Source organism: Amycolatopsis sp. NPDC049159, assembly GCF_040648295.1.
GTDB lineage: Bacteria > Actinomycetota > Actinomycetes > Mycobacteriales > Pseudonocardiaceae > Amycolatopsis > Amycolatopsis pretoriensis_A.
Map to the genome: position 1 here is coordinate 57,672 of NZ_JBEZDL010000004.1, position 230,686 is coordinate 288,357.

At 72.6% G+C, this 230,686-nt stretch carries 197 protein-coding genes and 2 pseudogenes (2 of these 199 only partly in view); 111 read left to right on the forward strand and 88 right to left on the reverse strand.

Annotated features, from left to right (window positions below):
• The 3 genes in view from AB0B33_RS09215 to AB0B33_RS09225 are tightly spaced (at most 13 nt apart) and all read right to left on the reverse strand, a layout consistent with a single transcriptional unit that may run on beyond the window.
• On the reverse strand, positions 1-659 hold the start of the coding sequence (locus AB0B33_RS09215) for an acetate--CoA ligase family protein (protein WP_360768763.1). The gene continues 1,486 nt to the left of window position 1, outside the view; the window shows 659 of its 2,145 coding nt (coding positions 1-659); it begins with the start codon at positions 657-659; its stop codon lies off the left edge, out of view.
• Positions 660-1,889, reverse strand: a complete 1,230-nt coding sequence (gene frc, locus AB0B33_RS09220; RefSeq protein WP_360768765.1) for a formyl-CoA transferase — start codon at positions 1,887-1,889, stop codon at positions 660-662. It lies immediately after the preceding gene.
• 13 nt (positions 1,890-1,902) lie between these two features.
• A complete protein-coding gene (locus tag AB0B33_RS09225) occupies positions 1,903-3,642 on the reverse strand; it encodes a thiamine pyrophosphate-binding protein (RefSeq protein WP_360768768.1) in 1,740 nt (579 codons plus the stop codon).
• A 285-nt stretch (positions 3,643-3,927) separates the two neighbouring features.
• Between AB0B33_RS09225 and sucC the strand changes: the two genes are divergently transcribed.
• The 3 genes from sucC to AB0B33_RS09240 are packed head-to-tail and all read left to right on the forward strand — an operon-like array spanning position 3,928 to position 6,950.
• Entirely contained in the window at positions 3,928-5,073 is a 1,146-nt protein-coding gene (gene sucC, locus AB0B33_RS09230) for an ADP-forming succinate--CoA ligase subunit beta (protein WP_360768770.1), read from the forward strand.
• 3 nt (positions 5,074-5,076) lie between these two features.
• Positions 5,077-5,955 carry a succinate--CoA ligase subunit alpha gene (gene sucD / locus AB0B33_RS09235; protein ID WP_360768773.1) on the forward strand — a complete coding sequence of 293 codons (879 nt, stop codon included), beginning with the start codon at positions 5,077-5,079 and terminating at the stop codon, positions 5,953-5,955.
• A complete protein-coding gene (locus tag AB0B33_RS09240; protein ID WP_360768775.1) occupies positions 5,955-6,950 on the forward strand; it encodes a LysR family transcriptional regulator in 996 nt (331 codons plus the stop codon). The genes sucD and AB0B33_RS09240 overlap by 1 nt, the downstream gene beginning before the upstream one ends.
• Here the strand turns inward: AB0B33_RS09240 and fdhD are convergent.
• The 3 genes from fdhD to AB0B33_RS09255 all read right to left on the reverse strand — a co-directional run bounded on the left by fdhD (position 6,938) and on the right by AB0B33_RS09255 (position 9,874).
• Entirely contained in the window at positions 6,938-7,771 is an 834-nt protein-coding gene (gene fdhD / locus AB0B33_RS09245) for a formate dehydrogenase accessory sulfurtransferase FdhD (RefSeq protein ID WP_360768778.1), read from the reverse strand. The two genes, AB0B33_RS09240 and fdhD, sit on opposite strands and share 13 nt — an antisense overlap.
• Position 7,772: 1 nt before the next feature.
• Positions 7,773-9,083 (reverse strand): OFA family MFS transporter, encoded by a 1,311-nt coding sequence (locus AB0B33_RS09250; RefSeq protein WP_360768781.1) that lies wholly within the window; start codon positions 9,081-9,083, stop codon positions 7,773-7,775.
• A gap of 377 nt (positions 9,084-9,460) precedes the next feature.
• Positions 9,461-9,874, reverse strand: coding sequence for an Lsr2 family protein (locus AB0B33_RS09255; RefSeq protein ID WP_247023462.1), 414 nt, complete (start codon positions 9,872-9,874; stop codon positions 9,461-9,463).
• Positions 9,875-9,969: 95 nt separating this feature from the next.
• Between AB0B33_RS09255 and AB0B33_RS09260 the strand changes: the two are divergent.
• Positions 9,970-10,428 (forward strand): annotated as a pseudogene (locus AB0B33_RS09260) (class I SAM-dependent methyltransferase); the annotation flags it as partial.
• 288 nt (positions 10,429-10,716) lie between these two features.
• Here the strand turns inward: AB0B33_RS09260 and dinB are convergent.
• Complete coding sequence (gene dinB / locus AB0B33_RS09265; RefSeq protein ID WP_247023464.1) at positions 10,717-11,907, reverse strand: DNA polymerase IV; 1,191 nt, start codon at positions 11,905-11,907, stop codon at positions 10,717-10,719.
• Positions 11,908-12,061: 154 nt separating this feature from the next.
• Between dinB and AB0B33_RS09270 the strand changes: the two genes are divergently transcribed.
• Entirely contained in the window at positions 12,062-12,481 is a 420-nt protein-coding gene (locus AB0B33_RS09270; RefSeq protein WP_247023465.1) for a hypothetical protein, read from the forward strand.
• 16 nt (positions 12,482-12,497) lie between these two features.
• On the forward strand, positions 12,498-13,010 hold the full coding sequence (locus tag AB0B33_RS09275; RefSeq protein ID WP_247023466.1) for a 2'-5' RNA ligase family protein: 513 nt from the start codon (positions 12,498-12,500) through the stop codon (positions 13,008-13,010).
• 4 nt (positions 13,011-13,014) lie between these two features.
• Here AB0B33_RS09275 and AB0B33_RS09280 read toward each other — a convergent pair whose 3' ends face one another.
• From AB0B33_RS09280 to AB0B33_RS09295, 4 genes are all read right to left on the reverse strand, one after another.
• Entirely contained in the window at positions 13,015-14,094 is a 1,080-nt protein-coding gene (locus AB0B33_RS09280; protein WP_360768786.1) for a hypothetical protein, read from the reverse strand.
• A 9-nt stretch (positions 14,095-14,103) separates the two neighbouring features.
• Positions 14,104-14,682 carry a hypothetical protein gene (locus AB0B33_RS09285; RefSeq protein WP_360768789.1) on the reverse strand — a complete coding sequence of 193 codons (579 nt, stop codon included), beginning with the start codon at positions 14,680-14,682 and terminating at the stop codon, positions 14,104-14,106.
• A gap of 31 nt (positions 14,683-14,713) precedes the next feature.
• Positions 14,714-15,148, reverse strand: a complete 435-nt coding sequence (locus AB0B33_RS09290; RefSeq protein ID WP_247023469.1) for a helix-turn-helix domain-containing protein — start codon at positions 15,146-15,148, stop codon at positions 14,714-14,716.
• 461 nt (positions 15,149-15,609) lie between these two features.
• On the reverse strand, positions 15,610-16,440 hold the full coding sequence (locus AB0B33_RS09295) for an AraC family transcriptional regulator (protein WP_360768791.1): 831 nt from the start codon (positions 16,438-16,440) through the stop codon (positions 15,610-15,612).
• Between the two features lie 76 nt (positions 16,441-16,516).
• Here AB0B33_RS09295 and AB0B33_RS09300 point away from each other — a divergent pair, with 76 nt between their 5' ends.
• Positions 16,517-16,867: a VOC family protein gene (locus tag AB0B33_RS09300; protein ID WP_360768794.1), complete on the forward strand. Its 351-nt coding sequence runs from the start codon at positions 16,517-16,519 to the stop codon at positions 16,865-16,867.
• Positions 16,868-16,910: 43 nt separating this feature from the next.
• Here the strand turns inward: AB0B33_RS09300 and AB0B33_RS09305 are convergent, their stop codons facing one another.
• Entirely contained in the window at positions 16,911-19,037 is a 2,127-nt protein-coding gene (locus AB0B33_RS09305; protein ID WP_360768797.1) for a discoidin domain-containing protein, read from the reverse strand.
• A gap of 227 nt (positions 19,038-19,264) precedes the next feature.
• Between AB0B33_RS09305 and AB0B33_RS09310 the strand changes: the two genes are divergently transcribed.
• Complete coding sequence (locus tag AB0B33_RS09310; RefSeq protein WP_360768800.1) at positions 19,265-20,197, forward strand: DUF1996 domain-containing protein; 933 nt, start codon at positions 19,265-19,267, stop codon at positions 20,195-20,197.
• Positions 20,194-20,733: a DUF305 domain-containing protein gene (locus tag AB0B33_RS09315; RefSeq protein ID WP_360768803.1), complete on the forward strand. Its 540-nt coding sequence runs from the start codon at positions 20,194-20,196 to the stop codon at positions 20,731-20,733. The genes AB0B33_RS09310 and AB0B33_RS09315 overlap by 4 nt, the downstream gene beginning before the upstream one ends.
• 72 nt (positions 20,734-20,805) lie before the next feature.
• Here AB0B33_RS09315 and AB0B33_RS09320 read toward each other — a convergent pair whose 3' ends face one another.
• From AB0B33_RS09320 to AB0B33_RS09330, 3 genes are all read right to left on the reverse strand, one after another.
• A complete protein-coding gene (locus AB0B33_RS09320; protein ID WP_360768805.1) occupies positions 20,806-24,021 on the reverse strand; it encodes a TIM-barrel domain-containing protein in 3,216 nt (1,071 codons plus the stop codon).
• Positions 24,022-24,138: 117 nt separating this feature from the next.
• Positions 24,139-24,558: a DinB family protein gene (locus AB0B33_RS09325; protein ID WP_360769487.1), complete on the reverse strand. Its 420-nt coding sequence runs from the start codon at positions 24,556-24,558 to the stop codon at positions 24,139-24,141.
• 22 nt (positions 24,559-24,580) lie between these two features.
• On the reverse strand, positions 24,581-25,612 hold the full coding sequence (locus AB0B33_RS09330) for a LacI family DNA-binding transcriptional regulator (RefSeq protein ID WP_360768808.1): 1,032 nt from the start codon (positions 25,610-25,612) through the stop codon (positions 24,581-24,583).
• Positions 25,613-25,732: 120 nt separating this feature from the next.
• On the opposite strand from AB0B33_RS09330, the gene AB0B33_RS09335 reads away from it, so the two are divergent.
• Genes AB0B33_RS09335 through AB0B33_RS09345 form a run of 3 tightly spaced genes read left to right on the forward strand, consistent with a single transcriptional unit; the run spans position 25,733 to position 27,796 of the window.
• Entirely contained in the window at positions 25,733-26,113 is a 381-nt protein-coding gene (locus AB0B33_RS09335) for a hypothetical protein (protein ID WP_247023481.1), read from the forward strand.
• A gap of 10 nt (positions 26,114-26,123) precedes the next feature.
• Entirely contained in the window at positions 26,124-27,191 is a 1,068-nt protein-coding gene (locus AB0B33_RS09340; protein WP_360768813.1) for a sensor histidine kinase, read from the forward strand.
• Positions 27,188-27,796, forward strand: coding sequence for a response regulator transcription factor (locus AB0B33_RS09345; protein WP_360768816.1), 609 nt, complete (start codon positions 27,188-27,190; stop codon positions 27,794-27,796). The genes AB0B33_RS09340 and AB0B33_RS09345 overlap by 4 nt, the downstream gene beginning before the upstream one ends.
• A 54-nt stretch (positions 27,797-27,850) precedes the next feature.
• Here the strand turns inward: AB0B33_RS09345 and AB0B33_RS09350 are convergent, their stop codons facing one another.
• Positions 27,851-28,612 (reverse strand): NPP1 family protein, encoded by a 762-nt coding sequence (locus tag AB0B33_RS09350; protein ID WP_360768819.1) that lies wholly within the window; start codon positions 28,610-28,612, stop codon positions 27,851-27,853.
• A gap of 159 nt (positions 28,613-28,771) precedes the next feature.
• Between AB0B33_RS09350 and AB0B33_RS09355 the strand changes: the two genes are divergently transcribed.
• Positions 28,772-29,119: a hypothetical protein gene (locus AB0B33_RS09355; RefSeq protein WP_360768822.1), complete on the forward strand. Its 348-nt coding sequence runs from the start codon at positions 28,772-28,774 to the stop codon at positions 29,117-29,119.
• On the opposite strand, the gene AB0B33_RS09360 is transcribed toward AB0B33_RS09355, so the two are convergent.
• The 9 genes from AB0B33_RS09360 to AB0B33_RS09400 are packed head-to-tail and all read right to left on the reverse strand — an operon-like array spanning position 29,109 to position 40,079.
• Positions 29,109-30,506, reverse strand: coding sequence for a rhamnulokinase family protein (locus AB0B33_RS09360; protein ID WP_360769489.1), 1,398 nt, complete (start codon positions 30,504-30,506; stop codon positions 29,109-29,111). The genes AB0B33_RS09355 and AB0B33_RS09360 overlap by 11 nt on opposite strands.
• Before the next feature lie 5 nt (positions 30,507-30,511).
• Positions 30,512-31,933, reverse strand: a complete 1,422-nt coding sequence (locus tag AB0B33_RS09365) for an L-fucose/L-arabinose isomerase family protein (RefSeq protein WP_360768825.1) — start codon at positions 31,931-31,933, stop codon at positions 30,512-30,514.
• A gap of 8 nt (positions 31,934-31,941) precedes the next feature.
• Complete coding sequence (locus AB0B33_RS09370) at positions 31,942-33,960, reverse strand: bifunctional aldolase/short-chain dehydrogenase (RefSeq protein ID WP_360769492.1); 2,019 nt, start codon at positions 33,958-33,960, stop codon at positions 31,942-31,944.
• Between the two features lie 2 nt (positions 33,961-33,962).
• The gene (gene rhaI / locus AB0B33_RS09375; protein WP_360768828.1) at positions 33,963-35,126 is read right to left on the reverse strand and encodes an L-rhamnose isomerase; all 1,164 of its coding nucleotides are present in this window, start codon (positions 35,124-35,126) and stop codon (positions 33,963-33,965) included.
• A complete protein-coding gene (locus AB0B33_RS09380; RefSeq protein WP_360768831.1) occupies positions 35,123-35,458 on the reverse strand; it encodes an L-rhamnose mutarotase in 336 nt (111 codons plus the stop codon). Before AB0B33_RS09380 ends, rhaI begins: the two co-directional genes overlap by 4 nt.
• Positions 35,458-36,519: a rhamnose ABC transporter substrate-binding protein gene (gene rhaS / locus AB0B33_RS09385; protein WP_360768834.1), complete on the reverse strand. Its 1,062-nt coding sequence runs from the start codon at positions 36,517-36,519 to the stop codon at positions 35,458-35,460. The genes AB0B33_RS09380 and rhaS overlap by 1 nt, the downstream gene beginning before the upstream one ends.
• Positions 36,520-36,524: 5 nt before the next feature.
• A complete protein-coding gene (locus AB0B33_RS09390) occupies positions 36,525-37,532 on the reverse strand; it encodes an ABC transporter permease (protein ID WP_360768837.1) in 1,008 nt (335 codons plus the stop codon).
• A complete protein-coding gene (locus AB0B33_RS09395) occupies positions 37,525-38,565 on the reverse strand; it encodes an ABC transporter permease (RefSeq protein ID WP_360768840.1) in 1,041 nt (346 codons plus the stop codon). The genes AB0B33_RS09390 and AB0B33_RS09395 overlap by 8 nt, the downstream gene beginning before the upstream one ends.
• Entirely contained in the window at positions 38,562-40,079 is a 1,518-nt protein-coding gene (locus AB0B33_RS09400; RefSeq protein WP_360768843.1) for a sugar ABC transporter ATP-binding protein, read from the reverse strand. Before AB0B33_RS09400 ends, AB0B33_RS09395 begins: the two co-directional genes overlap by 4 nt.
• A gap of 150 nt (positions 40,080-40,229) precedes the next feature.
• On the opposite strand from AB0B33_RS09400, the gene AB0B33_RS09405 reads away from it, so the two are divergent.
• Complete coding sequence (locus AB0B33_RS09405) at positions 40,230-41,267, forward strand: LacI family DNA-binding transcriptional regulator (RefSeq protein ID WP_360768846.1); 1,038 nt, start codon at positions 40,230-40,232, stop codon at positions 41,265-41,267.
• Between the two features lie 152 nt (positions 41,268-41,419).
• On the forward strand, positions 41,420-43,264 hold the full coding sequence (locus AB0B33_RS09410) for a sugar-binding domain-containing protein (RefSeq protein ID WP_360768849.1): 1,845 nt from the start codon (positions 41,420-41,422) through the stop codon (positions 43,262-43,264).
• Between the two features lie 65 nt (positions 43,265-43,329).
• On the opposite strand, the gene AB0B33_RS09415 is transcribed toward AB0B33_RS09410, so the two are convergent.
• Positions 43,330-43,695, reverse strand: a complete 366-nt coding sequence (locus AB0B33_RS09415) for a DUF488 family protein (protein WP_360768852.1) — start codon at positions 43,693-43,695, stop codon at positions 43,330-43,332.
• A gap of 56 nt (positions 43,696-43,751) precedes the next feature.
• On the opposite strand from AB0B33_RS09415, the gene AB0B33_RS09420 reads away from it, so the two are divergent.
• From AB0B33_RS09420 to AB0B33_RS09445, 6 genes are all read left to right on the forward strand, one after another.
• Positions 43,752-44,348: a hypothetical protein gene (locus AB0B33_RS09420; RefSeq protein ID WP_360768855.1), complete on the forward strand. Its 597-nt coding sequence runs from the start codon at positions 43,752-43,754 to the stop codon at positions 44,346-44,348.
• 235 nt (positions 44,349-44,583) lie between these two features.
• Positions 44,584-47,553, forward strand: a complete 2,970-nt coding sequence (locus AB0B33_RS09425; RefSeq protein WP_360768857.1) for a BTAD domain-containing putative transcriptional regulator — start codon at positions 44,584-44,586, stop codon at positions 47,551-47,553.
• A gap of 38 nt (positions 47,554-47,591) precedes the next feature.
• Positions 47,592-49,178, forward strand: a complete 1,587-nt coding sequence (locus tag AB0B33_RS09430) for an acyl-CoA synthetase (RefSeq protein WP_360768860.1) — start codon at positions 47,592-47,594, stop codon at positions 49,176-49,178.
• A 198-nt stretch (positions 49,179-49,376) separates the two neighbouring features.
• Positions 49,377-49,598: a hypothetical protein gene (locus tag AB0B33_RS09435; protein WP_360768863.1), complete on the forward strand. Its 222-nt coding sequence runs from the start codon at positions 49,377-49,379 to the stop codon at positions 49,596-49,598.
• Between the two features lie 107 nt (positions 49,599-49,705).
• The gene (locus AB0B33_RS09440) at positions 49,706-51,778 is read left to right on the forward strand and encodes a putative Ig domain-containing protein (protein WP_360769495.1); all 2,073 of its coding nucleotides are present in this window, start codon (positions 49,706-49,708) and stop codon (positions 51,776-51,778) included.
• A 46-nt stretch (positions 51,779-51,824) separates the two neighbouring features.
• A complete protein-coding gene (locus AB0B33_RS09445; protein ID WP_360768866.1) occupies positions 51,825-52,682 on the forward strand; it encodes a GNAT family N-acetyltransferase in 858 nt (285 codons plus the stop codon).
• On the opposite strand, the gene AB0B33_RS09450 is transcribed toward AB0B33_RS09445, so the two are convergent.
• Positions 52,607-52,963, reverse strand: a complete 357-nt coding sequence (locus AB0B33_RS09450; RefSeq protein ID WP_360768869.1) for an MmcQ/YjbR family DNA-binding protein — start codon at positions 52,961-52,963, stop codon at positions 52,607-52,609. The two genes, AB0B33_RS09445 and AB0B33_RS09450, sit on opposite strands and share 76 nt — an antisense overlap.
• 55 nt (positions 52,964-53,018) lie before the next feature.
• Between AB0B33_RS09450 and AB0B33_RS09455 the strand changes: the two genes are divergently transcribed.
• Entirely contained in the window at positions 53,019-53,786 is a 768-nt protein-coding gene (locus tag AB0B33_RS09455) for a fructosamine kinase family protein (RefSeq protein ID WP_360768871.1), read from the forward strand.
• Here the strand turns inward: AB0B33_RS09455 and AB0B33_RS09460 are convergent.
• Positions 53,783-54,439: an HNH endonuclease family protein gene (locus AB0B33_RS09460; protein ID WP_247023506.1), complete on the reverse strand. Its 657-nt coding sequence runs from the start codon at positions 54,437-54,439 to the stop codon at positions 53,783-53,785. The genes AB0B33_RS09455 and AB0B33_RS09460 overlap by 4 nt on opposite strands.
• 82 nt (positions 54,440-54,521) lie before the next feature.
• The gene (locus AB0B33_RS09465) at positions 54,522-55,304 is read right to left on the reverse strand and encodes a hypothetical protein (protein WP_360769498.1); all 783 of its coding nucleotides are present in this window, start codon (positions 55,302-55,304) and stop codon (positions 54,522-54,524) included.
• Positions 55,305-55,449: 145 nt separating this feature from the next.
• Here AB0B33_RS09465 and AB0B33_RS09470 point away from each other — a divergent pair, with 145 nt between their 5' ends.
• The 4 genes from AB0B33_RS09470 (at position 55,450) to mftB (ending at position 59,715) form a co-directional block, all read left to right on the forward strand.
• Complete coding sequence (locus AB0B33_RS09470) at positions 55,450-56,316, forward strand: urea carboxylase-associated family protein (RefSeq protein WP_360768873.1); 867 nt, start codon at positions 55,450-55,452, stop codon at positions 56,314-56,316.
• A 314-nt stretch (positions 56,317-56,630) separates the two neighbouring features.
• Complete coding sequence (locus AB0B33_RS09475; protein WP_360768876.1) at positions 56,631-58,238, forward strand: helix-turn-helix domain-containing protein; 1,608 nt, start codon at positions 56,631-56,633, stop codon at positions 58,236-58,238.
• A gap of 105 nt (positions 58,239-58,343) precedes the next feature.
• The gene (locus tag AB0B33_RS09480; protein WP_247023510.1) at positions 58,344-59,453 is read left to right on the forward strand and encodes an NDMA-dependent alcohol dehydrogenase; all 1,110 of its coding nucleotides are present in this window, start codon (positions 58,344-58,346) and stop codon (positions 59,451-59,453) included.
• Between the two features lie 13 nt (positions 59,454-59,466).
• Positions 59,467-59,715, forward strand: coding sequence for a mycofactocin biosynthesis chaperone MftB (gene mftB, locus AB0B33_RS09485; protein WP_247023511.1), 249 nt, complete (start codon positions 59,467-59,469; stop codon positions 59,713-59,715).
• Here the strand turns inward: mftB and AB0B33_RS09490 are convergent.
• Together AB0B33_RS09490 and AB0B33_RS09495 are read right to left on the reverse strand one after the other, a co-directional pair.
• Positions 59,696-60,193, reverse strand: coding sequence for a hypothetical protein (locus tag AB0B33_RS09490; RefSeq protein WP_360768880.1), 498 nt, complete (start codon positions 60,191-60,193; stop codon positions 59,696-59,698). The genes mftB and AB0B33_RS09490 overlap by 20 nt on opposite strands.
• Positions 60,194-60,224: 31 nt before the next feature.
• Positions 60,225-60,470, reverse strand: coding sequence for a hypothetical protein (locus AB0B33_RS09495; RefSeq protein WP_360768883.1), 246 nt, complete (start codon positions 60,468-60,470; stop codon positions 60,225-60,227).
• Positions 60,471-60,639: 169 nt separating this feature from the next.
• On the opposite strand from AB0B33_RS09495, the gene AB0B33_RS09500 reads away from it, so the two are divergent.
• Positions 60,640-60,987 carry a VOC family protein gene (locus AB0B33_RS09500; protein ID WP_360768886.1) on the forward strand — a complete coding sequence of 116 codons (348 nt, stop codon included), beginning with the start codon at positions 60,640-60,642 and terminating at the stop codon, positions 60,985-60,987.
• 12 nt (positions 60,988-60,999) lie between these two features.
• Here the strand turns inward: AB0B33_RS09500 and AB0B33_RS09505 are convergent, their stop codons facing one another.
• Positions 61,000-61,833, reverse strand: coding sequence for an alpha/beta hydrolase (locus AB0B33_RS09505; RefSeq protein ID WP_360768888.1), 834 nt, complete (start codon positions 61,831-61,833; stop codon positions 61,000-61,002).
• 93 nt (positions 61,834-61,926) lie between these two features.
• Positions 61,927-63,660, reverse strand: a complete 1,734-nt coding sequence (locus AB0B33_RS09510; RefSeq protein WP_360768891.1) for a pyruvate dehydrogenase — start codon at positions 63,658-63,660, stop codon at positions 61,927-61,929.
• A 70-nt stretch (positions 63,661-63,730) separates the two neighbouring features.
• On the opposite strand from AB0B33_RS09510, the gene AB0B33_RS09515 reads away from it, so the two are divergent.
• Entirely contained in the window at positions 63,731-64,633 is a 903-nt protein-coding gene (locus AB0B33_RS09515) for a LysR family transcriptional regulator (protein ID WP_360768894.1), read from the forward strand.
• Positions 64,634-64,684: 51 nt separating this feature from the next.
• Positions 64,685-65,779 carry an ionic transporter y4hA gene (locus AB0B33_RS09520; protein ID WP_360768897.1) on the forward strand — a complete coding sequence of 365 codons (1,095 nt, stop codon included), beginning with the start codon at positions 64,685-64,687 and terminating at the stop codon, positions 65,777-65,779.
• 48 nt (positions 65,780-65,827) lie between these two features.
• Here the strand turns inward: AB0B33_RS09520 and AB0B33_RS09525 are convergent, their stop codons facing one another.
• A complete protein-coding gene (locus AB0B33_RS09525; protein WP_360768900.1) occupies positions 65,828-68,200 on the reverse strand; it encodes a SpoIIE family protein phosphatase in 2,373 nt (790 codons plus the stop codon).
• 4 nt (positions 68,201-68,204) lie between these two features.
• On the reverse strand, positions 68,205-72,764 hold the full coding sequence (locus AB0B33_RS09530) for a HAMP domain-containing protein (RefSeq protein WP_360768903.1): 4,560 nt from the start codon (positions 72,762-72,764) through the stop codon (positions 68,205-68,207).
• An 879-nt stretch (positions 72,765-73,643) separates the two neighbouring features.
• Here AB0B33_RS09530 and AB0B33_RS09535 point away from each other — a divergent pair.
• Complete coding sequence (locus tag AB0B33_RS09535; RefSeq protein ID WP_360768906.1) at positions 73,644-74,801, forward strand: FAD-dependent oxidoreductase; 1,158 nt, start codon at positions 73,644-73,646, stop codon at positions 74,799-74,801.
• On the opposite strand, the gene AB0B33_RS09540 is transcribed toward AB0B33_RS09535, so the two are convergent.
• Complete coding sequence (locus AB0B33_RS09540) at positions 74,779-75,750, reverse strand: magnesium transporter CorA family protein (RefSeq protein WP_360768908.1); 972 nt, start codon at positions 75,748-75,750, stop codon at positions 74,779-74,781. The two genes, AB0B33_RS09535 and AB0B33_RS09540, sit on opposite strands and share 23 nt — an antisense overlap.
• A gap of 66 nt (positions 75,751-75,816) precedes the next feature.
• Between AB0B33_RS09540 and AB0B33_RS09545 the strand changes: the two genes are divergently transcribed.
• Genes AB0B33_RS09545 through AB0B33_RS09555 form a run of 3 tightly spaced genes read left to right on the forward strand, consistent with a single transcriptional unit; the run spans position 75,817 to position 78,784 of the window.
• Positions 75,817-76,776 (forward strand): acyl-CoA dehydrogenase family protein, encoded by a 960-nt coding sequence (locus AB0B33_RS09545; protein WP_360768911.1) that lies wholly within the window; start codon positions 75,817-75,819, stop codon positions 76,774-76,776.
• Positions 76,773-78,056, forward strand: coding sequence for a bifunctional PIG-L family deacetylase/class I SAM-dependent methyltransferase (locus AB0B33_RS09550; protein WP_360768913.1), 1,284 nt, complete (start codon positions 76,773-76,775; stop codon positions 78,054-78,056). The genes AB0B33_RS09545 and AB0B33_RS09550 overlap by 4 nt, the downstream gene beginning before the upstream one ends.
• Entirely contained in the window at positions 78,053-78,784 is a 732-nt protein-coding gene (locus AB0B33_RS09555) for a glycosyltransferase (protein ID WP_360768916.1), read from the forward strand. The genes AB0B33_RS09550 and AB0B33_RS09555 overlap by 4 nt, the downstream gene beginning before the upstream one ends.
• A gap of 26 nt (positions 78,785-78,810) precedes the next feature.
• Here the strand turns inward: AB0B33_RS09555 and AB0B33_RS09560 are convergent, their stop codons facing one another.
• Together AB0B33_RS09560 and AB0B33_RS09565 are read right to left on the reverse strand one after the other, a co-directional pair.
• Positions 78,811-79,008 carry a hypothetical protein gene (locus AB0B33_RS09560; protein WP_360768919.1) on the reverse strand — a complete coding sequence of 66 codons (198 nt, stop codon included), beginning with the start codon at positions 79,006-79,008 and terminating at the stop codon, positions 78,811-78,813.
• Positions 79,009-79,091: 83 nt separating this feature from the next.
• Positions 79,092-81,305 (reverse strand): tetratricopeptide repeat protein, encoded by a 2,214-nt coding sequence (locus AB0B33_RS09565; RefSeq protein WP_360768922.1) that lies wholly within the window; start codon positions 81,303-81,305, stop codon positions 79,092-79,094.
• A gap of 118 nt (positions 81,306-81,423) precedes the next feature.
• Between AB0B33_RS09565 and AB0B33_RS09570 the strand changes: the two genes are divergently transcribed.
• A complete protein-coding gene (locus AB0B33_RS09570; RefSeq protein ID WP_247023529.1) occupies positions 81,424-82,365 on the forward strand; it encodes a helix-turn-helix domain-containing protein in 942 nt (313 codons plus the stop codon).
• Between the two features lie 32 nt (positions 82,366-82,397).
• Here the strand turns inward: AB0B33_RS09570 and AB0B33_RS09575 are convergent, their stop codons facing one another.
• Entirely contained in the window at positions 82,398-82,586 is a 189-nt protein-coding gene (locus AB0B33_RS09575) for a hypothetical protein (protein ID WP_360768925.1), read from the reverse strand.
• Here AB0B33_RS09575 and AB0B33_RS09580 point away from each other — a divergent pair.
• The 6 genes from AB0B33_RS09580 to AB0B33_RS09605 are packed head-to-tail and all read left to right on the forward strand — an operon-like array spanning position 82,585 to position 88,187.
• The gene (locus AB0B33_RS09580; RefSeq protein ID WP_360768929.1) at positions 82,585-83,352 is read left to right on the forward strand and encodes a MoaF C-terminal domain-containing protein; all 768 of its coding nucleotides are present in this window, start codon (positions 82,585-82,587) and stop codon (positions 83,350-83,352) included. The genes AB0B33_RS09575 and AB0B33_RS09580 overlap by 2 nt on opposite strands.
• A gap of 11 nt (positions 83,353-83,363) precedes the next feature.
• A complete protein-coding gene (locus tag AB0B33_RS09585; protein WP_360768931.1) occupies positions 83,364-83,759 on the forward strand; it encodes a nuclear transport factor 2 family protein in 396 nt (131 codons plus the stop codon).
• Positions 83,756-84,928, forward strand: a complete 1,173-nt coding sequence (locus AB0B33_RS09590) for an ABC transporter substrate-binding protein (RefSeq protein ID WP_360768934.1) — start codon at positions 83,756-83,758, stop codon at positions 84,926-84,928. Before AB0B33_RS09585 ends, AB0B33_RS09590 begins: the two co-directional genes overlap by 4 nt.
• Before the next feature lie 10 nt (positions 84,929-84,938).
• Entirely contained in the window at positions 84,939-85,799 is an 861-nt protein-coding gene (locus tag AB0B33_RS09595) for a branched-chain amino acid ABC transporter permease (RefSeq protein ID WP_360768937.1), read from the forward strand.
• Positions 85,786-87,498 (forward strand): ATP-binding cassette domain-containing protein, encoded by a 1,713-nt coding sequence (locus AB0B33_RS09600; protein WP_360768939.1) that lies wholly within the window; start codon positions 85,786-85,788, stop codon positions 87,496-87,498. The genes AB0B33_RS09595 and AB0B33_RS09600 overlap by 14 nt, the downstream gene beginning before the upstream one ends.
• The gene (locus AB0B33_RS09605; RefSeq protein ID WP_360768942.1) at positions 87,495-88,187 is read left to right on the forward strand and encodes an ATP-binding cassette domain-containing protein; all 693 of its coding nucleotides are present in this window, start codon (positions 87,495-87,497) and stop codon (positions 88,185-88,187) included. Before AB0B33_RS09600 ends, AB0B33_RS09605 begins: the two co-directional genes overlap by 4 nt.
• A gap of 1 nt (position 88,188) precedes the next feature.
• Here the strand turns inward: AB0B33_RS09605 and AB0B33_RS09610 are convergent, their stop codons facing one another.
• Positions 88,189-88,989, reverse strand: a complete 801-nt coding sequence (locus AB0B33_RS09610) for an SDR family oxidoreductase (RefSeq protein WP_360768945.1) — start codon at positions 88,987-88,989, stop codon at positions 88,189-88,191.
• Between the two features lie 13 nt (positions 88,990-89,002).
• Entirely contained in the window at positions 89,003-89,701 is a 699-nt protein-coding gene (locus AB0B33_RS09615) for an SDR family NAD(P)-dependent oxidoreductase (protein WP_360768948.1), read from the reverse strand.
• A 113-nt stretch (positions 89,702-89,814) separates the two neighbouring features.
• Here AB0B33_RS09615 and AB0B33_RS09620 point away from each other — a divergent pair, with 113 nt between their 5' ends.
• The 4 genes from AB0B33_RS09620 to AB0B33_RS09635 all read left to right on the forward strand — a co-directional run bounded on the left by AB0B33_RS09620 (position 89,815) and on the right by AB0B33_RS09635 (position 94,882).
• The gene (locus AB0B33_RS09620) at positions 89,815-91,674 is read left to right on the forward strand and encodes a primary-amine oxidase (RefSeq protein ID WP_360768951.1); all 1,860 of its coding nucleotides are present in this window, start codon (positions 89,815-89,817) and stop codon (positions 91,672-91,674) included.
• A 74-nt stretch (positions 91,675-91,748) separates the two neighbouring features.
• Positions 91,749-92,525, forward strand: coding sequence for a molybdenum cofactor biosynthesis F family protein (locus tag AB0B33_RS09625; protein WP_360768953.1), 777 nt, complete (start codon positions 91,749-91,751; stop codon positions 92,523-92,525).
• A 3-nt stretch (positions 92,526-92,528) separates the two neighbouring features.
• Positions 92,529-94,139 carry an amidohydrolase gene (locus tag AB0B33_RS09630; protein WP_360768956.1) on the forward strand — a complete coding sequence of 537 codons (1,611 nt, stop codon included), beginning with the start codon at positions 92,529-92,531 and terminating at the stop codon, positions 94,137-94,139.
• A 155-nt stretch (positions 94,140-94,294) separates the two neighbouring features.
• Positions 94,295-94,882 (forward strand): TetR/AcrR family transcriptional regulator, encoded by a 588-nt coding sequence (locus AB0B33_RS09635; RefSeq protein ID WP_360768959.1) that lies wholly within the window; start codon positions 94,295-94,297, stop codon positions 94,880-94,882.
• Positions 94,883-94,885: 3 nt separating this feature from the next.
• Here the strand turns inward: AB0B33_RS09635 and AB0B33_RS09640 are convergent, their stop codons facing one another.
• A complete protein-coding gene (locus AB0B33_RS09640; protein ID WP_360768962.1) occupies positions 94,886-95,815 on the reverse strand; it encodes an alpha/beta hydrolase in 930 nt (309 codons plus the stop codon).
• Positions 95,812-96,786, reverse strand: coding sequence for a methyltransferase dimerization domain-containing protein (locus tag AB0B33_RS09645; RefSeq protein WP_360768965.1), 975 nt, complete (start codon positions 96,784-96,786; stop codon positions 95,812-95,814). The genes AB0B33_RS09640 and AB0B33_RS09645 overlap by 4 nt, the downstream gene beginning before the upstream one ends.
• A gap of 229 nt (positions 96,787-97,015) precedes the next feature.
• Here AB0B33_RS09645 and AB0B33_RS09650 point away from each other — a divergent pair, with 229 nt between their 5' ends.
• The 5 genes from AB0B33_RS09650 (at position 97,016) to AB0B33_RS09670 (ending at position 102,978) form a co-directional block, all read left to right on the forward strand.
• Complete coding sequence (locus AB0B33_RS09650) at positions 97,016-98,752, forward strand: ABC transporter ATP-binding protein (protein ID WP_360768968.1); 1,737 nt, start codon at positions 97,016-97,018, stop codon at positions 98,750-98,752.
• Positions 98,749-100,326: an ABC transporter substrate-binding protein gene (locus AB0B33_RS09655; protein ID WP_360768971.1), complete on the forward strand. Its 1,578-nt coding sequence runs from the start codon at positions 98,749-98,751 to the stop codon at positions 100,324-100,326. The genes AB0B33_RS09650 and AB0B33_RS09655 overlap by 4 nt, the downstream gene beginning before the upstream one ends.
• The gene (locus AB0B33_RS09660) at positions 100,323-101,267 is read left to right on the forward strand and encodes an ABC transporter permease (RefSeq protein WP_360768974.1); all 945 of its coding nucleotides are present in this window, start codon (positions 100,323-100,325) and stop codon (positions 101,265-101,267) included. The genes AB0B33_RS09655 and AB0B33_RS09660 overlap by 4 nt, the downstream gene beginning before the upstream one ends.
• A gap of 73 nt (positions 101,268-101,340) precedes the next feature.
• Positions 101,341-102,246, forward strand: coding sequence for an ABC transporter permease (locus AB0B33_RS09665; protein WP_247023546.1), 906 nt, complete (start codon positions 101,341-101,343; stop codon positions 102,244-102,246).
• 75 nt (positions 102,247-102,321) lie between these two features.
• Complete coding sequence (locus AB0B33_RS09670; RefSeq protein ID WP_360769500.1) at positions 102,322-102,978, forward strand: alpha/beta fold hydrolase; 657 nt, start codon at positions 102,322-102,324, stop codon at positions 102,976-102,978.
• A 48-nt stretch (positions 102,979-103,026) separates the two neighbouring features.
• Here AB0B33_RS09670 and AB0B33_RS09675 read toward each other — a convergent pair whose 3' ends face one another.
• Positions 103,027-103,947: an aldo/keto reductase gene (locus AB0B33_RS09675; RefSeq protein WP_360768978.1), complete on the reverse strand. Its 921-nt coding sequence runs from the start codon at positions 103,945-103,947 to the stop codon at positions 103,027-103,029.
• A 45-nt stretch (positions 103,948-103,992) separates the two neighbouring features.
• On the opposite strand from AB0B33_RS09675, the gene AB0B33_RS09680 reads away from it, so the two are divergent.
• Positions 103,993-104,727, forward strand: coding sequence for an SDR family NAD(P)-dependent oxidoreductase (locus tag AB0B33_RS09680; RefSeq protein ID WP_360768981.1), 735 nt, complete (start codon positions 103,993-103,995; stop codon positions 104,725-104,727).
• Here AB0B33_RS09680 and AB0B33_RS09685 read toward each other — a convergent pair whose 3' ends face one another.
• Entirely contained in the window at positions 104,728-106,053 is a 1,326-nt protein-coding gene (locus AB0B33_RS09685; protein WP_360768984.1) for an amidohydrolase family protein, read from the reverse strand.
• Between the two features lie 23 nt (positions 106,054-106,076).
• On the opposite strand from AB0B33_RS09685, the gene AB0B33_RS09690 reads away from it, so the two are divergent.
• From AB0B33_RS09690 to AB0B33_RS09700, 3 genes are read left to right on the forward strand one after another with little or no spacing between them, the layout of a single operon-like run.
• Entirely contained in the window at positions 106,077-107,180 is a 1,104-nt protein-coding gene (locus tag AB0B33_RS09690; protein WP_360769503.1) for a zinc-binding dehydrogenase, read from the forward strand.
• A 10-nt stretch (positions 107,181-107,190) separates the two neighbouring features.
• Positions 107,191-108,141 carry an aldo/keto reductase gene (locus AB0B33_RS09695; RefSeq protein WP_360768987.1) on the forward strand — a complete coding sequence of 317 codons (951 nt, stop codon included), beginning with the start codon at positions 107,191-107,193 and terminating at the stop codon, positions 108,139-108,141.
• Positions 108,138-108,995 carry an alpha/beta hydrolase gene (locus AB0B33_RS09700; RefSeq protein ID WP_360768990.1) on the forward strand — a complete coding sequence of 286 codons (858 nt, stop codon included), beginning with the start codon at positions 108,138-108,140 and terminating at the stop codon, positions 108,993-108,995. The genes AB0B33_RS09695 and AB0B33_RS09700 overlap by 4 nt, the downstream gene beginning before the upstream one ends.
• Here the strand turns inward: AB0B33_RS09700 and AB0B33_RS09705 are convergent.
• Positions 108,916-110,409, reverse strand: a complete 1,494-nt coding sequence (locus AB0B33_RS09705) for a GMC family oxidoreductase (protein WP_360768992.1) — start codon at positions 110,407-110,409, stop codon at positions 108,916-108,918. The two genes, AB0B33_RS09700 and AB0B33_RS09705, sit on opposite strands and share 80 nt — an antisense overlap.
• A gap of 138 nt (positions 110,410-110,547) precedes the next feature.
• On the opposite strand from AB0B33_RS09705, the gene AB0B33_RS09710 reads away from it, so the two are divergent.
• The 6 genes from AB0B33_RS09710 (at position 110,548) to hpaD (ending at position 117,640) form a co-directional block, all read left to right on the forward strand.
• A complete protein-coding gene (locus AB0B33_RS09710; RefSeq protein WP_360768994.1) occupies positions 110,548-111,984 on the forward strand; it encodes an aldehyde dehydrogenase family protein in 1,437 nt (478 codons plus the stop codon).
• Positions 111,985-112,058: 74 nt separating this feature from the next.
• Positions 112,059-113,480: a fumarylacetoacetate hydrolase family protein gene (locus AB0B33_RS09715; RefSeq protein WP_360768997.1), complete on the forward strand. Its 1,422-nt coding sequence runs from the start codon at positions 112,059-112,061 to the stop codon at positions 113,478-113,480.
• A complete protein-coding gene (locus AB0B33_RS09720) occupies positions 113,462-114,130 on the forward strand; it encodes a GntR family transcriptional regulator (RefSeq protein ID WP_360769000.1) in 669 nt (222 codons plus the stop codon). The genes AB0B33_RS09715 and AB0B33_RS09720 overlap by 19 nt, the downstream gene beginning before the upstream one ends.
• A 17-nt stretch (positions 114,131-114,147) precedes the next feature.
• Positions 114,148-115,095 carry a 4-hydroxy-tetrahydrodipicolinate synthase gene (gene dapA, locus AB0B33_RS09725; protein ID WP_360769003.1) on the forward strand — a complete coding sequence of 316 codons (948 nt, stop codon included), beginning with the start codon at positions 114,148-114,150 and terminating at the stop codon, positions 115,093-115,095.
• Positions 115,092-116,600: a 5-carboxymethyl-2-hydroxymuconate semialdehyde dehydrogenase gene (hpaE, locus tag AB0B33_RS09730; RefSeq protein ID WP_360769006.1), complete on the forward strand. Its 1,509-nt coding sequence runs from the start codon at positions 115,092-115,094 to the stop codon at positions 116,598-116,600. Before dapA ends, hpaE begins: the two co-directional genes overlap by 4 nt.
• Entirely contained in the window at positions 116,597-117,640 is a 1,044-nt protein-coding gene (gene hpaD / locus AB0B33_RS09735; RefSeq protein ID WP_360769009.1) for a 3,4-dihydroxyphenylacetate 2,3-dioxygenase, read from the forward strand. The genes hpaE and hpaD overlap by 4 nt, the downstream gene beginning before the upstream one ends.
• On the opposite strand, the gene AB0B33_RS09740 is transcribed toward hpaD, so the two are convergent.
• Positions 117,623-119,485, reverse strand: a complete 1,863-nt coding sequence (locus AB0B33_RS09740) for a prolyl oligopeptidase family serine peptidase (protein ID WP_360769012.1) — start codon at positions 119,483-119,485, stop codon at positions 117,623-117,625. The two genes, hpaD and AB0B33_RS09740, sit on opposite strands and share 18 nt — an antisense overlap.
• Positions 119,486-119,545: 60 nt before the next feature.
• Between AB0B33_RS09740 and AB0B33_RS09745 the strand changes: the two genes are divergently transcribed.
• Complete coding sequence (locus tag AB0B33_RS09745; protein ID WP_360769014.1) at positions 119,546-119,971, forward strand: ATP-binding protein; 426 nt, start codon at positions 119,546-119,548, stop codon at positions 119,969-119,971.
• A 3-nt stretch (positions 119,972-119,974) separates the two neighbouring features.
• Here the strand turns inward: AB0B33_RS09745 and AB0B33_RS09750 are convergent, their stop codons facing one another.
• Positions 119,975-122,824 (reverse strand): AAA family ATPase, encoded by a 2,850-nt coding sequence (locus AB0B33_RS09750; protein WP_360769017.1) that lies wholly within the window; start codon positions 122,822-122,824, stop codon positions 119,975-119,977.
• A gap of 259 nt (positions 122,825-123,083) precedes the next feature.
• On the opposite strand from AB0B33_RS09750, the gene AB0B33_RS09755 reads away from it, so the two are divergent.
• On the forward strand, positions 123,084-124,622 hold the full coding sequence (locus tag AB0B33_RS09755; protein ID WP_360769020.1) for a S8 family serine peptidase: 1,539 nt from the start codon (positions 123,084-123,086) through the stop codon (positions 124,620-124,622).
• A 41-nt stretch (positions 124,623-124,663) separates the two neighbouring features.
• Here AB0B33_RS09755 and AB0B33_RS09760 read toward each other — a convergent pair whose 3' ends face one another.
• The 3 genes from AB0B33_RS09760 to AB0B33_RS09770 all read right to left on the reverse strand — a co-directional run bounded on the left by AB0B33_RS09760 (position 124,664) and on the right by AB0B33_RS09770 (position 127,683).
• Entirely contained in the window at positions 124,664-126,109 is a 1,446-nt protein-coding gene (locus AB0B33_RS09760; RefSeq protein WP_360769023.1) for a trypsin-like serine protease, read from the reverse strand.
• 100 nt (positions 126,110-126,209) lie between these two features.
• Positions 126,210-126,635 carry a DUF6292 family protein gene (locus tag AB0B33_RS09765; RefSeq protein ID WP_360769026.1) on the reverse strand — a complete coding sequence of 142 codons (426 nt, stop codon included), beginning with the start codon at positions 126,633-126,635 and terminating at the stop codon, positions 126,210-126,212.
• 475 nt (positions 126,636-127,110) lie between these two features.
• The gene (locus AB0B33_RS09770; RefSeq protein ID WP_360769029.1) at positions 127,111-127,683 is read right to left on the reverse strand and encodes a TetR/AcrR family transcriptional regulator; all 573 of its coding nucleotides are present in this window, start codon (positions 127,681-127,683) and stop codon (positions 127,111-127,113) included.
• Between the two features lie 96 nt (positions 127,684-127,779).
• Here AB0B33_RS09770 and AB0B33_RS09775 point away from each other — a divergent pair, with 96 nt between their 5' ends.
• The 6 genes from AB0B33_RS09775 (at position 127,780) to AB0B33_RS09800 (ending at position 133,695) form a co-directional block, all read left to right on the forward strand.
• Positions 127,780-128,829: an aldo/keto reductase gene (locus AB0B33_RS09775; protein ID WP_360769031.1), complete on the forward strand. Its 1,050-nt coding sequence runs from the start codon at positions 127,780-127,782 to the stop codon at positions 128,827-128,829.
• A 46-nt stretch (positions 128,830-128,875) separates the two neighbouring features.
• Complete coding sequence (locus AB0B33_RS09780; protein ID WP_360769034.1) at positions 128,876-130,267, forward strand: FAD-binding oxidoreductase; 1,392 nt, start codon at positions 128,876-128,878, stop codon at positions 130,265-130,267.
• A gap of 11 nt (positions 130,268-130,278) precedes the next feature.
• Entirely contained in the window at positions 130,279-131,544 is a 1,266-nt protein-coding gene (locus AB0B33_RS09785; RefSeq protein WP_247023565.1) for a cyclopropane-fatty-acyl-phospholipid synthase family protein, read from the forward strand.
• 90 nt (positions 131,545-131,634) lie between these two features.
• Positions 131,635-131,838: a cold-shock protein gene (locus AB0B33_RS09790; protein WP_086680104.1), complete on the forward strand. Its 204-nt coding sequence runs from the start codon at positions 131,635-131,637 to the stop codon at positions 131,836-131,838.
• Between the two features lie 326 nt (positions 131,839-132,164).
• Positions 132,165-133,097 (forward strand): acyl-CoA desaturase, encoded by a 933-nt coding sequence (locus AB0B33_RS09795; protein ID WP_247023566.1) that lies wholly within the window; start codon positions 132,165-132,167, stop codon positions 133,095-133,097.
• Positions 133,098-133,152: 55 nt separating this feature from the next.
• Entirely contained in the window at positions 133,153-133,695 is a 543-nt protein-coding gene (locus tag AB0B33_RS09800) for a polysaccharide deacetylase family protein (RefSeq protein WP_360769039.1), read from the forward strand.
• Here AB0B33_RS09800 and AB0B33_RS09805 read toward each other — a convergent pair.
• Positions 133,685-134,701, reverse strand: a complete 1,017-nt coding sequence (locus tag AB0B33_RS09805; protein ID WP_360769041.1) for an endo-1,4-beta-xylanase — start codon at positions 134,699-134,701, stop codon at positions 133,685-133,687. The genes AB0B33_RS09800 and AB0B33_RS09805 overlap by 11 nt on opposite strands.
• An 80-nt stretch (positions 134,702-134,781) precedes the next feature.
• Between AB0B33_RS09805 and AB0B33_RS09810 the strand changes: the two genes are divergently transcribed.
• The gene (locus AB0B33_RS09810; RefSeq protein ID WP_247023569.1) at positions 134,782-135,852 is read left to right on the forward strand and encodes a LacI family DNA-binding transcriptional regulator; all 1,071 of its coding nucleotides are present in this window, start codon (positions 134,782-134,784) and stop codon (positions 135,850-135,852) included.
• A gap of 115 nt (positions 135,853-135,967) precedes the next feature.
• On the opposite strand, the gene AB0B33_RS09815 is transcribed toward AB0B33_RS09810, so the two are convergent.
• Genes AB0B33_RS09815 through AB0B33_RS09830 form a run of 4 tightly spaced genes read right to left on the reverse strand, consistent with a single transcriptional unit; the run spans position 135,968 to position 142,049 of the window.
• A complete protein-coding gene (locus AB0B33_RS09815) occupies positions 135,968-138,946 on the reverse strand; it encodes a glycosyl hydrolase 115 family protein (RefSeq protein ID WP_360769043.1) in 2,979 nt (992 codons plus the stop codon).
• Between the two features lie 15 nt (positions 138,947-138,961).
• Entirely contained in the window at positions 138,962-139,786 is an 825-nt protein-coding gene (locus AB0B33_RS09820) for a carbohydrate ABC transporter permease (protein WP_360769046.1), read from the reverse strand.
• A complete protein-coding gene (locus AB0B33_RS09825; RefSeq protein ID WP_360769049.1) occupies positions 139,786-140,757 on the reverse strand; it encodes a sugar ABC transporter permease in 972 nt (323 codons plus the stop codon). The genes AB0B33_RS09820 and AB0B33_RS09825 overlap by 1 nt, the downstream gene beginning before the upstream one ends.
• On the reverse strand, positions 140,754-142,049 hold the full coding sequence (locus tag AB0B33_RS09830) for an extracellular solute-binding protein (RefSeq protein WP_360769052.1): 1,296 nt from the start codon (positions 142,047-142,049) through the stop codon (positions 140,754-140,756). Before AB0B33_RS09830 ends, AB0B33_RS09825 begins: the two co-directional genes overlap by 4 nt.
• Positions 142,050-142,200: 151 nt before the next feature.
• Here AB0B33_RS09830 and AB0B33_RS09835 point away from each other — a divergent pair, with 151 nt between their 5' ends.
• The 8 genes from AB0B33_RS09835 to AB0B33_RS09870 all read left to right on the forward strand — a co-directional run bounded on the left by AB0B33_RS09835 (position 142,201) and on the right by AB0B33_RS09870 (position 155,835).
• Positions 142,201-143,205 (forward strand): LacI family DNA-binding transcriptional regulator, encoded by a 1,005-nt coding sequence (locus AB0B33_RS09835; protein WP_360769055.1) that lies wholly within the window; start codon positions 142,201-142,203, stop codon positions 143,203-143,205.
• A gap of 139 nt (positions 143,206-143,344) precedes the next feature.
• On the forward strand, positions 143,345-145,642 hold the full coding sequence (locus tag AB0B33_RS09840) for a glycoside hydrolase family 3 N-terminal domain-containing protein (protein WP_360769058.1): 2,298 nt from the start codon (positions 143,345-143,347) through the stop codon (positions 145,640-145,642).
• Positions 145,639-146,862 carry an SGNH/GDSL hydrolase family protein gene (locus AB0B33_RS09845; RefSeq protein ID WP_360769061.1) on the forward strand — a complete coding sequence of 408 codons (1,224 nt, stop codon included), beginning with the start codon at positions 145,639-145,641 and terminating at the stop codon, positions 146,860-146,862. Before AB0B33_RS09840 ends, AB0B33_RS09845 begins: the two co-directional genes overlap by 4 nt.
• 238 nt (positions 146,863-147,100) lie before the next feature.
• The gene (locus AB0B33_RS09850; protein WP_360769062.1) at positions 147,101-147,907 is read left to right on the forward strand and encodes an Asp23/Gls24 family envelope stress response protein; all 807 of its coding nucleotides are present in this window, start codon (positions 147,101-147,103) and stop codon (positions 147,905-147,907) included.
• A gap of 390 nt (positions 147,908-148,297) precedes the next feature.
• The gene (locus tag AB0B33_RS09855) at positions 148,298-150,136 is read left to right on the forward strand and encodes a ThiF family adenylyltransferase (RefSeq protein WP_360769063.1); all 1,839 of its coding nucleotides are present in this window, start codon (positions 148,298-148,300) and stop codon (positions 150,134-150,136) included.
• On the forward strand, positions 150,133-151,077 hold the full coding sequence (locus AB0B33_RS09860; RefSeq protein ID WP_360769065.1) for a ketoacyl-ACP synthase III: 945 nt from the start codon (positions 150,133-150,135) through the stop codon (positions 151,075-151,077). Before AB0B33_RS09855 ends, AB0B33_RS09860 begins: the two co-directional genes overlap by 4 nt.
• A 94-nt stretch (positions 151,078-151,171) precedes the next feature.
• Positions 151,172-151,720, forward strand: coding sequence for a hypothetical protein (locus AB0B33_RS09865; protein WP_360769068.1), 549 nt, complete (start codon positions 151,172-151,174; stop codon positions 151,718-151,720).
• On the forward strand, positions 151,720-155,835 hold the full coding sequence (locus AB0B33_RS09870) for a CHAT domain-containing protein (protein ID WP_360769071.1): 4,116 nt from the start codon (positions 151,720-151,722) through the stop codon (positions 155,833-155,835). The genes AB0B33_RS09865 and AB0B33_RS09870 overlap by 1 nt, the downstream gene beginning before the upstream one ends.
• 103 nt (positions 155,836-155,938) lie before the next feature.
• On the opposite strand, the gene AB0B33_RS09875 is transcribed toward AB0B33_RS09870, so the two are convergent.
• From AB0B33_RS09875 to AB0B33_RS09890, 4 genes are read right to left on the reverse strand one after another with little or no spacing between them, the layout of a single operon-like run.
• Positions 155,939-159,001 (reverse strand): DUF87 domain-containing protein, encoded by a 3,063-nt coding sequence (locus AB0B33_RS09875; RefSeq protein WP_360769073.1) that lies wholly within the window; start codon positions 158,999-159,001, stop codon positions 155,939-155,941.
• Positions 159,001-159,654: a hypothetical protein gene (locus AB0B33_RS09880; protein WP_360769076.1), complete on the reverse strand. Its 654-nt coding sequence runs from the start codon at positions 159,652-159,654 to the stop codon at positions 159,001-159,003. The genes AB0B33_RS09875 and AB0B33_RS09880 overlap by 1 nt, the downstream gene beginning before the upstream one ends.
• Positions 159,651-161,267 carry a CATRA system-associated protein gene (locus AB0B33_RS09885; RefSeq protein ID WP_247023583.1) on the reverse strand — a complete coding sequence of 539 codons (1,617 nt, stop codon included), beginning with the start codon at positions 161,265-161,267 and terminating at the stop codon, positions 159,651-159,653. The genes AB0B33_RS09880 and AB0B33_RS09885 overlap by 4 nt, the downstream gene beginning before the upstream one ends.
• A gap of 3 nt (positions 161,268-161,270) precedes the next feature.
• On the reverse strand, positions 161,271-161,834 hold the full coding sequence (locus AB0B33_RS09890; RefSeq protein WP_247023584.1) for a TIR domain-containing protein: 564 nt from the start codon (positions 161,832-161,834) through the stop codon (positions 161,271-161,273).
• A gap of 181 nt (positions 161,835-162,015) precedes the next feature.
• Between AB0B33_RS09890 and AB0B33_RS09895 the strand changes: the two genes are divergently transcribed.
• Positions 162,016-162,987 carry an SEFIR domain-containing protein gene (locus AB0B33_RS09895; protein ID WP_247023585.1) on the forward strand — a complete coding sequence of 324 codons (972 nt, stop codon included), beginning with the start codon at positions 162,016-162,018 and terminating at the stop codon, positions 162,985-162,987.
• 37 nt (positions 162,988-163,024) lie between these two features.
• Here the strand turns inward: AB0B33_RS09895 and AB0B33_RS09900 are convergent, their stop codons facing one another.
• The 3 genes from AB0B33_RS09900 to AB0B33_RS09910 form a co-directional block, all read right to left on the reverse strand.
• Positions 163,025-163,351 (reverse strand): hypothetical protein, encoded by a 327-nt coding sequence (locus AB0B33_RS09900; RefSeq protein WP_360769082.1) that lies wholly within the window; start codon positions 163,349-163,351, stop codon positions 163,025-163,027.
• 209 nt (positions 163,352-163,560) lie between these two features.
• Complete coding sequence (locus tag AB0B33_RS09905) at positions 163,561-164,604, reverse strand: alcohol dehydrogenase catalytic domain-containing protein (RefSeq protein ID WP_360769085.1); 1,044 nt, start codon at positions 164,602-164,604, stop codon at positions 163,561-163,563.
• Positions 164,605-164,658: 54 nt separating this feature from the next.
• Positions 164,659-165,285 carry a helix-turn-helix domain-containing protein gene (locus tag AB0B33_RS09910; RefSeq protein WP_360769087.1) on the reverse strand — a complete coding sequence of 209 codons (627 nt, stop codon included), beginning with the start codon at positions 165,283-165,285 and terminating at the stop codon, positions 164,659-164,661.
• A 79-nt stretch (positions 165,286-165,364) separates the two neighbouring features.
• Here AB0B33_RS09910 and AB0B33_RS09915 point away from each other — a divergent pair, with 79 nt between their 5' ends.
• The 6 genes from AB0B33_RS09915 (at position 165,365) to AB0B33_RS09940 (ending at position 171,748) form a co-directional block, all read left to right on the forward strand.
• On the forward strand, positions 165,365-166,669 hold the full coding sequence (locus AB0B33_RS09915; RefSeq protein ID WP_360769090.1) for a cytochrome P450: 1,305 nt from the start codon (positions 165,365-165,367) through the stop codon (positions 166,667-166,669).
• Entirely contained in the window at positions 166,666-167,556 is an 891-nt protein-coding gene (locus tag AB0B33_RS09920) for an alpha/beta hydrolase (protein ID WP_360769093.1), read from the forward strand. Before AB0B33_RS09915 ends, AB0B33_RS09920 begins: the two co-directional genes overlap by 4 nt.
• 67 nt (positions 167,557-167,623) lie before the next feature.
• On the forward strand, positions 167,624-168,487 hold the full coding sequence (locus tag AB0B33_RS09925; RefSeq protein WP_360769096.1) for an SDR family NAD(P)-dependent oxidoreductase: 864 nt from the start codon (positions 167,624-167,626) through the stop codon (positions 168,485-168,487).
• Positions 168,484-169,959, forward strand: coding sequence for an NAD(P)/FAD-dependent oxidoreductase (locus AB0B33_RS09930; protein ID WP_360769099.1), 1,476 nt, complete (start codon positions 168,484-168,486; stop codon positions 169,957-169,959). The genes AB0B33_RS09925 and AB0B33_RS09930 overlap by 4 nt, the downstream gene beginning before the upstream one ends.
• A 33-nt stretch (positions 169,960-169,992) precedes the next feature.
• Positions 169,993-170,859 carry an NAD(+)/NADH kinase gene (locus tag AB0B33_RS09935; protein ID WP_360769102.1) on the forward strand — a complete coding sequence of 289 codons (867 nt, stop codon included), beginning with the start codon at positions 169,993-169,995 and terminating at the stop codon, positions 170,857-170,859.
• Positions 170,860-171,001: 142 nt separating this feature from the next.
• Positions 171,002-171,748, forward strand: a complete 747-nt coding sequence (locus AB0B33_RS09940) for a DUF998 domain-containing protein (RefSeq protein WP_360769105.1) — start codon at positions 171,002-171,004, stop codon at positions 171,746-171,748.
• Here AB0B33_RS09940 and AB0B33_RS09945 read toward each other — a convergent pair.
• Both AB0B33_RS09945 and AB0B33_RS09950 read right to left on the reverse strand, forming a co-directional pair.
• Complete coding sequence (locus AB0B33_RS09945) at positions 171,664-172,059, reverse strand: hypothetical protein (protein WP_360769108.1); 396 nt, start codon at positions 172,057-172,059, stop codon at positions 171,664-171,666. The two genes, AB0B33_RS09940 and AB0B33_RS09945, sit on opposite strands and share 85 nt — an antisense overlap.
• Positions 172,060-172,074: 15 nt before the next feature.
• Positions 172,075-172,428 (reverse strand): DNA polymerase ligase N-terminal domain-containing protein, encoded by a 354-nt coding sequence (locus AB0B33_RS09950; RefSeq protein WP_247023595.1) that lies wholly within the window; start codon positions 172,426-172,428, stop codon positions 172,075-172,077.
• 104 nt (positions 172,429-172,532) lie between these two features.
• Here AB0B33_RS09950 and AB0B33_RS09955 point away from each other — a divergent pair, with 104 nt between their 5' ends.
• The 3 genes from AB0B33_RS09955 to AB0B33_RS09965 all read left to right on the forward strand — a co-directional run bounded on the left by AB0B33_RS09955 (position 172,533) and on the right by AB0B33_RS09965 (position 175,529).
• Positions 172,533-172,967: a Fur family transcriptional regulator gene (locus AB0B33_RS09955; RefSeq protein ID WP_360769111.1), complete on the forward strand. Its 435-nt coding sequence runs from the start codon at positions 172,533-172,535 to the stop codon at positions 172,965-172,967.
• Complete coding sequence (locus AB0B33_RS09960; RefSeq protein WP_360769114.1) at positions 172,964-174,487, forward strand: catalase; 1,524 nt, start codon at positions 172,964-172,966, stop codon at positions 174,485-174,487. The genes AB0B33_RS09955 and AB0B33_RS09960 overlap by 4 nt, the downstream gene beginning before the upstream one ends.
• 73 nt (positions 174,488-174,560) lie before the next feature.
• Positions 174,561-175,529 (forward strand): YdcF family protein, encoded by a 969-nt coding sequence (locus tag AB0B33_RS09965; RefSeq protein ID WP_360769117.1) that lies wholly within the window; start codon positions 174,561-174,563, stop codon positions 175,527-175,529.
• Here the strand turns inward: AB0B33_RS09965 and AB0B33_RS09970 are convergent.
• Positions 175,519-175,910 (reverse strand): annotated as a pseudogene (locus AB0B33_RS09970) (IS630 family transposase); the annotation flags it as partial. The gene AB0B33_RS09965 and the pseudogene AB0B33_RS09970 sit on opposite strands and share 11 nt — an antisense overlap.
• Positions 175,911-176,162: 252 nt before the next feature.
• Here AB0B33_RS09970 and AB0B33_RS09975 point away from each other — a divergent pair.
• Positions 176,163-176,996, forward strand: coding sequence for a hypothetical protein (locus AB0B33_RS09975; protein WP_360769119.1), 834 nt, complete (start codon positions 176,163-176,165; stop codon positions 176,994-176,996).
• Positions 176,993-177,325 carry a transcriptional regulator gene (locus tag AB0B33_RS09980; RefSeq protein ID WP_225440375.1) on the forward strand — a complete coding sequence of 111 codons (333 nt, stop codon included), beginning with the start codon at positions 176,993-176,995 and terminating at the stop codon, positions 177,323-177,325. The genes AB0B33_RS09975 and AB0B33_RS09980 overlap by 4 nt, the downstream gene beginning before the upstream one ends.
• An 8-nt stretch (positions 177,326-177,333) precedes the next feature.
• Here the strand turns inward: AB0B33_RS09980 and AB0B33_RS09985 are convergent, their stop codons facing one another.
• The 6 genes from AB0B33_RS09985 to AB0B33_RS10010 form a co-directional block, all read right to left on the reverse strand.
• Positions 177,334-178,224: a helix-turn-helix transcriptional regulator gene (locus AB0B33_RS09985; protein ID WP_360769122.1), complete on the reverse strand. Its 891-nt coding sequence runs from the start codon at positions 178,222-178,224 to the stop codon at positions 177,334-177,336.
• 59 nt (positions 178,225-178,283) lie between these two features.
• A complete protein-coding gene (locus AB0B33_RS09990) occupies positions 178,284-179,087 on the reverse strand; it encodes an SDR family oxidoreductase (RefSeq protein ID WP_360769125.1) in 804 nt (267 codons plus the stop codon).
• 352 nt (positions 179,088-179,439) lie between these two features.
• Positions 179,440-180,660, reverse strand: a complete 1,221-nt coding sequence (locus AB0B33_RS09995) for a glycosyltransferase (RefSeq protein WP_360769128.1) — start codon at positions 180,658-180,660, stop codon at positions 179,440-179,442.
• A complete protein-coding gene (locus tag AB0B33_RS10000; protein WP_360769130.1) occupies positions 180,657-181,358 on the reverse strand; it encodes a hypothetical protein in 702 nt (233 codons plus the stop codon). The genes AB0B33_RS09995 and AB0B33_RS10000 overlap by 4 nt, the downstream gene beginning before the upstream one ends.
• A 56-nt stretch (positions 181,359-181,414) precedes the next feature.
• Positions 181,415-182,248: an SDR family NAD(P)-dependent oxidoreductase gene (locus tag AB0B33_RS10005; protein WP_360769133.1), complete on the reverse strand. Its 834-nt coding sequence runs from the start codon at positions 182,246-182,248 to the stop codon at positions 181,415-181,417.
• On the reverse strand, positions 182,245-183,246 hold the full coding sequence (locus AB0B33_RS10010; RefSeq protein ID WP_360769135.1) for an alpha/beta hydrolase family protein: 1,002 nt from the start codon (positions 183,244-183,246) through the stop codon (positions 182,245-182,247). The genes AB0B33_RS10005 and AB0B33_RS10010 overlap by 4 nt, the downstream gene beginning before the upstream one ends.
• A 376-nt stretch (positions 183,247-183,622) precedes the next feature.
• On the opposite strand from AB0B33_RS10010, the gene AB0B33_RS10015 reads away from it, so the two are divergent.
• The 4 genes from AB0B33_RS10015 to AB0B33_RS10030 are packed head-to-tail and all read left to right on the forward strand — an operon-like array spanning position 183,623 to position 191,889.
• Complete coding sequence (locus AB0B33_RS10015) at positions 183,623-184,279, forward strand: hypothetical protein (RefSeq protein WP_360769138.1); 657 nt, start codon at positions 183,623-183,625, stop codon at positions 184,277-184,279.
• Between the two features lie 13 nt (positions 184,280-184,292).
• Positions 184,293-186,008, forward strand: coding sequence for a fatty acyl-AMP ligase (locus AB0B33_RS10020; protein ID WP_360769141.1), 1,716 nt, complete (start codon positions 184,293-184,295; stop codon positions 186,006-186,008).
• Entirely contained in the window at positions 186,005-190,432 is a 4,428-nt protein-coding gene (locus AB0B33_RS10025; RefSeq protein ID WP_360769144.1) for a beta-ketoacyl synthase N-terminal-like domain-containing protein, read from the forward strand. Before AB0B33_RS10020 ends, AB0B33_RS10025 begins: the two co-directional genes overlap by 4 nt.
• Entirely contained in the window at positions 190,423-191,889 is a 1,467-nt protein-coding gene (locus AB0B33_RS10030; RefSeq protein ID WP_360769147.1) for an MFS transporter, read from the forward strand. Before AB0B33_RS10025 ends, AB0B33_RS10030 begins: the two co-directional genes overlap by 10 nt.
• A gap of 12 nt (positions 191,890-191,901) precedes the next feature.
• On the opposite strand, the gene AB0B33_RS10035 is transcribed toward AB0B33_RS10030, so the two are convergent.
• The 3 genes from AB0B33_RS10035 to AB0B33_RS10045 form a co-directional block, all read right to left on the reverse strand.
• Positions 191,902-193,044 (reverse strand): DICT sensory domain-containing protein, encoded by a 1,143-nt coding sequence (locus AB0B33_RS10035; protein WP_360769149.1) that lies wholly within the window; start codon positions 193,042-193,044, stop codon positions 191,902-191,904.
• An 81-nt stretch (positions 193,045-193,125) separates the two neighbouring features.
• Entirely contained in the window at positions 193,126-194,622 is a 1,497-nt protein-coding gene (locus AB0B33_RS10040; RefSeq protein ID WP_360769152.1) for a cryptochrome/photolyase family protein, read from the reverse strand.
• Positions 194,623-194,632: 10 nt separating this feature from the next.
• Positions 194,633-195,091 carry a MarR family winged helix-turn-helix transcriptional regulator gene (locus tag AB0B33_RS10045; protein ID WP_360769154.1) on the reverse strand — a complete coding sequence of 153 codons (459 nt, stop codon included), beginning with the start codon at positions 195,089-195,091 and terminating at the stop codon, positions 194,633-194,635.
• Between the two features lie 81 nt (positions 195,092-195,172).
• Between AB0B33_RS10045 and AB0B33_RS10050 the strand changes: the two genes are divergently transcribed.
• Together AB0B33_RS10050 and AB0B33_RS10055 are read left to right on the forward strand one after the other, a co-directional pair.
• Positions 195,173-195,589 (forward strand): nitroreductase family deazaflavin-dependent oxidoreductase, encoded by a 417-nt coding sequence (locus AB0B33_RS10050; RefSeq protein ID WP_360769157.1) that lies wholly within the window; start codon positions 195,173-195,175, stop codon positions 195,587-195,589.
• Positions 195,586-196,785, forward strand: a complete 1,200-nt coding sequence (locus tag AB0B33_RS10055) for an FAD-dependent oxidoreductase (protein WP_360769160.1) — start codon at positions 195,586-195,588, stop codon at positions 196,783-196,785. The genes AB0B33_RS10050 and AB0B33_RS10055 overlap by 4 nt, the downstream gene beginning before the upstream one ends.
• On the opposite strand, the gene AB0B33_RS10060 is transcribed toward AB0B33_RS10055, so the two are convergent.
• Complete coding sequence (locus tag AB0B33_RS10060) at positions 196,755-197,216, reverse strand: SRPBCC family protein (protein ID WP_360769162.1); 462 nt, start codon at positions 197,214-197,216, stop codon at positions 196,755-196,757. The two genes, AB0B33_RS10055 and AB0B33_RS10060, sit on opposite strands and share 31 nt — an antisense overlap.
• A gap of 78 nt (positions 197,217-197,294) precedes the next feature.
• Between AB0B33_RS10060 and AB0B33_RS10065 the strand changes: the two genes are divergently transcribed.
• On the forward strand, positions 197,295-197,720 hold the full coding sequence (locus AB0B33_RS10065; protein WP_247023615.1) for a DUF4383 domain-containing protein: 426 nt from the start codon (positions 197,295-197,297) through the stop codon (positions 197,718-197,720).
• On the opposite strand, the gene AB0B33_RS10070 is transcribed toward AB0B33_RS10065, so the two are convergent.
• Complete coding sequence (locus tag AB0B33_RS10070; RefSeq protein ID WP_360769167.1) at positions 197,671-198,888, reverse strand: glycosyltransferase 87 family protein; 1,218 nt, start codon at positions 198,886-198,888, stop codon at positions 197,671-197,673. The two genes, AB0B33_RS10065 and AB0B33_RS10070, sit on opposite strands and share 50 nt — an antisense overlap.
• Before the next feature lie 97 nt (positions 198,889-198,985).
• Between AB0B33_RS10070 and AB0B33_RS10075 the strand changes: the two genes are divergently transcribed.
• The 3 genes from AB0B33_RS10075 to AB0B33_RS10085 all read left to right on the forward strand — a co-directional run bounded on the left by AB0B33_RS10075 (position 198,986) and on the right by AB0B33_RS10085 (position 202,215).
• Positions 198,986-199,213 (forward strand): hypothetical protein, encoded by a 228-nt coding sequence (locus tag AB0B33_RS10075; RefSeq protein WP_247023617.1) that lies wholly within the window; start codon positions 198,986-198,988, stop codon positions 199,211-199,213.
• A 55-nt stretch (positions 199,214-199,268) separates the two neighbouring features.
• Complete coding sequence (locus AB0B33_RS10080) at positions 199,269-200,402, forward strand: acyltransferase (RefSeq protein ID WP_360769170.1); 1,134 nt, start codon at positions 199,269-199,271, stop codon at positions 200,400-200,402.
• Positions 200,403-201,009: 607 nt separating this feature from the next.
• The gene (locus AB0B33_RS10085) at positions 201,010-202,215 is read left to right on the forward strand and encodes a cysteine desulfurase-like protein (protein WP_360769173.1); all 1,206 of its coding nucleotides are present in this window, start codon (positions 201,010-201,012) and stop codon (positions 202,213-202,215) included.
• Between the two features lie 9 nt (positions 202,216-202,224).
• Here the strand turns inward: AB0B33_RS10085 and AB0B33_RS10090 are convergent, their stop codons facing one another.
• From AB0B33_RS10090 to AB0B33_RS10100, 3 genes are all read right to left on the reverse strand, one after another.
• Positions 202,225-203,664, reverse strand: coding sequence for a M4 family metallopeptidase (locus AB0B33_RS10090; RefSeq protein WP_360769176.1), 1,440 nt, complete (start codon positions 203,662-203,664; stop codon positions 202,225-202,227).
• Positions 203,665-203,826: 162 nt separating this feature from the next.
• Positions 203,827-205,482: a helix-turn-helix domain-containing protein gene (locus tag AB0B33_RS10095; RefSeq protein WP_360769178.1), complete on the reverse strand. Its 1,656-nt coding sequence runs from the start codon at positions 205,480-205,482 to the stop codon at positions 203,827-203,829.
• Between the two features lie 79 nt (positions 205,483-205,561).
• Positions 205,562-207,364, reverse strand: coding sequence for a hypothetical protein (locus AB0B33_RS10100; protein WP_360769181.1), 1,803 nt, complete (start codon positions 207,362-207,364; stop codon positions 205,562-205,564).
• A 129-nt stretch (positions 207,365-207,493) separates the two neighbouring features.
• Between AB0B33_RS10100 and AB0B33_RS10105 the strand changes: the two genes are divergently transcribed.
• From AB0B33_RS10105 to AB0B33_RS10115, 3 genes are read left to right on the forward strand one after another with little or no spacing between them, the layout of a single operon-like run.
• Positions 207,494-207,838 (forward strand): hypothetical protein, encoded by a 345-nt coding sequence (locus AB0B33_RS10105; protein ID WP_360769184.1) that lies wholly within the window; start codon positions 207,494-207,496, stop codon positions 207,836-207,838.
• Positions 207,835-209,058 carry a hypothetical protein gene (locus AB0B33_RS10110; protein ID WP_360769187.1) on the forward strand — a complete coding sequence of 408 codons (1,224 nt, stop codon included), beginning with the start codon at positions 207,835-207,837 and terminating at the stop codon, positions 209,056-209,058. Before AB0B33_RS10105 ends, AB0B33_RS10110 begins: the two co-directional genes overlap by 4 nt.
• Entirely contained in the window at positions 209,055-209,219 is a 165-nt protein-coding gene (locus AB0B33_RS10115; RefSeq protein WP_360769190.1) for a hypothetical protein, read from the forward strand. Before AB0B33_RS10110 ends, AB0B33_RS10115 begins: the two co-directional genes overlap by 4 nt.
• On the opposite strand, the gene AB0B33_RS10120 is transcribed toward AB0B33_RS10115, so the two are convergent.
• Both AB0B33_RS10120 and AB0B33_RS10125 read right to left on the reverse strand, forming a co-directional pair.
• On the reverse strand, positions 209,212-209,790 hold the full coding sequence (locus AB0B33_RS10120; RefSeq protein ID WP_360769506.1) for a glycoside hydrolase family 2 protein: 579 nt from the start codon (positions 209,788-209,790) through the stop codon (positions 209,212-209,214). The two genes, AB0B33_RS10115 and AB0B33_RS10120, sit on opposite strands and share 8 nt — an antisense overlap.
• Positions 209,775-212,804: a discoidin domain-containing protein gene (locus AB0B33_RS10125; protein WP_360769193.1), complete on the reverse strand. Its 3,030-nt coding sequence runs from the start codon at positions 212,802-212,804 to the stop codon at positions 209,775-209,777. Before AB0B33_RS10125 ends, AB0B33_RS10120 begins: the two co-directional genes overlap by 16 nt.
• A gap of 192 nt (positions 212,805-212,996) precedes the next feature.
• On the opposite strand from AB0B33_RS10125, the gene AB0B33_RS10130 reads away from it, so the two are divergent.
• Entirely contained in the window at positions 212,997-213,431 is a 435-nt protein-coding gene (locus AB0B33_RS10130) for an SRPBCC family protein (protein ID WP_247023627.1), read from the forward strand.
• 741 nt (positions 213,432-214,172) lie between these two features.
• Here the strand turns inward: AB0B33_RS10130 and AB0B33_RS10135 are convergent.
• Positions 214,173-215,036 carry a MerR family transcriptional regulator gene (locus tag AB0B33_RS10135; protein ID WP_360769196.1) on the reverse strand — a complete coding sequence of 288 codons (864 nt, stop codon included), beginning with the start codon at positions 215,034-215,036 and terminating at the stop codon, positions 214,173-214,175.
• 341 nt (positions 215,037-215,377) lie between these two features.
• Here AB0B33_RS10135 and AB0B33_RS10140 point away from each other — a divergent pair, with 341 nt between their 5' ends.
• The 5 genes from AB0B33_RS10140 to glgC all read left to right on the forward strand — a co-directional run bounded on the left by AB0B33_RS10140 (position 215,378) and on the right by glgC (position 222,023).
• On the forward strand, positions 215,378-215,764 hold the full coding sequence (locus AB0B33_RS10140; RefSeq protein ID WP_360769199.1) for an STAS domain-containing protein: 387 nt from the start codon (positions 215,378-215,380) through the stop codon (positions 215,762-215,764).
• A gap of 570 nt (positions 215,765-216,334) precedes the next feature.
• Positions 216,335-217,879, forward strand: coding sequence for a choice-of-anchor A family protein (locus tag AB0B33_RS10145; RefSeq protein ID WP_360769202.1), 1,545 nt, complete (start codon positions 216,335-216,337; stop codon positions 217,877-217,879).
• Positions 217,880-218,025: 146 nt separating this feature from the next.
• Entirely contained in the window at positions 218,026-219,561 is a 1,536-nt protein-coding gene (locus AB0B33_RS10150) for a hypothetical protein (RefSeq protein ID WP_360769205.1), read from the forward strand.
• 93 nt (positions 219,562-219,654) lie between these two features.
• Positions 219,655-220,809, forward strand: coding sequence for a glycogen synthase (gene glgA, locus AB0B33_RS10155; RefSeq protein WP_360769208.1), 1,155 nt, complete (start codon positions 219,655-219,657; stop codon positions 220,807-220,809).
• Entirely contained in the window at positions 220,806-222,023 is a 1,218-nt protein-coding gene (gene glgC, locus AB0B33_RS10160; RefSeq protein WP_247023631.1) for a glucose-1-phosphate adenylyltransferase, read from the forward strand. Before glgA ends, glgC begins: the two co-directional genes overlap by 4 nt.
• 5 nt (positions 222,024-222,028) lie before the next feature.
• Here the strand turns inward: glgC and AB0B33_RS10165 are convergent, their stop codons facing one another.
• Entirely contained in the window at positions 222,029-222,160 is a 132-nt protein-coding gene (locus tag AB0B33_RS10165) for a hypothetical protein (RefSeq protein WP_281506299.1), read from the reverse strand.
• Between the two features lie 100 nt (positions 222,161-222,260).
• On the reverse strand, positions 222,261-222,410 hold the full coding sequence (locus AB0B33_RS10170) for a hypothetical protein (RefSeq protein WP_247023632.1): 150 nt from the start codon (positions 222,408-222,410) through the stop codon (positions 222,261-222,263).
• Positions 222,411-222,589: 179 nt separating this feature from the next.
• Here AB0B33_RS10170 and AB0B33_RS10175 point away from each other — a divergent pair, with 179 nt between their 5' ends.
• From AB0B33_RS10175 to AB0B33_RS10185, 3 genes are all read left to right on the forward strand, one after another.
• On the forward strand, positions 222,590-223,624 hold the full coding sequence (locus AB0B33_RS10175; protein WP_360769211.1) for an NADPH:quinone reductase: 1,035 nt from the start codon (positions 222,590-222,592) through the stop codon (positions 223,622-223,624).
• 170 nt (positions 223,625-223,794) lie between these two features.
• Positions 223,795-225,666, forward strand: coding sequence for a serine/threonine-protein kinase (locus AB0B33_RS10180; protein WP_360769214.1), 1,872 nt, complete (start codon positions 223,795-223,797; stop codon positions 225,664-225,666).
• Positions 225,663-227,444, forward strand: a complete 1,782-nt coding sequence (locus tag AB0B33_RS10185; RefSeq protein ID WP_360769216.1) for a serine/threonine-protein kinase — start codon at positions 225,663-225,665, stop codon at positions 227,442-227,444. Before AB0B33_RS10180 ends, AB0B33_RS10185 begins: the two co-directional genes overlap by 4 nt.
• A 1-nt stretch (position 227,445) precedes the next feature.
• On the opposite strand, the gene AB0B33_RS10190 is transcribed toward AB0B33_RS10185, so the two are convergent.
• Positions 227,446-228,396 (reverse strand): alpha/beta hydrolase, encoded by a 951-nt coding sequence (locus AB0B33_RS10190; protein WP_360769218.1) that lies wholly within the window; start codon positions 228,394-228,396, stop codon positions 227,446-227,448.
• Positions 228,397-228,500: 104 nt separating this feature from the next.
• On the opposite strand from AB0B33_RS10190, the gene AB0B33_RS10195 reads away from it, so the two are divergent.
• Positions 228,501-229,562 carry a helix-turn-helix domain-containing protein gene (locus AB0B33_RS10195; RefSeq protein WP_360769220.1) on the forward strand — a complete coding sequence of 354 codons (1,062 nt, stop codon included), beginning with the start codon at positions 228,501-228,503 and terminating at the stop codon, positions 229,560-229,562.
• On the opposite strand, the gene AB0B33_RS10200 is transcribed toward AB0B33_RS10195, so the two are convergent.
• A complete protein-coding gene (locus AB0B33_RS10200) occupies positions 229,546-230,505 on the reverse strand; it encodes a TIGR01777 family oxidoreductase (RefSeq protein ID WP_360769223.1) in 960 nt (319 codons plus the stop codon). The two genes, AB0B33_RS10195 and AB0B33_RS10200, sit on opposite strands and share 17 nt — an antisense overlap.
• Before the next feature lie 31 nt (positions 230,506-230,536).
• Positions 230,537-230,686, reverse strand: partial view of a LysR family transcriptional regulator gene (locus AB0B33_RS10205; protein ID WP_360769226.1) — the final stretch only. The gene runs 732 nt beyond the window's last position; only the last 150 of its 882 coding nucleotides appear in the window; its start codon lies beyond the right edge, outside the window; it ends in the stop codon at positions 230,537-230,539.

The following is a 230,686-nucleotide window of genomic DNA, read 5'->3' on the forward strand; positions in this document are numbered from 1 at the left end:
GTGGCCAGCACCGGGTTGAGGTCCACTTCGGACAGCTGCGGGAAGTCGGTGACGAGCTCGCCGAGCCCGGTGATCACGGCGGCGAGGGCGGCACGGTCGACAGGATCCGAACCACGCACGCCCCGCAGGATCTCGGCCGCTTGGATACCGTCGACCATCGACAGCGCTTCCTCGGCCGTCGTCGGCGCGAGCCGGAAGGTGACGTCCTTGAGCACCTCCACCAGCACGCCACCGAGGCCGAACGCGACGACCTTCCCGAAGGTCCGGTCGGTGACCGAGCCGATGATCACCTCCTGGCCCTCGGTGAGCATCTGCTGCACCTGGACGCCGACGATCCGCGCGCCGGCGTTGTACGCCTTCGCGTTCTCGACGATCTTCCCGAAACCCGCCTTCACCGCTTCGGCGTCCTGCAGGCCGACGAGCACCCCGCCGGCCTCGGTCTTGTGCAGGATGTCCGGGGAGACGATCTTGAGCACCACCGGCAGGCCGATCTCCTCGGCTTGCGAGACGGCTTCGGCGGCCGTAGCCGCCAGCCGCTCGGCCGGGGTCGGGATACCGTATGCCTCGCAGACCGCACGCCCCTCGGGCGCGGTCAGCGCGGACCGCCCTTCGGCCGCCACCTGGGCGAGGATCTTTTCGACCGCCGCGCGATCCGCCACTCAGATCACCCCCGCGGCGCGGAACTTCTCGAGCTCCGCTTCGCCGTAGCCGAGCTCCGCCAGCACCTCGACGTTGTGCTCGCCGAGCAGTGGCGACCGTTCGATCTCGACCGGCGAGTCGGACAGCTTCAGCGGGCAGCCGACGGTCTTGAAGGCGCCGCGTTCCGGGTGCGGCACCTCGACGACCGAGCCGAGCTCGGCCAGCGTCTCGTCCTCGATCAGCTCCTTCGTGGACAGGATCGGGCCGCACGGGATGTTGCAGGCGTTGAGCTTCTCCATCACCTCCCACTTGCTGTGCTTCTCGGTCCACTCCTCGACGAGCGCGAACATCTTGTCCAGTTTGGACAGCCGGACCTCGGGGGTGGCCCACGCCGGGTCCTCGGCCAGCTCGCCCTTGCCGATCAGCCGGGCGAGCGGGGCCCAGCCGGGCGGCTGGACGATCACGTAGATGTAGTCGTTCGGGCCGCCGGGCGCGCACTTCACCGCCCAGCCGGGCTGGCCGCCGCCGGAAGCGTTGCCCGAGCGCGGGACCTCGTCGCCGAAGTTCTCGTTCGGGTACTCCCCGAGCGGTCCGTGGGTGAGCCGCTGCTGGTCGCGCAGCTTGACCCGGCACAGGTTGAGCACGGCGTCCTGCATGGCGACCTGGACGCGCTGGCCGCGGCCGGTGGAGATCCGCTGGTACAGCGCGGCGAGGATGGCGGCCACCAGGTGGATGCCGGTGCCGGAGTCGCCGATCTGCGCGCCGGTCGCGGTCGGCGGGCCCTCTTCGAAGCCGGTGGTGCTCATCGCGCCGCCCATGGCCTGCGCGATCACCTCGTAGGCCTTGAAGTCGGCGTAGCGGCCGGGCCCGAACCCCTTGATGGAGGCGTAGACCAGCCGCGGGTTGAGCGAGGACAGCTTCGCCCACGGGTAGCCGAACCGGTCGACGACGCCGGGGCCGAAGTTCTCGACCAGGACGTCGACCCCGGACACGAGCTTCTCGAAGATCTCCTTGCCCTCGTCGCTTTTCATGTTGAGCGTGATGCTGCGCTTGTTGGCGTTCAGCATCGTGAAGTAGAGGCTGTCCACCCCGGGCAGGTCGCGCAGCTGCCCGCGGGTGATGTCGCCGCGGCCGGGGGTTTCGAGCTTGATCACGTCCGCGCCGAGCCAGGCGAGCAGCTGCGTCGACGACGGACCGGACTGCACGTGCGTCATGTCGAGGACGCGCACGCCCTCCAGTGCCTTACCCATGCTTGGCCTCCGCTCACTTGTACATGGTCTGGTTCACGGTTCCGGGGGCGTACACGTCGGGATCGACCCAGACGTTGATCAGCGACGGCTTGCCGGACTCCCGCGCCCGCAGCAGCGCCGGCCCGATGTCGGCGGGGTCGCGGACCTCTTCGCCGTGACCGCCCAGCATCCGGGCGAACTCGTCGTAGCGGACGTCGCCGAGGGTGTTGCCGACGCGCTCGCGCCCCACGCCGTACTTCGCGGCCTGGCCGTAGCGGATCTGGTTCATCGACGAGTTGTTGCCGACGATCCCGACGAACGGCAGGTCGAACCGCACGAGCGTTTCGAAGTCCCAGCCGGTGAGGCTGAAAGCGCCGTCCCCGAACAGGGCGACCACCTCCTTGTCCGGGCGGGCGTGCTTGGCGGCCAGGACGAAGGGGATGCCGACGCCGAGCGTCCCGAGTGGACCGGGGTCCATCCAGTGCCCGGGCGACTTCGGCTGGACGACCTGGCCGGAGAAGGTGACGATGTCGCCGCCGTCGCCGATGTAGATCGAGTCCTCGGTGAGGAACTCGTTGATCTCGTGGACGAGCCGGTACGGGTGGATCGGGCTCGCGTCGGAGTGCTGCAGCGGCAGCCGCTTCCGCTTCGCCTTGTCTTCCACGGCGTGCAGTTCTTCGAGCCACGTCTTGCGGCCGACGGCGCCGTTGTCGGTGCGGCCGGACGCGGCCTCGGCCACCGCGGCCAGCACCTGGCCGGCGTCGCCGACGATGCCGAGGTCGACGTCGCGGTTCTTGCCGACCGTGCGGTAGTCCAGGTCGATCTGGACGACGGTGGCGTCCTTCGAAAGCCGCTTCCCGTAGCCCATCCGGAAGTCGAACGGGGTGCCGACGATGACGATGACGTCGGCGTTGTCGAAGGCGTACCGGCGGGACAACTGGAAGTGGTGCGGGTCGCCCGGGGGCAGCGTGCCGCGGCCGGCGCCGTTCATGTACGCCGGGATGTTCAGCGTGCGCACGAGGCCGGTCGCCGGGCCGGTCGCCCGCGTGGTCCAGACCTGGCTGCCGAGCAGGATGGCCGGCTTCTTGGCGTGCACCAGCAGGTCCGCGAGCTTCTCGACGTCGGCGGGGTCGCCGGCGTTCTTCGTCGACGCGCGGTAGCGGCCCGCTTCGGGGATCCGGGCCTGGTCGAGCGGCACCCGCGCGTCGAGAACGTCGCGGGGGATCTCGAGGAACGACGGGCCCGGCGCACCGGCGTAGGCTTCGCGGAAGGCCATCGAGACGAGGTCGGCGACGCGGGCGGTGTGCGGCACGGTCGCGGCGAACTTGGTGATCGGCGCCATCATGTCCACGTGCGGGAGGTCCTGCAGGGACCCCATCTTGTGCTGGGTCAGCGCACCCTGGCCGCCGATGAGCAGCATCGGGCTTTCCGCGCGCAGCGCGTTCGCGACCCCGGTGACGGCGTCGGTGGTGCCCGGACCGGCAGTGACGACCGCGCAGCCGGGCTTGCCGGTGATCCGCGCGTAGCCGTCCGCGGCATGCGAGGCGACCTGCTCGTGCCGGACGTCGATGACCTCGATGCCTTCGTCGACGCAGCCGTCGTAGATGTCGATGATGTGGCCGCCGCACAGCGTGAAGATCGTGTCGACCCCTTCGGCCTTCAGGGCTTTCGCCACCAGGTGCCCGCCAGATATCTCCGTGGCCGGCGCGGGCTCGGCGCCGTTCGTCGCACGGGCACTCTCCCCCGCGGTCGTGCCGGTCGTGGTCAGCGCCATCGCTCAACTCCTCTGGTCCGCCACCGGATCTCTCTTGTCCGGCGGTCCGTTTCCGGGTCCGCTCGCGCCACTGCCGGCGTCCTTCGAGGTCAGCGGCCTCTTCGCGGCAGACTGTAGATTGCATACCGTATGGGGTAGGCATATAGTCACCTCTCAAGCAGTCCGTGTCCAGGGCTATCCGCAGGGTTTTTCCCGGGCCTCGATCCCGCCCCCGCGGACCGTCACCGCACGCCCGGACACGGCGGACCTCCTTGCCCTGCCCCGCCGCGGAAAGGAAGCCCCCGCATGGATCTCTTCGAACACGAAGCCCGTGATCTCTTCGAGAAGCACGGCGTCCCCGTCCCCCGCGGCCGCGTCGTCGCCGAGCCGGCCGAAGCCCGGTCCGCGGCCGCGGCCATCGGCGGATCCGCCGTCGTCAAGGCCCAGGTGAAGACCGGCGGCCGCGGCAAGGCGGGCGGCGTCCGCGTGGTGCACACAGCCGACGACGCCGAGCAGGCCGCCGACGACATCCTCGGGATGGACATCAAGGGCCATACCGTCCACCGCGTCCTGGTCACCGAAGCCAGTGAGATCACCGAGGAGTACTACGTCTCCTTCCTGCTCGACCGCGCCGGGCGGACGTTCCTGGCGATGGCGTCCGTGCACGGCGGGATGGAGATCGAGGAGGTGGCCGCCACCGACCCCGCAGCACTCCGGCGCGTCCCGGTCGACCCGCTGACCGGCGTCGACGCGGCCGAGGTCACGGCCGGGTTCCCCGCCGACGTCCGGGCGGAAGTGGCCGGGGTCGTGGAGAAGCTGTGGGCGGTGTTCGTCGCCGAGGACTGCACGCTGGTCGAGGTCAACCCGCTCGCCAGGACGTCGGCCGGGATCGTCGCGCTGGACGGGAAGATCACCCTCGACGACAACGCGGACTTCCGGCGCTCCGATTCGTTCGACGACTCCGCGGACGGCGATCCCCTCGAACGGGAGGCGCACGCGAAGGGCCTCAACTACGTCAAGCTGGACGGCGACATCGGCGTGATCGGCAACGGCGCCGGCCTGGTCATGTCCACATTGGACGTCGTCGCCTCGGCCGCGGCGGAGGCGGGCGCGCGCGGCCCCGCCGACTTCCTCGACATCGGCGGCGGCGCCTCGGCCGAGGTGATGGTGAACGGGCTGACCGTGATCCTCGGCGACCCGCAGGTCCGCAGCGTGTTCGTCAACGTCTTCGGCGGGATCACCGCGTGCGACGCCGTCGCGACCGGGATCGTGCGCTCGCTGGAGGTCCTGGGTTCGCGCGCGACCAAGCCGCTGGTGGTGCGGCTCGACGGGAACAACGTCACCGAAGGCAGGCGGATTCTCGCCGACGCCGCCCATCCCCTGGTCACCGTGGTGGCCACCATGGACGACGCCGCCCGCGAGGCGGCGAAGCTCGCGATCGCGGAGGTCTGACCCGTGGCCATCTTCCTGGACGAGACCAGTCGGATCGTCGTCTCCGGCATCACCGGCTCCGAAGGCGCCAAGCACACCCGGCGGATGCTGGCGGCCGGGACGAACGTCGTCGGCGGGGTGAACCCGCGCAAGGCCGGGCAGACGGTCGAGCTCCCGGGCCGTTCGCTTCCGGTGTTCGGCAGCGTCGCGGAGTCGATGGCTTCGGCCGCCGCCGACGTGTGCGTGCTGTTCGTGCCGCCACCGTTCGTCGCCGGCGCGGTGATCGAAGCGGTGGACGCCGGCATCGGGCTCGCGGTGGTGATCACCGAAGGCGTCCCGGTGCACGACTCCGCGCGGTTGTGGGCGCACGCCGTCGCCGCGGGCGGGCGGACGCGGATCATCGGCCCGAACTGCCCGGGCATCATCTCCCCCGGCCGCTCCAACGCGGGCATCATCCCGGCCGACATCACCGGCCGGGGCCGGATCGGCCTGGTGTCGAAGTCCGGCACGCTGACCTACCAGCTCATGCACGAGCTGCGCGACGTCGGCTTCTCGACGTGCGTCGGCATCGGCGGCGACCCGATCATCGGGACGACGCACATCGACGCGGTCGAAGCGTTCGAAAAGGACCCGGAGACCGACGTCATCGTCCTGATCGGCGAAATCGGCGGCGACGCCGAGGAACGGGCGGCGGACTTCGTGAAGGCGAACGTGTCGAAGCCGGTGGTCGGCTACGTCGCGGGGTTCACCGCCCCCGAAGGCAAGACGATGGGCCACGCGGGCGCGATCGTCTCCGGCTCGTCAGGCACGGCGGCGGCGAAGAAGGCAGCGCTGGAGGCGGCCGGCATCCGCGTGGGCCGGACCCCGAGCGAGACGGCAGCGCTGGTCCGCGAGGTGCTGTGATGGACCTCCGCCAGCTGGCGGTGGCGGTTGCGGTCGCCGAGGAGGGCGGTTTCACGGCGGCGGCCCAGCGCCTGCGGACGGTGCAGTCGACGGTGTCCACTGTGGTGCGCGCGCTGGAGCGGGACCTGGGCACGCCGCTGTTCCACCGGACAACGCACCGGGTGGTTTTGACGCCCGCCGGCGAGGCCTTCGTGCCCGCCGCGCGGGCGGCGCTGGAGGCGGCGGAGCGAGCCCGCGCGGCGGTCTCCCCGCTGAGCGGGTGCGTACGGGTGGGGATGTGCCCCGGATTGCTGGCGGACCTGCACCGGCTACTGGCGAAGCTGCGGCACGCGCACCCGGGTTTGGGGGTGGAGGTCCGCCAGCTGCCGCCCGGGGATGCGGGGTGCGCGGTGGCGGAGTCCACAGTGGACCTGCTGCTGACCGCGCTACCCGGCCCGCTGGGCACGACACCTGCCGGCGAACCGGCCGGCTCCGGGAGCCACCGTGCCTTCCCCGGCCCGCTCGGCAAGGTGGCGGACGCCACCGCCGGCGCGTCGCCGCCTGCCCATGGCAGCGCAACCTCCGGCGAGCCGACTCCCGCGGTCTCCGATACCCCCGGCGCCGCGCCGGACGGCCGCCGCGGTGCCGGGCTCGTCACCACCGCGCTCCCGGCCGAAGAACTCGTTCTCGCCACCGCTCCCGGCGGCGCGCGCTCCGCTCCTTCGGACCTCTCCGGCCTCACGCTCGTCGGCTTCCCACCCGGCTGGGCGATCCGCGAAGCCGTCGACCGCGCGTTCCCCGGCCGGCGGCCCACCCTGGAAGTCGACGATCTCGCCGCCGCCGCGAGGATCGTGCAGGCCGGGCTCGCCACCTGCGTCCTGCCCGTCTCCGTCGTCGCCCGGTTTCCCGAGCTCACTGTCCGGCGGTTCGACCGGCCTCCCCCGTGGCAGCTCGCCGCCGTGCACCGGTCACCCGAAGACGCCGTGGTCGGGGCGGTGCTCGGTCAGCTCGGCTGAAGGCCCAGGCGGTCCGGTCGGGTGTAGACGTTCATCGACGTCCCCCGCAGGAACCCCACCAGCGTCAGCCCCAGCTCCGCGGCCAGGTCCACCGCCAGCGACGACGGTGCCGAAACCGCGGCCAGCAACGGGATTCCCGCCATCACCGCCTTCTGCACCAGCTCGAACGACGCCCGGCCGCTCACCATCAGCGCCGTGCCCGGGAGGGGCAGCTTGCCGTCGCGGGTGGCCCAGCCGACGACCTTGTCCACCGCGTTGTGCCGGCCGACGTCCTCGCGCAGGCACAGCAGCTTGCCGTCGCCGTCGAACAAGCCCGCCGCGTGGAGGCCGCCCGTGCGGTCGAAGACCCGTTGTGCCGCGCGGAGTTCGTCCGGCAGGGCGGCCAGTGTCGCCGCGTCCGTCGTGAACGGGTCCGCGGCGACCGGCCACGGCACCGTCGTGCGGACCGCGTCCAGGCTCGCCTTGCCGCACAGGCCGCACGACGACGTCGTGTAGAAGGTGCGCTCGACCGACGCGTCCGGCGGTGCTACGCCGTCGGCGAGTGTCACGTCGAGGACGTTGTAGGTGTTGCCGCCGTCGGCCGTCGCGCCGGCGCAGTAGCGGATCGCCCGGATGTCGGTGGCCGCACGGACCACGCCTTCCCCGACGAGGAACCCCGCGGCGAGGTCGAAGTCGTCGCCCGGCGTGCGCATCGTGATCGACAGGGCCTTGCCGCCGACCCGGATTTCGAGGGGTTCCTCGACGGTGAGCGTGTCCGGCCGGGTGGTGTGCGCGCCGTCGCGGACGCGCACCACCGGGCGCCTGCTGGTCATCCGCCCCACGTCAGGCCGCCGGCAGCAGCGACTCGGGGCGGCCCGGCTGGGTCAGCCGCCCGGACAGCACGCCGGCCGCGAGGCTCAGCACACCGGCCACGGCGAACGCACCGGCGAACCCGTGCGATGCCACGACGAGCGCGGCCAGCCCGGTCCCGACCCCCGCGCCGACTGCCTTCGCGCTGTAAAGTATCCCGAAGTTCTGCGCGACCGACTCCTCGCCGAAGTACTCGCGCACCAAGCCGACGAGCAGCGTGTAGCAGCAGCCGTTGCCGAGGCCGGCGAGCGCGATACCCAGCAGCAGGCCGACCGCGTGCCGGTGCTCGCCCAAGGAGAACAGCGCGAACTGCGCGAGCCCGCCCGCGACGAGCGCGAAGCGCAGGATCCGGTGGCGGCCGAGCCGGTCGGCGAGCCGTCCGACGAGGACACGCCCACTGCCCGTCGCCGCGGCGAGCAACGCAACCGCGGCCCCGGCGAGCCCGGGCCCGCTGCGTTCGGCGACGAACGTCGCCAGGTAAGCCAGATCGAACAACACCACCGCGGCGGCGAGGACGACCACGAGGTACAGCGCCCGCGTCGTCGCGCACCGGAGGAGCTCCGCCGGCCGGTAGTGCCGGACGGCCGGCCGCCGGTTGTGCGCCCGGTCCAATGCCCAGGCACGCGGTTCCGGAGTGGCGGGCCACCAGTGCCGCGGCGGGTAGCGCAGCACCGCGCCGCAGCCGGCGATCACGACGAGCACGAGAGCGGCGGACACGTCCAAGAGCACTGCTCTCGCTTCCGGCAACGCTGCGGCGAGGACGACGAACGGCACACTGCCGAAGGCGAACGCCCCGCTCACGACGCCCGCGCGCGAGCCGCCGCGGTCCGGGAACCACGCGAGCACCGCGCCGATGCACGTGGCGTACACCAGACCGGTGCCGAGCCCGCCGAGCACGGAGTAGCCGAGGAACACGGTGAGCAGGCTGCTCGCGTGGCCGAGCGTCACGAGCCCGGCGGCGCACAGCACCGCGCCGGCGGCCATCGCGGCCGGCGCGGGGAACACCCCGCGGTCACGCAGCCACGCCGCCGGGAACGCCACCCCGGCCTGGCAGATCGCCCAAACGGCGAAGGACAGCGCGATCCCGCCGAACGTCCAGCCGTGCGCCCGGCTCAGCGCCGGGACGATCGCGCCGAAGCCGTACTGCTGCACCCCGGCGGCGAGCATGGCCGCGGCGGCCAGCCAGGTGATCCACGTCCGGGGCCTGCCGAGCAGCTCCCGGTCGGACTCCCCGACGCGGTAGCGCCGGCCGTAGACGTCTCGGAGCTCGCGGATCTCAGCCATGGCGACCGCCTCCTCGCAGACTGCAGATTGTATGCAGTATGCGGTAGCCTGCGGTTCGAGGCAAGAAGGCGGCCCGGTGGCCATCGAGGGAGGAGGCGGCCACCGGGCCGGTGCTCCGCCGCGGTACCGGCCGCGCGGAGCACTGCCAGTCTGGCCATCGAAGGCACCGTCGACAAGCTTTGACACCCGTCGAACCGCGTCTGGCGTCCACAACGAACACCTACGGACGCACAAAAGCGCCCCGAAGTGACGTCGGGTGCGGCATTCGCACTCGACGGCACTTCGGGGCGCTCGGGCCGGAATCCCTGGGGCGGACCGGGCGGTGCGCACGCACCGCGACGAACCCGTTACCCGTCAGGAAGTTTTGCCGCTCCGGTTCAAGACTTCTTGCGCGGGGCTCGCTTGCGCGCCGGCTTGACGTCGACGGGCTCGGCCGCCGCGGCCTGGTCGGCCTCGAAGCCCGCGATGATCTCGCTGGAAAGGCGGCCGCGCTCGGCGACCTCGTAGCCGTTGGCCTGCGCCCACTCGCGGATCTGCCGGTTGCGCTCGCGGTCGGTCCCCGAGCCGCCGCCCGAGCCGGACAGCGACTGACCGGTCGCGAGGCGCACCTTGCGGCCGCCGATGCGACGCGCGGCGCCGACGTAGCGCGCGAGTTCGTCCCGCAGCGCGGAGGCGTTGTCCTCGGACAGGTCGATTTCGTAGGTCACGCCGTCGAGACTGAAGGGGACGGTCTGCGAAGCCTCGCTCCCGTCGAGGTCGTCCACCATCTGGACCTGCACCCGTTGCGCCATGGTTCGTCGTTCCTCATCTTCTCCAGAACACGGTCGGACAGACCCTAACCTGTCGAATCACGTCCGGCACGCGCGACACCCGTCAAGCGTCCACAATGGCCGCCCGGGCGAGCGGGTCGCCCGCGTCCAGAGTGACCGCAACGGCGCCGGAATGGGCTGCGCCTTGGCCGAAAATCAATTTCGTGATAGGCTCGAAATCAAATCGGTACCGTGACGGCGTGACCAACCCCGAGTTTCCCGGTAATGCGAGCCGCACCGTCTTCACCGCGGCTGTCGCGCGGGCGGCACATTTGCTCGACGACACCGAACCCTACATCTTCGCGAGCTCCTTCGCCGCTCCTCTGCTCGGCGAGCACGCGGAGGAACTCTTGGCGTACCACCGGCTCCACGGCACCCACCCGGTCCTCGGGGGTGCCCGCGCCGAGGCGGTGTGCCGCCGACGGTTCGCCGAAGAGCAGCTCTCCCATTCCGGTATAGACCAGTATCCGATTTTGGGCGCCGGTCACGATTCGTTCGCGTATCGGGCCGTCTCCGGACGTTTCCGGGTGTTCGAGGTCCACCACCCGGCGACACAGGTGGTCGAACGGGAACTGCTCGCCGCCGCCGGGTCGCCGAACGGCTCGTCCAGAGTGGACTGGACCTGTTTCGCCCCGTGTCCGCGAGCTGGCTCGGCGTCACCACGGACCTGGCGCGAGGCGATTGCCGCCACATTGACGGATCCCGGCGGTTTCGCACCGGGATCGGAAATCGTGGCGGATCACCTGGTTCCCGCGGAACTGCGCGACGCGACCGGAAACAGTTGCGCGGAAGCGGTGTGCTGCCGCGGCGGAGGATCGGGCCGCTCAGTCGGGCAGCATCGGCACTTCGAGGTCGTCGGGCCGGCCGAGCAGGACCGCGCGCGTCACCGCCGCCTTGCCGAACCTGTCGCGCACCGCGTCCAGTGCCGTGTCCAGCTCCGTCGCTCGCTGGCGCTCGAAGGGCAGGGTCAGCTGGAACGGGTCGTCGTCGGCCAGGTTGGACAACGCGGCGCCCAGCAGCGTGATCCCGCGGTCGGCGATCAACGGCAGCGCGGCGACGAGCAGTTCGCGCGCCGCCGTGAGCAGCACGCCGGTGCCGGCCGTCGGCTCGGTCAGCGTGTGCGAACGAGTGGCCCGCTCGAAGTCGGCGAAGCGCAGGCGGATCGTCACCGTCCGGCAGACGCGGTGGGCGGCCCTCAGACGGCGGGCGATGCGGTCGATCAGGGCCACCAGCACCACGTCGAGCTCGGCCGGGGTCCGTCTGGCGCGGCCCAGGGACCGCTGGGCGCCGATCGAGCGGCGGCGGACGCCCACCTCGACGCGGCGGGGGTCGCGGTTGTGGGCCAGGGCGTGCAGGTGGCGGCCGGGGCCCCGGCCGAGCAAGCCGTCGAGGTCCACCTGCTCGGACGTCGCGAGCTCGCCGACCGTCCGGATCCCGCGTGCGTGCAGCTTCTCCGTCGTGACCTTGCCGACGCCCCACAGCGCCGAAACCGGCAGCGGGTGCAGGAACTCCAGCTCGCCGTCGTGCGGCACCACCAGCAGGCCGTCCGGTTTCGCCACCCGGCTGGCGACCTTGGCCAGGAACTTCGTGCGCGCCACCCCGACCGTGATCGGCAGCCCGGCCCGCTCGGCGACCGCGACGCGCAGCCGTTCGGCGATGTGGCTCGGCCGTCCGCCGATCCTGGCCAGGCCGCTGACGTCGAGGAAGGCCTCGTCGATCGAGATGCCCTCCACCCACGGCGTCGTGTCGTGGAAGACCTCGAACACCGCGCGGCTGGCGGCCAGGTACGCCGACATCCGCGGCGGCACGACGACCGCCTGCGGGCACAGCCTGCGGGCCTGCGCACCGCCCATCGCGGTGCGGACGCCGTAGGCCTTGGCCTCGTAACTCGCCGCCAGCACGACCCCGCCGCCGACGATCACCGGGCGTCCTTTCAACGCCGGATCGTCGCGCTGCTCGACCGACGCGTAGAACGAGTCGAGATCGGCGTGCAGGATGGGCCCCTCGTCGGTCATAGAACATATGTTCGCATAACCGAGCGCCGAAGTCCGCTCACCCGTCCGTCGCGAGTGGCGTGCCGCCGGTCGACACTGAGCGCTTTTCCGGTTGTCCGGCGTCCGTGGCCGCGCTCACACTCGAAGCATCGAACGACCCGACCCTGGGGGCTCCATGACCGAGAAGTGCCGGTGCGGCGACCACCACGCGTGGGCCGCGCCCAACCCCGAAGACCGGCCCGCCGCCGCGCGGCAGCCGCTGCTGGCTTCGACTCTGGCGCGCGAAGACCGCGTGGAAGACGACGGCGGGCTCGACCCGACCGACCGCGTCACCTGCCGCACGCACCGCCGCTGGCTGCACGAATGCGTGTCGTCGCCGGTGCACACGAACCCGGCGATCGGCTACCGCTGGTGCCGCCGCTGCGACCACCAGGCGCTGGTCGCGGTGGACGAGCTGGCCGGCGAGGTGACCATCCGCTGCGGGCTCTGCGGGCACGTCCCGCGCAGCCGCGCCAACGAAGAGCTGGTCCAGCTGTGCATGCGCAGCCTCGCACTGGCCCGCGCGGGCCGGTTCCCGGCGGCCGCCGTCGCCTGACTGCCATGATGCGGGGGTGCCCGAACCCGGAACCACCGCACTGGTGATCCTGCTGCCCGCCGCCGAACCGGTGCTGGCAGCGGCCCGCCGCGTCGACCCCGCCCTGGTCCGCCCCGGCCTGCCCGCCCACGTGACGGCGCTCTACCCGTTCTTGCCGGCTGCCGAAGTGAGCGACGCCGTCCTCGACGCGGTCCGCGCGCTCGCCGCGACGTTCTCGCCGACCGAAGTGCCGCTCACGGAGTTCGTCACGGCACCCGGTTTCGCCGCGATCCCGGCGCCCGCGCTCCAGCCGGTCACCGACGCCGTCTGCGCGCGCTGGCCCGAAGTCCGGCCGTACGGCGGGCGGTTCGGTCCCCGCCCGGGCGCCCACGTGACGGTGGCGATGGGTGGCGAGGCGGACGTCCTCGAGCGGGTGGCCGCCGAGGTCCGGCCGCTGCTTCCGCTGACGGATCAGGCGGCGGAACTGCAGCTCGTCGCGCTCACCGACCGGGGCTGGGAACCGCGGCTGTCCGCGCGCTTCGGCGGCTGAGCGCTCAGCGGCGGCTCGGCGCGGCGGCCGGGGTGCCCGCCAGCTGCCGGTAGGCGCGGGCGATCGCGCGGAGCCGGGCCACGTCGGCGGCGAACGGTTCGCCGGCCGCGGTGGGTGGCGGGGTCTCGCGGGGTTCGTCCGGGAGGTCGCGGACCAGGCGCGCCACCGCCGGCGGCGGGAGGTCCGGGGTCGCGCCGGCCAGAATGAGGCCGTCGTTGGTCTCGCTCATCGCCGTCAGCAGGCGTTCGCGCCGCGACGGGCCGCCCGGGTCGATGCGGACGATCTCCGGGTAGCGCCGCGTCAGGTGCGCGCGCAGCGGACGCAGCAGGCGCAGCGTCCGGGCGTCGCGGCGGGCCGCCGCCAGGCCCGGGACCGCCGGGATCGTCAGGCCCAGCACGATCAGCAGCACCGAGACGGCCGGGAACCCGACGTCGAGCGCGCACGGCACCGTCGAGAAGGGCCCGCGGCACAACGCTTTCACCGGGTGCTCGGCCTGCAGCGCGTGGATCGTCCCGACGACCTTCCCGGCCAGGTACGCGAGCGCGAACGCCGACGCCAGCAGCAGCAACACCAGCCCGGCGCGCAGTGCCCCGCCGCTCGCGCGGATCGTCACGGCCGCCACGATCCCGATGTCGATGACCGCGAGCCCCAGGTAGACGGTGTAGGCGAAGACGTAGACGACCAGCGTCGGGTGCGTGCGGTAGAGCTCGTCGAACACGCCTACCCCGCGGGGCAGCCCCTGCGTGCCGAAGAACGTGACGACCAGCAACGTCAGCGCGACGCCGAGCGCGACCAGCCGGGTGCGGCGGCCGCGGTCGCGGGTGCCGCTGATCTCCGCGACGGTCAGCCCGATCCCGTACGCGGCGACCATCGTCGCGAGGTTCGACAGCAGGCGCCCGAGGCTGGGGTAGAGCTCGCTCTCGAACTGCTGCGCGCGGTTCGAGAGGAAGCAGAACGCGGCGCCCAGCGCGATGAGCGAGACGGCCAGGCCGGCGCCCGCACCGGTGCGCCGGGCGCGCACGGCGCGCCAGATGCCGACGACGAGCGCGAAGGCCCCGACCCCGAGGAACAGAATGTCGATCACGGGACGCGACTATCCCAGGAGTGCCGCCAGCCGCCTAGCCTGGTCGGCCGCCCGGCCGGACGCTCCCGGCTGAACGGCGGGCGGCTCACTGGTCGCGGCGCTCATCAGCAGGACGGCGATCAGTTCGGCCTCGTACTCCTCGGTGCCGCTCGTGACGCGCGTGAGCAGGTGCGACAACGCCGCGGGCGCGAGGTCCGGGGCGAGCTGGGCGGCGTCGGACTCGGCCATCAGGCAGGTGCCGGTGTGCGCGCAGAGCATGTGGGCGAGCTCGTGGGCGATGATGTGGTCCTGGTGCAGCGCCGACGTGTGCTCGGTGTAGGCGATCAGGTCGTAGTCCGGGCGCGCCTGCCAGGCCCCGGAGGGCTGCCCGGGCCGGTAGGCGATCGGGACGAGGTCGATTTCGCGCCCCCGCCAGGCCTCGAGGCGGTCCACCCAGCCGTTCATCGACCACGGCCGCGGCAGCGGGACGGCGGCGAGCACCGCCCGGACGCGCTCCCGCGCCCGGTCACGGAGGTCCGGCAGACCGCGCTCGTCGATGGGTCCTCCCCGCTCACCGGGCGCCAGCCGGCTGCACCGGGGCGCGATCACGGACGAGGTCATCGTAGCCGACCGGCGCGGCTCACTCGGGCTTCCGGCGCCGGCCTTCGCGGCGCCGGGTCTCGTCGTAGCTGCCGAGCTGGTCGAGCAGCGCGGTGACGGTTTCGCGGTCGCGCGGGGAGAGCCGCATCGCCCGCTGCGCCAGGGTGCGCGCCTCGGTGTCCCGCCACGCCACGACGTCCTCGACCTGGCTGTCGATCCGGCCCGCGACCTCGTCGTCGAAGAAGTAGGTGACGGGCACGCCGAAGAACTGCGCGAGCGCCTGGATGTGCGAGCGCTTGGGGTCCTTGCGCGCGCCGACGGCCAGCTGCTGCACGTGCGTCGCGGACATCGAGACCCCGGTCCGGTCGGCAACGCCGGTCGCGATCTCCCGGTAGGAGTACGGCTTGCGGTCCGGCGGGTGCACGGTCGCGATCAAGTGCGCCAGCCGTTCGGCGAAACTGCGCCCTTCGCTCACCACACACCACCCTCAGCCAAGAAACGTGACAACCGTCAGCGTAGCTGTCCCGAAAACTTGACACAGCCCGTCCCGGAAAGACTACGATACTCCCGTTCGGTGTTTCGGAAACATGACACGGAACCCGGGGTGGCGCAGCGGCCGCGGGGTGACTCACGTGGCCGCTGGGGGTGGCCACGCGCCTAACTCCGTGCCCGCCGCGCGATCCTTGCGAACGGGTGTCGGGGGTTCGGCTTCGGCAACCTTGCGCGCGCTGGATCGACCCGCGGGTCTTGCGGGGCGCGGGTGCTCGAGGGTCGGCACGCGTGGACCGTTCCTGGTGCGCCGGTCGCCATCCGCGCGAGCGGCACCGACGCCACGCCGCCGTGCACTTCCGCGCCGGCGGTCGATCGGCAACCACCTCGCGCCGCCAAGTACTTCCGCGCGAGCACGCACGCATCGCCGGGTCTCGCGGGACCTCCTCACCTCCGTCCGTTCGCCAGCAGCCGGCGCATCACCCCCGGCGTCGTTCCGGCGTGCTCGCGGACCGTGCGCGTCAGGTGGGCCTGGTCGGAGAACCCCAGATCCGCCGCCAGGGCCGCCAGCTCCCGCTCCCCCGCCTCCAGCCGGTCGAGTGCGCGGCCGACCCGGACGCGGTTGCGGTACCTCGTCACCGAAACGCCCAGCTCGCGCGGGAACGCGCGGCTCAACCGGTACGGCGACACCCCCAGCGCCTCGGCCAGCGTGAACAGCCCGCGGGCCGCCGGCTCGTCGGACCCGATCGCTTCCCGGGCCCGCGCGACCAGCTCGCGGTCGTCCGCGCGCACCGGACCCGCCGGCGTCGAGGCAACCGCCTGGGTGATCGCCCGGCCGACCAGCGCCAGCAATTCCTCCGCCAGCGCGTAGTCCGGGTCGGCCACCGACGCGACGGCTCGGCGGTGGGCCAGCTCCAGCGCGCCGTCGACGTACACCGCCGGCCGCGCGGGCCGGTCGCCCGCCAAGCGGGACCACAGCCCGGGACCGAAACTCACCGAGGTGCACGTGTCGCCGCCCGCCGGGTGGGCGAAGCACTCCTCGTCGCCGGGAGCCGCGAGGTAGGCCACCGTCCGGTCGGCGTCCGCCACCACTCCCCCGGCGCGGCGGCGGAAGCGGCCGCGGCGGACGAGCACGATCCGGTGCGCCGACGACACTTCGGCCGGCGACCACCCGGTGTGGTCGTCGGCGCACTCCACCACGCTCACCGCGTACCCGGGGCGGGCCACGACTTCGACTGCTTCACGCACGAACCGGACCGTACGCCGGGGGTACGACAATCCCGGCCCGCAAGGATCTTCAAGACCGCACCCCCGGACCGCGGGCAGGCTGCCGCACGACGAAAGGAGCAACTCCATGCCCGCGGAACTCACCACCATCGTCCTCGACTGCGCCGACCCCGCCGCGCTCGCCGCCTTCTACGCCAAGGCGCTCGGCTGGGAAGTGACGCACCAGGACGCGGACTCCGCCCAGCTCGGCGGCGGCCCGGTCGGGCTCGGCTTCCAGCGCGTCGAGGGCTACCGCGGTCCCGGCTGGCCGGACGCCGCCAAGCACGCGCACTTCGACCTCACCGTCGGCGACCTCGAGGCCGCCGTCGCCGAGTTCGAAGGACTCGGTGCCACCAAGCCGGGCTTCCAGCCCGGGGGCACCGACTGGGTGGTGCTCGCCGATCCCGAGGGGCACCTCTTCTGCCTGATCCCGGCCTGACGCGAGGGGTGGCCCCCACACCGGAGGGGCCACCCCTCCCGGGTCAGGAGCGGTAGACGCCGAACTCGTAGAGCGAATAGCCGTACGCGGTGCCGCGCTGGGTGGCGTTCACCCGGACGTACCGCGCGGTGGCCGAAACCGCGATGTCGTCGGCGCCGCCGTCCCCGGACGTCGTCCCGTACACGCTGCGCCAGTTCGCGGCGTCGTCGCTGACCTGGATTTCGTAGGCCTTCCCGAACGCCGACTCCCAGACCAGCTGCACGTGGTCGAACGCCTGGCTGCGGCCGAGGTCGACCTGCAGCCACTGCGGGTCGGCCCAGGCACTCGCCCAGCGGGTCGCGGTGTTCCCGTCGGTCGCGGCCTGCGGCGGGTACGGCGCGCCCGGGCCGTCGGCCTGGTACGTCGAGGCCGTCGTCGCGGCGCCGCGGGCCAGGTTCGTACCCGGCACCGGCGGCGCGACCACGCGCAGCGAACGCGTCTCGATGCCGACGTTGCCGTGGCCGTCCCGGGCGTAGAGGTAGATCTTCCAGACGCCCAGCTGCTGCGGCGCGGTGACGGTGAACGTCCCGTTCCCGGTGAACTGCGCCGGGATCAGCCCCGCCGCGTTGTTGATGTACTTGCTGTTGTACCCCATGGTGTAGGCGATCGGGTCACCGTCCGGATCGGACACGGCGGCGGTCAGGGTGAACGTGCCGCCCGCGGGGACGTCGGTGGTGCGGCTCAGGTTCATCGACGAGATCACCGGCGGCGTGTTGCCCGACGTCTGTCCACTGTAGAGCCTCCGCACGGCGTACCAGGACAGCCGCTTCTCGTTGCCGGTGGTGATGTTGAACCAGACGCCGCCGAAGTCGCCTTCGGTGCCGTAGTGGAAGAGCGTCGCGCCGAGCGCCACGCCCGGGTGGGCCAGCACGCAGTTCCAGGCGTTGACGTAACCGTCGCGCTTCTGCTGGTCCGTCGGCTCGGCGGGGACGCCGTTGGCGTCGTTCGGCACCTCCCACTCGCCGGCCGGCCCGGTCTCGGTGATGATGTAGGGCTTCGTGTAGCCGCCGGCCAGCCAGTCCTGCTTGACCTGGCACACCTGGGCGTAGGAGTTGACGGAGTACAGGTCGAGGTCCGGCGCGTACGCCTTGTAGTACGGCCAGGCACCGGTCCAGGCGTCGGTCGAGGTGACCGGGTGGTTCGCGTCGATCGCGTGGATGGCCTGCGCCGCCTGGTCGACGAACCGCGTGTAGGCGATCCGGTTCTGCTCCAGCAGCGTGCCGGAGTAGCAGTTCTGCATCCCGAGGATCGACTCGTTGCCGACGTTCCACATCAGCACGCCCGGGTGTGCTTTGTAGGCGGTGACCCACTTCTGGATTTCGGCGAGCATCGTGTTCTTGTAGTTCGCGTCGGTGGTGTAGTCGACGCACCCGCCGCTGCCCGGGCCGCCGCCCGGTTGCAGCCAGAAGCCGCTGACCACCTTGATGCCGTTGGCCGCGGCGGCGTCGAGCAACGGCTGCGAAGTGCCGTCGGTGCCCCAGGTCCGGACGGTGTTGACGCCGATCGCGTGCAGTTCCGGCATCCGCGTCGCCGCTTCGCCGACCGGCGGTCCCCAGGTCAGCCCCTTCACGGTCCACGGGATACCGTCGACCGTCAGCTGCCAGTTCCCCTGCGCGCCGGTCACCCGTGTGACGCCGGGACCGCTCTGCGCTCCCGGGGTGCCGCTGACCTGGAACTCCCACAGCGAATAGCCGTAGCCGCCGACGCGGTGCGTGCCGTAGAGGCGGACGTACCGGCCGTGCCCGGTGACCGCGAGATTTTGGATACCACCGACCGCCGTGGTCGTACTGTATACAGTCTGCCAATTCACGGCGTTGTCGGAAATGCGGATTTCGTATGCAGTCGCGTAGGCGGCCTCCCAGTTCAGGGTGACCTGGCTGATGTCGGCGGGCGCGCCGAGGTCGACCTGCAGCCACTGCGGGTCGCTCCAGGCGCTCGCCCAGCGCGTGCCGGGGTCGCCGTCGACGGCCGCCGACGCCGGGGTGCCCGCGCCTTCGGCGCTGGACGCGGTCACCGGTCTGCCTTGGGAAAGAACGGTGGCGGCGTGCGCCGGGGACGGGCCAGCGAGCAACCCCAGCACCAGCAGGGCCACCAGCGCCGGGACGGCACGGAGGAGCGACGGTCGGTCCACGATGACTCCCGTACGACTACAGCGAGGGACGAGGGACGGAGGTTGGAGAGCGCTCTCCAGCGCGACCGATGGTTCGTCACCGCGCCCCGCGTTGTCAAGGATCTCGTCCCGAACCGGACAATGCCTTCCCGCCGCGGTATCCGGGTGCTCCTTGACACGGCGGCACCCCGGTGCGCATGCTCTTGGAGAGCGCTCTCCCATCCTTGGCACCTCACCGTGGAGGACCCTTGGCAACGAAAGCCGCGCTCCTCGCCTGCACCGCCGCCACCGTGCTGGCAGGCGCCTTCCTGACCGCGGCCACCTGGTCGCCCGCCGGAGCCGACGACCTGGTGACCCACCACGAGTTCCAGGTCAACTGCTCCCCCAGCCACCACCAGCCGGACGACCCGATCGTCTTCCCCGGGCTGCCCGGCGCCTCGCACGACCACACGTTCATCGGCAACAAGACGACGAACGCGGCCACGACCCTGCAGTCGCTGCAGGCCGCGGGCGTCGGCAACACGACCTGCCTGGCCCCGGACGACCTGTCCGCGTACTGGTTCCCGACCGTGCTCAACGGGAACCAGGTGGTGCTGCCGAACTTCGCGCAGGTCGTCTACTACAAGTCGGGCATCCTCGACTACACGAAGGTGGTGCCGTTCCCGCCCGGGCTGCGGTACGTCGCCGGCAGCGTCACCGCGACGCAGGACGAGTTCCAGCACGCCCCCGGCGCGATCGAAGGCTGGGAGTGCGGGGACAGCTTCCACAACTGGGACATCCCGGTGACCTGCGTCGCCGGCAGCCAGCTCAACATCCGCTACCAGGCACCGAGCTGCTGGGACGGCGTCCACCTGGATTCGGCCGACCACAAGGGGCACATGGCGTACCCGGACCGGGCGACGCTGACGTGCCCCGCCGACCACCCGGTGGCGGTGCCGATGCTCGAGTTCAAGATGGCGTTCCCGGTCAGCGGCGACATGTCGGGGGTGCACCTGGCCAGCGGACGCGGGTACTCGTGGCACTACGACTTCTTCAACGCCTGGGACCCGCAAACCCTGGCCGCGCTGGTGACCCACTGCATCAACGGCGGCCTGCAGTGCGACCCGCGCGGGTTCGACCTCTACAAACCCGACCGCGGCACCGTGCTCGGGCCGAACTACCGGTTGCCCGGCCGCCCGTGAGAAGGCTGGCCTTGGGGGCGGCGGTGGTGGCGCTGTCCGTGGGCGGGTGCGCCACCACCGGCCCCACCCCCGCTCCCGGGCCGGCCACCGCCGCCTTCAACCCCACGGACGTGGCCTGGCTGCAGCTCGTGGTGCCGATGACGTCGAACGCACTCGCCGCGGCCCGGCTCGCCCCGGAGCGGGCCGGGAGCGCGGCGGTGCGAGAAGCGGCGAACGCGGTGGTGGCGCCTTCGCAACGCCTGCTGACGCGGTTGGAGTCGGTGCGCGACCGGGCCGGGCTCCCGGCCGCCGATGTCCACAGTGGACACCGGATGCCGGGCATGGTCACGCCGGCCGATCTGGCGGCGTTGCGCACCGACACCGGCCCCGAGTTCGACCGGCGCCTGATCGCGCTGCTGCGGGCGAACGCGGCGCAGGTCGTCGTGCTCGCCCGCGGCGAGCAGACGTCCGGGGCCGAGCCGGAGACCCGCGAACTGGCCGGCGAGCTGGGCACCGAAGGCGCCCGCCAGACCGAGGTGCTCCCGAAGACCGCTTGAAATCCGTGGAGGCCACCTCGAAGGATTCCTTCGAGGTGGCCTCCACGGCATTTCCGACCGCCCGCCGGAGGCTCAGTACGTCACGGTGACCGGCGCCCGCCCGGGCCGGGCCGGGGCCTTCACCGTCAACGTGTGAGTGGCCGCGTCCCAGCTCCACGCCGACGACGGGGCCCACCCGCCACCGACCTTCACCCGGCTCGGGGCCGCGGGCACGCCGAGGAACTCGACCGTCCACTCCCGGTCCGCCACGCGGTACCGGCCCTGCGGCGGCGCCACCGTCACCGAGCGCGAACCGCCCCGCTCGGCGTAGGTGATCTTCGTCGTCGAGCTCTGCGCCGACGACGTGCCGTTGTCCTCGTACAGGGAGAACGACCCGGCTCCGCCCGGCGCGACCGTCACCGTCACCCGGTTCAGCGGGCTCTGGACGTCGTCGGGCACGTCCGCCGTCCGGGTCGCGGTGATGCCGCCGCCGCGCTGGAACACCGGCATCGTGCCGAGGTCCGACGTGACCTGCTGCGTCGTGCCGCCCGCGTACGTCTTGCCGCTGAAGTAGTCCGTCCACTGCCCCGGCGGGAACCAGACCGACGTCGTCGCGGACGTCCCCGGCGTGGTCACCGGCGCCACCAGCAGGTCCGGCCCGTAGAAGTACTCGCTCGACGCCGCCGCGTACGCGGCCGGCTCGTCCGGGTACTCCAGGTACGTCGGGCGCACCACGGGCACGCCCGTCGTCGCGGCTTCCTGGGCCAGTGTGTAGGTGTAGGGCACCAGGTTTTCCCGCAGGTTCAGGAACTTCGTCGCCGACGCCTTCGCCGCGTCGCCGTACTGCCACGGGAGCCGGTCGCTGTGGTTGCTGTGCAGGCGGTCGATCGGCTGGAACGTGCCGAGCTGCACCCACCGGGCGTACATGTCGTCGGGCAGCTTGGCCGTCTGGTGCTGCTGGCCGCCCGAGGTGTAGGTCTCGCTGCCGCGCAGGCCCGTCGTGTCGTTGTGGCCGCCGATGTCGTGGCTGATCGCCGACATCCCCGTCGCCGCCGACTCGGCCGGGGTGATCCCGACCTCCATCCGCAGCGTGCCCCACGTCGAGGACGTGTCACCGGTGAAGTGGAGCGTGCTGCGCTTGTCCGCCCACGGTCCCGTCGACAGCCCGATCGGGCCGCCGTAGCCGCCGGCCTGCAGCGAACCGTAGGCCCGAGAGGTGACGAAGCCGCGGCCGGTCGCCGGGGCGGCCAGGTCGGCGTACTGCTGGTTGATCCACGCGTCCGGAGTGACGCCGGGCAGGCTCGACTTCGACCCGTCGCAGCACCAGTCCAGCCACCAGAAGTCGTTGCCCTGCTGCATCATCCCGGCGTGCAGGTCGAGGTAGGCCTTCAACTGGTCCGGGTCGCCCCAGTCGAAGACGTAGCAGTCGGTGCCGCAGCCGGACTTCACCAGCTTGCCCTTCGCCGTCGCCTGCGCGCGGGCGAACTGCGGGTCCGAGCCCATGATGCTCGGGTGGGTGTTCAGGGTGTTGTGCAGCCCCTGCGCCTTGGACCACGCGAAGAAGCCGGCCGGGTCCGGGAACTTGTTCGTGTCGAACTGCCAGCCGTTCCAGGTGTCGGGTGCCTTGAAGTCGGTGTCGGTGACGAGCACGTCGAGCGGCACGCCCTCGCTGCGGAAGCGCGGCAGGATCGTGTCGCGGTAGTCGGCCGCGGTGCGGTCGATGTACTCCGAGTACCAGACGCCGTACGCCCAGCGCGGCAGCAGCTCGGGCGGCCCGGTCAGGGTCGCGAGGTCGCGCAGCCCGGCCTTGTAGTCGTGCCCGAAGGCGAAGACGTAGCCGTCCTGGTACGGGCTCCCGCCGTGCGACGGCCGCTGCGTGACCTTGCGGGTCGCGGTGTCGTACAGCGCCGAGGGGCTGTCGTCGAGCAGGTACCAGCCGTCCTGGTGCAGGAGCCCCTCGGTGAGCGACGGGGTGCCGTTGTCGCCGTTGACGCCGTCGAGGCCGCGCCGGTACCCGCCGAGCGCGAGGTGCGGCTGCGGGGCCGCCGCGCCCGTCGCCGTGACCGCGACGGTGTCGACGTTGACGTGGCAGCTGGTGTCGTCGGGGCAGCCGAGGACGACGTCGTTCGCGCCGGCCCGCAGGTCGACCGGGACGGACGCGGTCTTCCACGCGTTCCAGTCGTCGGTCACCGGCAGGGACAGCGTGCGCGTCACGCCGTTCGCGGCGACCGTCGCGGTCCGCGTCTCGTGGCGCCCGTCGCCGCCGGTGCCGTTGGCGTACCGGACGCTCAGCTGGTACGTGCCGGCGGTGGCGACGTCGGTGATCCGCTGCGTCAGCGCCGAACCCCGGTTGAGCTCGGCGACGAAGCCGCGCCCGGCGTAGCCCGGGTGATCGGTCGCGACGACGGCCGAGCCGGTCCGCAGCCCGGCTTCCGCCTCGCAGCTCACGCCGGCCGGGCAGCCGGTGTAGGCGCGGGCCGACGCGGGCGGGAAGGCCGCACCGGCGGGGAGCGCCGCGAGGGCGTCGACGTTGACGTTGCCGGAGTCCGCCGCGGTCCGCTGCAGGCGGACGCTGTGGTGGCCGGCGCCGAGGGTGACCGGGACGGACGCGACCGCCCAGGTGTCCCAGTCGGTGGTCGCCGGCAGGGTGAGCTTCTGCGGCGCACCCGCGTCGACCGAGACGCTCAGGGTGCGGGTGACGTGCTGGCCGTCCCCGCCCTGGCCGTTGGCGAAGCGGACGGCCAGCGAGTACGTGCCGGCGGCCGTGGCTTCGACGTCCGCGGTGGCCGAGGTGCCGGCGCTTTCGAAGCCCGCGAGGAAGCCTTCGCCGGTGTAGCCGCGGTGGTCGGTGGCGATGCCGAGCCCGTCGGCGGTCAGGTCTTCGGCCTCGCACAGCGCGCCGGTCCGGCAGGTCAGGTGGCGCCAGGGCGCGGCGAGCACCGGGGTCGCGCCGGCGGTGGTGCGCACTTCGAGGTTGCCGCCGTCGAACGGGCCGGAGTCCAGCCGGTAGGTCAGGGTCGTCGCGCTCGTCCGGATCGTGAGCACGCCGCCGGAAACCGTGGAGGTGTAGGGCGTCGGCGTGAACGAGCCGCGGCCGACGGCGTTGAAGGTGGCGGCGTCGGTGAAGCGGCCGTCGCCGGCGTACTCCGTCCGGATCACCGTCGGGGACAGCACCTGGAAGCGCGCGTTCCCGGCGGTGACGGTCTGGCGCTGGGGCGCGGCGGTGGCGGGGGTCGCGACGGTCACCGTAGCCGCGGCGACGGCGACCACGCACGTCAGCCGGAGGGCTCTCGCTGTTCTCGTCCGCACGGCGGAACTCCGTTCCGGTAAGGGGACTCGGCGTTTTACAACGTTGGAAAAGCGTTCAGATCCGATCACAGCGAGAGGGGTGATGTCCAGACCACTGACCGGAACTGTCCGGACAGATCAGCGGCCGGTGACGCCGTCGAGCTGCTCGCGCAGGATGTCGGCGTGCCTCGCGTGCCGGGCGGTCTCGGACGTCATGTGCGCGAGCACCCACCGGAGGGTGTGCGCGGTGCCCAGGACGGGGACCGCCACCGGCACCGCCGGGTCGCCGGCCGCCCGGATCGCCGCGTCGCTCGCTTCGATCGCCGCCCGGTAGCCGGCCAGCACGTCCGCCGTCGACCGGCCTTCAGGGACGGTCATGTCCACGTCGCCGGGGTTTTCGCCGCCGGCGACGTGGTGCCCGAACCAGACCCGCTCGGCGAACGTGAGGTGGTGGACGAGCCCGAGCAGCGTGGTGCCGGACCCGACGAGGACCTCGCGCAGCTGCTCGTCGGTCAGCCCGTCGGTCTTCTTCAGGACGGACTCGCGGGCGAAGGTCAGGAACGCCGTCGCGGTGTAGTGCTCAGCCCGAGTCGCGGACCACGAGTTCCGGGTCGAAGATCACCGATTCGGCGCGCAGGTCCGGGTCGGCCATGCGGTCGAGGACCATCCGGGCCATCGCCGCGCCCATCTCCTCGACCGGCTGGCGGACCGTCGTGAGGCGGGGGCGGCAGCTCAGCGCGACGCGGCTGTCGTCGAAACCGACCACCGCCACGTCGTCCGGGACGCGCCGGCCGGCTTCGCGCAGCACCGTCAGCGCGCCGTACGCCATCAGGTCGTTGGCCACGAAGAGCCCGTCCAGCGCGGGTTCCTCGGCCAGCAGGCGTTCCATCGCCCGTTCGCCGCCGTGCTCGGTGAAGTCGCCCTCGGCGACCGCCACGTACGCGTGGCCGTGGCGGGCCATCGCGTCGCGGAAGCCGGCCAGCCGGTCCTGGCCCGCCGGGGTGCCCGCCGGGCCCGCGATCGTCGCGACGCGACGGCAGCCGCGCGAGACGAGCCGCTCGGCCGCGAGCCGGGCGCCGTCCTGGTGGGCGACGTCGACGTAGCACACCGGCGCCGGGCGGGCGGGCCGCGCGAACAGCGCCGTCGGCACGCCCGCGTCGGTCAGCGTGCGCGGCAACGGGTCTTCCGCCGGATGCAGGGAGATCAGCAGCACGCCGCTGACCTGCTCCTGGCGCAGCTTCGGGACCAGCTTCGCGCGGTCGGTGTCGCTGTCGACGAGCATCAGCAGCGGGTGCAGGCCGTGCGGGCGCAGGTGGGAGACGACGCCCTCGACGACGCGGCCGAAGAACGGGTCGCCGAAGACCCCGCCGGTGAACGCCTCGACGTGCCGCTCCGGCTCCGACACCACCAGCGCGATCCCGCCGGTGCGCCGGGTGACCAGTGACCGCGCGGCCCGGTTCGGGACGTAGCCGGTGTCGGCGATCGCGCGTTCGACCGTCTCCCGCAGCTTGGGGTCGACGTTGCGGACGCTGTTGACCACGCGCGACACCGTGGCCCGCGAGACGCCGGCGACCCGCGCGACGTCCTCCAAGGTGGGCGGCTGCGTCGTCACCCGTCCTTTGTAGCACGCTGTGAGAGCGCTCTCCCAGTGCCGCGCCGCTGACAAATGTCATGACGGCCCGGTGTGCGACGGCACTGCCCCCGCGAGCGCCCGCGCCGGAGCATTTCCGGCATGACCACCACGACCCGCACCGCCGGTTTCCGGCCCGTGCTGCTGCTCACCGGCGCCTACGCGGCGCTCTCCGTGCTCACGCTCGCCGTGATCGTCCTGTTCCGCGACCACCCGGCGATGGTGACCGACGCCGTCTGGGTGCGCGCCACCCTCGTCGTCGCCAGTTCGCTGCTGACGTTCGCCTTCGCCCGCAGCGCCGCCCGCGGATCGGAGAAGGGGCTCCTGCGGCTGCGGATCGTCTCGGCGGTGATGCTGGTGGCGATCGTCGTCATCGTCGCGCTGCCCGGGCTGTTCCCGCTGTGGCTGCGCGTCGAACAGGGCGTCTGCGGACTGCTGCTGCTCGGCGTCACCGTGCTGATCAACCGCCGTCGGGCCCGGTAGCGTTCCGGTGGTGGACGGGGCGAGCGACGTGCAGCGCTGGGTGCGCGGCTGGCGGCTGCGGCTGCTCGACGCCGGGATGCTCGTCTACCCGGCGGTCACGCTCGCGGGCGTGCTGCAGCACTCGACGGGCACCGCGGCGGTCGCGGGCTGCGTGGTCGTGACCGCGTTCGCCGTCGCGTACCTGCTCGCCGCGGCCGCCGCGGCGCGCCGGGCCGCCCGGCCGTTCTGGGTGCTCACGAGCACTTGTGCCGCGCTGTTCGGCGCCGCGCTCCCCTTCGCCAACGCCGACGCGTTCTTCCTCGCCGCCGTCGTCCTTTCCCTGGCCGCGCCGCGGCTCCCCCGGCGGGTCGCGGTCGTCCTGGTGGCCGCGGCCGCGCTCGCCGCCGTCGCCGTGCCGTGGCCGGACGGGCCGGGCTGGGCGCAGGCGGTGGCGCTCGTGTTCACCGTGCTGATGGTCGGCGCGTTCGCCGAAGCGATCCGGGCCAACACCGCGCTGGTCGCGGCCCGCGCCGAGGTCGCGCGGCTGGCGTCCGAAGCCGAACGCACCCGGATCGCCCGCGACCTGCACGACCTGCTCGGCCACTCGCTCACCGCGATCACGGTGAAGAGCACCCTGGCGCGACGGCTCGTCGACGCCGACGCCGTTCGCGCGGGTGAGGAGATGACCGCCGTGGAAACGCTGGCCCGCCAGGCCCTGACCGAAGTCCGCGCGGCGGTGTCGGGCTACCGCGAGGTCTCGCTCGCCGGCGAGCTCGCCCGGGGCCGCGAACTGCTGCGCGCCTGCGGGGTCACCGCCGACCTGCCCACGGCCACCGACGTCGTGTCCCCCGCCCACCAGGAACTCTTCGGCTGGGTGGTGCGGGAGGGGCTGACGAACGTGGCCCGGCACGCGCGCGCGAGCCGGTGCGCGGTGACGCTCTCGGCGTCCACTGTGGAGGTTCTCGACGACGGCGTGGGCGGTCCGGCCCAGGGCGGGTCCGGGCTCGAGGGGCTGCGCGAGCGCGTCGACGCGGCCGGCGGTTCCCTCTCGGCCGGGCCGGTGGACCCGCGCGGCTGGCGGTTGCGGGTGACGGTGTGACGATCCGCCTGCTGCTCGCCGACGACCAGGAACTGGTCCGCCAGGCGCTGTGCGCGCTGCTCGCGCTCGAGGACGACTTCGAGGTCGTCGCGTCGGTCGGCCGCGGGGACGAGGTCGTCGCCGCGGCCCGCGAACACCGGCCCGACGTCGCGCTGCTCGACATCGAGATGCCGGGCCTGGACGGCCTCGCCGCCGCGGCGGTGCTCGCCGCGCAGGTGCCGGGCTGCCGGGTCGTCATGCTCACGACGTTCGGCCGCGCCGGCTACCTGCGCCGCGCGATCGAGGCGGGCGCCGCCGGGTTCGTGGTCAAGGACGCGCCCGCCGACGTCCTCGCCGACGCGATCCGCCGCGTCCGGGCCGGCGAACGGGTGGTGGACCCCGCGCTCGCGGTCGCCACCCTGGCGGCGGGCGAATCCCCGCTGACCGCCCGCGAACGCGACGTCCTCATCACCGTGCGGACCGGCGCGACGATCGCCGAGATCGCGTCCCGGCTCTACCTGTCCGAAGGCACGGTCCGCAACTACGTCTCCGCGGCGATCGCGAAGACCGGCGGCCGCAACCGCGTGGAAGCGGTCCGGATCGCCGACGAGCGGGGCTGGCTCTAGGGCCGCGCGCTGAGGTTGCCCGCCGGCCGGGCGACGGACCTTGGACGCGCGATGCTAGGCGTTCTCGTCGAACGGGATGCCGGCCGGCTTGGCCTTGGCGAGGTTGCCGGCGAACTGGTCGTCCTTGATGCCGAAGGTGGCGCTCCCGAAGTCGGCCTGGGTGAGCTTGTCCCGCAGGCCCGCGGGGTAGCCGTCCCAGCCGACGGGGGCCGGGTACTGCCAGGTGCCTTTGTGGTTCTCGGGCGGGTCGTCGTTGCCGTTGGCCGCGCGGAAGCAGTGCGTCGAGCCGCCGTCCTTGTGGTAGACGACCTTCGCGTGGGTGCCCTCGAAGCGCAGGCTCGCGCGGTCGTGGACGGCGAAGCCGCCGTGCTGGGAGGTGGCGACGTACTCGACCTGGTCGTCCTTGACCCAGACGACGACGTGCTCCCAGTCGTGCCGGTGGCCGGCGCTGCCCGGGCCGAGGGAGGCCTGGTCCTTCTCGAAGTAGAGGGTGAACATGACCGCGCACCAGCCGTTGTCGCACTTCTGGCGCGAGTAGGAGTTGGTGTTGTCGAGGTCCCAGGAGTCGCGGCAGTGGCCGTTGGTGTCGCCGCCGAGGGACAGGCCGGGGGCGATCGTGCCGTCGGGGCCGATGGCGGGGGTCGGGTAGCAGCCGTCCTTGTCGTAGTCGAAGGCCGGCTGGAACGTCTTTTCGAAGTCGCTCGCGTTCGCGGGCAGGGCGCCCGGCGGGTCGGCGAGAGCGGTCGCGGGGAAGAGGACGGAGAGGGCCAGCGCGCCGGCGGCAGCGGCGGCCAGGGTGCGGGAACGGTGCGCCATCGCGGGCTCCTGCGGGTTCGTCGGTGATTTTCCGACCAGGCTCGTGTGATCGCTCCGGATTGGCAACCGCGGCGGCGCGAGTCTGCCCGGCTGCCGCTATCCGTGGGGCACGAACGCGCAGAACTGGTTCCGCGGCCGGGGCGCCGCTACGTTTGAAGCATGCCCGAACCCATCCTGATCTCCATCGCCGCCGCACTGGCGGCGAAGGGGGCGACTGGCCTCTACGACCTGGTGAAACGCAAGTTCGCCAAGGACCCTGCGGCCACTTTGGCCCTGGAAGGGGCCGCGTCGGCGCCGTCGTCCGACACCCAGCCGATCCGGGCGCTCGCCGAGCGGCTGGAGTCGGCCGGGACGGAGGACCGGGAGTTCGCGGAAGCCCTGCGAACGGAGTGGGAGAAGCTCCCGGAGGGCCGCGTGACGTACGGCGGCGTGCACAACACGGTGACCGGCACCGTGACGGGCAAGGTCATCCAGGCCGGCGACGTGCACGGCAACATCAACCTCTGAGCCGGGCCTCGGCGGCGTCCCAGTCCCCCTGGCCCGACGGCTCGTAGCGGCGGATCTCCTGCGTCTCCCGCACCAGCGCCCGCATCGCCGCCAGGTCCGGGAGGTCCTCCCCCAGCGCCCGGGCCTGGACCAGCACGTTCCCCAGCGCCGCCGCCTCCACCGGGCCCGCCAGGACCGGGACGCCGCACGCGTCCGCCGTCGACTGGCAGAGGAGTTCGTTGCGGGCGCCGCCGCCGACCAGGTGGACCGCGTCCACCACGCGGCCGGTCAGCTGGGCTGCCTCGCGGATCGTGCGGCGGTGGGCCACGGCCAGGCTGTCGATGATGCAGCGGACCATCGCGGGCCGGTCCGCGGGAACGGGCTGACCGGTGGCCGTGCACGCTGCCGCGATGCGGGCGGGCATGTCGCCCGGGGGCAGGAACTCCGGGGCGTCGATGTCCACCACCGCCGCCAGCGCCGGAGACGAAGCCGCGGCCGTCAGCAACCCCGGGAGGTCCGGGGATGACCACGTGCGCAGCGTCTCCGACAGCACCCACAGGCCCATCACGTTGCGCAGGAAACGAATGGTGCCGTCGACGCCGCCCTCGTTCGTGAAGTTCGCCGCCAACGCCGCGTCGCTCAGCTCCGGTGCGGGCAGCTCCAGGCCGGCCAAGGACCACGTGCCCGACGAGATGTAGGCGAAGTTCTCCCCCGGAGACGCCGGGACAGCGACCACCGCCGACGCCGTGTCGTGCGAGCCCACCGCGATCACCGGGACGCCGGAAAGCTCCGAAGCCGTGCCGACGACCGTGCCGGGATCACGCAGCGGGGGCAGCAGGCGCGACGGGATGCCCACCCGCGAAGCGAGCGGATGAGCCCACTCCCGGGAACGGACGTCGTACAGCTGGGTCGTCGACGCGTTCGTCCGCTCGGCCCCGATCGAGCCCGTCAGCCAGTAGTTCAGCAGGTCCGGGATCAACAGCAGCGCCGACGCCGCTTCGAGCCGGTCGCCCTCGGCCACCAGCTGGTACAGCGTGTTGAACGGCAGCTGCTGCAGACCCGTCACGTCGTACAGCTCGCGCGCGGACACCGAGGCCGCCACCTTTTCCGCGACGCCGTCGGTGCGGGGATCGCGGTAGCAGAAGGGATTGCCGAGCAGCGCGCCCCGGGCGTCCAGGAGGCCGTAGTCGACGGCCCAGGAGTCGATGCCGACGCCGTCCACCGCGCCGGCGTCGCGGATCCCCGCCAGGGTTTCGCGGTAGAGCCCCAGGACGTCCCAGTACAACGCCGGCCCGGCGCGGACGCCGCCGTTCGGGAAGCGGCGCACCTCCGCCAGGCTCAACGTCGAAGGACCGACGGTGCCGGCCATCACGCGCCCGCTGGACGCGCCGAGGTCGACGGCCGCCACCCGCTTCACGGGCGCACCACCGTCAGCTCCAGGCCGAGCAGGTCCGCGACCGCCGTCAGCTCGGCGACGCGGTGGCCGGTGCCCAGCGCCCAGTGGTGGGCGATGCCGCTGGCCGACCACGCGTCGGTCCACTCCCCCGGGTCGCAGCCGAAGTCGACGCGGGAGGTCGTGTTGCCGATGCGCAGCAACGGCCCGGGCACGACCGTGCCCTCGGACGCGATGAGCGAGAACGTCCCGTCGCGCCGCTGCCCGAGGCCGCACAGCGTGACCGGGCCCGGCTTGACGTCGAACTCCACCGACACGCCCCAGCCGCGCTTGCCGTGGTAGACGCCGAGGCCGCGCAGCAGCGGCTTGCGGGCGCTGATGCCGAGGTGCGCCGGGCCGTCGTGGCCCATTTCGACGACACCGTCGTGGAAGTTCAGCGCCTGCAGCTCGGTGAACGAGCCGCCAGCGCCCAGCCGGTCCATGATCAGCATCGCCAGTGACGTGCGCAGCTCGTACTCGCCGACCGCGGGGATGCCGCGCGCGGTGAGCAGCGACGCGCCGAGGATGAAGCCGGCGCCGACGCGTTCGTGGGTCTCGCCGTCGAGGCCGCGGTGGTAGTACGCCAGCGAATCCAGCGAGAAGTCCTCGACGAGCCGGTCGAGCGCCACGGAAACCCGGGCACCCCAGGCGAAGTCTTCGTCCACGACGGACTCGTCCACGGTGAACACGTCGCACGCCAGCGCGACCCGGGTGGCCGTCTCGTCGTCGGACACCTTCTCGACGCGCACCCGCAGGTCGTCGACCTCGAGGATCTCGACGTGCCCGCCGAGCTGGGCCGAGACCAGGGTCGGGTCGGTGGAGACGTCCATCATGCCCGGGTAGAGGTGCCCGAGCAGGCCGTGGCGGCCGTGGCGCAGCGCCGCCCGCACGCCGGCCGCCTTGATCCAGCGTTCGATGCGGGTCCACGCCCGCGGATCTTCCAGGTACCCGGACACCGACCGGAAGTCGACGCCCAGCCGGCGGAACGCGTTGGCCATCTCCGGCAGCGGGCACGCACCGCAGTAGGCGAGCCAGGCGCCGGTGTCGAAGGACTCGTGGTCCATCGACTCGGTGGGCTGCAGGTTGAGCAGCAGCACCGGCGCGCCCGAGCGCTGCGCGACCGGGGCCAGCATGCTGGACGTCAGGTACGTGGTGAGGAACCCGATGATCAGGTCGCACCCGGCGACGCGCAGCTTCTCCGCCGCGGCCGCGCCTTCGGCCGCGTCCGAGACGAACCCGGCGTCGACGACCTCGCAGTCCAGTTCGGACAGTCGCGAAGAGACGCGGCGCGCCGACGCCTCCAGCTGGGGCAGCAGCGAAGGGAACTGCGGCCAGTACGCGCCGAGCCCGCCGGAGACGAGCCCGACCCGGGTCTGGCGCGGCGTGATGCGATCGAGGGTCATCGGCTCTCCTAGCGCAGGAACGCGGCGGCCACCCCGGCGTCCACCGGCACGTGCAGGCCGGTGGTGTGGGTGAGGTCGCCGCCGGTCAGGGCGAACACCGCGGCCGCGACGTGCTCGGGCAGCACCTCGCGCTTGAGGATCGTGCGCTGGGCGTAGAACTCGCCCAGCTTCTCCTCCGGGACGCCGTAGACGGCGGCGCGCTGGGCGCCCCAGCCCCCGGCGAAGATGCCCGAACCCTGGACGACGCCGTCGGGGTTCACGCCGTTGACGCGGATCCCGTACCCGCCGAGCTCGGCGGCCAGCAGCCGCACCTGGTGGGCCTGGTCGGCCTTCGCGGCCCCGTAGGCGACGTTGTTGGGGCCGGCGAACACCGCGTTCTTCGACGAGATGTAGACGATGTCCCCGCCGATGCCCTGGTCGATCATCACCTTCGCCGCGGCACGGGCGACCAGGAACGACCCCTTCGCCATGACGTCGTGCTGGAGGTCCCAGTCGCGTTCGGTGGTTTCCAGCAGCGGCTTCGAAATCGACAGCCCGGCGTTGTTGACCACCAGGTCGAGCCCGCCGAAGGCGAGCACGGTCGCGTCCACCGCGGCCTGGACCGCGGCGGCGTCGGTGACGTCCGCGGTCACCGCGATGCCGCCGGTCTCCGCGGCGGCTTCGGCGGCGGCGGCGGCGTTCAGGTCGGCGATCGCCACGCAGGCGCCCTCGGCCGCGAGGCGGACGGCGATGGCCTTGCCGATGCCCGACCCGGCCCCGGTCACCAGCGCGATCCGCCCGGCCAGGGGCTTCGGCTTCGGCATCCGCCGCAGCTTCGCCTCTTCCAGCGCCCAGTACTCGATCCGGAACTTCTCGCTCTCCGGGATCGGCGCGTACGACGAAACGGCCTCGGCCCCGCGCATCACGTTGATGGCGTTGACGTAGAACTCCCCCGCCACCCGCGCGGTCTGCTCGTCGCGGCCGAAGGAGAACATCCCGACGCCGGGCACCAGCACGATCGCCGGGTCCGCACCGCGCATCGCGGGCGAACCGGCGACCGCGTGCCGCTCGTAGTAGGCGGCGTACTCCGTGCGGTAGGAGGCGTGCAGTTCCTTCAGCCGCGCGACGATGTCGTCCAGCGGCGCGGTCGCGGGCAGGTCCAGCACCAGCGGCCGGACCTTCGTGCGCAGGAAGTGGTCCGGGCACGACGTCCCGAGCGCGGCGAGCGGTCCGAGCTTCTCGCGGGCCAGGAACTCCAGCACGACGTCGCTGTCGGTGTAGTGGCCGAGCACGCGCTGGTCGGTCGAGGCCAGCCCGCGGATCACCGGCGCCAGCGCCGCGGCGCGCGCGTGCCGCTCGGCCTCCGGCAGCGCCTCGAACCCGGGTACGACCGGCCCGAACGGCTCCGGCGCACCGCGGGCGGCGAGGAACTCCTCGGCCGTCCGGATGATCTCCAGGGAGTTGCGCTCGCACTCCTCCGAAGTCGCGCCCCAGGCGGTGATGCCGTGCCCGCCGAGGATCACGCCGATGGCCTGCGGGTTCGCCGCCTTGACCGCGGCGATGTCCAGGCCCAGCTGGAAGCCCGGCCGGCGCCAGTCCACCCACGCGACCCGGTCGCCGAAGCACTCCTTCGTCAGCGCGGGGCCGTCGGCCGCGGTGGCCAGCGCGATGCCCGAGTCCGGGTGCAGGTGGTCGACGTGGCCGGCGTCCACGAGACCGTGCATCGCCGTGTCGATCGACGGCGCCGCGCCGCCCCGGCCGTGCAGGCAGTAGTCGAACGCGGCGACCATCTCGTCCTCGCGCTCGACGCCCGGGTAGACGTGCACGAGGGACCGCAGCCGGTCCAGCCGCAGCACCGCGAGCCCGGCCTCGGTCAGCGTGCCGAGGTCGCCGCCGGACCCCTTGACCCACAGCAGTTCCGCGGGGGTGCCGGTGACCGGGTCGACCGCGGTGCCCTTGGCGGAGGTGTTCCCGCCGGCGTAGTTGGTGTTCCGGGGGTCGGCGCCGAGCGCGTTGCTGCGCGCGACGAGTTCTTCCGGGACGGTCATGCTCATGCTCCCCACCCGGCCTGCGTGCCGCCGGCGCGCTCGGCCACGATCTTCTCCTGGTACCCGCTGCGGTGGTAGGCCGCGACCGGGTCCGGGTCGAGCCCGGCGTCCGCGCGCAGCTCGCCCAGCAGCGGCCGGACGTCGGTGTTGTAGGCGTCCATCAGCACGGCGTTGGCCCCGAGGACGTCGCCGGACTGCTGGGCCGCGCGCAGCGCCGTGCGGTCGACCAGCAGCGCCTTGGCCGTCGCTTCCTGGACGTTCATCACCGACCGGATGATCGCCGGGATCTTGGCCTCGATGTTGTGGCACTGGTCGAGCATGAACGCGATCCCGTACGACGGATCGAGTGCTTCGCCACGGACGATCTCGTACATGATCCGGAACAGCTGGAACGGGTCCGCCGCGCCGACCATCAGGTCGTCGTCGGCGTAGAAGCGCGAGTTGAAGTCGAACGCGCCCAGCTTCCCGGCCCGCAGCAGGAACGCCACGATGAACTCGATGTTCGTGCCGGGGGCGTGGTGGCCGGTGTCGATGCACACCGTCGCCTTCTCCCCCAGCTCGACGCAGTGCGCGTACGACGTGCCCCAGTCCGGGACGTCGGTGGCGTAGAACGCGGGCTCGAAGAGCTTGTACTCCAGCAGCATCCGCTGGTCCGGGCCGAGCCGGTCGTAGGTCTCCTTCAACGCCGCCGCGAGCCGGTCCTGGCGGTCCCGGATGTCGTCCTGGCCCGGGTAGTTGATGCCGTCGGAGAACCACAGCTTCAGGTCCCGCGACCCGGTCGCGTCCATGATGGAGATGGCTTCCAGGAGGTGGTCGGTCGCCTTGCGGCGGATCCCCGCGTCGGGGTTGGTGACCGAGCCGAGCTTGTAGTCCTCGTCCTGGAAGACGTTGGTGTTGATGGCGCCGATCTCGATGCCCAGGTCCCGCGCGTACGCGGTCAGGGCGCCGAAGTCGTCGACGCGGTCCCACGGGATGTGCAGCGCCACGCTCGGCGCGACCCCGGTGAACCGGTGCACGGTCGCCGCGTCGGCGATCTTCTCCTCCGCCGTCCGCGGGACGCCGGGTTGCGGGAACACCTTGAACCGGGTGCCCGAATTCGCGTACGCCCACGACGGCGTCTCGATGCGCTGGGCCCGCAGGGCCTGTTTGACATCCACGGCGATCACTGTCCTTCCCGGACGTCGAGGTGGAAGACCTCGTCGAGCAGCTGGAACCCCGCATCCGGCGGACCGCCATCGAGGCAGGTGAAGAACTCCGCCATTTCCGCCTGCCAGCGGGTGTTGACGTCGGTCTTCGCCATGGCGGCCCGCGCGGCTTCGAGGTCGTCCGCCTCGACGTACCCGATCAGCAGGCCGTCGCCGCGGAGGAACAGCGAATAGTTGCGCCAGCCGGTGTCGTGCAGGGCCTGCCGCATCTCGGGCCACACCGCCCGGTGCCGCTCGGCGTACGCGGTCATCCGGTCGGGCTTGACCTGGAGGCAGAAGCAGTACCGTGGCATCAGAAGTTGAACTTGTCGATGTTGTTCGCGTCGAACGTCGTCGGCGGGCCGAGGACGATCTCACCGCTCGCCCCGATCGTGTAGTCGCCGAGCTTGCCCGCCTTGAACTTCTCGCCTTCCTTGCCGGTGATCTGGCCCGACTTGAGCGCGACCCCGGCGTACGCGGCGAGGTAGCCGATGTCGGCCGGGTTCCACAGCGCGAACTGCTTCACGGTGCCGTCCTTGACGAACGCGCGCATCTGGTTCGGCGTACCCAGGCCGGTCACCGCGACCTTGCCCTTGTAGCTCGACGAGCTGACGTAGCGCGCGGCGGCCGCGATGCCCACGGTGGTCGGCGAGACGATCACCTTGAGGTTCGGGAACGACTGCAGCAGGCCCTGGGCCTCCTGGAACGACTTCTGGTCGTCGTCGTTGCCGTAGGCGACCTTGTCCAGCTTGATGTTCGCGTACTCCGGCTTGGCCAGTTCCTTCTTCAGCACCTCGATCCAGGCGTTCTGGTTCGTGGCGTTCGGGGTCGCGGACAGGACCGCGATCTCGCCCGAGCCGCCGGAGAGGTCCTTCGCCTGCTTGGCCAGCGCCTCGCCGATGCCCTGCGTGGTGGCCTGGTTGATGAAGACGTCGCGGCAGTCCTTCGCCGCGTCGGAGTCGAACGCGACGATCTTGATGCCGGCGCTGCGGGCCTGGTTGAGCGACGGGCAGACCGCGTTCGGGTCGTTCGCGGCGATGCCGATGACGTCCTGCTGCTGCTGGATCAGCGTGTTGATGTAGCTGACCTGCGACGACGCGCTGGCGTCGTTCGGCCCGACCAGCTTGTACTCGCCCTTCAGCTCGGCCAGCGCGTCCTTGCCGCCGCTGACCTCGATGTCGCTGTAGGGGTTGTTGAGCTGCTTGGGCAGGAACGCCATCTTGACGCCCTCCTTCGCCGCGGCGTTCGGGTTCGCCGCGGCGGTGGACTCACTCGCGCCGGACCCGGCGTTGTCGTTCTTGGTCGTGCCGCTGCAGGCGGCCAGGACCAGCACCAGCCCGGCCGACACTGCGCCGGTGAGGAACCTTCGGGACATCTTCGTCACCTTTCTGGGGATACCGGAGCGGTCGCTCGGCTCCGGCGGCGCAACGCCGTCCGGGCCGAAGTCACGACGTTGGGGAGCAGGACCGACACGATGAGGAGCACGCCGGTCACGATGTTGAGGGCCTCGTTGGACACGTCCTGCAGGCGCAGCGCGTTCTGCAGGGACGCCAGCAGGACCACCCCGGCGAGCACGCCGGGCAGCGTGCCCTTGCCGCCGAAGATGGACACGCCGCCGAGGAGCACGGCGGCCACGACGGCGAGTTCGAGGCCGAAGCCGTTGTCGGCGCGGGCGCTGGAGTAGCGCAGGGTCCACAGCACCCCGGCGAGCCCGGCGACCGCGCCGCTCACGACGTACAGCCAGAACTTGAGCCGCCCGGTGCGGATGCCGGCGAACCGGGCCGCCTGCTCGCCGGCGCCGGCCGCGAAGACACCGCGGCCGACCGGGGTCGCGTGCAGCACGACGCCGAAGACCAGCGCCACCACGACCAGCGGGATCAGGACGTTCGGGACCGGGCCGTCGCCGATGGTCCCGGTGACCCAGCTCGTGTAGTCCCGCGGGAAGTCGGCGACCGCGCCGTCGCCGAGCACCACGAACGCCAGGCCGCGGTAGAGCGCCAGGGTGCCGATGGTGACGGCGAGCGAAGGCAGTTTCAGCACGGTGACGAAGAAGCCGTTCAGCGCGCCGAGGACCGCGCCGAGCACGATGCACAGCGGGATGATGGTCTCGATCGACAGCCCCGCGTCCCACAGCGAGCCCATCACCGCGGACGTCAGCCCGAGCGTGCTCGCCACCGACAGGTCGATCTCGCCGGTGACGATGATGAACGTCATCGGCAGCGCGACCAGCGCGATCGGGAGCAGGTCGAGCAGCAGGAAGGTGAAGTTGCGGCTGGTGCCGAAGTTCTCGACGGCGCCGGAGGCCACGATCAGGACGATCACCGTCACGAGCACGACGGCGGCGTCCCAGCTGAGCAGCCTGCCGAGCCGGTTCCCCTGGTCAGACATGGGAATCCCTCTTCTTCAGTGCCTTCGCGACCCGCACCGCGACGAGCCGGTCGGCGCCGATCGCGAGCAGGATCAGCGCGCCGACGATCGCCTGCTGCCAGAACTGGTTGATGTCGAGCACGGCGAGCGCGCTGCCGATGACGGTCAGCAGGAGCGCGCCGAGGCCGGCGCCCCAGACCGAGCCGCTGCCGCCGAACACCGCGACCCCGCCGACGACGGCCGCGGCGACGACGTTCAGCTCGTAGCCGGTGCCGGCGGCCGCGTCCACGGTGCCGAAGCGAGCCGCGAACAGGACACCGGCGAGCCCGGCGAGGGCGCCGCTGACGAGGAACGCGGCGATGGTGTTGCGGCCGACCCGGATGCCGGCCAGCTGCGCGGCCTGCGGGCTCGAGCCCATCGCGTACAGCTGGCGCCCGGCCGGGTAGCCGCGCAGCACGATCCCGGCGAGCACCAGCACCAGCAGCGCGATCAGGACCAGCCACGGCACGCCGAGCACCGACGCCGTGCCGAAGTCCAAAAAGGACGCCGGGAGCTTGTCCGCGTTGATCTGCCGGCCGCCGGCCCAGAAGTAGCTGACGCCGCGGTAGGCGTAGAGCGTGCCCAGCGTGACGACCAGCGCGGGCACCTGGCCGAACCGCACGAGCGCGCCGTTGAGCAGCCCGCACACCGCGCCGACGGCGAGGCCGACCAGCACGGCGACGAGCACCGGCAGGCCCGGGTGGTCCTTCATCAGCGTGCCGACCGCGAACGCCGACAGGCCGAGCACCGAGCCGACCGACAGGTCGATGTTGCGGGTGATCATCACGACCGCCTGGCCGACGGCCAGCACGGCCAGGATCGCGGTGCCCAGCAGGATGTCGCGGATGCTCTGCCCGGACAGGAACCGGGAGTTCTGCGTCGCGGTGAACGCCACGAGGACGATCAGGGCGAGGACGATGCCGGATTCGCGCGCCTTGAAGACGTTCGCGGTCCACGATCGTCCGGAGTGGACGGCCGGGTCCCTGGTCACCGGTGCCTCCTTGGTCGCGGTCATGCGGCGGCTCCCTGGCCCATCGCGGCGAACATGACGGCGTCCTCGGTCGCGTCGGCGCGCGGGAGCTCGGCCACGATCCGGCCTTCCCGCATCACGAGGACGCGGTCGGCCATGCCGAGCACCTCGGGCAGTTCCGAGGAGACCATGACGATGGCGACGCCTTCGGCGGCCAGCGCCGACATCAGCCGGTGCACCTCGGCCTTCGTGCCGACGTCGATGCCGCGGGTCGGCTCGTCCACGATCAGCACCTTCGGCGCCATCGCGAGCCACTTGGCGAGGACGACCTTCTGCTGGTTGCCGCCCGAGAGCGTCCCGACGGGGTCGCCGAGGCGGCGGTACTTGGTGCGCAGGCGCTCGGTCCAGCGGCGGGCTTCCTGACGCTCGCTCGCGCCGGTCAGGAAACCGAGCTTCGAAAGCGCGCGGGAGCGCGGCAGCGTCACGTTCCGCTCGATCGACAGGTCCATGATCAGGCCCTGCTGGCGGCGGTCTTCGGGGACGAGCGCCATTCCGGCGCCCATCGCGACCCGCGACGAGTGCGGTTTGAGCTTCTTGCCGCTCACCTTCACCACGCCCGCGTCGCGCTCGTCGACGCCGAAGACGGCCTGGACGACCTCGGAGCGCCCTGAGCCGACGAGCCCGGCGAACGCCACGATCTCGCCCGCCCGCACGGAGAAGGAGATGTCGCGGAAGACGCCGTCGCGGGCCAGGCCCTCGACTTCGAGCACGACCGCGCCGGGTTCGACGTCCTGCTTGGGGAACAGCGCGTCGAGGTCGCGCCCGACCATCCGCTTCACCATCTCGTCGACGGTGACGTCGTCGAGCGGGTCGGTGGAGACGTGCTTGCCGTCGCGCATGATCGTGACGCGCTGGCAGAGCTCGGTGATCTCCTCGAAGCGGTGGGAGATGAACATGATGGCCGCGCCTTCCTGGCGCAGCGTGCGGGCGACGGTGAAGAGCCGCTCGACTTCGATCTGGGTCAGCGCGGCGGTCGGTTCGTCCATGACCAGCACGCGGGCGTCGGCGCTGAGCGCCTTGGCGATCTCGACGATCTGCTGGTCGGCGATGGAGAGGCCGCGCGCGGGGCGGGCCGGGTCGATCCGGACGCCGAGGCGGGAGAAGAGGCGCTCGGCCTCGGCGCGGATCGCGGCCCGGTCGATCCGGCCGAAGCCGGCGCGGGGGTGGCGGCCCATCACGATGTTTTCCGCGACCGAAAGGTCGGGGAAGAGCGTCGGTTCCTGGTAGATCACCGCGATGCCGGCGGCCTTGGCGTCGGCCGGCGAGCCGAACTCCACCGGACGGCCGTCCATGAGCAACGTGCCGTCGTCGGGCTTGTGCACCCCGGCGAGCATCTTGACGATCGTGGACTTGCCGGCGCCGTTCTCCCCCACCAGCGCGTGGGCTTCGCCGGCGTACAGGCCGAAGCTCACGCCGGCGACCGCCGCGACGGCGCCGAACGACTTGGTCACGCCGCGCACCTCCAGCAGAGGGGCTGCGCCCGGGTCCTGCCGCGTCATCGCGACCTCCGGATTGAAAGGTTTCACAAACCTGGCGCGGTGACGCTACTATGCGACGGAGAAGCAAGTCAATGAATCGGCCGAACCGTGGCCGAACGTCTTCGTCCGCCGATAGTTCGTGGCGATATTACGTTTCAATGAGGGGGTCCCATGACGGTCCAGGAGTCCGGTGCCGAGCCGAGAGCCGCGGGCATCAAGGACGTCGCCGCGGCGGCCGGCGTCTCCCTCGGCACGGTGTCGAACGTGCTCAACCGGCCCGACCGCGTCAGCCCCGCGACCCGCGCGAAGGTCGAGGCCGCGATGGCCGAACTCCGCTTCGTGCGCAACGAATCCGCGCGGCAGCTGCGCGCCGGGCGCAGCCGCGTGCTGGCCTACGTCATGCTCGACGGCAGCAACCCGTTCTTCACCGACGTCGCCGCCGGCATGGAAGACGCCGCCGACGCGGGCGACCTCTCGCTGTTCCTCTGCAACAGCGCGCACCAGCCGTCCCGGGAGGCGGCCTACCTCGGGCGCCTGGAACAGCAGCGCGTGCAAGGCATCCTCATCACGCCGGTCGACCCGGACGCCCCGCTGCTGCACGAGATCGCGCACCGCGGCACGCCGGTGGTTGTCGTCGACCGCACGCCCGGCGGCACCACGCACTGCTCGGTCGCGGTCGACGACGTCTACGGCGGCGAGATCGCCGTGCGGCACCTGATCGAGCAGGGGCACGAGCGGATCGCGTTCATCGGCAACCACACGACGGTGGGCCAGGTCCGCGACCGGCGGCTCGGGGCGCTGAAGGCGCTGGACGCCGCGGGCCTCGCTCCGGACCACCTGGTCGACCTGACGACGGCGGCGCTGACCGTGGCCGACGGCCGCGGCGCCGGCGAACGGCTGGCGGGCCTGCCCGCCGCGGTCCGCCCGACCGCCGCGTTCTGCGCCAACGATCTGGTCGCGCTCGGGCTCCTGCAGACCTGCGCGAACCTGCGCATGGGCGTCCCGGACGACCTGGCGATCGTGGGCTACGACGACATCGAGTTCGCCGCGGCGGCCGCCGTCCCGCTCACGTCGGTGCGCCAGCCCCGCCGCCGGCTGGGCCGGACGGCCGCGGAGCTGCTGCTGGCGGAGACCAGCGAGCCGAACCACGAGCACCGGCAGGTGGTGTTCACGCCGGAGCTGGTGGTGCGCGCTTCGACGCTGCGCTGAGCCGCGGGCCCGGGGTGGGCCCGGCGGGCTTGCCGCGGGGGCGCAGCCCGGCGTTCCCGGCCATCGCGTGTAACCCGCGGGGCCCCACGCCTGATTCACAGGGGGAGAAGCATGATCGGGCGGACCACGCCCCGCGGCTTACGGAGGTCGTCATGGCCGGCGACGAGCGGCGGCTTTCGCGGCGCGGGTTCCTCGCCGCGGGCGGAGCCGCGCTGCTGGGCGCCGTCGTCGCGGGGTCGGCCGGGCTCGCCGCGCCCGGCCCGGATTCCGGGCTGCTGACCGATTTCTGGCTGTTCGGGCGGTACGCCGACGGCTGCACCGACGCCGGGTTCGACGAGGCCGGCCTCGATCCCGTGCAGCTCCCCCACTGCGTGGCGCCGCTGTCCTGGACCGGCTGGGACCCGGCGTCGTGGCAGGACCGGTGGATCTACCGCAAGCACTTCACGGCGACCACGGCCGGACGGTACCGGGCGCGCTTCGACGGCGTTATGACGAACGCGGCGGTCTACCTCAACGGCACGCTCGTCGCCTCCCACGAGGGCGGCTACCTCCCGTTCGAGGTCGAGCTGCCCGGGGTCGCCGAAGGCGACAACACCCTCGCCGTGGTCGTCGACGGGCGGTGGGCGCTGGACGTCCCGCCCAACCTGCCCGGGGCGAGCCCGGCGGTGCTCGACTTCTACCAGCCGGCCGGGATCTACCGCCCGGCCACGATCGGCACCGTGCCGCGCACCCGGATCACCGACGTCTTCGCGTGCCCGGTCGACGTGCTCTCCCTCGGCCGGTCGCTGCACGTGCGGTGCGAGCTCGAAAGGGCTGTGCCCGCCCAGGTGACCGCTTCGGTGCGGCAGGCGGGCCGGGAGCTGGCGCGCGGGTCCGCGTCGATGCCGGCGGGCGGGACGGCGGTCGAGCTCGACGTCCGCGGGCTCGACGGCGTCCGGCTGTGGGACGTCGCGGATCCGGCGCGGCCGACGAGCGGCGCGCTGGCCAGCACGACCGGCGCCCGGTACGCCGGCGGCGACGTCGAAATCCTGGCGTACAACGACTACACCGCGCGCCGCGGAGCACCGTTCCGGCTGCGCCCGCCGCGGCCGGGGGTGCCCTACCTGGTGACGGAGGCGATCGGGACGCTCGCCGGCGTCCGCGCCTACCGCCGCACCGACCCGCCCGCGACCCGCCAGCTGCAGGCGGAACTGCACGCGAAGGCCCACGACCTGGCCGCCGCGGACGACCGCTACTGCGGGTTGCTGGCGTGGTGCGCGTTCGACTACCCGTCGGGCTGGCAGCGCTCGGTCGGCGGCTCGAAGTTCGCGGGGGTGGCCGACATCTTCCGGATCGCGAAGCCCGCGGCGGCGTTCTACGCGTCGCAGGGGCCGCCGGACGTGCGGGCGGTCGCCGAGCCCGGGTTCGACTGGGACTTCACCGCCCAGCCGGCCGGGCCGGGCCGCGGTGCGACGATCTGGTCGAACTGCGACCGCCTGGCGGTGTTCCTCGACGACCGTCCGGTGGGCGACGCGCGCAGCCGCCGGGCGGACTTCCCGCACCTGCCGCACCCGCCGTTCGCGGTGGACCTGGTGGTCCCGCGCGGGCAGCGGCCGCAGCTGCGCATCGACGGGTACGCCGGCGGGCGGCTGGTGGTCAGCCGCCGGTTCAGCGGAGACCGGAGCCGGGACGTGCTCGGCTGCACGCCGGACGACCCGTCGTTGCGCGCGGACGGCGGCGACGCGACCCGCGTGGTGATCGCGGCGACCGACCGGTTCGGGACGGTCCGCGCGGGGACGACCGGGGCGGTTTCGGTGGCGCTGGCGGGTCCGGGCGAGCTGATCGGGGACGCGAAGCTCGACTTCGGTGCGACGGGCGGCGCGGCGGCGGTGTGGGTCCGGCCGTTCGCGGGCCCGCCGGGGACGCTGGTGCTGACCGCGCGGCACGACACGCTGGGCACCGCGACGGCGACGATCACGACGACCGCGACCGGCAAGACGGCCGGGACCGGCTCATGACGACCGGCCGCCCGCAGCCCTCGGTGCGCCGGCGAAACCGCGGCAGCGGCTCCGCCGGAGTCGCCTCACCCCTCGCCGGTGAGCAGCCCCGCCAGCACCGCCGCCTGGCTGATCGAGGGCGAGCCGCTCGCCGTCAGCAGCGTCAGCGGGCCCGCCGCGGCCAGTTCCCGCAGCCGCCCCAGCGCCTCCGCGCAGTCCGGCTCGAGCAGCTCCGCGCGGTACCGCTCGGCGAACTCCGCGAACCGCTCCGGATCGTGGCCGTACCAGGTGCGCAGGTCGTCGGACGGGGCCAGGCCGCGGTACCAGCCGTCCAGGACCACCGCCGTGCGTGTGGTGCCGCGGGGCCACAGGCGCTCCACGAGCACGCGCGTGCCGTCGGCGGGCCCGGCCGGGTCGGTCAGGCGCGCCACCCGGACGACCGTCGGCTGCATGCGCGCATTCTGCGGTGCGCCCGCGTGCGCCGCCACCGGAACGGGGCGGTGACCTGGTGCGCAACCGCGTGACGCCGACCGGCGACGTCGTCGACGTCCCCCTGCGGGGTGCGTGGACCGGCAACCGGGGCGTCCTGCACGACGGCCACGAGATCGTCCGCTTCCACGCCGGCGACCTGTGGATCACCTGCGCGCTCGAGTTCCGCGGCCGGTGGCGGGAGCAGTGGCTGCCGAACCGGTACACGCACCTGTTCTTCCCCGACGAGGCCGTCTCCTTCGCCGCCGGGCACCGGCCGTGCGCGGAGTGCCGCCGCCGGGCCTACACCGCCTACCGCGACGCGTGGCCGGGCCCGGCCACGCCGTCGGCCGCCGGGATGAACCGGCGGCTGCACGCCGAACGCCTGGTCCGCGGCACCCACCTCCGGCGGCGGCACGAACTGCCGTGGGCCGGGCTGCCCGACGGCGTCTTCGTGCTCCGCGGCCGGCACCCGGAACTCGTCGTGGGCGGGCAGCTGACGGAGTGGACGACCGCGGGTTACGGCACCAGGCGGAAGCTGCCCCGGGCAGGGACCGTCCCCGTGCTCACCCCGCCGGCCACCGTCGCCGTGCTGCGGGCCGGGTACCCGGTGCAGATCGACGACTCCGCCCGCTGAACGCGCGAAGGGCCACCCCGGCGACCGTGGAGGGGTCGCCGGGGTGGCCCTACCCCCAGCTCCCGCCGCGGGGGAACAACAGCCGAACCCGCCGTTCCACCGGCGGTTCGAGCCGGTGCGTGGACATCGTCGCCGGTGGTGTCCCGCAGCCCGGCCAGGATCGCGGACCGGACGTGCAAAAAGCTTGCAGTACGCTTGCACGCCTTGCCCCGGCCGGGTGAACGGAGGTGACCGGGTGGAGTTCCGCGTCCTCGGCGCCGTCGAGGCCACGGCGGACGGCGCCCCGGTCGACCTCGGCTCCCGCAAGCAGCGGCTCGTGCTCGCCGTGCTGCTCCTCGACGCCGGCCGCCCGGTGTCGCGCGACCGGCTCGTCGACCTGCTCTGGCCCGCCGATCCCCCGGCGAGCGCCCGCGGCACCGTCCAGGCGCTGGTCTCCCGGATCCGCGCGGTCTTCCGCGCCGCGGGCGGCCCCGAACTGGTCACCGAAGGCCACGGGTACGTCCTGCGCGCCGCCCCGGACGCGGTCGACGTCCACCGCTTCACCGCGCTGGTCCGGCGGGCCCGCGCGGCCGGCGACGAGACCGCCGTCGCGCTGCTCGGCGACGCGCTCGCGCTGTGGCGGGGCGACGCGCTCGCCGGCGCCGCCGACCCCGATGTCGCCGAGCGGCTGCTGGCCGGGCTGAACGAGGCCCGGTGGAGCGCGCTCGAGGACCGGATCGACGCGCAGCTGCGGCTGGGGCGGGGCCGCGCCGTCCTGGCCGAACTCACCGAGCTCGTCGCCGCGCACCCGCTGCGGCAGCGGTTCGTCGGCCAGCTGATGCTCGCCCTGCACCGCGAGGGCCGCACCGACGCCGCACTCGCCGCTTTCCGCGGCCTGCGGGCCCGGCTCGCCGCCGAGCTGGGCCTCGACCCGGTCCCGGAGCTGACCCGCCTGGAAGCCGCGATCCTGGCCGGCGACCCCGCCCTCGACGTCGCGCCCGAGCCGCCACCGGAGCCGGTGCGCCCGGCCCAGCTCCCCCACGACGTCCGCGGCTTCACCGGCCGCGCCGCCGACCTGGCCCGGCTCGACGAGCCCGCCGGCGGCCCCGGGCCCGACATCCGGCTGGTCACCGGCACCGCGGGCGTCGGCAAGACCGCGCTCGCCGTCCGGTGGGCGCACCGCGTGCGCGACCGGTTCCCCGACGGCCAGCTCTACCTCGACCTGCGGGGGTTCGACCCCGACCACGAGCCGCTCACACCCGCCGTCGCGGCCGCGCAGCTGCTGCGCGCGCTGGGCACCGACCCGCGCGCGATCCCGCCCGACCCGGACGGGCGGACGGCGCTGTGGCGCTCGCTGCTGGCCGACCGGCGGGTACTGGTCCTGCTCGACAACGCCCGCGACAGCGCGCAGGTGACGCCGCTGCTGCCGCCGTCGGGCACCGTGCTGATCACCAGCCGCCAGCGCCTCGGCGACCTGATCGCCCGCACCGGCGCCCGCGCGGTGCCGCTGTCCGTGCTGCCGCCGGACGACGCCCGGCAGCTGCTGGAGACGGTGCTCGGCCCGGCCGCCGTCGCCGCCGAGCCCGCCGCCGCGGCCGAGCTGGCCCGGCTCTGCGGGCACCTCCCGCTGGCGCTGCGGCTGGCCGCGGCGAACCTCGGCGCCGGCGAGGCGTCCGGGATCGCGGAGCTGGCCCGTGAGCTGGCCGGCGGTGATCCGCTGGCCGGGCTGAGCGTCGACGGCGCCGAGGAAAGCGCGGTGACGACGGCGTTCTCGGTGTCCTACCGGGCGCTGCCCGCCGAGCACCGCCTGCTGTTCCGGCGGCTCGCGCTGGTGCCGGGGCAGACGTTCACCGCGCCGGTCGCGGCCGAGCTCGCCGGCGTCACCGAAAGCCACGCGGCCCGGCTGCTCAAGGCCCTCGCCGCGGCCCACCTCGTCGAACGGCACCTGCCCGGCCGCTACCGCTTCCACGACCTGCTGCGCAGCTACGCGGCGGGCCGGTCCGCCTCCGACGACCCGGCCGCGGATCAGGAGGCGGCGCGGCGCCGGCTGTTCGACCACTACCTCGCGGCGGCCGACGCCGCGGGCCGCGTGCTGATCCCGCACTTCCTCCGCCTCCCCCGGCCCGAACCTGCGCCCGTCTTCGACGGCACGGAAGCCGCCCTCGACTGGCTGGACACGGAGTGGCCGAACCTCGCCGCGGCCGTCGAGCACCCCGAGGCCCGCGAGTACGCGTGGCACCTCGCCGACGCGCTCCGGGCGTTCTTCCACCACCGCGGCCACCACACGGAGTGGATCGACACGGCCACGACCGCGCTGACCGCCGCCGAAGCCGCGGGCGCGCGCCGGGCCCAGGCGGCGATGCGGCTGTCGATCGCGCTCGCCGGCGTCAACAGCGGCCGCTACGCCGAAGCCCGCGCGCACCTGACGACGGTCCTGCACGACGGCCTGGCGGCGGACTGGCCCGCCGGCCGCGCGGCGGTCCTCAACAACCTGAGCGCGGTCCACCAGCGCCTCGGCGACCCGCACGAGGCGATCGCGTGCGGCCTGGAGTCGTTGCGGCTGTGCGAAGAGCTCGCGATCCCGGGCGTCACGATGGCGCTGGCGAACGTCGGTTTCGCCTGCGGCCAGGTCGGCGACCTGGACGCAGCTTTGACGCACTTCGGCCGCGCGCTGGAGATCGCCGAGCGCGACGGGGCGAAGTTCAGCGTGGCGGTGGTCCTGGTCGACCTCGGGCACGTGCACCGCGACCTCGGCGACCCGGCGGCGGCGTCGTTCTACGAGCGGGCGCTGACGGCGAACCGCGAGCTGGGCTACCAGTACGGCGAGGCGGCGGCGCTGTCCGGCCGCGCGGTGCTGGAGTCCCGCGCCGGCGACGCCACCCGGGCTCTGTCCGACGCGGCGGACGCGGTGGAGCTGACCCGGCGGATCGGCGACCGGGGTACGGAGGCCTCGGCGCTGGCGGCGTGGGGCGAGACGTGCTTGCGCCTCGGCGACCCGTCGGACGCCGCCACCCACTTCGCGGCGGCGTTGGAGATCGCGCGGGAGACGAGCTTCACGTGGTGCGAAGCGGCGGCGCTGACCGGACTGGCCGAAGCGGCGCTCGCTCTGGGCGACGCGGAGCTGGCCCGCACGCACGGCGAAGCGGCGGCGAAGCTGGCCGCGCAGTCCGGCTACCGCCCGTTGGAGACGCGGGCCGCGGAGACCCTCGGGCACCTCGCCCGCTGAGGCTTGCGAGTTCGCGCGTCCCGGCCGAGACTGCCGGGATGGATCAGCCGTTCTCCGGGACCACCGCCGCTCTCGTCGATCGGGCGCGGCAGCACGCGCTCGGTGATCTGCTCCGCCGGACCGCTTTGCGCGTGCCCGGCAAGCTCGCCGTGGTCGATGGCGAACGGCGGTTCACCTTCGCCGAGTTCGAGGCCGCCGCCAACCGGTGTGCGCATGCACTCGCCGCGCGCGGGCTGCGCAAGGGTGACCGGCTCGCGCTGCTGAGTCACAACTGCTGGCAGTACGCCGCGCTCGCGTTCGCCACCGCCAAGCTCGGGGTGCTGCTCGTGCCGGTCAACTTCATGCTCGGGGCCGACGAGATCGCCTACCTCCTCCGCCACGCCGAGGTCGCCGCGTTCGTCGCCGAGGGCGCCCTCGAACCGACCGCGCGAAAGGCGCTCGAGCTGGCCGGCAGCGGCGAAGTGGTCCGAGGCCGGATCGGCGCGGCCGGCGAGTGGGAGGACGTCGGCGCGTGGCTGTCCGAAGGGGACTCGGCTCCGCCGGACGTCTTCGTCGCCGACGACGATCCGCTGCGGATCATGTACACCTCCGGCACCGAGTCGCGGCCGAAGGGCGTTCTCCTGTCGTCCCGGTCCCTGATCGCGCAGTACGTCTCCTGCGTGGTCGACGGCGGCATGAGCGCCGACGACGTCGAGGTGCACTCCCTGCCGCTCTACCACTGCGCGCAGCTGGACTGCTTCTTCTCCGTCGACGTCTACCTCGGTGCCACCAGCGTGATCCTGCCCGGGCCGGACCCGGCCGCGCTGCTCGCCGCCGTCGAACGGGAACGCGCGACCAAGCTCTTCGCGCCGCCGACGGTGTGGATCTCCTTGCTGCGCCACGAAAACTTCGACCGCACCGACCTCTCCAGCCTGCGGAAGGGGTACTACGGCGCGTCCGCCATGCCGGTCGAAGTGCTGCGCGAGCTGCGCCGCCGGCTGCCGGACGTCGACCTGTGGAACTTCTACGGCCAGACCGAAATGGCGCCGCTGGCGACGATCCTGCGCCCGCACGAGCAGCTCGAGCGGGCCGGGTCGGCCGGGCGGCCGTCGCTCAACGTCGAGACCCGGATCGTCGACGACGAGGACGAGCCGGTCGCGTCCGGCGTGGTCGGCGAAATCGTGCACCGCAGCCCGCACGCCACGCTCGGCTATTACCGCGACGAGGACAAAACGGCCGAAACGTTCCGCGGTGGCTGGTTCCACTCCGGCGACCTCGGCGTCGTCGACGAGGACGGCTACCTGTCCGTCGTGGACCGCAAGAAGGACATGATCAAGACCGGGGGCGAGAACGTCGCGAGCCGCGAAGTCGAGGAGGCGCTGTACCTCCTCGACGGCGTCGCCGAAGCCGCGGTGTTCGGGATCGCCCATCCACACTGGATCGAGGCGGTCACCGCCGTCGTCGTACCGCGCGAAGGCGTCACCCTCACCGCTGCGCAAGTGCTCGACCACGCGAAGTCACATCTCGCCGGTTACAAATGTCCCAAGTACGTCGTATTCACGGAGCGGCTTCCCAAGAATCCGAGCGGTAAGATCGTCAAACGAGAATTGCGGGAACAGCACAAGGGACTCGCCACGAACGACTGACCACCGATTTGTCCTTGCCCGGCACGGAAAACGACGGATACCGCCGACCGCGGACCGGCGTTTTCCGGAGAACGCGGGACACCCGTCCCGCCAGGGCCGACCGGCCCGTGAAGAATCCGCGGAAAGCCGTGGCGCGCGCTGTCCGTCGGGTCTAGGAATAAGGCCGTTCGCCGTTCTCCGTTCCGAAGGGATTCGCTCGTGTCCGTTTTCATCGCCGTCCTCCTCGCCCTGGCCGCCGGGCTGCTCGTCGGCAGCCGGGTCCACAGTGCCCGCGAGGCCCGCGCCAACTACTCCGCCTACCGGGCCCGGACCGCCAAGGGCTTCGGGGAGATGATCCGGTCGGCGGTCTCCGCCGTCGTCGCGGTGGCCGGCGCGCTCGTGCTGCTCTTCATCCTGCTGAACGTGCTCCAGCAGGCCTGAACCCGGAACCCGACTCATGGCGGGTTGTTGCCGCCCCCACCGCGGGGGACCCTTTTCCGTGGCCCCGACGGACGGGGCCGCGAAAGGACTCCCCCATGAGATCGAGGGTGCTTTCTGCTGCGCTCGGTGCGGCCGTAGGCCTGCTGGGCACAGTCGCCGTCGCCGCGCCGGCCGAGGCCGCGGCGGTCTGCGGTGACCAGGTCGTCGGCAACGGCGGGTTCGAAAGCGGCACCACGCCGTGGACCCAGACCAGCGGGGTCATCTCCGCCGCCACCACGGCGGAACCGTCGCACGGCGGCACGATGGACGCCTGGCTCGACGGCTACGGCAGTACGCACACCGACACCCTGTCCCAGTCGCTGACGCTGCCCGCGGGCTGCGCGTCGGCGGCCCTTTCGTGGTGGGCGCACGTCGACACCAAGGAGACGACGACCACCACCGCCTACGACAAGCTCGTCGTCCAGGTCGGCACCGACACCCTCGCGAGCTACTCGAACCTCGACAAGAACACCGGGTACGTCCAGCGCACCATCGACGTGTCGCGCTACCTGGGCCAGACGGTGACGCTCAAGGTCACCGGCACCGAGGACTCGAGCCTCGCCACCAACTTCCTCCTCGACGACTTCTCGCTGACCACCACCGGTTCGCAGAACCCGCAGTCCCCGGTCGTCACCTCGCCCGGCGCCCAGACCGGCGCCGTCGGCCAGGCCGCGTCCCTGCAGGTCCAGGCCAGTGACCCGCAGGGCGACGCGCTCACCTGGACCGCGACCGGCCTGCCCGCCGGCCTGACGATCGGCGCGAGCACCGGGAAGATCACCGGCACGCCGACGGCGGCCGGGACGTCGTCGGTGACGGTCACCGCCAAGGACCCCGCCGGCAACAGCGGCAGCGCCACCTTCGCATGGACGATCACCGCGGCACCCGCGGACTCGACGCGCACCCCGATCAACCCCGCCTACACGGTGAACCTCACGTCGAACACCGCGGGCGACACCTGGAACGGCCACCAGAGCGTCAGCTTCACCAACGGCTCCGCGACCGCGCTGCCCGAGGTCTACCTGCGGCTCTGGGACAACTACCACGGCACCTGCCCGACCACGCCGATCACGGTCACGAACGTCACCGGCGGCACGCCCTCCGCGCTGAGCGTGGACTGCACGGCCATGAAGATCACGCTGCCGGCACCGCTCGCGCAGGGCCAGTCGGCGACCATCGGGTTCGACCTGAAGATCGTCGTGCCCAGCGGCGCCGACCGGTTCGGCCACGACGGCGCGTACAACATGATCGGCAACGCGCTGCCGGTGCTCGCGGTCCGCGACGGCGCGGGCTGGCACCTCGACCCCTACACCAACAACGGCGAGTCGTTCTACACCGTGATCAGCGACTTCGACGTCACACTGGTGCACCCGACGGCGCTGCTGACCCCGGCCACCGGGACGTCGACCGAGACGACCAGCGGCAGCACGACCACCACCCGCGCCGTCGCGAACAAGGTGCGCGACTTCGCCTGGGGCGCCGGGCCGTTCGCCAAGATCAGCACGACGTCCGGCAAGGGCGTGCGGGTGAACGTCTACTCGGTCAGCGGGATCTCCACCAGCAGTGCCAACCAGATGCTGAGCCTGGCCGCCGACTCCATCGACGTCCACTCGGGCCGCTTCGGCGACTACCCGTACGGCGAGGTGGACGTGGTGCTGGACAACAACTTCTGGTTCGGCGGCATGGAGTACCCGGGCTTCGTGCTGGACCTCGTGTCGACCACGGCGCTCCCGCACGAGCTGGCGCACCAGTGGTTCTACGGGATCGTCGGCGACGACGAGTACAACTCCCCGTGGCTGGACGAGAGCTTCACCGACTACGCCACCGACCTCTACCGCGGGGTCACGGGCAGCGGCTGCGGCATCACGTGGCAGTCGAGCGCGGAGAAGCTGACCAACTCGATGGCCTACTGGGACGCGCATTCGTCGCGGTACTCCACGGTCGTCTACAACTACGGCAAGTGCACGCTGCACGACCTGCGGCGGCTGATCGGCGACACGGCGATGGCGAACCTGCTGAAGTCCTACGCCCAGTCGCACTGGTACGGCGTGTCGACCACCGCGGAGTTCAAGGCGGCGGCGCAGGCGGCGGCCGGGTCGACCGACCTGACGTCGTTCTGGGCGTCGCACCGCGTGGAGGGCTGAGCGAAATTCGGTTCCGTTCCCCGTCCACGTCCGCCACCCTGGGGACATGGACGGGGAACGGCTTTTCTGCGACGTCGCGCTGGCGGCCCGGATCGAACGCGCCGAGGTGCGGCTGGTCGTCGAAAGCAGCGATGCGGCACGAGCCCGCCGGGGCGACGACGTCGGCTTCGCGCGGCCGTTCGCCGGCGGGGTCGCGAGCTTCGCGGAGGCGGACTCGCCGTACAACAAGGTCGCCGGGGTCGGCTTCGACGGCCCGCCCGACGGGCTGGAGGAGATCGAAGCGGCCTACGCCGAGCAGGGCGCGCCGGTGCAGATCGAAGTGTCACAGCTGGCGGACGCGTCCTTCGGCGGGCACCTGACCGACCGGGGCTACCGGCTGGAGAACTACGAGAACGTGCTCGGCCGCCGGGTCGCCGACGCCGGCTTCCCCGACTTCGTCCGGCGCTCCGGGGACGACGAGCTGGAGACGTGGCTGGCCGCCATCGCCGACGCGTCCGTCGTGGCCGACACCGAAGGCCTGGCCTCGCACGAGGAGTTCTCGCGCGAGACCATCGTAGACGCGCTGCGCGACATGCCGGGGATGCTGCGGTTCACGGCGGAACGCGAGGGCGAATTCGCCGGCGGCGCCGGGCTTCGCGTCGCCGACGGGATCGCGCAGCTGGGCGCCGCGGCGACGCTGCCCGCCCACCGCCGCCGCGGCGTGCAGACGGCGCTGGTGCGCGCCCGGCTCGCGACCGCCGCCGCCTTGGGGTGCGACCTCGCCGTGGTCACCACGCAGCCGGGGTCGAAGTCGCAGCAGAACGTGCAGCGGCTGGGGTTCGAGCTGCTCTACGCGCGGGCGATCCTGGTGAAGGGCGCCTCGGCGGCGAGCTCCTCGGGCGCCGAAAGCCGCCAGGCCTCGTAGAGCAATTCAGCCAGCTCGTCGGCGCCGATCCCGTCGAGGTACACGACCACCCAGCCGAACCCGCCCGCGGTGAACTGGACCTCGAACACGTCGGGGCGCTCCGCCACGAGCGCCAGCTGCTCGGAGATCTCCTGCTTGAGGCCGACGGTCCGGGTCCGCGGCCAGAAGTAGCCGAACCGCTTGCCGCGCACGCTGAACGACGAGTAGTCGCGCGCTTCGGAGCGCTGGACCTCCGCCAGCCCGCCGAGCAGCCGTTCGAGCTTCTGGACCGTGACCGCCACCTGTCGTTCCCCCTGTCTCCGGCGCCTACGTTAGCGCGCCGGTACGGTGCGGGACATGAGCATCCGCGAAGCCGTTCTCGACGACGGCCGCGTGGTGGTGGTCAAGCGCGGGCACGCCCCCGGCGCGGCCGCCGCCGAGGCCGCCGGGTTGCGCTGGCTGGCCGCGGCGGACGCGGTCGCGGTGCCGGTGGTGCACAGCCACGACGACGAACAGCTGGTGCTCGACCGCGTCCCGGCCGGACGCCCGAGCGCGGCGGCGGCCGAGCGGTTCGGGCGCGGGCTCGCGCGGCTCCACGCGGCCGGGGCGCCGGCGTTCGGCTCCGCTCCCCCGGGCGGGCCCGCCGACGCCTGGATCGGCCTGGCCCCGATGGCGAACGTCCCCGAGGAGGACTGGGCGTCGTGGTACGCCGCGCACCGGGTGCTGCCCTACGTCCGCCGCGCGGTCGACGCCGGGACGTTCGGCCCGGCCGAAGCCGCGGTCTTCGAGCGCGCCTGCGCCCGGTTCCCGGCGCTCGACGAACCGCCGTCCCGGCTGCACGGCGACCTGTGGAACGGCAACGTCGTGTGGGACGGCGAAGACGGGTGGCTGATCGACCCGGCCGCGCACGGCGGGCACCGCGAGACGGACCTGGCGATGCTGCAGCTGTTCGGCTGCCCGCACCTCGACCGCGTCCTCGCCGCCTACCAGGAGGAAGCCCCGCTGGCCGGCGGCTGGACGGAGCGGATCGGGCTGCACCAGCTGTTCCCGCTGCTGGTGCACACCGTCCTGTTCGGACGGTCCTACGCCGGGCAGGCGCTGGCGGCGGCGCGCTCGCTGCGTTAGCAGTGCTGCAGCATCGACTCCAGCGCCGTCTTTTCCGGCACGGTGATCGTCAGGCCGTAGTTGCGCTTCACGACGATCCAGTCCGTGGCGTAGGTGCACCAGTACGAGACGAGCGGCGGCTTCCACTGGTCGGGCGCCTTGTCGCTCTTCTGCTCGTTGAGGTTGTCGGTGACCGCGTGCAGCTGCGGGCGGACCAGGTCGTTCGCGAACTGCTCGCGGCGCTCCTGGGTCCACGACTTGGCGCCGCTGACCCACGCCTGCCCCAGCGGCACCATGTGGTCGATGTCCACATCGGACGCCTTGTGCCAGGTCTGGCCGTCGTAGGCGCTCACCCAGGTGCCGGACTTGGCGGCGCAGTCGGAGTTCGTGGTGACGTCCTTGCCGTCGCGCTTGAGGACCTGCTCGCGGGTGTCGCAGGCGCCCTCGACCTTGTCCCAGTGCGGGAACTTCTCGCGGCTGTAGCCGTCCATGGTCCCGCGCACGGCGACCTTCAGCTGTCCCAGCTCGGCCCGCGCTTCGGCGGGCGCGACCGGCGCCGCGGCGGCGGTTCCGGTCGGCTGGGCCCCGGAGGCCAGGTCGTCGGGCACCTTGCAGCCGGTGACGGCGGCACCGGTGAGGACGGCCAGCAGGACGAGCGCTTGGGTGCGCGGCATCGTGAACCCCTTTCACGTCTACCGGGAGGTGCCCAGCCGACGTCGCGGGGAAACGGTGCAGATGGCCCAGTTGGCGCGATCTTTACGAGCCGTGGAAGACCTGCGCGACGAACACGGCGGCGATGACGCCCGTGGTGACGAGCAGCGTCAGCACGGCCAAGAGACCCCAGGGCACCTGCCGGATCGGCCGTGGCCGCGGGAAGACCGCCGAACCCGGCCGCCGGGGCGGCGGGACGGCCGGCTCGCCGGGCGCCTCGGCGGCCGGCGGGGGTTCGGCGGGGATCGGCACGACCGCGGGCAGCTCCGGCAGCCGGGAGCGGTCCGGCAGGCGCACCGGGAACCCGTCGGCGACCAGCGCGGACCGCGGCGGGGCCAGGTGGGCGAGGGAAAGCGCGTAGCAGGCGTCGAGGACGTCGTCGGCCGACCAGACGGTCCGCCAGCGGTTGTGCTGGACGATGATCCGGCGCAGGCTCCGCGGGTCGGCCAGGACGACGGCGACCCCGGGGACGGTGGCGGGCTCGTCCCAGTGCGCACCCGGGTCGGGCAGGCCGGGGACGACCGCGACCAGGCCGGTCACGTACCGGCCGCCTTCGTGCCCGGCGAGCGCTCCCTGCGCCGCCGCCACCGCCGCGCCCGCCCGCTCCCCCGATCCCGGGTCCGGGCCGGGCTCGTGCGCCGCGATCACCACCACGCCGGTGCGGGTGAAGACGAGAGCGTCGACGAACTTGGGGCCCGGCAACGCGATGCCCGCCAGCGCCAGGCCCGTCAGGTGGTCCGGTCCCCGCCCCCAGGAACGCAGCAACTCCACGACGTGCTCCGCCGCGGGCGGCAGAGCACGTTCGGTACCGGTGCGCTGGAGGGCCACGAGCAACGCCGGTCACTCCTCCCACGAAATAGGGCACTACGACGGTAAAAGCCCGACCGCCGCCGCCCCAGCAGCCGAACGAGTGATCGAACACCACCGTGCGTGACCGAGGGCATGCTGGACGCACCCGACGAAGGAGAACGCCATGGGCGCACCCCCACCCGCCTACCAGGGCGCCGCACTCGAGGTCGACCGGTCGTTCTACCGGCGGCTCGCCGCCGGGCCCGGCCGGGTGCGGGTCGACGCCTTCGAAATCCCGATCCGCTCCGGCCGCGCGTGGCGGGTGCCGAAGGGCCACCTCTGCCGGCTCAGCACCGTCGAGGGCCCGCAGGTCGGGGACCTCAACCTGTGGCACGCCGACGACCCCCGCGAACGGTTCTGGGCGGCCCGCACCCGCCAGCTCCAGCGCGCGCACGTCAGCACGTTCGACCGGCTGTGGTCGACGCTGCCGTTCCTGCGCCCGCTGGCCACGATCACCGCCGACACCCTCGAGCACCACGGCGTGGACGGCGACGGCGGCCGCGTGCACGACCTGCTCGGCACCCGCTGCGACCCGTACGTCAACCGGCTGCTCACCGGCGAGGACTTCGACTTCCACTGCCACTCGAACCTGGTCCGCGCGGTCGCGCCGTTCGGGCTCACCGAGTTCGACGTGCACGACGTCCTGAACGTCTTCCAGTGCACCGGGCTCACCGAAGACGACCGCTACTTCATGAAGGCGTGCCCGGCCCGCCCGGGCGACCACTTCGAGTTCTTCGCGGAGGCCGACCTGCTGTGCGCGCTGTCGACGTGCCCGGGCGGCGACCTGTCCGTCCCGCTGTGGGGCCCGGACGCCCGCGACCCGATCGACGTCTGCCACCCGATCGGCGTCGAGGTGTTCGCACCGCGCGCCGACCTGTTGGAAGGCTGGTCCCCACCGGCGCGCGCGGCCTACCGCGGGCTGCACGGCGTCCGGCTGCCGGAGTGGGCCCCGCCCGATCGGACGGGTCGGCGCGGCGAACCCGCGGGGTAGCCTGGCCGGAAGTCGACGGCGTTCCGACTCCGAGAGCCTCACCATCGCGAAGTTCCACGCTCGTCGCTCTTGCCGAAGCCTCCTCGAGCGGGAACGGCTTGATCGGTTCGCCGACCTGCACGGGGCGTCCCGCTCCCGAACGGGCTTGGTGCGAGCCGACGCTCTTTGCGTTGTGGCGCAAGCGATCCGGCGTACCCGGAAACCGTCCGGCCGGGGCGGGCGGGCACCGGCCCGGTCGGAAAGGTTCACCTGGCGGCCGGTCCGTGTGATGATGGCAGGCCGGGTACACCGATCGGGTCGCTCGAGGAGTGCGCGTGGACCTGCGGACCGAGATCGCGCAGTCGTGGCGGCGGGCGGAGCTCTCCGGGCTCTCGCCGGCATCCGCCATCGACCGGCTCGACGTCGCCGACGTCGACAGCCGCAGCCGGTTGCTGCGGGCCGCTTCGCCCGTGCTCGACGAGCTGGCCCGGCAGCTGGCCGGCACGCGGTTCTGCGTCGTGCTCGCCGACGACGAGTGCCGCATCGTCGCGCGGCGGTTCACCGAGCGGTCGGTCGAGCTGGCGCTGGAGAACATCAGCGCGGTGCCCGGCTGCCAGTTCATCGAGGAGCGGACCGGGACGAACTCCCTCGCCACGCCGTTCGAGACCCGCCGCGGTGTCTCCGTCGACGGTGACGAGCACTTCCTCGAAGCCATGAAGCAGTTCACCTGCTACGGCCACCCGCTGGTGCACCCTTCGACGCGGCGGCTGGCCGGCGTCCTCGACATCACCGGGCCGGCCGGCGACGCGAACCCGCTGCTCGGGCCGTTCCTGCGGCGCGCGGTCGCCGACATCGAACGGCGGCTGCTCGACGGCGCGAAGCTCGCCGAGCAGCAGTTGCTGGCCGCGTTCCAGTCGGTGCAGCACCGGGCCTGCGCGGTGCTGGCGCTCGGCCAGGACGTCGTGCTGGCCAACACGGCGGCGACCGAGCTGGTCGACACCGCCGACCACCGGCTGCTGCAGGACCTCGGGCGCACCCAGCGGGGGCTCCGGCGCATCCGGCTGACCTCCGGCACGCCGGTGGAGGTGCGCGTCGAAGCCGTGTCGGCGAACGCCGGGCTGCTGTTCGAGCTGGCGCCGGTGCGCCCGGCGAGCCCGGTGGTGTCGCGCCCGCGCGCCGCGCGCGGGCTCTTCCCGGCGCCGATCGAAGACCGCCTCCACCGCGCCGGCCACGCCCGGCGGCGGGTGCTCGTCTGCGGCGAGCCCGGCGCGGGCCGCAGCACGGCCGCCCGGGTGATCGCCGGGGACGAGCCGGTGCGCGAGTTCGACGCGTCCGACGTCGTCGCGGGCGAAGCCGGCTGGTGCGCCCGCGTGGAGGCGGCGGCGAGCTCCCGCGGCCTGCTGGTGATCGACGGGATCCAGCTGCTGCCCCCGCTCGCGGCCGTCCGCCTGGCCCGCCTGCTGGACGAGTCACCGGCGTGGTTCGCCCTGCTCAGCGGCCCGCCGTCGGAGCTGCACGGCGAGCAGGCAACCCTGGCGGCACGCGTCCACCGCCGGATCGAGCTGCCCCCGCTGCGCGAGCGCCGCGACGAGATCCCGGCGATTGCCCGCGAGCTGCTACGCGGCTTCGGCGCTTCGCTGCGCCTGACACCGGGCGCGCTGGAGCTGCTGGCGTCCCAGCACTGGCCGGGCAACCTGCGCGAGCTGGAGGGCGTCCTGGCGGCGGCGGCCGACCGCCGCTCGGCCGGTGACCTGACGGCGGCCGACCTGGCCCTGGACTGCACGGAGACGGGCGGGGCCCTGACCGGCTGGGAGCAGGCCGAGTACGACGTCATCGTCCGCACGCTGCGAGCCTGCGACGGCAACAAGGTGCGGGCGGCGAAGCAGCTGGGCATCAGCCGCTCGACGCTCTACAACCGCATGCGCGCGCTGCGGGTCCGCTGACCCCGGGCGCGGACGGAAGGTGTCCGGGATTCGGACACTCCACGGCCGCGGCGGCTGCTCACAATCGACGGGCGAGGACGCACGCCGCACGTCAAGGAGATGGCCGTGAAGACGAAGGCAGCCGTACTGTTCGATGCCGGGAAGCCGTTCGAGATCATGGAGCTCGACCTCGACGGGCCCGGTCCCGGTGAGGTGCTCATCAAGTACACCGCCGCCGGGTTGTGCCACTCGGATCTGCACCTGATCGACAACGACCTGGTGCCGCGGTTCCCGATCATCGGCGGGCACGAGGGCGCCGGGGTCATCGAAGAGGTCGGCCCCGGTGTCACCAAGGTCGCGCCCGGCGACCACGTCGTGTGCAGCTTCATCCCGAACTGCGGCACCTGCCGCTACTGCTCGACCGGCCGCCAGAACCTCTGCGACATGGGCGCCACCATCCTCGACGGCCACCTGCCCGACGGCACCTTCCGCTTCCACGGCGGCGGCCAGGACTTCGGCGCGATGTGCATGCTCGGCACGTTCTCCGAGCGCGCCACCATCTCGCAGCACTCGGTGGTCAAGGTCGACGACTGGCTCCCCTTGGAGACCGCGGTCCTGGTCGGCTGCGGCGTGCCCACCGGGTGGGCCACCGCCAACTACGCCGGCGGGGTGCGCGCCGGCGACACCACCGTCGTCTACGGGATCGGCGGCATCGGGATCAACGCCGTGCAGGGTGCCGCGCACGCCGGGGCGAAGTACGTCGTCGCGGTCGATCCCGTCGAGTTCAAGCGGGAGGCGGCGCTCAAGTTCGGCGCCACCCACGCGTTCGCCACCGCGGCCGAAGCCGCCGAGAAGGTCAACGAGCTCACCTGGGGCCAGCTGGCCGACCAGGCGCTGATCACCGTCGGCACCGTGGAGGAGGACGTCGTCAGCGAAGCGTTCAACGTCGTCGGCAAGGGCGGCACCGTCGTCATCACCGGGCTCGCCAACCCCGAGAAGCTCACCGTGCACGTCTCCGGCGGTGTCATGACGCTGTTCGAGAAGACGATCAAGGGCACACTGTTCGGCTCGGCGAACCCGCAGTACGACATCGTCCGGCTGCTGCGGCTCTACGACGCCGGGAAGCTCAAGCTCGACGAGCTGGTCACCCGCAAGTACACCCTCGAGCAGGTCAACGAGGGCTATCAGGACCTGCGCGACGGGAAGAACATCCGCGGCGTGATCGTCCACGCGTAGCGAGGGGTCCACAATGGACCTCGACGCGCCGTACCGGGTGAACCCCCACGAGCCCTTCGAGGTGCTCGTCCACCGCTGCGAGCACCGGGACGGGTGCCTGCTCGGGACTCCCGATGTGGTCCGCTTCGTCCGGGCGCTGGCGATGCACGCCACGGCGCGCGACGCGATCGACGCCGCCGAACTCGGCGAGACCACGCGGGCCCGGGTGGTGGCGGCGCTCGAACACCTCGCCGCCACCGGCGTCATCGTCGCCGAGCCGTGAAACCCCCGGTGGCCACCGCGATCCCGACGCGGTGGCCACCGGTCCGCCCGGTACAGGTAGTAGATGATCTGGTCGCGGCGCTGGTCCTTGGGGCCGGCAGGCCAGGGCTGGGTGAAGATGCGCCCGTCGGGGATCTGCTCATCCGGGTGCTCGTGGCGCCACGCCTGGACCACGTACGGCACGTCGGGTATCCGCGCGCCGAGATGAACGACAACCCCGCGGCCTCGATGGCCTGCTGGTTGGCCGCAGAGATCATGCCAGCGTCAGCCAGCTGGTGGGCATCCATGAACGCACGGATGGTCGGCAGCATCGTAGTGGTCTCGCCCCGGTTGCCCTCGAACGCGTTGACCATCAACGGAAACCCGCTTGCGTCGGTGAGCAGCCCGATCGTGATCTGCGGCTCCAGGCGGCGTTCTTCGGAGAACCCGGGCTCACGGAACCCGTCCCCGGCATCGGTCTCGAAGTACAAGGTGGACACATCGTGGAGAACCAGTGACGCCGGCCCCAGATCAGCGGTGCGGGCGCACGCCGCGGCCGACTTCTGCCTCGCGAACGCGGGCAGACGCCGCTTGAGCGGTCGCGTACGCCGGCGGGTCGAAACCTGCCTCCTCGACCACCCGCAGACTGTCCGGCTTGCTGGTCGGCTCGACGATCCGTGCCAGCACCAGTAATCGGATCACCTCGTCACCACCAGCACCACTGCCGGCCTGCAACGCCGCGAAGTCCGGGCCGAAGTCGAGCTCGGGCTGCCCCATAGCCAGACGCTGCCTCGCCACCGCCCTGAGCGCCTCCAACGCCGCATCGTCATGCGCCGAGCCGCTTAGCGCGCGGATTTTCGCCGTTCACACGACGAAACCGCAGCTCAACAGCCAGCACCCTACCCAAGATCAGCGATCTTGAGCCAAAGTCGGGTAAGGTGACGGAATGGTCATGCGGGTGGCGATTCCCGTGCTGCCGTGCCGAGATGTGCAGGCAGCGCGGTCGTACTTCACGGACGCGCTCGGATTCGACACCATATTCACCTGGGAGACCCCACCCAGCTACGCGGCCGTGATCCGCGATACCGCCGAGTTCCACCTGTACGCCGAAAGCAGCGTCGGCCCGGCCAGGGTGACGGTTGTCGTCGACGACGTCGATTCCTGCCACGACGAGCTGCGCGCCCGCGGCGCGGACATCGTCGAGCCACTGGCTGACCGGCCCTACGGGATGCGCGACTTCAACGTACGGACACCCGATGGGCACTTGTTGATCTTCAGCCAGCCGCTTACCTAGTACGGGTGACCATCAGCGGACCAGCCGGAAGAATGACCGGACCTCGTCGACGAACAACGCCGGCTGCTCGAACGCCGCGAAGTGGCCGCCCTTGCCGGGCTCGTTCCAGTACCGGATGTTCGGGAACCGGCGCTCCGCCCACCGCCGAGACGGGCGCTGCATTTCTTGGGGAAGACCGATCAGCCGGTGGGTACGGTCACCGGCTGCGCCGGCCGACCCGGAGATCCATTCGTTGACCTGCCGGAGGCTTTCCCAGTACAGCCGGGCGGATGAGGCACCGGTGCCGGGCAGCCAGTAGAGCATCAGGTTGTCGAGCAGCTCATCCCGGGTAATAACCCGATGCAGGTCGCCACCGGAGTCGGTCCACGACCAGAACTTCTCGACGATCCAGGCGCAGAGGGCGGCCGGCGAGTCGACCAGCCCGTAGCCGACCGTCTGCGGCCGGGTCGACTGCTGCGCCGAGTATCCGGAGCCCCATTCGTCCGCCTCCCGCAGTGTCGCGAGCGCCGCCCGCTCGGCACCGGTGAGGTCGTCCAACGTGGCCGGATCGGGCGGTGCGAGCGGCGGTGTGAGATGGATGCCGGCGACCCGATCGGGCTGCCGTTGACCGGTGCTCGTGGCGATGCTGGTGCTCCACTCGCTGCCCTGGGCGCCGAACCGCCGGTAGCCGAGCCGGGCCATCAGCTCGCACCACGCGTCGGATATCCGCTCGATCCCCCGCCCCGGCGCGGCCGGCTTGTCGCTGAAGCCGTAACCGGGAAGCGATGGGCAGCCCCCTGGAACCGGCCGCTCAGTGCGCAGATTTTCGCCGTTCACACGACGAAACCGCAGCTCAACAGCCAGCACCCTACCCAAGATCAGCGATCTTGAGCCAAGTCAGGTTGCCGGGTGGCAACCGATTCCCGCCTGCGTCCATGACAGTCGGACAGCACTCCTGGGTCACGGGCGCGGGGCGTTGCGCAGGTTGGCGCGCGCCAGGTCGACCATCTTGCCGACGCCGCCGTTGAGCACCGTCTTCGTCGCGCCCAAGGCGAAGCCGCGCACCATCTCGCCGGTGATCCGCGGCGGGATCGACAGCGCGTTCGGGTCGGTCACCACCTCGACGACCGCCGGGCCGGGGTGGGCGAACGCCTTCTCCAGCGCGCCGCGGACGTCGGCCGGGTCCTCGACCCGCTCGGCGAAGACGCCGCACGCGGCCGCGATCGCCGCGAAGTTCACCGGCGCGTGGTCGGTGCCGAAGTCCGGGAGCCCGTCCACCAGCATCTCCAGCTTCACCATGCCGAGCGTGGCGTTGTTGAACACCACGATCTTCACCGGCACGTCGTAGGCCGGCAGCGTCAGCAGGTCGCCCATCAGCATGGCGAGCCCGCCGTCGCCCGAGAGCGACACGACCTGGCGGCCCGGCTGGGACAGCTGCGCGCCGATCGCGTGCGGGAGCGCGTTCGCCATGCTGCCGTGCCGGAACGAGCCGAGCACCCGGCGGCGGCCGTTGGGGGTCAGGTAGCGCGCGGCCCAGACGTTGCCCATGCCGGTGTCGACGGTGAACACGGCGTCGTCCGCGGCGACCTCGTCGAGCACCGAAGCGACGTACTCCGGGTGGATCGGACGGCGCTGCTCGATCTTGCCCGTGTACGCGCCGACGACCTTCTCCAGCTTCCGCACGTGCTCGCGCAGCATCCGGTCCAGGTACGCGCGCTCGGTCCGCGGGCGCAGCAGCGGCAGCAGGGCGCGCAGCGTCGCCTTGACGTCGCCGTGCACCGCCAGGTCCAGCGGCGTGCGGCGGCCGAGGCGCGAAGCGTCGTGGTCGACCTGGATCGTGCGCGCCTGCGGGAGGAACATGTCGTACGGGAAGTCCGTGCCCAGCAACACGATCCGGTCGGCTTCGTGCATGGCGTCGTAGCAGGCGCCGTAGCCGAGCAGGCCACTCATGCCGACGTCGAACGGGTTGTCGTACTGGATCCACTCCTTGCCGCCGAGCGAGTGCCCGACCGGGGCGGCGAGCTTTTCCGCCAGCGCCATGACTTCTTCGTGCGCGCCGCGGACGCCCGCGCCCGCGAACAGCATCACCTTCTCCCCCGAGTTCAGCAGGTCGGCGAGCTCCTGCACGGCTTCCGCGGACGGCACCGGCGGCGACGGCTCGACCAGCGGGAGCCGCTCGGTGAGCGGGCCGGTGGCCTTGCGGTCGGCGAGGTCGCCCGGGATGGTCAGCACCGCGACGCCGCCCTTGCCGACGGCGGCCTGGGTGGCGATGCGCAGCAGCCGCGGCAGCTGCGCCGGGTCCGCGACGACCTCGCTGAAGTGGCTGCACTCGGCGAAGAGGCGGTCCGGGTGGGTCTCCTGGAAGAACCCGGTGCCGATCTGGTTGGACGGGATGTGCGACGCGATCGCGAGCACCGGCGCGCCCGAGCGGTGGGCGTCGAACAGGCCGTTGATCAGGTGCAGGTTGCCCGGCCCGCAGCTGCCCGCGCACACCGCTAGCTTGCCGGTGACCTGCGCTTCGGCCGCCGCGGCGAAGGCGGCGGTCTCTTCGTGGCGGACGTGCACCCACTCGATGCCGTCGGTGCGGCGCACGGCGTCGACGATCGGGTTCAAGCTGTCGCCGACGATGCCGTAGATGCGCTCGACGCCCGCGTCCCGCAGCGTCCTGACCAGTTGTTCTGCCACCGTAGCCATACCTTCAGCCTGCCCCGCCCCGGCGCATGCGTCCAATGCCTGATCGGCTGAACTTCCATACACTGGGCGCATGGACGTCCAGATGCTGCGGCTCTTCCGCGAGGTCGCCGGCGGCGCGACCGTCACGGAGACCGCGGCCGGGGCCCACCTGACCCAGCCCGCGCTCTCCCGGGCCCTGCGGCGGCTGGAGCACGAAGCCGGCGCCGAGCTGTTCCGCCGGTCCGGGCGGCTGCTGCGGCTGACGCCGGCCGGGCACGTCTTCAAGCGGCACGCCGGCCTCGTGCTCGACCAGCTCGACCAGGGCCTGCGCGAAGTCGCCGACATCGTCGCGCCGGGGGCCGGGGTCGTGCCGCTGGCCTTCCTGCACACCTTCGGCACCTGGCTCGTGCCCGACGTCCTGAGCGGCTTCCTGCGCGAGCACGCGAGCACCCGCTTCGAGCTGCGGCAGCACGGCGAGGCCGGGCTCGAGGCGGAGTTGCTCGAGGGCACCGCGGACCTCGTCCTCACCAGCGGCGACCCCGGGCACCCCCAGTTGCACTGGGAACGCCTGCTCGTCGAGCCGCTGCGGCTGGCCGTCCCGCCGCACCACCGGCTCGCCGGGCGCCACCGCGTCCGCCTCGCCGACGTCGCGGACGAGACGTTCATCCTGCTGCGCCCCGGTTACGCGCTGCGCGAAACGACCGAGCGGCTGTGCGCCGAGGCCGGGTTCGCCCCGCGCATCGGGTTCGAAGGCGACGAAGTCGAGACGCTGCGCGGGCTCGTGACCGCCGGGCTCGGCGTGTCCGTGCTGCCGCTGCCGCACACGGCGGCGTTCCCGGCGCCGCACCTGGAACTGACCGATGTGGACGCTGCCCGCGACATCGGGCTCGCGTGGGTGGCCGGGCGGAACCTCCCCGCACCCAGCGAAACCTTCCGGCGGCACGTGCTCGGCACCGTTCCCGCGCGGTTCGACCGTCCACAAGGGACCATGTGAGAATCGCCGTACGACCACGCAAAGTGACCGCCGGTGTGACAGGGTGGAGACATGGCCGCGCTGAGATCCTTCCTGACGTCCTGGACCTCCGTCACCCCCGTGCTCGGCATCCTCGTGCTCGCGCTCGCCTGGGGCCGCGACCTCGGCCCGGTCTTCGTGGCGATCGTGGCGATCGCGCTCGGGGCGACCGTGCTGGCCGCGGTGCACCACGCGGAGGTCGTCGCGCACCGCGTCGGGGAACCGTTCGGCTCGCTCGTGCTCGCGGTCGCGGTCACCGTCATCGAAGTCGCGCTGATCGTCACGATGATGGTCTCGGGCGGCCCGGACGCCGGCTCGCTGGCGCGCGACACCGTGTTCGCGGCGGTGATGATCACGACCAACGGCATCGTCGGCATCTCGCTCCTGGTCGGCGCCCGCCGCTACGGCGTCACCCTCTTCAACTCCGAAGGCAGCGGCGCCGCGCTGGCCACGGTCGCGACGCTGGCCACGCTGAGCCTGGTGCTGCCGACGTTCACCTCCAGCACGCCGGGCCCGGCGTTTTCCTCGGCGCAGCTGACGTTCGCCGCCGTCGCGTCCCTGGCGCTGTACGCCACGTTCGTGCTGACGCAGACCATGCGCCACCGCGACTTCTTCCTCCCGGTGGCGGCCGACGGCGAGGTCAAGGAGGACGACCACGCCGAGCCCCCGACGAACCGGGCGGCGCTGGGCAGCCTCGCGCTCCTGCTGGTCGCCCTGGTCGCGGTGGTCGGCCTGGCGAAGGTGGAGTCCCCGGCGATCGAGGCGGGCGTCCGCGCGGCCGGCTTCCCGCAGTCGTTCGTCGGCGTGGTGATCGCCCTGCTGGTCCTGCTCCCGGAGACCCTCGCGGCCACGCGCGCCGCCCAGCGCGACCGGATGCAGATCAGCCTGAACCTCGCTTACGGCTCGGCGATCGCGAGCATCGGCCTGACGATCCCGGCGATCGCACTGGCGTCGCTGTGGCTGCCGGGCGAGCTGCTGCTGGGCCTCGGCTCGACGCAGATCGTGCTGCTGGCGTTGACGGTGGTGGTGAGCGTCCTGACGGTGGTCCCGGGCCGGGCGACCCGCCTCCAGGGCGGCGTGCACCTGGTGCTGCTGGCGGGCTTCCTGGTGCTGGCCGTCAACCCCTGAGAGCCCCCGGTCTTGAGTGGGAAACAGCGTTGGAACACCGTTTCCCACTCACGAGCTCGCCGACCGGACCTCGATCCCCACCACGCACGTGTCGTCGTCGGTGTCCGCCGTGCTGTAGGTCAGCAGCGTGTCCAGCTGGTGCTCCAAGCCGCCCTCGTGGCGCTCCACCAGGGTCACCAGCCGCGAGACCGTCTCCTGGACCGGGCGGTCGCGGCGCTCGATCAAGCCGTCCGTGTAGATCAGCAGGATGTCGCCCTCCGCAAGGCGGATCTCCTCCTCCTGGTACGTCACGTCCCGGACCGCGCCCAGGAGCGAGCCGCGGATCAGCGGCAGGGTCGTCACCTCGCCGTCGCGGTGGCGGACGATCGGGGGCAGGTGTCCCGCGCGCGCCCAGCGCAACGCCCGGGTCGCCGGGTCGTACACCGCCGCCACCGCGGTCGCCGTCACGTGGTCGGTGAGGTGGTAGGCGACCAGGTTCAGCCAGGTCAGCAGCTGCGCCGGGCCGGCACCCGTCGCCGCGAGGCCGCGGAGCGCGTTGCGGAGGCTCACCATGCCCGTCGCCGCGTCGATGCCGTGGCCGGCGACGTCGCCGACGCACAGCAGCACCTCGCCGGTCGGCAGCGCGACCGCGTCGTACCAGTCACCGCCGACCAGGTGCTCCTTCTCGGCCGGCCGGTAGCGGACGGCCGCGCGCAGGCCCGGCATGTCGATCGGGCCCTTGGCCGGCGGCATGATCGCGTGCTGCAGCTGCAGCGCGAGCCGGTTGCGTTCGATCGACTGCTGCTCGGTCTCGGCCAGCTTGTCCCGCGTCGCCGCGAGTGCCACCTCGGTCCAGTGCTGCGACGAGACGTCCTGGTAGGCGCCGCGCACGGCGAGCAGCTCGCCGGCCGCGTCGGCGACCGGCTCGGCGACCACCCGGATGTGCCGGGCGACGCCGTCGGAGCGCTGCAGCCGGAACGCCGTCGAGGACGGGCGCTGGTGGTGCAGCACCGCACGCAGGAACCGGCCGATCGCCGGCCCGTCGTCGGGGTGCGCGTGCGTGGCCAGTTCGTGCAGCGACAGCGGCGTGGCGGTCGGCGGCAGGCCGTACAGCGCGAACAGCTCGGTGTTCCAGGTGATCGTCCCGGTCACGACGTTCTCCTCGAACCCGCCGATCCGGCCGAGCCGCTGGGCGTGCTGCAGCAATACGGCGAGCTTCGCCGCGTCGTCCTGGATGCGCAGGATGAGCAGCACGTTGCCGGCGAACCGGGTCACGCTCACGTCGGTGTGCACCGTCAGCGGCACCTGGTCGACGAGGGTGGTGACCGCCAGGCTGCCCGCGCGGAACGGCTCGCCGGTCGCGTAGACGCGGCGGATCTTGTCGAGCAGGCCGCTCTCCTCGGCCGCCAGCGGGTACGTCTCCAGCAGGCGGGTGCCGACGATCCGGCTGCGGGGACGGCCGCCGGGGTCGGCGAACCGGACGTTGGCGTGGTGGATGCGGAAGTCGGTCAGCCGGCCGCCGTCGACGCACGGCGACAGCAGCACCGCCGGGTCGTGCAGGCCGTCGACGAAGTCCACCAGCTCGCTGAGGAAGTCCCCGGACCCGGCGGCCACCGGCGCGACCACGCCGTCCCACGTGTCGAGCGTGTGCCCGCACAGCTCGGCCAGTGCCTCCAGCTGACGGCGCTGCCGCCCCGGCTCGGCGGGCAGCGGCTCGGGCCAGCACATCTCGACGACGCCGATGATCCGGCCGCCGGTGCCGGTGGGCACCGCGACGCGCCCGCCGCCGGAGAGGGTGTGCTGCCCGAGCGAAGGCAGCCCGGCGCCGGACAGCGTCGGGTACCAGACCGTGTCGCGTTCGAGCAGCGCGTTGCGGGCCGGCGTGGCCACCCCGGGCGGGACGTACCGCCAGCGGGCCGCCTCTTCGGCGGAGAACCCCGCCGACCCGGCCAGCGTGAGTGAACCGTCCGGCCCGGCGAGCCACACCGCGACGGCGGTCGCGCCGAGCGGGCGCAGCGCGTGCTCCAGGATGGACTCCGCGACGCGCTGGGTGTCCCCCGCCGCGAGCACCCCGCTTTCCGCGGTGCGCAGCCGCACCGCGACGGAGTCTTCGCCCTCCGCGCGGGCCAGGAACTCCTGCGCCACTTCGGTGATGCGGTCCTCGGCCGCTTCGCCGACGACGTCCGCGGCGAACTCCAGCGGCGTCAGCCCGGCCCGCCCGGCGAGGCTTTCCAGCTGCCGGGCGGCGTCGGCGGGCGTGCAGTGGAGGCGTTCCATCAGCACGCCCTTGGCCAGCTCGATCAGCGCGCGGCCGTCGGCGACGGCGTGCGCGTGGTCGACCTCGCCGCGCAGCCGGGCGACGGTGTCGGCGAGCCGGGCCAGGTTGGCCGACACCTCGGCCGGGCGCCCCGGGACCGGGAGCAGCTCTTCGTCGGCGGTCACCCGATCACGCCGTCACGTGCCGCTTGATGCGGGCGATCAGGTCGTCCGCGTCGACCGGCTTGGTCACGTAGTCGGTCGCGCCGGAGGCGAGGCTCTTCTCCCGGTCGCCCGGCATCGCCTTGGCCGTCACCGCGACGATCGGGATGGCGGCGTGCTCGGGCATCGCGCGGATCTTCGCGGTCGCGGTGTAGCCGTCCATCTCCGGCATCATCACGTCCATCAGGATCAGGTCGATGCCGGGGTGCGCGGCGACCGTCTCGACGCCCTTGCGGCCGTCTTCGGCGTGCAGCACCTGCATCCCGTGCAGTTCCAGGATCCCGGTCAGCGCGTAGACGTTGCGCGGGTCGTCGTCGACGATCAGCACCGTGCGCCCGGACAGCGTGGTGTCGACGTCGGCCGCCCGCACCGGCGCGGCCGGCTCGTCCGGGCGGACCAGCGGCAGCACCGCGCCGGGCTCTTCGGCCGACAGGTGCAGGGCGATCCGCTCGCGCAGCTCGTCCAGCCCGGACAGCACTTCGAGCGACTGGACGTCCGCGCGGGACTGCACCAGCTGCTCCAGTTCGCTGTCGAGGCGGCGGCTGTTGTGCGCCAGCACCGGCACCAGCCGCAGCGCGCTGTCGCCCTGCATCGCGTCGAGGAACCCGAACGCGGTCCGGTCCGGCAGGTCCAGGTCGAGCACCACGCAGTGGTAGGCGTCGGTGGCGAGCGCGGCCGCGGCCTCCTGGGTGCCGACCGCCGTCACGACTTCGACGTCGGCGGGCGAGAGGCCGATGTCCCGGCTGTCGGAGAGGTCCGCGGCGGCGCTCTCGGCGACGAGCGTCAGCAGCCCGTGCTGGCGCTCCTCCACGACGAGCAGCCGCCGGTACGCGCGCGGCGCGGACGTGGTGAGCGCGGTACCCGGGTCACCCGCGACGACGAGCGCGCCGGGGTGGTCCCCCGCGGGCAGCGTCGCGAAGTCCGGGCGGGCGACCGGCAGCGAGAAGGTGAACGTGCTGCCCTCGCCCAGGGTGCTCTCGGCGGTGATGAACCCGCCGAGCAGCTGGGCGATCTCACGGCTGATCGACAGGCCGAGCCCGGTGCCGCCGTACTTGCGGCTGGTGGTGCCGTCGGCCTGCTGGAACGCGCCGAAGATCGATTCGAGCTGGTGCTCGGCGATCCCGATGCCGGTGTCGGTGACGCGGAAGGCGACGGCGGGGCCGTGCGCGCGCAGCGGCCGCGGCAGCGTTTCGACGTCGACCGCCTCGATGTGCAGCTCGATCCCGCCGACCTCGGTGAACTTGACCGCGTTGGACAGCAGGTTGCGCAGCACCTGCCGCAGCCGCGAGTCGTCGGTGAGCAGTTCGGGCGGCGAGCCGGGGGCGACGGTGATCCGGAAGTCGAGGTTGCGCTGGGAGGTCATCGGCCGGAACGTCGCCTCGACGTAGTCCAGCAGGCCGCGCAGCGACACCTGCTCCGGCGTGACGTCCATCTTCCCGGCCTCGACCTTCGACAGGTCGAGGATGTCGTTGATCAGCTGCAGCAGGTCCGAACCCGCGGAGTGGATGATCCCGGCGTACTCGACCTGCTTGGCGGTGAGGTTGCGGGTCGGGTTCTGCGCGAGCAGCTGGGCGAGGATGAGCAGGCTGTTGAGCGGGGTGCGCAGCTCGTGGCTCATGTTGGCCAGGAACTCCGACTTGTACTTCGACGCCAGCGTCAGCTGCTGGGCGCGGGCCTCCAGCTCCTGGCGGGCCTGCTCGATCTCCAGGTTCTTCGTCTCGATGTCGCGGTTCTGCGTGACCAGCAGCGCCGCCTTCTCCTCCAGCTCGGCGTTGGACGACTGGAGCTCTTCCTGGCGCGCCTGCAGTTCTTCCGAGCGGGCCTGCAGCTCCGCGGTCAGCCGCTGGGACTCCCCGAGCAGCTCGTCGGTGCGGGCGTTGGCGACGATGCTGTTGACGTTGACGCCGATCTGCTCCATCAGCAGCTCGAGGAACCCGCGGTGCACGGTGGTGAAGCCGTGCACCGACGCCAGTTCGATGACGCCGAGGACCTGGTCCTCGACCACGATCGGCAGCACGAAGAGGCTGGCCGGCACGGTGCTCCCGAGGCCGGAGGAGATGGTGGCGTAGCCGGGCGGGACGTCGTCGACGGCGATCGGGCGGCGGCTGCGGGCCGCCTGCCCGACGAGCGACTGGCCGATCCGGAAGCGGGCCACCGGACCCTCGCCGTCCGGGTGGCCGTACGCGCCGACCAGCCGCAGCTCGGGGACCTCGGCGGTGTCGTCGGCCAGGTAGAACGCGCCGTACTGGGCGTTGACCAGCGGGACCAGCTCGTCCATCACCGCGGCCGCGACGACGGCGAGGTCGCGCCGGCCCTGCATGAGCCCGGTGATGGTGGCCAGGTTGGACTTCAGCCAGTCCTGCTCCTGGTTCGCCCGCGTCGTCTCGCGCAGCGACTCCACCATCGAGTTGATGTTGTCCTTCAGCTCGGCGACCTCGCCGGAGGCGTCGACGGTGATCGAGCGGGTCAGGTCGCCCTCGGCGACGGCGCTGGTGACCTCGGCGATCGCGCGCACCTGCCGGGTGAGGTTCCCGGCCAGCTCGTTGACGTTCTCGGTCAGCCGCTTCCAGGTGCCCGAGACGCCCTCGACCTCGGCCTGGCCGCCGAGGCGGCCTTCGCTGCCGACCTCGCGCGCCACGCGCGTGACCTCCGCGGCGAACGCCGAGAGCTGGTCGACCATCGTGTTGATCGTGGTCTTGAGCTCGAGGATCTCGCCGCGGGCGTCGACGTCGATCTTGCGGGTCAGGTCGCCCTGCGCGACGGCGGTGGTCACCTGGGCGATGTTGCGGACCTGCCCGGTGAGGTTGTTCGCCATCGAGTTGACGTTGTCGGTGAGGTCCTTCCACGTGCCGGCGACGTTCGGCACGCGCGCCTGGCCGCCGAGCATGCCTTCGGTGCCGACTTCGCGAGCGACGCGGGTGACCTCGTCCGCGAACGCCGAGAGCGTGTCGACCATCGTGTTGATGACGTCGGCCAGCGCCGCGACCTCGCCCTTGGCCTCGACGGTGATCTTGCCGGAGAGGTCACCGCGGGCGACGGCCGTCGCGACCTGGGCGATCGAGCGGACCTGCCCGGTCAGGTTGGACGCCATCACGTTGACGTTGTCGGTGAGGTTCTTCCAGGTCCCGGAGACCCCGCGGACGGTCGCCTGGCCACCGAGGTTGCCTTCGGTACCGACTTCGCGGGCGACGCGGGTGACCTCGTCCGCGAACGCGGACAGCTGGTCCACCATCGTGTTGATGGTGTCCTTGAGCTCGAGGATCTCACCGCGCGCGTCGACGCGGATCTTCTGGGACAGGTCACCGCGCGCGACGGCGGTGGTGACCTGGGCGATCGAGCGGACCTGCGCGGTGAGGTTGTCGGCCATGACGTTGACCGACTCGGTGAGGTCCTTCCAGGTGCCGGAGACGCCCTTGACGTCCGCCTGGCCGCCCAGCCGCCCCTCGGTCCCGACCTCGCGCGCCACCCGGGTGACCTCGTCCGCGAACGCGGACAGCTGATCCACCATCGTGTTCAGCGTGTCCTTGAGCTCCAGGACCTCGCCGCGGGCGGTCACGTTGATCTTCTGCGAGAGGTCGCCCTTCGCCACCGCGGTGGCGACCTGGGCGATGTTGCGGACCTGGTCGGTCAGGTTGCCCGCCATGAAGTTCACCGAGTCGGTGAGGTCGCGCCAGGTGCCCGAGACGCCCTTGACGTCGGCCTGGCCGCCCAGCCGCCCCTCGGTGCCCACCTCGCGGGCGACGCGGGTGACCTCGTCCGCGAAGGAGGACAGCTGGTCCACCATCGTGTTGATCGTGCTCTTGAGCTCGAGGATCTCGCCCCGGGCGTCGACGGTGATCTTCTGCGAGAGGTCGCCCTTCGCCACCGCGGTGGTCACCTGGGCGACGTTGCGGACCTGGTCGGTCAGGTTCCCGGCCATGAAGTTCACCGAGTCGGTGAGGTCGCGCCAGACGCCGCCGACGCCGGGCACCTGCGCCTGCCCGCCGAGGCGGCCTTCGCTGCCGACCTCGCGGGCCACGCGGGTGACCTCGTCCGCGAAGGAGGACAGCTGGTCCACCATCGTGTTGACGGTGTCCTTCAGCTCGAGGATCTCACCGCGCGCGTCGACGTCGATCTTCTGCGAGAGGTCGCCCTTCGCGACCGCGGTCGCCACCTGCGCGATGTCGCGGACCTGGGTGGTGAGGTTGCCGGCCATGGCGTTCACCGAGTCGGTGAGGTCCTTCCAGGTGCCGGACACGCCGGGGACCTTCGCCTGCCCGCCGAGCTGGCCCTCGCTGCCGACCTCGCGGGCCACGCGGGTGACCTCGGAGGTGAACAGCGACAGCTGGTCGGCCATGCCGTTGAAGACGGTGGCGATCTCGCCGAGCAGGCCGTCGGCCCCGCCGGGCAGCCGGATGCCGAAGTCGCCGTCGCGGACCGCGGTCAGCCCGGCCAGCAGCCGGCGCAGCTCCTGCTCCCCCGCCTCGCCCACGCCTGCGACCGCGCCTTTGGTCCCCGGGCGTGCCCCTTCGACCGTTGCCCCACTCATCCGCCACCCGTTTCTCCGGTCGTCGGCGCCCCGGCGCCGTCCCGGTGAGCACACCGGATGGCTCAGCATAGTGCAGCTGCACTATCCTGAGCGGCAACGGTTGAGCAACCAGCCGCGCCCGTGTCCGCGCGCGCTCCCCAGGCGGTGCTCGAGAGCCTTTCCTTTCCCCCCAGGCCATCCGGCCACGTTGACCCATTCGGCTGAACGCGCTCCCAGGCAGCGGTACCCCACGCACGCGGGGGTCACCGCCTGTTGTCGCGCGCGGCGATGAGGGGTCCACAATGGACGCTCCACTGTGGACGAGATGGGGCGCGCCGGGGTCGCGAACGAGTCATTCGCGACCATGGCACCGGCGTGTCGCCGAGGCCGGAGCGACCACGAGCAGGCGGCGCGCGGGCACGGGGGCGCAAGCAACTCGACGCGACCCGGCAGCGAGCACTGCGGTCCGGCAGCAACCGCGCGGCGGCCCCAGGCATCCCCGCGGCGAGCAGCCCGGCGGCAAACCGCGCGGCGGCAGCAGCCCGCGAGCGGCGGCGTCGGGGCGACCACAAGCATCCCGGCGGCAGCGAGCGGTGGCGCGGACAACCGCGAGCACCCCAGCGGCAACGCGGCGGCGGCAAGCAACACCGCGAGCAGCCGCCAGCGAGCGGCGGCGTAGGCGACCGCGAGCACCCCGCCGACAGCAAGCGATGGCGCGGCCAACCGCAAGCATCCCAGCGGCAACGCGACGGCAAGCAATACCGCGAGCAACCGGCAGCGACCGGCGTCCCACCGGCAAACCCGTAAGCGGCGCAGGCGATCGCAAGCACCCCACCGGCAACCCGCGGCGACACGGGCGACGGCACGACTATCCCGCCGCCCCCGGGGTACTCCTCCGGCATGGATGCCGAGAACCTGGTCGTCGTCGGAAGCGGGCCGGCCGGTGTGTCGGCGGCCCGCGCCTACCGGGAAGCGGGTGGCACCGGGCCCGTCCGCCTGCTCACCGCGGACCCCGACCCGCCCTACGAGCGCCCGCCGCTGTCCAAGGAATTCCTGCGCGGCGAAGCCGATCTCCCACCGCTGGACGAAGAACTCGCCGAAAAGCACGACATCACCATCACGCTGGACGACCCCGTCACCGAACTGGGCGAGGACAGCGTCCGCACCGCCTCGGGCGCGGTGCACCCGTTCACCGCCTGCGTACTCGCCACGGGCGCGGAACCCGTCCGGCCCGACCTCCCGGGTGCCGACCACCCCGACGTGCGGACCCTCCGGTCGGCCGCCGACTCCCGTGCGCTGCGAGCGGCCGCGCACGGAGTGCGCAGCGCGGTCGTCGTCGGCGCCGGGTTCATCGGGTGCGAAGCCGCCATCTCCCTCACCCGGCTCGGGCTTCAGGTGACCATCGTCTGCCCCGACGACGTCCCGCAGGAGAAGCGGCTCGGCCCCGACGCCGGGCGATTCCTCTTGCGCTGGCTCAAATCCGAGGGCGTGAGCGTCCTGCGCGGGACGAAGCTGCTGTCGGTCGAGAGCGGCCACCGGGTCCGCACCGACCTCGTGCCGGTCCTCGACGCGGGGCTCGTCGTGCTCGCCACCGGCGTCCGGCCCCGGATCGGGCTGGCCGAAGCGGCCGGGCTCGCCGTCGAACGAGGCCGGATCCGCACCGACGAACACCTGCGCACCAGCAAGCCGGGCGTGCTCGCCGCGGGTGACGTCGCGCTGGCCTACAACCCGGCGGCCGGGCGCGCACTGGCCGTCGAGCACTGGGGTGAGGGCCTCGCGATGGGCGAAGTCGCCGGGCGGACCGCGGCCGGTGAAGAAGCCGTCTGGGACGAGGTTCCCGGCTTCTGGTCGGTGCTCGGCGACCGCGTCCTGAAGTACGCCGCCTGGGGCGACGGCTTCGACCGCGCGCGCCCGTTCCCACGCGACGACGGGGGTTTCACCGTCTGGTACGAGCGCGAAGGCCGGACGGTCGGCGTCCTCACCCACGAAGCCGACGAGGACTACGAACGGGGCCAGGACCTGATCAAGCGCGGCGTCACAGCCAGTCCTTCTTCTTGAACAGCGTGTACAGCCCGACCGAAAGCACCAGCATGACGGTCGTCGAAACCCAGAACCCGAGCGTCGTGCCGTTGCCCGGGTAAGGGACGTTCTGGCCGTAGAACCCGGTCACCGCGGTGGGCACCGCGATCACCGCCGCCCACCCGGTGACCTTCTTCATGATCAGGTTCAGCCGGTCGCTCTGCAGGTTCAGCTGGGTTTCGCGGACCGTCGTGAGGCGTTCGCGCAGCGCCTCGGCGTGGTCGGCGGCCTGCCGCGCGTGGTCGTGGACGTCCTCGAAGTACGGGCGGGTGGTGCCGTCGGCCAGCTTCAGGTCCGGGCGCATCAGCGAGGCGACGACGTCGGGCACGGGAGCCACGACCCGGCGCAGCGCGGTCAGGTTCTTGCGCAGCCGGAACGAGCGCCGCTGCAGCTCGGCGGTGTCCGGGCGTTCGTCGAACACCAGGTCTTCCAGCGCCTCGACCTCGTCGTCGAGCACCTGGACGGCGTCGAAGTGGCCGTCGACGACGTGGTCGAGCAGGCCGTGCAGCAGGAAGGGCACACCGGACTTCGCCAGGTCGGTGGCCTGGTCCCAGCGGCGGGTGACGGCCTCGATGTCGAACCCGTCGTCCTTGCGGACGGTCACCAGCGCGCGGGGCGTGATGAACACGGCGAGCTCGGCGGTCTCGGTGCGCTCGGCCGCGGCGTCGAACCGGACGGCGTAGGCGGTCAGGAAGGCGTGCCCGTCGTAGCGGTCGAGCTTGGGCCGCTGGTGCTCCTGCACGGCGTCTTCGACGGCGAGCCGGTGCAGGCCCAGCTCCTCGGCGAGCTCGGCCAGGTCCGCTTCGGACGGTTCACAGAGGTCGACCCACACGGTGGTGTCCGGTTCGGCCAGGAAGTCGGAAACGGCCGCGACCGGGAAGTCTTCCTTGTGCAGCACGCCGTCGCGGTAGGCGCGGGTTCTCCTCATGGTCACCGGGTTCCCGATCGGGAAGGCGTTCACACGTCGGCGTAGGCCACGCGAAAACGGGTACCCGTGGATCTTGTGAACGCACGCCTGCTGGCCGAGCAGCCGCCCAAGCCCCTGTCCTCGCCGCGCACCGCCGCCGTCGTCGGTGCCGAACTGCGCTCCCTGCACACCGCCGGCGAGCTGGACCTGCCGCTGCCCGGCGGCGACGGGACCGCGGCCCGCTGGGCGGCGCTGGCCGCGTTCGGCCGCCGCGACCTGACCCTGGCCCGGCTCGCCGAGGGGCACGCCGACGCCGTCGCGATCTTGGCCGAGGCGGGCCGCTCCCCCGTGCCCGGCGCGCTCTACGGCGTGTGGGCGGCGAAGTCCGGCGGCACCGGCGCGGTGCTCGAAGACGGCGTCCTCACCGGCACGGTCCGGTTCTGCTCGGGACTGTCCCTGCTCGACCGCGCGCTGGTCGCCGCGGGAGACCGGCTGGTGGAGGCGGATCTCGCCGACCCGGGCGTGCGGCGGCACCCGGACGCCTGGCAGGCGGTCGGGATGGACGCCTCCGACAGCGGCGACGTCGTCTTCGACGGCGTGCGCGCGGACGTCGTCGGCCCGCCCGGCTGGTACGTGGCGCGCCCCGGGTTCGCGCTCGGCGGCGCCGGCGTGGCGGCGGTCTGGCTCGGCGGCGCGGCGGGCGTCTTCGACGGCGTCCTCGCCTACCTGCGTGAGCGCGGCGGCGCCGACGAGCACCAGCTGGCGCACGTCGGCGCGATGCACACCGCGTTGTCCGCCGCCGAGGCCATGCTCGCGCGGGCCGTCGAAGGGCCGGTGGATCCGCTGCTCGCGGCCACCTGCCGGGCCGCGGCCGAACGGACCGCCGTCGAGATGCTGGAACGGGCGCTGAAGGTCACCGGGCCGACGCCGGCGTGCCGGGACCGGCGCTTCGCCCAGCGGGTCGCCGATCTGCCGGTGTACGTGCGGCAGCACCACGCCGAGCGGGACCTCGCCGCGCTCGGCCGCGACGTCCTGGGCACGCCGTGACCGCGTACGTCCCCGAGGCCGACTGGGCCGCGCTGCCCGCGTCGCCGGCCTGGCCGGCGCAGGCGTTCGAGCGCGCGCTGGTCGTCGCCGCCCACCCCGACGACGAGACGCTCGGCGCGAGCGGGCTCCTGCAGCGCCTGCACGCCGCGGGCACCGGGGTGACGCTCGTCGTCGCGACCGACGGCGAGGCCGCGTTCCCCGCGTCGAGCCCCGCGGAACGCCGTGAGCTGGGCCGGACGCGCCGCCGGGAACTGCGGGATTCCCTGCGGGCACAAGGGCTTTCCGACGTCGAGCCGGTGTGGCTCGGCCTGCCGGACGCCGATCTCGCGGCGCACGGCGGCGAACTGGCGGCGGCGGTGCGGGAGCGCGCCGGCGGTCACGACCTGTGCTTGTTCCCGTGGCCGGACGACCCGCACCCGGACCACCAGGCCGCCGCGCGGGCCGCGCTCGCCGCCGCGCCGCTCACGACGCAGTGCTGGTCGTACCCGATCTGGCTGTGGCACTGGCTGCGCCCGGACGATCCGGCCATCCCGTGGACGCGGGCCCGGTCGCTCCGGCTCACGGCGGCGGAGCGCGCCGGCAAGGCGGCCGCGATCGAGGCGTTCCCTTCGCAGCTCGGGCCGGGTCCGCGCGGCGAGGACCCGATCCTGCCGGCGGAGGTGCTGGCCCACTTCGCGCGCGACACCGAGGTGTTCTTCCGCGAGCCGCCGCGGGGTTCGGCGCCGGTCAGCCGGTTCGCGGAGCTGTACGCGGGTGCCGAGGACCCGTGGTCGGTCGGGACGAAGTGGTACGAGCGGCGCAAGCGGGCGGTAGCGCTGGCGTGCCTGCCCGACGAGCGCTACGGCACGGTCGTCGAGCCGGGCTGCGGCGTCGGCGCGCTCACCCGCGACCTCGCCGGCCGGGCCGATCGGGTGCTGGCCTTCGACCCCGTGCCCGCCGCCGTCGAGCGCGCCCGCAAGGCCGTCGCCGATCTGTCTCATGTGGACGTCCACATCGGATCGGTGCCCGAGGCCATCCCGGCCGGCCCGGCCGACCTGTTCGTCTACGGCGAACTGCTGTACTACCTGGACGATCGCGCGCTCGACGAGACCGTCGAGGCGTCGGTGGCCGCGCTGCGCCCCGGCGGGCACCTGCTCGCGGTGCACTGGCGGCCGTGGGCGCCCGAAGCGCCGCGCGACGGCCGGGACGCCCACGCCCGGCTGCTGGCGCACCCGGCGTTCGAGCCGCTGGTCGAGCACACCGACGACCAGTTCCTGCTGCACGTGCTGAGGCGCCGGTGATCGAGGCGGTCGGCGTCGTCGTCCCGGCGCGGGACGAGGCGGAGCACGTCGGCGCGTGCCTGAACGCGCTCGGCGAAGCCCTGCGGCGGCTGCCGGCCGGGGTCGCGTACGCGGTCTGCGTGGTCGCCGACCGCTGCCGGGACGCGACCGCCGCGATGGCCCAGGCGGCGTTCGGCGACCTGCCCGGCACGGTCCTGGTGTCCGAGGCGGCGCGGACGATCGGCGAAGTCCGCGACCTCGGGGTGGCCCGGGTGCGCGAGCTGCTGCGCACGCCCGCGGCCGGGACGCTGCTGCTGAGCACCGACGCCGACACCCGGGTGACGCCCGGCTGGGCGCGGGCGCACCTGGCCCGCGCGCGGCAGGGCTACCACGCGATCGCCGGGACGGCCGAGCTGGCGGCGCCGTTCACCACGTCGGCACGGGCGCTGCGGCAGTACGAGCACGTCCTCGACGACGCACGGACAGCGGCGGGCCACGGCTCGGTGTACGGCGCGAACCTGGCGGTCCGCGGGGACGCGTTCGACGTCGTCGGCGGCTTCGGCCCGCGGGCGACCGGGGAGGACCACGACTTGTGGCGCCGCCTCGGGCAAGCGGGCTTCCGCCGCTGCTTCGAGTCGGCGGCGCCGGTGGTGACGAGCGCTCGCCTGCACGGCCGGGCCCCGGACGGGCTGGCGACGCTGCTCCGCCGGCTGGCCCGGGACCACGACGGGTGCGGCCACCGTTCGTGAGCACCTCGACCCGCCCCCGCGCTCCCTCACCACAGCGGTTGTGGAGGTCGTTCGTAGCGGTTGTCGCTGTTGCGCCACCCGCCGCGCCGCGAAGATCGGCCGGTGACGACCGTCTGGAGGATGCTGCCGGCCGCACTGCTCGTGGTGACGGCACTGACCGCGGTGCCCGCCGCCGCGGCCACGGCGGAAACCCGGGTCCAGCTCGTCTCCGTCGTCCGCGACACCGTCGGGATCACCTGCGCCGGGAAAGCGGACCGAGTCGTCTGCGAGGCCGTCCACCAGCCGCGGACCTACCTGGCCGTCCTCGTCACAACGCTTCCAGCTCCGCCCGGACCGCAGCCACGTGCTCGGCTCCCCCGTACTCCCGCAGCATCGCCAGCGCTTCCGTGAACAGCTCACGCGCGCGAACCGGCGACCCCAGCCCCGCGTAGGCCCGACCGAGTTCGGCCAGCGTCATGGCCTCGTACGACCGCACGCCGGCGGCGCGCCACAGCTCGGCACTCCGCCGCAGCTCCTCGACGGCGTCGGCGTACCGCCCCTCCTCGCGGTGGACCGTGCCGATCCGCATCCACCCGTACGCCACCCCCCGCAGATCGTCGGTACCTTCGCCGACGGCGACCGCTTCGGTCGCGTACGCGAGCTCGCGGGAGCGGTCGCCCTGGCGGCCGTAGAGCACGCCGAGGTTCACCAGGTTCAGCGTCTCGACGTGGCGCAGCCCGAGCGACCGGTTGAGCGCCAGGCCCCGCTCGCCGAACTCGATGGCTTCGTCGACGTCGTCGCCGAGGCCGAACACGAAGCAGAGGTTGTTGAGGATCCCGGCGAGCTGGCGGGGGTCGCCGATCTCCTCCCAGTCCGCGAGGCTCCGCCGCAGGTGCGCGTGGGAGCGGCGGTAGTCGGCCGCCTCGCCGCCGTGGGCCAGTTCGGCCTCGGCGACCCCGAGGTCGTTGCGCAGCGTCGCCGCCGCCACCGGGTCGACGCCGTCGACCAGGGTCAGCGCCACCTCGTCGACCTGGATGGCGTCGCGCCACCGCGCCCGCGCCCGGTGGTATTCGAACAGGCCGAGCCCGACGGCCGCGATCGCTTCGGCAGGCACCCCCGGCGTCGCCGCCGCCTGCCGCACGAGCGTGACGAGGTGCGCCTGGTGCCGGTCGAGCCAGCCGAACACCTCCTCCGTCGTGGCCGGGCCGCCGGCCGCCCAGCGCCCGGCCGCCCAGTCGTGGCGGTGCGAGGCCGCCGAGACCAGCGCCATGCTCTGCCACGCGACGGAGGCGCACAGCTCGACGACGCGGGTGATCGCGGCGGCCCGCTCGGCCGCGGGGAGCCGCCCGGCGTGCTCGCGGGCGTAGAGCCGCAGCAGGTCGTGCAGCCGGTACCAGCCCGGGGCGGGCGTGGTCAGCAGGTGCTCGTCGGTCAGCCGTTCCAGCAGGTTCTCGGCCACGCGGTCCGGGGCGTCGAGCAGCCGTCCCGCGACGGGCACCGACAGCTCCGGCACGTCGAGCAGGGACAACAGCGGGTACGCGCGGGCCGCGGCGTCGTCCAGCGCCCCGAAGGCGAGCGCGAAACTGGTGCGGACGCCGGTTTCGTCGAGGCGGCGGCTCTCGTCGCCGAGCCGGTGCGCGAGGTGGGCGACCGGCCACGACGGCCGCGTCGCCAGCCGCGCGCCGGCCAGGTGCAGCGCCAGCGGGAGGTACCCGCACAGGCGCACGACGGCCCGGGCCGCGGCGGGCTCGGCGGCGACGCGGTCCGCGCCGATCTCCGCCGCCAGCAGGCGCAGCGCGTCCGGCTCGGGCAGGACGTCCAGCAGCACCTGGTGCGCCTGGGGCAGGTCCGGCAGCGCGGCCCGGCTCGTCACGATGGCCGCGGAACCGCCCGCGCCCGGCAGGAGCGGAGCCACGTGCGCGGCGTCCCGCGCGTTGTCCAGCAAGAGCAGGACGCGCTTCCCCGCGAGCACCGAGCGGCTCCGCGCCGACGCGGAGCCGAGCGTCAACGGCGTCGGCGGCTCGCCGCCGAGCTCGCGGATCAGGCGGTCGAGCAGGTCCAGGGGATCCGGCGGGTCGGCGGCGTGGCCGCGCAGGTCGAGGTGCAGCGAGCCGTCCGGGAACCGCCGGGCGAGCCGGTGCCCGGCCTCCAGGGCCAGCGCGGTCTTGCCGACCCCGGCCATGCCGGCGATGGCGACCACGACACCCGGCCGAGGGTCGGCGAACAGGCCGAGCACGCGGTCGAGCTCCACTTCGCGGCCGGTGAACGCGGCGACCCCGCCCGGCAGCTCCCGCGGCACGGCGGTGGTCCCCGCCGGGGTCCTCGGGCGCGCACCCGCGGCGGCGAACTCCGTGCGGGCGTCGCCGGCCAGGTCGAGGGCGTCGGCGAGCCGGTCGAGGGTTTCGCGGTGCGGGAACCGGCGCTCCCCGCGTTCGAGCGCCCCGACGGCCTGGGCGCTGAGCCCGGCCGCCTCGGCGAGCGTCTCCTGCGTCAGCCCGGCCGCGCGCCGCAACCGGCGCAGCCGTGCCCCGAACGACTCCATCCGCCCCCTCCTCCCGAGGCGGAATCCTACGATGAGACGGCCGGGAGCATTGTCGCGGAAGATCGTATCGCTTATCGTATACGACGCTGTCCTCCTCCCGACGCTGCGAGGTGACCCCGTGCCCGCCCCCACGACCCTCATCGCCCGCGACTTCACCGAGTTCCGCACCGCCGTCTCGCAGTCGTTCGTCCCGCTGCACGTCACGGCGGGCGGTGACGGCTTCCGCGGCCGGATCCGCTCGTCGGGCGCCGACGAGGTGCAGGTCTCCGAGGTGACCGCCTCGCCCCACGTCGTCGAGCGCACGCCCGAGCTGATCGCCCGCGCCGAGCGGCGCTACTACAAGCTGAGCCTGATCCTGGCCGGCACCGGGCTGCTGGTGCAGGACGACCGCCAGGCCGTGCTGCGCCCCGGCGACGTCGCCCTCTACGACACGCACCGGCCGTACTCGCTGGTGTTCGAAGAGGACTTCCGGACGCTGGTGGTGATGTTCCCGCAGCGGCTGATCGACCTGCCCGCCGAGCTCGTCGGGCGGCTGACCGCGGTGCGGATGTCGGGCAAGGAGGGCGTCGGCAACGTCGTCGTGCCGTTCCTCGCCCAGCTCGGCGGCAACCTCGAGCAGCTGGCGGGCCCGGCGGGCGCGCGGCTCGCGCACAGCGCGGTCGACCTGCTCTCGACGCTGGTCGCGACCGAGCTCGACCTCGCGCACGCGGGCGCCGACCCGCACCACGAGCTGATGCGCCGCATCCGCGCGCACATCGACGCGAACCTGCACTCCGCCGACCTGACCCCGGCGCGGATCGCCGCCGAGCACTTCATCTCGACGCGGCACCTGCACGGGCTGTTCCAGGAGCAGGGCACCACGGTCTCCGGCTGGATCCGCACGCGCCGCCTCGAGCACTGCCGCCGCGACCTGCTCGACCCGGTGTACTCGGGCCGCCCGGTCGCGGCGATCGCCGCGCGCTGGGGGTTCGTCGACGCCGCCCACTTCAGCCGCGTGTTCAAGACCGCGTTCGGCCGGGCACCGAGCGAGCTGCGCCGGGAGTTGACGGTCAGCGCGTGACCGCTCGCCGGGGTGAGGTGCCCGCCCGGCGATCAAGCCATTTCCGCGCCCTCGCCGGGCGGCCGCCGACGCTCGGCGGCACCCTGCCCGACGGCGGTGCCCCACCGAATCTCGTCCACGCCGCTCACCCGGCGCCGGGAGTTGACCGTCAGCGTCCGGTAGTTGCCCCGCAGCGCGTGACCGCTCGCCCGGACCCGGCCCCCGCCCGACGATGAGGCCATGTCCGAAGCCCCCACCGACGGCTGGCGCACCTACGACGAGTTCGCCGCCGGGATCGCCACCTACCGCCTGCCGGACGCCGACCTCACCGGCCGGGACGTCACGATCACCCTCGACGACGGCGAAGTCCTTTCGCTGAGCTTCAAAGACGCCGAGCACGTCGTGCTCAACGGCGTCGAGGACCCGTACGACGCCGTCGCCGTGCGCGACGACGTCTTCTTCGTGAACCTGCCGCTCGCCAGCGTCGACGGCGAGGCGCTCACCGTCGTGTTCTCCACCACGTCGCACCGCGCGCTCGCCGTCCGCTCGGTGATCGGCGCCAAGGACGTCGAGGACGTTCCCCGCGTCTCGCAACGCTTCTGGTCCGGCGTCACCGACGGCGGAACCCCGTCCGGTGCCGTGCCCGGGCCGTCGCGGGACCTGATCGGCAAGCGGAACCTCTACCGCTACAGCCCCGACCACCTCTACGAGCACGTCTACGTCTCCTCGGAGCGCTACGCCTGGCAGTGCCTGGAAGGCGTCCAGCGCGGCCACGGCGACATGGACCTCTCGACCGTGTGGAAGTTCGCCGACGGGCTGTACCTGTTCTGCTTCCGCGAGTTCCGGATCGCCGTGGCGAGCGTGTGGCTGCACGACCTCGGCTACGCGCTGCGCACCACCGGCGTGTTCCTCGGGCTGACCGGCGAGGGCCGATCCGAGCACTCCCGCGCCGGCGGTCACGTCTACCCGCTCGGCTCGGTCAGCTACCCCGACGCCCAGCCCGTCTGAAGGAGCCTCAAGTGTCCAATGTGGACGTCATCCGCGCGCACTACGCCGCCAGCGACCGGGGCGACCTGCCCGGCATGCTCGCCCCGCTCGGCCCGAAGACGAGGTGGACCGAAGCCGCCGGTTTCCCCTACGCCGGCTCCTACACCGGCCCGGACGAGGTGGCCGAGCACGTCTTCGCCGCCATCGGGCGGGACTGGGACGGCTACCGCTTCACCCTCGAAGACCTGCTGGACGCCGGGGACGCGGTGATCGGCGTCGGCACCTACACCGGCACGCACCGCCGGACCGGCCGGTCCTTCACCGCCCGCGTCGCGCACCTGTGGCGCTTCGACGGCGGCGAGGTCGCCGCCTTCGAGCAGATCGTCGACTCCGCGCCCGTCGTGGCCGCAACCCGGGAGCAGCAATGAGAAAAGTCCTTCCCACCCTCGCGGTCGCCGTGCTGCTGGCCACCGCGGGCTGCGCCGGTTCCGACGCCGGTTCGAGCGGCCCGATCGTCGTCGGCTCGGTCAACGCGCTCAGCGGCGCGGCCACCTTCCCGGAGTCCTCGCAAGCGGCGAAGGCCGTGTTCGACGCGGCCAACGCCGCCGGCGGCGTCAACGGCCGCCGGATCGAGTACAAGGCGATCGACGACAAGGGCGACCCGTCGGCCGCCGCGGCCGCCGCCCGCGAGGTGGTCGGCGGCGACTCGGCCGTCGCGCTGGTCGGGTCGTCGAGCCTGATCGAGTGCGAGATCAACGAGAAGTACTACGAGCAGCAGAAGATCCTGTCGATGCCGGGCATCGGCGTCGACCCGGCGTGCTTCTCCAGCCCGAACATCGCGCCGGTCAACGTCGGCCCGTTCCACGACATGACGCTCACCCTGCTCTACGGCTCCGAGGTGCTGAAGCTCGACGACGTCTGCGCGCTGCTCGAGATCGCGGGCAACACGCTCCCGGCGTACCAGGCCGCGATCGACGAGTGGACGAAGATCACCGGCAAGAAGCTGAAGTACGTCGATTCGACCGTCCCCTATGGAGGGTCGGACTACACGCCCTACATCGTCAAAGCGCGCGCGGCGGGCTGCAAGGCGATCACGGTCAACCCGGTGGAGCCGGACTCGATCGGCCAGCTCAAGGCCGCGCAGGCGCAGGGCTGGACCGACGTCACGTGGCTGCTGCTGACCAGCGTCTACAGCGAAAACTACGCCAAGGCGATCTCGAACGCCGGCGCCGGGGTCTACGTGCCGGCCGAGTTCTACCCGTTCACCGACGCGGCGGCGTCGGCGAACCAGGAGTGGCGGGACCTGATGGCGAAGAACAAGATCCCGCTGACGTCGTTCAGCCAGGGCGGCTACCTGGCGGCGAAGTACTTCCTCGCGGTGCTGCGCGGGATGAAGGGCGACATCACGCGCGAGACGGTGACCAAGGCGCTGCGCGAGATGAAGCCGATCAGCGACCCGATGGTCGGCACGCCGTACGTGTTCGGGCCCGCGCAGGCGCACCACGACAACACCGCGGGCTGGCCGATCAAGCTGGCCACCGGGACGAACAAGTGGGAGCTCTCGGCGCGGGACTGGCTGCGGATCCCCCGGTCCTAGGAGGACGTTCATGCTGCAGGGCGCACTGGCCGGCCTCGCCGCCGGCGGCCTCTACGCGGTGCTCGCGGTCTGCCTGACCCTGATGTCGCGGCTGGTGCGGGTGGTCAACTTCGCCCAGTCCGCGACCGGGATGTTCGGCTGCTACGTCGCCGTCTTCCTCGCCGTCCACCTGGGTTTCCCGGAGTGGCTGGCGACGCTGGCGGGCATCCTGCTCGGCGGCGCGCTGAGCGCGGTGCTCGGCTGGATCGTCTCGACGTGGCTCGCCGAGGCCGACACCGGGACGCGGTCGGCGGTGACGGTGGCCGTGCTCCTGCTGCTGATCTCGCTGGCGTTCATCCTGTTCGGCAACAAGCCGCAGCCGTTCCACCCGCTGCTGGCCGGCCCGGCGTTCACGATGGGTGGCGTGGTGGTCAGCCAGGTCACCGTGGTGACGGTCGCGCTCGCGGTCCTGGTGGCGCTGGGCTGCCGGGCGGTGCTGGCCCGGACGTCGCTGGGCGTCCGGCTGCGGGCGCTGTCGGAACGCCCGACGACGGCGGAGCTGCTGGGCATCCCGGCCCGGCCGCTGTCGGTCGGCGTCTGGACGGCGACCGGGGTGATCGCCACCCTCGCGGTGTCGATCGTGGCGCCGTCGCAGTCGAACGACCCGACGTCGCTGGCGATGCTGGTGGTCCCGGCCGCGGCGGCCGCGCTCCTCGGCGGCTTCCGCCGGCTGGACCTGGCCGTGGCGGGCGGCTTGGTCCTCGGCATGGCGCAGGGCGCGGTCGCGCAGGCCGACAAGCTGTCGGTGCTGCGGTACTTCCTCCCGTTCCTGGTCATCGTGGCACTGCTGCTGTGGACGCAGCGCAAGGAGGTGTGGGATGCGGCTCGCTGAAAACCCGCTCGCGCGGGCGGCCCTGCCCTTCCTGGTCGCCGCCGCGGCGATCGCCGCCGGGTACGCGCTCAGCGTCGGGCTCGCCGGGTACTTCGTCTACCTCGGCGTCAGCGCGGTCGTCGCGGCGATCGCCCTCCTCGGGCTCGGCGTGGTCACCGGGACCGCGGGCATGATCTCCCTCTGCCAGCTCACCTTCGCGGCGGTCGGCGCGTTCGTCGTCTCCGCGTGCAACGTCGCCGGCGTGCCCGGCGGGTTCGTCACCTGGCTGCTCCTCGGCGGCCTGGCCGCGGCGCTCGCCGGAGTCCTCGTCGGGCTGCCCGCGCTGCGGCTGCGAGGTATCACCCTCGCCGTCGTCACCCTCGGGCTGGCCGCGGCCGCCGACCTCACGCTCGTGCAGATCCAGTTCCCCGGCGCCACCGAAGGCACGTCGGTCGAGCGGCCGGAGGCCTTCTCCGACGACCGGTCCTACTTCCTGTTCGCCGTGCTGGTGCTCGTCGCCTGCGGGCTGCTCGTGCACTTCCTGCGCCGCGGCCGCTGGGGCAGCAGCTGGCACCTGGTCGCCTTCTCCGAACGCGGGACCGCCGCCGTCGGCGCGGGTGTCCGCACCTCCAAGCTCACGGCGTTCGCGGTCAGCGCCGCGCTCGGCGGGATCAGCGGGGGCCTGCTCACCGGGCAGGTCGGCCTCGCCTTCCCGGCGAGCTTCACCGCCCTCCAGTCGCTCGCGCTGTACGTGCTGGCGATCATGTCCGGCGCGCACCTGATCGACATGGCCGTGTTCGGCGCGCTGCTCTGGGTCGCCGTCCCCGAGCTGCTCAAGCGCTGGGGCGTGCCGCAGGACTGGGGGTTCGTGGTGTTCGGCGTGCTCGGCGTCCAGGCACTGACCGGCCGCGGCAATCTCGGCACGACCGTGCGCAACCTCTGGTACCGCCGCGGCGCCCCCGCGGGTGTCGGGCTCGCCACCGAGGTCGCCGACGTCGAACCGCTGCCACCCGGCGGCCCCGTCCTGGCGGTGCGCGGCCTGAGCGTCTCCTTCGGACACGTCGTCGCGCTGTCCGATGTGGACATCACCGTGCCCGAGCACGGGATCCTCGGCGTGATCGGGCCGAACGGCGCCGGGAAGTCCACTTTGGTCGACGCGATCAGCGGCTTCCTGCCCCGGGCGGACGGCACCGTCACCCTCGGCGGCCGCCCGCTCACCGGCTCGCCCACCCGCCGGGCCCGCGCCGGCCTGCGGCGGACGTTCCAGCAGGACCGCGTCCCGCCCGGCCTCACCGTCGGCGCGTACGTCCGGTTCGTCGCCCGGCGACGGCTCACCGGTGGCGAAGTCGCCGAGGCGCTGGAGTTCTTCGGCTGCCCGGCGCCGCGGACACCACTGTCGCGAGTGGACGCGGGCGCGCGGCGGCTCGTCGAGGTCGTCGGCCACCTGCTGGCGAAACCCCGGGTGCTGCTGCTCGACGAACCCGCGGCCGGGCTGCCGCACGAGGAGCACGTCGCCTTCGGGCGGCGGCTGCGGCAGGTGCCCGCCCGGTTCGGGGTGTCGGTGCTGCTCATCGAGCACGACCTCGACCTGGTCCGGTCGGTCTGCGACACGCTCACGGTGCTCGACTTCGGTCAGGTGCTGGCGAGCGGCCCGCAGGCGGACGTGCTGGCCGACCCGGCCGTGCTGAAGGCGTACATGGGTGAAACGGAGCTGCTGTGAACGCGTTGCGAGTCCACGGGCTGACGGTGAAGCGCGGAGCCGGGCCGGTCATCCGCGACGTCGACCTCGTCCTCGAGCCCGGCCGGATCACCGCACTGGTCGGGCCCAACGGGGCCGGCAAGACGAGCTTGCTGGAAGGCGTGTCGGGCGTGGTGGCGCCCTCGGCGGGCAGCGTCCACGTCGGCGGGGTGAACGTCACCCGGCACTCGCGGGTGGCGCGGGCGCGGCTCGGGCTGGCGCACATCGAGCAGGGCCGGGCGGTGTTCCCCGGGCTGACGGTGCTGGAGAACCTCCGCCTGACCGCCCGCACCCCGGCGGGCGTCGACGAGGTCCTCGCGCTGTTCCCCGAGCTGGAGAAGCGCCGCGACTCCCCCGCGGCCCTGCTCTCCGGCGGCGAGCAGCAGATGGTGGTGCTGGCGCGGGCGTTCGCGGCCCGCCCGGCGTTCCTGCTCATCGACGAGATGTCGCTGGGCCTGGCGCCGGTGGTGTTCACGCGCCTGCTGCCGGTGGTCACGAAGTTCGCGGCCGAGGGGGCGGCGATCCTGCTGGTGGAGCAGTTCACGCACCTGGCCCTCGGCGTCGCGCAGGAGGCGGTGGTCGTCTCGTCGGGCCGCGTCACGTACTCCGGCGACGCCCGGACCCTCCTCGACTCCCCCGCCACCCTGCACTCCGCCTACCTCGGGTCCTGACTCACATCCCGGCGCGCTCGAAGGCCAGCGTCGGGAGGTCGACGGCGTGGGCGCCGCCGTCGGCGACCAGGACCGCGCCCGTGATGTAGGACGACTCCGCCGAGCCCAGGAACCGCACGATCGCCGCGATCTCCTCCGGCTCGGCGGGGCGCCGCAGCGGGACCTCCGCCGTCACGCGGCGGTAGCCCTCCTCGTGGCCGCCGGTGAAGCCCGCCGCCGCGGCGAACTGGTCCATCTCGCCGTCCGCCATCGGTGTGCGCACCCAGCCGGGGCAGACCGCGTTCGCGCGCACCCCGCGCGGCCCGAAGTCGCGGGCGATCGACCGGGTCAGCCCGATCAGCGCGTGCTTCGCGACGGTGTAGCCGGCGACGTTCGGCCCGGCGAAGAGCCCGGCCAGCGACGACACCACGACGACCTGCCCGCCGGTCTCCACCAGCGACGGCAGCGCGGCCCGGCACAGCACGAACGCGCTCGACAGGTTCGAGCGCAGGGCCAGCTCCCACTCCTCGTCGCCGGTGTCGACGACCGAAGACAGGCCGTGCCCGCCGGCGTTGGCGACCACTACGTCGAGCCGCCCGTACTTGCCCACGATCTCCGCGATCGCGCTTTCGGCGTCCTCGCGCACGCTCGCGTCGCACGCGATGACGTGCGCGCCGGTTTCCGCGGCCACCTTCTCGAGGGGCTCGCGCCGGCGTCCCAGCACGACGACGTGCGCGCCTTCGCCGGCGTACCGGCGGGCGACCGCCGCGCCGATGCCGGTACCGCCGCCGGTGATCGCGACGACCTTGCCTGATGAGTCCACTGTGGATCCTTTCCTAAGCGGGGAACGCCGAGCGGGCCGACATCCCGAAGTCGGCCAGCAGGGCTTGGCCGTTGACCGGCCGCGAAGCCGGGGACGCGAGGAACAGCACCTGCCGGGCGACGTCGGCGGCGGCCTGCACCGGGAACGCGGGGTCGTCCAGGACGGCGCCGAGGTCGGCGCGCGCCATCGGCGTGTCCACCACCGACGGGCAGACGCAGTTGACCCGGATCCCCGGCACCTCGACCGCGAGCGCGCGGGTCATCGCGACCACCGCGCCCTTGGACGCGCAGTAGGGCACCATGCCCGGCGCGGCCGTGAACGCCGAGTCGCTGCCGAGCAGGACCACCGCGCCGCTCTCGGCCAGCCACGGCAGCGCATGCTTGACCAGCAGGAACTGCCCGGTGACGTTGACGGCGAGGACCCGCGCGACGGCGTCGGCCGTGGTCGCGGCCAGCGGCGTGCCGACCGGGCCGGAGATCCCGGCGCAGCCGACGACCGCGTCGAGGCCGCCGAAGTCCCGGGCGACGCGGTCCACCGCGGCGGCCAGCGCGGGCTCGTCGGTGACGTCCGCCTGGACGACGCCGGGCCCGGGTTCGCGGTCGATGACGCCGACCCGGGCCCCTTCGGCGCGCAACGCCCGCACGCAGGCCAGCCCGATGCCGGACGCCCCGCCGGTCACGAGGACCGCCTTCCCGGCGAGATCTGTTCGCATGCGCCCATCCTCGCCGCGGGCGGCGGAGACGTGGTTGGCCTCGAGTGCAGCGTTGTTGACGGGGACCGCACGGGCGATGGCGCGCGAGGCGGCACCGGCCGAGACTGGCCAGGGTGAGCACGCCGCACCCCCTCGACCCGCTGACCGCCGCCGAACTGACCGCCGGCCGCGCGGTCCTCGCCGACGCCGGGCTGGCGGGCGGCACGATCCGCGTCCCGCAAGCCGTCCCGGTCGAACCCGCCAAGGAAGAGGTGCGCGCCGGCGACGGCGACCGCCGCATCCGCTACACGCTCCTCGACACCCTCACCGGCCGCGCCGGGGAAGCCGTGGTGTCGGTGACCAGGCAGGAGCTCGTCTCCTGGGACGACTGGGCCGAAGCCGAGGGCCGGCCGTCGTACCTGTTCGAGGAGTACGCGCTGGCCGAGCGGCTGACGAAGGCGTCGGCGGACTGGCAGGCCGCGATGGCGCGGCGCGGCCTCGGCGACCGGATCGGCCACGCCTTCTGCGCGCCGCTCGCCCCCGGGTACTTCGGGCGCGAAGACGAGACCGGCCGCGTCATGCGCTCGCTCACCTTCCTGCGCGAAGACACCGACGACAGCCCCTGGGCGCACCCGGTCGAAGGCCTGGTCGTGCACCTGGACCTCACCGAGCAGCGCGTGCTGCGCGTCGAGGACGAGGGGGACGTCCCGGTGCCCGCCGAGCACGGGCGCTACACCGGCGTCCCGGCCCGCACGACGCTCAAGCCGATCGAGATCACCCAGCCCGACGGCCCGAGCTTCACCGTCGACGGCTCCGAGGTGACGTGGGAGGGCTGGCGCCTGCGCGTCGGCTTCAACTCCCGCGAAGGCCTGACGCTGCACCAGCTGAGTTTCCAGGACCGGCCGGTCCTCTACCGGGCCTCCGTCCCCGAGATGGTCGTCCCGTACGGGGACGTCGCGCCCGGCCGGTTCTGGATCAGCTACTTCGACGCCGGGGAGTACCAGTTCGGCAAGAACGGCAACGACCTGCGCCTGGGCTGCGACTGCGTCGGCGTCATCCACTACTTCCCGGCGTGGGTCGCCGACGACCGCGGCGAACCGGTCGAGATCCCGCGCGCGGTCTGCCTGCACGAAGAGGACGACGGGATCCTCTGGAAGCACACCGACCTCCACGGCCGCCCCGAAGTCCGCCGGTCGCGGCGGCTGGTGGTCTCCTCGATCGCCACCATCGGCAACTACGACTACGGCCACTACTGGTACTTCCACCTCGACGGCTCGATCGAGTTCGAGGCGAAGGCCACCGGCATCGTCTTCTGCGGCGCCGGGACGCCCGGTGCGGACCAGCCGCACGCCACCGAGCTCGCGCCCGGCCTGTTCGCGCCGGTGCACCAGCACCTGTTCTGCGCGCGGCTCGACGTCGAGGTCGACGGCGACCGCACCAGCCTGCACGAGGTCGACGTCGAAGGCGTGCCGACCGGGCCGGCCAACCCGCACGGCAACGCGTTCACCTGGCGGAGCACGCCGTTGCGGACCGAGCGGGAGGCGATGCGCCTGGCCGACCCCGCCCGCGCCCGCGTCTGGGAGGTCCGCAGCGCCGAGCGGGTGAACCGGCTCGGCAAGCCGACCGCCTACCAGCTGGTGCCGCGGCCGTCGGCGACGCTGATGGCGCAGCCGGACGCGACTGTGCACGCCCGGGCCACGTTCGCCACCAAGCACCTCTGGGCGACGCCGTACCGCGAAGACGAGCAGTTCCCGGCCGGCGACCGGCCCAACGCCCACCCCGGCGGCGCGGGCCTGCCCGCGTGGACCGCCGCCGACCGCGACCTCGTCGACACCGACCTCGTGCTGTGGCACGTGTTCGGCCCCACCCACGTCCCCCGCCCCGAGGACTGGCCGGTGATGCCGGTCGACAAGTCCGGCTTCCTGTTCCGGCCGTACGGGTTCCTCGACCGCAACCCCGCGCTCGACCTCCCCTCCGGGGACCACTGCGACTGAGACAGCCGGGGCCGAGCCCCGGGCCGGGGGCTTCGCCACCCGGACCCCCGACTGATATCTGTGAGGACTGCACCTTGACTACTCTCTCGGACACCTCGACCTGGCTCCCGCTGGACGGCCTGGCCCCGGGCTTCGACGCGAACAAAGCGCCGGTGGTCGGCGACCTGCACGGCCGCGCGTTCGTCCTGCACGACGACGGCGACGGGCCCGGCCGCACCGCCCGGTTCACCGGCGCGCGCGTCGCCTGGGACGGCGCGACCGTCCTCTGCGAAACGTTCCTCGTCGACCCCGACCTGTACTACGTCCAGTTCCACCCCGCCCCGCGCGAGGCGGTCTCGCTCCTGCTCGACCTGCGCGACGGCCGCGCCCTGGTCGTCACCACGACGATCGGCGACGACGGCACCCCGCGCGTCACCCAGGAGTTCCGGCCCGCGACGCTCGACGGGTTCGAGGTCCGCGGCGAGGCTATGGCGCCGAGCACGACCCTGATCGGGCGCCGGGTGGTGTGGGTCTACAGCCGTGAGCACGCCTACGAGCACGTCTACCTCAGCCCGCACTGGTACACCTGGCAGTGCCTGGCCGGCCCCGAGCGCGGGCTCGCCGACACCGACGAGAACACCGTGTACCGGATCCGGCCCGGGATCCACGTGTTCGCCTGGCGGGAGAAGGTCATCCCGTGCGCGTCGGTCACCGTCGCCGACCACCGCGACGCCCGCCGCCTGCGCTCCCACGGCGTCCTCTTCGGGCTCGACGGCTCCGGCGAGCACCCGACGCACTTCACCTTCGGCGCGTACGGGCGGCTGCTGAGCACCACCGTCCACCCGGACGGCCTGGACCCGGCGGAGGGCTGAGCCGTGGCCGCCGACCTGGTACTGACGAACGCCCTGGTGTACACAGTGGACACCGCGCGGCCGTGGGCGTCCGCGCTCGCGGTGTCCGGCGGGAAGATCGTCGCACTCGAGGACGCCGAGCGCGGCCCGAAGACCGAAGTGCTCGACCTCGGCGGCGCGTTCGTCCTCCCGGGCCTGGTCGACGTGCACAACCACCACGCGATGGCCGGACGCGCCGAGCTGTTCGAGCTGACCTTCGGCGCGGACGCGGGCCTCGACGAGATCCTCGGCCTGGTCCGCGAGCGGGCCGGGACGCTGGGCCCGGACGAGTGGCTGACCGGCGGCGCGTGGGCGTCCACTTTGGTCTCGACGTTGTCCACGCCGGCCGCGCGGCGGGCGCTGGACGACGCCGCGGGCGGGCGCCCGGTGTCGCTTTCGGACGACAGCAGGCACAACCGCTGGGTGAGCAGCCGGGCCCTCGAGCTGGCCGGCATCACGGCGGCCACCCCCGACCCGCCCGGCGGCGTGATCGTCCGCGACGGCGACGTCCCCAGCGGGCTCCTGCTGGAGGCGGCCGGGGTCCTGGTCGAGCGGGTGACCGGCGGCCTGACGGCCGGGCAGCACCGCCGCGCGTCCCAGCGGGCGATCGAGGTCCTGCACGGCTTCGGCGTCACGGCGTTCCAGGACGCCGGCGTCTCGACCGACATCCTGGGCGCCCTGCAGTCGCTGGATCTCGCCGGCGAACTGGACGCGTGGGTGGTGTCGTCGTTGCTGGTCAACGACCCGATCTTCGGCTTCGACCCGGTCGGGGCGCCGCTGCTGGAGGTGGCGGATTCGTTCCGCAGCCCGCACCATCGCCCGGACTTCGTGAAGATCTTCCTCGACGGCGTCCCCCCGACCCGCACGGCGGCGTTCCTCGAGCCGTACCTGCCGGACGAAACGCACGGCGGCTGCTTCCGCGGTTCGACGACGATGCCGCCGTCGGAACTCACCGAGTGGCTGCTGACGGCCGCCGCGGCGGGCTTCTCGGCGAAGGTCCACTGCACGGGCGACGCCTCGGTGCGGCAGTTCCTGGACGCCGTCGAGGAGGTGCGCGCCGCGGGGTTCGCGGACACCCGGTTCCAGGTGGCGCACGGGCAGTTCGTGCACCCCGACGACCTGCCGCGGTTCGCCGAGCTGGGGGTCGCGGCGGACATTTCGCCGTTCCTGTGGGTGCCGGGGGTGATCCCGTCGGCGATCGCCGAGGTGCTGCCGGCGTCGCGAGCTTCGCACATGCAGCCGAACCGGGCGTTGCTCGACAGCGGCGCGCTGGTCGCGGGCGGGTCGGACTGGCCGGTGAGCGAGTCGCCGAACGCGTGGGAGGGGATCGCGGGCCTGGTTTCGCGGCAGGACCCGTTCGGCCGCCGCCCGGGGGCGCTGTGGCCGGAACAGGCGATCACCCTGGCGGAGGCGATCGAGGTCTTCACCCTGGGCGGGGCCCGGGCGTGCGGGCTGGACGACGTCACAGGCGCGTTGACGCCGGGGCGCTCGGCCGACTTCGTGGTGCTGGACCGGGATCCCTTCCGGACCTCCCGGGTGGCGGAGACGCAGGTCGTGGAGACGTGGTTCGCCGGGCGGCGCGTGTTCCAGCGCTGACCCCGCGCCGCCCGGATGTCATGAAAGGGCCGTTCACCGCGCCTGGCGTCATGGACGACCCGTTCATGACGTCCGCAGCCGGCGCGAGCACCCCGTGCTGTACTCGCCGGTACTTTCTCCTACACTGGTAGAGAAACCAGTGCGGGAGGTGCCGGGTGCCCAAGATCATCGACCACGACCAGCGGCGCAGCGACATCGTCGACGTCACCTGGGACCTCATCGTGCGCGGCGGGATCGAAGCCGCCACCATGCGGGAGATCGCCGCCGCCGCCGGGTTCGCCAACGGGGCGCTCAAGCTGTACTTCCCCAGCAAGGAAGACATCATCGCGGCCACCTACGAGCGGGCCCTCGACATGATGCGGCAGTACGTCGAGCTCGACGGGCTCCGGGGGATCACCGCGCTGCGGGAGCTCTGCGTGTCGTCCATGCCGATCGACGACGAGCGGATCACCGCCGGGCGGGTGCTCATGATCTTCTGGCAGATGTCGCTGGACAACCGGACCATGCACGACAAGTACCTCGAGCACGTCCGCGAGTGGCGCGGGCTGCTCCACCGCTTCCTCACCGAGGGCCGCGAAGACGGCGACGTCGTCACCGGGACGCCCGACGAACAGATCGTCGACGAGATCGTCCTGCTCAACGCCGGCGCCAACGTGATGAGCCTGGTGGCGGGTGAGTTCTCCACGATCGACCTCCAGCACCGGCACCTGGAGTCCCTCCTGGACCGCCTCACCCGCCCCTGACCCTCAGGCGAAGATCCCCTTCAGGTACGCCGCCACCTCGGCGTGCGACCGCGCCGACGCCGGCAGGTCCGTGTACAGCCCGTAGAACCCGTGGATCTGGCCCTCGTACCGGTGCACGTCCACCGCCACCCCGGCCTCGGCCAGCTGCCGCGCGAACGCCTCCCCTTCGTCGCGCAGGACGTCGTACTCCGCCGTCAGCACCAGCGCCGGGGGCAGGCCCGACAGGTCCCGCGACCGCGAAGGCAGCACGTACGGGTCGTCCGCCCCGGTAGGGGCGTACTGGGCGAAGAAGAACCGCATCGCGTCCGCCGTCATGCCGTAGCCGGTCGCGAAGTCCACATAGGACGCGTGGCCGTCGTCCGGGTGGCCGAACACCGGGCAGATCAGCACCTGCGCGGCGATCGGCGGGCCGCCGCGGTCGCGGGACATCAGCGAGACCACGGTGGACAGGTTGCCGCCGGCACTCTCCCCGCCGACCGCGAGCCGGGACGGCGAGACCGCGGGCCCGGCGCCGCCCGCGGCCAGCCATTCCAGCACCGCGTAGCAGTCCGACGGCGCGGCCGGGTACGGGTCCTCCGGCGCGAGGCGGTACTCGACCGCCACCACCGCGACCGACGCCGCCGCGCACACCGCGCGTGAGGCCACCTCGTTCTCGTCGATCGAGCCGATCGTCCAGCCGCCGCCGTGGATCCACACGAACGCCGGCACCGGGCCGTCCGCTTCCGGCAGGTACACGCGGACCCGCAGAACACCGCCCGGGCCGGGCACGCAGTGGTCGGTCACCGACGCGACCGCCGCCGCCGGACCCGGCTTCGGCCGGGTGGCCGCGAACGCCGCCCGCAGCTCCACCGCCGTCGGCGGGCGGTCGGGCACCGGCGCCGACGCGGCCTGGTCCAGCAGGTCCCGCACGGCCGGGTCCAGGCCGGTGCTCACACCGCCTCCGCGACGAGCACCCCCGGCGAGCCCGGCAGCGTCAGCCGGTCCACCGGGCGCCAGCCGGCGTCGGCCAGCCAGCCGCGGACGTCGGCCTCGGGGTACACCACGGTGCCGTCGATGACCAGGTACTCCCCCGCGTGCAGCGCGTCGAGCGCTCGCGGCGACGGGTCGTCGTCCAGGAAGAAGTCCAGCAGCAGCAACCGCGCACCCGGTGCCGCCGCGGCCCGGGCGTGGCGCAGGATCGCCTGGTTCTCCTCGGCGGAGAACCGGTGGACGACGTGGTTCACCATCACCAGGTCGAACTCGCCCGCGGGCTCGGCCTCGGGGGTCGGCGCGCCGACGACGGTGGTGCGGTCTGCGAACTCCGCGACGGCTTCGGTGACCGACGGGACCGACCGCGGGTCGTAGACGAACGTCGCCCGCAGCACGTCGTTCGCCCGCAGGGCCTGCAGGGCGAACTCGGCCGAGAGCCCGCCCAGGTCCAGGAGGTTCTTGCAGCCGGTGAAGTCGAATTCGCCCGCCAGCATCCGGGCGTGTAGGGCGTTATACGCCATGACGCCGCCGAGGAAGGTGCCCCAGCGGTCGCCGCCGAGGTCGAGCTCGCCGGGTTCGCCGGTGTCAGTGGTGTGCGGGAACTGCTGCCAGTGCGGGTAGCTGATCGTCTCGAGGAAGGTCAGGAACGGCGCGAGGTCCAGACCTTCTCCCCCGAGGTACGCGGCGGTGTCGGGCGTCAGCCCGTACCGACCGTCCACGCGGGACAGCAGGCCGAGTGCGGCGAGGGCGTCCCCGAGGATCCGGACGGTCTTCTCGGGCCGTCCGGTGCGCTCGGCCAGCTCCCCCGCGGTGAGCGGGCCGGCGGCCAGCGCGGGGAACAGGCCGATGCGGTTGGCGGCGAAGAGCTGCTGGGCGGCCATGTAGCCGACCGCGATGTCCACGATCCGTTCGGGCGTGGCGGGTCTGGTCGTCACGTCGTCCTCCTTTTGTTCGACGCGGACACTCTACATCCGTAGATAAAAGAGTCCAGTGCCGAGTTTTCCCCGTACAGCAACAAAAAGCCGTGATGTTTCAACTTCCTACGTTTGTAGAATAAAACCATTGACACCGCATGGCACCGGTGTCAACATGCGTAGAACTACCCCTGCCGGTGCCCGGCAGTCCGGCCCGCCCGCTCGTGGCGGGCGCGAGGAAGGGGAATCCATGACGCTGCTCGAAATCCGGGAGCTCACCGTCGGCGTCGTCACCGACGACACCGAGCGCGAACTCGTGCGGGAGCTCTCCCTCGATCTCGGGCGGGGGCGGACGCTCTGCGTGGTCGGCGAGTCCGGCAGCGGCAAGACCGTGACCGCCCTGTCGATCATCCGCCTGCTCGAGTTCGTCGCCCCCGTCCGCACCCGCGGCGAGATCGCGGTCGACGGCGTGGACGTCACGAAGCTGCCCGCCGACGCGATGCGCGCCTACCGCGGCCCGCGGATCGGCATGATCTTCCAGGAGGCCCTCGACTCCCTCAACCCGAGCCGCCGCGTCGGCGGGCAGCTGGCCGAGGCCTACCGCGAACCCGGGTCGCTGCCCGGGCAGGCCGCCCGCCGCGGCAGCCCGCTGCGCAAGCGCGCCGAAGCCAAGGCCCGGCGGCTGCTGACCGAGGTCGGGCTCACCGACACCGACCGGATCCTGCGGCTGTACCCGCACCAGATGTCCGGCGGCATGCAGCAGCGCGTGATGATCGCGCTGGCCCTGATGGCCGACCCCGACCTGCTCATCGCCGACGAGCCGACCACCGCCCTCGACGTCACCACGCAGGCGGAGATCCTCACGCTCTTCGACCGGGTGCGCCGCGACCACGGCACGGCGTGCGTGTTCATCACCCACGACATGGGGGTCGCCGCGCAGGTCGCCGACCGGATCGCGGTGATGTACCGCGGCCGCCTGGTCGAAACCGGCTCGCGCGACGAGGTCCTGACCCGGCCGAAGCACCCGTACACCCGGGCGCTGCTCGGGTGCGTCCCGCAGCTCGGCGTCAGCCGCCGCGACGGCTTCCCGACCATCTCCCCCGCCCGGCTCGCGTCGGCGATGGCGGGCGAGGCGACCGACGCCGTCGAAACCCCGGCCCTCAAACCGCGTCCCGAGCGGGAGCACGAAGGACCGCCGCTCACCATCACCGCGGTGTCCAAAGTGTACGGCCGAAAAGGACAGCGGGTCGAGGCCGTCCGCGACGTCTCCCTCGAGCTCGCCCCGGGCGAGTTCTTCGGCTTGGTCGGCGAATCCGGCTCCGGCAAGTCGACGCTCGGCCGGCTCGTGACCGCCCTCGAACCACCGGTGTCGGGGACCATCGCCTTCGGCGCGCACGGGATCACGCCCGGCGGCCTGATCGGCGAAGAACGCGCGTTCCGCCGTCGCGTCCAGCTCATCTTCCAGGACCCGCAGAGCTCCCTGGACCCCCGCCACACCGCCGCGCGGATCATCGCCGAGCCGCTGAAGGAACTCACCCCGCTGCGCGGCGCCGAGCTGGACCGGCGGGTGGCCGGCCTGATCGACGAAGTCGGCCTGCCGAAGGACTCCGCCGGGAAACTGCCGTCGCAGCTTTCCGGCGGGCAGCGCCAGCGCGTCTCCATCGCGCGGGCGATCGCCGCCGGGCCCGAGCTGATCGTCGCCGACGAGCCGACGTCGGCGCTCGACGTCTCGGTGCAGGGCCAGGTGCTGAACCTGCTGCTGGACCTGCGCCGCACCCGCACGCTGAGCCTGCTGTTCATCACCCACAACCTCAGCCTCGTGCTGTCGGTCGCCGACCGCGTCGGCGTGATGTACCGCGGCGAGCTGATCGAAACCGGGACCCCCGACGAGATCCGGCTTTCCCCGCGGCACGACTACACCCGGCGGCTGCTCGCCGCCAACCCCGACCTGCCCGCCCTCCCCCACACAGGATCGACGCGCCCATGAAGAGAACTCCTCTGCTCGCCGCCCTCGCCGCCGCGGCCACGCTGCTCGCCGGCTGCATGGGCGGCGCCGGCACCACGACGGCCGCCGCCGGACCACCGGTCCGCGGCGGCAACCTCACCGTCGCCGTCCCCACCGATCCGCAGTCGCTCGACATGGTCGCCAACCCCGGCCAGGTGACCGCGCAGATCGGCAACATGCTGTACGAGAAGCTGTTCGAAGTGGACCAGCACTTCGTCGCCCGGCCGATGCTCGTCGACACCTTCACCACCAGCCCGGACCGGCTCGCCTACACCTTCAAGCTGCGCCAAGGCGTCACCTTCCAGGACGGCAGCCCGCTGACGGCGAACGACGTCGTCGCGAGCCTGCAGCGCTGGCAGAAGAGCCACCGCACCGGGCAGCTCGTCACCCCGGACATCGACGCGATCACCGCGCCCGACCCGGCGACGGTGACGATCAAGCTCAAGCGGCCGCGCTACCCGCTGATCGACGAGCTGGCCGGCGCGGGCACCGAGATCTACGAGGCGAAGAACCTCGCCGGCCTGCCCGCCACCGGGTTCGGCCAGGACAAGGCGATCGGCACCGGCCCGTACAAGCTGAAGAGCTGGGACATCGGCCAGCAGCTGGTGCTGGAACGCTACGACGGCTACAAGTCGCGGTCCGAAGAGGACTGGGGCGGGCAGGCCGGCGCGAAGCACGCCTACCTCGACACCGTCACCTACAAGGTCGTCGGCGACCAGGACGCGCTGGTCAACGGCCTGCAGACCGGCCAGTGGGACCACGCGATGCCGGCCAACGACCAGTACGAGCAGCTCAAGGCCAACCCGAACCTGGTCGTGCACAACCTGCCGGGCGGCAACGAGAACGTCGTCATCCCCAACTTCAACCCCGGTTCGAAGTTCGCCGACCCGCGGGCCCGCCAGGCGCTGAACCTGCTGCTGGACAAGCCCGCGATCAACGCGGCGACCGGCGGCAGCAAGGACCTCACCATCGAGACGGGCGCGTTCGCCTCGCCGGACAACAAGGCGTCCTACTCGGCCGCCGGGAACGACGTCTACCGGCAGCACGATCCGGCGCGCGCGAAGGAGCTGCTCGCCGAGGCCGGCGTCACCGCCGGGGCGACGATCCACATCGTCACCACCAACTCCTACCCCGAATTCGGGAAGTGGGCCGTGCTCATCCAGGACGCGCTCGGGAAGATCGGGCTGCAGACCAAGATCGACACGTTCGACTTCGCGACCATGCTCGGCACGCTGACCAAGGACCCGGGCGGCTGGGACATCACGACGTTGTTCTTCGACTCGTCGCTGACCTCGCCCGCCCAGATGCCCGCGCTCACCCTCGGCACGCTCAACGGCTCGTCGTCGCCCGAGCTCGACGGGCTGATGGCCGAGTTCAACGCCTCGACGACGCCCGAGCAGGCGAAGGCCGTCATCGACAAGCTCCAGGCGTTCACCTGGAAGCAGCTGTCGGTCATCACGCTGAGCCAGTCCCGGCTGTACGCCGCCTACACCCCGCGGCTCAAGGGCTACGGCGACTTCTACCGGGTCTTCTGGAACTCCTGGCTGGCCGCATGACCGGGCTGCTGCTGCGCCGGCTGCGCGACCTGCTGATCATCCTGGTCATCGTCGGCACGATGATGTTCTTCGTCATCCGGCTGATCCCGGGCGACCCGGCACAGGCGATCCTCGGCCCCACCGCGCGCCCGGCCGACGTCGCCGCGCTGCGCTCGAGCATGGGCCTGGACGGCTCGCTCTGGCAGCAGTACCTGAGCTGGGCCGGGCACGTGCTGCGCGGCGACTTCGGGACGTCGATCACCTACCACCAGCCGGTGCTGGACGTCGTCGCCGCGCACATCGTGCCGACGCTGACGCTGGCCGTGCTGTCCACGGTGATCAGCTTCTTCCTGTCCGTCGCGATCACGGCGTGGCAGGCGGTGTCGCCGCGCAACCCGGTCGCCCGCGGCCTCGACCGGCTGTCCTCGCTCGGCATGGCGATGCCGGACTTCTGGATCTCGCTGGTGCTCGTGCTGGTGTTCTCGGTGACGCTGCGGTGGTTCCCGTCCAGCGGCTACCACGACCTGCTGACCGACCCGGTGGCCGCGGTGCCCGCGCTGGTGCTGCCGGTGACCGTGCTCGTCATCGGGCAGACGGCGCTGTTCGTGCTCACCCTGCGCGAGAGCGTGCTCGGCGAGCTGCCGCTGGCCTACCTGCGCACCGCGCGCGTCAAGGGCCTGCCCGAACGGCGGGTGCTGCTGAAGCACGTTCTGCCGAACGCCCTGATGCCACTGGTGACGCAGCTGGGCAGCAACTTCGCCATGCTGGTCGGCGGGATCGTGATCATCGAGTCGATCTTCGTCGTGCCGGGGCTCGGCCACCTGCTGATGGGTGCGGTGTCCACTCGCGACTTCCCGCTCATCCAGGGCGTGACGTTGTTCGTCGCGGTGCTGTTCGTCGTGGTCAACCTCCTGGTCGACCTGTCGTACGCGCTGCTCGACCCGAAGGTGCGTGTCGCATGAGCGAGCCTGCGAGCGAATCATCCAACACTGCGCTTCCGGCTCAGGCGGCACCGAGCGCCAGCGAGGTGCGCGCATGAGCCTCGCCGTCGCCGAACCGGCGTCCGCTGTGGACACTCCCCCGCCCCGGCGGGCGGCCCGCGCGTTCCGGCGCAACCGGACCCTGGTGATCAGCTCGGTGCTGCTCGGCCTGATCGTGCTGGCCGTGGTCGTGCTGCCGTTCTTCCTGCCGAGCGTCAGCGCGACCGACCCGGTGCACCGGCTGCTCCCGCCGTCGGGCGCGCACCCGCTGGGCACCGATTCGTTCGGCCGGGACGTCCTCGCCCGGCTGGTGTCCGGCGGCCGCGCGTCGCTGGGCCTGTCCGCCTTGATCACGCTCTGCGCGGCGTTCTCCGGCATGGTGATCGGCCTGGTCAGCGGCTTCTACCGGGCCGCGGACGCGGTGCTGATGCGGCTGATGGACGCGTGGATGTCCTTCCCGGCGATCATCCTCGCGATGGCGCTGGCCATCGCGCTCGGGGCGAGCATCTGGACCGAGCTGATCGCGCTGACGGTGATCTTCACGCCGTTCACCGCCCGCGTCATCCGCAGCCGCGTGCTCGGGATCGCCGGGCGCCAGTACATCGGCGCGGCGCGGGTGTCCGGGATGAGCCGCGGCAAGATCCTGCTGGTGCACGTGTTCCCCAACGTGCTGCCGCTGGCACTGGTCCAGGTCGTCATCCTCGCCGCGGCCGCGATGCTGGTCGACGGGGCGATGAGCTTCCTCGGCCTCGGCATCGCCCCGCCCACCCCGACCTGGGGCAACATGATCGCCGAGGGCCGGTCGTACCTGGTGGTCGCGCCGTGGCTGGTCATCGTGCCCGGCGTGACGATCATGCTCTGCGTGCTCCTGCTCAACCTCGTCGGCTCCGCGCTGCGGATCGCCGTCGACGCCCGCGCCCGCACGCTCGGCGAGCTGCAGCGCCTCCGCCGTTCCTCTTGAGAAGGGATCTCCTTGACCGTCACCTCCCTCGCCGTGCGCCGGTTCGCCCCCGCCGGTCCGCCCGCGGGCCCGCCGGTGCTGCTCCTGCACGGCTTCGCCTCTGACGGGCACACCGACTGGGTCAGCACGGGCTGGCCGTCGGCGCTGATCGCTTCGGGGCGCCCGGTGCTGGTCCCCGACCTGCCCGGCCACGGCTCGAGTCCCGCACCCGCCGACACCACGCCGAAGGCCATCACCGAAGAGCTCGCCATCGCGGTCGGCGCGGTGTCCGAAGTGGACGTCGTCGGCTACTCGCTCGGCGCGCGGCTGGCGTGGGAACTGCCCGCGCTGCTGCCCGTCCGGCGGCTGGTGCTGGGCGGGATCAGCCCGCACGAGCCGTTCGGCGCGGTCGACGTCGAGGCCGCGCTGGCCTTCGCCGGCGGCGGCCGGCTGCCCGCGGACCCGCTGACGGCGGCGATTGCCCGGATGATCACCGCGCCCGGCCGCGACCCGGTGGCGCTCGCGCACTGCATCGAAGGGCTGCGCCGGGAGCCGTTCGCCCCGCGGGTCGGCACCATCACCGTGCCGACGCGGTTCGTCGCGGGCCGGGACGACCCGGTCAGCCAGGGCATCGAGACCCTCGTCCCCCTGGTCCCGGGCAGCGACCTCCTGGTGGTCCCCGGCGACCACGGCGGCGCCCTGCGCGGCGCCCCCTTCCGCACCGCCGCCCTCACCTTCCTCGACACCCCCTGACCCGACCCGGGCGTCACTTTCATAGGGAAAGTGACGCCCCGGGGGGTGTTACCAGGAGCCGTCGGGGGCGACGTCGTGGTCGAGGCGGAGGTGGGCGAGGGCGGTGCGGATCTCCAGGCCGTGTTCGCGGGCCAGGAGGAGCGCGCCGAGGTTGTCGGTCAGCTGCTCCGCGCGGCTCACGCCGAACAGGACGTTCGCCACCGGTTCGTACGCCAGGCAGAACGCGAGGGCCAGCTGGGCGCGGGTCGCGCCGAAGTCCGCCGCGACGCGGGCGACTTCGGCGGAAGCCTCCACGATGGACGGCCGGATGCCCCCGACGTCCGCCCCGATCTTCCGCGCCGGGGCCGCGTTGCCCAGCAGCACACCGCCTTCGAAGACGTCGGACGCCTGCAGTGCCAGGCGTCCGGCGTCGAAGTGCTTCCGGTAGGGCTCGCCCTCGGCCATCGCGCGCCGGGCGATCGAGTACTTCAGCTGCGCGAACTCCGGGCCCGGCAAGCCTTCACGGTCCGCGAACTCCAGCGCCTGGCCGAGGTCGGCCGCGAGCCAGTTGTTGACACCCCAGCCGCCGATCCGGCCCGCCCGGATCTGCTCCGCGACCTCCGTGACCACGCGCGGGATGTCCGGGCGCTCCCGGTAGTCCCCCACCACGACCAGGTCCGCGCGGTCGGTCCCGATGCGGCCCAGCGACGTCTCGAGCTGCCCGGCGAAGCCGCTGCGGGGGTAGTCCCAAAGCCAGAGCTTGCCGCACAGCACGTAGTCCTCCCGGGCGATCCCGGCCTCGCGCACGGCCTCCCCGAAGAGGATGTCCGTCCGCGAGTTCTCCGCGTGCGGGCCGAAGTCGTAGTGGGCGACGTCGAACAACGTGACGCCGGCGTCGACGGCCGTCTTGAGCAGCCGGACGGCGTCGCCGAAGTCCATCCGGTCCCAGGTGTTCCAGGAGCCGAGACCGAAGGCGGATCTTCCGAGCACGGGTTTTCCTTTCGCCGCAGCACATCTTTCATCTACGATTGTAGAATGAAAACACGGATCGTGGTGGTGACCGGCGGCGCGAGCGGAATCGGGCGCGGTGCCGCCGAAGCTTTTCTGGCCGCGGGTGACCGGGTGGTGGTCGCCGACGTCGACGCGCGGGCGGCACACGACGTCGCCCGGGCGATCGGGGCGGAGCACGTCGAGCTCGACATCGCGGACCCGGCGTCGGTGGACGCGGCGGTTTCCCTGGTCGCGAGCCGGTTCGGGCCGATGGACGTGCTGGTCAACAACGCCGGGCTGGCCGGGGGCGGCGGACCGGTGACCGACCTTTCCGTCGAGGTCTTCGACCGGTGCCTGCGGGTCAACTTCCGGGGCACGTTCCTGATGACCCGCGCGGTGGGCGCCCACATGGTCGCCGCCGGGACCCGCGGCGCGATCGTGAACGTGTCGTCGATCGGCGCGCGGCAGCCGACACCGGGGCTCGGCCACTATGAAGCGACCAAGGCGGCGGTCGACGCGCTGACCCGGTCCGCGGCGCTGGAACTGGCGCCGCACGGGATCCGCGTCAACGCCGTCGCCCCCGGCCCGGTGCTCACGCCGATGACGGCGGGGTTCGCCGCGGACACCGCCGCCCGCGCGGCCTGGGAGTCCCGGATCCCGCTGGGCCGCATCGCCGCCGTCGGCGACGTCGTGCCGTCCGTGGTGTTCCTGGCCTCGCCCGCCGCCGGGCACATCACCGGGGTGAGCCTGGCGGTGGACGGCGGCCAGCTGCTCACCTGACTATCCCTTGTGGACGATCCGGCCGCCGGTCACGGTCAGCCCGACCGCGACCGGCGGCAGGTCCGCGAGTGCGACTTCCAGAGGATCTTCGTCCAGGACGCAGAAGTCGGCGGCCATGCCGGGCTCGAGGGTGCCCTTCCACGCCGCGGATCCGTCTTGTGCGGCGGCTTCGGTGGTGTAGCAGCGCAACAGCCGTGCGGTCAGCTCGGGCGTGACACCCCGCGCACCCAGTAGCTCCCCCGCGGCCGCGAGGTGGACCCGCCAGTCCGGCGTCACGACCGGCGCGTCACTGCTCAGCGTGAGCCGCACCTCGAGGTCGAGGACCTCGCTCAGCGGCCACGCCTTCGCGGCCACGTCCTCGCCCAGCGCCGTGGCGACCATCGGCCGCATCGCGGTGGCGATCGCGGGTTGCGTCGTCAGCCCGACACCGCGCTCGGCCATCCGCCGCAGCTGCGCCGGGGTGACGAGGTCGCCGTGCACGAGGTGGTCGCCGTCGCGCAGGTGGGCGAGGGCGGCCTCGATGCTGCGCTCGCCGGTCGCGTGGACGCCGACGACCAGGCCGGCATCGTGGGCCAGGGCGATCATCGCGGCCAGGTTGGCCGCGCGCTCGCCGTCGTCGGGCCCGTCGACGAGCAGCGTTCCGTGGGTGCCGTCGGCGTAGCAGTGGTGGGTCCACGCGGTGCGCATCGGGGGGATGCCGTCGGCGAAGATCTTGACCCCGGGCACGGCCAGCCACTCCGGATCCGCGGCCGGCACCGCGGTTCCGAGGCCGCGGGCGAAGTCCGGCAGCGAGCTGGCGCCGTCCAGGAGACCGAACAGGCGCAGCACGGTGACCCGCGCCCGCAGGCGGCCTTCTCGGTGCAGGTTCGCGTACTCGTCCAGGACTTCGGCCGAGAAGCACCCCGTTTCGCCGGGGCCGAGCCCGGGTTCGGTGTAGCTGGTGATGCCGAGCGCCGCGCAGACGTCGCCGGCGCGCAGGATCGCCGCCCGGCGGTCTCCGGCGGTGACCACCGGGGTTTCTTCGTGCGGCGCGCCGAGCAGCGGGTGCGGCCAGCGGGCGCCGAGCCAGGTCGCGTGCAGGTGTGCGTCGTTGATGCCGGGCAGGACCGTGCGCCCGGCCAGGTCCAGCACTTCGGTGTCCGGTCCGATGTGGGCGGTGAGGTCTTCCCCCACCGCGGCGACGCGGCCGTTGCGGACGGCGAGGCCGCCCGCCACCGTGCCGCCGGAGCCGAAGGTGTGCACCACCCCGCCGTGAACCACCAGGTCCGCCGGGTGGATCCGTTGTGCCGTCATGGTTTCCTCCCGGACCTGGACTTTTTCTTCCACGACTGTAGACTAAAAAGATGGCTCTGCCCACCCACACGGAGGCCGCCGTTCTCACCGGCCACCACGCGCCCCTCGAGCTGTGCGAACTCCCGCTGCCGCCGGACCCGGAACCCGGCGCCGCCCTCGTCCGGCTCACCTGCACCACGTTGTGCGGCACCGACGTCCACCTCTGGTCGGGGGAAATGAGTCTCCCCGGCATGCTGCCGATGGTGCTGGGTCACGAAATGGTCGGCGAAGTCGTCGCCACCGGACCCGGTACCACCGACACCCTCGGCCGGGAAATCCGCCCCGGTGACCGGATCGGCTGGTCCGAGTCGACGTGCGGGAAGTGCCACGGCTGCACGATCCTTCGTGAGCCGGTCGCCTGCGAGCGCCGCGGTTACGGCTTCCTGCAGCGTTCCGACCGGTTCCCCTACGCGACCGGCGGTCTGGCCCGCCATTGCTACGTCACGCCCGGCGCCGCGAAGCTCCTGCTGCCCGACGACGTCGAGGACACGTGGGCGTCGATGTCCGGCTGCGCGGGGAAGACCGTGCTGCGCGCGGTCGCCCGGTCCGGCGGCATCCGTCCGAACGCGACGGTCGTGGTCCAGGGCGCGGGCGCGCTCGGCGTGTTCGCCACGGCGGTCGCCCGGCTCTGCGGCGCCGGGGTGGTGATCACCGTCGGCGGACCGCGGTCGCGGCTGGACGTCGCCGAGCGGTTCGGGGCCACCGCGACGGTCCCGGTCGAGTCCACCCCGGACGAACGCGTCGAGCGGGTGCGCGAACTGACCGGCGGCCGCGGCGCCGACCACGTCTTCGACTTCGCGGGCGGGCCCACGGTCGGCGCGGAGGCGGTCGCCTTCGCCGCCCAGCGCGGGACGGTCGCGATCGTCGGGTCGACCGGACCGGCGCCCTCCCCCGTGCCGCTGGGCACGGTGATGGGCAAGGAGCTGACCATCGCCGGCTCGCTCAACGGCGACATCGCCGACTACCACCGCTCGGTCGAGTTCTTCCGCGCCTTCGCCGATCGCCTGCCCTGGAACGAGCTGTTCAGCGCGCCGGTCGGGCTGGCCGGCGCGTCCGCCGCCGTCGAGTCGATGTCCCGGCTCGGCGAGCTCAAAGCCGTCATCGACCCCCGACTGCCCTAGGAGGGTTTTCGTGCGCATCCCCCAACGCCGCATCGGCCGCGACGGACCGGCCACCGGCGTCCTGTCCCTCGGCTCCTGGCACACGTTCGACCGGATGGACTTCCGCGAAGCCGTCTCGATGCTGCAAACGGCTGTCGACGCCGGGATCGGCCTGTTCGACGTCGGCGTGTACGGCCTGCCCGGCGCCCCGCCGGTGTTCACCGACGTGCTGTTCTCGGCCATGGTCCGCGCCGCGGGCCTGCGGCGCGAGGACTACCTGCTCTCGGCGAAGCTCTGGCTGGAGGGCTACCCGGAGCACAGCCTGCGCGCGCAGCTGGAGAACGCTTTCTTCCGCGCCGGCGTCTCCCACGCCGATCTGGTGATCCTTGGCGACCTCCGCCGCGACGACACCGATCTGCACGCCCTCGTCACCGACCTCGCCGCGCTGCACTCGGCGGGACTGATCGGGCAGTGGGGCGTCAACAACTGGTCGGCGCCGGCGATCCGGGCGGTCCACGACTTCGCCGCCGCGGACGGCGTGCCCGGCCCGGCGATCGCGCAGCTGAAGTACAGCGTGGCCCGGCGGTCCATTCCGGACGGTGCGCCGTTCGCTTCGGTGTTCGGCGAACTCGGCGTCTCGCTCCAGGCGTCCGACGTTTTCGAAGGCGGGGTGCTGCTCGGGAAGGGCGGGCGCCAGGTCGGGCGCGACCCCGGCGATGTCCGGCAGCGGATCGCCGGCTCGGCCGCGGACCTCGCGAGGGTGGCCGAGAGCGTCGGGGCGACGCCGGCCCAGCTGTGCCTCGCGTTCACGCTCACCCACCCGGCGACCACGACGACGTTGTTCGGCGCCACCAGCGTCAGGCAGCTCGAGGACAACCTCGCGGCGGTCACGCTCGTCGAGCGGATCGGTGCGGCGGACCTGCGCGAGCTGGTGGAGCCGTTCTGGGCCGACAAGGACGCCGTCGATCCGGAGGGCCCGTGACTCCGGAACTGTCCGCCGAGACGCTGGCGGCCGTCCGCGCGTCGTTCCGCAATCCCACCCCGGACGAGGCCATCGGCGGCCGGGACATCGAGTGGTCGGACCACGTCCTCGACGACGGCGTGGTCGTCACGGTGCTGCGGCCGCGGCACGCGCGGCCGGACGCGCCCGGGCTGTACAGCATCCACGGCGGCGGGATGGTGATGGACGACCGGTTCGCCGACCTGCCTCGGCTGGTGCCGCTGGTCGAGGAGTTCGGGTTCGTCTGCGCGACCGTCGAGTACCGGCTCGCGCCGGAGCACCCGCACCCGGCGCCGCTGGAGGACTGCTACGCGGGCTTGGTGTGGTTCGCGCAGACGTTCGGGTTCGAGCGGCTGATCGTCGGCGGCGGCAGCGCGGGCGGCGGGTTGAGCGCGGGGGTGGCCTTGCTCGCGCGTGACCGGGGCGGGCCGGCCTTGGCGGGGCAGCTGCTGCTGTGCCCGATGCTCGACGACCGGACGTCGGCGGACCTCCCGGACCTCGTGTGGACGCGGGAGGCCAACGACTTCGGCTGGCGCAGCCTGCTGAACGGCCAGACGTCGCCCTACGCGGCCCCGGCGCGGATGACGGACCTCAGCGGCTTGCCGCCGGCGTTCGTCGAGGTCGGCGGGGCGGAGCTGTTCCGCGACGAAGACGTGGCGTACGCCCAGCGGCTGGCCCGGGCGGGCGTCCCGACGGAGCTGCACGTCTGGGCGGACGCGCACCACGGCTTCGACCGCTTCGCCCCGGAAGCCGAAGTCACCCGCGCCGCCCTGGCCACACGGTCCTCCTGGCTCCGCCGCCTGCTCGACGGCCCGGGAGGTCGGCGCCGAGGATGAAGCGCGCGGCCCGCTCGCCGACGAGGACCGCCGGTGCGTTGGTGTTGCCCGTCGTCACCCGGGGCAGCACCGACGCGTCGGCGACGACCAGGCCGTCGAGCCCGTGCACCGCCAGCCGCGGGTCCACCACCGCGGCCGCGTCGGTGCCCATCCGGCAGGTGCCGACCTGGTGGTGGTACGTGATCGCCGTCCGCTGCACGTACTCACCGGCGTCGTCGCCCGGCGCCGGGTACAGCTGCCGGGCGCCCCACCCGTCCGCGAGCGCCGGTGCGGCGCCGACCGCCAGGCACTGCTCGACCGACGCCACCAGGCTCTCGAAGTCCGACGGCGCCGACAACGCCGCGAGGTCGATCAGCGGCGAGCCGTCCGGGGCCAGCCGCAGGCTCCCGCGGCTCTCCGGTGACACCATGCCCGCCATCAGCGAAAATCCGGTCGGCGGCCCGGACATCCACGGTTCGTACATCGGCACGCTGAAGCAGATCGGCTGGGTGTCCGGCACCGCGAGCCCGGCCCGGCTGCGCCAGAACCAGTGCACCTGCGTCACCGGCCGCCCGGGTTCCGGCACGACTTCGCGGGACGTCGAGAAGATCACCGGGGAGAGCAGGTGATCGTGCAGGTTGCGCCCCACCCCGGGCAGGTCCGCGACGACGTCGATGCCGAGCGCCGCCAGTTCGCCCGCCGGGCCGACGCCGCTGCGGAGCAGGATCGCGGGCGAGGCCAGCGCCCCCGCCGCGAGCACGACCAGGTCGGCCGAGAGTTCCCGCGCCACCCCGTCAATGGAGACTTCGACACCGGTCACGCGGGCACCGGAGAACCGCAGCCGGTGCACCATCGCTCCCGTGTGGACGGTCATCCGCGAAGCCACCGGAGCGCCGTAAGCGTGCCAGGTGTTGAAACGCCGCCCACCGCGCAAGGTGATCTGCTCGACGGACACACCGTCCAGGGTTCCGCCGTTGTAGTCCGGGTTGAACGCCAGACCGGTCTCGCGGCACGCGTCCACGATGGACCGCTGGACCGGGTGCAGCGGCTCGTTCGGGACGACGTCGAGGAGGTCCTTTTCGAGCCGGGCGAACACCGGCTCGACGTCTTCCCAGTACCAGCCGGGCAGTCCCCAGCCGTCGTAGTCGGCCGGGGCGCCGCGGACCCAGATCATCGCGTTGAGCGCGTGCGACCCGCCGAGGACCTTGCCCCGCGGCAGGTGCAGCCGCCGGTTCGCCGCGTGCTCCTGCGGCACGGTGTACAGGTCCCAGTCCTCGGGCCCGTGCCACAGCTCCCCGGCCCGCGCGGGGTCGTGGATCGCCGGGTTGACGTCCTCGCCGCCCGCCTCCAGCAGCGTCACCGCCGCGCCCGCGTCCACCAGCCGCCGCGCCACCACCGAACCGGCCGAGCCGGCGCCCACCACGATCACGTCCATGCGCTCCAGCGTGGCCCGCGCCCCTGTGGACCCGCGGCATCCCTTCGCGGTCGGTCAACGGGCGTGCGGGAGCGGACAAGACCCGCGGCACCCGGTCGCCCGATACTCGGCTCACCCCAGGCCGAGGAGGACAACGGGATGGCGACACGCCTGTGCATCGACGGACAGTGGACCGAAGCCGGCGGCGGCGTGCTCCCGACCCGCGACCCCGCCACCGGCCGCGTCATCGAAGAGGTCGGCACCGCCTCGCGCGCCGACGTCGACGCCGCCGTCGCGGCCGCCCGGCGCGCGCTCACCGCACCCGAATGGGCCGGGCTGCTCCCGGTCCGGCGCGCCGCGCTGCTGTTCCGGCTGGCCGACCTCGTCGAGCGGCACCACGAAGAGCTGGCCCGGCTGGAGACGCTCGACCAGGGCCAGCCGATCGGGGTGTCCCGGCAGGTGAGCGCGACCGGCACGGCGGAGCACTTCCGCTACTTCGCGGGCTGGGTGACGAAGCTGCAGGGCACCACGAACCCGGTGTCCTTCCCCGACACCCTGCACTACACCCGCCGCGAGCCGGTGGGGGTGAACGCGCTGATCACGCCGTGGAACTTCCCGCTGATGATCCTCGCCTGGAAGCTCGCGCCGGCGCTGGCGACCGGCAACACGGTGGTGATCAAGCCCAGCGAGGTGACGCCGCTGACCAGCATCCGGCTGGTCGAGCTGGTGCACGAAGCCGGGATCCCGGCGGGCGTGGTCAACCTCGTCACCGGCGACGGCTCGGTCGGTGCCCTGCTGACCGAGCACCCGGACGTCGACCACGTCTCCTACACCGGCTCCACCGCGGTCGGGAAGCTGATCACGGCGGCGAGCGCGGCGTCCAACCTCAAGCGGCTCACCCTCGAGCTCGGCGGGAAGGCCCCGAGCATCATCGCGGCCGACGCCGACATCGACGCCGCCGTCGCGGGCAACCTCGCCGGGGCGACGCTCAACACCGGCCAGGTCTGCGCCGCCTACACGCGCTTCTACGTCGACCGCAAGCGGGAGCAGGAGTTCGTCGACAAGCTGGCGCGCGGTCTGGAAGGCCTGCGGCTCGGGCCGGGCACCGAGGAGACCACGCAGCTCGGGCCGCTGGTGTCGGAGAAGCACCGCGAACACGTCGACTTCCTGGTCAGCACCGGCCGCGACCAGGGCGCCGACCTGGTCACCGGCGGGAACCCGGTCGACGGCGACGGCTACTTCTACGCCCCGACGCTGTTCGCCGGGGTCCGCGACGACATGGCGATCATGCGCGAGGAGATCTTCGGTCCGGTCCTGGCCGTGACGGCCTACGACGACGGCGACGAACCGCTCGCCCGCGCCAACGACACCGAGTACGGCCTGGCCGCGACGGTGTGGACCCGCGACCTCCGCACAGCGCAGCGCTACGCCGACGGCATCCGGGCCGGCGCGGTCTTCGTCAACATGCCCCCGATCCCGGACATGGCGGCGCCGTGGGGCGGCTACAAGGCCTCCGGCTGGGGTCGCGAAATGGGCCCCTGGGCGCTCGACGCCTACACCGAGACGAAGTCCGTCTGGCTCCACTACGGCGGGTGAAAGGGGGGTTTCCCCGCGCCACAGATCGTATATTATTTAAGATACCTTCTTCGAACCGGCAGGCAGGACCACGGATGACGACCCTCCCGCAGCGGCCCGGCAAGATCATCGCGCTGCACCTCAACTACCGCTCCCGCGCCGCCCAGCGCGGCCGGGTGCCGGCGCAGCCGTCGTACTTCCTCAAGCCGCCGACGTCCGCGGCGGCGAGCGGAGCCGCGCTCGAACGCCCGGCGGGCACCGAGCTGCTGGGCTTCGAAGGCGAGATCGCGCTGGTCATCGGCCGCACCGCCCGCCGCGTCACGCCCGAGGAAGGCTGGTCCTACGTCGGCGGCGTCACCGCGGCCAACGACTTCGGCGTCTACGACCTGCGCTACGCCGACAAGGGCAGCAACCTGCGCTCGAAGGGCGGCGACGGCTTCACCCCGCTCGGTCCCGCGGTGCTGCCCGCCGCCGACGTCGACCCGGCCGCGCTGCGGCTGCGGACCTGGCTCAACGGCGAACTCGTCCAGGAGGACACCACCGGCGACCTGCTGTTCGGCTTCGGGCGGCTGGTCGCCGACCTCTCGCAGCTGATCACCCTCGAACCCGGCGACGTCGTCCTGACCGGCACCCCCGCGGGTGCTTCGGTCGCCATCCCCGGCGACGTCGTCGAGGTGGAGGTCGACAGCGACGGGCACACCACCGGACGGCTCGTGACCCCCATCGTCGCGGGCACCGTCCCCTTCGGACCGTTCGGTGCCCTCCCCCGCGCCGACGAGCAGCAGCGCGCGGACGCGTACGGGACCGCCGATGCGGGCTTCGAGCTGACGCCGGAGCTGCGCGCGAAGATCGAGTCCGTCGCCACCGCGACGCTGTCCGCCCAGCTGCGCAAGCGCGGCTACGACGCGGTGTCGATCGACGGGCTCACCTCGACCCGGCCCGGCGCCCGGCTGACCGGCCGCGCACGCACCCTGCGGTACCTGCCCTACCGCGAAGACCTGTTCAAGTCCCACGGCGGCGGGTACAACGCGCAGAAGCGCGCGATCGACGCGCTCGGCCCCGGCGACGTCCTCGTGGTGGAGGCGCGCGGCGAACGCGGGACCGGCACCGTCGGCGACATCCTCGCGCTGCGGGCCCAGGTGCGCGGCGCGGCCGGCATCGTCACCGACGGCGGGGTCCGCGACCTCGCCGCGGTGTCCGCTTTGGACATCCCGACCTACCACGCTGGGCCGCACCCGGCGGTGCTCGGCCGGCGGCACGTGCCGTGGGACGTCGACGTCGCGATCGCGTGCGGTGGCGCCGCCGTCCGCCCGGGCGACGTCATCGCCGGCGATGGCGACGGTGTCCTGGTCATCCCGCCGGACCTGGTCGAGGTGGTCGTCGACGCGGCGATCGAGCAGGAGCTGCAGGAGACGTTCATCGCCGAGCAGGTCGCCGCGGGCGAGCGCGTCGAGGGGCTCTACCCGATGGACGGGCACTGGCGCGGGAGGTACGCCGCATGGCTCGCGAAACGGTGAACGGCACCGCGATGAGCAAGTCGCGGATCGCGTACGAGTGGATCAAGGCCCGGATCGCCGACGGCACCTTCTCCCCCGGCTACCGCCTCGTCCTCGGCCAGCTCGCCCAGGAGCTCGGCGTCAGCGTCGTCCCGATCCGCGAAGCGATCCGGCTGCTGGAAGCCGAAGGGCTGGTGACCTTCGAGCGCAACGTCGGCGCGCAGGTCGCGATGGTCGACGAAAGCGAGTACCAGCACACGATGCAGACCCTCGCGCTGGTCGAGGGCTACGCCGCCGCGCTCGCCGCGCCCGTGCTCCCGCCCGGCGCGCTGGCCGAGGCCCGGGCGCTGAACGCCGAGCTGGCGGACTGCCTCGGGCACTTCGAACCGGCCCGGTTCACCGGCCTCAACCGCGACTTCCACGCCGTGCTGTTCGGCGCCTGCCCCAACCCGCAGGTCCTCGACCTGGTCCGGCGCGGCTGGGACCGGCTGAGCGGCCTGCGCACCTCGACATTCAGCTTCGTGCCCGGCCGGGCCCGCGAGTCGGTCGCCGAGCACGAAACCATCCTCGGCCTGCTCGAAAGCGGCGCCCCCGCCGCCGACGTCGAGCAGGCCGTCCGCGCCCACCGGCTGGCCACCCTGGACGCGTTCCTCGCCCACCGCCGCCACTGACGCAAGAAGGGAAACCCATGCGCTTCCGCTCCGACCCCCAGGCCATCCGCGGGTCGATCGCGCCGCTGATGACGCCGTTCACCGCCGAGGGAGCCGTCGACCACGCCGGCCTCGAGAACCTCGTGCGCTGGCAGCTCGCCTCGGGCTCGCACGGCATCTCGATCGGCGGCTCCACCGGCGAACCCGGCTCCCAGACCGTCGCCGAACGCGCCGAAGCGATCCGCACGGTGGCCGCCGCGGTCGGCGACCGCGTGCCGTTCGTGCCCGGCACCGGCTCGGCGAAGCTCGACGAGACCCTGGAGCTGACGGCGGCCGCCCAGGACGCCGGGATCGACGCCGCGCTGGTCATCACGCCGTACTACGCGCGGCCGACGCAGGACGCGCTGTTCGTCTGGTACCGCACGGTCTGCGGCGAGTTCCCGGACCTGCCGATCGTCGCCTACAACGTGCCGAGCCGCACCGCGGTCGACCTCGCGCCGGAGACGGTCGCGCGGCTGTTCCGCTCGTGCGAAAACTTCGTCGGGATCAAGGAGACGACGAAGGACTTCGAGCACTTCTCCCGCGTGCTGCACCTGTGCGGCCGGAGCCTGCTGGTGTGGTCCGGGATCGAGCTGCTGTGCCTGCCGCTGCTGGCCCTCGGCGGCGCCGGGTTCGTCAGCGCGACGGCCAACATCGCCCCGGCCGCGTGCGCGGAGATGTACACCGCCTGGCAGTCCGGCGACCACGAGCGCGCCCGCGAGATCCACTACGGCCTGCACCCGCTGGTCGACCTGCTGTTCGTCGAAACCAACCCGGCGCCCGGGAAGTGGGTGCTCGAGCAGCGCGGGCTGATCGCGTCCGGGCACGTGCGGCCACCGCTGATCACACCGACCGAGTCCGGCATCGCCCGGATCAAGGACTTCATGGCCGAAGGCGCCCAGTACCTCAGCCCCGCCGAAGGCTTCACCGTGGGAGGGAAGGCATGACCCACTACGTCCCGGAGGGACTGCCGGGCGAGCTCAAGCACTACATCGGCGGTGAGCTCGTCGACAGCGTGTCGGGCAAGACGTTCGACGTGCTCGACCCGGTGTCCAACACCCCGTACGTGACCGCCGCCGCGGGCCAGGCCGAAGACGTCGACCGGGCGGTCGCCGCGGCGCGCAGGGCGTTCACCGAAGGCCCGTGGCCGCGGCTGCTCCCCCGGGCCCGCGCGCGGATCCTGAACAAGATCGCCGACGCCGTCGAAGCGCAGGACAAGCGGCTGGCCGAGCTGGAGACGTTCGACACCGGCCTGCCGATCACCCAGGCGCTCGGGCAGGCGCAGCGCGCGGCCGAGAACTTCCGGTTCTTCGCCGACCTCGTCGTCGCCCAGGCCGACGACACCTACCAGGTGCCCGGGCGGCAGGTGAACTACGTGCACCGCAAGCCGGTCGGGGTCGCCGGGCTGATCACGCCGTGGAACACCCCGTTCATGCTGGAGAGCTGGAAGCTCGCGCCGGCGCTGGCATCGGGCTGCACGGTCGTGCTCAAGCCGGCCGAGTTCACGCCGCTCTCGGCCAGCCTGTGGGCGAAGATCTTCGCCGACGCGGGACTGCCGGCCGGGGTCTTCAACCTGGTCAACGGCTTCGGCGAGGAGGCGGGTGACGCACTGGTCAAGCACAGGGGAGTCCCGCTGATCTCGTTCACCGGCGAAACCACGACCGGGCAGACGATCTACCGCAACTGCGCGGCCCACCTCAAGGGCATGTCGATGGAGCTGGGCGGCAAGTCCCCGGCCATCGTGTTCGCCGACGCCGACCTCGACGCCGCGATCGACTCGACGCTCTTCGGCGTGTTCTCCCTCAACGGCGAACGCTGCACCGCGGGCAGCCGGATCCTCGTCGAGCGGCCGATCTACGAGGAGTTCTGCACGCGGTACGCCGCGCGGGCGGCGAACATCGTCGTCGGCGATCCGCACGACCCGGCCACCGAGGTCGGCGCGCTCGTGCACCCCGAGCACTACGCCAAGGTGATGAGCTACGTCGAGCTGGGCAAGTCCGAGGGCCGGCTCCTCGCGGGCGGCGGCCGTCCGTCCGGGTTGGACAGCGGGAACTACGTGGCCCCGACGGTGTTCGCCGACGTCCCCTCCACCGCGCGGATCTTCCAGGAGGAGATCTTCGGGCCGGTGGTCGCGCTGACGCCGTTCGACACCGAAGCCGAGGCACTGGCACTCGCCAACGACGTCAAGTACGGGCTCGCCGCCTACCTCTGGACGTCGGACCTGGAGCGCGCGCACACCTTCGCGCAGTCGGTCGAGGCCGGGATGGTCTGGCTGAACTCGCACAACGTCCGCGACCTGCGGACGCCGTTCGGCGGGGTCAAGGCGTCCGGCCTCGGCCACGAAGGCGGCTACCGCTCGCTCGACTTCTACACCCACCAGCAGGCGATCCACGTCTCGCTCGGGCCGGTGCACACCGCCCGCTTCGGCACCGTCCAGGAGGGACAGTCATGACCGCCACGCCGCCGGACGTCATCCGCTGCGCGTACGCCGAGCTCGTCGTCACCGATCTGGCGGCCTCACGCGCGTTCTACGTCGACGTGCTCGGCCTCGTCGTCACCCACGAAGACGCCGACGCGCTCTACCTGCGGGCGTTCGAGGAGTACCTGCACCATTCCCTGGTGCTGCGCAAGGGATCCACGGCCGCGCTGGGTGTGCTGGCCTACCGGGTGCGCACGCCCGGCGACCTCGACCTCGCCGAGGAGTACTACCGGGCGCTCGGCGTCCGGGTGGAGCGGCGCCCGGCGGGTGCCACGCGCGGCATCGGCGAAGCGGTGCGGATCACCGATCCGCTCGGGTTCCCGGTGGAGTTCTTCCACGAGGCCGAGCACGTCGAGCGGTTCACCCAGCGCTACGACGTCCACGGCGCCGGCGCACTGTCGCGATTGGACCACTTCAACCTGGACACGCCGGACGTGCCGGCCGCCCGGAAGTACTACGAAGGCCTGGGTTTCCGCGTGTCGGAGGACATCCAGGACGACGAGGGCACGGTGTACGCGGCCTGGCTGTTCCGCAAGCCGACGGTCCACGACGTCGCACTGACCGGCGGCGACGGCCCGCGGCTGCACCACATCGCGTTCGCGTCGCACGAGCGGCACCAGATCCTGCACATCTGCGACCACCTGGGCGCGCTGCGCAAGTCCGGGATGATCGAGCGCGGCCCGGGCCGCCACGGCGTGTCGAACGCGTTCTACCTGTACGTGCGCGACCCCGACGGGCACCGCATCGAGATCTACACGCACGACTACTACACCGGCGACCCGGACAACCCGGTGATCACCTGGGACGTCCACGACAACCAGCGCCGCGACTGGTGGGGCAACCCGGTGGTGCCGAGCTGGTACACCGACGCGTCGGTGGTGCTGGACCTCGACGGGGCGGTCCAGCCGGTCGTCGCCCGGTCCGAGCCGCGCGAAGCCGACGTCACCATCGGCGCGGACGGGTTCTCCTTCACCACCGGGGAGGCGGAGTTCAAGCTAGGCGAGCAGGTGTGAGAACCACGCGCGGGTGCGGTTCAGGACGTCGATCCGGTGGTCGCGTTCGCGGATCGAGTGGCCTTCCCGCGGGTAGACGACGAACTCGTGCTCCCGGTCGTGCAGCGCGCGGTGCAGGAGTTCGGCCTGGGAGAGCGGCACGTTCGGGTCGCCCTCGCCGTGCAGGATCAGCACGGGCGTGCGGATCCGGTGGGCGTGGGTGATCGGGCTGTTCGCGAGCCCGCCGAGCGCGGCCTCGAACCGGGTGTGCTCGCCGGTGGCGGCCAGCAGCGGCCAGTCGATCACCCCCGCGCCGACCACGGCGGCCTTGAAGCGGTCGGTCTGCGTGACGGCCCAGGCCGCCACGAACCCACCGTGGCTCCAGCCGCCGATCCCGAGCCGGTCCTCGTCGGCGACACCCGCTTCGACGAGGAGGTCGATGCCGGCGAGGACGTCGGTGAACTCCGCCCCGCCGACTTCGCCGGCGACGCTGCGGGCGAAGGCGTCCCCGTGCCCGAGCCCACCGCGGCCGTTGGGCTGGAAGACCGCGAAGCCGGCGGCCGCGAGCCATTGGCCGGAGGGGTACCAGCCGAGGTGGAAGCGGTCGGCGTAGCGGTCGTGCGGGCCGCCGTGGATCAGGGTGACGAGCGGGAACGGGCCGTCCGAGCGGGTGGTTCCGGGCGGGAGGAGGAGCAGGCCGTCGAGTTCCAGGCCGTCTTCGGCCCGGTAAGCGAGGCGTTCCTGCGGGGCCCAGTCCCCCTTCAGGGCGGTGGTCAGGCGGACGAGCGGCCCCGCGGCCGGCCCGGCGTGCACGGCGTCGGGTTCGGCCGCGGTGCTCGCGACGAGCGCGACCTCGCCGGCCCCGTTCGCGGTCAGGCCGGCGAGCGAGCCCCGGGCGTTGGCGACTTCGGTGAAGTCCGGGAGCCGCCGGATCGTGGTGTCGAGCCCCTCGGCGACCAGGACGAGCGGCGGCCCATCCCCGGCTGCTGCGAGTTCGGTGGGGCAGCCGTCCAGGCCGGCGGTGAGGTTGCGGCCGTCGGCGTCGAAGACGGCATGGCCCCCGACGAGGCCGGGTGGGGTGAGACCGAGGTAGACCAGCCGCCAGCCGGTTTCGTCTCGCCACCAGGTGAGGCCGGTCGCTTCGAGCGCCGGGGTGGGCAGGTCTTCGACGGCGCCGGTGCGGAGGTCGACGAAGTGCAGGCCGGGTTCGAAGATCCCGGGTTCGCGGTCGGCGACGGACCAGGTGAGGACGGCGAGGGTCCGCCCGTCCGGCCGGGCGGCGGCTTCGACGACGTGCCGGCGGCCGAGGTCCGCGAGCGGCCGCGGGGTCTCGGTGCCCGGGTCGAGCAGCCACAGGCGATCCGGCCGGGCCACGGTGTCCCAGCGCGGCCTGGCCACCGGTGGCTGGTGAGCGGCCGCCACCGGGTCCTCGCCAGACCCCGCACCACCTCCGGCGGGCACGCGCGCGCCCGGGCCCGCCGTGACCTTGCGAACCCGCGGACCGGCCGGCCGGTCGTCCTCCGCCGGCGCCAGCACCACGACCGCCGCCGCGTCCGGCACGGGAACGCACCCGCTCACGCCCGTGGCCCAGTCCGTCAGCCGCTCCGCGTCGCCGTCGGTCCCGGCGCGGTACAGCTGCGCCTTCCCCTGTTCGTCCCGGTCCGACAGGAAGAAGACCGTCGCCGAGTCCGCCGCCCACCGCGGCTCGCGGCCCGTCGCGAACTCCCGCGGCTCGGCACCGCCGTCCGCCGGGACGAGCCACAAACCCCCGTCCACCGCGTACACGACCCACCGGCCGTCCGGGGACAGCTGCGGGGTGCGTGGCACCTGCCGATCGACCACGGTCTCCGCCGTCAGTTCAGTCACTTCCCCGATACTGGCCCATCCGGCCGCCACGCTGCCACGAACCCTCCGGGGAGGTGCGGGATGACCGTCGAAGAAGAAATGAGCCGGGCCGTCGAGGAGCTCAGCACGCGGGTCGCCGCCGCCGCGGAGCTGACGCTCGACCTTTCCACGCGGCCGCTGCCGCGCCGGGTGCGGTCGGCCGTCGCCGAGTGCGTCGGGTTCGGGCAGCCGCGGGACGTACGGCTGGGGGCGCTGCTCCTGGTCGTCGACGAACTCGTCGGCAACGCCTACCGCCACACCGGGCGCCCGTCCCTCCTCCGGGTCACCCGCGAACGTCGTGGCCTGCTGGTCGAAGTGTCCGACGAGGACCCGGCGATCGAGCGGGTCGCCGCCGGCGGCGGGCACGGGCTGCGGCTGATCGACGAGCTCTCCCACGGCTGGGGCGTGCGCGCCACGGCGTCCGGGAAGGTCGTCTGGGCGCTGGTGCCCGTCCACCTCCTCCGCTGACGCTCACCCCGTCCGCACCCCGACGAGCTCGCCCCGCGACCGCACCTTCAGCTTCCGCAGCACGTTGGCCACGTGCTGCTCGACCGTGCGCCGGGACAGGAACAGCACCTCCGCGATCTCCCGGTTCGTGTGCCCGTCGGTCAGCAGCCGGGCCACGTCGCGCTCGCGCGGGGACAGCTCGTTGCCGTAGCCGCGGCGGCCGCGGCGGGAAGGAGCCGTCGCGCCCGTCGAGCGGAACGTGTGGCGGCAGCGGGCCGCGTCGCGGGTGGCGCCCAGTGCGGCGAACGCGTCGGCCAGGTCGCCGAACTCGCCCGCCGCGGCCACGTCGCCGGCCTCGTACCGGCAGCGCGCCCGGCGTTCGGCCGCCACCAGCGCCGGGTACGGCGTCGAGAGGCGCTCGTAGCGGGCGCAGGCTTCGTCGAACGCCCCGACCGCGCCCGCGACGTCGCCGTCGTGGGCCGCGACGATCCCGCGCCCTTCGGTGAGGACCGCCCGGGCCATCGGCGCCGCCAGGTCGCGGGTCTCGCGGTCGAGCTCAGCGAGCGCGGCACGGGCCTCCCCCGCGCGGCCGGTCCGGCAGAACGCCGTCACCGCCACCGGCACCAGCTCGCCCGACCACGCCCAGACGCCCTTGGTGCGGACCAGTTCCAGGCCGCGCGCGGCTTCCGCGGCCGCCGCTTCGACGGCGTCCTGGGCCAGCAGCATCCCGGCGATCCCGCCGTGCGCGGCGACCACCACCGGGGTGAACGCGTTCTCCGGCCGGTCGACGCCGGTCACCGCGAAACACGCCGCCGCCCGGTCCCAGGCCCCGCGCGCGCCGGCGAGCAAGCCCAGTACCAGCGACAGCTCGCTGCTCACCGGCAGCAGGTCGCGGTACTCCGCCAGCAGCGCCCGCGCGCGTTCGTCGAGCCCGGCCCACGCGCCGCTCAGCCAGTCGATGTGCACCCCGGTCGTGCGGGCCGTGCTGACGACGTACGGCGTCCCGGCGTCGGCCGCGAGCTGCATCCCGCGTTCCAGCAGGCCGCGCGCCCGGCGGTGGTGCCCGGTCCACGCGCCGGCGTCGGCGGCGTTGCAGTACAGCCGCGCCAGCTGGCGCTGTTCCTCGGCCGAACCGGCGCTCACCGGGGCCGCGTCGAGCGCCGCCCACGCGCGCGGGTCGCCGATGTGCAGGCGGGACGGGAGATTGTTGGCCATCAGTGTCAGCCGCAGCCGCGCGTCTTCCGCGGTCGCGATGAGTCCGTCGACCCGGTCGAGCCAGGGCAGGTGCACGCGCAACGGCGTCGCGCCCACCCAAGGCTGCGCGAGCACGGCCATCGCCCGCCCGGCGAGATCCGGCCGGTGCCCGAGCCCCGGCAGCGCCACCTCGATCTCGGCGCGCGCCGCCTCCAGGCCGTCGGCCTGCCGGACCAGGAGCAGCCCGAGGCTCAGCCGGATCTCCGCCGACAGCCGCCCGGAGAGCCGGTCGCCGGAGAGCAGCCCCTCCAGCGTGGCGACGACCTCGGCCTGCGAGACGCCGTTCGCGGCCACGGACGCCAGTTTCGCCGCCAGTCTGTCCACATCGGACGGATCGAGCTCCGGGCCGGCGAGCAGCGCGCGCAGCAGCCCGATCGCGGTCGCCGGGTCGCCGGCCTCCATCGCGCGGTCGGCCGCGGCTTCGCCGTAGCGCAACGCGTCGGCCGCGTTCCCGGCCTTCCGGCTGTGCTCGGCCAGCCGCAGCCACGGCTCCGGACGCCGTCCGGCCAGCACCCGGACGGCCCGCCGGTGCAGTTCCTGGCGCACCGGCCCGGGGATCGCGCCGTACACCGCTTGCCGCGCGAAGTCGTGCCGGAACCCGTAGCGGCACTCGGCGGCCTCGACCAGCACCGCCCGCTCCAGGGCCAGCACGAGCGCGTACCGCCCGCGCGCCGCGCCCAGCCCCGCGACCGTCGTGAGGAGCTCGACCGGCGCCGGCTCGGCGAGCACCGCCGCGGCTTCGGCGATCCGCCGCGCCACGAGCGGCAGCGACCCGAGCCGGTCGACGGTCGCTTCGCGCAGCAGCTCGGGCACCTCGACGCTGTCCAGCGCCCCGTCGGTGACCGGCGACGGCAGCGCGTGCACGGCTTCCTCGACGACGAAGGGGATCCCGGCCGTGCGCTCGTGCAGCCGGGCCGCGAAGGCGCCGGACACGCCGGGCTCGCCGAGCAGGGCCGCGGCCAGCTGCCCCACGCCGTCCGGGTCCAGCGGGCCGACCCGGACCAGCGTGGTCGAGCTGCCCGGCGCCGGCCGGTGCGCGCGGCCCAGCGGGAGCCCGCCCGGCACGTCTTCGGGCCGGTAGCTCACCAGCAGGACCGTCCCCGCCGGCAGGTCGCCCATGAGGAACCGCAGCAGCCGCCGCGAGCCGTCGTCGGCCCAGTGGACGTCCTCGACGACGAGCACCAGCGGGCCCAGCAGGTCCAGCAGTTCGCGGACCGCGCGGAAGAACCGGTGCGCTTCGGCCCGGCGGTCCCCGGGCGGTTCCGGCGCCGCGGGCAGCAGCGGCGCGAGTTCCGGCAGGTGGCGGCCCAGGACGCCGGTGAGCGGGCCGGGCGCCGGGGCCGACGGCAGGTACTTCGCGGCGTCCCGCAGCGCTTCGACGACCACGCCGTACGGGAACGGCTCCCGCTGCGGACGGCACCGGCCGGCCAGCACGCGTGCGCCGGCGAGCTCGGGCCGGGCCAGGAGTTCGGCGGCCAGCCGGGTCTTCCCGGCGCCCGCCTCCCCTTCGAGCACGAGGACCGCGGGCGGGCGCAGCGCGGCGGACACGAGCGCGGCCAGCTCGGCCGTCCGCCCGACCAGCACCGGCGAGCCGGCCCTGGCCACGATCCCGTTCGTCATCGCCCGCCCCCCTGAAAGCGGCATAACGCCCCGAACCACCCTGTCCGGTGACCGGAGCTTAGGACCGCCGTTCGGGCGCGCGGAACCCGCGCGGCCGGGCACGGAACTTTCGTAGGGGGACCGCGAAAGGCATTAGTTACGTAGGCCTACGGGGCGCTGCCTCGCTTGTTAGCGCAGGTGAGCCCACCCGACAGTGAAACGGCGGTGGCTCTCGGTCACCGCACCGCGATTCACCTGTTCGAGTGAGTGGAGTCGAAGCATGCGCACAGTTCACCGCAAGGCGGGCGCCGTCGCCGCGGCGGTCGTGGCCGCGCTGGCCACCGCCGGCGTGGCGGCCGCCGCGGCACCGGAGGGCACCGTCGTCCCGGCCCGGCAGCACTACGGCGACCAGTACATCGTGGTGCTGAAGGACGCCCAGGCGCTCGTCGCACCCGCGTCGCTCGCCGGGCGGTACGGCGGCGAAGTCCGGTCGACGTACTCCCGGGTCCTGCACGGGTTCTCCGCCCGGCACCTGAGCGCACCGCAGGCGCGGCGGCTGGCCGCCGATCCCGCGGTGGCCGCGGTCTACGAGGACGGCACCGCCCGCACCGCGGGCACGCAGACCAACCCGACCTGGGGCCTGGACCGCATCGACCAGGCGAACCTGCCCCGCGACAACTCCTACACCTACCCGAACACCGGCGAGGGCGTCACCGCCTACGACCTCGACACCGGGATCAAGCCGGACAACCCGGAGTACGAAGGCCGCGCGTCGATCGGCAAGGACTTCGTCGGCGGCAACGGCAGCGACTGCAACGGCCACGGCACGCACACCGCGGGCACGATCGGCAGCAAGACCTACGGCGTCGCGAAGAAGGTCAAGCTCGTCGGGCTCAAGGTGCTCGGCAACGACTGCTCGGGCAACGGCCCGGACTCCGCCGCGGTCGACGCGATCGAGTGGGTCACGGCCAACGCCGCCAAGCCCGCGGTCGCGAACATGAGCCTGACCATGGACCAGGTCGGGGTCGGCGACGACGCGATCAAGCGGTCGATCGCGGCCGGGATCGTCTACTCGGTGGCCGCGGGCAACAGCTCCACCGACGCGTGCGGCACGAGCCCCGCGCGCGTCCCCGAGGCGATCACCGTCAACGCCTCCGACGAGAACGACAACCGCGCGTCCTTCTCCAACTACGGCAGCTGCACCGACCTCTTCGCGCCGGGCAACAACATCACGTCGCTCGGGCTGTCGAACGGCAGCAGCGCGAACATGAGCGGCACGTCGATGGCGACCCCGCACGTCACCGGCGCGGCCGCGCTCTACCTGGCCGCCAACCCGGGTGCCACGGCGCAGCAGGTCCGGGACGCGCTCGTCGGCGGCGCGACTTCGGGCGTGGTCAAGAACCCGGGGAGCGGTTCGCCGAACAAGCTGCTGAACGTGTCCTTCATCGGCGGCGGCACCCCGCCGTCGAAGTGCGGCGCCAAGTCCAACACCACCCCGGTGGCGATCCCGGACGCCGGCGCCGCGGTCACCAGCTCGGTCACCCAGGACGGGTGCGACGGCAAGGCGCCGGCGACGCTGGCGGTCAAGGTGGACATCACCCACACCTACACCGCCGACCTCGCGGTCGACCTCGTCGGGCCGAGCGGCGCGGTCTTCCCGCTGCGGAAGGCCGGCGGCACCGGCTCGGCGGCGGGCATCCACACCACGTTCACGGTGAACGCGGCGGCGGAACCCGCGAACGGCACCTGGCAGGTGCGGGCGCAGGACGTCTACCGCTTCGACACCGGCACGCTGGACGGCTTCACGATCACCTTCTGACGCCGGAACGGGGAGGCCGGCGGCCTCCCCGTTCCCGGTCCTCATTGGACGGTCAGGGTGTACTTCGCCGTCGCGGTCTTGCCGGTCGAGTCCTTCGCGGTGACGGTGACCGGGTAGGTCCCGCGCTGGAACGGCCCGGCGAGCTGCATCCGGGACGTCCCGCCGCCGTTCACCGTGGCGGGGTTGAAGAACGGCGCGAACGACAGCCCGGTGGCCGACAGCGTCACGGTGCCGGTGCCGCCGGACACGGTGACCGCGGCGGTCGTGAAGAACCCGGGTCGCACGGTCCCGCTACCGGGGTCGACGCTCACCTTGAGGTCACCGGTGGGCGGCTGGCCGGTGCCGACGGTCAGGGTCAGCTTCGCGGTCGCTGTGCCGCTGGGGCCGGTCCCGGTGATCGTGACCGGGTAGTCCCCCTGGGGTGTGGTCGCGGCCGTCTCGATCGTGAGCTTCGCGGTGTCCCCCGAGGTGATCGCCGAAGGCTGGAACGTCGCCTTCGCCCCGTCCGGCAGGCCCGACGCGGTCAGGTCGACCCGCTCCGCGCCGTTCTTCCCGGCGGTGCTCGTCACCGACGCGGAAACGTACCCGCCCGCCTCGGTCTTGACCGCGCCCGGCGTGACGCCGATGCCGAACGTCTCCGGCGGGGTGACGTCGCCGATCTGCTGCTCGACCCAGTCGCCCATGTCGTTGTTGAGGCGGCCGTAGACGCTGTACCACTTGAAGTCGCTGCGGCTCCACGACGCGACGCCGGCGACCTTGCCGTCGACGAGCAGCGGCCCGCCGCTGTCGCCGGGCAGGATCGTGACGTGGCCGTCGGAGTAGCCGCTGCAGATCATGGTGGCTTCCTGGAAGCCGGCGCCGACGCCGCTGCAGTTGCTCCCGGCCACGATCGGCAGGCTGAACTTCGTCAGCGTGACGTCGCGGGTGTCGTCGTTGAAGTCCTTCTTGCCGTAGCCGAGGCCGAGCCCGGTCTTGCCCGGCTTGTTCAGGTCCGTGTCGGCCGAGGTGGCGACCTTCGCGTACTGCCCGCCCGGCACCGGGATGTCCCGGTCGGTGGTCACCACCGCGACGTCGTAGCCCTGGTCGAAGTTGACGTACTTGGGGTGGGTGTCGTAGCTGACCACGCCGATCGCCGTGCCGCCGCCGGCGCTGAGGTCGTCGAGTCCGTAGAGGAACGACTTCTGCCCCTCGGCGGCCTTGCAGTGGGCGGCGATGAGGATCTTGCGCGGCGCGACGACCGAGCCGGTGCAGGTCTGCCCGAGCGGCCGCGGCCCGCCGTCCCGCAACCCGGCGATGACGAACGGGTAGTCCTTGACCGACGCGGGCGTCCCGCCGACCGAAGACGGCGACACCCCGGCCGGCAGCGGCGTCCCGCCGAGCGGGGCCACGGCGGGCGGATTGCCACCCGCCTGTGCGGCGGGTACGGCGACCAGCGGCAGGGCGAGGACGGCGGCGAACGCGCCCAGCAAGCGTTGTCTCGAGTTCACGGCAGCTCCTTTTCGAGGTTGCTGCCGGTCACTTTCCGGTGACGCCGGGTACGAGAACAACCGGGGAGCCGCCCCGTACGGCTACGGAACTATTGCCGCGTCATTGCCGCGCCGCGAGGGCGTTCAGCAGCCGTTCGTGGTCGCCGGCCTCGAGCAGCACCGGCGCTTCGAGCTCGCCGGCACCGGGGTCGTCCGCGCGCACGGCGGCCAGGAACCGGACCACCGCACGAACTTCGGGGACGGCTTCGCCCCCCAGGTGGGCCAAGACGGTCGAGGGATCACCGGCGGCGCCTTCGATCGCCGCGGCCCACCCGTGCCGTTCGTCCCAGACGAGCGCGAGATCGTGGTCGGGAAAGCGGCTCAACCGCCAGTCGAGGGCGATGTAGGCGGCGGCGGGCGTCCCCGGGTCGAAGGCGCAGGACTCCAGCCCCACCCCGACGGCCTTGGCGACCGCCTCCACGTATCCGCGCAACCGCCGCTCGAACGAGAACTCCGTGTCGCGCCCGAAGTCGATCAGAATGCTCAACGCCGCCTCGCTTCCCGAACCGCCGCGGGATCCCCGCGATCCGGACGGCGAGTACCCCGTCCCGGTGTCAGCCAATCGTGGGCCACGCACCGGAATCGACGGCGCGCCGGAGCAGTTCGGCCCGGCAGCGCGGCCATCCGCGCCGGGGCGCGCGGCGATCCCGGCGGGCGCAGCTCGAACCCACGCCCACCGCTTGCGCGCCCGGGATTGCGCCGGAGGGGGCGCCCGGCGGGCGTCGGCTCAGCGGCAACGGCCGGCCGCATGTCCGGCACAGGGCCCGCGGCGGGCGCGCCATCGGGCCATGCCGCCGGAGCCGACTGCGTTTCCCCGACAGCGGGCGCCGGAGGGGGCGAACGTCGGCTCAGCGGCCGCCGCGATCATCCGGGCCGAGGTGAACCGCGCGAACCGATCCCCGCGGCTCGAAACTCGCGGCCGGCCGCGGTGACCGGCGCACCGCCGCGACCCGAGGCCGCGTTCAGTCCGCCGGGGGCACCTGCAATCCCGAGAACACCGCCGCGATCAACCGCCGTCCCTGGGCCGCGCCCTCGTCGTCGTTCGCCACCCGCCACAGGAAGCTCATCAGCATGATGATGTCCGCCGGGTCGTGCCCCGGTGCGATCGTCCCCTCCGCCACGCACGCGTCGGCCAGCTTCTTCACCGCCGCCGTCGCCGGTGCCCACGAAGCGCTGATCACGTCCTGGGCCGCGGCACTGTGCAGGGCGTCGCCCAGCCCGTGCTTCAACCGGATGTAACCGGCGAGCGTCTCGAACCACTCGACGAACGCCGCCTTCGCCGACGGCTGCCTCTTCAGCACCGCGTCCGCCTCCGCGGTCAGGCGCTCGATGTCGTGCTGGTAGGCCGCCAGGATCAGGTCCTCCCGCGTCGGGAAGTGGCGGTACAGCGTCCCGGCACCCACGCCCGCGTGCTTCGCGACCTCGCTCAGCGGCACGAGCGGGTTGGCCGCGAACAGCTCGTGCGCGGCTTCGATGATCGCGACCCGGTTGCGCGCGGCGGCCTTGCGCTGGGTGCCGTACGTGCCGTCGGTCATGCCCCGATCATGCCCCACCTTTGACATCCGGAGAGCTCTCCGCTAATTTCGAACTCGCGGAGGATCCTCCGCGAGTTGCCCAGGCAGGAGCACCCCATGCACTACGTGAAGCTCGGCACCACCGGCCTCGACGTCTCCCCCGTCGCGATCGGCGCGATGACCTACGGCGAGCCCGGCCGCGGCCACCCCGTCTGGTCACTCGGCGAGGACGACGCGCGGCCGCTGATCAAGCACGCGCTCGACGCGGGCATCAACTTCTTCGACACCGCGAACATGTACTCGAACGGCTCCAGCGAGGAGATCCTCGGCCGCGCGCTGAAGGACTTCGCCGACCGCGACGACGTCGTGATCGCCACCAAGCTGCGGCACCCGGTGCGCCCCGGCCCGAACGGAAAAGGGCTCTCGCGCAAGGCGATCATGACCGAGGCGGACCACTCGCTGCGCCGGCTCGGCACCGACTACATCGACCTCTACCAAGTGCACCGCAACGACCACGCCACCCCGCTGGAGGAGACCCTCGAAGCGCTCAGCGACCTCGTCAAAGCGGGCAAAGTGCGCTACCTGGGCGCCTCCTCGATGCCCGCCTGGGAGTTCGCGAAGGCCCTCCACCTGCAGCAGCGGCACGGCTGGGCCCGGTTCGCCTCGATGCAGGACCACTACAACCTCCTGCACCGCGAGGAGGAGCGCGAGATGATCCCGCTGTGCCTCGACGAAGGCGTCGGCACGATCATCTGGAGCCCGCTGGCCCGCGGCCGCCTCGCCCGCGCCTGGGACGACGCCCGCTCGACCGCCCGCGCCGAGACCGACGGTGCCTTCGCGGACATGCTCTACTCCCCCACCGAGGAGGCCTCGAACCGCGCGATCGCCGAGGCCGTCGGGAAGGTCGCCGCGGCGCACGGCGTGAGCCGCGCGCAGATCGCGCTGGCCTGGCTGCGGCGGCAGCCCGTGGTGACCGCGCCGCTGGTCGGGGCGGGTTCGGCGGGGCAGATCGACGACGCCGTGGCCTCGCTCGACGTCGTGCTCTCCGACGACGACGTGCGCGCGCTCGAGGCGCCCTACACCCCTCGCCACGACTGGCAGGGCGTCTCCGACGAAGCCGAGCTGGCCGCGATCCGCGCCCGCATCCCCGGTATGGCACTGAAGTAGGCACCGGGACCGTGCGCCTGCCTGGTCCGTGAGGCAGGATCGAGGCGTGACCATCGATCAGGCCGGGGTGCCCGAAGCCCGTCCGGGCCCGGCGTTCCCCGAGCACGAAGCCCGCGTCGACGCCCTGCGCCGGCAGCTCACCGAGATCAGCGGCGAAGCCACCGTGCGGCTGGCCAAACGCACCTCGAACCTCTTCCGCTCCCGGACCGCGTCCCGCCACCCGGGGCTGGACGTCGCCGGGTTCAGCCACGTGCTGCGCGTCGACCCCGAAACCCGCACCGCCGACGTCGAAGGGATGGTCACCTACGAGCAGCTGGTCGACGCCACGCTGCCCCACGGGCTGATGCCGCTGGTCGTGCCGCAGCTCAAGACCATCACCCTCGGCGGCGCGGTCACCGGGCTCGGCATCGAGTCCTCGTCGTTCCGCAACGGCATGCCGCACGAATCGGTGCTCGAGCTCGAGATCCTCACCGGCGACGGGCGGATCGTCCTCGCCACGCCGGACAACGAGCACCAGGCCCTGTTCCACGGCTTCCCCAACTCCTACGGCACCCTCGGCTACGCGCTGCGGCTGCGGATCCTGCTCGAGCCGGTCAAGCCGTTCGTCGAGCTCCGCCACGTCCGCTACCACGACCGGGACACGTTCTTCAGCGCGCTCGGCGAAGTCTGCGAGAGCGGCGAGCAGGACTTCGTCGACGGCACGGTCTTCGGCCCGGACGAGCTCTACCTGACGCTCGGCACCTTCACCGACTCCGCGCCCGCGACCAGCGACTACACCTGGCTGGACATCTACTACCGGTCCATCCAGCGGCGCGAGACCGACCACCTCACCGTCCGGGACTACCTCTGGCGCTGGGACACCGACTGGTTCTGGTGCTCGCGCGCCTTCGGCGTCCAGCACCGGCTGCCGCGGCTGCTGCTGGGGCGCCGGCTGCTCCGCTCGTCGGTCTACTGGAAGGCCGTCGCGCTCGACCGCCGGTTCAAGATCGCCGAACGGCTGCTCAAGCTCCGGCGCCTGCCGCCCGAGGAGACCATCGTGCAGGACATCGAGGTGCCGCTCGCCCGCGCGGCGGAGTTCCTCGAGTTCTTCGAGCGGGAGATCCCCATCAGCCCGGTCTGGATCTGCCCGCTCCGGCAGCGCCCCGGCGGCGTGCGCTGGCCGCTCTACGAACTCGACCCCGCCGAGCTCTACGTCAACTTCGGGTTCTGGTCGGCGGTGCCGCTGGAGCCCGGCGAACGCGGCGGCGTGCACAACCGGATGATCGAGGCCGAAGTCACCCGGCTCGGTGGGCACAAGTCGCTCTATTCGGACAGCTTCTACTCCGAAGACGAGTTCTGGCGGCTCTACAACGGCGACGCCTACGCCGAGCTCAAGCGGACCTACGATCCACGCGAGCGGCTGCTCGGTCTCTACGAAAAATGCGTCCGCCGCCGGTGAAAGGAACGAAAGTGACCCAGGCAAGCACCACGGTCGGCGAGGTCTTCGAGCGGCTGCTCGGCCCCCGCGCCACCGTGTCGATCACCGCCTACGACGGCAGCAGCAGCGGCCCGGCCGACGCCCCCGTGGCCATCCAGGTGCGCTCGCCGCTCGCGCTCGACTACCTGATGTCCTCCCCCGGCGACCTCGGCCTGGCCCGCGCGTACGTCGCCGGCGCGCTGGACGTCACCGGCGACCTCTACACGGCGCTGCACGCGCTGTCGGCCCAGGTCGACCAGCTCACCGCGGCCGACCGGCTGTGGCTGCTGCGCAAGCTCGGCCCCGGCCACCTGCGGCTGGTCAAACCGCCCGCCGAGGAGCACCCGAGCCGGTTCCGCCGCGGGCTGACCGCGCTCCGGCACTCGAAGGAGCGCGACAGCGAGGCCATCGCCAGCCACTACGACGTCTCCAACCGCTTCTACGAGCTCGTCCTCGGCCCGTCGATGGCCTACACCTGCGCGGTGTTCCCGACCGCGGACGCGACGCTGGAGGAGGCGCAGGCGAACAAGTTCGACCTCGTCTGCCGCAAGCTGGGCCTCAAGCCCGGCATGCGGCTGCTCGACGTCGGCTGCGGCTGGGGCGGCATGGTCGCGCACGCCGTCCGGCACTACGGCGTCGAGGCCCTCGGTGTCACACTTTCGCGTGAACAAGCGCAGTGGGCGCAGAAGAACATCGTCGCCCTCGGCCTCGCCGACCGCGCCGAAATCCGCCACCTCGACTACCGCGACGTCACCGAAACGGGGTTCGACGCGATCTCGTCGATCGGCCTGACCGAGCACATCGGGGCGCGCAACGTGCCCGGCTACTTCCGCTTCCTCGCCGGCAAGCTCAAGCCGCACGGACGGCTGCTCAACCACTGCATCACCAACCCGGACACCAGCGTCGCCCACCGCTCGCGCGGGTTCATCGACCGGTACGTCTTCCCGGACGGCGAGCTCGAAGCCCCTGGTGAGATCGTCACGGCGATGCACGACAGCGGCCTGGAGGTGCGGCACTCGGAGAACCTGCGGGAGCACTACGCGTTGACGCTGGCCGGCTGGTGCGAGAACCTCGACGAGCACTGGGACGAGGCGGTCGGCGAGGCCGGCGCCGGGCGCAGCCGCGTCTGGGCGCTCTACCTCGCGGCCTGCCGGCTGGCGTTCGAACGGCGGGAGATCGAGCTGCACCAGGTGCTCGGAGTCCGCACCGACAGTGCCGGCGGGATGGGTCTGCCGCTGCGACCCGACTGGGGGGTTTGACCCGGGTACGGGGAGTAGTGCGAGAATAGGGACGAGACCGGGACGTCCGAACGGGACGCTCCGGCTCACTAACAAAGAGTAGGTATTGGTATGGCTCAGGGCAGTGTCAAGTGGTTCAACGGTGAAAAGGGCTTCGGCTTCATCGCCCAGGACGGCGGGGGTCCGGACGTGTTCGTCCACTACTCCGAGATCCAGGGCACCGGCTTCAAGTCGCTCGACGAGGGTCAGCGCGTCGAGTTCGAAATCGGTCAGGGCCAGAAGGGCCCGCAGGCCCAGCGCGTAAGCGTCATCTGAGCCACGAGGCACCTGAAGGCCCTCGCCCGTTCCGGGCGGGGGCCTTCTTCGTGCGCGGCCACACTGCGGATTCACAACAGTCCGGTAACGTATGGGGTGCCGGGAGCCCTTCCCACGCCCGGCCCGCGGCCACCGGTCGCCGTCCGGTTCCGGGTGTGGCAGCCCCGGCGGCGGCGATGCCGCGATGACCACCGGGGCCGATCGCCGGCAGGAGCGGCGACACGCCCGGCCACCACCCCAGACCGCAGACCGCCGGGTGATCCCGCTCCCCGGCCCCCGCGCGAGGACCAGGTCCCGCGCGGCGAGATCCTCGAATCGAGTAGTGCATGACCGCCTCCGTGAAGGCTCCCCGCCCGATACCCAAACCCGTGCTCAGCGGCCGCCAGAGCGTCGCCGAGCTGATCACCATCCGCACGTTCCTGCTGGTCCCGTTCCTCGCGCTGGCCGCCGCCGTCCCGGTGTTCTGGGGCTGGGGCGTCAGCTGGCTGGACCTCACCATCGGCGGCGCGTTCTTCGTGGTCTCGACACTCGGCGTGACCGTCGGCTACCACCGGTACTTCACCCACGGCGCGTTCCGCGCGAAGCGGGCGCTGCGGATCGCCCTGGCCATCGCCGGCGGCCTCGCGGCGCAGGGCCCGGTGATCGGCTGGGTCGCCGACCACCGCCGCCACCACGCCTTCTCCGACCGCGAGGGCGACCCGCACTCCCCGTGGCTGTTCGGCACCTCCCCGGTGGCGCTGGCCCGCGGGTTCTGGCACGCCCACATGGGCTGGCTGTTCGGCCGGGACAAGACCAACGTCGAGCGGTTCGCCCCGGACCTCGCCGCCGACCGCGACCTGCGCGTCGTCGACCGGCTCTTCCCGCTGTGGGTCGTGCTGAGCCTGCTGATCCCGCCGCTGCTCGGCGGCCTGATCACGCTCTCCTGGTGGGGCGCGCTGACCGCGTTCCTCTGGGCCGGCCTGGCGCGGATCTCGTTCCAGCACCACGTGACGTGGTCGGTGAACTCGATCTGCCACATGATCGGCGAGCGCCCGTTCGCCAGCCGCGACCGCTCGGCGAACTTCTGGCCGCTGGCGATCCTGTCGATGGGCGAGTCCTGGCACAACACCCACCACGCGGACCCGACGTCGGCCCGCCACGGCGCCCAGCGCGGCCAGATCGACATCTCCGCGCGGGTGATCTGGGCGTTCGAGAAGCTCGGCTGGGCGTGGAACGTCCGCTGGCCGACCCCGAAGCGGCTCGCGGCGCTGGCCCGCTGACGAAACCCCGCCGAAAGTCCTTGCCCCCGCGGCCGCGCCGGGTGACCTTGTCCGGGTGGACGCAGTCGCGCTGACCTTCGACGACGGCCCGTACCCGTCGACCACGCCGGCTCTGCTGGCGGCCCTCGGCGGCGTACGGGCGACGTTCTTCCTCTGGGGTGAGCACGCCGCGGCGCACCCGGACCTGGTGCGGGCGATCGCGGCCGCGGGCCACGCGATCGGCAACCACACGTGGACGCACCCGCGGCTCACCACCCTCGACGCCGCGAGCCGCGACCGGGAGGTCCGCCGGACGCAGGACCTCCTGGCGGCGCTCACCGGCGTCCGCCCGGTGCTGTTCCGGCCGCCCTACGGCGACACCGGCCCCGACGTGGCTTCGCTCGTCGCCGCGCAGGGGCTTACCGAGGTGCTGTGGAGCGTCGACACCCGCGACTGGGCCGGCGCGTCCACCGGCGAGATCGTCACGGCGGCTTCGGCGGTGGAGCCGGGCGGGGTCGTGCTGCTGCACGAAGGCCGCCCGGCCACCGTCGAGGCGGTGCCCCTCCTCCTCGCGGACCTGGCCGCCCGGGGCCTGCGCCCCGGTCCGGTCAGGGGTTGATGCGGGTGTAGGCCGGCTTCGGGCGCAGGTCCTCGTCGAAGAGGCAGGCCGCCCCCTCGCCGGGGAACACGTCCGGCACCCAAGAGTGCCGGTCGGTGAAGCCCCACGTCGTGAACTCGACGCAGCGGCGGACCGCCTGGCAGCCGTCCCACAGCCGGCCGAAGTAGCTCGCCTGGGTGGCCAGCTTCGCCGCGTCGGGCGGGGTCGGGATGCGGACGTCCGCCTCGGTGATCGCGACGTCCACGCCCAGCTTCGCCAGCCGGGCCAGGTTGGCGCGGTACTCGGCCGGGAAGCCGTACTGGATCGACAGGTGCCCCTGGATCCCGACGCCGCCGATCGGCACGCCCTGCCGCCGCAGGGTCTTCACCAGGTCGTACACGGCGTCGCTCTTCGGGTTGCGGCCTTCGATGTTGTAGTCGTTGATGTAGAGCGTCGCCTTCGGGTCGGCCGCGTGCGCCCACCGGAAGACGTCGGCGACGAAGCCGTCGCCGAGCTTCTGCCGGAAGACGGTGTCACGCCGGGTGCCGTCCTCGTTGAACAGCTCGTTGACGACGTCCCAGGCGCGGACCTTTCCCTGGTAGCGCTTGACTTCCGTGGTGATGTGGTCCTTGAGGACGCGGCGGAGCTCGTCGGCGGGCAGCGCGGCGACCCAGTCCGGGAGCTGCGAGTGCCAGACGAGCGTGTGCCCGCGGACGGTCTTGTGGTGCTGCTGGGCGTACCGGATGATCGCGTCGGCGCCCGACCAGTCGTACTGCCCGCGGACGGCTTCGACGGTCCCCCACTTCATCTCGTTCTCGGGGGTGACGTTGTCGAATTCGCGGGTGAGCACGGCCCGGTAATCGGGTTCCGCCGCCAGGTAGGACGCGGCCACCGCGCTCCCGACGTAGCGGTTCGTGCTGTATTGCAGCGGAACCGACGCGGACGCGGCAGGCGCCTGCCACGCCGCGATACCGGCGACGGCCGCGAGCACCAGCACGGCGCGTTTCTTCGGAATTCTTCTCAGCATCTTCACCCTTCCATCGACAATGGCGAACCGAAAGTTTCGAGGCGTTTCAAATCAGGTTTCGATGACCTAGAATCTCCTCCATGACAACGAAGTCCGAGGATCTCGAGCCGACCGCGTCCCGGGTCACGATCGCCCGGATCGCCGCCGAGACCGGTGTTTCCGTGCCGACTGTTTCGAAAGTCCTGAACGGTCGGCCCGACGTCGCCGAAAGCACCCGGGCCCGGGTGGAAGCGGTCATCGGTAAATACGGTTACCGCCGCCGGGCCGACGAACGGTCCCGCCGTTCGCGATTGCTGGAACTGATGTTCCACGAACTCGAAAGCACGTGGGCACTCGAAATCATCCGCGGGGTCGAGTGCGTCGCCCGCGAAAACGGAATGGCGGTCGTGCTCGCGGAATCGTCCGGGCGGCACACCCCCGGCCAGAGCTGGCTGGAGAGCGTCCTCGCCCGCCGCCCGGTCGGCATCGTTTCGGTGTGCTCGGACTTCACCGGCGGGCAGCTGGCCAAGCTGCGCGCCCGCGACATCCCGCTGGTCGTGGTCGACCCGGCCGGCGCGCCGGGCCCGGAGACGCCCTCGATCGGGGCCACGAACTGGCAGGGCGGCCTGACCGCGACCCGGCACCTGGTGGACCTGGGTCACCGCCGCATCGCGATGATCGGCGGACCGGAAGGCGTGCTGTGCAGCCGGGCGAGGATCGACGGCTACCGCACGGCCCTGGAGACGGCGGGCCTGGCGTTCGACCCGGCCCTGGTCCGCCGCGGCGACTTCCACGTCCGCTCGGGTTATCGCGAGCTGGCATCGCTGCTCACCCTCCCCGACCCGCCGACGGCGGTGTTCGCGGGCAGTGACCTGCAGGCCCTCGGCGTGTACGAGGCCGCCCGCGGCGCCGGGCTGCGCATCCCGGACGACCTGAGCGTGGTCGGCTTCGACGACCTGCCGATCGCCCGCTGGCTGACCCCGGAGCTGACGACGATCCGCCAGCCCCTGCAGGAGATGGCCGCGGCGGGCGCGAGGTTGGCGATTTCGCTGGCGCGCGGGGTGCACCCGGAGAGCCACCGGGTGGAGCTGGCGACGAGCCTGGTGGTCCGGCAGAGCACGGCGACCCCGGCGCACCGGCCGAGCGAGGCCCTTCCGGTCGGCCGGAGGTAGCGGCCGACCTGCGGGGCTTCCCAGCCCTGCCGCGGCACTTTCCCGTGAAAGTGACGCGGGGCCGGGCGAGACGCGACAGCACCGGCGGCCCCGCCACGGTCTTGCGCGGCTCCGCTCATCCCGGCCACCGCATGCTCTCCGGCGGCCCCAGGTAGCTCGGCCGCAGCCCGCCGGTGTCCACCACCAGCTTCTGCAGCACCACCGCCGGGTCCACCATCCAGAACTTCAGCACGTGCGGGCCCGCCGCCCCCACCACGTGGCCCGTCGACGTCAGGTTCACGTTGTCCGACGTCGTCCGCTCCCACTGCCGGTTCATCGACGTGTCGTCCGCGCCCGTGGCCTTCGTGATGTTCACGACCTGCGGCTCCGCGTCGTCGAACGAGACCGCGTAGCGCAGCCCGTCCCCCGCCAGCACGTTGTTGCGTGGCGAAAGGTACGCCCACACCGTGACCGGGCCCGCCGTGAACAGCGTCATCCGGTACTCCAGCCGCGGGCCCGCTCCCGGGTTCCGGCTCGCCGACGTCACCGGGAACGGCGTCATCCCCAGGTCCGGGACGCGCCGCCACGACGTCCCCTCGACAGCGACGTTCGCGCTGCAGTGCGGGGCTTCCACCGACACGTACCCGCCCGCCTCGACGAACCCGCGCCGCCACGGCGCCGGCAGGTCGCGGTGCCGCACCACCGCGTCCACCACCACCGACGAACCGGCGCCGGACACCGTGATCGGCACCGTCGTCGTCCCGCGGGGCGCTCGGGCCCAGTCGATCCGCACCGTCATCCGCAGCTCCTCCTCCACCCGCCCGCCGCGCGGCTCGACCCGCACCCACGGCGCGCCCGGGGTGACCGTGCAGCGGAACGGCGTCCGGCCGCGGTTGAAGACGTCGATGTACTGCGCCGGCGCGCTTTGCCACGGGCTGAACTCCGGCAGCGCCGGCCGGCCGGCCGCTCCCGGCCACGCCTCGGCGGCCCCGTCGACCGCGACCCCCAGCGAAGCCGCGGCGGGGACGTCGAGGCGGCGCACCGCCGGGAAGATCACGTCCGGCAGGGCCACGTTGTTCAGCTCCGGCTGCTGCCACGGCGCGTTCGGGCCGTACCGCTCGACGTCGCCGTAGTCGATGTGCGGCTGGGTCTGGAAGCCCTTCCACTTCCCGCCCGCGACGCCGGTGTCGTACTTCTCCGCCAGCGCCAGGTCGTCGGCGAACCGCGCCTCGGTGACGGCGGCGAGCCCGTTCGCCGAAGCCCGCCCCTGGGTCACGTACAGCAGGTTGGTGAACTCCGCGCGCCGCAGCGCGTACAGGTTCGCCGAGGCCTGGACTTCGTACAGCACCAGTTCGTAGAAGGCGTCCCGGTAGGCCGCGGGCACCCGCGGGGAAAGGCGGGCCGCCCGCGCCCCCAGGTCCTGCCACTCCGCCGTGACCCGGTCCAGCTCGCCGTAGTTCACCAGGCTGAACGGCGTCGCCTGGTCGTCGTAGGTGATCGTGCCGTCTGCGGCCAGGGTGATCCGCCGGTTCAGCAGCTCCGGCTTCCGCCGCGACTGCAGCCGCCCGTAGTCGTGCAGCACCCCGGCGATCTCGCCCGCCAGCGCGGGGCCGAAGTTGAGCGCGGCGAACTCGCGCTCCCAGGTGGACAGTCGTTCGGCCGGCCACGCCGCGGGGTTCCAGGCGTAGTCGAGGAAGAACTGCAGCGGCAGCTCGCTGCCCTTCATGTCCCCGACGTTCGCCACCCACAGCCGGTCGTTCCCGTAGGCGGTGGCCTGGTTCAGCTGCTCCCACGTGTTCGCGATCAGCGCGGTGTCGACCCACTTGTAGTTGCGCCCGCCGCCGACGTAGTCGAAGTGGTAGTAGAGCCCGTACCCGCCCGGGTGCGGCGGCAGCGAGAGGTCCGGGTGCTTGCGGATGTTGCCCCAGTTGTCGTCGGTGAACACGACGATGACGTCGTCCGGCGGCCGCAGGCCCTTGACCCAGTACCGCTGGACCTCCTTGTAGAGCGTCCACACCTGCGGGACGTCGGTGCTCAGCTCGCGCGCGAGGATGTCCCGCTCGGCCGCGAGGATCTCCGCCATCAGCTCGATGCCGTCGCCGTCGGGCAGGCTGACGTCGCCGTTGCCGCGCATGCCGAGCGTGACGACGCCTTCGAAGCCCTCGCGGGCCATCCGGCGGATGCCGTCGGTCCAGTAGGCCTTGATCGCTTCGCCGTTGCGGCGGAAGCTCCACTCCCCCGTGCCGCCGTAGGGGTCGTGCCCGGGGGTCGCGTGCCGGTTCCACTCCTCGATGCCGCGCATCATCGGTGCCTCGTGCGAGGTACCCATGACGACGCCGTACTCCTTGGCCGTCGCGTGGTTGAGCGGGTCGTCCTCGGCGAACGCCCGCCCCCACACCGCCGGCCACAGGTAGTTGGCGCGCAGCCGCAGCATGGTTTCGAACACCTTCGCGTAGAAGAGGTGGTTGAAACCGTTGGGGAAGCCCGGTGCGTGGCCCGGCCCGAAGTACTCCGGAGCCCAGGTGCCGAGCGCCGGGTTCTCGTCGTTGACGAAGAACCCGCGGTACTTGACGTGCGGGGTGCCCAAGCTGAAGCGCTCGCCCGGGAGGTGCAGCTCGGCCTGCCGCCGCGGCGGGACGTCGGCCCACCAGTACCACGGCGAAACACCGATCCGCCGCGAAACCTCGTAGACGCCGTAGATCACACCGCGCTGATCGCTGCCGGTGAGCACGAGCCGCCCGTCGACGACCTGGCTCAGCGACGTCTCCCACTTCCCGGCGATGTCCCGGACGTCCAGGCGCCCGGCCCGCACCAGGTCGTCGACCAGCGGGCTGTGCCCGAGGGTGCCGACCAGCACCACGGGCCCGTGCTCCGGCACCACATCGGACACGGCCGGGCGGACGCCCGTGACGCGTTCGACGTCGGCGGCCAGGTCCCCGGCGACCCGGCGGACCCCCGGCAGATCGCCGGGGGCGACCACGATCGTCGCGGCCTTTCCCCGCGACACCAACGGGAATCCGGTCCCGGCTTCGGCGAGTCCCGGCAGGGCGGCCGAACCGGCCCCGGCCAGCGCGAGCAACTGCAGAAAGGTACGGCGGTGGACCTCGGACGGCACGGGAGACCTCCTGAGTCAGCCCTTCACGGATCCGGTCAGCCCGCCGACGATGCGTCGTTCGGCGAGCACGAAGAACGCGAGCGCCGGGATCATCGACAGCGCGGTGAACGCGAGCACGCGGGCGGTGTCCTGGGAGTACTGCGACTGGAACGTCGCGACGCCGAGCGGGAGCGTGAAGTGCGCGGAGTCGTTGAACACGAGCAGCGGCAGCAGGTAGGCGTTCCAGCTGGTGACAAAGGCGAGCACGCCGACCGTGGTCAGCGCGGGTGTCGACAGCGGCAGCAGGATCCGCCAGAAGAAGCCCAGCCGGCTGGCTCCGTCGAGCACGGCCGCGTCCTCGATCTCACCCGGGATGGCGTGCATGAACGGCCGCAGGATCACGATCGTCACCGGCAGCGAGAACGCCGCCTCCGGGATCGCCACGCCCCAGAAGCTCTCGAGCATGCCCAGCTGGCGCAGCCACAGGTACAACGGCAGCGTCGCCACGGTAAGCGGGAACAGCAGGCCGAGGGTGAACAGGGTGTACAGGCCTTCGCGGCCCTTGAACTGGTACCGCGACAGCGCGTACCCGGCCATCGAGCCCAGGCCGACGGCGACCGCGGTGGCGATCACGGCGATCAGCGCGCTGTTGCCGAGGAACGTCCAGAACGCGCTCGAGCCGAGGACCGAGGCGTAGTTGTCCGAGATCCACGGGCCGGGCAGCCCGGCCGGGTCGTTGTTGAGCTGGGCGTTGCTGCGGAACCCGCCGAGCACGACGAACAGCAGCGGCACGACGGTCACCCCGAGCACGACGATCGCCGCGAGGTAGCCCACCGACAGGCCGAACCGGCGTGAACGCATCAGCCCACCATCCTCGTCAGGGCACCCTGGGTGTCGCGGCGGAGCGCGAACCGCTGGTACAGCAGGGCGAACACGAAGCAGATGACGAACAGGATCACCGCCACCGCGGAACCGAACCCGAATTCGTAGCGCTTGAAGCCGTGGTCGACCAGGTAGGTCGCCATCGTCGTCGACGCGTTCGCCGGGCCGCCCGTCGTCATGATCCAGGCGACGTCGAACAGCTGGAGCGAGCCGATCACCGAGAGGAAGATCCAGATCCGGATGGTCGGCCCGAGCAGCGGCAGCACGACGTGACGGGTCGTCTGCCAGGCCGACGCGCCGTCGAGCGCGGCGGCTTCGCGCAGCTCGGCGGGCACGCCTTGCAGGCCGGCCAGCAGCAGGATGATGCCGAAGCCGATGTACTTCCAGGTGATCACCACGAACAGCGTGTAGAGCACGATGCCCGGGTCGGCCAGCCAGTTGTGGATCAGGCCGCCGAGCCCGGCGCCCTTGAGCACCTGGTCGGCGAAGCCGTTGGGCTGCAGCATGAGCACCCAGATCACCGCGGTGATCGCCTCGGACAGCACGTACGGCGCGAACACCAGCGCGCGCAGCACCGCCCGGCCGCGCAGCTTACGGTTGAGCAGCATCGCCAGCCCGATCGACAGCGGCAGCTGAACCACGATCGACAGTCCCGCGATGATCAGGTTGTGCACGATGGCGCTCTGGAACACCGACCCGCTGAAGGCGTCGGCGTAGTTGTCGAAACCGATGAACTTGTCGAGCGGGCCGAAGCCGTTCCACTTGAACAGGCTGTAGAAGGCCGCGATCCCGATCGGCACCAGGACGAACCCCGCGAACAGCAGCAGGGCGGGCCCGAGCAGGAGCGCCAGCTCGAGCCGTTTGCCGAGACCGGACCGCTTCGCGCGGCGGCCCGGAGCCGGTGCGGACGGCCGGTTCGCCGTCCGCACCGGCTTCGTCGCCGTGGTCACTTGTTGCCCGCCGCGGCCTGGTTGACGGCGGCCACGATGCCTTCGGGGGTGCCCTGGCCGGCGAACATGTTCGCCACCGCGTCGTTCAGCGCGGCGCCGACCGCGGTCGGGAACGCCCGGTCGAAGTACATCTGCAGGTACGGCGCCTTCGTGCCGTAGTCGTAGACGGCCTTCAGCGTGTCGGTCTTCAGCGCCTTCGCGGCGACGGTGTTGACGGGCAGGCCGGCTCCCTGCGCGGCGAGCTGCGTCTGCACCGGCTCGCTGCCCAGGTACTGCAGGAAGTCCGCGCACGCCTTCGACGCGCGGGTGGTGCAGGCGAACCCGTCACCGCCGCCGAGCACCGCCGCCGGGTCGCCCTGCCCGCCCGTGACGGCCGGGAACGGGAACCAGCCGACCTTCGAATCCAGCTGCTTGTCGTCGGTCAGCGCCGACATCGTGCCGGGCTCCCAGTCGCCCTGCAGTTCCATCGCGGCCTTGCCGTTGGCGACCAAGCCGGCCGAACTGCCCGCGCCCTGCTGGGCCGGCGTGCCCGCGAACCCGGTCTGGAACGGTTGCGTGGCCAGGAAGTTCTTCAGGTCCTGCCCGGCCTTCGTCCAGCACGGGTCTTCGAGCTTGACTGCCTTCACCGACTGCTTGAGCACGTCGACCGAGCACTCGCGGATCGCGAAGTAGTTGAAGTAGAAGGCGTCCGGCCAGCGGTCCTTACCGCCGACCGAGATCGGCGCGATGTTCTTGGCCTTCAGCTGCGTGACCGCGGCGTTCAGCTCGTCCATCGTCTTCGGCGGGGTGGTGATCCCCGCCTGCTGGAAGAGGTCCTTGCGGTACCAGAAGCCGACGAAGTGCTGTTCGAACGGCACGCCGTACTGCTTGCCGTCGACCTGCCAGTTCTCCCCGAACTTGCCGGTGGTCTGGGTGATCCACGGCTTCGTGGCGTCGGTGATGTCGGCGACCTTGCCCGAGGTGATCTGCGAGGCCAGGTCTCCGGCGCCCCAGGACTGGTAGACGTCCGGCGGCTCGGCCCCCTGCAGCGCGAGCGGGACCTTCGTCGGGAAGTCCTCGTTCTGCAGCGGCTGGGCCTTGATCGTGACGTCCGGGTGCGCCTGGTGGTAGTCGGCGACGACCTTCTCCCAGATCGACTTGATCGGATCGGTGGTGCCGTTGTGCCACCAGGTGAGGGTGACCGGCCCGCTCGGCTGCGCGGGCGCGTCGCTCCCCCCGCTGCACGCCGAAAGGGCGAGCGGGAGGACGGCTGCCAAGGCCGCGAGAACGGGGATTCTGTGCTTCGCGAACATCGTGGGTCCACTCCTGACGACTTCGGCCGAGTTGGACGGGGCGCGACTGCGCCCGGGTTGGCGAAGAGTTTGCTCCGGGGCAAATCGGATGTCAATCGTTGTCGATAACGTTTTACATGGCTAGTCTGAGCCGATGCAGCCCAGTTCCAGGGTGACCATCCGTGACGTCGCGGCCCGCGCCGGCGTCTCGGTGGCCACGGTTTCCAAAGTCATCAACGAGCGTTACGGCGTCTCCGCCGCGACGCTCGCGCGTGTCCGAGCGGTGATCGACGAGCTGGGCTACGAGGCGAGCCTCGTGGCGCAGAGCCTGAGAAACCACCGGACGAACGTCATCGGCATCCTGGTCGCCGACCTCGAACCGTTCTCGACCGAGCTGCTCAAGGGAGCCGCGGACGCCATCCGCGGCAGCGGTTTCGAGCTCGTCGTCTACTCCGCGGGCGGACGCACCGGCGACCCGGCCGGCTGGGAGAAGCGCTACCTCTCCCGCCTGTCCGGCACCCTCGTCGACGGCGCCGTGCTGGTCACGCCCGCCGTTTCGCTGGAAGCCGTGCCCGGCACGCCGGTCGTCGCGGTCGACCCGCACACCGGCCCGTCGCACCTGCCGACCATCGACTCCGACAACCTCCGCGGCGCGCAGCTCGCCACCGAGCACCTCCTGGAACTCGGGCACCGCCGGATCGCGTTCCTCTCCGGCCGCCCCGACCTCGAATCGGCGACACTGCGCAAGGCGGGCTACCTGCGGGCGCTGGAAGCCGCGGGCGTGCCGGCCGACGAGAACCTGGTCCGGATCGGCGCCTACGACCCGGAGGTCTCCGCGGCCTCCGCGCACGACCTGCTGACCGGGCCGGACCGGCCGACCGCGGTGTTCGCCGCGAACGACATCTCGGCCATCGCGACCGTCGGCGCGGCCCGCGAGCTGGGGCTTTCGGTGCCCGACGACCTTTCCGTCGTGGGCTTCGACAACGTCCCCGAGTCCGCGCTCTGCACCCCGCCACTGACCACTGTGGACCAGCCGATCCGCGAGATGGGCCACCGGGCGATCAGCATGCTCATCGCGCTGATCAACGGCGACGCGGTCGAGCGCACCCACGTCACCCTCGACACCGGCCTCGTGGTGCGGCACTCGACCCGGGCCCTCTCCCCACCTCACCTGTGACATCCGGGGCTTCGCCCCGGGCCGGGGGCTCCGCCACCCGGAACCCCCGAAAAATCCTGTGACATCCGGGGCTTCGCCCCGGGCCGGGGGCTCCGCCACCCGGAACCCCCGAAGAATCTCTCATGAAGGGCGGAAAGCCTTGACCACGCAGCCCACCACGGCGCCGGAGCCGTGGCGCGACGCCACAGCCGACCCGGGCGAGCGCGTCCGCGCGCTGATGGCCCGCATGAGCCTCCGCGAAAAGCTCGCCCAGCTCTACGGCGTGTGGGTCGGCATCGACTCCGGTGGCGAGATGGCCCCGCACCAGCACGACTTCGTCGACCCGTCGGTCGACTTCGACGACCTGGTCCGCCACGGCATCGGGCAGCTGACCCGGGTGTTCGGCACCCGCCCGGTCGACCCGGTGATCGGCGCGCACAGCCTGGCGCGAACCCAGCGGCAGATCGTGTCCAGCAGCCGGTTCGGGATCCCCGCCGTGGTGCACGAGGAATGCCTGACCGGGCTGGCCGCGTGGCAGGCCACGATCTACCCGGCCCCGCTGTCGTGGGGTGCGACGTTCGACCCGGACCTCGTGCGGCGGATGGCGGCGCGGATCGGCGCGACGATGCGCGGGCTCGGCGTGCACCAGGGGCTCGCGCCGGTTCTCGACGTCGCCCGGGACCTGCGCTGGGGCCGCGTCGAAGAGACCATCGGCGAAGACCCGTACCTGGTCGGCACGATCGGCAGCGCGTACGTCGCCGGCCTCGAGTCGGCCGGTATCGTCGCGACGCTGAAGCACTTCGTCGGCTACTCCGCCTCGCGGGCCGGGCGCAACCTGGCGCCGGTTTCCGCCGGGCCGCGCGAAATCGCGGACGTCCTGCTCCCGCCGTTCGAACTGGCGCTGCGGGCGGGCGCGCGGTCGGTGATGAACGCCTACACCGACACCGACGGCCTCCCGGCCGCCGCCGACGCGGAGCTGCTGACCGGGCTCCTGCGCGACACCTACGGTTTCGACGGCACGGTCGTCGCCGACTACTTCTCCGTGGCGTTCCTGCACCGGCTGCACGGCGTCGCGGCCGACCGCGGCGACGCGGCCGGGCAGGCGCTGGCCGCCGGGATCGACGTGGAACTGCCGACCATGGACTGCTACGGCGAGCCGCTGCTCGCCGCGGTGGAAGGGGGCGCGGTCGACGCCGCCGTCGTCGACCGCGCCCTCGAACGCGTGCTGCGGCAGAAGTGCGAGCTGGGCCTGCTCGACGCGGACTGGGCGCCCGAGTTCCCGGAGGAGATCGACCTCGACGACGCAGGCTCGCGCGCGATGGCGCGCGAGGTGGCCGAGAAGTCGATCGTGCTGCTGCACAACGACGGGACGCTGCCGCTGGCCCCCGGCGCGAAGCTCGCCGTCGTCGGGCCGCGCGCGGACGCGGCGGGCGCGATGCTCGGCTGCTACTCGTTCCCGCTGCACGTCGGCGTGCACCACCCCGACGTCCCGTTCGGTGTCTCGGTGCCGACGGTGGTGGAAGCGCTGCGCTCCGCCCACGACGTCACCTACGCCCTCGGCTGCCCGGTCACCGGCGGGGACGACGAAGGGATCGCGGAGGCCGTGTCGGCGTGCACGGACGCGGCGGTGTGCGTGGCCGTGCTGGGCGACCGGGCCGGGCTGTTCGGCGGCGGCACGTCCGGCGAAGGCTGCGACGCGCCCGACCTGCGGCTGCCCGGCCGGCAGGAGGAACTGCTGGACGCGTTGCTGGACACGGGCAAGCCGGTGGTCCTGGTGCTGCTTTCGGGCCGGCCGTACGAGCTTTCGCGTCAGCTGCCGCGGCTGGCCGCGGTGGTGTGCGGGTTCTACCCCGGCGAAGAAGGCGCGCCCGCGCTGGCGGACGTCCTCAGTGGACGGATCGACCCGGCCGGCCGGCTGCCGGTGAGCTTCCCGGCGGCGGGCGCGAGCCAGCCGTCGACCTACCTGGCGGCACCGCTCGGCCGGCGCAGCGAGGTGAGCACGGTCGACCCCACTCCCCTGTTCCCCTTCGGCCACGGGCTTTCCTACGCCCCGGCGACCTGGGTGGACGTCAGCGCGACGGGTTCGCTCTGGCCGACCGACGGCGTCTGCCGGGTCCGGGTGACGCTGCGCAACGACCACGACCGCGAGACCTCCGAAGTCGTCCAGGTGTACCTGCACGACCCGGTCGCCGAGGTGGCGCGACCCGAGCGGCAGCTGATCGCGGCGCGCCGGGTCACCGTGGCCCCGGGCGCGAGCGTGGTGCTCGACATCGGGCTGCACGCGGACCTGACCTCCTACACCGGGCGCGCCGGGCGCCGCCAGGTCGACCCCGGTGACGTCGAGCTGCGCGTGGGTACGTCGAGCGAGCAGATCGTCGCGACCCTGCACTGCACGCTGACCGGGCCGCGCCGGCACGTCGGCTTCGACCGGGTCCTGACCCCGGAGTTCTCGTTGTGAGACGCACTTCGCTGATCGCCGTGCTGGCGCTGCTGACCGCGTTGTTCGTCGGCGCCTCGGGCCGCCCGCCGTCGTCACACTGGGTGGCGACGTGGACGTCGATGCCGCAGCTGACCGAGCCGGGCAACCTGCCGCCGGCGCCCTACACCGGCACGGACCGGGTGCTGGACAACGCTTCCCTGCGGCAGACGGCGCACGTCACGGCCGGCGGGCCCCGCATCCGCCTGCGGTTCTCGAACGCCTTCGGCGGCGCGCCCCTGCCGCTCACGGCGGTCACGGTGGCGCGGCCGGTCGCCGGTGCGGCCGGGGTCTCCTCGGTCGTGCCGGGCAGCGTCGTGCCGGTGACGTTCCACGGCAAGCCTTCGGTGTCGGTCCCGGTGGGCGCGCAGGTGGTCTCCGATCCGCTGCCCTTCCCGGTGCGGCCCTTCGAGAACATCGCCGTGACGACGTACCTGGCGCACGGCCAGGCGTCCCTGTCGGTCACTTCGCACCCGGGCTCGCGGACGACGTCGTACCTGGTACCCGGTGACCAGGTGGCCGCGCCGGAGCTGCCCGGCGCGGCTCCCGTGGACCACTGGTACTTCCTCAGCGGCGTCGAAGTGCTGTCCCCGGCCTCGGCGGTGGCGGTGATCGGCGACTCGCTGTCCGACGGCCGCGGCTCGACGACGAACGGCAATGACCGCTGGCCGGACGTGCTGGCCTCGCGGGTCCCATCAGCCGTGCTCAACCAGGCCGCGGGCGGCAACCGCGTGCTGCAGGACGGCCTCGGCCCGAACGTGCTGGCGCGCCTGGACCGTGACCTGCTCGCCCAGAGCGGCGTGTCGTGGGCGATCGTGTTCGAAGGCGTCAACGACCTCGGCACGGCCACCCCGGCCGCCGCCGCGGACGTGGCCGCGCAGCTGATCGACGCCTACGACCAGATCCTGGTCCGCGCCCACGCGGCCGGCATCGAGGTGTACGGAGCGACGCTGACCCCGTTCGGCGGCAACACCGGCTACGACGCACCGGAGCGCGAAGCGGCGCGGCAGCAGGTGAACGCGTGGATCCGCGAGCCCGGCCACTTCGACGCGGTCCTCGACTTCGACCGCGTGGCCCGCGACCCGGCGGTCCCCACGCGCCTGCTGCCGGCCTACGACGTCGGCGACCACCTGCACTTCAATCCCGCCGGATATCGCGCACTGGGTTCGAGCGTTCCCGCGCGCCTATTCCGAACGGGCTGAAAGAAATGCCGGCTGGGCGGAAAGTGGACAATTCCTGGACGTCATTTTCCGCGCGTCATCACGGATCGCCGAACCGGACCTGACGGACGGTGATCACCCCGGCGAGCGCCGGATATCCGTTGGGACACAAGCGAGTCTCGAAGGCGGGGGCCTGTGCCGCGCGTCACAGGCTTCACCCTATAGTGGCACCCGTCTGTTCGTCCCCACAGTGAGCCGTCGCTCCCCGGGAAGGGAACCCATGTCCGACGTCATCAACAGCATCTTCGGCCGCCCCAAGAACGAAAACCCCAGCTCCGGCGGGTACGCCTACGGCACCCCCGAGCCCGAACCCGTGGTCGCCGAAGCCCCCGCCGACAGCGCCGAGGACACAGATTCCGCACCCGAGGCCGACGCGGCCACGGAAACCTCCGAAGTCGAGACCGCCGAAGACGCGACGGACTCCGAAGAGGACACCACCGACGCCGACGAGGAAACCGACGTGGTGGCCGAGGACGACACCGACGCCGACGCGAGCGCCGAGGAGGAGACGGACTCCGACACCGACGTCGCGGAAGACGAAGCGGTGACCGAGGACGAAGCCGAGACCGCCGCCGAGACCGAGCCGGGCGCGGAAGCCGAGACCGCCGCCGAGACCGAGCCCGTCACCGAAGCGGCGCCGGTCGCCGAGGTGGAGCCCGCCGCCGCGGTCGTCGCCGAAGCCGAGGCCGTCGTCACCGAAGCGGCCGCCGAGACCGAGACCCGGCCCGCGGCCGGCACCCGCGGCAGCACCACCGTCGCCGACGGCGTGGTCGCGAAGATCGTCACCCGGGTCGCCGCGAAGGCCGAAGGCGTGCACACCGTCGACGAAGACGGCATCAAGATCGAGCTCGCCGACGAGGTCGCCTGGATCACCATCCCGCTGGTGATCGCCTTCGGCCACGCGGTCAAGGCGCTCGGCGAGCAGATCCGGGTCGCCGTGATCGACGCCGTCGAACAGTACCTGGGCCTCGACGTCGAGGTCGTCGACGTCCACGTCACCGACATCCACTTCCCGGAAGCGGACTGAGCGCGGGCGCCCCGTCCCGCGGGACCGGGCGCCACCCTCGGCTGTCCTCTTCGGACGGTTTCGGCGGATGATCTCTCCCCCGCCGGGGTGAATCCGGTTCGCGAAGCCGCGGCGGCCGCTCCGCGCCGCCGTCGCACTGAGAGAACATCAGCCACTCCTTCGAGTGGCGCACTCCCGTTGATCTTCACCAGTACCGGTCACCGGCGTCACGGGACGTCGATTTCCCGCGCGGGTAAAGGATTTCCCGGCCCCGCCGAGCCCCTGCGCCGTCGTCGCCGGGTGCGGCGGTGCGCTGCTACTGTTCCGCCGCCCTGGTCCGGACCACGCCGGCCAGGTCCTTCTCGCGGGCGGCCGGCTCTTCGCCGCCCCGATTTCCGGAAAAGGCGACACTTGACCCCCCTGAACCACCCCGGTACGCGCGAGCCCGAGCCGGACACGCCCGACTGGCACGTCACCGCGTTCCGCGGACCGCGATCGGGCGACGGCGACCACGCACTGCTCGACGCCGTCCGCGCGCTGCGCGCCCGCATCCTGTTCGACCACGGCCGCCGCCCCGCGTTCCGCCGCGCGGACGGCACCCACGCCGACGACCAGGCCCTCGACTTCGGCGCCTGGCACTTCATCGCGCGGCGCAGTCCCGGCGGCCCGCCGCTGGGCTACATCCGGCTGTCCACACCGGACACCGGCGTCCCCTTCCAGTCCCGGGACTTCCTGGGCGCCGAAGGCTACGAGGAACTCCTGGCGACCGAAGGGTTCCCGGAAGCGGACGTCTTCGAGCACAGCAGGCTCGTCGTCGAACACCGCGCCCGCAAGCTCGGGCTCGGCCTCCACCTGAACGCGCTCGCCATCGGCGCGGCCCACCACCTCGGCGCGCGGGCGATGATCGGCACCTCCGGCACGAAGGACGGCCAGGACCGCTTCCACGAGCGCTTCGGCTTCCGGCCCGTCCGCGGCACCCGCCGCTACGTGCCGCAGTACACCGAAGACGTCGTGATCATGCTCCACCGCGTCACCGACGGCGGCGGGCAGCACCACGACCTGATCACCCGGCTGCGCGCCGAGTTCCCGGTCATCGCCGCCGCCGGCGCAGGCCCGCTGCTGCCCGCGGCGCCCGCGCGCCGCGCCACCCCGGTCACCTTGACCGGCGTCGCCGCGCCCGATCGCGACACCTACCGGCCGGTCCTGCACTCCGCCGACAGCCTCGGCGCGCTGCTGGCGTCCGGCGACGTCCGCGAAGTCCACGACACGATCGACGAGCAGCTCACCGAACTGGTCCGCAGCCGCGAACCGGCGTGCCGCGACGCCATCGCGGTGGAGCGCAAGAAGCGCGAGCAGCTGGCCGGCGCCGAGCCGTGGGAATACGGCACCTGGGCGTGGTACCCGTGGTCGGGGCGGCTGGTGCACGTCCTGCCGCGCGAGGAGTTCCGGCTGGTCCGCACCGACCGCAACCGCGGCCGCATCGAGCGCCCGGACCAGCGGCGGCTGTTCGGCAAGCGGATCGGCGTCATCGGCCTGTCGGTCGGCAACAGCGCGGCGCTGACGTTCGCGCTGGAGGGCATCGGCGGCGCGTTCAAGCTGGCCGACTTCGACGACTTCGGGCTGTCCAACCTGAACCGGCTGCGCGGCGGGCTGCACGACCTGGGCGTCAACAAGGCGGTGCTGTCGGCGCGGCAGATGGCCGAGATCGACCCGTACCTCGACGTCGAGATCGAGCGGGCCGGCCTGACGCCGGAGACCATCGAGCGGTTCTTCGCCGGCGGGCTCGACCTGCTCGTCGAGGAGTGCGACACGCCGTGGGTGAAGATCGCGGCCCGTGAATACGCGCGCGACCTCGGCATCCCGGTCGTGATGGACTGCAACGACCGCGGCATGCTCGACGTCGAGCGCTTCGACCGCGAACCCGACCGCCCGCTGCTGCACGGCCTGCTCGGCGACGTGAAGTCGGTCGACGTCCTGGAGCTGACCGCGCGGTCCCGGACCGAGCTGATCCTGGCCATGGTGGACGCGGGGCGGATCAGCCCCGAGCTGGCGGCGTCCTTCGGCGAACTGGGCCGCACCTTGAGCAGCTGGCCGCAGCTGGCGTCCGGGGTCGCGCTCGGCGGCGCGCTGTGCGGGGAGGCGGCCCGCCGCATCCTCCTTGGCCGCCCGTGCGCGTCGGGCCGCTTCTACACCGACCTCGACCAGCAGCTCGACCCGTCGCGCGACGTCTACGCGGGCGGTGCGCGATGACCGCGCTCCCGGTGGCCGTCGCGGGCACCGGTGTCCACCTGCCGCCGCGGGTCGTGCCGAACGCCGAACTGGCGTCGACGCTGGACACGTCGGACGAGTGGATCGTCAGCCGCACCGGCATCCGCACCCGCCGGCACCTGGCGCCGGACCGCGCCACTTCGGACATGTGCGTGGCGGCGGCCCACCCGGCGCTGGCCGCGGCCGGCGTCGCGGCCCGGGACGTCGACGTGATCATCGTCGGGACCTACACCTACGACCAGCCGCTGCCGTCGACGGCGCTGATCGTGAAGGACCTGCTCGGCGCGGACCGCGCGCTGACCCTCGACGTCACGCAGGCGGCGTGCGCCAACGGCGTCCAGGCCTTGTTCCTGGGCGCGCACCTGCTGCAGACGTCGGCGGCCCGCACGGTGCTGGTCCTGGCGGCGGACTGCGCGTCCCGGGTGACGGACCCGGCCGACCGCACGACGAGGGTGTTCTTCGGCGACGCGGCGGGCGCGGCGGTGCTCACCCGGGGTGGGCCGGGAGCGGCCCTGCTGGGCTGGGACTTCGGCTCGGAACTGTCGTACGACGTGGAAATCCCGGCACCCGGCGCCTACCTGAAGATGAACGGCCGCGCGGTCTGGGAAACGGCGACGCGCTGCCTGCCGGACAGCATCCTCCGGGCGGCGGACGACGCGGGCGTGCCGGTGGCGGAGATCGACCACTTCTTCCTGCACCAGGCGAACCTGAACATCCTGACGGCGGCGCTGGACAAGCTGTCCGTCCCCCGCTCCCGCGCCCCGATCACGGTCGACACCCTGGGCAACACGGGTTCGGCGGGGGTGTTCACGGCCCTGCACGAGCGGTTCGGCGCGGGCGCGGTCCGCCCCGGCGACACGTACGTGGTGTCGTCGATCGGCGCGGGCTTCCAGTGGGGCACGTTGTGTTTCCGCCACGGCTGAGCTGACCGGCTCCCCGATCCGTAACACGAACGGCGGCAGGGTCGACCGTAGGTAGACTGCCGTTGCGTACGGTGACGGATCGGGGAGGCGGCACATGCCCATCGACAAGGTGCGGGTGGATCTGGGCTGGGGCCCGGCCAAACTGTCCGGCGAATGGCGCCCGGACCAGGCCGAACGCGATGCGGCGTGGGAACTGTACGTCGAGCTGGTCACCCGCATCACGGTCGCCCCGCTCGCCCCGGACCACGGCATCCTGCGCGAGGCGCTCACTTCGCTGTACCAGCTGTTCGGCGTGACGCGGGAGATCCTGCGCCGGTATGGCCCGTCCGTGGCGAAGCCGCCCCGAAAGGGTGAATACCGCTTCGGTCACCTGGCGATCTGGATGCTGAACGCGGTCCTGCGCCCGGTACTGGCCCAGTGGCACCCGGCCCTGCAAGAGTGGGAGGCGAGCCGTCCCGACGGCACGGCGGTGGTCGTCCACGAGACGGCGTGGGAGCGCTCACCGGAGCTGCGCGCGGAACTGGAGCAGCTGCGGCTGGTGCTGCTGCAGTACGCGGAGATCTTCGCGAAGGTCTGCGAAGCACCGGCGTTGATCGACGCGACGCACGACATCCTCGCGCAGTACGAGGCCAAGCAGTCCTGATGTCCGGCAGACCGATCGTCTTCTGCAGCCACGCATCGGCGGACAAATCGCAGGTGCTGGCCTTCGCCTCGCGGTTGCGAGCGGACGGCTTCGACGCCTGGGTCGACGGCATGGAAATCGGCGGCGGCGACGACCTGGTGGACAAGATCAACGACGGCCTGAGCCGGGCTACCGCCGGGTTGATCTTCTTCTCCCGGCACATCGATCAGGCGTTGTGGGCTCGGTCCGAGATCAATTATCTGACCCATCAGGCGGTCCAGGGCCTGCGGGTGATCCCGGTGATGATCGACGAGGACGCCCCGGTTCCCCCATTGCTGGCCGCGTACTTGAGGCGGCCGATCGAGGATTACGAGGCGATCCGTAACGACCTGCTGGATCACCGCGATCGCGCCTCACTGGGCATGGTGCCGGACCGCTCTCGGGTCGAGCTGCTGGTACAACTGACGGCCCTCGACGAAGGGGTCCGCACCCGAGCGTGGCTTTCGGGGACTGAGATCGCCGACGCGACGACTCGGCTCCCCCCGCTACTCGACTCAAGCTACACACCGGCGCAAACGGACATCGCGCTGACCGCGGTCGGACGCGAATGCGGAACGCTCCTGTTTCCCGAAGGCGCTGCCAGCCGAGTCCAGGCGTTGCTTACCGGCCACCAACCTGGCGACCAGCTCGACATCGTTGTGGAGGCCGGCCCGGAACTGCTGCGCCTACCGTTCGAAACGGCCTGTCTTCCCGTCGGGGGAACACCTCTGCTCATCGCGATGGACGGCGTCACGTTGGCGCGCCGACCTCTGAATCCCCCGGCCCGCCTCACCCCCGCACTCGCTCCGCCACTGAAGATTCTCGCCGCCGTGGCCGCGCCCGACGAAGAAACGACCGCATCATCAGTGCTGGATGGCGAGCGAGAGCTGGCCCGAATACTGGATGCTCAACCGGACGCTGCCCAAGTCCGTCCGCTCGAGGTGGCCGGTCTGTCCGACATCACTGCAGCGTTGAAGCGAGACGAGTACCACGTCCTGCACCTGTCCGGCCACGGTAGCGCGGACGGCATTGAACTGGAAGACGAAGACGGCCGCGCGGTCCTGGTCACGCCCGAAGAACTGGCTTCGGCCATCCACGATGCGGGTCGCCCCCTCCCGCTGTTGTTCTTGTCATGCTGCGACCCACGAACCGGCGCCGGGACGACGCGCGGGCTGGCGGAGCGACTCCTTGATGTGGGGTTGAGCCAGATCATCGCGATGAACGGCGACGTCACCGACATCTACGCGACGGCGCTGGCGGCCAGGTTCTACCAGGAACTGGCCGATGCGCCGGATCGTGAGCCTGCGACAGCTCTGGCTCATGCCCGGCGGTCACTCGAGCGAGAGCGGCAGCGGGCAGCCGAGCGAGGGGGCGGCGAGCGGCCCGAGTACAGCGCCGCGACAATGTTCTGCGCGGGTGTGCCACAACCCGTAGTCGTCCCGGGCGAGCCGAGACCGCTGCATGCCCGGATCCCAGTGGGGTCGGCAGGGCCGGTTCCGTTCCTGGGCGTGGACGATCTGGTCGGCCGCCGGGCAGAAGTCCGTACAGCTGTTCGTACGCTGGCGGGCACCGGCTATCGGGGCGTGACGCTGTCCGGCATGGGAGGCCTCGGCAAGAGTACCGTGGCCGGCCGCGTGATCCAGCGCATGGTCGATCGGAGCTGGGCGGTCGCCACAGTCGCCGGAGTACTCGACTTGGCCGCGCTGTGTTCGGCGGTGCGGGAAGCGTTGGACGCGGTCGACAACGAGCGAGCACGCCTTCTGGTCGGCCAACTTGGCGATGAAAGCGCCGACGACCAGCTACGCATGGGGCGCTTGACCCGTTCACTGAGAGAGCATCGATTGCTCATAGTATTGGACAACTTTGAAGACAACCTCACGACAGGTGGCGAAAAATTCAACGAGACAACGACTGAAAATTTGATTAAGATTCTGACGAAGTCGGCGTCCGTCGGTCGGATTTTGATCACCTCTCGATATCCACTGCCGTCTTTTCCAGATCTGCTCGACCTCAGACTGGCCCCGCTCAGCAACGCCCAGACCGGCAAACTACTTCTTCGACTCCCGGGATTGAACGAGCTGACTCGAAAGAAATCTCAGGCAATCTTCCGCCTGACCGGTGGTCATCCTCGTCTTCTCGAACTGGTCGACGCGGCACTCCGAGGGGACACCACTCGGTTGAGTTCGATGACCGAGCGACTGAATGCTTACGCAGCAGAACACAGCATTGACCTGACACGTCCACGCGAAGACCTCACCGAGGCTATTTCCGACGCAATTACCATCGAGCTACGCGACATCGCACTTGACGATCTCTTCGCCGAGTTGACCGAGAACGAACGTGATGTGTTGCTGCAGGCAGCAGTTTCCACGATTCCCATCTCCTTGGCAATGCTCACTCAAATCCTTTCCGACAACGTCGACCCGGTCCTCGCCGCGCAACGGCTCGTTCGATTCTCGTTACTCACTGCAATTGGCGAAAATTACTTTGTCGAGCGCTGGACCGCCGAAGGGCTGCGCAGCCTGACAGCTACCGAAGACTGGCGCAAGCGTCTCAGGGCAGCAGCCGCCAGCCGCTTGAAACCGCAGCACACCGGCTTGATCGAAGTCGAGGACGCAATGGAGGGGGTGCGAAACCTGATCGAAGCGACGGACTTCGATAAAGCCAGCGACGAAGCTGTCTCGGTCTGCGATTTTCTTCGGACACACGGCCGGCTGATCACCGTCTCGTCATTCGCCGGTGAGTGCCTGACCCACCTTCCGATCACCTCACTGAGCGGACGTCTGATCGCCGAGGCTGAAGCCGAAGCCAATGTCGCGATAGGTCTGACAACCGCAGCCGAAGCGCGCTGGCTGACCATCACCAAGCTACTCTCCGAACGCACGCTCAACGAGCCGGACAACACCGCTGACCATCGCGAACTGTCCGTCTCCTACAACAAGCTCGGCGACCTCATGGCCGCACTTGGCCGTAGCGGCGAAGCCCACGACCTTTTCCAGCAGAGCCTCAACATCCGCCGCCGACTGGCGACAAAACACCCGGACATCGACGAGTACCAGCGCGATCTCTCCGTCTCCTACAACAAGCTCGGCGACCTCATGGCCGCACTTGGTCGCAGCAGCGAAGCCCACGACCTTTTCCAGCAGAGCCTCAACATCCGCCGTCAACTGGCGACAAAACACCCGAACTTCGACTACATCCAACGCGACCTCTCCGTCTCCTACGACCGCCTAGGAGACCACATGTTCGAGCTCGGAAGGAATGAGGACGCTCTTCGCTACCACCAACAAGGCCTCGAAATCGCCGAACAACTAGTAATAAGCCATCCACTCCGCGGCGACTACCAGCGCGACCTCTCGATCTCCTACAATAAACTCGGCGACCTCATGATCAGAATGGACCGACTCGAAGATTCCCTGCACCACCACGAACGCAGCCTCGGCATCGCCTTGCAGCTTACGACCCTCGAACCACAACGGTCCGACTACCAACGCGATCTGGTCATAATATTCGACAGGCTTGGCAGCCTCATGGTCAGACTGAACCGAGCCGAAGACGCTCTCCGGTACTGTCAACGAAGCGTTGACATCGCATTGCAACTGACCGCTCTCGAACCGCACCGCGCCGACTACCAACGTGATCTGGCTATCAGCTACGAACACGTGGGCGACATTATGGGAGACCTTGACCGCGGCCAAGACGCGCTTTATTACCACCAAAAGAGCCTCGAGATCAGTGAAAAACTGGCATCGAGCGAGCCGGACCGCGCCGACTACCAACGCAGCCTTGCCAACTCTTACGAACGCTTGGCCGAGAGTGAATCGAACGAAGGAAATTTAGAAAACGCGCGAACACAGATTCGCAAAGCGCTAGAAATCAGGAATCTCCAGTACGGTCAAGAGCCCGACCGGGTAGACATGACGGAGAACCTAGCGTCAACCCTCTGTCAGGCAATAATGCTCACTCAACAGATAGAACCGATGCATTCCGCCATCATCAAATTACTGAGACCCCTTGCAGAAAACGGGAAGATCACCAAAAAGGGTGTTTCCGTATTGCTAATTCTTCAGCAATTGACACAGGGAGCCGGCGCGTGAATATGCGGCGACAAGGAATCGATCGCATACTCTATGAGGATTCCTGATCGAGGTCGCCAAACGACGACGAGCGCCCCTGTAGGCTGGCCCGGATCGACACGCCTCACTCGTCCCGGGCCCGGGCGATCACCTCTTCCAGCCGCAGCGGGCTCGCCGGGTGGTGGGACAGGCACAGCGGCGTCGCCACCTGGCGGAACCCGAACGCCTCCCCCGCCACGTAGAACTGCGCGCGCTCCAGCCGTGAGATGTCCGCGACCGGACTCCCCTTCGCCCGGGCCAGCTCGTTGGCCGCCGCGATCTGGGCCGGGCTGTTCAACCGGCCGAAGAACTGCGTCATCGCGTTGCCGACGACCTGGTTGTGCAGCCCCTTCGGCGCCTGCGTGGCGAACAGCAGCCCCAGCCCGTACTTGCGGGCCTGCGACGCGAGCACGATCGTGCTGCGCGTACTCGCCGTGAGGCTCCCCGACGACGCCATCGTCTGGGCTTCGTCCATCACGAACAACGCGCCGAGCGGCCGCTCCCCCGCCGGGTTGCGCTTGATCCAGGCGAACAGCTCCATCTGCAGCTGGTTGACGAAGTTCTGCCGCTGCTCGTCCGCCTGCAGCCCGACGAAGCTGATCACCGAGACGCGGGCCCGCTTGCCGTCCGCGGGAGTCAGCAACACGCCCGGATCCACCGGTTCACCGCCACCCGCGAAGAGCGGGTCGTTGACCATCGCCGCCTTGAGCACCTCGGCCAGGCCGGCCGCGATGCGCTTGGCGTCGTTGAGGTTGCTGACGTCCTCGGGCAGATCGGTCAGCAGCTCGATCAGCTCGGGCAGGCTTCGTGAGCCGGTCTTCGCGTGCTCGACGACCGCCTGCCGCAACACGGCCAGCCCGATGTTGGTCTTCGCGGTGCTCCCGGTCAGCCGCGCCTGCGGAGCCAGGGTCGCCACGGCCACCTCGACGGCGGCGGCGAACTCGTCGGAGTCGTCGAGCACGCCGGCGAAGTCCGGCAACGGCTGGAAAGCGAGCGGTCGCCCGGTCGCCCGCCCCGGCGTCCACACGACGACGTCGGTCTCGGCGAGGTACCGCTTCGCGAGCTGGGCGTCGTCGGGCCCCCAGCTCTCCGGCGGCGTCGGCCAGGCGTCGCCGAGCCGGGCGAGGTCGTTGTTGGGATCCAGGACGATCGCGGAGACGCCCAGCAGCGCGCACTCCTCGACGATCCGCCTGAGCAGCACGGTCTTCCCGGATCCGGACCCCGCGAAGACGGCGGCGTGCTTGCGCAGCGCGGAAAGCTCGACCCGCACCGGCTCCCCCGACCCGACGACGGTCCCGAGCGTGATCTCCCCGTCGGCCGGTGGCGGATGGGTCCCTTCGGCAGGCTGCCCCGACGGCTTCTCCGGCAACACGGCGGACAGCAACTCGGACCGGCTCGCGGGCCGTCGGTCGATCAGCCATTCATGCAGTTCCCGGCCACCGTTGGCGAGCATCTTGTCCAGGGCCCAGAAGATCCGGACGTCGGCCGCGCTCGGCGGGATCGTCTTGCCGCCCGCGGTCGTGAACTTGTCCACCTCTTCCCGCGTCTTCGCGCCCTTTCCCCAGGCGTCCCGCAAGATCACGAGATGCCGGTTGTCCGCCCCTTGCCGCTGCCCCGCCGCGGACCGCGCCTTCCGGAACCGGCTCAGCGCGGCCCGCGGATCCCGTGCGGGAATCGCCCGGAAGGCCCAGTGCTCCTGGAGGTCGGCAGCTTCGTCGAGGGTCCGCGTGAGCCAGGCGTGCACCTCACTGCGGGCGTTCTGCCGCTCGCACGACCACTCGAGATCGTCATCCCCGACTTCGGTCACCCAGCACCGAAGGGCGGCGGAAAGGAGATCGGGCATGGCCTTGTCGACGCTCTTCTCGGCGAGCAGCTTCCCGGGATCGGCTTCCGCTTGCAGCTTTTCGAATTCACTGTCGAGCTCGGCGAACCGGTCACTCTCGACCGCCGTGCGCACGGGCGCGACCGGCACCGGGGTCTTCTCGTCGAAGGAAAAGAGCTCCCTGACCTGCCCGCTGCGCAGGCACGCGTCGATGTGCGCGCCGATCCGCTTCAGCAGCTCACGCGGTGTCCACTGCTCCCACGGCTCGTCGAACGCCTCGGGCGCCACGGGCCAGCTCGGGTAGGGCGGGGTGAACTCCATGGCCTGGTAGGCGACGCCCAGCCGTTTCTCGACCAGCGCCCGTCCGACTTCGGCGTGGGTGATCCGGCCGAGCATCAGCGATTCGCGGAAGCGATCCGGGACGGTTCCCGCCGCCTTCGTCTTGATCTGCTCCCACGTCGACGGCAGGCAAGCCAGCACGGTCAGGGTCTTGTGGGTGACCTCCCGCAGACCCATCAGCCCGTCGGCGATCTGCGCCACGAGCAGGTCGTCCCCGACGCCTTCGCGGAGCATGCCCTGCGTCGACCGCGCGACGAGCGTGTCGAGCTGGTCGACGGCGATCACGACCGGCCCGGTGAGGGCGAGCAGCCGCGTGATTTCCTGGACGAGGACGCGGGACGGTTTCGGCCTCGAGTAGATGTTCCACTGCCGGGCTTCCGACGTCAGCTCCGCGTCGCCGTCGAGGAAGTCCTCGCCGATGTACTTGGCGCCGCGGTCCCGGCTGGCGATGAGCACGAGGGCTCGCGCGGTGTCCCCGCATTCGTCGGCGACCATCTCGTCGAGCGAAGCCACCCCGTCGACGAACGCCTCGACGTCCTCCACCGTCAGCCCGCGCCCCCGCCGGATCCTCCCCTCGACCTCGGCGGCGACGTGCGCCCGCAGGCACACGCGCAGCAGGAACCGCTTCAGCTGGGACTCACCCGAATCGTCCGGCCGGGTCAGCCCACGGCGCAGCGCCTCGGCCGTGTTTTCCCAGAACGCCTCGGCGGCGGTGACGTCGTCGAGGAAGAAGTACCCCCGCGCGCGGTGCACCTGACGCCGGACGAGGCCCAGCAAGTGGGTCTTGCCGACCCCCTTCAAGCCGCGCAGGACGAGCCCGATCGGGCTGGGCCCGTCGCTGGTCACCGCATCGCGGATCCCCGTGTCGAGTGCGGCGAGCGCATCGGCGTGCAAGCCCTCGACGTGGTACGGCGAATCCCGCCAGACGTGGTCGGGGGTGTCCGCCCAGTCGAAGCTCAGCGTCGCCAGTGCTTTCAGCTCGTCCATCACGACGCCTCGAACGCGACGAAGTGGTTGTCCTCGCCGCCGATGCGGATCGCCGCTTCGTGGTCGGCCGCGGTGAGCGCCTTGCGGTTGTCCTCCGGGACCAGGTGCACCTCTCCCGCGCGGCTCAGTTCCTTCAGGACGGCATCGACTTCCGCCGCGGGTGCACCCAGCTTCGGCCGCAGGTCGACCAGGCCGACCCAGCCTCGAGGCTCCTTCACGAGCTCGCGGTAGGCGACGCGGATCCGGTCTTCGAGGTTGCCGCCCGACACGGTCGTCGCAGCCGGGACGGCTTCGCCCTCGGTGAAGACGTCGGCCAGCCGGAGCTTCTCGCGCTGCAGGAAGCCGTCCAGCCCGCCGAGGATGACGTACAGCGCCGCGGCCAGCGGACTCTGGCCCCGCTGCGGCGGCGGACCGCCCATCTTCAGTTCCTGCTCACACCACGCCCAGCCGCTCTCGCTCAGCTCGTGCACGAAACTCCGCTTGGGCCCCGTCCGGTCGCTGTCGACGTAGCCGAGCTTGTTCAGCCCCGTGCGTTCGGTGCCCGTGAGGGTGAACCCCACGACCTCCTCCAGCTCCTGGTTGGACACCTCCCGGCCCAGCACCATCAGCGTGAACATCGCCGCGGTCTGCTTCTGTCCCAAGCGGTCCGTCATTCGAGATCCTTCCGGTGCTGCGTCGTGGTTTTCGCACGGGTTTCGAGGAGGCGCAGGAGCCACTCGATCGCGTGGCGGGTCGGCAGGGGGGCGCCGTCGCGGACGTCGCCGTTCGGGGGGCGGGTGCGGGTGGCCACCGCCAGGTCGGCCGCGAGGTCGTTGGCCCGGGCGTCGTCGCCGGCGCCGATCGCGGCGCGGAGGCCCTCGATCAGCTCGTCGACCAGGTCCCAGCGGGACGGGCGCAGGTGCGCGTCGCGGGCCTGGTGCAGGACTTCGGCGACGTCGACCGCGTCGAGCAGCGGGGTGAAGCCGCGCAGCTGGCCGACCAGGTCGCGGGCCACCTCCGCCGGGCCCCGCGCGCCGAGGCGGAGGTAGCGCAGGTTGCCCACGTAGCCGGGTAAGCCGGCCGCCTCCGTGCCGGACGTCAGGACCGGGATGACCCGGCGGTCCTGGCCGAGCGTCCGGTGCAGGAACAGCTCGACCTCCGCCGACTGCCAGCGGCTCACCTTGCCGTCGACGACCAGGCACAGGTGGCGCGCGTCGTCCGCGGCCCTGGACAGCAGGGAACGGTCGCCCGACAGGGACTTCACGACCCGGACGTCCAGTTTCTCCAGTTCCGCGACCAGCTCGGCCGCCGGTCCCACCGACGAGCGCGGGATGCTGACGCGCAGTTCGTGGGTGAACTCGTGGCGGCTCGCGCGCACCGCCGCGACGTACGCGTCGCGGTTTTCCGCCAGCAGGTCGGTGCGGTCGAAGCGGCACGCGATCACCGCCGCGACCGTCTCCAGCGCGAACCCGATCTGGTCCGCGCTCGGCGTCTTCTCCGAGAGCACCGGCAGCTGCTCGCCGAAACTCCAGTACGACACGTACGGCAGCGTCAGGTGCCGGGACATCGTCTCCGGCGCGACGCCCTGGTCGAGCCACGTCCGGTACAGCTCGGCAGTCTCCCCGAGGACGATCCGCCGCCACTCCTCCGACCGGCCGTACTCCTCCCGGTTGTCGAAGCGCGACAGGACCGGCAGGACGGTCAGCCGGGACCGGTCGAACGGCAGCAGGTTCCGCGCCACGTCCGCGCGCCGCGCGAGTTCCATCGCGCCGCGGATGCTCTGCCGGTTCGCGGTGAACAGCAGCACGAGGTGGTCCGGCAGGTGCGCGGTGCAGATGCTGCCGATGTCGGAGATCCCGGTGCGGCTGTCGATGAGGACGAAGTCGTAGTCCGCGGTCCACTGCTCCCGGCACTTCTCGAGGTATTCGCCGAACCCCTCGTCGTACAGGACGTCCCAGTCGATCGCCTGGACCTGGCCGATGTACCCGGGCCCTTCGCTCCCGGCGGCGATGAAGTCGAGCGCGCGGGCGCCCCGCAGCCGCGTGACGTGCGCGCCCGGCGCGAACCGGCCGGCCTGGAAGTCCGCCACGAGGTCCACCACGCCCCCGCGCGGTTTCCCCGGCAGCTGCGGCCGGAAGTAGTCGACGAGCCCGGGCGCTTCGAGGTCCCAGTCCAGGCAGAGCACCCGGTGGCCCCAGCGGGCGAGCAGGACGGCGATGTTGGCCAGCGTGAAGCTGCGGCCGACACCGCCCTTGTAGGAGTAGAAGGTGAACACCGAACCCGGCATCCGTCAGAACCTCGGCATCCGCGCCGGCTTCGACGGCTCGGGAGCCGGCGTCAGCACCGGCCAGTCCGCTCGCCAATCCGGCGCTCGTTCGATGAGTTCTTCCAGTTCCTTGGCGATTTCCGCGATCTTGTGGTTGAACTCGAGGTACGCCGGCGCCAGCTGGAAGTGCTCGAACGGGTGGTTCCACTGCTGCAGGTCGCGCATGCGCCGCTCGTGGGCCCAGTCCGGGAAGTTCCGGGAGTCGCAGAAGATCACCGGGTAGATCAGCGGCCCCGCGGTCAGCTCCTCGCGCTTCGCCATGGAGTACCACTCCGCCAGGCACCATTCGTCCCGGAAGTACTTCGGCGAGCACACCGGAACCAGGACGCGGGTGTGCTGCAACGCCGTGCGCCATTCGACCGGCCAGCTGGTCCCGGTGGGCACGCGGTCGTCGCAGAATATCCGCGCGTCGCGGTAGAGGTTGTTGTCGAGCACTTCCGAGAGCCGCGGGTGGAAATGGTTTTTCACCCACGCGGAAATGTCCCGGCCGGTGCGTTGGTAGCTGATGAACACGTCGTACTCGTACACGCGTGCGCTCGCTCCTTCACCGCTCCCCACCAGGCAACGGCCATCCTAGGCCGGGCCGGAGCGGCCGGGAAAGGCGGGAAACTGGACAGAACCATGCCAGTACCTGGCCACCACTGGACAATATCTCCGGCCCACTCGAAAACCTTGACAAACGCCGAACCGGCGGATAATCGTTTTGCCGATGACCGACCGTGAAGCGCCCCGGGTGTTCGTCACCTACGCGCACGACACCCCAGAGCACAAGGAACTCGTGCACCGCTTCGCGTCGTTTTTGCGCGTCGGGATCGGCCTGGACGTGCACCTCGACGCCTGGTACGACAACAGGCGCCGGGACTGGTCGTTGTGGGCCACCGAAAACCTGGAGAAGGCGGACTTCATCCTCGTCGTCGCCTCCCCCGACTACAAGCGCCGCGCCGACGGCACCGCGATGCCGCACGAGGGCCGGGGGTCCCAGTTCGAGACGGCGATCATCCGCGACAACCTCACCCGGGATCTGCGCCGGGAGACCGAACGCGTGCTGCCCGTCGTCCTGCCCGGCCGTTCGATCGACGAGATCCCGGCCTTCCTCAACGCGTACTCGACGACGAGGTACTCGATCGACGAGTTCACCGAAGCCGGCGTCGCCGACCTGATCGCCGCGATCACCGGGCAGGGCCAGTACCCGATGCCCCGCCGCGGGACTTGGCTCGGCGGGACCCGCGAGCCGCGCGAAGTGCCCGCGGGCGAGCTGCCGTGGCTGTGCGCCAGCAACGGCGTGCGCCGCGGTCCGGCGTCGATCGGCGGCACGCACTACGAGGAGAGCATCGTGCTGCGGCCGACGTCGCCGACGGCCACCGGAACCGGGTTCGTCGAACTGGAGCTGGGCGGGAACTACCAGCGGTTCAGCACCGTCGCGGGCGTCCCCGACGACGCCAGGGACGAGTTCCAGGTCGGCCGGGTCCGGGTGGTGCTCGACGGGACCCCGCGCGCCCAGCACGACGTCACCGCCGGGAAGCCGGCCGCCATCGACCTCGACGTCACCGGCGCGCGCCTGTTGCGCGTGGAGATGTCCCGCCCGGGCGCCGCGACGTCGCCGTTCGGGTCGGCCGCCGTCGTGGTCACCCGGCCGGGGCGGCCGCCCGAGCTCGCGCTGGGCGACCCCACCATGACCTAGACGAGTAATGCGTAGTTCGTTCAGTGGTCGTAAGCGGTCAGGGATCGGGTGATGGGCCGGCTGGTGGCGCGGTTGTGCCGGATGGCGGCGGTAAGTGCCAGGAAGCGTCGGGCGACGCGGGCTTGCGGTTGCGGTAGGACGGACGAATCAGCCGGACCCCGCACTCGGTGAGGTAGTGGTCGCAGATCGCCATGAGCAGCCGCAGTCCCCAGAACCAGCGCGAGTGTGAACGGCAGAAGCCCTGCTTGGCCCAGCCGGCCAGCTCCGAACACTTGACCGTGGGCCGGGACCGGCCGTACTCCACCGGGGTCCACAGGTCGGTGTCGGCCGCCAGCCAGCGCATGACGAGCTTGATCAGTGGCAATGCGGCACGCAGGCGGCGGTTGTAGCCGGATTGGCCGGGCAGGAACCGTAGCCGGCGGGCCTCGGAGGCGCCGGCCGGTGAGGTGGTCGTCGATCTCGACGTGGAGTGCGGTGAGAAGGGTGTTCAGGTCCGTCGTCACAAACGGACCTTGGACACCCTTCGTCCGCCTCCGGTCACCACCCGGACTTACGCATTACTCACCTAGCCGCTCACGGGGTGATGACCACCTTCAACGCCGAGTTCGCGGCCGCGTTGGCGAAGACCTCGTACGCCTCCTCCACCTCCCCGAACGTGAACCGGTGCGTGCCCATGCGCTCGGCCGGGATGCGGCCCGACGCCACCATCTTCAGCAGCGTCGGGATCGAGACCGTGTCGACCAGGCCCATCGTCAGCGTCAGGTTCTGGATCCACATCTCCTGCATCGGCAGCTCGACCGGCACCCCGTGGACGCCGATGTTCGCGATGCGGCCACCCGGGCGGACCAGGGAGGCCGCCGTGCGCAGGGTTTCCGGGTAGCCGACCGCTTCGATCGCCACGTCCACGCCGAGGCCGTCGGTCAGGCCCAGCACATCGGCGCGGGTGTCCGGGCCGGCTTCGAACGCGTCCGTCGCGCCGAACTCCAGTGCCTTCTCGAGGCGGAACTTGTCGGAATCCACGGCGATCACCTTCGCTGCGCCCCAGAGCCCGGTCGTCAGGATCGCGGCCAGGCCGACCGCGCCGGCGCCGACCACCGCCACCGTGTCGCCCGGGCGGACGCGGCCGGCCAGGACGCCGACCTCGTAGCCCGTCGGCAGCGAATCCGCGAGGAAGATCGCCTGTTCGTCGGTGACCTCCGGCGGCACCGCGTAGAGCGAAGTGTCCGCGTAGGGCACCCGCACCAGCTCGGCCTGCGTGCCGTCGATGAGGTGGCCGAAGATCCAGCCGATCCCGCCGACCGTCTGACAGTGCGACGGCATCCCGCGCCCGCAGTACTCGCAGCGCCCGCACTGGGTGATGGCCGGCACGAGCACCCGGTCCCCCACGGCGAACGCGCGCACGGCGTCCCCGATCGCCGTCACCGTGCCGACCGCTTCGTGGCCGAGGATCCGGCCGTCGGTGACCGCGGCGACGTCGCCCCGCAGGATGTGCAGGTCGGTGCCGCAGATCGTGGTGGTGTCGACGCGCACGACCACGTCGGTCGGCTCCTGGACGGCGGCGTCCGGGACGTCTTCCCAGGCCTTCGCACCCGGACCGTGGTAGACCAGCGCCTTCATCGTCGCCTCCGTCGGCCGCCCGGCTCAGACGTCCGGGCCCGGCCGGTTCCGACGCTAGGACCGGGAACCCGGCCCGGCTGTCGCAATTCGAGACACGTCCGGCCCCAGCAGCGCGATCGACGCCCGCACCGCCACCTCGGTGACGTCGCCCGCGCGGCCGCCGTCCTCGACCGTGGTCGCGATCAGCTCGCGCAGGCCGCCCAGCAGGATCACCGCCACCTGGCGGGACGGCGGGCTGATCCCCGCCGCGCGCAACGACGCCGTGTCCGTGAGGCGCTGGGTCATCGCGATGAAGCCCTCCATCGCGTCGCGCTGCAGGTCGCGGGCCGCGGCGCCGAGGGCCGGGACGTCGCGGATCCAGCTCAGCGTGATCGCCGGCTCGGACTCCGCGCACGCGATCCACGCCTCTATCGCCTGGCGCACCTGCAGGGACCACTGCGCGGCGGGGTCGACCGCGTCGGAGATCTGCTGGATCATCGCGCGGTTCGCGTCGGCCAGCAGCGCGATCAGGCACTCTTCGCGACTCGAGAAGTGCTCGTAGAACGTCCGGCGGGAGGTGCGGGCGCGGCGGACGACGTCGGCCACCGTCGTGTCGCGGAAGCCGGTCTCGGTGATCGACGCGGCCAGGCCGTCCAGCAGGCGCTGGCGGTGCCGGCGGGTGTCGACGTCCACAGCGGTCACCCCTTCCTCTTGAAACCGGATGGTACACCGGCGTACCGTACCGACGGTACGGTCGCGTACCACCTTTCCGGGAGGGTCGATGACGACCATGACACGCCCCGCGACGCTGCCGCCGGGGCCGGCCGTGCCTCGCGCCGTCCAGGGCGTCTACGCGCTCACGCAACCGTTGCGGGCCATGCGGCGGCTCAAAGAGCGCTACGGCGACGCCTTCACCGTCGACGTGCCGATCTTCGGCAACGCCGTCGTGCTCGCCAATCCCGCCGAGATCAAGCAGCTCTTCACCGCCGGCCCCGACCTCGTCGACAACCTCGAAGTCAACCTCGGCCGCGTGCTCGGGCCGCGGTCGCTGTTCGCCCTCTCCGGCGACGAACACAAGCGGCAGCGCAAGCTCCTCGTGCCGCCCTTCCACGGCCGCCGCCTCGCCGCCTACGAGCGGATCGTCGAGGAAGAAACCGTCCGCGAGCTGGCGAGCTGGCCGGAGGGAAAGGCCTTCGCCACGCTGCCGTCGATGATGCGGATCACGCTCAACGCCATCCTCCGCGCGGTGTTCGGCGCCGAGGGGGCCGAGTTCGCCCAGCTGCGTGAGCTGCTTCCGCCGTTCGTCACGCTCGGGTCGCGCCTGGCCGTCCTGCCGATCCCGAAGAAGGGCCGCTTCAACCCGTGGCGCCGCTTCGAACGGATGCGCCGCGAGTACGACGCGATCGTCGACCGGCTGATCGCCAAGGCCCGCCCGGACGGCGACGACGTCCTCGCGATGATGCTGCAGACCCGCTACGACGACGGTTCCGGGCTCACCCGCGAGGACATCGCCGACCAGCTCCTCACCCTGCTCACCGCCGGGCACGAAACCACGGCGACCACGCTGGCCTGGGCCGTCGAACGCCTTCGCCGCCACCCCGCGCTGCTGGCCGAACTCGAAGCCGGAGTCGAGGCGGACGACGGGAAGCTCCTCGACGCGACCATCCTCGAGGTCCAGCGCAGCCGTCCGGTCATCGACCTCACCGCCCGCCAGGTCAAGCAGGACGGCTTCCGGCTCGGCCGCTGGACGCTGCCGAAGGGCTACAACGTGCTGGTCAGCATCGCGCTGGTCCACGACGACGACGCCGTCTTCCCGCACGCGGCCACCTTCGACCCGCACCGCTTCGAAGGCGCACGCCCGGATCTCTACCAGTGGATCCCGTTCGGCGGAGGCACCCGCCGCTGCCTCGGCGCCGCCTTCGCCACCATGGAGATGACCGTCGTGGTGCGGACGTTGCTGCGGGACTTCACGCTCGTGCCGACGACCGAGCCCGGCGAACGCTGGCACTCGCGGGGCGTGGCCTACGCCCTCGCCAAGGGCGGCCGCGCCATCGTGCGCCGCCGGAGCACCGGAGGAGATTCGTGACCGAACAGACCGCCGACGTCGGCCGGGGCATTTCCCTGGTGTACGAACGGATCGGGGACACCGGCGCCGAGCCCTTGGTGCTCGTCGCCGGCCTCGGCCAGCAGTTGCACAGCTGGCCGGACGCCTTCTGCGCGCAGCTCGCCGAGCGCGGCTTCGAAGTCGTCCGCTTCGACAACCGCGACGCCGGGCGCTCGACGCACCCGCGCTTCCGGCCGCCGAGCCTCGCCGGCATGCTCGCCGGGCGGTTTCCCGAGCAGCAGTACGACCTGCTCGACATGGCCGCCGACACCCTGGGCCTGTTCGACGCCCTGGACCTCGAAACCGCGCACATCGCGGGCGTTTCGATGGGCGGCATGATCTCCCAGACCGTCGCCGCGCGGTACCCGGACCGGATCCGCACCCTGACGTCGATCATGTCGACCACCGGGTCGCGCCTGCTCGGCCGTCCCGCGCTCTCGACGTTGCGGATGATGGGCGCGAAGCCGCCGAAGTCACGCGAAGAGGCCGTCGAAAGCGCGGTCCGGATGTTCCGGCACATCGGGTCGCACGGCTTCCCGTTCGACGAAGCCCGGGTGCGCGAGACAGCCGGGACGGGCTGGGACCGCGACCCGACGGCCGGCGGCGTCGGCCGTCAGCTCGCCGCGATCATGAAGTCCGGCAACCGGACCCCGCTGCTGCGCAAGATCACCGCGCCCACGCTGGTGATCCACGGTGACCGCGACCGGATGGTCCACCCGACCGGCGGCGGCGCGACCGCCCGCGCGATCCGCGGCGCCCGCCGCGAAACCATCGCCGGCATGGGCCACGACCTGCCCGAAGGCGCGTGGCCCACGATCCTCGACCTCATCGACAAGCACGCGAGGAGCAGCGATGTCACGGCCCCGTAGTGCCGATCCGACCGAAAGCAGACGGAAACGGTCCGCAGCCGATCCGCACGAGGCAACGGTTTCCGCCGTGACTGCCGGCGGATCGGCACGCAAACGTCACAGCCTCACTGGCCGGCCGGTGGTGATCACCGGCGCGGCCTCCGGCATCGGCCGCGCGCTGGCCACCCGGCTCTCCCGGCTCGGCTCGCCGGTCGCGCTGGCCGACGTCGACGCGGACGGCCTGAAGGCGACCGCCGCCGCCCTGCACGGCCGGGTGCTCACCCGGGTGCTCGACGTCCGCGACGCCGAAGACCAGCTCCGCTTCGCCGCCGAAGTGCGGGACTGGCTCCCGGCGCCGCTGGCCGCGGTGTTCAACAACGCCGGGGTCGCGGTCACCTCGAGCGTGCTGGACGCGGTGGCCGAAGACGACGACTGGCTGCACGACATCAACTTCCACGGCGTCGTGCACGGCACGCGCGCGTTCCTGCCGATCCTCGTCGAGCAGGGCGAAGGCGCGATCGTGAACACCTCCAGCGTGTTCGGCCTGCTCGGGATGCCGAACCAGAGCGCGTACTGCGCGGCGAAGTTCGCCGTCCGCGGTTTCACCGAATCGCTGCGGCAGGAACTGCACGGCTCCGCGGTCCGCGCGATCACCGTGCACCCCGGCGGCATCACGACGAACATCGCGCGCAACGCCCGCGTGCGCCGCGATCCGACCGGGCTCGGCCGCAGCCGCGAGGAGATGGCCGCGCAGTTCGAGGCCATGACCATGACCTCGCCGGACAAGGCGGCCGCGATCATCCACGCCGGCGTCGACCGCGGGAAGGCCCGCATCCTGGTCGGCCCGGACGCCTACCTGTTCGACGCGCTGGCCCGCATCACCCCCACCCACTACAACGCCGTGCTTTCGCGTGTGATGAGGCGCCCGCGGCGGAAGGAGGCCGTCCGATGACCGAGCACGTCGAAGTCCTGATCGTCGGCGCCGGGCTGTCCGGTGTCGGCGCGGCCCACCACCTGCGGACGGCGTTCCCGCGCAAGACGTACGCGATCCTGGAGGCCCGCGACGCCATCGGCGGCACCTGGGACCTGTTCCGCTACCCGGGCGTCCGCTCCGATTCGGACATGCAGACCCTCGGCTACCGGTTCCGGCCGTGGACCGACGCGAAGGCCATCGCGGACGGCCCGTCGATCCTGCGCTACGTCCGCGACACCGCGGCCGACGCCGGGATCGACCGGCACATCCGGTTCGGGCACAAGGTGGTCCGCGCCGAATGGTCCACGGAGGACGCGTTGTGGACGGTCGAGGCGGTGCACGACGGGAAACCCGTCGAGTTCACCGCGAAGTTCCTTTACCTGTGCAGCGGCTACTACGACTACGCGGGCGGCCACACGCCGGAGTTCCCGGGCCTCGAGAACTTCGGCGGCATGGTCGTGCACCCGCAGCAGTGGCCCGAGGACCTCGACTACACCGGCAAGAAGGTCGTCGTCATCGGCAGTGGCGCGACCGCCGTGACGCTCGTCCCGGCGATGGCCGAGCGCGCCGGGCACGTGACGATGCTGCAGCGCTCCCCCACCTACATCCTTTCGCTGCCGTCGGAGGACGCGCTGGCGAACCGGTTGCGCGGCCTGCTCGGGCCGAAGCTGGCGTACCCGATCGCGCGATGGAAGAACGTCGCCGTCAGCACGCTGATCTACCAGCTCAGCCGGCGCCGCCCCGGCGTGGTCAAGGCGATGATCCGCAAGGCCGCGATGAAGCAGCTGCCGCCCGGGTACGCCGTCGACACCCACTTCAAGCCGCGCTACCAGCCCTGGGACCAGCGGCTCTGCCTGGTGCCGGACGGCGACCTGTTCCGCTCGATCAAGCGCGGGGACGCCTCGATCGCCACCGACCGGATCGCCTCCTTCACCGAGCACGGCATCCGGCTGGAATCGGGCGACGAGCTCGAAGCGGACGTCGTGGTCACCGCCACCGGGCTGAAGCTGCTGGCCTTCGGCGGGATCGACCTGGTCGTCGACGGCGACCCGGTGAAGCTGCCGGAAACCATGGCCTACAAGGGCATGATGCTCAGCGGGGTGCCGAACTTCATCTTCACGATCGGGTACACGAACGCGTCCTGGACGCTCAAGGCCGATCTGGTCGGCGAGTACTTCGTCCGGCTGCTGCGCCACCTCGACCGCACCGGGCACGACCAGGCCGTGCCGGTCAACGACGACCCGGCGGTCACCGAGCGGCCGCTGCTGGACTTCGACGCCGGGTACGTGCTGCGGTCGATCGACGAATTCCCGAAGGCGGGTTCGCGGGCGCCGTGGCAGCTGGGCATGAGCTACGCGCACGACGTCGTCAAGCTCCGGCACGGGCGGATCGACGACGGCGCGCTGCGGTTCTCGCGACGGCGGGCGGGAGCGGGCAGACTGGGCGCATGACGCTCGGAACCGCCCCCGCCCGGGGCCGCTGACATGCACTCCGCGGGACTGGTGCTGCACCCCCGCCGCGACTCGGCGGCCGCCGTCGAAGCCGTGCTCGGCTGGGCGGGCAACCGGGGGATCGAAATCCTCGGCATCGAGGACGAGATCGTCCGGCTGGACTGCGCGGCGATCGGCGTGACGCCCGAAGAGCTCGGGCGGCGCGCCGACCTCGTGGTCAGCCTGGGCGGCGACGGCACGATGCTGCGCGCCATGCGGCTGGCCGACGGGCAGCGCGCGCCGGTGCTCGGGGTGAACCTCGGCAAGCTCGGCTTCCTGGCCGAGGTCGACGTCCCGGACCTGCCGGGCGCGCTCTCGGCGATCGACGACCACCAGTTCACGGTCGAGCCGCGGCTGGCCGTGGACGCGGTGCTCGCCGGGCGGCGGATCACGGCGTTCAACGACATCGCGGTGGTGCGCGTGCCCGGCGACGGCAGCGCGGTGGTCGCGGTCCGCGTCGGCGGGCAGCAGTTCGTGAGCTACTCGGCGGACGCGGTGGTCGTGGCGACCCCGACCGGCTCGACGGCGTACAGCTTCTCCGCCGGCGGGCCGATCACCAGCCCGTCGGTCGAAGCGCTGCTGGTCACGCCCGCGGCGCCGCACTCGGCGTACAGCCGGGGCATCGTCCTCTCGGTGCACGACGAGGTGACGCTGGAGCTGCTGCCGACCAGCGGGCGGCTCGCGGTGGAGGTCGACGGCCAGGTCGAGGGCTACGTCTCCCCCGGCGATCGCCTCGACCTGAGCGCCCGCCCGAGCGCGGCGCGGGTGGTCCGGCTCGGCATGACGACGTTCTACCAGCGCGCCCGGCGCAAGCTCCGGCTGACGGACTCGGCGGAGATCCCCGGCGACGGCGAGCTCTGAAGACGCCACTTTCCCTACGAAAGCTCCGCCTGGGTGGCCTGGGTCACATCTCGGGTGTGTCGCGCTTGGATCACGGAATGGTCACGGGTAGCGTCCGCGACTTCGCCTGAACCAGCCGAGCCGTCCCGGAGTGTTTCCACGCATGCTGTGCCCTTCACCCGCCCGTCCGTCCCTCCGCTCCCGGCTGCTCGTCCCCGGCGCCCTGGCCGCCTTCGCCGGGGCCGTGGTGCTCCTGGCCGTGCTGCACCTCGACCGGCGGGTGGCGCCGCTCGACCCGGTGAGCACGATGCTCAGCGACTACGCGCTGAGCCCCGGCCGCTGGCTGTGGGACGGCGCGCTGCTGCTGACCAGCACGGGCTCGGCGTTGCTGCTGGTCGCGCTGTACCGCCGCGGCCTGCTGGCGAACCCGGCCCTGGTGGCGGCGAAGGCGCTGTGGTGCGTGAGCCTGCTGGCGGTGGCGGTGTTCGCGAAGGATCCGCAGGGCGGCGCGATCACGGCGACGGGCAAGATCCACCTGTACGCGTCGGCGGTGACGTGCCTGAGCCTGCCGGTGGTCGGCTGGGCACTGGGCCGCCGGCACCGCGACGACCCGCGCTGGCGCCGGTTCGCGGCCTGGTCGCGGCGGCTGGCACTGGCGGCCATCCCGTTCTACCTGCCGTTCATCGTCCCGTTCGCGGTGAACGTCGTACTGGGCGGCCACCTGCCGACGGTGGCGACGGGCCTGGTGGAACGGCTGATGATGGTGCTGGAGATCGCGTTGCTGGCGGTGCTCGGGCAGTGGGCCCACCGCGCGATGCGCCCGGTTCAGGCGGGTGCGGGTTCGCCGTTGTCCGGCTGGCCGAGGCTGCCGAGGAACCGGGACGTGACGACCTCCGCGACGACGGCCTGAACGATGATTTCCCGCGACCGGATCGCGCAGCGGACGCCCTGCCGGAAGAGCCCGCCGTGCTCCCACAAGTGCAGCGGATCGACCTCCAGGAACGCCCTCGACCAGGTAGGCCGCGAACGACACCACGACCAGCAGGCCACCTTGCCCACGTAGGCGCCCAGGTCCCACAGCGCCGCGAAGGCGCGCTGCAGAGGGCGGCTCTCCGGCAAGGGGTCCGCGACCGCGAGCAGCCACGCGAACCCGCCGGCGATCGGGGTGCGCACCTCGCGCAGCCCCGGCAGGAGTGAAGCCAGCACGCGGACGAGTCGCACGAAGGCGGTCGTTCGCTACGCCTCCGGCTGCTCCCGCGTCCGGTGCAGCAGCCAGTCGCGCTCGGTCCGGATCAGCGCGTACCGCACCGACGACGTCCGCCCGTGCAACGTGAACAAGATCCGCTTCTCCGTCCGGTCGTGCTCCTCCCACCACCCCGTGTCGGCGACCTTCTTCGTCTCGTCCTCGTACCCGAGGTGGTCGAGCGCGTGATCGGGGACGGCGACCGCGAGCCGGTTGCCGCGGGTGTCCGGTGGCAGTCCCCGAGGCACCGCCCACGACCGCAGCACGCCGTCTTCCTCCAGGCGGAGGTCGAAGTGGTGCCGCGGCCGCCAGTGCTCGTGCAGCACGAAAGCCGGTCGCTCGCTCATCACCCCACGATGCCAGAACTCCCGGCTACTACCCGTTTTCCCGCGCGCCAAACAGTCCATCCGTGGACTTGACTCATTCCGAAGAAGCGCGCACGGTGGGGTCCATGAGCGATGTGACCACCGCGCTGCGGGCCGCCGGTCTGCGGGTCACCCAGCCGCGCCGGGCGGTGCTCGCGTGGCTGGCCGGTCATCCTCACTCCACAGTGGACGAAATCGGCACCGGGGTCCGCTCGGCGCTGGGTTCGGTTTCCACCCAAGGCGTCTACGACGTCCTGGGCGCGTGTACGGAAGCCGGCCTGATCCGGCGGATCGAGCTGCCCGGACACCCCGCCCGCTTCGAACGGCGGGCCGGGGACAACCACCACCACGTCGTGTGCCGCTCGTGCGGGCGGACGGAAGACGTCGACTGCGTGGTCGGCGAAGCACCGTGCCTGGCCCCGGACGACGCGCACGACTTCTTGATCGACGAAGCGGAAGTGGTGTTCTGGGGCGTCTGCCCCGGCTGCCGCGCCACTCCGCGGAAAGAGACACCGCGATGACGCAGTCCCCTCCCGAACCGACCACCACCGACGCCGGGATCCCGGTCGAGAGCGACGAACACTCGCTCACGGTCGGCCCGGACGGCCCGATCCTGCTGCAGGACAGCTACCTCATCGAGCAGATGGCGCAGTTCAACCGCGAACGCGTCCCGGAGCGCCAGCCGCACGCGAAGGGCAGCGGCGCGTTCGGGCGGTTCGAGGTGACCGGCGACGTCAGCGCGTACACCAAGGCGGCGGTGTTCCAGCCGGGAACGACGACCGACCTGCTGATCCGCTTCTCCACCGTCGCCGGGGAGCGGGGCAGCCCCGACACCTGGCGCGATCCGCGCGGCTTCGCGGTGAAGTTCTACACCAGCGAAGGCAACTACGACATGGTCGGGAACAACACCCCGGTCTTCTTCATCCGGGACCCCTTGAAGTTCCAGCACTTCATCCGCTCGCAGAAGCGCCGCGCGGACAACAACCTGCGCGACCACGACATGCAGTGGGACTTCTGGACGCTGTCGCCGGAGTCGGCGCACCAGGTGACGTGGCTGATGGGCGACCGCGGCATCCCGCGGACCTGGCGGCACATGAACGGCTACAGCTCCCACACCTACATGTGGGTCAACGCCGCCGGTGAACGCTTCTGGGTGAAGTACCACTTCAAGACCGACCAGGGCGTGGAGTGCTTCACCCAGGACGAAGCCGACCAGATGGCCTCGGCCGACACCGACTACCACACGCGCGACCTGTACGAGGCGATCGAGCGCGGCGACCACCCGAGCTGGACGCTGAAGGTGCAGGTCATGCCGTTCGACGACGCCAAGACCTACCGGTTCAACCCGTTCGACCTCACGAAGGTGTGGCCGCACGGCGACTACCCGCTGATCGATGTCGGCCGGATGACGCTCGACCGCAACCCGACCGACCACCACACCGAGATCGAGCAGGCCGCGTTCGAGCCGAGCAACCTGGTGCCCGGCATCGGCGCCAGCCCGGACAAGATGCTGCTCGGCCGCCTGTTCTCCTACCCGGACGCACACCGCTACCGGATCGGCGCGAACTACCGGCAGCTGCCGGTCAACGCGCCCGTCGCGCCCGTCCACAGTTACAGCAAGGACGGCGCGATGCGGTACACGAAGGTGTCCGACCCGGTGTACGCGCCGAACTCCAAGGGCGGCCCGCACGCCGACGTCGCCCGCTACGGCACCCCGGCGGGCTGGCACACCGACGGCGACATGGTCCGCACCGCCTACGCGCTGCGCGAGGACGACGACGACTTCGGCCAGGCCGGCACGATGGTCCGCGAAGTCCTCGACGACGAGCAGCGCGCGCGGCTGGTCGACAACATCGTCGGACACCTGCTCAACGGCGTGGGCGAGCCGGTGCTGACGCGCGCCTTCGACTACTGGCGCAACGTCGACAAGGACCTCGGCGACCGGATCGAGTCCGGTGTGCGCGCCAAGCAGGACGAGAAGGACCCGAAGGCCGCCGACCAGGGCAACCCGGCGCGCTCGAGCATGCAGCGCAAGGCTTAGCCCTCCCCGGAGCCGGCGGCGGCGCACGGGCTAGGTTGGACCTCCGCGCGGGGGAACAGCCAAGGAGGCCCGAGTGAACGTCGCCGGCGGGGTGCTGCCGGTCGCGGCCGCGGTGGCGCTCCTCGTGTTCGCGGTGCGGCTGGCGCGCGAGCCGCGGCGGCTCGGCAACGCCGTCTGGCTCGGCGTGGCGCTGCTGCTGACCGCGCTGTGGCTGCTGCGGGAAACCCCGGTGCTGGTGGCGGTGGCCGGCGCCGCGGTGGTGCTCGGCGCGCTGGTGCTGCCGGTCGCGCTGGTCGTCAACGGCATCCAGATGTGGCGGCGGGAAGGGCGCAGCACCGGGAACCTCCTGTCGCTCGGCCTCGGTGCCGGCCTCCTCGCGCTGGAAGCGCTGTTCTTCGTCCCGCTGGGGCGGTGGGGCTCGGCGCTGGTGGGCATCGCGGCCGTGCTCGCCTGCTACTTCGGGTTCCTGTTCCTGTCGCTGCTGGTGTATTCCGCGGTGTACAGCCGGATCGGACGGCGGGGCGGCATCGACGCGATCATCGTGCTCGGGTGCGGCCTGGCCGGGAATCGGGTGCCGCCGCTGCTGGCCGGGCGCCTCGATCGCGCGCTCCGGCTCGCCGCGCGGGAACCGGAGCCGCCACTGCTGGTGGTTTCGGGCGGGTGCGGTCCCGGCGAGACGGTCACCGAGGCCGAAGCGATGCACGCCTACCTGCGGGAGCGCGGGATCCCGGCCGAGCGGATCCGCCGCGAGGACCGGGCCACCACGACCGAGGAGAACCTGCGCTTCTCGGCGGAGCTGCTGCCGCGCGACGCCCACCGGGTGGTCGCGGTGACGAGCAGCTACCACGTGTTCCGGGCCGCGGTGGAGTGCCGCCGGCTGCACCTGCCGTTCCACGCGACCGGGTCGCCGACCGCGCGGTACTTCCTGCCGAGCGCGCTGCTGCGCGAGTTCGCGGCGCTGATCCTCCACTACCGCCGGACGACGATCGCGGCGTGCGCGGCGATCGCCGGCACCGGCTTGGTGCTGGCGTTCACGGCCTAGTGTCCTGGTCGGCGGTCTTGGTCCAGACGAAGGGCTTGGGGTCGTCGTTCCAGGCGCCGATCCAGGCCTCGACGTCGGCTTCGAGTTCGGTGACGCTGCGGTGGGCGGATCGGCGGAGCTTGCGGTTGGTCAGCTCGGCGAACCAGCGTTCGACCAGGTTGAGCCAGGAGGCGCTGGTCGGGGTGAAGCGCACGGGGAAACGCGGGTGCTGCAGCAGCCAGTTCTTGATCGCCGGGGTCTTGTGTGTTGGCGTCGATGGTCGTGAGGAATTTGGAACTCCTGATGCCGGTGCCGTCGGTCGTGCTGGGCGATCACCGACCCGGTGGCCGGGTTCAGGGCGGCGAACAGGCTGGTGGTGCCGTGCCACACGTAGTCGTGGGCCGGCATCACGGCACTTTAGACACTGACCACGAGATCAAGACTCAGGACACTGGACGTACGGGGCCATCAGGCCGCCCGAACAGAGTGCCGGCGGACAAGGGCCACTCCCGCCGGGCCATCCGCTCCTTCCTGCGCCGCGGCCGGTTCGCCGCCCGGCCCACGACCGCGCTTCCGCGTCACCCCCTCCGTGCGCTAGGTTCATCCGCAGATCTGGTTTGCCCAATAAACCAGTTACGAATCCGGGGAGCACACATGACCGATCTGCCGCCGGCCGCGCTGCTCGACGAGATGACGCGGCTGCGCGCACGGACCCGGGCGGACCGGCACGCCTACGTCCCGCCGCTGCTGCTGTTCGGCGTGCTCGTGCTGCTGGCGCCGCTGTGGGCCGAGGGCGGGCCGCCGCGGTTCGGGCTCGCCGGGGTCTGGTTCGGGACGCCGTTGCAGCTGTACTGGCTGGCCGTGGTCGTCGGCGGGTTCCTCGCCACGGCCGCCTGGTACCTCTACCGCGGCCACCGCAGCGGGGTGCGGACGCCGATCCGCGGCTACCTCGCGATCGGGCTGGTCGGCGTCCTCGGCGTCTCGCTCGGGCTGCCGGTGGTGGAGTCCTTCGCCTACCGCGTCGCGCGGTCGCCGTACGCGCAGCCGTCGTTCACCGTCCCGGTGGCGACCGTCGCCCTGCTGGCCGGCGCCGGGATCCTGGCGCTGCGGACGCGGCTCGACGGCCGGGGCGCGCGCGGTGCGGCCACGGCCGCCACGATGGTCTGCGGCTTCGTCGTGCTGGCGATGCTCGACCTCGCGCTCGCGCCCGCCCGGCCGTACGCGCCGCTCCTCACGATCGCGCTCGGCCTGCTGGGGCTGGCGTGGCTGGAGCGCAGCCGGGTGCTCGGCGTCGTCAGCGGGCTCTTCGCGGCGTCAGCGCTGCTGGTGAACCTCTACAACGTGCAGCACGTCTTCTTCCACCTCGGCCTTTTCGCGCGCTACGAAGGAGAAGCGACGATGGCGTTCACGAACACGCTGCCCCCGGGGCTGGTGCTGCTCGCGGGCGGCGCCTTCGCGGCCTGGCACGAGCGGCGGCCGCGCGCGTGAGCGAGCACCCCGCGGCCGGCCTGGACGAAACGGTCCACCAGCGGCACCGCCTCGGCATCCTCACCATCGCCGCCGAGGCCGGGAAGGTGGACTTCGGGTACCTGCGCCGGACGCTGGACATGACGGCCGGGAACCTTTCCCGGCACGTCACGATCCTCGAGGAGGCCGGGCTGATCGACGTCGAGAAGGGGTACGAGGGCAAGCGGCCCCGCACGTGGATCACGATCAGCCCGGCGGGCCGCAAGGCACTCGCCGCGGAGGTGGCCGCGCTGCGGGCCCTGGTGTCGGCGGTCGAGCGCGCGGTCCCGGCGCGGCCGCGCACGACCTGATCCAGGCGTCAGCCGGGTGCTTGGACCTCGGTCGCGGACCTCTCCCGGCCGGCCGCCCACGACGCCAGCAGGACCAGGCCGTCCGCGGTCGCCGTGCCGGCCGGCGCGGTGTAGACGTTCAGGAGCAGGCCCGGTTCGGCGGGCAGCTCCATCGACTCGACGTCCAGGTCGAGCCGGCCCACCACCGGGTGGTGGATGCGCTTGCGGCCGGACCGGTGGAGCCGGACGTCCTGAGCCGCCCACCCCCGCCGGAACGGTTCACTGCGTGCCGACAGTTCCTCGACCAGGGCGAGCAGCTCCTCGTCGTGCGGATCGCGGCCGGCTTCCATGCGCAGCTTCGCGGCCACATCGCGGGCGACCCGGTCGTAGTCGACGAAGAACGTCCTCGCCGCTTCGGGATCCAGGTACACGAACCGCGCGGTGTTCGCCGGCCGTCGCGGGTCGGCCAGCACCGGTGAATACAGCGCGCGGGCCAGGTCATTCACGGCCAGCACGTCGTAACGGCCGTTGCAAATCCACGCGGGCGCCTCGGTGGTGGCGTCGAGCACCCGCTGAAGCGCCGGACGCACCGTCGCGGCGGGTCGCCGGCGGCGCGGACCGCCGGGCGCCCCGGACTGCCGCGCGAGGTGGAACAGGTGATCGCGCTCGGCCTCGTCGAGGTGCAGGGCAGTGGCCAGCGCGTCGAGGACCCCGTCGGAGGCGCCGGCGAGGCCGCCACGCTCCAGCCGCACGTAGTAGTCGACCGACACCCCCGCCAGGAGAGCCACTTCTTCGCGACGCAGGCCTTTGACCCGGCGGTTGCCCCCGTAGGCGGGCAGTCCGGCCCGTTCGGGCGCGATCCGCGCGCGCCGCGAGCTCAGGAACTCCTTGATCTCGGTGCGCAGATCGATCTTGGCCACTCCCCCACCCTAGGCGCTGTCCGCGGGCGGAGGGAGGTACTGCGGGTACCCCGCGACGGCTACGTACCGGTCGCGGTAGTGGCGATGCCGCCGTCGCTCGGGATGACGGTGCCCGTCAGGTAGGACCCGGCCCGGCTGGCGAGGAACACCGCGATTCCCGCCATGTCGTCGTCGCGGCCGAGCCGGCGCAGCGGGGCCTTCGCCGTGATCGTGTCGCCGACGGCGTCGAGCGTGGCCGCCATCATGTGCGACGGGAACGGTCCCGGGGCCACCGCGTTCACCGCGACGTGCTGGGGGCCCAGTTCCCTGGCCAGCACCCTGGTGAGCTGGTGGAGCGCCGCTTTGCTGGCGGCGTAGGAGTAGTTGGGCGACTCGGCGACGTGGATGGCGGCGATGCTGCCGATGTTGATGACCCGCGCGGGATCATCGGCCGTGCCCGCCCGGCGAAGTGCGGGGAGCAGCGCCTGCACCAGCCAGAACGGCGACTTGAGGTTGAGGTCGAGCACCGTGTCCCACGCCTCGTCCGGGAACGTCGCCAGCGGCTCGCGCCACATCGCTCCCGCGTTGTTGACGAGGATGTCCAGGCGGTCCGAGCCGGCCTGGACGAGATCGGCGAGGCGCCGGCACTCGCCGTGCTCGGACAGGTCGGCGGGGATCGCTCGGACGTCGCCGAATCCCGACAGCCGGCGCTGTGCCTCCGCGCACGTGTCCGCGTTGCGCGAGCTGATGACGACGCGGGCGCCGGCCTGCAGGAGGCCGCGCGCGATCATCATCCCGATGCCCTTGGTGCCGCCGGTGACGAGTGCGTACTTCCCGCTCAGGTCGAAAAGGCCTGAGTGGGTGGTGAACTGGTGGTCCGCCATGGGTTTTCCGTTCCTCCTGCCGTGGAAGCCGTGAGCCGGCTCAACCAGGTTCACAGGCGTCCCGGACGGCCGGGAGACCCTGGTGGGACAGGGACCGGGAGGACCCCTCTCGCCAAGCCCGCCGCTGCCACTGGAGACCGCCCGGTGACAGACGCGATAGCGGAAGATCAAGGCCACCGGCCTTCGACGCCGGTCCCGGCAAGCCGGGCAACGTGGCCGAGCGGTGCGTCGACCGGCTCGACCAGTTCCGGGGCCTGGCGACCGCTGGAGCGGACGAGCCGCCTGTCACCGCGCCGAGTTCGTCCTTGCCTGCATCGTTCTCCGCCTCCGATGAAGATCCGCAGGACACGCCCTAAGCCGGCCGCAGCACCGAAACGGCGTGAGCGACCCCGTCCTCGGCGCGGAGCCGGGCGCCGACGTACTGCGCGCCGCGGCGGAAGAGCGGGTTTCCGGTGAGCTCCCGCAGCCGGGCGGTCAGGCCTTCGGCGTCGAGTGCCTTGAGCGGCAACGGTTTCGGCCCGGCGCTGAGCCGCGAGACGCGGTCACCCCAGTAGGGCTGGTCGGAGAAGACCGGGCACACGAGCGACGGCACCCCGGCCCTCAGCGCCACGGCGGTGGTCCCGGCGCCGCCGTGGTGGACGACGGCCGCGGTGCGCGGGAACAGCCACCCGTGCGGGACGTCGGCGACGGCCAGCAGATCGTCGTCGTCGAAGTCGCCTTCGGTGGCGAGGAGGCCGCGCAACCCCGCACGGCGCAAGGACGTCCGGACGGTCTCGAAGGTCTGTTCGGCTTCGGCCGGGCGCATGCTCCCGAACCCGACGTACACCGGCGGCGGGCCGGCGGCGAGGAAGTCGCGCAGCCGCGGGCCGGGGCGCCACGGACCGGCGTCGAGGAACCAGTACCCGGTGACGTGGACGTGCGCGGGCCAGTCCGGCGGCCGCGGCACGACGGCGCCGGAGAACCCGCACAGCACCGGCGCCCGCCGCCGCGGCCCCCGCGCTCCAGCCGCGGGCAGGCCGAGAGTTTCCCGGCGCCAGTGGTCGATTTCGGGACGCAGGAGCTGCCAGGCCAGAGCGTCGACCGCGGGGAAGCTCAGCTGACGGCCCCAGGGTCCGAGGCGTCCGGCCGCGGGGAGCAGCGGGTGCGCGAAGGCCCGGGTCGGCACGCTGGGCTGGTAGTGCAGTTCGGCGTTCGGGACGCCGAGGTGGGCGGCCAGGTGCGTACCGAGGAAGCCGAGGGTGGGCGCGAGGATCAGGTCCGCCCCGGCGGCGCCGGTGTGGGTGTCGGCGAGCAGCCGGGTCAGGATCGGCCGGAGCACTTTCCGCAGCCCGCTCACGAACTTGTGCGGGCTCCCGGCGGTCCAGGCCCGACCGGCGGCCGAGCCGAGGACTTCACCCGGATCGGCGGAGAGCGGGGCGAAGGCAAGCCCGCGTGCTTCGATCAGCCCCCGAAATCCCGGCGCGGCGAGCACCCGGACCCGGTCCCCCGCGGCGGCGAGCCCCTGACCGAGCGCAACACACGGCTGGACATCCCCACGCGAGCCGGGCGCGACGATCACGACCAGGCGGCTCAACAGCCGACTCCGACGATGCGGTCCCCGACCACCGCGGACCGGGGTGGTGAGTCGCGGCGCCCCGCCGCAGTTGGCCACGGCACGCCCTGCCTCACCATCCGGCCGCCACAGCCCGGCCACCGGTCCCACGCCACCGCCCCGCCGCCGTAGGCGTTCATCGCTTGGCCGCCGCAGCCCGGCCACCGGTCCCACGCCACTGCCCCGCCGCCGCAGGCGCTCATCGCTTGGCCGCCGCGGCCCGGCCGCCAGCCCAACGCCACCGCCTCGCCGCCGCACGCATTCATCGCTTGGCCGCCGCAGCCCAGCGACCAGCCCCACGCCACCTCACCGCCGCGGGTCGTCACCTGGCCGCCGCAGCCCGGCCGCCAACCCAGCGCCACCACCCCGGCGCCGCACGCGCTCATCGCCTGGCCGCCGCAGCCCGGCCACCAGCCCAACGCCACCACCCCGCCGCCACAGACGCTCATCGCCTGGCCCCCGCGGCCCGGCCACCGGTCCCACGCCACCGCCCCGCCGCCGCGAGTCGTCGCCTGGCCACCACAGCCCAGCGCCGTCGCCCCGCCGCCGCGGGCCGTCGCCTGGCCACCACAGCCCGGCCACCAGCCCAGCGCCACCGCCCAGCCGCAGCGGGTCGTCGCCTGGCCACTCCAGTCCGGCCACCAGCCCAGCGCCACCACCCCGCCACCACACGCGCTCATGGGTTCGCCGCTACAGCCCGGCCACCACCCCCACACCACCAACGCGCCGCCGCGGGTCATCGCTTGGCCGCCGTCAAGCGATAACGCAAGCGGAACGGCAGGTTCGCCAGAACCGCCGCCACCCGGGCGTCCGTGCCCACCAGGTACCGCGGTGCCGGGCGGCGGGCCGTCAACGCGCGGACCACCACCTCCGCCGCCCGGCGGGGCGGGACTCCCGTCCGCGCCGAACGGGCCGCACTCCGCTCCGCCGCCTCCAGCTGTGCCGCGTACCGCTCGAGGCCCGCCGCCGGAAGAGTCGCGCGCACCTGCTCGGCCGCCGCGCGGGCTCGGGGCCAGATCGGGGTCGCCACCGCGCCCGGCTCGACCAGGACCACCTCGATGCCCTCCGGGGCCAGCTCCGCGCGCAGGCTGTCCGTCAAGCCGACCAGCGCGAACTTCGACGTGTGGTACGGCCCCACCATCGGGCCCGCGATCCGGCCGCCGATCGAACCGAGCGTCACGACCCGGGCCGTCTCCGCGATGCGCAGGGCCGGGAGCATCGCGCGGGTGACCGCGAGCTGGCCGGTGACGTTCACGTCCAGCTGCTCCCGGAACGCCTCCAGCGGCACGTACTCGAGCGGGCCGGGCCGCGCGAGGCCGGCGTTGTTCACCAGCCCTCGCACCGGTCCGCCGGCCGCGACGCGCTCGCCGCACGCCGTGATCGATGCCGGGTCGCGCAGGTCCATCCGCAGCACCGTGACCGCGTCGCCGTACGCGCGGGCGAGGTCCGCCTCGTCGCCGTCCGTGCGCACGCTCGCCCACACGTGTGCGCCGCGCCGGACCAGCTCCGCCACGCACGCGCGGCCGATGCCGCCCGACGCGCCCGTGACCACATAGGACACCCGCGTCACGACGCCGCCGCCAGCACCTGCAGCATCCGCGGCCACGTCTTGTGCAGCTGCTCCTGCCAGTACGCCCACTGGTGCGTGCCGGGCCCGTAGAGGTCGGTCGTGACCGGGACGCCGAGGGCGCGCAGCCGCCCGGCCATCGCCGTGGTCTGGCCGCCGCACAGGAATTCCAGGAGCATCGCGCCGGGCAGGACGTCGATCGGGAGCTGGGCGTCCAGCGGTCCGGGCAGGCCGTTGCCCGCGGAGAGGTACAGCTCGGTGCCGCGCAGGCGTTCGGCGTTCACCAGCGGGTCGTGCGCTTCCCAGCGCGCCGGTTCGCGGCGACGGTCGCCCCAGAGAGCCTCCGGATCCAGGCGGGCGGAAGCGACGATCGCGTCCGTGAGCAGCTCACCGGTCGGGCCGGCCGGGTTGAGGTTCCCGCTGTAGGAGGCGGCGTAGCGGAACACGCCGGGCCGCCGCGCGGCGAGTTCGATCGCGCCGTAGCCACCGAGGGACAGCCCGGCGGCCGCACGCCGGCCGTCGCCGCGGTAGCCGCGGTCGATCAGCTGCGGGAGCTCGACGGCGGTGAAGGTCTCCCACTGATTCAGCGCGATGTCCTTGCCGTAGTTCCACCAGTCGCTGAAGAACCCCGCCGGCCCGGCACCCGGCATCACGACCAGGACGCCGGCGTCGTCGGCCAGCCGCCGGACGTCGGTGTTGGCGCTCCAGCCGCGGTAGTCCTGCAACCGGGTCTCCCCGGCGAGCAGGTACACCGCCGGCCACGTCCGGTCCGGGTGCTCCGCCCAGTCGCGGGGCAGGATCAGCCGGACCATCGCGTAGGCCCCGACCCCGGTGGAGCGCACGGTGAGGTCGAGTACCCGCGCGTCACCGTCCACAGTGGTCTCGGCGACGACGTGCGAGCCGTCGTCGGCGCGTGGCCCGTCCGCCGCCGCGGCAGGGGTGCCGGGCAGCACGCACGCCACGGCCGCCAGCGCGGCGAGCCACCTCGAAGACATGCGCATACGCTTTCCTTTCCGAAGGTCCCGACGATGCGCCCAAGCTAAAGTAATCAGGCCGGAAAACGCAATTGTCTCGTCCGCCACACGACCGGACAATGTGAATTGCAGGCAAACAAACTCCCCCATACGGGTGAGCCGACGAGCACGCTCGGTCACCAAAGTCGGACGGACGTGCCAAAAACTCACCGGTAACCTGCGATCCAGCAGGTCACGCCGTGTACACGAGCAGCGTTTACGGGATCTTGAGGCCCTTCCGGTAACCGATTTCTTGCCCTAGCCTCGCCCGTATCGCCGGGTTAGGCCGCCCTCGCCGCCGTCCCGTCACGCGTCCCAGCGCCGGGACCCGAAAACCCCGAGAATGCTCCCGAAAGGGTCCACCATGGCTGCCCGGAATCGTTTCCCCCCGTTTCGAATCGCCGCGCTCGCGGTCGCCGCCGCGGCGGCGTCCACCATTTCCGGACCCGCCGAAGGCGCGACACCCAGCCCGTCCCCGGTTCCGCCGGCCGCGCTGCTGCCGGCCGAAGCGATCCCCGCTCCCCCCGCACCGCGTGCCGGGTTCGACGTCGCCACCGCACTGTCCACTCTGGACGCCAAGGACGACGGCGGGTGCACGGACGTCGTGCACGGCAGGCTGCTCCGGGGCCCGGCCACCGGCCAGGGCTTCCAGACGGCGGTCCCGGGTGGGCAGGTGAGCGAACTGGTCGCGCGCACCCCGGACCCGCCCGATCTCGCCGCGTGGACCGCGAAACTCCGCCAGTGCGCGAGCGTGACCGTGGACGACCAGGACCTCCCCACCGTCTCGACGCTCACGACCGGGACCGCACCCGCCGTCCCCGGCGCGAAAACCCTTTCCTACCAGCAGGTCCTGACGCTGCCCGGCCAGCCGGCCGAGCTGCCGGGACTGCGCCTGCGCACCGTCGCCGTCGCCGCCGACGACGTGCTGGTCGTGCTCCGCGACGCCGGCACGACCGACCTCGACCTCGACACCCTGGCCGTCGCCGCGTGGCAGCACGCGGCCGCGCGGCTGGGCCGCTAGCCAAGGAGAACCCATGTCCGACGTGAACTTCCCGGCGGTGGGCGGCGGCACCCTGACCGCGTGCCTGCGGCACTGGGCGGCGACCACCCCCGACTCCCCCGCCCTGACCTTCGCCGACTTCGCCACCGACCGCGACGGGCGGCGGCGCACCCTCACCTGGCGCCGGCTGGGCGAACGCGTCGACGCCGTCGCGGGCGCCCTCCCGGTCCGGCCCGGCGACCGGGTCGCCGTGCTGTGCCCGCAGGGTCCGGACTACGTGGTCGGGTTCCTCGCCGCGATCACCGCGGGCGCGATCGCGGTGCCGCTGTTCGACCCGGGGCTGCCCGGCCACGCGGGACGGCTCGCCGCGGTGCTCGCCGACTGCGCGCCCTCGGCCGTCCTCACCACCACGCCGAGGCAGCCGGCCGTCGAAGAGTTCGTCGGGGACGTCCCGGTCGTCGCGGTGGACCGCCCCGGCCCGGTGCGGTCGTGGCCCGCTCCCGAAGCGGTCCCGGACGACGTCGCCTACCTGCAGTACACGTCGGGCTCGACCCGCACGCCGGCCGGCGTGGTGCTCACGCACGCGAACGTCCTCGCCAACGTCACCCAGGCCGTGCGCGGCCTCGGCCTCGACCCGGGCGCGTCGACCACCGTCTCGTGGCTGCCGCTGTTCCACGACATGGGACTCGTGCTCGGCCTGATCACGCCGCTGGCGCTGGGCCTGCGGTCGGTGCTGATGGACCCGCTGGCGTTCATCGAGCGGCCGGTCCGCTGGCTGGAACTGCTCGGCGACCACGCCGGCGCGTGGAGCGCCGCACCCAACTTCGCGTTCCACTACTGCGCGAGCCGGATCCGCGACGCCGAACGCGCCCGGCTGCGGCTCGGCCGCGTCACGGCGATCGTCAACGGCGCCGAGCCGATCACCCCGGCCGTGCTCGACCGCTTCCACGCCACCTTCGCGGCCGCCGGGTACACCCCGGACAAGACGCGCCCGGCGTACGGCCTCGCCGAAGCGACCGTGTTCGTCACCACCGGGCCCGCCGCCGCCCCGCGCGTCGCGACGTTCGACCGCGACGCCCTCGCGACCGGCACCGCGCGCCCCGCGGCCGACGGCGTGCGGCTGGTCGCCTGCGGTGCCCCGGCCGGGCAGCTCGTCGCGCTCGTCGACCCGGAAACCGCGGTCGCGCTCCCCGACACGTCGGTCGGTGAGATCTGGGTGCACGGCCCGAACGTCGGCGAGGGCTACTGGCAGAAACCCCTGGAGAGCACGGAAACCTTCGGCGCGCGCCTGGCCGGTGACCGCGGCGACCTGCCCGAGGGGCCGTGGCTGCGGACCGGCGACCTCGGTCTCCGGCACGACGGCGAGCTCTACATCGCGGGCCGGATCAAGGACCTGATCATCGTCGACGGGCGCAACCACTACCCGCAGGACGTCGAAGCGACCGCCGCGTCGGCCGACCCCGAGATCCGGCCCGGCAGCGTCGCGGCCTTCGCGATCGAAGGCGCCGACACCGAGGCCGTCGTCGTGGTCGCGGAGCACCGCGCGCACGCCGACCTGGCCGAAGCGGCGGAACGCGCGCTGGTCACGACGGTCCGGCGGCTGGTCGCCGACGCGCACGGGCTCGCGCTGCGGGACGTGCTGCTCGTCCCGGCGGGGCGGGTGCCGCGCACGTCCAGCGGGAAGATCGCCCGTGCCGCCTGCCGTGACCGCTACCTCGCCGGTGACTACGGGAAGGCGTTGGCACGATGAGAAACCCGGACACCCTGCGCCGCTGGCTGCTCGACGCGGTCGCCGAGCACACCGGCCTGACCGCCGAACCCGACCGGCCGCTCGGCGACTACGGCCTGTCCTCCCGCCAGGCCGTCGGGATCGCCGCCGACCTCGAAGAGCTGCTCGGCACCCGGCTGCCGTCGACGCTGCTGTGGGAGAGCCCGACCATCGACCACCTGGCCCGCAGCCTCACCTCCGGCGCCGAACCCGAACCCGTCGCGGCGGTCCGGGACCGCCGCCGGACCGACCCGATCGCCGTCGTCGGCCTCGGCTGCCGCTTCCCCGGCGCGGACGGCCTCGAGGAGTACTGGGACCTGCTGCGGACCGGGCGCGACGCCGTCCGGACCGCGCCACCCGGGCGGTGGAGCGCCGACGCCGCGCCGGTGGTGGGCGGCTTCCTCGACGACGTCGCCGGGTTCGACGCCGAGCACTTCGGCATCACCCCGCGCGAAGCGGCGACGATGGACCCGCAGCAGCGGATGCTCCTGGAGGTGACGTGGGCGGCGCTGGAGCACGCCGGGATCGCGCCGTCGTCGCTGCGCGGCAGCCGGACCGGCGTGTTCACCGGTATCGCGACGCACGACTACGGCCACCTCACGATGACCGGCGGCACCCCGGACCTGTGGACGGCGACCGGCGCGGCGGGCAGCATCGCGGCCAACCGGCTGTCGTACGTCTTCGACCTGCGCGGCCCGAGCGTGGCGGTGGACACGGCGTGCTCGTCTTCGCTGGTGGCGGTGCACCACGCGGTGCGCGCGCTGCGCGACGGCGACGCCGACCTGGCGCTGGCCGCGGGCGTCAACCTGATGCTGCTGCCCGGCCCGACGGCGGCGTTTTCCGCGGCGGGCCTGCTCGCGGCGGACGGCCGCTGCAAGACGTTTTCGGCGGCCGCGGACGGCATCGCCCGCGCCGAAGGCTGCGGCGTGGTGGTCCTCAAGCGCCTGGCGGACGCCGAAGTGGACGGCGACCGCGTCCTGGCGGTGCTCCGCGCGTCGGCGGTCAATTCGGACGGCCGGTCCCACGGCCTGGCCGCCCCCAACCCGGCGGCGCAGCAGGCGATGCTGCGGGAGGCCTATCGCGGACTGGATCCGTCCACTGTGGATTACGTGGAGGCGCACGGGACGGGGACACTGCTCGGTGACCCGATCGAGGCTCGTGCTTTGGGTGCGGTTTTGGGCGCGGGGCGGGATGCCGGGTCGCCGCTGCTGATCGGGTCGGTGAAGACGAACATCGCGCACGCCGAGGCCGCAGCGGGGATCGCCGGGGTGATCAAGGTGGTGCTGGCGCTGGTGCACGGCGAAGTCCCGCCACAGCTGCACTTCGCGGCGCCGAACCCGCACATCCCGTTCGAGGAGCTGGGGTTGCGGGTGGTGAGCGAGGCGACACCGTGGCCACGGCGCGGTGGGCGCGCGGTGGCGGGGGTGTCGGCGTTCGGGTTCGGCGGGACGAACGCGCACGTGGTGCTGGAGGAGGCGACGGTTCCGGAGCCGGCACTCGGTGAGGACGGCCGGACCGGATCGCGAGCCGTCCCCGGCGGCCTCGCCGGCACGAGCGAGAGCGGCGGGGTCCAGGCCGGGAGGCAAGCCACCCTCGACAGCGGCGCCGGGGCCCCGGCACAGGCCACCCTCGGTGAGGTCGGACCCGGGCGGCAAGCCACTCCCGCCGACGGCGCCGGGACCCCGGCACAAGCCACCCTCCAGCTCGGGCGTGGCGGACCGCAAACCGCTCCCGGTGGCGGTGTCGCCGGCGTTCAAGCCGGACCGCAAGCCGCCCTCGGTAGCGCCGGGGTTCGGATCGCCCTGCTGTCCGCCCGTACCCGGGACCGGCTTGCCGAGCGGGCCTCCCAGCTCGCGCGGTGGCTGGATTCCCCCGCCGGGCAACGAACTCACCTTGCCGATGTCACCCACACGTTGTTCCGGCGGGACGATGCCGGTCCGCACCGGGCCGCCGTTGTCGCCGGGGACCGCGGTGAGCTCGCCGCGCTCCTCCGGGAAGTCGGGGCCGGGGCCGATCCGCTGCCCGCCGGTGCCGTCGCCGGGCGGGCCGTCGGCGGGGAAGGGCCCGTGTTCGTCTTCTCCGGGCACGGTTCGCAGTGGGCCGGGATGGGCCGCGGGCTGCTCGCCGCCGAACCGGCGTTCGCCGCGCAGGTCGACAAGCTCGGTGATCCCTTCACCGAGCAGACCGGGCGGTCGCTGCGTGCGCTGCTCACCGCCCGGGACCCCTTCTCCCTCACCGAAACGCAGCTGGCGATCTTCGGCACGCAGCTCGCGCTGGCCGCCCGGTGGGAGGCGCTCGGGGTCCGCCCGGCCGCTGTCGTGGGGCACTCGCTCGGGTCCGCGGCCGCCGCCGTCGTGAGCGGGGTGCTGACCGCTGATGAGGCTGTCCACCTGGTCGCGACGCGGGCGCGGCTGCTCGGCACCGTCGGCTCGGGCGGGGCGATGGCCGCCGTCGAGCTGACGCCGGAGGAGGTCGACCGCTACCCCGGTGTCGAGCTCGCCGTCGATGCCGCGCCCGGGCAGGTGACCGTGGCCGGGGACGCGCCGGTGCTGGACGCGCTGGTCGCGGAGCTGACCGCGGCCGGGCGGAGCGCGCGCCGGCTGCCGGTGGACGTCGCCGGGCATTCGCGCGGGGTCGAGCCGGTGCTGGGCGCGCTGCGCGACGCCCTCGCCGAGCTGGGCGGGCGGCGGCCGCTGGTGCCGTGGTACGACACGGTGCTGCCCGACCCGCGCGAGCTGCCCGACTTCGACGCCGGCTACTGGGCCGCGCACCTGCGGCGCCCGGTGCGGTTCCGGCAGGCCGTGACCGCGGCCGCCGCGGACGGGCACCGCGTGTTCATCGAGGTTTCCCCGCACCCCATCCTGCGCGGATCGCTGGCCCGCACGCTCGAGGCGGCCGGGATCGCGGACGCGGTGGTGACGGGCACCCTGCGCCGCGGCCAGGACGAAGTCCGCTCGTTCGGCGCGGCCGCGGCGGCGCTGTACTGCGCGGGCACGCGGATCACGCTCTCCGCCCCCGACGACGGCGCGAAGCTGACCGACGTCCCCCCGATGCCGTGGCGCCACGAACGGCATTGGTACACCGGCCAAACCACGCCGCCCGCGCCCGAGCGGCCCGTGACGACCCGAGCGGCACCGCCCTCCCACGGCACCGGCGACCGGCTCACCGAGATCGTCGCCGCCATCATGGGGATCTCCCCCGGCCGCCTCGACGCCGACGTCCCCCTCGTCGAACTCGGGCTCGACTCCCTCATGGCGAACCGGATCCGCGAAGCGCTCCGGCGTGAACTCGGCACCGACCCCGACCCCGCCGTCTTCCTCCGCGGCGCCACCCTCGCCGACCTCAACCGCGACCTCCGCCCGACCCGCGGCCGGGCCTGGGACGCCGCCGACCGGCTGGTCCTCCGCCTCTGGCACGAACACACCGGTACCGATCCCGGCGGCACGCACCTCCGCCTGACCGGCACCGCACTACCGGAGCACCTCGCCCAAGCACTCGCCGACGGCCTCGCGACCGAACTCGGCACCCCGGTCGACCCCGCCGAACTCCTCAAACACGACTCACTGGCCGCCATCGCCGAAGTGGCGCGGGCGATCCTCGACACCCGGCAGGAAAGCCTCCTCAAACCCGGCGACGCCGGCACCGCCCCGCTCCTGCTCTTCCACCCCGGCGGCAGCACCTGCACGGTCTACCGCCCGCTGCTGGACCGGCTGCCCGCCGGCGTGCCGTGCGCCGGGTTCGAACGCGTGCCCGGGACCAGCATCGAAGAGCGCGTCGAACGGCTTCTCCCGCTCGTCCGCGCCCGCCGGCCGCACGGGCCCTACCGGCTCGCCGGGTGGTCGTTCGGCGGGGCCTTGGCCTACGGTGTCGCCGCGCGGCTCGCCGACGAGGGCGAAACCGTCGAGCTCGTCGCCCTCATCGACACCATGCTGCCGCTGCCGGAACCGGACCTCGACCCGCGGGCGTCGTCGGCGCGGCGGTTCCTGCGGTTCACCGGGTACGTCGAAGGCACCTACGGCCGCGCGGTGCGGCTCGGCCACGACGAACTCGCGTCACTGCCCGAAGAAGACCAGATCGAGCTCACCATGCGGCGGGTCGCCGAAGCCGGGTTGCTCAGCCCCGGCGTGCTGCGCCACCAGCGTCAGTCCTTTTTGGACACGCTGGCGGCCGAACGCGGGACGCCGCGCCGCTACGACGGCCGGGTCGTGCTCTACCGGGCGACCGAGCCGTACGCCGCCGGGCTCGCGATGGAACCCCGGTACTCGCGCACGGACCTCGCGGCCGGGTGGGCGGAGCTGTGCCCGCGGCTGGAGATCGTGCCGGTCGCCGCGCACCACCTGTCCGTGATCGACCCGCCGCACGTCGACGTCGTCGCGCGGCACCTGGCGGGCCTGCTGTGGCCGTGACCCGCGCCTGGCCGCTGCTGGCCGTGCTCGGGGCCGGCTTGTTCCTGGTCGCGGTGGACGCGACCGTGCTGCACGTGGCGCTGCCCGACGTCGTCCGGCAGCTCCGGCCGGGCGCCGCCGCGCAGGTGTGGATCGTCGCGATCTACCCGCTCACCGCGGCGCCGCTGCTGCTGCCGTTCGGCACGCTCGGCGACCGGTACGGACGACGGCGCGTGCTCGTCACCGGCTACGCGGTGTTCGGGCTCGCGTCGCTCGGGTGCGCGGTCGCGCCGGACGTTCCGGCGCTGCTCGCCGCGCGGGCCGTGCTCGGCTGCGGCGGCGCGCTGATCATGCCGGTGACGATGTCGCTGCTGCGGGAACTGTTCCCGGAGCAGCGGCAGCGGCGGGCGGCGATCGCGGTCTGCAGCGGCATCGCCGGCACCGGCTCGGTGTTCGGGCCGGTGCTCGGCGGGGTGCTCGTCGAGGCGTGGGGCTGGCGGGCGACGTTCCTGGTCAACCCGCCGGTGATCCTCCTCGCGGTGGTCGCGGCGCTGCGGTGGCTGCCGCGGTCCCCGCCGGGGCGGCAGCCGTGGGACGCGCTCAGCGCGCTGCTGGCGGCCGGCGGCGTGCTCGGGCTCGCCTTCGCGGCCGGGCCGTCGGGGGGCGGCTTCGCGGCCGGGGCGGCGGGCGCTGTCCTGATCGGACTGTTCGTGCGCCGCCAGCGCCGGGCGGCGGTCCCGTTGCTGGACTTGACGTTGTTCCGGCGGCCGGGCGTGCCGGGCGCGGTCGGCGGGGTGCTGCTGGTGATGAGCACGCTGGTCGGGCTCGGGTTGCTGCTGGCCCAGTACCTCCAGGTGGTGCTCGGCCTGTCCCCGACGGCCGCCGCGGCCCGGCTGCTGCTGGTGCTCGGGGCGTCGGCGGTGGGCAGCGTGGTGGCACCCGCGCTGCTCACCCGGTTCGGCAACGCACGGGTCCGCACGGCGGGGTTCGCGGTGACGGCGGTCGCCTTGCTCGCTCCGGCCGCCGGGGCGCTGACCTCCGCGTGGTGGCTCGGCGGCGCGCTGGTGGGCACGGGGTTCGGGATGGCGCTGGCGCTGACGTCGAGCACCGACACGTTGCTCTCGGCCGCCCCCGCGGACCGCGCGGGTGGCGCGGCGGCGGTCGAGAAGACCGGCTACGAGCTGGGCGCCGGGCTGGGCACCACGGTGTTCGGTTCCCTGGCGGCGGCGGTCTACGCGGGACGGCTGGTGGTGCCGGCGGGCGTGCCCGAAGCGGCTGCGCGGCTGGCGTCGGCGGGTCCGGCACAGGCGGAAACGGCCTCACGGGGGCTGGCGGCGGCGGACGAGCTGCTCTCGGCAGCGCGAACCGCCTGCACGGCGGGAGTGCAGGCGGCCGCCGGTGTCGCTTGTGGACTGTTCGCGCTCGCCGCGGGTGTCTCGATGCGCCGCCGGAGCAGGAAAACAAGCCCCGCCGTGTAGGTCGTTATACGCTCACTGGAACCACTGGCCGGCCCCCGGCCGCGACCCGACCGGGCGCACCTCCGGGATCGGGAGCGAGCCCTGGCTCGGCGGCCAGAGCGTCACCGCCGGGACGTGGCGCAGCTGGGCCCGCAGGCTGTGCAGCGGCAGCGGGCGGCGCCGGGTCAGCAACGTCGTCGTGCGCGGGTGCAGGTCGACGAACGGGTAGGTCGCGTGCAGGGCCGCCAGGCGGTGCTCCAGACGCCGGCTCCGGTCGGTCAGCTCGTGCGGGTACACCGCCGGCTGGATGACCAGGAACTCCCCCGGCCCGAGCCGGACCGCGCGGTCGAGGGGGCGCAGGCCGTCGCGCAGGAGGTCGGCGATGTTCTGCTCCGTGTGCATGCGGATGCGGGTGCCGTGCCGCCGCTCGAGGGCGCCGGGGTCGTCGACCGCGACGAAGACCAGGCCCAGCGGGACCGTGTCGGTCGCGTCGCCGAGCCAGGACTGGATGCCCGCCAGGGTGTCGAGGCCCGTGTCCGGGTCGACGGCCGGGCCGGTCGCCGGACGCGGCTCCGCGCGGGAACGGGCCTTGTCGAGCTTGGTCGCGACGTGCCGGAGCGCCGCCTCGGCGCGGCTTTCGACGTCGAGCGCCGGCGGGGTTTCGACCGAGGCGAGCACCTCGCCGACCTTGCGCCGGACCGCCGGGGGCAGGCGGTCGCCCATCGCGTCGCGGAGGCGGACCACTTCGGCGTACGCCTCGTCGCGGCGCAGGCCCCAGCGGCCGCGGAACAGGCGAGCCGCTTCGACCGCGGTCGCCTGCGGGTCGATCTCGTCGAGGTCCTGCGCGACGACCGAAGCGCCGAACGTCGGCGACAGCACGGCCACCGACCACTCCCGCGCCATCGGCTCGTCCGGGCGCAGCAGCACCGGGGTGACGCCGTGCGGCAGGTCGGGACGGCCGGAGTCGACCATGCCGACCACCGTGACCGCGGCGCGCCGCGCGATCTCGGCGTAGACCTCCCGCTCGCGTTCGAAGTACGGGAGCCGCTGGAACAGCGCGAACACGACGGTGTCGTCGCCCGCGCCTTCGGCCAGGGCCGCGCGCTCCACCGCGTGCGACGCCGTCACGAGGGCGCGCTTGGAAAGCACGCCAGCGCGCGGATCTGCGTCGGGCATGGGATCGCCTTCGCCGGGGAAAGGGAGACAACAACCGTAAGAGAGCCCGCCGCGCCCGGCTAGTCACACGATGGTGCGAACTCAGAAGTGGTCGCGCTCCGCCTCCCGGGCGACGACCTCGGCCCGGTCCGCGAGCCGTTCCAGGCCGCTCAACGGCTGCCGCATGCGGTGATTTCCCTTCAACCGCGTGGCATTCCGGTCGAGAAACGCCCAGTAGCCCGCGGTGAACGGGCACGCGTCCGGCCCGGTCCGTTTCTTCGGGTCGAACACGCAACCCGGACAGTGGTCACTCATCCGGTTGATGTAGGCGCCTCCGGCGGCGTAGGGCTTGGTCCCGACGACCCCGCCGTCGGCGTACTGGCTCATCCCGATCACGTTGGCCGGCATCACCCAGGGGAAGCCGTCGACGAACGCCGTCGCGAACCAGCGGTTCAGCTCGGCGGGGTCGTAGCCGCGCTGCAGCGCGTGGTTGCCCAGCACCATCAGCCGCTCGATGTGGTGGGCGTAGCCGCGGTCGCGGACGCCGGCGAGCGCGGTGCGCAGGCAGGCCGCCTCGACGGCGTCGGCGTCCAGCGAACGCCACCACTCCGGCAGCTTGCGCCGCGCCTGCAAAGCGTTGCGGTGCAAGTACTCCGGCCCCTGGTGCCAGTACAGGTGCCACACCCATTCACGCCAGCCCAGCACCTGGCGGACGAACCCCTCGACGCTGCTCAGCGGCGCCTCGCCGGCCCGGTACCGCTCCTGCGCCTTCCGGACGACGTCCCGCGGGTCGAGCAGCCCGAGGTTGAGCGGGACGGACAGCAGCGCGTGCGCCATCGCCCAGTCGTGGGTCAGCATCGCGTCCTGGTGCGGCCCGAACACCGGCAGCCGGTGGTCGAGGAACCGCTTGAGCGCGCGCTGGGCTTCGTCGTGCCCGACGGCGAACTGCCGCGGCCCGTCCACGCCGACCGGGTGGATCTCCCCCGCGCGCTCGGCCGCGTCGAGGTCGGCGCGGACGCGGTCGTCGATCTCGTTCTCCCGCGGGTGCCACGGCGCGGGGACGTCGAGGCGGGTGCTCTTCGGGGGCGGCTGCCGGTTGTCGTGGTCGTAGTTCCAGTGCCCGCCTTCGGGCTCGCCGTCGGCTTCGAGCAGCACGCCGAACTTCCGCCGCTGGTCGCGGTAGAAGTCCTCCATGACGAACCGGGTGCGCCCGGCGGCCCACTCCGCGAAGTCCGCTTTGGACAGCACGAACCCGGGCGTCGGCAGGATCTCCGTGACGACGCCTTCGCCGTGCAGCTTGCGGACGAAGGCGTCGGCCGCGTGCGACGTCGGTTCGTGCACGACGACCGGCCGCCCGAACTCCCGCAGGCCGGTGCGGTAGTCCGGGGCGTCGACCAGCGTGACGCGGTCGCCGAGGTCGGCCGCGAGCCGGTGCAGCGCCGCCTGGACCAGGTGCAGCTTCTGGCGGTGGAAGGGTTTCGCGGCGAAGGCCGCGGCCGAGCGGATCACCAGGACGTCCCGGTGCCGGTGCTCGGGCGTGCCGTGGAAGTGCGGCCCGAGCTGGTCGGCGAACAGCCACAGCGCGGGCTCGTCTCGCATGCGGGGAACGCTAACCCGCTTCCGGCGGCTCCGCAGCGTACGCCCGCAGCACTTCCGTGGTGTCCCCGAGGAACCGCGCGACGACCTCGGCGTGCGCCGGCGTCAGCCCGTCGGTCAACCGGGTGACGGCGTCGACCAGCGGCGCGAGCGCGACCCGGACCTCGTCGCGGGCGGCTTCGCTGAGCACGAGCGTGATCCGCCGCCCGTCGCTGGGGTGCGGGCCGCGGCGGACGTGCCCGGCCGCTTCGAGGCGGTCGACCAGCACGGTGGCCGACGCCGAGCGGATCTTCAGCGCGTGCGCCAGGTCCACCGTGCCCATCGGCGTGCCGAAGGCGAGGTGCTGCAGCGCCTGCACGTCGGTGGCGCCCAGCCCGAGCCGGCGGGCGAGCGCCGCCTGGACGTCGTGCGCGAGCGAGAGCAGCTCGCGCAGGGCGAAGTTCACCCGAAGGGCTACCGGAACGTCTTCCACCAGGCCATTCTAGGTTAGCTAGACAATCTAGCGAGTTTTGCTACCGTGGAGCTCGTGGACGTCCGAGCGATGAATGCCGAAATGACCGCGAAGCTGATCGGTGCCCCGGCGGAGCCGCCGCCCGAAGGTGGCTACGCGCTGCGGGTCGTCGAGACCCGCGGCCGCAGCTCCGGCAGCCCCCGCCGGGTACCGCTGGCCGTGGTGGCGAAGGACGGCGGGCACTACCTCGTCTCGCCGGTCCGCGACCGCGACTGGGTGGTGAACCTGCTGGCCACACCGGAGTGCGCGCTGCTGGCGGCCGGTGAGCGGGCCGAGCGCCGGGCCGAACCGGTCGGCGGCGACGAGGCCGCCGGGGTGGTCGCCACCTACCTGGCCGCGATGTCCGTGCCGTGGGCGGTCAAGGCGTTCCCGGTCCCCCAGGACGCCGGCCACGAGCAGATCCTCGAGCACGTGCCGGGGATGGCGGTGTTCCGCCTGTCCACAGTGGACCCGGCGTGAGCGTCGCGGTCGCGGGTGGCGGCCCCGGCGGGCTGCTGCTCGGCTACCTGCTCGCCCGCGCCGGGATCGAGGTCACCGTGCTGGAAGCCCGGTCGGACTTCGACCGCGACTTCCGCGGCGACTCGCTGCACCCCTACACGCTCGAGCTGCTCGACCGGCTCGGCCTCGCCGCGGACCTGCTGGACCTCGACCACTTCAAGGCGCGTTCGTTCCGCTTCCACACCCCGGCCGGGGTCTACAGCTGCGCCGATTACGACCGCCTCCGCACGCCGTTCGGCTACGTCGCGCTGATGCCGCAGGTGCGGTTCCTCGACTTCCTCGCCGAGCGGGCGAACGCGCTGCCGACGTTCCACCTGCGCACGAACGCCAAGGTCACCGGCCTGCTCGAGGACGACGACGGGACGGTCACCGGCGTCCGCTTCCGCGGCGGCGAGCTGACGACGTCGCTCGTCGTCGGCGCCGACGGCCGGTTCTCCACCGTGCGGCGGCTGGCCGGCCTCGAAGCCCGCCCGCTCGGCGCCACCACCGACCTGCTCTGGTTCCGGCTCCCGCGCTCCCCCGGCGACCCGCCCGACGCGGACCTCGACCTGTACTTCGGGCGCGACGCCTACGTCGGCGTCCTCGGCGGCGTCCGCGACTGGCAGGTCGGCTACAGCATCGAGAAGGGCGCGTACCCGGCGTTGCGCGAACGCGGGGTCGAGCCGATCCGCGCCTTCGTGCGCGAGCGCGTGCGGTGGCTGGCCGACCGGGCGCACCTGCTCACCGACTTCTCGCAGACGACGCTGCTGTCGGTGGACATCTCCCGCGTCGAGCGCTGGCACCGGCCCGGCCTGCTGCTGCTCGGCGACGCCGCGCACGTCATATCCCCGGTCGGCGGCAACGGCATCCTGATGGCGGTGCAGGACGCCGTCGCCGCGGCGAACCGGCTGGTCCCGGCCCTGCGGCGGGGCACGGTCACCGACGAAGACCTCGCGGCCGTGCAGGCCGCCCGGATCCGCGCGATCGAGCGGGTGCAGGCCGATCAGGTGCGGGTGGAGGAGCGGGCGGCCGCGGCGCGGGCCCGCGGCCGGGGCACCGCGCCGCCGTCACTGCTCAAGTACCTGTTCGCGATCCCGGCGCTGCGCACCCGCGGGGCCCGCGGCAACGCCTACGGCCCGTTCCCGCCTCAGCTGGACGAATCCCTCTTCGCGTCGTAGGAGGTCCAGCCGCCCTCCCCTTCGGCCGCTTCGACGTCGGCGTCGGAACTGGCGGCGTGCGTCATGGCGGCGATCGTGCGCTCGAGGCCCTGCTGGACCTCTCCGCCCTCGGCCTCGCGGACGCTGTGCAGCGTCACGGTGATCTGCGAGGACGCCGGGCCGTCGTCGTCGATCCGCAGCTCGCCGTGGTAGTCGTCGGGGCCTTCCGCACCCCACTTGAGCGACCGGGTGCCCGGGTCGGTGTGCAGCCAGGCCTCGCTCGCGACGCGCTTGCCGTGCACCTCGGCTTCGACGTGCACGCTGTCGCCGCCCTTCGGCTCGGCCACCTTCATCTCCGGGAAGTACCGGGGCAGGTTCTCCGGGTGGCTCAGGAACGCGAACAGCTCGTCGGCGGGGATGTCGGCGGTCGCGGTGTGGCGGTACTCGGTCATCGGGGTCACCTTTCGTCGGTTCGCCGGTTACCCCTGAAGCCGTGCATTAAAAGGCCCCGCACGGGGAACCTGAGGGACATGACGGCCACCGAACCCGAAACCCGGCGCGGACCCGCCCCCGTCCAGGGCATGGGCATGCTGATCGGGTTGCTCTTCCTCGTGCTCGCCGCGCTCGAGCTGATGTCGGGCGTCACCGACGGCGGTGGTCCGCACGAGCTGTTCGGGGTGTTCTCCGTGTCGGGGCTGTGGGCGCTCCTGCACCTGCTGACCGGCGCCGTCGCGGTGTTCTGCACCCGCTCCTCGCGCCTGGCCGCCCGGTTCCTGGTCGCGGCGGGGGGTGTCTACGCCGTGGTCGGCCTGGTCTTGCTGCTCCCGCTGCCGCAGGCGATCACCGACGCGCTGCCGATGAACACCGCCGGGCTCTGCCTGGTGCTCGGCCTCGGCACGGCGATGCTCATCCTGGGAGCGGGCTGGCTGCAGCGCGGGCCGGGACGGCGCCGCTGAGGTCGTCGGCCGGCCGCGGGAACCGCACCAGCACCGCCGTGACCAGCACCGCGAGCCCGAACAGGACGTAGCCGTTGCCGGTGAGCTGCTGGAGGAAGTCCCAGCGGTGCTCGACTTCGCCGCCGCGCGGCCACCACCACTGCGGTCCCGCGACGAACAGCACCACGCCGACGCCCGCCAGGGCAGCGATCCCGCGCCGCCGCGTGCGGCGGGCCAGCTCCGCCCAGCCGAGCAGCACGACCACGGCCCACACCCAGTGGTGCGTCCAGGAGATCGGCGAAACCAGCAGCCCGCCGAGGGCGTTCAGGCCGAGCGCGATCGTCGTCTCCCCCGCGGCCAGCGCGCGCCGCACACCCAGCGCGGTCAGCACGAGCACGACCGCCACCAGGGGCAGCCACCACGCCGTCCGCGCGTCCGCCGGGACCCCGGCCCGGGCCAGCAGGCCGAGCAGCGACTGGTCGCCGGCGTAAGTCGGCTCGCCGACGCGGCCGGTGTCCCACAGCGCGCCGGTCCAGTACCGCATCGAATCCGCGCCGGCCAGCAGGAAGCCCAGCGCCGTCGCGGCCAGGAAGGTCACGCCGGCGGTGATCGCCGCCCGGGTGTCGCGGCGGAGCAGCAGGTACAGCAGGAACACCGCCGGGGTCAGCTTGATCGCGGCGGCGAGGCCGATCAGCAGGCCCCGCGGCCACTGCGGCGCGGCCACGAGGACGTCGAGCGCGACGAGCGCGAGCAGCAGCAGGTCGATCTGGCCCGCGTACAGCGTCCGCAGCACCGGCTCGAGCGCCTCGGCGACCAGCAGGACCGCAGCCACCCGCCACCGGTCGCACCGCTTCCCGAGCGCGCGCAGCACCGCCCGCAGCACCAGCGCCAGCACCCCGAGCGTCAGCAGCGTGAGGGCGAGGCAGGCCGCCCAGTACGGCAGGACCGCCAGCGGCGCGAGCAGGATCGCGGCGAACGGCGGGTAGGTGAAGAGCAGGGACTGGCCGTCGCCGGTGGGCGGCAGCGTGCCGTACAGGTCGTGGCCGTGCAGCAGCGCCGCCGAGCCGAGCCGGTAGACGTCCAGGTCGACGCGGTAGGCCGGGAACCGCCACCGGCCGTCGTTGTAGGACACCAGCAGTGCCGCCAGGACCAGGACCTGCGCGCCCGCCAGTAGGTGTTTCCCCCGCATCCCCAGCATTCTGTCGGGTCACCGCGCGGGAGCCATCCGGGTATCCCCCGGACCGGACCCGGGGAAAACCGGTTGCCCGCCGTGCCACCCTGGGCGGATGGGGACCCCGGAAGGCTTCGCGCACCGCGCCGACGAGCACGGCGTCGTGACGATCACGCACCACGGCCGTCCCGCGGGCACCCTCCGCGGCGCCGCGGCGACCCGGTTCCTGGCCGCGATCGCGCGCGGCGACGACCCGCAGCTGCTGATGGCCCGCGTGACCGGCAACTACAAGCACGGCAACGAACGGCGCGCCCGCGAGCACCCGCGCAACCGCGGCCGGTGACTTTCTCGCCCGTTCGGGTCAAGCGGCAGGACTGGATGGGTTAGCATCTGCCCCCGTGCCGAGCTCGCCAAAAATTCACGCCAATCCCAACGTCGGCTTCGCGTGGCTGAGGATGATCGGCGCGATCACCGTCATCGTCGACCACAGCATGCCGCTGCTGCACCCGCAGCGGCTGACGATCTTCCCCGTGTCGTGGCACATGTCGCCGGGGTACATCGCGCTGATGGGGTTCTTCGCGATGAGCGGCTACCAGATCCAGGACAGCTGGACGCGCGACCCGTCGTGGTGGCGCTTCTCGGCGCGGCGGCTGCTGCGGATCATGCCGCCGCTGGTCGTGGTGCTGCTGGTGACGGTGTTCGTGATCGGGCCGCTGGTGACGACGTGGCCCGCGCACGACTACTGGACGCACATCCAGACGTGGCGCTACCTGGTCGGCACGACGGTGCTGTTCTACATGCAGCACGACCTGCCCGGCGTGTTCGCGGGCAACCCGTACCCGTTCTCGGTCAACGGCGCGATCTGGACGCTGCCGATGGAACTGCTCGGCTACGCGCTCGTCCTCGTCGTCGGCGTGGCCGTGCTGATCGGCCTGCCGCGGCTGGTCCTGTTCCTCGTCCTCGGCGGCATGGTCTACACGGACACGGTGCTGCACGCGACGTTCGAGCAGCACGGCCTCGGCGGCTCGCTCCTGGTCGTCCCGATCGGCTCGACGGTGTCGTTCCTGGTCCCGTTCGTGATCGGGATGGTGCTGCACGCCTACCGCGACCGGATCCCGCTCAAGCCGTGGGTGGCGCTGGTGCTGTTCGGCGCGTACCTGGCGCTGAGCCAGACCCCGGCGAGCCGCTACCTGCTGGCACTGAGCGCGGCGTACGGGGCGATCACCCTGGCAATGCACTGGCCGCGGCGGCTGGAGGCGGCCGGGCCGTGGGTCTACGGCAGTTACGGCACGTACATCTGGGGCTTCCCGATCCAGCAGCTGTTCATCCTCGCGGGCGTGCGGCAGGTGTGGCTGCTGATCCTGCTGGCGGTGCCGTCGGCCTACCTGGTGGGGCAGCTGTCGTGGAACTACGTGGAGAAGCCTACGCAGAAGTTCCGCCGGTATTTGAAGACGCCGGCCCCGGTGCGGCGTCCGGTGGCGGCGCCGCCGCAGATCCCCGCCACGGCGGCCGCGCCGCTGCGGAGGTCTTGAGTTTCTTCGGCGGGCCGGGTGTGGTGCGTCGCGAATGACCCACCGGGGACGTCGAAGGCCGCGAATGGGTCATTCGCGACCTCCCCTTGGCCCGGCTGCCCGGCCCTGCGGAGACCTTGAGCCCTCCGACGGCATCGGGTTCCCCGCCCGGCCCGGCCAGCGATCCCGCGGAGATCACCGCTTCCCACCAGCGTCGGGGGCGCCACCCGGCCCAGCCGACAGCCCCGCGGAAACCTTGAACTCCCCGGCGGTACCGGATGCGGCGCGTCGGGATGACCCATTGGGGACGCCAGAGGGCGCGAATGAGTCATTCGCGCCCTCCCGCTGGCCCGACCGCCCGACCCGACGGAGACCTTGAGCCGAGCCGGGCGGCATCGGGTTCCCCGCCCCGGCCCGGCCACCGATCCCGCGGAGATCACCGCTTCCCCACCAGCCTCGAGTGCGCCGCCCGGCCCTGCGGAGACCTTGAGCTCCCCGGTGGCGCCGAATGCGGCGCGTCCCGAATGACCCATCGGGGACACCAGAGGCCGCCAATGAGTCATTCGCGACCTCGCCCCGCCCACCGGAGATCTTGAGTTCCGCGCTCGGCCTTCGGCATGCTGGCGGCGTGACCTACGACGTGCAGAGCATCCGCAAGCACTTCCCCGCGCTCGCCGACGGCGCCGCCGCCCACTTCGATGGGCCCGGTGGCTCGCAGGTCCCCGATCTCGTCGGGGAGGCGGTCGCCCGCACGCTGTGCGCCGCGATCGCCAACCGCGGGGTCGTCACCGCCGCCGAGCGACGGGCCGGTGCGGTCGTCACCGAGGCTCGGCAGGCCGCCGCCGATCTGCTTGCCGCCGAGCCGGGCGGGGTCGTCTTCGGGCGCAGCATGACCCAGCTGACCTACGACTTCTCCCGCGCGCTGGCCAAGAACTGGGGCGACGGCGACGAAATCGTCGTCACCCGCCTCGACCACGACGCCAACATCCGGCCGTGGGTCCAGGCCGCGGCGGCCGCCGGTGCGACCGTCCGGTGGGCGGACTTCGACCCCGCCACCGGCGAACTCGCCACCGGGGCGATCACCGCCCTCCTTTCGGAGCGCACCAGGCTGGTCGCGGTCACGGCGGCGTCGAACCTGCTCGGCACCCGGCCGGACGTCCCCGCGATCGCCGCGGCGGTGCACGACGCCGGCGCGCTGCTGTACGTCGACGGCGTCCACCTGACCCCGCACGCGGCCGTCGACGTCACGGCGCTCGGCGCGGACTTCTACGCGTGCTCGCCGTACAAGTTCCTCGGCCCGCACCTCGGACTCGTCGCGGCGGCGCCGGCGCTGCTCGAGACCCTGCACCCGGACAAGCTGCTGCCCTCGACCGACGCCGTCCCGGAGCGCTTCGAGCTGGGGACGCTGCCGTACGAACTCCTCGCGGGCACCACGGCGGCCATCGACTTCCTCGCCGGGCTCGTGCCGGGAACCGGCGACCGCCGGTCGCGGCTGCTCGCGTCGCTGGAAGCCTTGGAGGAGCACGAAAACGCGCTGCTCACCCGGCTCGACGAGGGCCTGGCCGCGATTCCCGGCGTGACCCGGTACGGCGCACCCGGACGCCACCGCACCCCGACGACCCTGTTCTCGGTCGACGGGGTGCGGTCGCAGGCGGTGTACGAGCACCTCGGCACGCAGGGGGTCAACGCCCCGGCCAGCAGCTTCTACGCGATCGAGTGCTCGCGGCACCTCGGGCTGGGTGACACCGGCGCCGTCCGGGCCGGGATCGCGCCCTACACCACGGAGGCCGACGTCGACCGGCTGCTCGCCGGGCTGACGTCGCTCCCCCGCTGACTCACGGGTCTACTTGGGGTCCTGGTCCAGCTGGGTGGCCTTCACCGCGTTGCCGACCTGGGTGCAGTCGTCCGTCGTGATGCCGGCGGTGCCCGCCTTCGCGAGCGCCGCGCACGAGGAGTTCAGCGCCTCGCCGACGTCCTTGAAGGTCGCGCTCTGGGTGAGCGTGTTCTCGACGCCCCACCAGACCTGGACGGCCTTGTCGAGGCCGAGGCCGCGAACGGTCTGCCCGTTGAACGTGTCGCCGTCGGTGATGAGGTAGTCGGCCTTGTTCACGACGCCGTCGTTGATGTGCTCGTCCGGGTTGTTCGTGTCCCAGCCCGGGCCGTTGACCATGTCCGGCTGCGGGGACAGCGACGAGCGCGGGTCCTTCATGTTCCGGATCGCGCCGAGCGACGAGCCCGCGCCGAGCAGCCAGCGGTTGCCGCCGGTGTCGTTGGGGTCGTTCGACGTGATGCCGATGAACTTGCCGAAGACGTCCGACAGTCCCTCGTTGATCGAGTCGGCCTGGCCGCCGCTGAGCCCGGACGTGTGCTGCGTGACGCCGTGGGTGAGCTCGTGGCCGGTGATGTCGTCGGTGGTGACGCCCTCGCCGAACGCCATCTGCTCGCCGTCCCAGAAGGCGTTGGCGAACGGGCATTCGCCGTCGACGCAGATCCGGACGGTGCCGCGCAGCGCCTGGCCGGTACCGTCGGAGTAGTCCGCGCCGATCAGCTTCGTGAGGTCGACGTTGACGTACTTCTGGTAGAAGTCCGACGCCTGCCCGAAGAAGGTGTAGACGTTGTTGACGTCCGCGACGCCCGACTCGGCGCCGCCTTCCTTGCGGGTGACGTCGAAGGCGGTGCCGCAGCGGACCGAATCGCTGCTGCCGCTGACCACCTTGTGGTTCGCGTCGCAGACGTCGCGGTTGGCCTCGCGGACCTCCGACCACGACGTGACGACGTCCTGCGTGCCGGCCTTGACGACCTCGGTCCACTTGTCGTCGAGCTTCTTGCCGTGCACGGTGACCTGGTAGGTCGGCATCGCGACGCCGTCGCCCTTCGCGCCGCCGAGGGTGGCGTCGTACCAGTACGCGCGGGGCGCGTCGGCCTTCAGCGTGTTCGCGGCCAGCCCGGTGCGCTTGGCGACGTCCGCGATGGCGGCGTCGGTGGCCCCCGCGGCGCTCGCCGGGAAGGACCCGGTGGTCTTCTTCGTGGTGCGGCCGTGCGTGGCGAGCACCGCACCCGCCTTGTCGCGGACCTGGATCAGCTGGCCGCCGAACACCGGCACCCCGCCGATCTCCTGCTGGGACCGCAGCACGCTGCCGAACGGCATCGCGAGGGGGTTCAGCGCGTGCATCGACGGCTGGGCGATGGTCGCGTAGGCGGGCGAACCCGTCGTGAGCAGCGACACCGCGACGACGGTCGCGCTCACCGCCGCCGTCCCTGCGATGACCCGTTTGCGTGACACCCGGTACACCTCCGTGGAAGCTTGATCACCTGACGTGAAGTCCGAGCAGGTTCACATGCCCCGAAGGGGGCGCACACCGGTCGAAAGTAGGTAACTGACCAAGTCCAGCCGAGTTTCCGGTAGTTAATCACCGACAATTCGGACGATCAGGAACCAGCGACGTCAGGGCCGGGCCGGTGGTGACGCGGGCGGGGCCACCACCCGCAGCTGCAGCATCGCCGCGAACCGGGCCTCCGGGTCCGTCATGTCGAACCCGCCCACTTCCGCCAGCCGCCGCAGGCGGTACCGGAACGTGTTGGGGTGCACGTGGACCGCGGCCGACGCGGCGATCACGTCGCCGAACGCGTCGAGCCAGGCCCGCAGCGTCTCGACCAGGTGCGCGTGGTGCTGCTCGTCGTATTCGATCAGCCGCGCGACCGGCCCGGTCGGGCGGTCGCCGCGGACGGCGACCAGGTCCTGCAGCTCCAGCAGCAACGCCTCGACGTGGACGTCGGCCAGCAACGCCACCCGGCGGCCCGCGCGGCTGCCCGACCGCAGTACCCGCAGCGCTCGGTCCGCGCTCGCACGGGCTTCCGGGAGTTCGGCCGCACTGCGCGCCACCGGACCGATACCGACCACCGCCCGGACGCGGTCGCCCACCCGGTCCAGGAAGTCCTTCGCGATCCGGAGGGCGCGCCGCTCGCCGTCGGCGTCGCGGGTCACCGGGACCAGGCCGTACGCCGTGTCGCCGACGAGGGCCGCCGCGCAGCGCGGGTGCACCGCGCTCAGGTGCATCGCCAGGCCGTCGGCCAGCCGCTGCCGCTCGGTCGCGATTTCGGCGTCCTCGGCGCCGTTCTCCGACACCGCCAGCGCCAGCACGACGACCGGCTGGTCGGCCAGCCCCAGCCGGCTCAGCGCCTCGCGCGCGGCGGCCCCGCCCTCCAGTGCCGTGCTGAGCAGGTCCGCGCGCAGCCGCCGTTCGACGTCGGCGCCCGCCCGCACGCGCAGCAGGTGCAGCGCCACCAGGCGGGCCGCGTCGCAAAGGGCCTGGGTGCGGTCGGGCGTCAGCGGTTCGCGCACGGCGGCCCAGATCGAGCCGAGGATCTCGTCGCCCGCCCGCACCGCGACCGCCACCCGCGGGATCATGAATCCGTCGGGGCTTTCCGCCGGCCGGTCGACGAACACCGGCTGGTCGCTGCGGTAGAGCTCGCGGAACACCCCGCGGTCGGCCAGCATCCGCGAAAACCGCTCCGGCACCTGCCGCCCCAGGATGGTCTCGACCCGCGACGGGTCGGCTTCGTCCTGGTGGCCGGAGAACGCGAGCACGCGCGAGCGGCGGTCCTCGATCGTCACCGGCGCGTCGATGAGCGCCCCGATCGCGTTGGCCACCGCGAAGAGGTCGCCCGACGGCAGCCCGGCCAGCGTCTCCGGTTCGGCGTCGCCGACGTCGCCCTCGGCCAGCAGCGACCGCAGCATCGCGGCGAGCTGGGCCCAGGACGCGCCGCGCGCCAGGCCCAGCAGGGCGACGCCGGTCTCCTCGACGGCGGCGGTGATCGCCGCGGTGACCGTGACCGGGGCGCGCAGCACGAGCCCGGCCGCGTCGTGGCGCGCCAGCGAGCGCAGCTGCCGCACGACTTCGCCGGGCTCGGCCAGCCCGACCCCGAGCACCAGGGCGTGCTGCGGCAGCGCGGGTTCGTCGAGCGGGTCGTGGATGGCGACGCCGCCGATGCCGCCCGGGCGGTCGGGGTCGCCGAGGACCAGGTCCAGGAGGGTGCCGCCCAGGTCGTCGAGGACGCGGCCGAGGCTGGCGTGCGGGCGCAGGTTCACCGAAACGAGCACCTCCCGAAAGCTAGGCGGGACGGCGCCAGCCTAGTTCGTCGGAGGGCACGAAATCAGCACCCGTTTTCGTCGGCGGGCACTAACTCGCGGTTTCGCGGTGCCGCGAGGAGTTGCCGGCCGCCGCGGCGTAGAGCCACGCGAACGCGGCCCACATCCCGGCGAAGATCAGCCCGACCGCGACGTAGGCGACCGTCCACAGCACGAGCGGGGTGTCGGTCTTGCGTTCCCGCTGCAGGAACGAGATCTCCGAGACGAAGTCGCGCTTGCCGGACCCGGCCGTGATGGCCTGCGCGTTCGCCGCCGGGTCGGCGGGTGCGTAGATCGGCGCGAGCGCCATCAGCCGGTCGGCGACGTGCAGCCGGATCCCCGCCTTCCACTGCCCGAACACCGGCAGCGGCTCGGCCGTGCGGTAGACGCCGGGGCCGAGCTTCTCCAGCGGCGCGGAGTAGAAGTCCCCGCCCTGCCAGGCGAAGCCGGTGAGCCAGACGGCGTCGTCGGCGAGGTCGGGCCGGCTGATCGTCACGGTGGCGTCCACCCAGCGGGGCGTCCCGCCGCCGTGCGGGTTGGAGATCTCCTGGCCCGCCGCGGCTTCGGTCAGCCGGACGTCGGCGGCGAGCCCGGGCGGCGGGGCGAGCGGCGCCGCGACCGCCGCCATCAGCGCGACGACGCCGAGGGCGCCCACCAGCCCGGCGGCGTGCCGGGCCCCGAACCCCCGCCGGAGGCGGGAACCCGCGGCGACGTCCTCGATCCGCTGGTACTGCCACGCGCCGATCAGCGCGCCGCCGATGCTCGCGGCCGCACCGAAGGCGAGGAAGAGACCGAGGTCCGCGGCAGGCCACGGGTCCGGCATCAGCCACTGCGAGAACGCCCACTCGCCGAGCAGGCCGAGGGTGCCGCTCGCCAGCCCGGCCACGACCGGGAACAGCGGCCCACGCACGAGCAGCGCGACGACCTCGATCACGACGGCTTCGGCGGCGTACGGCAGCAGCGAAGCGACGTGCAGGTCGGCGACGAGCGGGATGATCGAGAACACGGCGCGGGAGACCAGCAGCACGGCGACCACGATGAGCGCGCCGCCCGGTCCCCACGAGAGGCGGCCGCAGACGAGCGTCCAGCTGCCGATCAGCCCGACCAGCACCACCTGCGCGAGCATCGGGAACTGCGGCACGCCGAGGTCGAACTCCATCAGGAACGCCGACGCGCCCATCATCCAGGCGCCGGCCAGCACCGGCCCGAGCAGCCGGACGAGCGGGCCGGTGGCGCCGGCCTGGCGGGCTTCGGCCAGCAGCAGCTGCAGGCCGATCACCACGCCGACGCCGCCGCCGATCATCAGCACGTGGGTGGGTCCCCACTCGGTGACGTCCTGGCCGAAGAGCCGGTGCCAGACGTCGTCGAGCGGGAAGCCGGCGATGCCGACCAGCCCGGTCAGCATCATCTGGACGCTGCCCATCGGCACCCGCCAGTGCGGGCCGAGCTTGAACGTGCGCCGGGGCAGCTTTCCCTTGGCCAGCGCGGCGCTGAGCACACCGCTGGCGAAGATGCCCATCAGCCCGAAGTAGATCGGGTAGTGCGACGGGTTGGCGAGCGGGCCTTCGTCGCGGCCGAGCTCCATGTGGATCGGGACGTCCCAGTAGACGCCGATCAGCGCGGACATCCCGGAGAGGAAGGCGACGAACATCGGCAGCGCGGCCCAGCGCGGCAGGCCGGACAGCTCGCCCGACCAGTCGGCGAGACGGCCCACGAGCGTCCGTTTGCCGGCCCGCGTCCGCAGGACGAAGATCGCCAGCGGGATGAAGACCAGCAGGAACATCAGCAGCGCGACGACGATCTGGCCGAATTGCGCGCCCCCGGCCGGGGGGCTGTTCTCCTGCGCCAGCAGCATCGCGTGCGCCTTCCTGATTCCGTGAACTGAAGTAACTGTTACTGTTCGTCACACGATAAGCCGGGCGAACCGCACCGGCAAGCCCGGGGTGGCCGCAACCGGACATCCCGCACGAGGAGAAGGACAACGATGCGGCGGATCCTGGTGCCGGTGACAACATTCGCGCTGCTGGCCGGCTGCGGCACGCCCGCGCCCCCGGCCCCGGCGGGCGAGCAGGTCGCGCAGTTCACCGTGCGGGGCGGCAAGCGGGTCGCCGGGCCCGACCGCGTCGAGGTCGCCCCCGGCCGCGCCGTCCGGCTCGAAGTCACCTCCGACACCGCCGACGAGCTGCACGTCCACGGGTACGACAAGGAGGTCGAGCTGACCGCGGGGCAGCCCGGCTCGGTGTCGTTCACCGCCGACGTCCCCGGCCTGTTCGAGGTCGAGCTGCACCACAGCGGGGCGAAGCTGACCCAGCTGCGGGTCGGCGCGTGAGGATCGTCCTGACCCACGGGCTCGGCGGGCGCTCCGACCTGCCGGTCCCGCTCTGGCTCGCGCTGTACGCGGGCGCGGCGGCCGTGCTCGCGTCGTTCGTCGCACTGACCCTGTTGTGGAAGACGCCGCGGCTGCGGGGTGCCGAAGCCGGCCGTCCGCTGCCGTTCGCGCGCTTCCTCGACTCCCGGGTGCTTTCGTTCGTCCTCAAAGGACTCGGGCTGGTTTTCCTCGCCGGGTTCCTGGCGATGGCGTGGTTCGGGCCGGGTACGTCCGCGGCCAACCCGGCGCCCGCGTGGTTCTACGTGTGGTTCTGGGTGGGGCTGGTGCCGCTGTCGCTGCTGTTCGGTCCGGTCTGGCGGCGGATGAACCCGGTGCGCACCTTGGCGTCGCCGTTCCCGGGCCGGCGTCCGCTGCCCGCCCGGCTCGCTTACTGGCCCGCCGTCGTGAGCCTGCTCGCGTTCCTCTGGCTGGAGCTGGCTTCCGGCCACTCGGACTCGCCTCGGCTGATCGCCGGGTTCGTCACCCTGTACGTCGTTATACACGTGACCTGCGGCGCGGTCTTCGGGCCGCGGTGGTTCGATCGCGGCGACGGGTTCGAGGTCTACGCGGTGCTGATCGCCGGGCTGTCCCCGGTCGGCCGCCGCGACGACGGCCGCCTGGTCGTGCGCTCCCCGCTCGACGGGCTGCTTGCCCTCGGCGGCTCCCCCGGCCTGACGCCGCTGGTCCTGGTCGTCCTCGGCTCGACGGCGTTCGACGGCCTGACCCGGCTCCCGTTCTGGAGCGACCTGACCCCGTCGATCCCGCTCGCCACGGCCGGTTTGCTCGCAGCGATCGCCCTCACCGCGCTGGCGTACGCGGGCGGCATCCGGCTGACGCGGCCGTACCTGCGCAAGGGCACCGAGCCGTACGCGGGGTTCGCGCACACGCTGGTGCCGATCATGGTGGGCTACACGGTGGCCCACTACTTCTCGTTCGCCCTCTTCGAAGGCCAGCGCGGCTTCGACCCCGCGGTCGTCGACTACACGCTGGTGTCGACGGCGGTCATCGCCGTGGTCCAGGTGGGCGCGATCGTGCTGGGGCACGTGCTGGCGGTCGGCTCGGCGCACGACCGCGCGCTCGGCGTGCTGCGCGGCGGCTACCGGACGGTGGGCCAGTACCCGCTGCTGGCCCTGATGGTCGGCTACACCGCGGTCGGCATCTACCTGGTGTCGGGCGCATGACCACAGTGGACACCGCGGCGCGGGTGGTGATGATGCACCAGGGCGGCTGGGACGAGATCGCCCTGTTCACCGGCCCGGTCGCGATCATCGGCCTGCTGGTCTTCCTCGCCCGGCGGCAGGTGCCCCCACCGGACGAGGAAGACGACGACGAAGTCAGCTAGTCAGCTTCGCCGCCACGTTGTACGCCTCCACCAGCAGTTTCGCGTTCGGCACCCGGCGCCGCGGCTCGACGCGGATCGTGCGGGTCTCCCCCGGCAGCAGCCAGAAGTAGTTGTCGTCGTAGCGGGTCGGCAGGACGCGGTCGGTGCCGTTCTTCTCGCGCAGCGACAGCCGGATCATCGCCGCCACCGTGCGGCCGTCGTTGCGGACCGTCGCGGTGAACGCGTCGCCGTCCGGGCGCAGGGACGTCGTCAGGCGCGCGCCCGGGAGCTGGTTCAGCGCGCGCATCGCCGTGTCCGTCCGGTAGCGCCAGTACGTGTTCTCCGACAGCACCGCGCCGTGGGCGTCGGTCAGGGTCAGGCGCAGCAGGTGCAGGTCGGGCTGCCCGTCGGCGAACGGGACCGTGAACGCCGCCGCGGCCGAAATCGGGGCCACGTCGAGCTTCTGCTGCTGCGCCGGGCCCAGCGCGACGCCGTCGAGGCCGTAGAGCCGCGCGGTGGCGGTCACCCCGCTCAGCGCGCCCGGCGTGTGGTTGACCACGCGGACCTGCCACGTCGTCAGGTCGGCCTGCACGTGGTGGTGCTCGCAGCCCTTGCGCGCGCCGTAGTAGCTGCCGTTGACGTCGAGGTCGTAGTCGTAGGTCTGCCAGACCGTGCTGTGCCACGCCGGGTGCGACATCCACAGCAGCACGCCGGTGGCGTCGTTCCAGAGTTTCGCGTTCCACGCCTCGAAGATCGCGCGCATGCTCTCGTAGTTGACGAACTGCGCCTTGCGGCAGAACTCCGCCAGGCTCGTCGACGGCGCCAGCGCGCGTCGATCGCCGCGAGGTAGCTCTGCGGGGACTGGTTGCCGCCGGTGGACCAGTCGTGCAGGAACCAGGGTGCGCCGATCGGCCAGCCCGGGTCGTCCTTCCCGACCAGGTTGCGCATGCTCTCGACGACCGACACCGTCGGCAGCCCGATCTCGCTCCAGAACCCGGCCTTGCCGCCGGTCGCCTCGCCGGTGAAGTACCGCTTCGGGTCCTGCCAGTAGTACGGGCCGTCGCCGGTGATCACGCCGCCCGCGGAGTTGCCCTGGTAGAGCAGGTCGGTGCTGGAGTGGACGATGTCGCGCAGGGCGTTGTCGATGATGGGCGGCGGCGTGCCTTCGTTGCAGCCGAACCAGACCGTTGCGCACGCGTGGTGGCGGTAGCGCAGCACGGTGTCCTTCGCCTGCGCGAGGAAGATGTCGTGGTTGGCCGGGTCGGTCGACCAGCCGTCCCAGAACTCGTTCCACAGCAGGATCCCGTACTTGTCGCAGGCGTCGAACAGCTCCTGCCTATACGACGAGCCCACCCAGTTGCGGATCAGCGTGAAGTTCATGTCCCGGTGCATCGCGACGACCGCGTCGGTGCGCTCGGCGGGCATCCGGCGCGGCAGCTCGTCCCAGCCCCAGCTGCCGCCGCGGGCGAAGATCTTGACGCCGTTGACCAGGAAGGTCAGCGGCTTCGGGCTGTTGTCGACCGAGGCCGCGTCGGTCCAGGTGCCGCCGTCCTGCGAGACCTGGATCTTGAAGGTCGCGGCGTACGCGGTTTCCCAGGTGAGCACGACCTTGTCGAACGCCGTCGCGGCGCCGAGGTCGACCTGCAGCCACTGGTTGTCGTCGTAGGCCGACGTCCAGCGGGTGTTCGGATCGCCGTCGAACGCGCGCTCGGGCGGGTTGCCGTCGGCCACCGACAGCGAGCTCGACGGCTTGCCCTGCGCGACGTCGGCGCCCGAGCTGTCGAGCACCGACATCGTCCAGAGCGAGAAGCCCCAGCTGGTCGCGCGCTTGAGCCCCTGCATCCGGACGAACCGGGCGGTCTGCGGCGCGAGGTCGACGGTCTGCGTGGCGCGGCCGTCGGCGATGACGATCGGCAGGTCGTACTGGTAGCCGATCTCGCGCAGGCCGATCTTGACGGTCCGGCGGTCGCTGGTGGCGGCGCCGATCGCCGCGGTGAGCGTCAGGTCGTACAGGTTCGGGTCGCCGTACCCGTTGGGCCACCACAGCTTCGGGTTCTTCACCACCTGCTTCGGGAATACGACGTCGGTGGTCTGCCCGGCCGGGACGGTGACCGTGCTCGACACGCTGACCGGGCCGAACGCGGCGCTGACCTTGACGCGCTGGGCGGTCGCGGCGGCGTTGCGGACCGGGACGGTGAGCGTCACCTCGGCGGTGCCGGCGTCGGGCACCTTGGTGTCGGCGCGGACGTCACCGAGCACGGCGGCGCCGGTCGAGCGCAGGCGGACGTGGTCCCAGATGCCCGAAGCGCGGTCGCGGACCGCGGGCATCCAGTCCCAGCCGGACACCGCGAGGTAGGTCGGCGAGTTGTCGAACATGGTGCCGCCGGCGTCGACCCAGGAGCTGCCGTCGGCGCCCTTGTCCCCCGGGCTGCCCGGGCGCGGCATCGGCGAGATCTTGACGGCGAGCGCCTGCTCGCCGGAGCGGCGCAGCGCCGCCGTGACGTCGAATGCGCCGCGGCCGAACGGGTGGCTCTGCGTGCCGATTTCGGCGCCGTTGAGCCAGATCCGCGCTTCGTGGTTGACGCCGTCGAACTCGAGCCAGACGTGCCGGCCGGGCGAGGTGTCGAGGCCGCGCGGGAGGCCGAACTGGCGGCGGTACCACCAGGCGTGCCGGGAAAGCGCTTCCGGGACGTGCAGCTGGTTCATCCCGGAGACCGGGTCGGGCAGCTGGCCCTGCTCGACGAGCGAGGCCAGCACGGTGCCGGGAACCGTGGCGGGCAGCCAGCCCCGGGTGTCCACGGTGGACGCGGAAAGCGCCTTGCCGTCGCCGGTCGGCGCCCAGTCGTCCATCGTGAGCACCCAGCCGGAGTCGAGCGGCACGGTGCCGTCGGGCGCCACGGCGAGCGCGGGCGGGTCGGCGTGCGGGCGGAGCGGGAAGCTGGTCCAGCCGTGCACCGCCGGGCGGTTCTGCGGGCCGCTGCCGAAGACCTGGAAGCCGTTGAGGCCCAGCGGGTTCGTGGTCGAGCGGCGGCTCGCGGTGAAGCGGACCCAGCGCGCGGTGACCGACAGCGGGATCGTCACGACACCGCCGGTGCCGGCGTCGGTGTGGTGGACGGTGCGCCAGGCCCGGCCGTCACCCGAGACGTCGAGGTCGAAGGCGGTGGCGTAGCTCGACTGGACCTCGGCGCCGCTGGTGCGGCTGCGGGACGCGGCGGCGTCGAAAGCCGGGTCGCCGGGCTGCGCCTCGAAGGTGAGGACGACGGAGTCGATGCGGCAGGCGGCCTGCAGGTCGACGACGATCCACTGCCCGTCTCCTTGGGCGGCGCGCCAGCCGGAGCCGCGGACGCCGACCTGCGCGAGGCCGTCGACGGCGAACTCGGCCGGGGTGGCGGCGTAGGCGGTCGAGGAGACCTGGACGGGCCGGAAGAGCGCGAGGTCGGTCTTCGGCGTCACCGCGGCGGGCGCGGCCGAGGCGACCCCGGGCAGCACGGCCGCGAGCCCGAACCCGGCGAGCAGCCCGGTCCCGGCCGCGAGAACGTGCCGCCGCGAGACAGCGGCGACTTCCGCGCGCTCGACATCCGGGGCGATGCCGTACTCCTCCGCCATTGCGAACTCCGTTTCCGGTGGGCTGACAACGTTGCCAGGAAGCTTCCGCCGAGCCCGTCGGCAGGGTCAAGAAGACAAGGTGGACAAGAATTAGGAAAAATGACATCGATGTCGGCGAACCGGTCAGCATGCCCCGTTGAGCGGTGCTGGGTACGGTTGCATCGAACTCGCACCGATCTTCCAGGAGGCGTCGTGGTCGAGGTCGAACGAACGCTCACGGTGCCCGTCCCGGTCGAGGCCGTCGCGGGTTACCTGCAGGACTTCGCGCACACGGAGGAGTGGGACCCGGGCACGAAGTCGTGCACCCGAACCGACGCGGGCCCCATCGAGGTCGGCGCGCGGTGGCACAACGTGTCGGAGTTCCGCGGCCGCGAGACGGAGCTGGACTACCGGTTGACGCGCCGCGAGCCCGGCCGGGTGACGTTCGTGGGCTCGAACAAGACGGCGACGTCGACGGACGACTTCACGCTGACGGCGGACGGCGGTGGGACGAAGGTGCGCTACCAGGCGAAGATCGAGTTCCACGGGCTGGCGAAGCTGGCAGGACCGCTGTTGAAGCGCGAGTTCGAGCGGCTGGGTGACGAGGTGGTGCCGGAGCTGACGCGGGCGCTCGGGAAGCTGGCCTGACGCCTGCAGGGGTGGCGAGGAATCGGCCTGGACCGGGCGGCGACGCTGGACCGGCTCGACGACCTTGCGGCGGCGGTCGCGAGGGGGCGACTCGCCCCGGCCGAGCCGGCCGCGATTTCGTCGGGGATCCGAACCTCGCTCACGGTGGCACCCACCGAGCCCGATCTGATCGGCCGGTTCCCGACCCCTGCTCGAGGCGACTTCCGCGGACCAGCTCCCGGCCGCCGGGCCGCGATCCCCTCAGCCCGCTCGCCGCCCCACCCGCGAGCGGATTCCGCCGACCGGCTCCCGGCGGCCGGGCCGCGATCCATGGGTCGGCTTCCGGCCCCGCCTGCGAGGCGAATTCCGCCGACCCGCTCCCGCCGGCCGGGCCACGTTTCTATCGGGCCGCCGCACCCGCCGCCTCGGCGAGCCGCGCTACCGGCACGTCGCCCGCATCTGCCGAGCGGCAAGCCGCGACCCGACTGGCTCACCTGCAAACCCGCCACCTCGGCAAGCCACGCTTCCGGCACGTCGCCCGCATCGGCCGACCGGCAAGCGGCGACCCGACTGGCCGACTTGCAAACCCGCCACCTCGGCAAGCCACGCTTCCGGCACGTCGCCCCCATCGGCCAGCCGGCAAGCGGCGACCCCACTGGCCAGCTGCAAGCCCGCCACCTCGGCGAGCCGCGATTCCACCGCCGGCCGACTAGCCAGGCGAGGTGCCACGCCCGCCTACGGCCGAGCAGCGAGCCGCTCGAGCTACACCTCGGCGTACTCCGCTGCCAGCTCCACCGCCGACTCGAGGTCGTTCACCCTCGGGTAGCCGCGGTCGCCCAGGTTGTCCCAGCCCGGGCCTGCCGTGCCGACCGGGCGGCCCAGCGCGCTCACCCGGGCCGCCAGGAGATCGTCGGCTGTCGGTGGGCTCATCGACCACAGGACCACCAGCACCGGGTCCAGGCGGGCCGCCAGGTCCGCCAGCGCCTCCGCCGGGACCAGCTGGCCCAGGTACGCCACCGGGATGCCCGCCTCCGCCAGCGTCGCCCGCAGTGCCTCCATCGGCAGGGAATGCCGCTCGGCCGGACAGCACGCCAGCAGCACCGGCCGGCCCGGGACCGCCGCCGGGAAGCGGACGCTGAAGCGCTCGTAGGCCAGGGAGATCTGCGTCGTCAGCGCCCACTCCGAGCCGAAGCACACGTCGCCGCGCTGCCAGCGGTCTCCCAATCCGCGCAGGACCGGGGCGAAGACGTCCGTCCAGGCCGCCGCCGGGCCGAGGGTGCCGAGGGTTTCGTCCAGGAGGCCGGCCATCGTCGCCGAGTGGAGTTCCTCCGCCGCGTCCGCGAGCTCGCGGGCCCGGTCGGCCGCCGGGATCTCGGGTGCGCCCGCTTCGCCGCCGAAGGCCGCGGCCGCCGCTTCGCGCACCGGCATTCCGCGGGCGACCAGGCGTTGCATCTGCTGGAGGCGGCGGACGTCGGCGTCGGAATAGCGGCGGTGGCGGCCGGCGCCGGCCGGGGGGCCGATCCCGTACCGCGCGCTCCAGCTCCGCAAAGTCACGGGCGACACGCCCAGCAGCTCGGCGACTTTGCCGGGTGCCCAGGCTCCTGCGTCGACGTTCTTGGCTTCCACCGCTTCCTTTCGCCTCACGGACGGCGAACCGCCGAAGCTTAGCGACGCCCGGCGCGCAGGGGGACGCGGCGGCGGGGCGAAGGCCTGCCGCGTCCCCCTGTCGGCGCCGCGGGGGCGCCGGTGATCCGGCCCGCGTCAGCCGGATCCGGCCGGCCGCGGGGCGTGGCATCCGACGCGACCGGCGAGGTGCCGGGGAAACGGTGGTGCTGCCCGAATACGGTATACCCGCGCGCAACGCTTGTGCATCGTTAACCCTCGAATGTCGTAGCGACCCGCCCCGGACGAGTGATTTCACGCCGACCGGGGTACCACTCGCCGCAAGGGGCGACTGGAGGGAACCGATGACCGAGCACCGCACCGCGCCCGAGCTCTCCACCAGGACGGACGCCGGGATCGTCACGGTCCGCTGCACCGGCGAAGTCGACCTGGGCACGGCGTGCCGCCTCCGCGACCGGCTGCTGGCCCCGATCCGCGCGGGCGCCCGAGGGGTCGTCGCGGACCTCACCGAGACGACCTTCTGCGACTCGACGGTCTTCAGCGTCCTGGTCGAGGCCCAGCGCGACGCCGACGAGCGCAACGTCGCCTTCGCGATCGCCCCGGGCGACACGGCGGTCTTCCGTCCCCTGCACATCCTCGGTCTGGACCGGACGCTGCCGCTGCACCGGGGACGCGCGGCCGCCCAGGCGGCGGTGGCGGAGGCGCCGGTCGTGAGCCGCCGGGTGTCCTGACTCGCGAAGTCGGTCGACCGCCGAGGGAAGCCGCGGCGAAGGATCCAACAGGCCGCGCGGGATCGGCGGGCATTCGGGCGACTGGCGCATGGCCCGGCAGGGCGCGCGGGATCGGCGGGCCCTTGTGCGACGGGCGCCGTGGCTTGGCAGGCGATGGCCGCACCGGCGGGCCCGCAGGCGGCTGGCACATGGCAGGCAGGCCGCGCAGGATCGGCGAGCGCCGTCTGGCGCGGATTCGGAGGCTGGGCCGCACCGGCCGACCCCGGGCGGCGAGCGCGCCACTGAAAAGCGGGCTGCGAACGCGCCACGAAAACAGCGGCCCCCAGGCGGCGAGAGCAACTCCGGCGTCGCCCGGCAAGCCGTGTCACAACGGCCGGCCGCACCCGCGGACCCGACGACTGCGGGCGCAAGTCGCCCAGCAGGCCACAGCCCACGCGCACCGACCGTGGCGGGCCACCCGCACAAGTCACCGATCGCGACACTCCCCGATCGGGTGGATAGCCGGGCACCCGTCCTGACCTGCCGCTATCGTCCGGCACGGAAAGTCCACTGTGGACAGGGGGAGGTCCCGTGCGCGTGACCCATGCCGCCCTCGCGGCGCTGGCGGCCTGCGGGCTCGTGGTCCTTTCGGTCCCGATCGGCCTGTCCGCGGCCGCCGATCCGCTGCCCGGCGGGCTCGGGCCGTGCGTGCCCGGGTCGTGTCCCGGGACTTTCCCGCCGGTCGGGAACGGGGCCTTCGCCGGGCGGGACAACGCCATCAACGTCTTCGCCGGCGGTGACATGCGCGTCACCGGGAGCGCCGCCGAGGCCGAAGGGCGGGTGGTCGTCGGCGGGGACTTCACGCTGCGGAAGACCTCCGGCTCGTCGATCTACAACGTCGGGGTCGCCGGGGTCGGCTCGCGCGTCCCGCCGCCGGACGGGGCCGACTTCCTGACCGTCGGCGGGGACCTCTCCGTGGCCGGTGGGCAGCGGCTCGACGCCGTGGGTGACTCCGGTGGCGGGGTCGTCCGGCACGCCGGGAACGTCAGCGGCACCGTGATCGGGACCGTCGTGCACGACACCGCCGCGATGAAGCCGTACGCGGGGCTGCGCGCCGAACTCACCGCCGCCAGCGAGTGCTACGCCCGGGCCGCGGCCACCGGGACCGTCGTGAACCAGAACTACCAGACGCTCTTCACCGGCGACGGGAAGTCCGCGCTGCAGGTCTTCACCGTCACCCAGGACATCGCCGGCCCGGGCGGTGCCACCCAGGGCATCGCGTTCGAGGGCATCCCGGCCGGGGCCACGGTGCTGGTCAACCTCACCGGCTCGGCCCGGGTGATCAACACCTACAGCGGCGGCCTCGACGACAACGACCCGCTCAACCGCCTGCGCCCCCGCCTGCTGTGGAACTTCCCCGACGCCCACGTGGTCCGCCTCACCGGCAGCGGCATGTTCCAGGGCAGCGTGCTCGCGGGCCGCCCGGACGGCACCACGACGGTCACCCTCCCCGGCACCAACGGCCGCTTCTTCACGGCGGGGAACCTGGTCCACGGCTCCGGGGCCGGCCAGGGCAGCGGGCAGGAGTTCCACGCGTACCCGTTCACCGGCGACCTGCCCTCGTGCGCGAAGCCGCCCGAGCCGACCACCACGACCACGGTCACCACGACCTCGACGGCGCCCACGACCACGCCGACCAGCACCACCACACCCACCAGCACCAGCACCACGCCGACCACCTCGACCACCGAGCCCTCCACCACCGAGCCGTCGACCACGACCCCGACCACACCCACGAGCACCACCGAGCCGTCGACCACCACCCCGAACACGGTCACCAGCACCACACCCACGACCACCGAGCCCACCAGCACCACGACCCCGTCGGGCACCACCACGGTCACCTCGACCACGGTCACCACCCCGACCGGCACGGCGACGACCACCACCCCGACCAGCACGGAGACCTCCAGCACCACCCCGCCCGGCCCGAACCCGGCCCCGACCACCCCGGGCGGGCACGGACGGCTCCCGGGCACCGGCACCGACCTGGGTCCCGTCCTCGGCCTCGGCGCCCTGCTGCTCGCCGCCGGCATCGCGCTCGTCTTCCTCTCCTCCCGCCGCCGGACGCGCTGACGCTCCACAGTGGAGCGCGGCCACACTGCGGGCCGACACGAGCCGTGTCACGATCGGGTGACCTCCGGACGGGCCCGGCCCCCGGAGGGCATTCGATCGGGACGAGGCGGATCCCGCGCCGTCGGCGCGTCCGCGAGGTGGACAGGGTGCTGGCGGAGACTGACGCGGACAGAAGGACCGAAGAGCGGACGAGCACGCGCGGCCGGTGGCTGCCCGCCTACGGGGCGGTTCTGGGTGCCGTCGTCTTCCTCGTGGTGCGCGGGAGCCTCACCGACGACGCCTACATCACCCTCGCCTACGCCAAGAACCTCGCCGTCCACGGCGAGTGGGGCATCATCCCCGGCTCGCCCGCGAACTCCGCGACGTCGCCGCTGAACGTCCTGCTCCTCGGCGCGCTGACACTTCTCACCCGGGTGGCCGGCGGGCCGCACCCGGTCGTCGCGCTCGGCGTGCTGACCATCGCCTGCGGCGCCGCGCTCGGGTGGGCGTGGCTGCGGCTCGGCCGGCGGCTGGCGCTGCCGCCCGCGGCCGGGGTGCTCGGGGTCGCGCTCGTGCTGCTGAACCCGTTCGTGCTGTCCGCCGTCGGCCTGGAAGTGCTGCTGATCCCGGCCGTGCTGCTGGTGCTCACGGTCCTCGCGCTCGAAGGCCGGCCGCTCTGGTTCGGCGTGGTGGCCGGCCTGGCCGTCCTCACCCGGATCGACCTCGGCGTGTTCGTGGTGGTCATCGCGCTCAGCGCGCCCGAGATCCGGCGGAAGCTGCTGCCCGCGGCCGGCGTCGCGGTGCTCACCTCGGCGCCGTGGTTCCTGGTCAGCTGGATCGCCTTCGGTTCGTTCGTGCCCGACACGCTCGCCATCAAGCAGACGCAGGCGGGGCTGTTCGCGCCGTGGAGCTACAGCACCGGCCCGGTGATGTACTACCTCGGCTGGCCGGTCACGGTGCTCGTGTCGTTCCTGCCCGCCCTGCTCGGCGTGGTCGCGCTCGCCGCGTGGGCGGCGGCGCGGTTCGCGGTCCGGTGGCCGCTCTTCCCCGCGCTCGGCCCGGTCGCGGCGCTGGCCGGCGGCGGGGTCCTCTACTACCTCGCCTACTCGTTCATCGGGGTCGGCCCGTTCCACTGGTACTACGTGGCGCCGGTGACCGCGGGGAGCGCTTTCGCGGTCGCCGCGTTCGGCACCTGGTACGCCCAGGCGCGCGAACGGCCGGAGCTGCGGACCGGGCCGCCGGTGCTCGCGCTCGGGCTCACCGGCGTGCTCGTGCTGAGCGGTGCCGCGGTCGACGGCGCCCAGGGCCTGCCGTGGCCGTCGCCGGTGGTGTTCGGGAACTGGGCCAGCGCCGACGACTACGCGCGCGTCGGCACCGAGCTCGGCGCGCGGCTCGACGGCGCCAGCGTGGCCAGCCCGGGTGAGATCGGCACCCTGGCCTACTTCTGCGAGTGCGCCATCCTCGACGAGTTCTCCGACCGCGGCGAGGCGGTGAAGCTGGTCGAGAAGCGGATCGCGACGGCGAACCCGCTGATGAGCCTGGCGCTGCGGGTGAACTACCACTGGCTGGACACCTCGGTGGCGCCGCGCAAACCGGACTTCCGGATGCAGTACGCGTCGGGCCCGGCGACCGGACCGGACGACTGGCAGGTCCGGTCCGCGGCGAAAGGTGTCGGCCACTTCGTCTTCACCCGGGAGCCGTGAGCACGCCGCTCATCTGAGCAGTGACGGAAAACTCTGGTATTTCCCCTGGACGCCAGACTGCGCGAAACCCCCGTGAGGCCATAGGGTTTCGGCATGAAGGTCGGCCTGCTCACCCGGGAGTACCCGCCGGAGGTCTACGGCGGCGCCGGGGTCCACGTGGAGTTCCTCGCCCGGGAGTTGCGGCCGCTGGTCGAGCTCGACGTGCACTGCTGGGGCGCGGACCGCGCCGACGCCACCGGGCACACGGATCCCCACGGCTACCGCCAGCCCGCGTTCACGACCATGGACATCGCGGTGTCCATGGCGAACGCCCTCGAAGGCCACGACCTCGCGCACAGCCACACCTGGTACGCGAACCTGGCCGGGCACCTGGCGAAGCTGACCCACGGCATCCCGCACGTCGTCACCGCGCACTCGCTGGAGCCGCTGCGGCCGTGGAAGGCCGAGCAGCTCGGCGGCGGCTACCGCGTCTCGTCGTGGATCGAGCGCGAGGCCTACGAGGCCGCGGACGCGATCGTCGCGGTCAGCGGCGGCATGCGCCGGGACGTCCTCGCCGCCTACCCCGCGGTGCCGCCCGAGCGCGTGCACGTGATCCACAACGGCATCGACACGGCGCTCTACCGCCCCGACCCCGGCACCGACGTGCTCACGAAGCACGGCATCGACCCGGACCGGCCGTACGTGCTGTTCGTCGGCCGGATCACCCGCCAGAAGGGCGTCCCGCACCTGGTGCGGGCCGCGGCGAAGCTCGACCCGGGCGTCCAGCTGGTGCTGTGCGCGGGCGGCGCGGACACCCCCGAGCTGGACGCGGAGTTCCGCGGGCTGGTCGCCGAGCTGGAGCGGACGCGCACCGGGGTCCGCTGGATCCCCGAGATGCTGCCGCGCCCCGAGGTCGTGCAGCTGCTCACCCACGCGACGGTGTTCGCCTGCCCGTCGGTCTACGAGCCGCTCGGGATCGTGAACCTCGAGGCGATGGCGTGCGGCACCCCGGTGGTGGCCAGCGACGTCGGCGGCATCCCGGAGGTCGTCGACGACGGCCGGACCGGGCTGCTCGTGCACTACGACGAGCGTGACCCGGACGGGTTCGAGGCGGGCCTCGCGGCCGCGCTGAACGAGGTGGTGGGCGCCCCGGACCGGGCCGCCGCGATGGGTACGGCCGGCCGCGAGCGCGCGGTCGGCGAGTTCGGCTGGAGGGCGATCGCCGAGCGGACGGTCGCCCTCTACGAAGCGTGCGGGAGGTCGTCGTGAACACTGGAGCCGACGTGCTGGGCATCGTGCTCGCGGGCGGCGAGGGCAAACGGCTGATGCCGCTCACCGCCGACCGCGCCAAACCCGCCGTGCCCTTCGGGGGTGTGCACCGGCTGGTCGACTTCGTGCTGTCGAACCTGGTGCACGGCGGGTTCCGGCGGCTGTGCGTGCTGACGCAGTACAAGTCGCACTCGCTCGACCGGCACATCTCGACGACGTGGCGGCTCTCGGCGCTCACCGGCGAGTACGTGACGCCGGTGCCGGCGCAGCAGCGGCTGGGGCCGCGCTGGTACCAGGGCAGCGCCGACGCCATCCACCAGAGCCTCAACCTGGTCTACGACGAGGACCCCGAGTACATCGCGGTGTTCGGCGCGGACAACATCTACCGGATGGATCCCCGGCAGATGCTGGACGCCCACATCGCCTCCGGTGCCGGCGTGACGGTGGCCGGGATCCGCGTGCCGCGGTCGGAGGCGAGCTCGTTCGGCGTCATCCGGACCACCGACGGGCTGATGATCGACGCGTTCATGGAGAAGCCCGAAGACCCGCCGGGCCTGCCGGACTCCCCCGAGGAGTCGTACGTGTCGATGGGCAACTACATCTTCACGACCAAGGTGATGCTCGAGGCGCTGCACGCGGACGCCGACAACGCGGCCTCGCACCACGACATGGGCCGCGACATCATCCCGGCGCTGGTCAAGTCGGGTGAAGCGGCCGTGTACAACTTCAACGGCAACGTCGTGCCCGGCGAGACCGAGCGCGACCACGGCTACTGGCGCGACGTCGGGACCATCGACAGCTACTACGACGCGCACACCGACCTGATTTCGACGCACCCGATCTTCAACCTCTACAACCGGAAGTGGCCGATCCTCGCCCACCCCGGCCAGCGCGCGGCGGCGAAGTTCGTCGAAGGCGGCTCGGCGAACCAGTCGATCGTCAGCAACGGCTGCATCATCTCCGGGGCCCAGGTCGTGGACTCGGTGCTCTCCCCCGACGTGCTCGTCGAGCAGGGCGCCGTGGTGCAGGGTTCGGTGCTGCTCGACGGCGCCCGCGTCGGCCGCGGCGCGGTGGTGCGGCGGGCGATCCTGGACAAGAACGTCGTGGTGCCGCCGGGGGCGCACATCGGTGTCGACCTGGCCCGCGACCGCGGGCACTACCACGTCAGCGAAGGCGGGATCGTCGTGCTCGGCAAGGGCGAACGCGCGATCTGAGGGGCTCAGGAGCCGGCGGCGGCCGAAATCCGCTCGACCACCTGGCGGGGGTCGATCCCCCAGCGCTCGGCGAGCTCGGAGATGGTGGCGCCCGCAGCGTACTCGGCGGCGATCAAGCTGTTGACGACGCCTGCCACGGCTCACTCCTCGACTACCGGGTGCACGAGCACCCGAAATGCTACATGTTCACTGCGGACGTCGAACAAAGTGCCACACGTCCGGCGGGCCGGCGTCCGCTCACCGCCCGGCTTTGTCCGGTTCCTGCGCCGGATTACCCGTATTCGCCTTCGCGCGCGTGGCACTGAAGACCGCGTCGAAGATCGGTGTCGGTTCTCGTTCGTCGCGCTTCGGCCGTTCGTCGTTCGGCGCGCGCTTTTCCTCTCCCACGCGCCCAGTTTCTGCGACGGCGGCCGGTTTCGCTCGGGCAACACCGAAAATCGCCCGGCCGGGGGATCACCCGCGTGGCGCCGATTTCCGCTTTTCCCGGCGGGGAAAAACCGATTTCCCGTCGCGCGATTTCCGGGTGCGCGGGGAATAACCGCGGGTCGGGCGGGATTGCACCGGACATGAAAGCAGTCGTCTACCGCCGTCACGGCGGACCCGAGGTGCTGGCACTGACTGAGCGGGCCGCGGCGGACCCGGGTCCCGGTGAAGTCCGCGTCCGGATCGTGGTGTCCGCGGTCAACCCCACCGACTGGAAGGCCCGCGGCGGCGCCCGCGCCGAACCGGGTGCCGAGGTACCCGAGACGGTGCCCAACCAGGACGGCGCCGGCGTGGTCGACGCCGTCGGCCCGGACGTCACCGGCTTCGCGCCGGGCGACCGCGTGTGGGTGGTCATCGCCGGCGCGTACGGGCCCGGGGCGGGCACCGCGCAGGAGTACACGGTGCTGCCGGCGGCCAAACTGGTCCGGCTGCCCGACGGGGCGGGCTTCGACGAGGGTGCCGGGCTCGGCATCCCGGCGCTGACCGCGCACCGGGCGCTCACCGTCGCCGAAGACGGGCCGTCCCGGCTCGCCCCCGGCGCCCTCGACGGCCGCACGGTGCTGGTCAGCGGCGGCGCGGGCGCGGTCGGCAACGCGGCGATCCAGCTCGGCCGCTGGGCCGGGGCGACGGTGATCGCGACGGTCAGCAGCGACGAGAAGGCCGCCCTCGCCCGCGCGGCCGGCGCCCACCACGTCCTGCGCTACCCCGATCCTTCGCTGGGCGCCCGGATCCGCGAAGCCGCTCCCGACGGCGTCGACCTGGTGGTCGAGGTCGCGGCCGGGGTCAACGCGAAGCTGCACACCGAGGTGCTGCGCCCGCGCGGCACGGTCGCGATGTACGGCGACGACCGCGGCACGGGGACGGTGACCCTCGAGTTCGGCGCGAACGTGTGGCTGAACGCGCGGTACCAGTTCCTGGTGCTGTACACGGTGGGCGAGGACAAGCTGCGCGCCGGCACGGAGGACGTCACGGCGGCGCTGGCCGACGGCGCCCTGCGCGTGGGCGAGGACCGCGGCGTACCGGTCCACCGCTTTTCCCTTGCCGACACGGCGAAGGCGCACGCGGTCTCGGAGGACGGCGTCACGGGCAAGGTCCTGATCGACGTCACCGCTCCCTGACCCGCCGCTCGTGCGCGACCACGGCCGGTGGCAGGTGGTCGAGGACACGGTCACCGACGTCGTGGCCTGACCTGCGGGTGCGCCGGGCCGGGGGGTCCCGGCGCACCCGGAGTGCGCGTTCCGTCCTTCCCCCGCGGTCCGACGTTCTACCATCGCCCGCGGAGGTGGGTGTGGAGCCGTTGGGACCGGGTGAACCGGCGCGGGCCGGGCGGTACCGGCTGCTCGCCGCGGTCGGCGCGGGCGGGATGGGACGGGTGCTGCTCGGCGTCGGCCCGGACGGCAGGCTCGCCGCCGTCAAGCGGGTCCACCGGCAGTTCGCGCACGACCCAGGCTTCCGCGAGCGGTTCCGCCGCGAGGTCGAGGTCTCGCGGCTGGTCTCGGGTGCCTACACCGCGGCGGTGCTGGACGCCGACCCGTTCGCGCCGGCGCCGTGGCTCGCCTCGGTCTTCGTCGCCGGGCCGTCGCTGCAGGAAGCCGTCGACGCGACCGGGCCGCTGCCGCCCGCCGCGGTCCGGCACCTCGCCGCCGGGCTCGCGGCCGCGCTGACCGGCATCCACCGCGCCGGGCTGGTGCACCGGGACCTGAAGCCGGGCAACGTCCTGCTCGCCGAGGACGGGCCCCGCGTCATCGACTTCGGCATCGCCCGCGCCGCGGAAGGCGCCACCGACCTGACGCACACCGGCGTCATCCTGGGTTCGCCGGCGTTCATGTCGCCGGAGCAGGCGGACGGGCGGCCGCTGACCCCGGCGAGCGACGTCTTCTCCCTGGGTGCCCTGCTCGTGCTCGCCGCCACCGGGCGCAGCCCCTTCGCCGGGGCGTCGGCGCCGCAGTCGCTCTACAACGTCGTCCACACGCACCCGGATCTGCGGGCCCTGCCGCCGGACCTGCGCGCGCTCGCCGAGTCGTGCCTCGCCAAGGACCCGGCCCGGCGGCCCACACCCGCGCAGCTGCTCGAACTGCTCGGACCGCTGCCGCCGGTGCAGCGCCCCTGGCCGCCCGCCGTGCACGCGCTGATCGCCCGCCGCCAGGCCGAGGTCTCGGCCGTCGTGGCCAAGCCGCCGAAGCCGCGCCGACGCCTGCGGGTCGCGCTCGCCGCCACCGCGGCCGCCGTCGTCCTCGGCGGCACGATCACCGCCGTCGCCCTGCTGAACGGCGACGACGGCGCGACCGCCGCCCCGGCGAACAGCACCCTGCCAGTACCGGCCACGACGACGTCCGCGCCGAACCCCGACCCGCTCGGCCCGGACAAGCTGCGCGGGGCCGACCCCTGCGCGGTGCTGCCGTCGGTGCCCGGGACCGGGAAGCTCACGCCGAAGATCGGCGTCCACTTCTTCGCCTGCACCTACGAGACGGCGCAGGGCCAGTGGCTGGAGCTGACGATCGGTGGCCCGGTCGCGGCCAAGGGGACGCCCGCCGGAGAGCTCGACGGCCGGCCGCTGAGCGTCGAGGACGAGACGACCCGCTGCACCGCGGCCTTGCCCGTCGTGGACCGCCCGGCCGCCACCATCGGCGTCGAGGCGAGTGACGCGGCCGGGAAGTTCGCCAAGCCGTGCGACACGGCGAAGGCCGCCCTCGGCGAAGCGGTGAAGCGGCTCCGGAGCTTCGATTCCCCTGTGCCGCAGGGAAGTCTCGCGCCGGTCGACCCGTGCGGGCTCGTCCCGGCGGCGACCGCCCAGCGGATCCTCGGCCCGGTCACCAAGGTCGAACCGACCGGGCTGCACGAATGCCACTGGCAGGTCGGCGGCGAAGTGACGCTGACGCTCGAACGCGGCAGCCGGCCGTTCGTGTCGAAGGATTCCTACTACGACTCGGCGGGCACCGTCGACCTCGACGGCGTCACCGCCTTCTTCACCACCAAGCGGTTCAACCCGGCGAAGGTGCTCTGCAGCCTGACCTGGCTGCACCGGCCGATCGACGAACGGATGTCGGAGAATGTGACCGTCGCCTACAGCACGTCCGCGGGCTCGCTGGGTCCCGACGAGACCTGCCGCCGCACGCAGGACTTCGCCAAGGCGGCCCGGCCGGGGCTGCCGAAGCCGTGAAGCCACTCGAAGCGGGCGAGGCCCGCACCGCCGGGAAGTACCGCCTGATCGCCGAACTCGGCGAGGGCGGCATGGGCCGCGTCCTGCTGGGCGTGGCCCCCGACGGGCGGCTCGTCGCGCTCAAGCAGGTGCACGCCGAGTTCGCGCGCGACCCGCACTTCCGCGGCCGGTTCCGGCAGGAAGTCGTGGCCTCGCAACGGGTCTCGGGAGCGTTCACGGCGGCCGTCATGGACGCCGATCCCGACGCCGAAACGCCGTGGCTGGCGTCGGTGTTCGTCACCGGGCCGTCGCTGAAGGAAGCCGTCGAAGCGACCGGGCCGCTGCCGGTCGAGGCCGTGCGCAGGCTCGCCGTCGGGCTGGCGACCGCGTTGACCGAGATCCACCGCGTGGGCCTGGTCCACCGCGACCTCAAGCCCGGCAACGTGTTGCTCACCGGCGACGGGCCACGCGTCATCGACTTCGGCATCGCGCGCGCCGCCGAGGGCGGGGCGGACCTCACCGGGACCGGCGGCATCGTGGGCTCCCCCGCGTTCATGTCGCCGGAGCAGGCCGAAAGCCGGCCGCTGACCCCGGCGAGCGACGTCTTCTCCCTCGGCGGCCTGCTCGTCATGGCGGCCACCGGACGCGGGCCCTTCACCGGTTCGACGACGGCGCAGCTGCTCTACAACGTCGTGCACGCCGTACCGGACCTGACCGCGGTGCCGCCCGGGCTGCGGGCGCTGGTCGAGCCGTGCCTGGCCAAGGACCCGGCGCGGCGGCCGTCGCCGGCGCAGCTCCTCGACTTCCTCGGCTCGGTGCCGCCGGGGCCGTGGCCACCGCCGGTGCACCGGCTGATCGAGGCGCAGGACACCGCGGTCCGCACCGCGCTCGCGTGGCCGGCGCCCGAGCCGCTGCCCGCCCCGCCACGGCGGCGCCGCTGGGTGCCGCTCGTCGCGGTGGCGGCCGCCCTCGTCGCGCTCGCCACCGGCAGCCTGGTGGCGGTCGAGGTGTTCGGTGCCGATCCGCCGCCGCCGAGTCAGCACCTGGACCCGGTGAGCCTGGAAACGCTGCGGCGCACCGATCCCTGCCGGGTGCTCGACGGCGTCTCGGTCGCGGACGTCGGCAAGCTGCGGGCCGAGCCGGACCCGCTGTACTTCGACCGCTGCGACTTCAAGAACCGGTCCGGCGCCAGGATCGGCGTCAAACTGGGCGATCGGATCTACGTCGAGGGCGGCCGGCCCACCGAGGACCTCGACGGCCGGCCGGTGCTGTTGAGCGAGATCAGCGGCAGCACGTGCGACGCGAGCGTCCAGCTCCCCGCTCAGCCCGAACTCGGCGTGACGGCGCTGGCGAAGACGTGCGCGCTGGCGAAAACCGCGCTCGGGACGGTGCTGCAGCGCCTCCGCGACGGCGGGATCGGGTACGCCCTGCCGCCGGGCACGCTGCTCGCGCTGGACCCGTGCCAGGTGCCCGAGAAGCCCGAGGCGGTGCTGGGCCCGGTCCGCCAGGTCACGCTCAACCGCCTCCGCGAGTGCGAGTGGACGGCCACGACGTCGCTGCGGCTGACGTTCGAAAAGCTGACCGTGGTCCCGGAGGAGGGCACACCGGTCGACCTCGGCGGGGTGCCGGCCACCCGCCGCGAAACCGGCGACAGCTGCACGGTGACGTGGAACCACCGCCGGTTCGACGCGACGCACGCGGAGCACGTCCGGCTCTTCGCGACGAAGCCGGGCGGCGGCGCCTGCGACGCGGCGGTGGCGTTCGGCAAAGCGCTGGTGGGCAAGCTGCCCCGGCCGTGAGTCAGCCGCGCAGCCCGCGGCGCAGGGCCTCGACCTCGTCGGCGAACATCCGGCGCGAGATCCCGGCCGCCTCGACCATGCCGGAGCCGTGGAACGTACCCGGGTAGTGGCGGAGCTCGACCGCGACACCCGCGTGGGCCAGGCGCTGGGCGTACTCGATGCCTTCGTCGCGCAGCGGGTCGAACTGGCACGTCGTCACGAACGCGGGCGGCAGGCCGGTCAGGTCGGTGGCGCGGGCCGGGGCCGCGTACGGGGAAACGCCGTCGCCGCCCGGTTCCGCGCCGAGGTAGCTCGTCCAGCTGAAGATCGCGTTCGGGCGGTTCCAGACCGGGGTGTCGACGTACGCCCGCATCGACGGGGTGGTGAGCCGGTCGTCCAGTTCCGGGATGCCGAGGTACTGGAAGGCGAGCGCGGGGCCGCCGCGGTCGCGGGCCAGCAGCGCGACCGCCGCGGAGAGGCCGCCGCCCGCGCTCTCGCCGGCGACGCCGAGACGGGCCGGGTCGACGCCCAGCTCGTCGGCCTTGGCTTCGAGCCAGGTCAGGGCCGCGTAGCAGTCTTCGACCGGCGCCGGGAACGGGTGCTCGGGCGCGAGCCGGTAGTCGACCGAGACGATCACGATGCCGAGCTCGTCGACCAGGCGGAGCAGGGAGGTGTGGAACATGTCGAGGTCGCCGAGGACGAACCCGCCACCGTGGATGTAGAGCAGTCCGGGCACGGCTTCGGTGCGCCCGGCCGGGGTGTAGACGCGCACCGGCACGTCCGGGGCGTCGGACGGGCCGGGCACCGCGGTGTCCCGGACGTCGATCGGGTCGGCCGGCTCGTAGCTCGGGAGGACTTCTCCCAGCTGCGACATCGAAGACCGCGCGGCCAGCAGGGATTCGTGGTCGGTCAGGGCCACCGCCGGCAGCATGTCCAGCCAGGGCAGCAGCTCGGGGTCGATCGCGTAGGTCATGCCCCCGATCATCGGCCGCCCGCCCGGCCCGGGCCACCGCCACGCGGCGGGCGTTGGTGCCGCGGAACTCGCCATCCGGCGGCGAGCGCGCCTATCGTGACGGCATGAAGGGGCTGCTGCTGCGGCTGTCCGGCCTCGACGCCGACGCCGAGAACGCCGTGCGGGTGATCGGGTTCTTCGACCGCTTGATCACCGCGCGAGCGGACCTCGACACCCTGGTCCGCACGACGGCCGACCTCGCGGGCTGCCCGGTCGGCGTGCACGCGCCGGGCCGCGGCCTGTCCCTGCGCGCGGCCCCGGGCGGCGAAGTTTCGGCGCCGGGGACGGCACCGACCGGGTCGGCGGTCCGCTCGCTGGAGGGTGGGGTGGCCGTGTGGGTGGCTCGCGCGGGCGCGCCGCTGCCGCTGGACGACATGCTGCTGGAGCGGTTCGCGATCGCGACGGCGATCTTGCTGGAGCACTCCGGCGTGCCGACGCCGGAACTCGGGGATCCGGCGCTGGTGGAGCTGGCCCTCACGGAGGACGCGCGGACGGCGGAGCGCTCCCGGGCACTGCACCTGCTGGGATTCGGCCCGTCGGCCCGGCTGCGGGTGCTGGCCACGGTGGGCGGGGAGGTACCCGCGGGCCGGTCGGCGCTGCTCGGGAACGTGCGGGCGGTGCTGGTCGCGGATGCCCCGCGGTCGCCCGACGGCTCCGGTGCGCAGGCGACCGCGACCCCGGCCGGTCACCGCGTGGGCGTCGGCCCCCTCGTACCCGCCATCGAGGTCGCTCGCTCCTGGGCCGCCGCGCGGACCGCGCTCAAGTTCACCTCCGACGGCGACCCCGTCGTCTCGTGGGAGCGGCTCGGCAGCCTCGCCGCCTTCGAGGGCGCGCTCTCCCCCGCCGGCCTCGCCGAACTCGCCGACGTCCGCGAGCTCGACCGGCTCGCCGCCGAGACCCACGGGGAAGACACCCTCGCCGCGCTCGAGGCCCTGTGCGCCACCGGGTCGGCTCGCAAGGCGGCCGCGGTGCTGCACCGGCACCACAGCACCATGCCGGCGCGGCTCGCGCGGGCCGAGGCCGTGCTCGGGTTCGACGTCGACTCCCCCGCCGGCCGCTTCCGGTTGCACCTCGCCTTGATGCTGCGGCGGTTGCGGGACAACGCCGAACTCAGCCGACCGTCCTGAGTGGACCGCGCACCAGGTCCGCCGCCGCGGCGGGCCAGGACGGGAAGGCGAACTCGAAACCGGCCTCCAGCAGCCGTCCCGGTACCACGAAACGGCTCTTCAGCAGCAGCTCCGGGTCGCTGCGCAGCACGAACGCGCCGAGCGCGGCCATCCACCTCGTCGCCGGCAGTCCGAACGGGACACCCGCGGCCGTGCGCAGTGCCCGCAGGAACTCCTTGTACGGCAACGGTTCCGGGGCCGCCAGGTTCACCGGGCCGTTCAGCTCCTCGTGCTCGACGAGGAAGTCGATCGCCCGGAGCAGGTCGGCCTCGTGGATCCACGACATGTACTGCCCGCCGCCGGCGACCGGGCCACCGAGGCCGAGCCGCGTCAGGCGGAGCAGCATCTCGAACGCCCCACCCGGTTCCGGGCTCATCACCATCGACGTCCGCAGCGCGACCTTGCGCGTGTGCGGCGTGTCGGCGAGTTCCTGCTCGCGCTCCCACGCCCGCGCGATGTCGACGCTGGAGGACCAGTACGCCGGCACGTCCGGCTCGGCGCCACCCAGGACGCCGGTGGCCTCGTCGTTCGGGGCGTCGTGGCGGTGCGCGTAGATCGTCGCCGTGCTCATCTGCAGCCAGAGCCGCGGCGGCCGCGCGGCGCGTTCGATCGCGCCGCCGACGACCCGCGCGGAGTCGACGCGGGAGTTCCACATCTCCCGCAGGTTCGCCCGGGTGTAGCGGCAGTTCACCGATCGGCCCGCCAGGTTGACGACCACGTCGCTGCCGTCGATCTCCGCCGTCCACGGCCCCGCGCTCCGCCCGTCCCAACCGGCGGTGCGCACGCCCGGCTCCGCGGCGGCCGACCCGCGCGTCAGGACGACGACCTCGTGCCCGCCGCCCGCCAGCGCCCGGCTCAGCACGCGCCCCAAGTGTCCGGTCCCGCCCGGTATCACGACCTTCATGACCCCACCGTACCGAAAGAGTTGAACGCGTTCAAATACTCTTCTCGACGAGGTCGAGCAGCGTCCGCAGCGCCCGGCTCGGCGGCTTGGCCGCGGCGGTGACCAGGTTGAGCGGCCAGTCCAGCCCGGCGCCGGCCAGCGGCCGGACCACGACGTCCGCGTCGGCCGGCGCGGGCGTGTC

Bases quoted from the DNA above. Each gene is read 5' to 3' on its own strand.
- AB0B33_RS10050 (WP_360769157.1), top strand. From the start codon at position 195,173: ATGACCGCGAAGCTGATCGGTGCCCCGGCGGAGCCGCCGCCCGAAGGT.
- AB0B33_RS09255 (WP_247023462.1), bottom strand. From the start codon at position 9,874: ATGGCGCAACGGGTGCAGGTCCAGATGGTGGACGACCTCGACGGGAGC.
- AB0B33_RS09460 (WP_247023506.1), bottom strand. From the start codon at position 54,439: ATGCCGCGCACCCAAGCGCTCGTCCTGCTGGCCGTCCTCACCGGTGCC.
- AB0B33_RS09400 (WP_360768843.1), bottom strand. From the start codon at position 40,079: ATGACGCGGCAGGACCCGGGCGCAGCCCCTCTGCTGGAGGTGCGCGGC.
- AB0B33_RS09895 (WP_247023585.1), top strand. From the start codon at position 162,016: ATGACCGACCGTGAAGCGCCCCGGGTGTTCGTCACCTACGCGCACGAC.
- dapA (WP_360769003.1), top strand. From the start codon at position 114,148: ATGCGCTTCCGCTCCGACCCCCAGGCCATCCGCGGGTCGATCGCGCCG.
- AB0B33_RS09915 (WP_360769090.1), top strand. From the start codon at position 165,365: ATGACGACCATGACACGCCCCGCGACGCTGCCGCCGGGGCCGGCCGTG.
- AB0B33_RS09390 (WP_360768837.1), bottom strand. From the start codon at position 37,532: ATGTCTGACCAGGGGAACCGGCTCGGCAGGCTGCTCAGCTGGGACGCC.
- AB0B33_RS09240 (WP_360768775.1), top strand. From the start codon at position 5,955: ATGGACCTCCGCCAGCTGGCGGTGGCGGTTGCGGTCGCCGAGGAGGGC.
- AB0B33_RS09715 (WP_360768997.1), top strand. From the start codon at position 112,059: ATGACGACCCTCCCGCAGCGGCCCGGCAAGATCATCGCGCTGCACCTC.
- AB0B33_RS09705 (WP_360768992.1), bottom strand. From the start codon at position 110,409: ATGGACGTGATCGTGGTGGGCGCCGGCTCGGCCGGTTCGGTGGTGGCG.
- AB0B33_RS09535 (WP_360768906.1), top strand. From the start codon at position 73,644: ATGGATGCCGAGAACCTGGTCGTCGTCGGAAGCGGGCCGGCCGGTGTG.
- AB0B33_RS09300 (WP_360768794.1), top strand. From the start codon at position 16,517: ATGCCCGCGGAACTCACCACCATCGTCCTCGACTGCGCCGACCCCGCC.
- AB0B33_RS10070 (WP_360769167.1), bottom strand. From the start codon at position 198,888: ATGCGGGGGAAACACCTACTGGCGGGCGCGCAGGTCCTGGTCCTGGCG.
- AB0B33_RS09415 (WP_360768852.1), bottom strand. From the start codon at position 43,695: ATGCAGCCGACGGTCGTCCGGGTGGCGCGCCTGACCGACCCGGCCGGG.
- AB0B33_RS09500 (WP_360768886.1), top strand. From the start codon at position 60,640: ATGGTCATGCGGGTGGCGATTCCCGTGCTGCCGTGCCGAGATGTGCAG.
- AB0B33_RS09565 (WP_360768922.1), bottom strand. From the start codon at position 81,305: ATGGAGTCGTTCGGGGCACGGCTGCGCCGGTTGCGGCGCGCGGCCGGG.
- mftB (WP_247023511.1), top strand. From the start codon at position 59,467: ATGGACCTCGACGCGCCGTACCGGGTGAACCCCCACGAGCCCTTCGAG.
- AB0B33_RS10060 (WP_360769162.1), bottom strand. From the start codon at position 197,216: ATGACCGAGTACCGCCACACCGCGACCGCCGACATCCCCGCCGACGAG.
- AB0B33_RS09665 (WP_247023546.1), top strand. From the start codon at position 101,341: ATGAGCCTCGCCGTCGCCGAACCGGCGTCCGCTGTGGACACTCCCCCG.
- AB0B33_RS09990 (WP_360769125.1), bottom strand. From the start codon at position 179,087: ATGGCGGACCACCAGTTCACCACCCACTCAGGCCTTTTCGACCTGAGC.
- AB0B33_RS09940 (WP_360769105.1), top strand. From the start codon at position 171,002: ATGCTGTGCCCTTCACCCGCCCGTCCGTCCCTCCGCTCCCGGCTGCTC.
- AB0B33_RS10190 (WP_360769218.1), bottom strand. From the start codon at position 228,396: ATGACCTACGCGATCGACCCCGAGCTGCTGCCCTGGCTGGACATGCTG.
- AB0B33_RS09850 (WP_360769062.1), top strand. From the start codon at position 147,101: ATGTCCGACGTCATCAACAGCATCTTCGGCCGCCCCAAGAACGAAAAC.
- AB0B33_RS09410 (WP_360768849.1), top strand. From the start codon at position 41,420: ATGGCCGGCGACGAGCGGCGGCTTTCGCGGCGCGGGTTCCTCGCCGCG.
- AB0B33_RS10195 (WP_360769220.1), top strand. From the start codon at position 228,501: ATGAAGGGGCTGCTGCTGCGGCTGTCCGGCCTCGACGCCGACGCCGAG.
- AB0B33_RS09870 (WP_360769071.1), top strand. From the start codon at position 151,720: ATGTCCGGCAGACCGATCGTCTTCTGCAGCCACGCATCGGCGGACAAA.
- AB0B33_RS09405 (WP_360768846.1), top strand. From the start codon at position 40,230: ATGACGGTCCAGGAGTCCGGTGCCGAGCCGAGAGCCGCGGGCATCAAG.
- AB0B33_RS09660 (WP_360768974.1), top strand. From the start codon at position 100,323: ATGACCGGGCTGCTGCTGCGCCGGCTGCGCGACCTGCTGATCATCCTG.
- AB0B33_RS09590 (WP_360768934.1), top strand. From the start codon at position 83,756: ATGAGAAAAGTCCTTCCCACCCTCGCGGTCGCCGTGCTGCTGGCCACC.
- AB0B33_RS10015 (WP_360769138.1), top strand. From the start codon at position 183,623: ATGGCTGCCCGGAATCGTTTCCCCCCGTTTCGAATCGCCGCGCTCGCG.
- AB0B33_RS09810 (WP_247023569.1), top strand. From the start codon at position 134,782: ATGACAACGAAGTCCGAGGATCTCGAGCCGACCGCGTCCCGGGTCACG.
- AB0B33_RS10105 (WP_360769184.1), top strand. From the start codon at position 207,494: ATGCGGCGGATCCTGGTGCCGGTGACAACATTCGCGCTGCTGGCCGGC.
- AB0B33_RS09805 (WP_360769041.1), bottom strand. From the start codon at position 134,701: ATGCTGAGAAGAATTCCGAAGAAACGCGCCGTGCTGGTGCTCGCGGCC.
- AB0B33_RS09790 (WP_086680104.1), top strand. From the start codon at position 131,635: ATGGCTCAGGGCAGTGTCAAGTGGTTCAACGGTGAAAAGGGCTTCGGC.
- AB0B33_RS09350 (WP_360768819.1), bottom strand. From the start codon at position 28,612: ATGGCGCACCGTTCCCGCACCCTGGCCGCCGCTGCCGCCGGCGCGCTG.
- AB0B33_RS10075 (WP_247023617.1), top strand. From the start codon at position 198,986: ATGGGGACCCCGGAAGGCTTCGCGCACCGCGCCGACGAGCACGGCGTC.
- AB0B33_RS09615 (WP_360768948.1), bottom strand. From the start codon at position 89,701: ATGCGAACAGATCTCGCCGGGAAGGCGGTCCTCGTGACCGGCGGGGCG.
- AB0B33_RS09755 (WP_360769020.1), top strand. From the start codon at position 123,084: ATGCGCACAGTTCACCGCAAGGCGGGCGCCGTCGCCGCGGCGGTCGTG.
- AB0B33_RS09455 (WP_360768871.1), top strand. From the start codon at position 53,019: ATGAGCATCCGCGAAGCCGTTCTCGACGACGGCCGCGTGGTGGTGGTC.
- AB0B33_RS09540 (WP_360768908.1), bottom strand. From the start codon at position 75,750: ATGAGGAGAACCCGCGCCTACCGCGACGGCGTGCTGCACAAGGAAGAC.
- AB0B33_RS10100 (WP_360769181.1), bottom strand. From the start codon at position 207,364: ATGCTGCTGGCGCAGGAGAACAGCCCCCCGGCCGGGGGCGCGCAATTC.
- AB0B33_RS10000 (WP_360769130.1), bottom strand. From the start codon at position 181,358: ATGAGCGCGTGTGGTGGCGGGGTGGTGGCGCTGGGCTGGTGGCCGGAC.
- AB0B33_RS09250 (WP_360768781.1), bottom strand. From the start codon at position 9,083: ATGGCTGAGATCCGCGAGCTCCGAGACGTCTACGGCCGGCGCTACCGC.
- AB0B33_RS10115 (WP_360769190.1), top strand. From the start codon at position 209,055: ATGACCACAGTGGACACCGCGGCGCGGGTGGTGATGATGCACCAGGGC.
- AB0B33_RS09225 (WP_360768768.1), bottom strand. From the start codon at position 3,642: ATGGCGCTGACCACGACCGGCACGACCGCGGGGGAGAGTGCCCGTGCG.
- AB0B33_RS09820 (WP_360769046.1), bottom strand. From the start codon at position 139,786: ATGCGTTCACGCCGGTTCGGCCTGTCGGTGGGCTACCTCGCGGCGATC.
- AB0B33_RS10010 (WP_360769135.1), bottom strand. From the start codon at position 183,246: ATGCGCATGTCTTCGAGGTGGCTCGCCGCGCTGGCGGCCGTGGCGTGC.
- AB0B33_RS10040 (WP_360769152.1), bottom strand. From the start codon at position 194,622: ATGCGAGACGAGCCCGCGCTGTGGCTGTTCGCCGACCAGCTCGGGCCG.
- AB0B33_RS09720 (WP_360769000.1), top strand. From the start codon at position 113,462: ATGGCTCGCGAAACGGTGAACGGCACCGCGATGAGCAAGTCGCGGATC.
- AB0B33_RS09270 (WP_247023465.1), top strand. From the start codon at position 12,062: ATGACCGAGAAGTGCCGGTGCGGCGACCACCACGCGTGGGCCGCGCCC.
- AB0B33_RS09950 (WP_247023595.1), bottom strand. From the start codon at position 172,428: ATGAGCGAGCGACCGGCTTTCGTGCTGCACGAGCACTGGCGGCCGCGG.
- AB0B33_RS09580 (WP_360768929.1), top strand. From the start codon at position 82,585: ATGTCCGAAGCCCCCACCGACGGCTGGCGCACCTACGACGAGTTCGCC.
- AB0B33_RS09355 (WP_360768822.1), top strand. From the start codon at position 28,772: ATGCCCGAACCCATCCTGATCTCCATCGCCGCCGCACTGGCGGCGAAG.
- AB0B33_RS09510 (WP_360768891.1), bottom strand. From the start codon at position 63,660: ATGGCTACGGTGGCAGAACAACTGGTCAGGACGCTGCGGGACGCGGGC.
- AB0B33_RS09680 (WP_360768981.1), top strand. From the start codon at position 103,993: ATGAAAACACGGATCGTGGTGGTGACCGGCGGCGCGAGCGGAATCGGG.
- AB0B33_RS10125 (WP_360769193.1), bottom strand. From the start codon at position 212,804: ATGGCGGAGGAGTACGGCATCGCCCCGGATGTCGAGCGCGCGGAAGTC.
- AB0B33_RS09795 (WP_247023566.1), top strand. From the start codon at position 132,165: ATGACCGCCTCCGTGAAGGCTCCCCGCCCGATACCCAAACCCGTGCTC.
- AB0B33_RS09885 (WP_247023583.1), bottom strand. From the start codon at position 161,267: ATGCCGGGTTCGGTGTTCACCTTCTACTCCTACAAGGGCGGTGTCGGC.
- AB0B33_RS09975 (WP_360769119.1), top strand. From the start codon at position 176,163: ATGACCGATCTGCCGCCGGCCGCGCTGCTCGACGAGATGACGCGGCTG.
- AB0B33_RS10020 (WP_360769141.1), top strand. From the start codon at position 184,293: ATGTCCGACGTGAACTTCCCGGCGGTGGGCGGCGGCACCCTGACCGCG.
- AB0B33_RS09955 (WP_360769111.1), top strand. From the start codon at position 172,533: ATGAGCGATGTGACCACCGCGCTGCGGGCCGCCGGTCTGCGGGTCACC.
- AB0B33_RS09380 (WP_360768831.1), bottom strand. From the start codon at position 35,458: ATGCCACGGTACTGCTTCTGCCTCCAGGTCAAGCCCGACCGGATGACC.
- AB0B33_RS09445 (WP_360768866.1), top strand. From the start codon at position 51,825: ATGGACGGGGAACGGCTTTTCTGCGACGTCGCGCTGGCGGCCCGGATC.
- glgA (WP_360769208.1), top strand. From the start codon at position 219,655: ATGAAGGTCGGCCTGCTCACCCGGGAGTACCCGCCGGAGGTCTACGGC.
- AB0B33_RS10035 (WP_360769149.1), bottom strand. From the start codon at position 193,044: ATGCCCGACGCAGATCCGCGCGCTGGCGTGCTTTCCAAGCGCGCCCTC.
- AB0B33_RS09575 (WP_360768925.1), bottom strand. From the start codon at position 82,586: ATGGCCTCATCGTCGGGCGGGGGCCGGGTCCGGGCGAGCGGTCACGCG.
- AB0B33_RS09710 (WP_360768994.1), top strand. From the start codon at position 110,548: ATGGCGACACGCCTGTGCATCGACGGACAGTGGACCGAAGCCGGCGGC.
- AB0B33_RS09865 (WP_360769068.1), top strand. From the start codon at position 151,172: ATGCCCATCGACAAGGTGCGGGTGGATCTGGGCTGGGGCCCGGCCAAA.
- frc (WP_360768765.1), bottom strand. From the start codon at position 1,889: ATGGGTAAGGCACTGGAGGGCGTGCGCGTCCTCGACATGACGCACGTG.
- AB0B33_RS09655 (WP_360768971.1), top strand. From the start codon at position 98,749: ATGAAGAGAACTCCTCTGCTCGCCGCCCTCGCCGCCGCGGCCACGCTG.
- AB0B33_RS09495 (WP_360768883.1), bottom strand. From the start codon at position 60,470: ATGGGGCAGCCCGAGCTCGACTTCGGCCCGGACTTCGCGGCGTTGCAG.
- AB0B33_RS09930 (WP_360769099.1), top strand. From the start codon at position 168,484: ATGACCGAGCACGTCGAAGTCCTGATCGTCGGCGCCGGGCTGTCCGGT.
- AB0B33_RS09745 (WP_360769014.1), top strand. From the start codon at position 119,546: ATGACCGTCGAAGAAGAAATGAGCCGGGCCGTCGAGGAGCTCAGCACG.
- AB0B33_RS09650 (WP_360768968.1), top strand. From the start codon at position 97,016: ATGACGCTGCTCGAAATCCGGGAGCTCACCGTCGGCGTCGTCACCGAC.
- rhaS (WP_360768834.1), bottom strand. From the start codon at position 36,519: ATGTCCCGAAGGTTCCTCACCGGCGCAGTGTCGGCCGGGCTGGTGCTG.
- AB0B33_RS09770 (WP_360769029.1), bottom strand. From the start codon at position 127,683: ATGACCGACGGCACGTACGGCACCCAGCGCAAGGCCGCCGCGCGCAAC.
- AB0B33_RS09880 (WP_360769076.1), bottom strand. From the start codon at position 159,654: ATGACGGACCGCTTGGGACAGAAGCAGACCGCGGCGATGTTCACGCTG.
- dinB (WP_247023464.1), bottom strand. From the start codon at position 11,907: ATGACCGACGAGGGGCCCATCCTGCACGCCGATCTCGACTCGTTCTAC.
- AB0B33_RS09595 (WP_360768937.1), top strand. From the start codon at position 84,939: ATGCTGCAGGGCGCACTGGCCGGCCTCGCCGCCGGCGGCCTCTACGCG.
- AB0B33_RS09365 (WP_360768825.1), bottom strand. From the start codon at position 31,933: ATGACCCTCGATCGCATCACGCCGCGCCAGACCCGGGTCGGGCTCGTC.
- AB0B33_RS09520 (WP_360768897.1), top strand. From the start codon at position 64,685: ATGGCCGCGCTGAGATCCTTCCTGACGTCCTGGACCTCCGTCACCCCC.
- AB0B33_RS09430 (WP_360768860.1), top strand. From the start codon at position 47,592: ATGGATCAGCCGTTCTCCGGGACCACCGCCGCTCTCGTCGATCGGGCG.
- AB0B33_RS09935 (WP_360769102.1), top strand. From the start codon at position 169,993: ATGCACTCCGCGGGACTGGTGCTGCACCCCCGCCGCGACTCGGCGGCC.
- AB0B33_RS10025 (WP_360769144.1), top strand. From the start codon at position 186,005: ATGAGAAACCCGGACACCCTGCGCCGCTGGCTGCTCGACGCGGTCGCC.
- AB0B33_RS09860 (WP_360769065.1), top strand. From the start codon at position 150,133: ATGACCGCGCTCCCGGTGGCCGTCGCGGGCACCGGTGTCCACCTGCCG.
- AB0B33_RS10140 (WP_360769199.1), top strand. From the start codon at position 215,378: ATGACCGAGCACCGCACCGCGCCCGAGCTCTCCACCAGGACGGACGCC.
- AB0B33_RS09515 (WP_360768894.1), top strand. From the start codon at position 63,731: ATGGACGTCCAGATGCTGCGGCTCTTCCGCGAGGTCGCCGGCGGCGCG.
- AB0B33_RS09335 (WP_247023481.1), top strand. From the start codon at position 25,733: ATGACCACCACGACCCGCACCGCCGGTTTCCGGCCCGTGCTGCTGCTC.
- AB0B33_RS09960 (WP_360769114.1), top strand. From the start codon at position 172,964: ATGACGCAGTCCCCTCCCGAACCGACCACCACCGACGCCGGGATCCCG.
- AB0B33_RS09395 (WP_360768840.1), bottom strand. From the start codon at position 38,565: ATGACCGCGACCAAGGAGGCACCGGTGACCAGGGACCCGGCCGTCCAC.
- AB0B33_RS10175 (WP_360769211.1), top strand. From the start codon at position 222,590: ATGAAAGCAGTCGTCTACCGCCGTCACGGCGGACCCGAGGTGCTGGCA.
- AB0B33_RS09875 (WP_360769073.1), bottom strand. From the start codon at position 159,001: ATGGACGAGCTGAAAGCACTGGCGACGCTGAGCTTCGACTGGGCGGAC.
- AB0B33_RS10200 (WP_360769223.1), bottom strand. From the start codon at position 230,505: ATGAAGGTCGTGATACCGGGCGGGACCGGACACTTGGGGCGCGTGCTG.
- hpaD (WP_360769009.1), top strand. From the start codon at position 116,597: ATGACCGCCACGCCGCCGGACGTCATCCGCTGCGCGTACGCCGAGCTC.
- AB0B33_RS09530 (WP_360768903.1), bottom strand. From the start codon at position 72,764: ATGAGTGGGGCAACGGTCGAAGGGGCACGCCCGGGGACCAAAGGCGCG.
- AB0B33_RS09750 (WP_360769017.1), bottom strand. From the start codon at position 122,824: ATGACGAACGGGATCGTGGCCAGGGCCGGCTCGCCGGTGCTGGTCGGG.
- AB0B33_RS09830 (WP_360769052.1), bottom strand. From the start codon at position 142,049: ATGTTCGCGAAGCACAGAATCCCCGTTCTCGCGGCCTTGGCAGCCGTC.
- sucC (WP_360768770.1), top strand. From the start codon at position 3,928: ATGGATCTCTTCGAACACGAAGCCCGTGATCTCTTCGAGAAGCACGGC.
- AB0B33_RS09470 (WP_360768873.1), top strand. From the start codon at position 55,450: ATGGGCGCACCCCCACCCGCCTACCAGGGCGCCGCACTCGAGGTCGAC.
- AB0B33_RS09370 (WP_360769492.1), bottom strand. From the start codon at position 33,960: ATGACCGTCCCGGAAGAACTCGTCGCGCGCAGCAACGCGCTCGGCGCC.
- AB0B33_RS09600 (WP_360768939.1), top strand. From the start codon at position 85,786: ATGCGGCTCGCTGAAAACCCGCTCGCGCGGGCGGCCCTGCCCTTCCTG.
- AB0B33_RS09905 (WP_360769085.1), bottom strand. From the start codon at position 164,604: ATGAAGGCGCTGGTCTACCACGGTCCGGGTGCGAAGGCCTGGGAAGAC.
- AB0B33_RS09775 (WP_360769031.1), top strand. From the start codon at position 127,780: ATGCACTACGTGAAGCTCGGCACCACCGGCCTCGACGTCTCCCCCGTC.
- AB0B33_RS10065 (WP_247023615.1), top strand. From the start codon at position 197,295: ATGACGGCCACCGAACCCGAAACCCGGCGCGGACCCGCCCCCGTCCAG.
- hpaE (WP_360769006.1), top strand. From the start codon at position 115,092: ATGACCCACTACGTCCCGGAGGGACTGCCGGGCGAGCTCAAGCACTAC.